The following is a 226341-nucleotide window of genomic DNA, read 5'->3' as shown; positions in this document are numbered from 1 at the left end:
CGCCGCCGGGCTGGACCGACTCGAACAGCGCGACGTTGGCGGCGCGGTCGGCGGCGATGTCGATGGGCTCGTCGTGGCCCTCGCTGAAGACGCGGTAGCCCGGGTCGAGCCGGACCAGGTCGAGCTCGGCCGCGGTGCTGGTGCCCATGAGCGCGAAGAAGTGGTCGAAGACCTCGGGCATGAGGTACCACGACGGCCCGGTGTCGAAGCGGAACCCGCCCTCCTCCCACGAGCCGGCGCGACCGCCGAGGGCGTCGCCCTGCTCGAGCAGGTCGACCTCCCAGCCGTCGGCGGCCAGCAGGCCGGCGGTGGCCAGCCCGGCCACGCCGCCGCCGACGACGACCGCGGTGCGACCGTGCGCCCCGCTCACGCGTCCCCCTCCGGTCGGGTCAGCAGGCTGCGGGCGGCGACCAGCGCCTTGGCCGGTCCGGGCACGCGGACCCGGCGCCGGCTGATCTCGGCGGCGGGCGTCGCGCGGAGCCGGCGGGCCAGCTCGGCGAACAGCGCGTGCGCGACCTGGACGGCGCGCCGGCTGCCTCCCGGGAGCGCTGCGATCGCGGTCTGCGCGACGCGGAGGTCGGCCTCGATGTCGTCCAGCAGCTCGTCGCGCTGGGCGTCGGTGAGCCGGGCCGCGTCGACGCCGGGGAAGTAGCGGCGCCCGAGCAGGTCGGTGTCCTCGGCCAGGTCGCGCAGGAAGTTGACCTTCTGGAACGCGGCGCCGAGAGCGCGCGCGCCGGGCGTGAGCTGGACGTACGCCGTCTCGGCGTACGGCTGGTCGGCGAGGAACGCGCGCAGGCACATCAGCCCGACGACCTCGGCCGAGCCGTAGACGTAGCGGTCGAAGCTCTCGCGGTCGTGGACGGTGACGTCGAGGTCGGTGCGCATCGAGGCGAAGAACGGCGCGGTGAGCTCGGCGCCGAAGCCGCAGGCGCGGGCGGTGCCGGCGAAGGCGTGCACCACGAGGTTGGCGCTCTGGCCGGTCTCGAGGGCTCGGAGCAGGTCGGCCTCGAGCTCGTCGAGCAGCGCGCGCTGCTCGTCGGGGCCGGCGCCCGGTCGGGGCGCGTCGACGAGCTCGTCGGCCACGCGGACCAGGGCGTAGACGTTCTGCACGTGGCCGCGCACCGGCTGGGCCAGCAGCCGCGAGGCCAGGCCGAAGGAGCTGGAGTAGCGGCGGATGACCAGGGCCGCGCTGGCCCGCGCCAGGTCGTCGTACGCGCCGGCCGGGTCGGCCGGCGGGGGGCGGTGCGGGGCCATGGTCATGCCGCGCCCGTCGCCGCCGGGACGCAGAGCGCACTCAGCCACTGGACCAGCTCGGCGGGCAGGCCGAGCCGGGCGGCGCCGTCGGCCGCGGTGCCGACGTACTCCTCGACCATCGCCTCCACGTGGGCGCGCGAGCCGGCGCGCTCGAGGGCCCGGCGCACCACCACCGCGCGCTCCTCGGTGAGGTCGGGCTCGCCCCAGTGGGGCTCGATCTCGGCCCACTCCGGCGTGCGGCGCGCGTGGACCGCGAGCACGGTCACCTTGCCCTCACGCAGGTCCGACAGCGTGCTCTTGCCGGTGACCTGCTCGTCGCCGAAGACGCCCAGCAGGTCGTCGCGCAGCTGGAAGGCCAGGCCGAGGTGCCGGCCCACGTCGGCCAGCGCGTTGACGCACTCGTCGTCGGCGTCGGCCAGCACCGCCCCGAGCTGGAGGGGGAGGGCGAAGGAGTAGACGGCGGTCTTGCGCTCCTCGGCCGAGAGCACCTCGGTGAGCGAGGGCCAGTCGGTGTGCGTGGCGAAGCGGACGTCGGCCAGCTCGCCGGTCGCGGTCACCGCGATGGCGTGGTCGACCAGGTCCAGCATCCGCTCGACGACCGCGCGCGGCGCGGGCGCGGTGGCGACCGCGCGGATCGCCGCGCTCAGGGCCAGGTCGCCGGTGAGGACGGCGCCGGCCAGGCCGTAGGTGTGGGCGGCCCGCGGGTCGGCCCCGTTGCGGGAGGCGGCGGCGTGGAAGCTGGCCGGGACCGTGGGCCGGCCGCGGCGGGTGGTGTCGCCGTCGATGACGTCGTCGTGCACCACGAACGCCGTGTGCAGCAGCTCCACCGCGGCGCCGACGACGGGCACGGCGTCGGGCCGGCGACCGGCCAGGCCGTGGTGGGCCGAGGCGACCAGGGCGGGCCGGAACCGCTTGCCGCCGGCGCTGGCGTCCCGGAGTGCCTGCGCGAGGCTGCGGCCCTCCTCGGAGTCGGCCGACGTCACCGAGCGGAGCCGCTCCTCGAGTGCTCCGTCGACCCAGCCAGCAGCACTCATGCGCACCCTTCGCTCCGGAACGCCGGGTCCCCCAGCAGGACCCGAACGGGTGAGGCGAAGGTATCCCCCGACCCCCAGCACCAAACAGCACGCGGGGGCCAACCCACCCCGGGGGGTGGGGGTGGTCACGGGCCCCGCGGACACCGGCGCGGCGTGACCACCCCCGCCCCGATCGGCGCCGTGCTGCTGAGCACCGCGCTGTGGTTCGCGGTGCGTGCCGCCCAGGGCGCCCGGCGGCTCGGCCGTCCCGGCGGCCTGGCCGCGGGGGACACCCGGCACCGTCGCTGAGCCCGTCCCCGGTGGGAGACTCCCGGCGTGGGTCTCCTGCTCCAGACGCCGCGGGCGCTCGTGCGCCGACTGACCGGTGGTCCGAGCCCGCTGACCGGGCGGACCGTCCTGGTCACCGGGGCGTCGTCCGGCATCGGTGCGGCCACCGCCCGGGCCGTGGCCCGGCGCGGCGCGCTGGTCCTGCTCGTGGCCCGTCGGGCCGAGGAGCTCGAGCGGGTGCGGGCGGCGATCGAGGCGGACGGCGGCCGCGCCGCGGCGTACGTCTGCGACTTGAGCGACACCGCCGAGGGCGGCGCCGTCGCGCGGCTGGTCGAGGAGGTGCTCGCCGAGCACGGCGTCGTGGACTACCTGGTCAACAACGCCGGCCGCTCGATCCGGCGCTCGCTCACGCTGAGCCAGGACCGCTTCCACGACGTCGAACGCAGCACCGCGGTGAACTTCCTGGGGCCGGTGCGCCTGACCCTCGGACTGCTGCCGGCGATGCGCGCGCAGGGGTTCGGGCAGGTGGTGAACGTCGTGACGTGGGGCGTGCAGCTCAAGGCGCCGAAGTACTCCGCCTACATCGCGTCCAAGACCGCGCTGGACACGTGGAGCCGGATCGCGGGACGGGAGACCTACGGCGACGGGATCGGCTTCACCAACATGCGCTTCGGCCTGGTCCGGACCCCGATGAGCGCACCGACCGAGGCCTTCGCGCGGGTGCCCGGCCTCTCGCCCGAGGCGGCCGCCGCGCGGGTGGTGCGTGCGCTGGAGGACCGGCCGGTGACCACCGGCACCGTGGTCGGACGGGTCGGGGAGTGGCTCAACCTGCTCGCCCCGCGGCTGAGCGACGCGGCCCACCACCGGCTGCACGCCCGGCTGCCGGACTCGGCCGCGGCCCGGGGCGAGTCGACTGACCGGGGCGGTTTGACGAATCGCCGGAGCGCGGAGCCCTCCGCGCCCTAACCTCGCCCTGTGACGCAGGTGCAGCGGCCCGGACACGTCGAGGGGTGGCAGAAGGACCCCTACGGTCGGCACGAGCTGCGCTTCTTCGACGGGCAGCGCTGGACGCCGTACGTCCGCGACGGCGAGACCAGCGGCGTCGACGAGCCCGGCGGCCCGGTGGCGGAGACCGCCGCCACCGCGACCCGCAGCCCGCTGCTCGACGAGGACCTGCTGGTCGTCGAGCGCTTCACCGACCTGGGCCGGCGCTGGTCCGACCGCGCCCTCACCCGGCCCGACGGCAGCCAGGCGGGAACCCTGCGGCGCGCCTCGCCGGGCGTCGAGCTCGGGATGCGCGGCGTCCTCCAGCACGACGTCACCAAGAACGACGTGGTGGAGCTGGTCGACGAGCGGGGCTCGGTCGCCCTCACCCTCATCCGGCCGCTCGTCGCGCCGCGCACCGCCGTCGAGGTCCGCGACGTCGACGACCGGGTCGCCGGCCGCATCGTGCAGCAGACGCTGCGCCGCGACGAGACCACCTACGCCTTCCTCGGCCCCAACGGCCGCTTCCTCGGCGACCTGCAGGCCGAGAACTGGGTCGGCTGGGACCTGCGCATCGTGGACTCCCACGGGCGCGAGGTCGCCACCATCACCCGCGACTTCGCCGGCCTGGACCTGGCCCGCTTCACCCGCCCCGACGACTACGTCGTGCGCATCGCCGACGGCGTGCACGGGCCGCTGCGGACCCTCGTCGTCGCGTGCGCCCTCAGCCTCGAGGTCGCCGTCCGTCCGGACGCCCGCGGGCTCTAGACCCGCCGGCGCCCGCTCGCGCTGCCGGTGACCTAGGACGCCTTGCGGGTCGCGGTCTTCTTGGCGGCGGCCTTCTTGGTGGTGGTCTTCTTGGCGGCGGCCTTCTTGGTGGTGGTCTTCTTGGCCGCCGTCTTCTTGGTGGTGGCTTTCTTGGCGGCGCTCTTCTTCGCCGCCGGCGCGTCGTCGGAGTCGGCGTCGGAGTCGTCCTCGACGTCGTCGAAGATCTTCGACCCGGTCTCGCCGCGGCCCTGCTTGGCCGCGTCGACCGAGCGCTGGAGGGCGGCGAGGAGGTCGACGACCTCGCCGGAGGTCTTGGTGGAGGTCGGGGTGCGCTTGATCTCGCCGCCCTCGATCTTGGCCTTGACCAGGGCCTCGACGGCCTCGGCGTAGTCGTCCTCGAACTCGGAGGCGTCGAAGTCGCCGGCCAGGGTCTCGACCAGCATGTGCGCCATCTTCACCTCGGCGTCCTTGACCTCGCCGACGTCGACGGAGAAGTCGGGCACGCGGATCTCGTCGGGCCACATCATGGTCTGCAGGACGATGACGTCGTCCTTGACCCGGAGCACGGCGATGGTCGTGCGGTTGCGGATGGCGACGGTGACCACGGCCATCCGGTCCGCGTCGAGCAGGGCTTGGCGCAGCAGGGCGTAGGGCTTGGCGCCGGACTTCTCGGGCTCGAGGTAGTAGCTCTTCTCCAGCAGCATGGGGTCGATCTGGTCGCTGGGGACGAACTTCTCCACGGCGATCTCGCGCGAGGAGGTCGAGGGCAGCTCGCCCATGTCCTCGTCGCTGAGGATGACCATCTCCCCGTCCTCGGTCTCGTAGCCCTTGGCGATGTCGGCGTAGGCCACCTCCTCGCCGTCGAGCGAGCAGACGCGCTGGTACTTGATCCGGCCGCCGTCCTTGGCGTGCACCTGGCGGAAGGAGACGTCGTGGGACTCGGTCGCGGCGTACAGCTTCACGGGCACGCTGACCAGCCCGAACGAGACCGCGCCCTTCCAGATGGCCCTCATGGCGCCACGGTACCGACATGATGGGGCCGTGCGCCCCATGCTCGCCTCGCCCGGCACGCACGTGCCCACCGACCCGGGGTGGTCCCACGAGGTGAAGTGGGACGGCGTGCGGGTGCTCGCGGACACCACGCGCGGCGGCGCGACCCGGCTGTGGAGCCGCAACGAGAACGACGTGACGGTCGCCTGGCCGGAGCTGAACCGCAGCCCGCTGGGCGACCGCGACCTGCTGGTGGACGGCGAGGTGATCGCCCTCAACGACCGCGGGCTGCCGGACTTCCGGGTCCTGCAGGACCGGATGCACGTGCGCAGCGCGTCGTCCGCGGCCCGGCTCGCGGACCGGCTGCCGGCGACGTACATGGTCTTCGACGTGCTGCGCGTCGACGGCAAGGACGTCACCGACCAGCCGCTGGGGGAGCGGCGCACGATCCTGCGCGGGCTGGGCCTGGAGCACTCGACGTGGCAGGTCCCGGACGCCTACGACGACGGCCCGATGCTGCACCAGGCGACGCTGCAGCAGGGGCTCGAGGGCATCGTCAGCAAGCGGCTCACCAGTCGCTACGTCGCCGGCCAGCGCACCCAGAGCTGGCTGAAGTTCGCCCACCGGCACCGCGGGACCTTCGTGGTCGGCGGGTGGCGGCCCCAGGAGGGCACCTCGGACCGGCTGGCCGCGTTGCTGGTCGGCGAGGTCACGGCCGACGGCCTGCTCTACCGGGGCCGGGTGGGCAGCGGCATCAGCGGCGCGGTGAGCCGGCAGCTGGCCGAGCTGGTCGCCCCGCTGGCCCGCGCCGACAGCCCGTTCGACGACGAGGTCCCCAAGGTCGACGCGCGCGGCACGTCCTGGGTCGAGCCGGTGCTGGTCGTCGACGTGGACACCCACGGCCTGGGCTACGAGCGGCTGCGCCAGCCGTCGTACCGCGGGCTGCGCACCGATGTCACCCCCGAGGAGCTCTGAGTGCCGCGCCGCGAGCAGCAGGGCCAGGTCGACAAGGAGGAGGTCTACGTCGACGTCGAGGGCCGGACGCTGAAGATCAGCAGCCTCGGCAAGGTGCTCTACCCGCGCACCGGCACGACCAAGGGCGAGGTCCTCAACTACTACGCGCAGATCGCGCCGGTGCTGCTGCCGCACCTGGCCGGCCGGGCGGTGACCCGGATCCGGTGGCCGCACGGCGTGGACGACATGAGCTTCTTCGAGAAGAACGTCCCCGGCGGCACGCCGTCGTGGGTGCGCACCTGCACGGTCCCGACCAGCGGCTCGCGCACGGCCTCGAAGGAGGACGGCACGCTCACCTTCCCGATCGTCGAGGACCTGGCCACGCTGACCTGGCTGGTCAACCTGGCGGCCCTCGAGCTGCACGTGCACCAGTGGACGGTGGACGCGAAGGGCCGGCCGCGGGGCGCGGACCGGGTGGTCATCGACCTCGACCCGGGCGAGCCCGCCGGGCTGCACGAGTGCTGCCAGGTGGCCCTGCTGGCCTCGGAGGTCCTCGAGGAGCGGGGCCTGGTGCCCAAGCCGGTGACCAGCGGCAGCAAGGGCCTGCACCTGTACGCCGACCTCCCGCGCCGGGTGCCCTCGGAGGAGTCGACGGCGCTGGCCAAGGCCGTGGCCGAGGAGCTCGAGAAGGCGCACCCCAGGCTGGTGACGGCCACGATGACCAAGGCCAAGCGCGCGGGCAAGGTCTTCCTGGACTGGTCGCAGAACTCCGGCTCCAAGACCACCATCTCGCCGTACTCCCTGCGCGGCAAGGAGCGCCCCTACGTCGCCACCCCGCTCGGCTGGGACGAGGTGGAGGCCGGGGCCGAGGACCCCGACGCCCTGGACCAGTTCCGGTTCGACCAGGTGCTGGCCCGCGTCGAGGAGTACGGCGACCTGTTCGAGTAGAGCTGTTACCCAACGGTGTCGCGGGCGTGGACGCGGCGTGGGAGCCCGTGGAGAACGTCCACCTAGTTTGGAGGGGACGGTCGGCTCGGAGCCCGTCGACGACCTGCAGGGGGCAGTCGTGGAGATCGCACCGGTGCCGCACCGCGCCACCCGCGGCGAGAGGCGCCGCCTGGCGCTCGGCGTGCTCATCCTGACCCCGGTGGTGCTCCTCGTCCTGCTGCCGGCGGTGCTCGGCCTGGACCGGTACGTCGTCACCGGGCGCGGGCTGGACGGCGCGCTGGGCCGCGGCTCGGTCGTGCTGGCCCGTGAGGTGCCGCCCGGGGACCTCGCGGTCGGCGACGTCATCATCTTCGCCCCGCCCGGCGGCGCCAGCGACGAGCGCGTGACCCGGCGCATCGTCTCGATCGACGACGGGGTCGCGACCACCGAGGGCGACGGCGCGCAGACCGAGCCCTGGGTCGTGCCGCTCACCGGGTCGGCCTACGACCGGGTCTGGCTGGGCATCCCGTGGATCGGGCTCCCGTTCGTCATGGACGGCGGGTGGGTCCTGCTGGTCGTGGCCGCGGCCGCCGCACTGGCCATGGCCATCCTCGCGGGCTGGCGCACGCCGCCGCGGGTCGTGCCACGGGTGCCGGAGAAGGTCCCGGTCGGCTGAGCGCGCCTCGACGCGCTGCCAGGGCCGCCGTGGCGCCGTCCGCGGTTCGGTGCGTTGCGCCCCGCGCGTCGCATGTCTAGTCCTATGATCGCGGCATGCCGCAGCGGGTCCTCGTCGTCGAGGACGAGGAGGACATCGCGTTCCCCCTCGTCCGCACCCTGGAGCGCGAGGGCTACGACGTGCACTGGGTCGACTCGGGGCAGAAGGCGCTGGACGACGTCTCCTCCCGCCACGCCGACGTGGTCATCCTCGACCTCGGTCTCCCGGACATGGACGGCCTCGAGGTCTGCCGCAAGGCCCGCGACGGCGGCTACGAGGGCGCCATCATGATCGTCACCGCCCGCGCCGGCGAGCTCGACCGCGTGGTCGGCCTCGACTACGGCGCCGACGACTACATGGCCAAGCCGTTCGGGCTGGCCGAGCTCCAGGCCCGGGTCCGCGCGCTGCTGCGCCGCACCAACAACGCCCCGGCCGCCGACACCAGCCACGAGGGCGGGCTGCGCATCGACGTGGCCGCGCGCCGCGTCTTCTCCGGCGACGACGAGGTGCCGCTGACCGGCAAGGAGTTCGAGGTCCTCAACGTCCTGGTCGCCAACAAGGACAAGGTCGTCTCCCGCACCCGGCTGATGGCCGACGTGTGGGACGAGAACTGGTACGGCTCCACCAAGACCCTCGACGTCACCATCGGCCGGCTACGGCAGAAGCTCGAGAGCGTCGGTGTGCAGGAGAAGGTCGTCGCGGTGCGAGGCGTCGGGTTCCGCCTCGAGGGCAATCCGTCCGACTGAGCTGGTCCCGACGTGCGACCGCGGCTGACGGCGTCGTTCGTCGTCCTCAGCGTGCTGCTGCTCCTCGGCGCGCTGGGGGTCCGCTCCTACACCTCCCACGGCCTGCTCCGCACGCACGAGAGCCGCTCGCTGCGGGCGCAGGCGGCGACCTTCGCGACGGCCATCGAGCAGCGCGTGGAGCTCGGGCGCCCGGTCGACCGGGCCTTCCTCAGCGCCCTGGTCGACACCGCGCAGCGGCTGACCTACGACCCGTCCGACGCCGCGGCGGTGGTCGTCGACGGCCAGGAGTACGACGACGGCGGTGACGACCCGCTGTCGACGACGGTCGCCGTGGGCGACGCCACGCTGACCGTGGCCGAGTCGGGCGACGTGGTGGACGAGCTCGCCGACAACGACATCGGCTCGCTCGGCTTCCTGGTCCTGCTCGAGGCGCTGCTGGCCGCGCTCGTGGGCTACGTGATGGCCCGGCAGCTGTCCGGGCCGTTCCGACAGCTGGCCGTGGCGGCCGAGCAGCTCGGGCGCGGCCGCTTCGACCTCGACCTGCCGCGCACCCAGGTGCCGGAGGCCCGCGCGATCAGCCAGGCGCTGCTCACCTCCGCCGGCCAGCTCCAGGAGCGGCTGGCCTCCGAGCAGACCTTCGCCGAGCACGCCTCGCACGTGCTGCGCACTCCGCTGACCGGGCTCCGGCTGGAGCTGGAGGACCTGGCCGGCCGGGACGACGTACCCGCCGACGTGCGCGAGTCCGCCACCCGCTCGGTGGGCCGCATCGAGGCCATGGACCAGGTCGCCGGCGACCTGGTCGCGCTCTCGCGCCGGGGCGCGCTGGTGGCCGGCGCGGAGATCCCGCTGCGCGACCTGGCCACGCAGTCCGCCCAGGCCTGGGCCGACGCCCTGGACGAGCAGGGCCGGGCGGTCTCGGCCGCGGTCGAGGGCGCCATCGACACGACGTACACCCCGGGGCCGGTCGAGCACGTCCTCGACCTGCTCCTGGCCGACGTGCTGCGGCGCGGTCGCGGGGCGACCCGCCTGGTCCTCGACGCCGACGAGGACGGGCACCTGTCCATCGCGGTGTCGTGCGAGGGCGTGCACGCGAGCGCCGGGCCCAACGACGCCATCAACCTCACCCAGGCCCGCGCGGTGGTCACCGCGCTGGGCGGGCGGATCACCGGCGAGACGCCGGAGCGGCTGTCGGTCCTGCTGCCGCGGCGCTGAGCGCCTGGGGGTCAGGGACCGCCGCGCCAGTGGTCGATGCGGTGGTGATCGGGCAGGAAGCCGTGGCGCACACCCCACACGACCGCCTGGGTGCGGCTCTCGACCTGGATCTTGCGGTAGAGGTTCTGGATGTAGGACTTCACCGTGTTGGGGGCCAGGAAGGTCAGCGCGGCCACCTCGGCGTTGCTCTTGCCCTGGGTGATCAGCGCCAGGATCTCCGACTCCCGGTCGGTGAGGCCCTCGCTGCGACCCGGCCAGTCGCCCGGACCGTGGGCGCGCTGGGCGCGGTGCCGCGGCGGCGACTCGGAGAAGACCCGCTCCCCGGCGTGCACCGCCTCGATGGCCTCCACCAGCTCGCGGGCCGACAGGGCCTTGGACAGGTAGCCGTGCACCCCGAGGTCCTTGGCCCGGTCCACCAGCTCGGGGTGGAAGTTCCAGGAGTAGACGACCACCCGCCGGGCCCGCGGGTTGTCGAGGAGGACCTCGATCTCCTCCTGGTCGGTCTCGGGCTGGGCGAAGGAGTCGTACAGCGCCACGTCGACCTCGTCGTGCAGCGCGGTGTCGGCGTCCAGCTCGGCCACCAGCACGCGGTCGCGGTAGGGGTCGAGCATCCCGGCCACCCCGGTCACCACGACGTCGTAGTCGTCGACGATCGCGATCAGGATCGGCTCACTCCCGGCCATCTCCCACCTACCTCCCTAGGTGGGTGCCGGTACCCGCTCAGGGGTGGTTGTGTCGTGCTCAGAGGCACCGGAACCCTTCCGGTGCCGAGCACCAGAGAGGAGCAGGGCATGGCGTTCATCTTGTGGATCCTGGCCGTGGTCCTGGTCGTGGCCGGGATCGTCTCGCTGTTCCGCGGACAGATCCTGTGGGGAGCGGTCCTCATCGTCGTCGGGCTGCTCGTGGGCCCGGGCGGGGTCAGCATCTTCACCTGATCCCGCATCATCGAGGGTCGCGGACGCACCCCAGCCAGGGCACGCCCCTGGGCGTCCGCGGCCCTCGATCCACGCCCGTCTCAGGCCGGCGGCGGGACCGGTCGGCTCGGCTCGAAGCGCCCGGCGTTGCCGTGCGGGCGGGTGCCGTCCAGGTCGTCGACGCCGTAGGCCTCGGCCAGCTCGCCCACGTCGACCACCTGGCCGGTGAGGCGCATCGCGTCGGGGTCGGCCGCGAGCCGCGCCAGGACGCGCGCCGCGAGGTGCGGGGTCTCGGTCCGCCCGGCCAGCTCCTCCTCGGTGTGGTGGGTCAGCATCAGCTCGGTCCGCATCCACCCCGGCGCCACCGCGATCACCGGGATGCCTCGGGTCTGCAGGTGGTAGCCGAGCGCGTAGACCAGCCGGTTCTTGGCCGCCTTGCTCGCCTCGTACGGCACCCAGGCCGGCGGCTCCGGCGTGTGCCAGGTCGTGGTGAGCACCCGCCCCCGGCCCGCGGGGCCCATGGCCAGCCGCAGGGTGAGCATCGTGGTGACGTAGTCGGAGTAGGCGCCGGCGAGCAGCATGTCGCGGAACTGCTCCATCGGCTCGTCCCAGACCTCCTCGCCCTCGACCTCGTCGTGGTGGTCGTGCCCGCCCCACGCGTTGTTGACAAGGACGTCGACCCGGCCGTGCCGGTCCAGGACGTCGTGCAGCAGGGCCTCCACCTCCGCGGGCCGGGTGTGGTCGCACCGGTGCCACTCACCGGACCCGCCCGCGCGGCGTACGGCGTCCAGGGTGCCCTCGAGCGTGAGGTCGTCCACGGCGTCCTGGGTGGCGTGGCCGCGGGTGCTGCGGCCGGTGGCCACCACGTGCGCGCCCGCGGCCGCGAGCTCCACCGCCGTGGCCCGGCCCAGCCCGCGCGACGCGCCGCTGACCAGGACCACCTGTCCGTCCAGGGGTCGGCTCATGGTCCGATCCTGCCCCGCCCGCACCGACCCGCGCCTGACCGTCCTTGCGCGGTCCCGGTCCCGTGGCGCGCGCCCCGCGGCGATCCTGGGGTGTCAATTCGCGGCAAGTCCTTCCGGCAACGGGGTCCGGACTAGTCGAATGAGGTGTCGGCAGGTCTCAGGCGACCGTGGGGGGCGTCTTGAGCAAAATGGGGGTCGGCAGGCTGTTCGCCCGGTCGCTCGGGCCGTCGGCTCCGGCCGGTCCGGACCGGGCTGACCGGGCGGGCAGCCGCACCACCGCCGCTCGTCTGACCGGGCGGCCCGTCCGCTCCCGGTGCCTGGTGCTGCGGCCTGGACGTCAGTCCGAGGTGGTCGGCAGCATCCCGAGCGCGGTGCCGAGCTCGCCCCACAGGTTGGCGGCGTACTCGGTCGTGATGTGGTCGGTGTCGCGGTAGGACAGCGTGCCGCCGATGACCACCGGGCACTCGCCGTCGTAGCAGAGCCACGGCGTCGGGTCGACGACGTGGGCGCCGGCCTCGGTGGCCGACTGCACGGCCACGTCGGCCAGCACCGCGGAGCGCTCGACGGGCTGGAACATGCAGTCGTCGAGGTTGGGCTTGCCGGTGGACAGGCAGGTGGCCGGGTCGTCCGGCGACTTGGGGACGTCCTTGACCAGGGCGACGTCGCGGGCGTCCTCGGACAGCTCGAGGAACAGGTCGTCGTAGCCGGCCTGGAGGACCGGGATGATCCCGGCGGTGTCGGTGATCCGCTTGCCGCCGTCGAAGACCCCGTTGACCGGCGGGCTCGACGCGACGACGACCAGGTCGGGGTCGAGGTCGCGGACCTGGTCGACCACCCAGTCCTGGAAGTCCGAGCAGTCGGTGAACGGCTGGTCGTTGTCGAGCGAGGCGATGCTCACGTGGGCCGCGGTGCACTGCGGCTTGACCAGGTAGTAGCCGGTCCAGCCGCCGGCCTCCACGATCCGGTTGAACGCCGGGATCCAGGCCCGGGCGTGGGAGTCGCCGATCACCACCAGGGTCTTGTCGCCGTCACCGACCGGGCAGAGCTTGCGGACGTTCTGCTCGTAGTCGCAGTCGCCCACGTCGGCGATGGAGTTGCGCAGGTTGAGCAGGTCCGGGGTCAGGTTGCTGGGCACGGCCCGCTTGTCGCGAGCGGCCGTGACCGAGGCGCGGACCAACGCCTCGGTGTTGTCCTGGATGCCCTCGGCGGTCGGGCCGCCGGCCACGGTGATGGCCGGGTTGTCGCCGCGCTCGCCGCCCTGGACGCCGGTGTACCACCAGCCGCCCGCGGCCACGGCGACGACCAGCGTGGCGCTGAGCGGGTAGAGCACCAGTGCCCGGCGCCGGAGCAGGCGCTGCGCGGGCCTGCCGGTGCGGAAGGGCATCTCGATGAAGCGGTAGGAGTAGGCCGACAGGGTCACGACCACGAGGACCGCGACGATCTTCTCCGGCCAGGTCATGGACCGGCCCAGCGCGACCGGGGGCAGGATGAACGCCGGCCAGTGCCACAGGTAGAGCGAGTAGGACCAGTCGCCCACCATGCGCAGCGGCTTGACGGCCAGCACCCGGCTCGACGACGGCTGCCGCCCGGAGTGCTCGGGCGCGGCGCCGGCCAGGATGAGCAGGGCGGTGCCGACGACGGGCAGCGCGGCCGCGATGCCGGGGAACGGCGTCTCGGGCGTGATGACGACGCACGCCACGAGCAGCATGAGGCCACCGGCGACGGCCAGCGCCTCCAGGGTGAGCCGGGTCAGCCGGCGCAGGAGGGTCGGCGGGACCAGGGCGGCCAGGGCGCCGACGCCGAGCTCCCAGGCCCGGGTGAAGGTCGAGAAGTACGCCGTCGACGGCGAGCCCACCGTCTGGTGGATGGACCAGGCCAGCGAGGCCAGGCTGAGCACGACCAGCACGGTCACCACCGCGCCGCGGGGGAGCCGCTCGACGCGGCGCTCGTGCCCGCGCGTGACCAGCCGGGCCAGCGCGAGGCAGCCGACCAGGACGAGCGGGAAGACCAGGTAGAACTGCTCCTCCACGGCCAGCGACCAGTAGTGCTGGAGCGGGGAGGGGCCGGTGTCCTGGGCGAAGTAGAAGACGCCCTGCTGGGCGAAGTGCACGTTGGCCGCGAACGCCGAGGCCCACAGCGCGTCGATGACGACCTGGCGGGCGTCGAGCAGGCTCATCCACAGCAGCGACAGCGCCACCGTGACGACGGTGACCAGGGTCGCGGCCGGCAGGATCCTGCGCGCCCGCCGGGCCCAGAACGAGCCGATCGAGACCTGCCCGGTGAGCAGGACCTCGCGGTAGAGCAGGGCCGCGATGAGGTAGCCGGAGACGACGTAGAACACGTCGACGCCCACGAATCCGCCGGGCAGGAACGGCACGCCGGCGTGCGCGGCGATGACGGCCAGGACCGCGACGGCGCGCAGCCCCTGGATGTCGCCGCGAAGCTCTCTGGCCATCGCTGTTCCCCTACCCCCTGTGTCGTGCAAGGTATCAACTGCTGGGGCGCCTGGAGGTCACGGAGCAGAGCCGTGGGAGCATCGCCGGCGTGACGACGTACCGGATCGCGGTGATGGGCGGGACCGGCCCGCAGGGCAAGGGGCTGGGCTACCGCTTCGCCCGGCACGGGCACGACGTGGTCGTCGGCTCGCGGGCCGCGGACAAGGCGGACACCGTGGCGGCCGAGATCCGCGAGCGGCTCGAGGGCGTCGAGGGCGCGGGCCGGGTGAGCGGCGCGGCCAACGCCGACGCCTGCGCGGACGCCGACGTGGTGCTGCTGGCCGTGCCGTGGGACGGCCACGACGAGCTCGTGGCGTCCCTGCCGCTGGCCGGCAAGACCGTGGTGTCGTGCGTGAACCCGCTGGCCTTCGACAAGCGCGGCGCCCACGGCGCCGTCATCGACGGCGGCGAGGGCTCGGCGGCCGAGCACGCCGCCCGCCTGGCCCCGGAGGCCACCGTCGTGGGTGCCTTCCACAACGTCTCCGCGGTGCTGCTGTGGGGCGACGAGGAGTTCCTCGACGAGGACGTGCTCTGCGTCGGCGACTCCGACGAGGGCAAGGAGGTGGCCATGGAGCTCGCCCGCGCGGTCACCGGCCGCTCCGGCGTCAGCGCCGGCAAGCTGCGCCTGGCCCGGGTCCTGGAGCCGATGACCGCGGTGCTGATCTCGATCAACCGCAAGTACAAGGTCAACTCCGGTATCCGCATCACCGGCCTGGACCACGGCGAGGCGTAGGCCCCGTCGGCCTCAGTTCAGCGTCGGCACCGGCGTCCCGAGGCTGCGCACCGCCCACAGCACCGCCTGTTGGCGGTTGGTGACGTTGATCTTGCGGTAGGCCAGCCGCAGGTGCGACTTGATGCTGTTCACGCTGAGCACCAGCTCGTCGGCGATCTGGGCGTTGGTCAGCCCGGTGCCGACCAGGTTGAGCACCTCGCGCTCGCGCGGGGTGAGGTCGTGGCTGGCGCGGTGGCGGTGCACCACGCGGTGGCCGGTCACCCGGGCCAGGGCGTCGACCAGCCCGACTGCGCTGACGTCCTCGCCCACGACGTGGCGCACGCCGGCCGCGCGGGCCCGCTCGGTCAGGTCGTCGCGGCCCTCGCGGGTCACGCCGACCACCGGCACGGCGGCGACCAGCTGGCGCAGCTCGTCGGGGTGGCCCCAGCGGCGGGCCAGGTCGTAGACGACCACGTCGACGGGGCCGAGCGGCTCCTGCGGATCGAGATCGGTGCCGCCGACGAGCACGACGCGGCGGGGGTGCTGCTGGACCAGGTGCACCAGCCCGGCCCGGATGAGCGAGTGCGGGCTGTAGATGGCGGTGAGGAGTGCGGCCGGTTCGGTAGGGAGCACGGAAAGACCTTTCTGCGTGTCCCCCCGGACTCGTAGATACTCGACAGTAACCCACCCGGCGTCGTAAGAGATGTCTTGTCACATTCTTTCGGGTGTTTTGTTGCCAGAGCCTTCTCGGGTGGCTCCCTCCCGGCCCGGGATCAGCTCCGGGAGCCGCCGTGCCAGCTGTCCCAGAGAGCGGCGTACGACCCCCCGGCCCGGACCAGCTCGTCGTGCGGGCCGAGCTCGCTGATCCGGCCGTCCTCGACCACCGCGACCCGGTCGGCGTCGTGGGCCGAGAACAGCCGGTGCGCGATGGCGACCACCGTGCGGCCCTCCAGCACGGCGGCCAGCGACCGCTCGAGGTGGCGCGCGGCGCGGGGGTCGATGAGCGAGGTCGCCTCGTCCAGGACCAGCGTGTGCGGGTCGGCCAGGACCAGCCGGGCCAGCGCGACCTGCTGGGCCTGCGGCGCGGTGAGGGCCCGGCCGCCGGAGCCGACGACGGTGTCGAGCCCGTCGGGGAGCGCGTCGACCCACTCCAGGGCGTCGACCGCCTCGAGCGCGGAGCGGATGTCGTCGTCGGTGGCGCCGGGCGGTGCGGCCAGCGCGAGGTTCTCGCGCAGGGTGCCGACGAAGACGTGGTGCTCCTGGGTGACCAGGGCGACGTGACCGCGCAGGTCGGCCAGGGGCAGGTCGACCAGGGCGACGTCGCCGACGGTGACCGAGCCGGTGCGCGGCGGGTGGATGCCGGCCAGCAGCCGGCCCAGCGTCGACTTGCCGGCGCCGGACGGGCCCACGACGGCCAGCCGGGAGCCGGGCTCGAGGTCCAGGTCCAGGCCGTGCAGGACGTCGCGCCCGCCCTCGGCGTAGGCGAAGCGCACGTCGCGGGCCTCGAGCTCCTCGCTGCGCGGCTGCGCGCCGGTGGCCCGGCGGTCGTCGGGCACCTCGGCCACCCCGAGCAGGCGGGCCAGCGAGGCGGCGCCGAGCTGGAGCTCGTCCAGGATCGACACGATCCGGTCGACCGGGTCGATGAGCATCTGCACGTAGAGCACCGCGGCCGTGACCTCGCCCAGGCTCACGCTGCCCTGGGTGTAGAGGTAGCCGCCCAGCAGCAGGGTCGCCACCGTCGGGATCAGGTAGGACAGCTCCATGCTGGGGAAGAAGACCGTGCGCAGGTAGAGCGTGTAGCGCTCGGCGGCGTACGACTCGCGCACGTCGTCGTCGGCGGCCCGGACGCGCTCCGGCGCGAGGCCGAGCGCCTCGACGGTGCGGGCGCCCTCGACGGTCTCGGTGAGCGTCGCGTTGATCCGGGAGTACGACGCGGACTCGCGCAGGTAGCCGTCCTTGGCCCGGGCGAGGTACCACCGCAGCCCGATGACCAGCGGCGGCAGGCCGAGCAGCACCGGGAGCGCCACCCACCAGCCGACGCTGAGGGCGGCCACGAAGGTCGCCACCGCGGTGATGACGGCGATGGTCCACTCCGGCAGGGCCTGGCGCACCGACCAGTTGAGCTGGTCCACGTCGCGGCCGGTGCGGGTCAGCAGGTCGCCGGAGCCGGCCGACTCGACCGTGCCCAGCGGCAGGGCCAGGGTGTGCTCGACGAAGTCCTCGCGGAGCTGGGCCAGCACCTGCTCGCCCAGGACCTGGCTGGTCAGCCGGGCGTAGCGGGTGAGCACGGTCTGCGCGACGAGGAACGCCGCCAGGGCGGCGACCACGCGGTCCACGTGGCCGACCGTGGTGCCCTGCTCGACGGCCTGGACCAGGTCGCCGAGCAGCCGCGGCGCGGCCAGCGCGGTCAGGGCGGCGGCGACGTGCAGGGCCAGCGCGCCGTACAGCAGCCGGGGGTGCCGGCGGGCCAGGACCCGGACGTACGCGCGGAGCGCCGGGGCGTCGGCCACGGGCAGGGCGGTGCCGGCGCTCACGCGACCACCTCGCTGTCGTCGCTCTCGCGGGTCACCACTGTGCGGTACGCCGGCACGCGGTCCAGCAGCTCGCCGTGCGTCCCGGTGGCCACCACCCGGCCGTCCTGCAGGAACGCCACCTCGTCGGCGCCGTCGAGCAGCAGCGGGCTGGAGGAGACCACGACGGTGGTGCGTCCGGCGCGGTGGTCGCGCAGCCGGGCCGCGATCGTCGCCTCGGTGTGCGCGTCGACGGCCGACGTCGGCTCGACCAGGACGAGCACCTCGGGGTCGCGGGCCAGCGCGCGGGCCAGCACCAGCCGCTGGCGCTGGCCGCCGGAGAAGGTGCGGCCGCGCTCGGCCACCACCGTGTCGAGGCGGTCGGGCAGGGCCTCGAGGATGTCCTCGGTCGCGGCCGTGCGCAGCGCCGCGGTCGGGTCCGCGCCGGGCGCGGCCAGCACGTCGCCGAGCCGGCCCGAGAACAGCGCGGAGCCGGTGTCGGACACGACGATCCGGCTGCGCACGTCGGCCCGGCGCAGCCGGCTCAGCGGGGTGCCGCCCAGGGTGACCTCGTCGTCGACCTCGGGGGCGCTGAGCCCCAGGCGATCGGCCAGCGCGGCCGCCTCGTCGGGCTGGTCGGCGACCAGCACGGTGAGCCGGCCGGGCCGGACCACGAGGCCGCTGCGGGCGTCGGCGAGCACGGCGCCGGCCGGGGGCAGCGCGGCCGGGTCTGCGGGATCGTCGTGGTCGGGCTCGAGGGCGAGCACCCGGCACACCCGGGCCGCCGCGACCCGCCCGCGGATGAGCTTGTTGGCGTACTCCGTCGCCGTGCGCAGCGGGATGAGCAGGAACGCCGAGTAGCCGTAGAACGCCACCAGGTCGCCGGGCGTGATGCGCCCCTGCACGGCGTACCGCGCGCCGAGCCAGACCACGGCCACCACGAAGACGCCGGGCAGGAACACCTGCAGGGCGTCGAGCACCGACTGCAGCCGCGCGACCTGGACGCCGGCGAAGCGCGTGCGCTGCGACTCGCGGCGGTAGCGCTCGTGGAAGACCTGCTCGCCGCCGATCCCGCGCAGCACCCGCAGGCCGCTGACGATGTCGCTCGCGGTGTTGGCCAGGTCGCCCATGAGGTGGCGCTGGTGGGCGGTGCGCCGGTTGAGTGGCCGGAGCAGCGGCGTGATGAGGGCCATGAGCAGCGGCACGCCGATGAGGACGAGCAGCCCGAGCGGCACCGAGGCGGTGAGCAGGATGACGGCGACCAGCAGGAAGGCGACCACCGCGCCCGCGAAGCGGGCCGAGACGTCCATGACGTTGCCGAGGTGGGCCAGGTCGGTGCCGCCGATCGCGGCCACCTCGCCGGTCGAGACCTTGCGGGGCAGCGTGCCGCCCAGGTGCACCGCCTGCCGGGTGACCAGCTGGACGGTGCGGTAGGCCGTGGTCAGCCAGTTGGTCACCGCGAAGCGGTGCCGCATGATCCCGGTGAAGGCCTGGAGCAGCCCGATGGCGAGCATCACCGCGGCGTAGGTCACCAGCGCCGAGCCGTCCTTGGCCGCCACGCCGCGGTCGATCGCGCGGCCGATCACCGCGGGCATGACCGCCTGGCAGCTCATCCAGACGATGCCGAAGGCCATCCCGCCGGCCAGCGTGCGCCACTGGCCCTTGGCCAGCCACCACAGCAGCGCACCGGGCGAGCTGTGGACCGCCTCGCCGGGATGGTCGAGGGGGAGGCGGCGCACTCGCTCAAGGCTAGGCAGCCGGCTCTTCGCTGGCGAACGGATTACCCGGCGGGGTGGTCGCCGTGTGACCTGGCCCTCAACCAGCCCTCGACCAGCCCTCGACCAGCCCTCAGCTAGCCCTCTCCGCCGCCGATGGAGGTGAGGAAGCCGCACGAGGCCTTGGCGTACTCGAGGGCGCTGGCCGCGGCCGTCGGCCCCATCCGCAGGATGAACTGGCCGGCCTGGCCGTCGACGTGCACGTTGAGGGCGAACGCCGCGAAGCTGCCGGACTCACCGAAGGCGTGCGCGTCGCAGCGGGTCGGCCGCAGCGGCACCGCGACGCGCTGGGGCGGGTCGTCGCCGCGGACCGTCAGGTGGGCGTCGTACACGCCGAGGTCACCGGGGGAGAGCACCGGGTTGCCGGCGATGGTGTCGATGACCAGCGTCGGTCCGCGGCGCCCGGTGGTGTCGACGACCAGGGTCATGGTGCCGACCGAGCCCTCGCCGCCGTCACCGTCGGCGGTGACCTCGTCGGCCCACGAGAGCTTCGCGATGGAGTCGATGCTCAGCTCGAGGCAGCGGGCGGCGGCGGTGCGCTGGATCACGTCGGCCTCGTCCTCGACGGGGACCGTGGCCGTGCGCCGGTCGCCGTCGACGGTGTAGTCGACGGTGACCGTGCCGCCGTCGGCCTCGCGGCCGCAGGCGGGTCGGCCCGGCAGGAGGAACTGGAAGCCCCGTCGCGCCTGGGACGGGATGTCGCGCAGCCGGGTGCCGGTCAGCGGGGTGCGGAACCGGGCGTCGGTGTAGGTCACCCGGGTCGGCGTGATGAGCGTGTCGGTGTCGTTGTCGACCCACACCTGGAAGCGGCCGGCCGCGCCGTCGCGCGAGGACTGCTCGATGTCGGCCTTGAGCTTCCCGCTCGGCGGCGGCTCCGGCGGGAGCGTGACCGGCGTCAGCGTGAACAGCGACGACTCCGAGGGGCTCGGGGCGGACGACCCGGACGACCCGGGCGGTCCGGACGCGCCGCTGTCGTCGCCGGTGCACCCGCTGGTGAGCAGGGCGAGAACGGCGACGAGGGTGAGGGCGGCCCGGCTGTTCATCTGCGCACGAGGGTACGAGGCAGCACGAACAGCAGCCCGGTGAGCACGACGCCCAGCGCCGCCCCGGTGACCACGGCCGCGGTGCGGTCGAGGAGCACGTCGAAGATGAAGGTGACGATGCCCGCGACCAGGGTGGCCAGCAGCACGAGCGCCAGCCGCATGAAGAAGGCCCCGGCGGCGACGACCTTGCCCTTGACGCGCAGCCCGGCGAGCCGCCGGTGGATGGCCACGGGGGTGAGCACCAGCGCGACGACCAGGGCGCTGAGGACGACCAGCGCGAGGTAGAAGCCCTCCTGGCTGTCGCTCAGCGCACTGAAGCGCTGCGAGAACGGCAGCGTGAGCAGGAAGCCGGCAGTGAGCTGGGCGCTGGTCTGGACGACGCGCAGCTCCTGGAGCATGTCGTTCCACTTGCGGTCCTCGCGCTCCGCCTCGGTCTCGTCGCGCTCCTTGTCGGGACCCTCGGGGTCCTCGCGCTCGTCGCCGATCTCCGCCATCAGCCTGCCAGCCCCTCGACCACCTCGGCCCCCGGCAGCGCGGCGGCGAGCCGGCCCGGCAGCAGCAGCTTGGAGCGGCGCACGCCCGAGCCGATCACCGCCACGTCGACGTCCAGCACGTGCGGATCGACCAGCAGCCGCCACGACGCGGGCAGCCCGACCGGGGTGATCCCGCCGTACTCCATCCCGGACTCCTCGACCGCGCGGTCCATCGGCAGGAACGAGCACTTGCGCACGTCGAGCGCGCGCTTGACCACGGTGTTGACGTCGGCGCGCCGGTCGGCGCGGACCAGGCAGGCCGCGACCCGCTCCTCGCCGTCGCGCTTGCCGCCGACGACCACGCAGTTGGCGCCGGTGTCCATGCCGAGGTCGTACGCCGCGCTCATCGCGGCCGTGTCGGCGACCTCGGGGTCGATCTCCACCACGGCCAGCTCCGCGCCGTGCTCCCACGACCGGAGCGCGGCGAGGACCGGCGGCGCGAGCAGCTCGGGGTGCTCCAGGGCGGGCAGCGACGCGAGGCGGCCCAGGGTCGGCAACGTCGACATGGCAGAAGAGTGTCACTTCCGGTTCACGTCGTCTGCGCCTCCCGGCCACGTGTCCCGCGGACCGTCGGTGTCATGGGATCGGCCACGAGACCACTGGTGATCGGTCACCGCGGAGCCCCCGGCTACCGCCCCGAGCACACGCTCGCGTCGTACCGCCTGGCCCTCGCCCAGGGCGCCGACGCCGTCGAGCCCGACCTGGTCCTCACCGCGGACGGCGTCGCCGTGCTGCGCCACGAGAGCGACCTGACCCGGACCACCGACATCGCGGTGCGCGCCGACTTCGCCGACCGGCCCTGGCGGGTGGAGGCGCTGACCCTCGCCGAGCTGAAGTCGCTGCGCGCCACCGAGCGCTGGCCGGCGCGCCGGCCCGGCAGCGCGCGCTTCGACGGCTACTTCGAGGTGGCCACCCTCGACGAGCTGCTGCTGCTCCTGGCCGACGAGTCGCGCCGGCGCGGGCGCCGGGTCGGGCTCAACGCCGAGCTCAAGTCCTGCGAGCTGCCGGCCGAGGCTCAGCGGCTCGAGGACACGGTGCTCGCCTCGCTGCGCGACCACGGCCTGGACCACGTCCACGCGGGGGTGGTGCTGCAGAGCTTCGACCCGCTCAGCGTGCGCCGGCTGCGCGAGCGGACCCCGCTGCCGCTGGTCCAGCTGGTCGAGGGGGCCGGCTCACCGCTGCTCACGCCGGCCGGACTGGCCGAGGTGGCGACGTACGCCGACGTGCTGGCCCTCGACGTCCCCGCGCTGCTCGCGCGACCCGGGCTGGTCGGTCCCGCGCACCGGGCCGGGCTCGGCGTCCTGGCCTACACCGTGCGCCACGACGACCCGGACGGCCCCGCCGCGGTGGCGGGACGCGTCCAGGCCCTGGTCGAGGCGGGCGTGGACGGGCTGTTCAGCGATCAGCCGGACCAGACGCTGGCGGTCTGCGCCGCGTACGCCGGGTCCACGTCGACGTCCCTCGGCACGATCGCCCAGGCCGCGAGGTAGGCGATGACCACCGTGCCGGCGCCCAGGACCGTCACGAGGACGGTCAGCACCCGCACCAGCGTGGGGTCGATGCCGAAGTGGTCGGCCAGCCCGGCGCACACGCCGCCCAGCATCTTGTCGTCGGTGCGGCGCACCAGGCGGCGCGGCACCCTGGCCGACGAGGCGTACTGCTGGTCGGCGTTCGGGCTCGCCGGCGGCGGCGTCGGCTGGGCCGTGGGCTGGGCCGGCGGCTGGTCGGCCTGCTGGCTGGTGGGCTCGGTGGTCATGGGCGCTCCTCGGTCGGGTCGGTCGGGTCGGTCGGGATCTGGACGGTCGGGGTCGGCTCGGGCCCGCCGGCCCAGCCGGTCTGCCTGACGGCGTAGCGGCGGCTGCCGGTGATGGCCGTGGCGGTCAGCCCGGCCGCGCCGGCCAGGACCCAGGGGATGGGCATCAGCCAGCGGACGTCGTCGCCGCCGACGGTGTCGCTCTGCACCAGCGCCCAGATGCCGAGGATGCCGAGCAGGGCGATCCCCATGACCAGGTGGCCGATGTTGAGCTGGTGCCGCCCGCTCGGGCGGCCGTCGTCGTTCAGGGTGTCGTTCACGATGCCCCCTCCAGGACCTTGATCTCGCCGAGGTCCACGTCGGCCTCGATGGACAACGTGGGTGCGCCGGGGCCCGCCTCGTGCCGCGAGACGTCGCCGATGCCGACGCCGCCGCGCTCGTCGCCGAACAGCTCGAGGTGGCCCGGGCCGTGGATCTGCGCGTCGACCTCGACGGTGAGCCCGGCGGGGACGACCACCTCGATGCGGCCGAGGTCGGCGTCGAGCTCCAGGGACCGCCCGTCCAGGGCGGGGAGGTCCTGCACGCGGGTGAGGTCGAGGACGATCTCGCCGGCCGAGGTGTCCAGCCGGCTCGGGACGGCGGCGGCGGTGAGCGGGGTGCGGTTGATGTCGCCGCCCTCGACGTCCTGGGCGGCCGTGGTGAGGGTCAGCGCCAGCGAGGCGACGAGCCCGACGAGGATCAGCCCGCCGGCCCGGCCCCAGAAGGCGCCGACCAGCAGCATCAGCCCGCAGGCGCCCACGACCACGGCCGGGTAGGCCGAGTCGGCCACGCCCGCGCCGGCGGCGTCGGCGATGCCGAGCACGCCGATGCCGAGGGCGGCCAGGGCGAGGGTGAACCAGAACAGCCTGGGTCCGCGCTTGCGCGGGTTGCGCGGGAGCGGTCGGTACGCCGGCGGCGCGACGTACGCCGCGGGCCCGGTCGGCACCGGCTCGCCGGTGATCGGGTCGGGTCGGTGGGGGACCGGCGGCGCGGTCGGCACCACCTTGCGGTCCCGGTCGACGACGCCGACGACGAGGAAGACCAGCAGCCCGATGGCGATGGCCACCGGCCACGGGAAGAAGTCGTTGCCGAGGGTGTCGCTGAGCAGTGCGAGCCCGGCGAGGATGCCGACACCGACCAGCGCGAAGCCGCGGTTGCGGTCGTCGAGCCCGAGCGGGCGGCGGAGGCTGCCGTCCTCGGGGACGAGGAGCCAGCACGCGGCGTACGCGATGAGGCCGGCGCCGCCGAAGAAGACCAGCACCACGAACGCGACCCGCAGGATGACGGGGTCGATGTCGAGGTGCCGGGCCAGGCCGCCGGCGACGCCCGCGATCTTGCGGTCGGGCCCGGTGGTGCGGCGGATCGAGCCGAGCTCCTTGAGCTCCTCGCGGGTCGCGCGGGGTCCCTCGGCGCCCGGCGGCGGGGCGTCGGGACGCTCCTCGGCCTCGGGGGGAGTGGTGGTCATGGCACCAAGGTTGTGCCCTCGCGGCGCTGCGGACCATCGGGGACGACCCTGAATCCGACCGGAGGGGCGGGCGCCGTCCTCAGGGTCGGCTCGGGGTGCTTCTCCATGGGGTGGACCGCTCTGACCTGCGACAGTTGACCCGTCATGACCAGTGCACCCACCCACCCGCCGCGCGAGTGGCGACGCGTCACGCGCGACTCCGAGAGCCCCGTGCTCGGCGGCGTCGCCTCCGGGCTGGCGCGCCACTTGGCGGTGCCGGTGCTCTGGGTGCGCGCGGCGTTCCTGCTGGCCACCGCGATCAGCGGGCTCGGCATCGCGATGTACATCGGCCTGTGGCTGGTCGTGCCGTCGGACTCCCGCTTCGAGACCGGCACGCCCGGCGCCGAGAGCGCGACCCGCGGCGGCCGGCGCCCGCGCCGCTCGCGCCGGCTCACCGACGCCGGCCCGGCGATCGCGCTGGCCGCGCTCGGCCTCGGCGTGATCCTGGTGGCGCAGGCGACGCTCGGCAGCGGCGCGGTGTTCTGGCCCATCGTCATCGGCCTGGCCGGCGTCGCGCTGCTGTGGCGCCAGGCCGACGAGGTCCAGCGCGAGCGCTGGCTCGACACCTCGGGGCGGCTCGACCCGGTGCGCATGGTCTTCGGCTCGGGCGGGCTCGCGTCGTACGCCCGGGTGGCCGCCGGTGTCGCCCTCATCGTCGTGGCGCTGGTCGTGGTCGGGCTGACCGGCAACGGCTTCGGCCAGGCGCGCGTCGCCCTCGCGGCGGGGCTGCTCGGCGTGGTCGGGCTCTCGCTGGTCGTGGGGCCGTGGGTGTTCCGGCTGGCCAGCGACCTCGGGGCGGAGCGCGAGGAGCGCATCCGGGTCGAGGAGCGCGCCGACGTGGCCGCCCACCTGCACGACTCGGTGCTGCAGACCCTCGCGCTCATCCAGAAGAGCTCGCACGACCCCACCACCGTGGCCCGCCTGGCCCGGGCGCAGGAGCGCGACCTGCGCGCGTGGCTCTACGTCGGCGAGTCCACCGACGACTCCTCCCTGGCCGGCGCGCTGCGGTCCGCGGCCGCCGAGGTCGAGGACACCTACGGCGTCACCGTCGACGTGGTCGCCGTCGGCGACTGCCCGCACGACGAGGTGCTGCGCCCGCTCGTGCAGGCCACCCGCGAGGCGGTCACCAACGCCGCCAAGCACGCCGGCACCGGCCGGGTCGACGTCTACGCCGAGGTCGGCGACGAGAGCGTCGACGTCTTCGTCCGCGACCGCGGCGCCGGGTTCGCGCTGGACGACGTACCCGAGGACCGGTACGGCGTGCGCCGCAGCATCATCGACCGGATGGCCCGCCACGGCGGCACCGCCGAGGTCCGCTCGGCGCCCGGCGAGGGCACCGAGGTCCGGCTCCACCTGTCCCGCCCGACACCCCCTGCGTCACCCGAGGAGACCTTGTGACCACCCCCGCCCGTCCCGTGCCGGTCGTCATCGTCGACGACCACGCGATGTTCCGCAGCGGCGTGCGCGCCGAGCTCGCCTCCGCCGGCGCCGGCGTGGTCGAGGTGCTGGCCGAGGCCGCCGACGTCGACCAGGCCGTCAGGGCCGTGGCCGAGCACCGGCCCGACGTGGTCCTGCTCGACGTGCACCTGCCCGGCGGCGGCGGCGTCGAGGTGATGCGCCGCTCGGCCCTCACCGCGCCGGACACCCGCTACCTCGCGCTCTCGGTCTCCGACGCGGCCGAGGACGTCATCGGCACCATCCGCGGCGGCGCCCGCGGCTACGTCACCAAGACCATCACCGGCCCCGAGCTGGTCTCGGCCATCCGCCGGGTCGCCGACGGCGACGCGGTCTTCTCGCCGCGGCTGGCCGGTTTCGTGCTCGACGCCTTCGCCGGCTCCATCGAGGTGGCCGCCGTCGACGAGGACCTCGACCGGCTCACCGAGCGCGAGCGCGAGGTGATGCGGCTCATCGCCCGCGGCTACGCCTACAAGGAGGTGGCCAAGGAACTGTTCATCTCCATCAAGACCGTCGAGACCCACATGTCGTCGGTCCTGCGCAAGCTCCAGCTCTCCTCGCGGCACGAGCTGACCCGCTGGGCCTCCGACCGTCGGCTGCTCTGACGAGCAGTCACCGGTCTGCGACCCAGCGCGTCAGCTCGTGCCGCGAGGAGAGCTGGAGCTCGCGCAGCACCGACGACAGGTGCGTCCCGACCGGCTGGCCGACGGCGCACCGATGGCGCACCGACGGGCGCACCGAGGGCTCACCGAACCGGGGCCGCCCTCACTCCGGGATGGGTGGCCCGACGACCTCGAGGCCGTAGCGCGGCCCGACCTCGACCCACTTGGGGATCTCCACCTCCGGGGTCTGGCCGTCCTCGCCCGGGAGCCGCCGCTCCGCCGCCGGCAGCCCGACCTCGTCGTACAGGTGCAACAGCCCGGCCGGGGCGGTGAGGGCGAGCAGCTTGGCGGGGGAGTCCCCGCGGATCCGGAACGCGTGCGGCACGCCCTGGGGCAGGTGGATGAAGCAGCCGTCGTAGAGCTCGTGCAGCTCCTCGCCCGCCTGGTAGGACAGCCGGCCCTCGAGGACGAAGAACGCCTCGGCCTCCTGGCTGTGCCGGTGCAGGGGCGTGGCGATGCCCGGCGGCTGGGTCACCAGCGCCACGCCGAGCCGGTCGCTCTGGCCGCGCTCGAGGAGGTGCTCGAAGAGCGACCCCATGGCCCAGGTCGCGCGGCCGGTGCCGGGCTCGTGGACCACCAGCTGCTCACCCTCGTGTGTCGACATGCCGAGCTCCTGAGATTGATCCGAAGGGCTTTCGGATAAATTAGGCCGCATGGGGGAGCGGGTCAAGCGGTCCTACGACGCCTCGCGACGGCGGGCGGCCGCCGAGGCGACCCGGCTGTCCGTCCTCGCGGCGGCCCGGGAGCTCTTCGTCGAGCAGGGGTACGCCGCCACGTCGGTCCAGGCGGTGGCCGAGCGGGCCGGGGTCTCCCTGGACACCGTCTACGCCACGGTCGGCCGCAAGGCGCAGCTGCTGCTCGCCGTGCACGACATGGCGCTCGCCGAGGGCCCCGCTCCGGTGCCGGCCGGGCAGCGCGACTACGTGCGGGCGGTGGAGGAGGCGCCGACCGCCGAGGCCAAGATCCGCACGTACGCCGCCGCCATGGGCCGGGTGCTGCCGCGGTCGGTGCCGATCATGCGGGCGCTGCAGGAGGCGGGGGGCACCGAGCCCGAGTGCGCCGCGCAGCACCGCGCGATCAGCGAGCGCCGGGCCGCCAACATGCGGTTGTTCGTGGCCGGACTGCGCGCGGCCGGCGGGCTGCGCGAGGACCTGTCCGACGACGACGCGGCCGACCTGGTCTGGTCGCTCAACAGCCCGGAGTGGTTCGAGCTGGTGACCTCGCGCGGCAGGACCCCCGAGCAGTACGCCGACGTGCTGGCCGACGTACTCGTGCGCACGCTGCTCGCCTAGTCTTCGGCTCGTGCACACGCTCCGGCTGATCCTGCTCTTCGCCCACCTGCTCGGGTGGGCGGCGCTGTTCGGCGGGCTGCTCGCGCAGGCCCGCGAGCCCTACAAGCGAGTCAACGCGGCGATGCGCGACGGGGTCGGCACGGCGTTCCTGACCGGGCTGGCGCTGGTCGGCGTGCTCGAGGCCGGGGACGGCGACGTGAACCACGCCAAGATCGCGGTCAAGGCCGTCATCGGGCTGGTGCTGCTCGTGCTGGTGATGGTGAACATGCGCAAGGAGGCGATCCCGCAGGGGCTGTGGACCGGCCTGCTGGTGCTCACCGCGGCCAACGTCGCGGTGGCGGTCTTCTGGTCGACCGCCCACGGCTGAGGCACGGCTGGGGGGCCCGGCTCGCCCTCTGACAGGGCGGCTCCGGCGCCGCCGCAGCTGGGGGCGGCGGCACGTAGGGTTGGGCTGTCATGAGCACCGACGCGCTGCCCGGCTTCGAGCACCTCACCGCGACCGCGGAGCAGGCGCCGCGCCGCTCCGGGCCGAGCCGCGACGAGCTCCTCGCGGGGCTCAACGAGCCGCAGCGTGCCGCGGTGGTCCACGAGGGCGCGCCGCTGCTGGTCGTGGCCGGCGCGGGCTCGGGCAAGACCCGGGTGCTCACCCGGCGGATCGCGTGGCTGATCTCCGAGCGCAAGGCCCACCCCGGCTCGATCCTCGCCATCACCTTCACCAACAAGGCCGCGGCCGAGATGAAGGAGCGCGTCGAGGAGCTGGTCGGCAAGCGCGCGCGGATCATGTGGGTCTCGACGTTCCACTCCGCCTGCGTGCGCATCCTGCGCAAGGAGATCGATAGGCTCGGCTACAAGTCGTCGTTCTCGATCTACGACGCCGCCGACCAGAAGCGGCTGATGACCAACGTGGTCAAGGAGCTCGACCTCGACCCGAAGAAGTTCCAGCCCGGGTCGCTGCTGCACTGGGTCTCCGACCACAAGAACGAGCTGCGCGACGCCGCCGAGGCGACCGACCTGGCCAGCAACAAGCTGGAGGAGACCTACGCCGCGGCGTACACCCTCTACGCGAAGCGGCTGCGCCAGGCCAACGCGCTCGACTTCGACGACCTGATCATGCTCACCGTCCACCTGTTCCAGCAGTTCCCGGACGTGCGCGAGGTCTACCGGCGCCGGTTCCGGCACGTGCTGGTCGATGAGTACCAGGACACCAACCACGCGCAGTACGCCCTCATCGCCGAGCTGTGCGCGCCGCGCTACGAGGAGGTCGAGACCTCCGGCGGCGAGCGGGTCGAGCCGGCCGAGCTGATGGTCGTCGGTGACGCCGACCAGTCGATCTACGCCTTCCGCGGCGCGAACATCCGCAACATCCTCGACTTCGAGCAGGACTTCCCCGACGCGACGTCGATCCTGCTGGAGCAGAACTACCGCTCCACCCAGACCATCCTCACCGCGGCCAACTCCGTGATCGGCCACAACAAGGGCCGCAAGGACAAGAAGCTCTGGTCCGACGCCGGCGACGGCGAGCGGATCGTCGGCTACGTCGCCGACGACGAGCACGACGAGGCGCGCTTCGTCTCCAGCGAGATCGACAAGCTGACCGACGAGGGCCACAAGCCTGCCGACGTCGCGGTGTTCTACCGCACCAACGCGCAGTCGCGGGTCTTCGAGGAGGTCTTCATCCGCACCGGCCAGCCCTACCGCGTCGTCGGCGGGGTCCGGTTCTACGAGCGCCGCGAGATCCGCGACGCCCTGGCCTACCTGCGGCTGCTGGTCAACGGCGCCGACGAGGTCAGCCTCGACCGGATCCTCAACGTCCCCAAGCGCGGGATCGGCGACACCACCGTGGCCGCCGTCCGCGCGTACGCCGCCGGCAACGGGCTCACCTTCTTCGAGGCGCTGCGGCGCGCGGGCGACGTGCCGGGCCTGGCCACCCGCGCCGTGACCGCGATCGACGGCTTCGTGGCGATGATCGAGGAGCTCCAGTCGATGGTCGACGCCGGCGAGCGGCCCGACGTCGTGCTCGAGTCGGTGCTCGAGCGCTCGGGCTACCTCAAGATGCTCGAGGACTCCGACGACCCGCAGGACGAGACCCGCCAGGAGAACCTCGGCGAGCTCGTCGCCGTGGCCCGCGAGTTCGCCGACGACCCCGTCGCCGGTCCCTCCGCCGACCCGACCGACGTCGACGCCGGCGTGCTGACCCCCGGCCTGCCCGACTTCCTCGAGCGCGTCTCGCTGGTCGCCGACACCGACCAGATCCCCGCCGGCGACGAGGGCCTGGTCACCCTGATGACCCTCCACACCGCCAAGGGCCTGGAGTTCCCCGTCGTCTTCCTCACCGGCCTCGAGGACGGCGTCTTCCCCCACTCGCGCTCCCTCGGCGACCAGCCCGAGCTCGAGGAGGAGCGCCGGCTGGCCTACGTCGGCCTCACCCGCGCCCGCGAGCGCCTCTACATCTCCCGCGCCGTCGTCCGCTCCGCCTGGGGCGCCCCCAGCCACAACCCCGGCTCCCGCTTCCTCGACGAGCTCCCCGTCGACCTCGTCGACTGGCGCCGCACCGAGGCCGCCCAGGCCGCCTGGAACCGCCCCGACCTCTCCTCGTCGTACGGCGGCGGAGGCGGCTGGGGCTCCGGCTCACCCACCGACCGCGGCCGCCGCAACTTCTCCTCCGCCGCCGCCCGAGCCGACGCCGCCAGCAAGGCCAAGCCCGCCCGCACCATCCCCTCCCTCGACCCCGGCGACCGCGTCCTCCACGACTCCTTCGGCATGGGCACCGTCGTCACCGTCGAAGGCGAAGGCGACAAACAAGTCGCGAGCATCGACTTCGGCAGCGAAGGCGTGAAACGCCTCCTCCTGCGCTACGCACCTGTCGAGAAGCTCTAGTCCGTCCGCTTCGCGTCCGTGAGCTTCTCTCTCGGTTCGCAGCGCAGGAGGAGTCGCTTCACGCCCTCGCTGCCGAAGTCGATGCGAGCGACTTTTTGTCGCCCAGCCTTCGACGGTGACGACGGTGCCCATGCCGACGGAGTCGTGGAGGACGCGGTCGCGAGGTGGGTCTTGTCGTCGGGCTCTGCATCTCAGCCAGCGGATACGAGCAGATGACCGGATCTGACGAGCCCCCGTTGTTCTGAGTGCGTCACTCCGCCCACTGTGACGCGGGTGCAAGGCACCGAGAGCGGACCTTCGCGGTGTATGCATCAGGAGCGCGTGCTTGCCAGACGAAGCGCTACTGCTCGTGCCCTACGGTTTACGATCCGAGCGCGCGAGGACCATGTGGAATCGACATGGCTGCGGTCAGGGTCAGGATTGATCTAGCGTCGTCGAGATGTCCAGTGGGTCGGAGAACACCATGACCTCGGTGGCCTTTGTGACCCTGTGTGCCGAGTAGTGCAGGCCGAACTCGACCCTCCGCCTCGCGCCGTAGAGGGCCGACACTTGGGGAACGTTGTCGTATGTCAACACCCAGTTCTTCTTTGCACGGCCGTTCATGATCTTGGCAAGTGCCTCATGGTTTGCTGCCTTGAAAGCGTTGAGATACAGCGAGCCAGCCTTTTCGAAGTACGGAGGGTCGGCGTAGACGAAGGTGTCTGCTCGTCTGGTTGCTTCACGAATGACGTCGAGCCCGTCGCGAGAGCTGACGGTGATCTTGTCGGCGTAAAGCGAGATGATCCGGACTCGCTCCTGGAGGCCGTCGCGATTGAACCGCGCATCGATCTTGTAGTTGCCTGTCTGGTCGAGGCCACCGATAGGGCCGCCGTTCAACACACCAGACCTGTTGGTCCTGTTCAGGTAGAACGTAGCAAAACCGAGCTCCGCCATGTCAGCCTCGTTCGCCGCCATATAAATGGCCTTCTGCCGCTTCCACTCACGAACGTCGAGCCTTACTTTCTGAATCCTCTTGATCATCAGGTCTGGGTTATTAACAAGGGTTGTCCAGAAGGCAGCAATCGCGGGGTCAAAGTCGTTGATGACGATGCGACCAACTTGGCCGGTTGCCAACAGGCTCAGGGCGGCTCCTGCGCCGCCTGCGTAAGGCTCGACGTAGGTGCATCCTGCAAGACCGTTGTTTCGGATGAGTTCTCGGAGCCTCGGGTACAGGGCAGATTTGCCTCCCGGGTACCTTAAGGGCGAAACCTGTGGTCGTTTTGCTACACGAGTTGTCGGCGTCATGGTTTCAACGCGAAGCGCAGGATGGAGTTGATCGAGTTCCACATATGCAGGGCTTCGTCTGGATCGACCAGGTAGTGGTGGTTGTGATTGATTGCGTTCAATGCGTTCGCTGACCCTCCGAAATTGAGGAGCTTGCCGCTAAGCACGGCCTTGATTGGTTGCACTAGTGACTTGGGCCCGTTGGCATTGACGTAGTCGTGCAGCCAGTTGAGCGCGTCAGCTAGTTGTACATAGCCGCTCTTGTTCGGCTTGATTGTGTGTCCATTAATCTCGGCGTACGACTTGATAGAACGTTCAAGAACTGCGCGGAAGACCACGACGGCAACGTTCGGGGTCCGCTGGATGTCGATAGCGGACAACTCAGACATCAGCGTGGTCATTGCCTGCGGATAGGTGGGCGGGACCGAAAGTAGCGACAGGTCCAGGTTGCGAACCTTCACCTTTGGAGGCGCCGCGGCCTTCTTAGCGGTCTTCTTAGCGGTCTTCTTGGTTGGGCCTCCCGGCGGGGAACCAGTTCCGCCGCCACCCCCGGGGGTAGGCGGCCCTGCAGGAGGGGTTCCACTAGGTCCGGTGGGTTTCAAAACCGCGCCGGGATCGGCAGCACAGATCGATTCGAGATCGGACATCAGGAGCACGAACCGCGGAGCTGTAACAGAGTTCAAACTTCGAGTATCTAGCTCGCCGTCCTTGATGCCTTGAACGATGTGCTCTGCTACCAAGGCAAAGGTCTTGTCTGAGATGGACTTCGAGAGTTTCCCCTTGTCGTCCATCTCCAAGCCCGTGAGTGATAGGAAGTCCTTTGATTCGTAGATTCGCGCCAGAGCCGACAGGCTCCGCTTCCACTTGCTGGTCTGGAGGAAGTCAGCGAGAGCCGGATCCGAGTACTTCGCGCTCTTGAACAGATTGACCATGTGGCCCCGAAAGACGAACTTGCGAACATCGATGGTCGGGTAGCGCGTGAGCAGCTGGGAGTACGTGCGTCCCGCGTCGATCTGTGCCTGGAAGAAGGCAGCCTGCCGCGCAGGAGTCCAAGCACGTCGAAGGTTTGAGGTGTGCAGGGAAGCGATCAGCTGGTCGGCTTGAGATTGGTTGGGTGCAACCTTGACGGAGATCTTCTTCAAGGCAGATTTGTTGGGGATGCCTGCGCTGAGGTTCTTAATGCGAGTCTTGAACTCAGGGACGAGCAACGGATTCTGAATAGCCTTCAGGGCGGCCACCCGGCGATTGCCCTCAACGACGATGTAATTACCCTTGCGCTTCACTACGATTGGAATCTCGTGAATCAGGTAACCGATCTGAGCGATACCCTCAACGAGCCCCAGGGCATTTTCGTTCGCGAACAGGTCTTCGAGGATGTCTGCTTCAACTGCGTTGGACGCAGTCTCCAGGCGAACGTTGGATGGGTCGAGGTGCAGTTCGCTGATCACATCCAACTGGAGCTCCTGCCAAGCGGACATATTGAGCATGCGGACGGGCCTCCCTCTAGCTGATCGAGCGCCGGGCCAACCCTAGACGTGCCGGTGAGCACGAGGTGCCACATCCGAGTCGAAACGCGATCGAGTCTCTGAGGCGCATGATGCGTGACGCGAAACTACCGGCCGTCACATGGCTCCGTTCTTCGTGGCGCAAGCTCAAGCGACGCGTCGTCCGCGTCGATCCAGGGACATCTGCGGTTATGCCCGGCCGCGCAGCGCGTGATTCCGCCGCGAGGTGGACTGCCTGCCACTCTCAGCCCAGTCAAAGTCCTGCTTGCCGAGCAACCACTGCTGCAATGACCTCAGCAACGACGCTCCGGGACACTGTGGCCAGTTGCCCCGACGCTTTGCGTAGGGCGCCCTTCTCGTCAGGGTCGTCGGTGAGATCCTCGGCCTGCCGCAACGCAGATAGCAGTTGCTCTACTGCTGTGTCTCCGTCCGGCCAAAGGCCGGTTGCGCGGCGGCCCCTCTCGGTGACTCCCGAAGCAAAGGCCAAGTAGATCTCACCGTCCCCAGTGCGCTGGACCTTGCCTGCTAGGTACACCCCAATGAGTGCATCGAAGGCACGGGCGGCGTCATCGGGTTCTAAGTCAAGCGCTTGAGCCGCCTGGCCATGCACCACCGAGTTTTCCGTCTGAAGTTGGCGGGCTACCTCCACAAGCACAGGTAAGTCTCGGCTGTGCCATTGGTCGGGAAGACTCACTCGCTTCACAGGCGCGACCCTAGTCTGAGATCTCGCAACACGTGTCCCGCCGACGCAGGCGCCGATGCAGCACTCGTCGCAGGTGCCTCCGCTACGCCGGGCACACCCACGAGCTCTACACGTATCAGGTGCGTCGCTGGTTCGAGTGGTGCGAAGGCAACGAGTCGGACCCGCTCCTGGGGATCCAACGCGCACACGTCGAGCTGTACATCCGCAGCCTGGGCGACGCCCGGGCTGATGGCCTCCTCGATCAACACGATGATGCATGGCGTCCGCGGCTTCTTCCGGTTCGCCCACATCGACGGCACGATCCCGGCCGACCCCGCCGTGTACGCCCGGCTACCCAAGGTGCACAGCGACGAGTCCCGAACCCAAGGCCTCGACCGGCTCGAGTTGATCCGCTTCCTGCAGGTCGCCCAGACCATCACCGTCCACCACGGCGCCTTGGCTTACCTGCTGGGCATCACCGCGCTCCGCGCATCCGAGGCTGCTGCAGTCCGAATCGAGCTTTACGCGGAGACCCTTCGCGGCCATCGGGTGTGCACCTGGTGGGAAAGGGCGACAAGCCGGCGACCATGCCCCTGACCGTCCCGGTCCTCCGCGTCCTTGAAGCTTGCCGCGGCGAACGGATCACCGGTCGGTTGATCCTGCGGCCGCTGTCGGGCAAGCCGATCGACCGTCGCGACGCGTACCGCATGGTTATGCGGGTTGCGAAGGCGGCTGGGATCCCGCGGCATATCAGCCCGCACTCCCTACGTCACGCTGCTATCACCAACGCTTTGGACGCCGGCGTGCCCCTCCGGGACGCCCAGATCCTTGCGCGGCACGCCGACCCCAGAACCACCGAGCGCTACGACCGAGCACGTGGCAACCTCGACCGCCCCGGCGTCCACTTCCTCACCGCGTACGTTGCCGGCGTCTGACCGACTCAAGCGGGTGCACCAACTCTGCCGCATAGCGAACGCGTCCGGATCCCGAGCGGTGGCTTTGGATCACTTCCAATGACACGCCACACGCATCCTGTCGATCTCGCTATAGAGCCCGCACCTGGGCCACAGATCGGCGTCGGCGCCTTAGACCGGCAGATCCTCGAACGCCTTTTGCAACTGGTCCTCACCCCATGAGGCGTCGAGTAGCAAACAGTCATAGCTGGGGCCGCGATTCTCGTTGCGGACCTCGTCGAAGAATGACCGCGCCGCCTCGTGCAATTGGGCAGGGATGAAGAGGAAGGCGACGTCGTCGGGCGTGAACGAGAGGCCACGGGGAACACGCCACTCGCGCTCCCATTCCCACTGACTGAACCATGCTGTCTCGGAGGCAAGGTCCACGAACGGTGTGAGTTGCCAGATCTCGGCAGCGGGGTCGGACTCCGCTTTGGCCGCGGCGACCATCGAACGCCACCTGTCAGCGAGGCTCGACGGGTCGTCGACGTACCAGACACGAGCTCCGCCGTTTGCGACTAGGAAAGCCTGCTTGAAACCGATCCCAAACTGGCTCCGGTTTTCGACGATCCGGTCGAGTTGGTCCAGGGGGATCTCGGACAGACAGACGGACTTCTGTGTCTCGTCGAGGAAGTCATACTCCGCCGCGAGCCCAAACGGTCGGCTCGGGTTCAAGTTTCCAGTCGACAGGATCCCCATCACTGGCCAGTAGCCATCAGTGTTCTCGTCCGCGCCTGTGGTGAAGTGGACCGCGTACTCCGACATGTCACGCCACCCTGTGTGTCCTCGGTACCCCAGCACGTTTGGTTTCCAATCCTCGGTGTTTCCTGGCTGCTCCAGGGTCAATCATCGTTACAGGCGACACCATCCATCTGCCTACGCCGGGCTGGGTCGCACGGACCTAGTGCCCATCATCCGCATTGAGGGGCGCGAGGCCACGGCTTCGGCAGGAAAGCCAACGACCTCTGCATCGAACCCAGCCGAAAAATCGTAAAGGCTCCAAGCGACGTCCCAGCAAACTGGCCCCGATCGCGCTCCCTTGGATCACAACCACGCCTGCGAGTTGAGCGCCTGCGCTACCTCCTGGCCTGGTTGCGGACAAGATGTCCGAGAGAGCAACTCCGAGGAGGTGACGTGACCGTGGGCGACGCGGAGAAGTTGGCTGGTGCGATGGGTATCGCCTCCTGGAAGGTTCGCATGACTCTGCGGGAGTACGCGACTTCAGCCCGGCGCACGGACGTGATGATCGCCAAGGCGGCTGGCCTGGCGGTGACGAGTCATTTCGAGCCCTGGTCTATCAGCGAGGTCGGGATATCGGATGCAGCGATGGCAGCTCTCTGGCGGCACGGCCCAGACGGCGGGGCCTACGCGATTACGTCGAAAGCCGAGGCATACCTGCTAGGCGGCGATTTGGCAATAGTCGATCGCTCAAAGAAGTTGCGGATCTACCAAGCCAAGGTGGTTCAAAGGATCGATCGAACGACAAACGAATACGTGCTTAAGTCGGGACTCACTGCGGCACACAGTTACCTGCTCAATACAACGCCATTCACCTGGGATGGTCAGCAACGGCAGAAGGAGGGATATTTAGCCCTGTATCAAACAGGCCTGCCGCCTGTTCACGGCAAACGTGTGCCCCGTCGGAGTAATTGGTGGGCACGGACTGCAGGCTCGTGGAATTCTCCGGCGCTCGGCGCGGTCTACTTCTGGGACATGATGGCGGCGGCCTCTGGCGCATCTGCCCGGATGGCTTCGGCACGCGGCATCATGGCCGCGCCCGTCCCCCCGCTCCCAGCGCCTGCGGAGGTGACTCGGCTCCCCGTCGCTAAGAGTTGGCCCTGGGAGTACGGAATCTCACCGGCCGCAAGCTCTGTAACGAAGAAGCTGCGGGGCGCTCGCTTACCAAACGCCGACCGCCGGAGGGGCGGCCTGCGGCTCATACCGCTTGATGACTCTTCCGAGCCTCGAATGGACGCCGAGGCCCGCGCGGACTTTGTCTCGGCGTTGCTAGAGCAGTTCTATCTCGACAGGCCCACGTCGCTCACGGTCGTCTTTCTTTAGTGGTCGAGCGCGTAAGCACGCCTGGGTGTCGGCGCGATATACCGATCGAGCAAACCGTGGCCCGACTTCGAAGATAGAACTCGGACAAGCGCGGGCGTCGCAGCGGTAGGCATCCTGGCCGCCAACCTCTCTCGGCTCGGGCGGGCTATCGGTATCGAGCGTCATCCCGCCGCGTAGGATAGGTCTACGGCCAATAGGTGGCAGGCTTCACGCATGGGGATGATCGGCAACCGGCTACCGCTGACCGATGTCATGAGCCGGCTGGCATACGCGAGACCCGTGTTTCACTCCGAGGCTGACTTTCAGTTCGCTTTCGCGCAAACGGTCTGGTCCATGGACCCCGATATCAAGCTTAGACTCGAGGTGCCAGCTCGCAATCCATTGACTCGGAGAGCCGAGTACATCGACTTGGTGTGCATCGGAGACTCCGTGACTCGCGTCGAGTTTAAGTACGCCACGCGAAAGTGGGAAGGCACCGATGGCATCACGGACGAACTGTTCCTGCTGCGCGATCATGCGGCGATGGACTTAGCTCGGCACGGCTTCGTCCACGACGTGTTTCGCCTCGAGCGCCTCACCGCGGATGGTGACAGCAACGGCCTCGCAATCATGCTTACTAACAGCCCAAGTCTATGGAACCCCGGCGCCGCTACGTCACGCGACGCCGCCTTTCGGATCGACGAAGGACGAACGCTGACCGGCGAACTCTCATGGGGTACTCCGGATAGCCCGTACCCAAAGAACGACCGCACCCTCGGCGGACGGTACACGGCTCACTGGCGTGACTTCAGCACACCGGTAGGTTCCGAGTTCCGATGGCTGGGTTGGACAATCACTTCTCCAGCATCGTGACCGGGTGACGATGCGGAGCCTCGGTGCGTCCTACCACCGCAAATGACCTGGCCCCTGGCGCACCGACCTGCCGCGATGCGTCGCTGTTGGAAGGCGTAAACAATGCGGCTTTGGTCGAGCACCAGTGGGTGGCCGCGTGCTGGGGCACGCCTAGACAGGGCTGTTGGTGAGGCACCTAGCCTGGCTGGATGGTGGAGCTCGTCCGGCCGTCAGTTGGGCTGCATGCGGCGTTCGTGGACTGCGTGCGGGAGTGGGGGCCGGGGGAGCACGAGGACGGGTTCGGGTTGGTCGAGGGCGATGAGGTGGAGTCGCCGGAGTGGTTCGCGTCGTACGTCGAGGAGATCACGCGGCTGAGCCACCTGCGGGGGACGCCGTGTCCGCCGCAGCCGCACGCCACGTGGGGGTGGATGGTCGAGGACGGTCGGCTGTTGGGGTCGATCGTGCTGCGGCACGTGTACGACGACAGGCTGGGGCACATCGCCTACGGGGTGCGGCCCTCGGCGCGGCGGAGGGGGCTGGCGTCGTGGGCCACGACGTTGATGCTGTCGGAGGCGCGGGTGGCGCTGGGGCTGTCGGAGGTGCTGATCCCGTGCCTGGCCGACAACGCGGCCTCGGCGGCCACGATCGAGTCGGTGGGTGGGGTGCTGGAGGGGATCCGGCCGAACGCCGAGGGCGTCCTGTCACGGCGGTACTGGGTGCCGACGGGGTGAGCCCGGCCGCCGCGGTCGGAGCGTCTGGTGTCGCTGACGACGGAGCTCAGACGGAGAACGCCTGGCGCACGCGCGACCTGGTGAAGTCGGCGAGCTCGCTGTCGGCGAGCACGTCGTGGTGCACCGCCCAGTCACGGAGGAGGTCGCTGAGGAACCCGTCCACAGAGGGCCACGGTCCGGCCATGCGCACGAACCACAGTCGTCCGAAGGGACGGGGAGGAAAGCCGCACTCCGCCAGGATCGCGTTCTGACTGGCCTCGACGTCGGCGTAGGTCCACGCGCTCCACGGTGTCCGGCCCGTCGTGCCGTCCGAGCTGGAGTACGTCGAGTGCCTGATGCGACGATCCGGCGTCCACGCCCGGTGAGCACGGGGCCACACCGCCGGCAGGAAGCACCACAGCGGCGCTTCGCTCACCGGCTCCCAACCGCGCGCCCGGGCCTCGCGAACCTCGGGGAGCTCCTCGACGTCGTCGGTGACGACTCCCACTCCTGGGTGGCTCTCGGACAGGCTCAGGGCCTCGCCACCGTCCCACGGATCCACAGGCACATCTGACCACCGGGACCGGTGCGCACGCCATGTCGTCCCGGTGGGCACGGTCTGCGTAGTCCGCGGTCCCGCGGTCCCGCGGTCCCGCGGTCCCGCGGTCCCGCGGTCCCGCGGTCGTTGCGGTGTGGCCTTGGGGTGTGGCGGACGGGCTCGTGGCCCCTGACCTCACCTCAGGGGGCGGCTACCCTCCGTCCATGCCGGCGGTGGAGCTGGAGGAGCTGGTCGTCGTTGATGCGGCGGCGTTGCGGGCGTGGTTGCAGGAGCACCACGCGAGCTCGCCGGGGGTGTGGCTGGCGTTGACGCGCAAGGGCGGGACGGTCACGTCGTTGACGTGGCAGCAGGCGGTGGACGAGGGCCTGTGCTTCGGGTGGATCGACGGGCAGGGGCGCAAGCGGGACGCGGAGACGTCGTACGTGCGGTTCACGCCGCGTGGTGCGCGGAGCGTGTGGTCGCGGCGCAACACCGAGCACGTCGCGCGGCTGTCGTCGGCGGGGCTGATGACGCCGGCGGGGTTGGCGGCGGTGGAGGCGGCTCGCGCTGATGGGCGGTGGGAGGCGGCGTACGCCCCGCCGTCGGAGGTGGAGGCGCCGGAGGACCTGGTGGCGGCGATCGCGGCGGTGCCGGAGGCGCAGGCGATGTGGGAGGTGCTGACCAAGACCAACCGGTTCGCGCTGATCTACCGGGTGAGCGCGGTGAAGCGGGCGGAGACGCGGTCACGCAAGATCGCGGAGTCCGTGGCGATGCTCGCGCGGCACGAGACGCCGCACCCGCAGAAGGCGCGGCCGGGCGGCTGACCTGACCCCGAGGTCGTTGGTTTGGTCTCCCTAGTCGTGCCAGCGCAGGTGGTAGGTCATCAGGGGCTGCATGGCGGCGAGGAGGTCGCGGCCGCGGGGGGTGAGGCGGTAGCGGACCGAGACGGGCGTGGTAGGGACGACCTCGCGCTCGACGAGGTCGTGGGCCTCGAGCTCGCGCAGGCGGGCGGTGAGGAGGCGGGGGGAGAGGCCGTCGACGGCGGCCTCGACCTCGCTGAAGCGGGAGGCGCCGCGGCCGAGGGCGAGCATGATGGCGCCTGTCCAGCGGCGGCCGACGAACTCCAGGCTCGACGTGGCCTCGCGGCAGGTGGCGTCGCTGATGAGGGGCCGGTCGACGGGCCGCTTGGTGGTGGGCACTTACTCAGAGTAACCCACTTACCTGAGATTGTCCGCTCGGTGTGGGGGTAGCCATGCTGGTGGCATGCCCGACTACGGCCACCCGCTGCGCTTCGGCACCTTCGTCACGCCCACGGCTGCCTCGCCGCAGCGCCCGGTCGAGCTGGCCGTGCTGAGCGAGTCGCTCGGCTTCGACCTGGTGACCTTCCAGGACCACCCCTACCAGCCGGCGTTCCTCGACACCTGGACGCTCATGTCGTACGCCGCCGCGCGGACCTCGCGCATCCAGCTGTCCGGCAACGTGCTCAACCTGCCGCTGCGGCCGCCGGCGGTGCTGGCCAAGTCGGTGGCCAGCCTGGACCTGCTGTCCGGGGGGCGGGTGGCGCTCGGCCTGGGCGCGGGTGGGTTCTGGGACGCGATCGAGGCGTACGGCGGCACCCGGTTGGAGCCGGGGGAGGCCGTCGACGCCCTGGAGGAGGCGCTGCGGGTCATCCGTGGGGTCTGGGACACCTCCGACCGGTCGGTGCTGGCCGTCGACGGTGTGCACCACCGGGTGCACGGGGCCAAGCGCGGGCCGGCGCCCGCGCACGAGGTGCCGATCTGGCTGGGCGCGCTCAAGCCGCGGATGCTGCGGCTGATCGGGCGGGCGGCGGACGGGTGGCTGCCGTCGCTGCCCTACCTCCAGCCCGGCGACCTCGAGCGGGGGATGCAGGTCATCGACGCAGCGGCGCGCGAGGCCGGTCGCGACCCCGCAGAGGTGGTGCGGCTGCTCAACGTCACGCCGGACACCGGCGCGGACGAGCTGGTCCGGCTCGCCGTGGAGGACGGCGTCAGCACCTTCATCGTGATGGGCGACGACGAGGGCGGGCTGCAGCGGTTCGCGTCGGTGGCCGAGGAGGTCCGCTCGCGGGTCGGGGAGGCCCGCTCGGCCTCCGGGGTGCGTGAGCGCGGCCGGGTGCGCGGGCCGTCGGCGCTGGCCCGGCGCCTGCCCGGGATCGGGTACGACGAGCTGCCGGCGTCGTTGGCCGAGCGGGCGGTCGAGCCGGGCGACCCGGGGTACGCGCGCTACCGCTCGAGCTACCTGCGCGGCGGCGCGCCCGGGCTGGTGCTGCGACCGCGCGACGTCGCGGAGGTGCGGGACGCGCTCGCGGTCGCGCGGGCGCACCGCGAGCTGCCGCTGGGCATCCTCAGCGCCGGGCACGGCATCTCCGGCCGCTCGCTCAACCGCGGTGGCCTGGTCATCGACGTCAGCGCGCTCGACGGCATCGAGGTCCTCGACGCCGAGACCGGACGGGTGCGGCTCGGGCCGGGGGCCCGGTGGGCCGACGTGGCCCGCACGCTCGCGCCGTACGGCCTGGCCATCTCGAGCGGCGACTACGGCGGCGTGGGCGTCGGCGGCCTGGCCACCGCGGGCGGTGTGGGGTGGTTCGCGCGCAGCCACGGGCTGACCATCGACCACCTGACCGCGGTCGAGGTGGTGCTGGCCGACGGCCGGGTGGTGCGCGCGAGCGCGGAGGAGGAGCCCGACCTGTTCTGGGCGGTGCGGGGAGCCGGCGCCAACTTCGGCATCGCCACGTCCTTCGAGCTCACCGCCGCGCGGGTCGGCACCGTCGCCTTCGCCCAGCTGGCCTTCGACGCCAGCGACACCCCGGCCTTCCTGGGGCGGTGGGGTGCGGCGCTCGAGGCGGCGGACCGCAGCGTCACCGGCCAGGTCATCCTCGGCGCCCGGCGGGGCGGCCAGCGGATCGCCCAGGCGATGCTGGTCGTCGAGTCCGACGACCCCGACACCGTCGTCGCGCGGCTGCAGCCCGTCGCCGACGTCGCGCCGCTGCTGCAGCAGAACGTGGTGCTCACGACCTACGACCAGGTGATGACGCTGTTCAGCAGCGACGAGCCGCAGCAGGGCCAGGGCGAGCCGCGCGCCCACTCCGGTCTCGCCGACCACCTCTCGCCGGCGCTCGCCGCCGAGGTGGCCGGGCTGCTGGACGAGGGCGTGTCGTACTTCTTCTCGATCCGGGCGGTCGGTGGCGCGGTCGCCGACGTGCCCAGCTCCGCGACGGCGTACGCCGGGCGCAGTGCGGCGTTCTCGCTGGCGGCGTTCGGGGCCGGGTCCGGCTTCGACGCGGCCTGGGAGCGGCTGGTCCCGCACCTGTCGGGCAGCTACCTCAGCTTCGAGACCGGCACCGGTCCGCTGTGGGTGGAGCGGGCCTTCCCGCCGGCGCACCTGGCCCGGCTGCGCGCACTCAAGCGCCGCTACGACCCGACGGCGCTGTTCCGCGACAACTTCGCCATCTCCCCGGCCGAGGAGGTCGGGGCGACCGCCGCGCTCGAGGGGCCGGCCGCCTGAGGGTCGCCCACCACCCGCACGGGTGAAGTGGGGTGTCGACGCCGCCGTGAGTGGTGCAGACTGTCCAGGTCCAGCGGACGAACCTGCACACGTTGCACAACGACGCTCTCGGGGACGGCTCGGTCGTCTCGCTCAGGAAGGCTGACCATGCACCTGTCCCGCCGCCGACTCCTCGGCACCACCTCGGCCCTGGCCGGCGCCGCCGCGCTCTCCTCGTGCGGCTTCACCGGCTCCGACGACGACAGCGACGGCGACGGGGGCACGGCCAGCGGCACGCTCACCTTCACGACCTGGGGCACCGAGAGCGAGCTGGCCGGCTTCCGCTCCGCGATCGAGTCGTTCCAGAAGTCCTCGGGCGCCACGGTGAAGCTCAACGCGGTGCCCTACGAGCAGATGTTCACCAACATCGACGCTCAGATCCAGGCCGGGAACCCGCCGGACGTGTTCCGGGTGCCGTACTACACCTTCGGGGCGTACGCCGGCGCCGGGCAGCTGCTCGACCTCAGCTCGCACCTGGAGTCCGGGTTCGCGGACCGGTTCACCCCGCAGGCGTGGGCGGCGGTGCAGAACAGCGGGTCGCCGTTCGGCGTGCCCCACCACACCGACACCTCGGTGATCCTCTACAACCAGGACCTGCTGTCCTCGGCCGGGATCGACGCGGTGCCCACCACGCTCGACGAGGCGTGGACCTGGCAGGAGTTCCAGCAGGTGGCCCAGCAGCTGCGCCAGGCCCTGCCCGACGACACGTACCCCTTCGCCTACAACTGGCAGGGCAACGGCGTCACCCGCTGGCTGAGCTGGCTGTTCGAGGCCGACGGCCGCTTCCTCAGCGACGACCTCGCGACCGCGGCGATCGACTCCGACGCCGGCCGGGCCGCGGTCGAGTTCACCCAGGGCTTCTTCCCGGCGGGGCTGGTGCCGCCGAACTCGTCGGTGAAGTCCACGACCTACGCGGCCGACCTCTGGTACGGCCAGACCGTGGCCATGACCTTCGGCGGCGCGTTCCTGCTCCCCGACACCGACGCCACCGTCGACTTCGAGTGGGGCGCCACGTTCTCGCCGCGCGACGTGCGCGCGGGTGGCGACTTCGGCGGCAACGCGCTGGTCGCGACCAAGGGCGCGGACCCCGAGCTGGCCGCGGCGTTCTTCGCCCACGTCACCGACGCCGAGCAGATGCGCGACTTCTGCGCCGGTGCCTCGCTGCTGCCGACCCGGGCCGACCTGGTCGAGGACGGCATCGACTTCGACGTCCGCCCGGACCTGTCACCGGTGTTCGTCGGCCAGGCCAGCACGGTGCAGGCCCAGGACTCCGGTCAGGTCGCCTCGCCGTCGATGTCGAAGATCATCGCCGTGCTGCAGGACCAGCTCGAGGCGGCGTTCGTCGGCGGGCAGGACGTGGAGACCACCATCGCGGGGCTGAGCGACGGGATCCAGCAGGCCGTCGCCTGATGAGGAGCTCGGCGCGGGTCGAGGCGCGTGCGGCGTACGGGTTCGTCGGGCCGTCGGTGGTCCTGCTCGGGCTGTTCGTCTTCGTCCCTCTGGCCTGGGCGCTGCTCATCAGCCTGCAGCGCACCGACGGCTTCGGCTCGGGGACCTTCGTCGGCCTCGACAACTACACGCGGCTGCTCGGCGACGACCGGTTCTGGCGCTCGGCGGGCAACACGGTGCTCTTCACCGCGCTGGTCACCCCGCTGTCCATGCTCGGCGGGCTCGGCGCCGCGCTGCTGCTGGACTCCGCGCTGCCGGCGCGTCCGGTCTTCCGCAGCCTGCTGATCCTGCCGATGGCGGTCTCGGGCGTGGCCACGGCGCTCATCGGCCTGCTGTTCTTCGACGAGAACACCGGGGTCCTGGACAGCGTGTTGAGCAGCCTGCACCTGCCCGAGGCCTCGTGGCAGTCCGGGAGCGTGCCCGCCTTCGCCTCCGTCGTGCTGGTGACGCTGTGGTGGCGGGTCGGGTTCAACATGCTGATCTACCTGACCGCGCTCCAGGGCGTGGACCCGCTGCTGCACGAGTCCGCGATGCTCGACGGCGCCTCGTGGTGGCAGCGGCTGCGGCACGTCACCGTGCCGGCGCTGCGCCCGGCGACGTTCTTCCTGCTCGTGGTCAACGTGATCTTCTCCTTCCAGGTCTTCGACGTGGTCTTCGTGCTCACCGGCGGCGGCCCGCGCGACGCCACCTCGGTGCTGGTCACCTACGCCTACGACCAGGGCTTCGCCCAGCGCGACCAGGGGTACGGCGCCGCGCTCGGCATGGTGCTGCTCGTCGTCACGCTGGCCTTCACCGGCGTGCAGTGGCGCCTGGGCCGCGGACGGGACGCCGACCAGTGAGGCTCGCCGTCGTCGTCCGCACCCTCGCCGCGACCCTGGTCGGGCTGGTCATCGTCTTCCCGCTGTACTGGATGGTCGTGGTCGCGCTCTCCAGTCGCCGCGACCTGCTGGCCGGCCGGGTCGGGGTCGTGCCCGACGCGCTCACCCTGGAGAACTTCCGTAGGGTCCTCGACTCGTTCCCCGTCACCACGTGGTTCGGCAACTCGGTGGCCATCGCCCTGTCCACCGCGGTGCTCACCGTCGTGACCAACCTGCTCGCGGGCTACGCCTTCGCGCACCTGCGCTTCCGCGGCTCGAGCACGCTGTTCGTGCTCCTGCTCGGCACGCTCGTGCTGCCGGTGCAGGTCATCATGGTCGCGCTGTTCCGCCTGGTCACCGAGCTGCACCTCTACGGCACCTACTGGGCGGTGATCCTGCCGACCTCGGCCTCGGCGCTGGGGGTGTTCCTGAGCCGGCAGTACTTCGTGGGCATCCCGCGCGACCTGCTCGACGCCGCCCGCCTCGACGGGGCGGGGGAGTGGCGCACGTTCACCCGGGTGGTCCTGCCCCTGGCCAAGCCGCTGGTCGCGGTGCTGTTCTTCATGTCGCTGCTGTCGTCGTGGAACGACTTCGCCTGGCCGCTCATCGCGCTCAAGGACAACGACCTGTTCACGCTGCCGATCGGGCTGCTCTACCTGCAGGGCCAGTACGGTCCGGACTACACCGCGACGATGGCCTTCGCGCTCATCAACGTGGCGCCGATGCTCGCGGTGTTCCTGGTCTTCCAGCGCTTCTTCGTGCGCGGGTTCGTGACCTCCGGGCTGCGCTAGGCGGCCCGTCGGCCCGACCGAGGGGCCGATCAGCCCGGCTGGGCCTCGGAGCCGAGGAACAGGCCGTGCTGCTGCATGGCCGGGTAGGGGTCGACCGGGTCACCGCCGCCGGGGCGGACCTCGACGTGCAGGTGCGAGCCGGTCACGTGGCCGGTGGCGCCGACCAGGCCGATGACCTCGCCGCGGGTGATGGTGTCGCCGGGGGAGACCAGGAACGCCGACTGGTGGCAGTACCAGAGCTCGGTGCCGTCCTCGAGCTGCACCACGGTCTTGTTGCCGTAGGAGCCGTCGTACTGCGCGGAGATCACGGTGCCGTTGGCGATGGCGTGGATCTGGTCGCCGGTCTCGCCGTTGAAGTCCAGGCCGGTGTGGTAGCTCGACCAGAGGCCGTACTGGCCGAAGCGGGCCGTCAGGATGACCGGCTCCAGCGGGTAGCCCCAGTTGTCCTTCGCGATGACCTTGGCGTAGCTCTCGGTCTTGTTGGCCAGGTCCTTCAGGGCCCCGTCGCGCTGCTGGGCCAGCGCCTCGGCGGCGTCCTTGAGCTGGGCGCCGGCGGCGTCGGCCTGGGCGTCGCGGGAGGAGTCGCGGGTGACGCTGCCGCCGCCGCGGCTGAGGACCTGGCCCTGGCCACCGGTGCCGCCCAGCGCGGAGGCCGCGTGGGGCACCGCGGTGGTGGTGCCGGTCGAGGCGGGCTGCGGGTCACCCACGGTGACGGCGCCGCCGACGGAGAGCGCGAGCGCGGCGATCCCGAGCAGGACCGGCGCCGACGGCAGGCCCTTGAAGAGGGGGCCGCGACCGCTGGTGCGGGTGGCGCGGCGCTTGCCGCCGCCGCCGTGCGTGGAGGTGGTCGTCGTGGGCTCGGCCCGCAGCATCGGCAGCTGCGCGGTCGGCTCGTGCTCGAACGACGTCGTCTGGTCGGCCGGCTCCAGCTCGCTCAGGACCCGCTCGATGGTGCCCGTGTCGAGAGCGGTCGGCTCCGGTGCTGCCGCCCGGCGGCGCCCGACGTACGTCGAGGTCTCCGGCACGGCGACGTGGTCGACGGGTACGTCGGCGCAGCGGCGGCCCCGAGGGGTCGCGTCAGCCGCGTCCAGGAGCCGAGGCTCAAGCACAGTGAAGGGACCCCCCACGCCGACGACAGGAACAGCGCGCACGACCATAGCGGACGCCGAGGGGCGTCCGAAATCCGTGTGGGCGTGCTTGTGGAACGTGGGGTCGCCCCCATGGTCGACTGCCGGACGTGTCCCCGTCCGGCGTTCGCCTCCTCTACTGCGGTGACGTCCAGACCGGTGCGCGCCGGCTGCGCGACCGCGGGCACGAGGTCGTCGTGCTGCCGGCGGCGGTCACGGTCGACGCGCTCGTCGCCGTGGCGGTCCAGGAGGACGTCGACGTGGTCGCCGTCGAGGATGCCGAGCTGGGCGCGGACGCGGCCGCAGGGCTCGGCGCGGACGTGGTCGTGTTCTGCGTCACGTCGACCACCCGCGACTCCCTGGGCGCCGAAGCGCGGGACTAAGGTGCCGAAGGGCGTCGTGGACGCCGTCACACCGCCGGACTGCTCCGGGACGTCCCGGACTGCAGCGGACCACAGCAGACAAGGACATCCCTCGTGGACCTGATGGAGTACCAGGCGAAGGAGCTCTTCGCCAAGCACGGCGTCGCGACCACTCTCGGCACGGTCGTCACCACCCCGGAGGAGGCGCGGACCGCCGCCGAGGAGTACGGCTTCTGCGTGGTCAAGGCGCAGGTCAAGGCGGGCGGTCGCGGCAAGGCCGGCGGCGTGAAGCTGGCCAAGACGCCCGACGACGCGTTCGAGGCCGCCTCGGCCATCCTCGGGATGCAGATCAAGGGCCTCACGGTCAACCGGGTGCTGGTGACGCCGGCGACGCCGCCGGTGGAGGAGTACTACTTCTCCTTCCTGCTCGACCGCTCCAACCGGCAGTACCTCTGCATCGCCTCCGTCGAGGGCGGGGTCGAGATCGAGGAGGTCGCCAAGACCAACCCCGACGCGGTCAAGCAGATCCCGATCAACCCCGGCACCGGCGTGGACGCCGACAAGGCCCGCGAGATCGCCACCGAGGCCAAGTTCCCCGAGGCCGTCTTCGAGCAGGCCGTGGAGATGATCGAGTCGCTCTACAAGGTCTTCGTCGAGGAGGACGCCACCCTCGTCGAGGTCAACCCGCTGGCCCGGCTCGAGGGCGACCGGCTCGAGGCGCTCGACGGCAAGGTCTCGCTGGACGACAACGCCTCCGAGGTCCGCCACCCCGACCACGAGCAGTTCGAGATCAAGGACGAGACCGACCCGCTCGAGGCCAAGGCCAAGGCCAAGGGGCTCAACTACGTCAAGCTCGACGGCGAGGTCGGCATCATCGGCAACGGCGCCGGGCTGGTCATGTCCACCCTCGACGTCGTCGCGTACGCCGGCGAGGCGCACGGCGGCGTCAAGCCCGCCAACTTCCTCGACATCGGCGGCGGCGCGAACGCCGAGGTGATGGCCAACGGCCTCGACGTGATCCTGGGCGACGAGCAGGTCAAGAGCGTGTTCGTCAACGTCTTCGGTGGCATCACCGCCTGCGACGAGGTCGCCAACGGCATCAAGGGCGCCCTGGAGATCCTCGGCGACAGCGCGACCAAGCCCCTCGTCGTACGACTGGACGGCAACAACGTCGACAAGGGCCGCGCGATCCTCGACGAGCTGAACCACCCCCTGGTCACCCAGGTCCCGACGATGGACGGCGCGGCCGACAAGGCCGCCGAGCTGGCCAACGGCTGAGGACGGAGAAGGAACATGTCGATCTACCTGAACAAGGACTCCAAGATCATCGTCCAGGGCATGACGGGCGGGATGGGCTCCAAGCACACGACGCTCATGCTCGAGGCCGGCTCGAACATCGTCGGCGGCGTCAACGCCCGCAAGGCCGGGACCTCCGTCGAGCTCGGCGGCCAGGAGCTGCTCGTCTTCGGCTCGGTCAAGGAGGCGATGGCCGAGACCGGCGCCGACGTGTCGGTCGTCTTCGTGCCGCCGGCCTTCACCAAGGACGCCTGCCTCGAGGCCATCGACGCCGGCATCGGCCTGCTCGTGGTCATCACCGAGGGCGTGCCCGTGCAGGACACGGCCGAGGTGTGGGCGTACCTCGACGGCAAGAGCACCCGGATGATCGGCCCCAACTGCCCGGGCATCATCACGCCGGGAGAGTCGCTGGCCGGCATCACGCCGCACACCATCGCCGGCAAGGGCCCGATCGGACTGGTCTCCAAGTCCGGCACGCTGACCTACCAGATGATGTACGAGCTGAAGGACTTCGGCTTCACCACCGCCATCGGCATCGGCGGCGACCCGGTCATCGGCACCACGCACATCGACGCGCTCGCCGCCTTCGAGGCCGACCCCGACACCGAGGCGATCGTGATGATCGGCGAGATCGGCGGCGACGCCGAGGAGCGCGCGGCGGCCTACATCAAGGACCACGTCACCAAGCCGGTCGTCGGGTACGTCGCCGGCTTCACCGCCCCCGAGGGCAAGACCATGGGCCACGCCGGCGCCATCGTGTCCGGGTCCTCCGGCACCGCGGCCGCCAAGAAGGAGGCCCTCGAGGCGGTCGGCGTGAAGGTCGGCAAGACCCCGTCGGAGACCGCCGCGCTGATGCGCGAGATCCTGCAGGGCCGCTAGCCCGTCAGTTGACGTCGGCCATCGCCGCGACGACCGGTCGGTCCGCGGCGGTGGCCTCGTCGACGGCGCGCTCCCGGCTGCGGGGGGTGGCGTTGCTCTCGCTGTACTCGTACGACGCCAGCACGGCCCGGCCCACCCGGACCACGTGGAAGACGGTGAGCCCCGGGTCGTAGGCGCCGCCGGCCGCCTCCTGCGGGTAGCGGTCGATCCACGCCACCGAGTCCTCCCCCAGGGCGACGTCGTCGCGCACGGTGTGGTCGACGCCGGACCCGTCGGCCTCCCGCTCCTGCGGGCAGGCGGTGACGGCCGCGCGGGCGCGCGCGACGGCCGCGCTGGCCGCCTTGGCCGTCCGGTAGCGGACCAGGGTGCGCCCGCGGTACCACTCCGGCTCGGTCGCGCGGACCCCGACGAGGGCCCGGGTGCCCTCGCGCGGATCCCACGCCGTGCGGCCGCAGAGCGCGAACCGGGCGACGCCCGGCCGGCTCGTGACGCGGTAGGCCGCGCCGTAGCCGGCGTCGAGGTCGAAGCCCGCCAGGGGTCCGGCCACGAGGGGCGCGGGGCGGGGCGCCGGGTGCGGCGCCTCGCGGGCCGGGGCGGCGCTCGCCGGGGCCGACAGCAGCAGCGCGGCGGACAGGGTCAGCAGGAAGGTGCGGTGCACGTTCCTGGGACCCCGCCCGCCGCGGGTTGGTTGCCGGTGCCCTCCGATCAGCAGCCGTCGACCGAGAAGGTGCACAGGGCGGCGACCGGCTCGGCCGAGGTGGCGACGAGTCGGGCGATCTCCGCGGTGCTGACCTGGTCGCCCCCGGCGGAGCCGAAGGAGTAGTCGACGTAGACCGCGTTGCCGGTGCGGCCGATGACGCTGATCGACAGGTCGCTGAGCAGGCCGTCGTCGTGCTGCACCTGCTCGGTGACGGCGAACGCCTCCTCGGTCCCGAGGCCGACGTCGCCGACGAGCCCGTGGACCATCGTGGTCCCCTGGTTGAGCTTCCGGGGCTCACACGCCTCCACCGCGGACCGGACGGCGGCCAGCTGGTTCTCGGCCGCCGCCGCGTCGGGGTAGACCGCGAGGATCCGGACCCCGCGGTCCTCGGAGTCGGTGCCCTGGTAGGTCGCGACCAGGCTGTCGGTGTAGCCGTCGAAGGACGTCTGGCACCCGGCCGGGACGGCGGGGTCGCCGTCCAGGCTGTGGCTGGTCCGCGCCTGCTCGTCGGCGAAGCCGGCGGTGAGGGGGAAGTCGTCGCGCACCGTGGTGGTCCAGCCGCCGGCCGGCTCGGTCCGCGGCGTGGTGGTCGCGGGCTGGGTGGTCGCGGGCTGGGTGGCGAACGACGGCTCGGTGCCGCGGCCCGGGCCGTCGCCGGCCAGGGCGAGGACCGGCGTACCGATGGCCACGGCCGCGGCCAGCACCCCGCCGGCGGTGGCGAGGGCGGTGCGGCGGCGCCGCAGCCGGTCGCCGCGGCGGCGGATCTCAGAGGCGGGCAGCGTGTCCATGCGAGGCAGTCCCTGGTCGAAGTGGTCGAGGTCGTGGAGGTCAGGCACGGGAGGCTCCGGGTTCGTCGAGGGGGCCGGGCGCCACGGGGAGGTGGTCGTCGGCGAGGAGGACGGCGAGGGCGGCGCGGCCGCGGCTGAGCCAGGCCTTCACCGTCCCCTCGGGGGCACCGACCTCGTGGGCGATCTGCGCCACGGGGAGGTCGGCGATGTGGTGGAGCACCAGCGCGCGGCGCTGGGTCTCCGGCAGCTGCTTGAGCGCCGCCACGACGGCGACGTGCGCCTCGGACGGTGCGGCGGTGCTGGTCGGGAGGCTCACGGCCCGGTCGGCCGGGCGGCGCCCGCGCATGGTGCGGCGCCAGCGGCTGACCGCGAGGCGGTACGCCGTGGTGCGCACCCAGGCCTCGGGGTGCTCGGCCCGGTCGAGGCGGCGGCGGTGCGACCAGGCGCGCACGAACGCCTCCTGCACGCACTCCTGCGCCTCGTCCCGGTCGCCGATCATCGCGTACAGCTGCCCGGTGATCCGGGCGAACGACGCGGTGTAGAAGTCGTCGAACTCGGCTTCGTCCATCATTCCTGCTCTGTGGTGTGGTTCGGTCACCGGCTCTACGCCGGGGTGACCGGTCCGGTTGCAGCAGGGACGAGGATTCCCGAGGACGGGGTCGGTGCGCTCGCGCCGCTCAGGGCGACGTGAGCTGGCCGAGCCGCTCCTGGGCCCGGTGGGCCAGGGCGATGAAGGCCGCCGGGCCGATGCTCACGTCGTCGGCGGGGACGAACGAGAGCTGCGCGACGGCGTTCCCCTCGCGCACCACGGCCATGAGGTAGCGCACCGAGCGCTTCTCGGAGACCTCGACGGTGAGCCGCCACACCGACAGGTCGCGGGGCCCGGTCTCCTCTTGCGCCAGCCGCTCGACGTCGGTGCCGAAGACCTCGTCGGTGCAGCCGTCGAGGGAGGAGCGGATGTCGTCGACGAACCGCTGGGCCTGCTTGCGCGGCAGTGCGCCGGTGGTCTCGGCCAGCCCGAACTCCGGTGGGAGCTCGGCGGCGTCGGGGATGACGAACGTGCGGGTGCGGGCGCCGGTCACGCCCGGCTCGGTGAACGTCGTCTTGTCGCACCGGGTGGCGGCCGGGTTGTCCTGGACCTTGCTGGCCCGGGTGCCGACCCACGGCTGGGTGACGCCGGGCACGGGCGGCAGGTCCGCCTCGACCAGCAGCTCCGGGTGCCGGCCGACGGGGGGCGGCGAGGCCTCCTCGAGCTGCGGTGCGCCCGCGCACTCGCCGTGGTCGGGCAGCGTGCACAGCCCGGTCACCGCGGTGGCCAGCAGCTCGGCGCTGGACTCGAGCACCGCGTCCGGCGGCTCGGCGCCCGGCTCCTTCGGCGCCGGCCGGGTGTCGACCACGGTGGTGGTGAGCCCGCCGGTGCGGGCGACGCCGACGACCTGGGTGGTGGCGGGGTCGTTCCAGGCGCGCAGGACCATCAGCGTGGCCTCGTCGCCGACGCCGACCACACGGCGGGTGGCCAGCAGCTGGACGCGGGGGCTCTCGCACCCGGCGTACCAGTCGACGGTGGTGCGGTAGGTCTTCTCCGCCGCGGTCACGTCGGCGGAGGCCTCGGCGCTCTGCCCGACCGTCGCCGGTCCGGTCGCCTTGGGGGCGCTGGCCGCGGGTGCGGCGGCGGTGAAGGTGCGCACGAGAGCGCCGATGCCCTTGGTGTCGGCGTAGCGGTGGGCCTGGCAGGTGAAGACCAGCCCGTCGCCCTCGGTGTTGGTGCTGGTGGTGCCCTCGGTCCACTGGCCCGGGTAGGCGCCCACCACCTGGTCCAGCGCCAGCAGGGCCTCGGGGGTGAGCGGGTCCGGGGGAGGGGGCGGCGGGGCCGGGGCGCGCGTCGGCGTGGGGCTCGCCGAGCCGTCGAGGATGCCCTTGCTCGCCAGCTCGGGTCGTACGCCGGCCGCGTCGGTCACCAGCGAACCGGACAGCGCGACCGCCGCGACCGCGACCACGACGCCGATCGTGGTGTGCGCGCGGCGCCGGGCCGAGCCGGCCCGCATGAGGATCGACGGGCGGGGCCAGCGGACCTGACCGGCGTCCGGGGCCAGCGCCTCGAGCACGGTGCGGATCGCGGCGGACGGGACGCCGCGGTGCAGCGCGAACTGCGCGCTGGCCGTCTGCAGCTCGCGCTCGGCGGTGGCGCGGGTCACGCCGACCTCCCGGGCCATCCGGTCGACCGGCAGCGAGGTGAGGTGGGTGAGCAGCAGCACCTTGCGCTGGGTGCCGCTCAGCTTGCCGAGGGCGTCCAGGGTCGCCCGGGCCTCGGCGTCGACGTCCTCGCGCCGTGCCCACCACCGCGCCGAGCTGCGCCGCTGCGCGCGCGCCCAGGCCAGCGGGCGCACGTAGTCCTCCGGCTCGTCGAGCCGGGTCACCTTGCGCCAGTGGTGCCAGGCCACGACGAGCGCGTCGCGGACCGCGCGCTGCGAGGCGTGCAGGTCCCCGGTCAGCGCGTAGGTCTGGAGGAGCAACCGCCCGCGGACGTCCTTGTAGAAGGACTCGAAGCCTTCGGGACTGCGCGCGGACGCGGTGCTCGTCCACCGGGGAAGCGTCAGGGACATGGCCGCACCACGGTAGCGAGCCGACCCTGATCCCGCCGAGTCGGCGTGGCACCGTCACCCGGCGCCCCGCGGCGCCGAGGATGGGCCGACATGAGCACCCCACGGCGTTCTGCGGCTCCTCCGCTCCGCTCCTCCGCCCCACAACGCCGCGGGGACCCCGCAACAGCATGACCGCGCTGATGCCCGACCGCACCGGCCCCTCCGCGGAGGAGCTGCGGCGCGACCTGCGCCACCGACGGCCGCTCGTGCTCCTCGCCCCCCTGGCCGGCGCCCTCGCCGCCGCCGCCCCACTCGTGGTCTGCCTGGCCCTCGGCGTGGCGGGGTGGTTCCTCACCGACGCCGGTGCGCACGGCACCCCGCGCGACGGGCTCTGGGTCGGCGCCCTGGCCTGGCTGCTCGCCCACGGCTCCGGCGTGCACGTCGGCGGCGCCCTGGTCTCGGCCATGCCGCTGGGCCTCACGCTCGTCTGCGCCTGGTCCACCTGGCGCACCGGTCACCGCCTCGGCGACTCGATCTCCGGCCACGGCCCCGACGCCCAGCGCCTGGCCGACGGCGAGCGCGACTGGACCGTGCCGGCCGCCGCCGTGCTGTACGCCGTCGGCTACGTCGCCGTCGCCGTCCTCACGCTGCGCCTCGCCGCGACCCCCTCCACCGCGCCGGACCTGTCGCGGGTCGTCACCTTCTCCGTGCTGCTCTGCCTGGTCCTCGGGGCGCCCGCCATCGCCATCGGCTCGGGCCGCGCCGCGATCTGGACCGCCACCCTCCCCGCCTCGGTCCGCGCGACCGCCGCCGCGTGCCGGCGGGTCGTCGCGCTGTGGCTGCTGGTCTGCCTGGTGGCGTTCCTCGCGGCCTTCCTGCTCGACGTCGACACCGCGCTCAACATCGCCTCCCAGCTCGGGACCGACACCTCGGCCAACGTGCAGCTGGCCGTCGTCTCCCTGCTGGTCGTGCCCAACGCGGTCGTGTTCTCCGGCTCCTACCTGCTCGGCCCCGGCTTCACCGTGGGCGTGCACACCCTGGTCTCACCGTCGGTGGTGACCATCGGCGCGCTGCCGATGTTCCCGCTGCTCGCGGCCCTGCCCGACACCGGCCCGACCCCGGCCTGGACCCCCGCCCTCATCGCCCTGGCGCCCCTGGTCGGCGCGCTCGGCGCCATGCGCGCCCAGCGCAGCCACCCGACGTACCGGTGGGAGGAGGGTGCGCTCCACGGTTGCGGCGGCGGCATGCTGGCCGGCGCGCTGTTCGGCGTGCTCGCCCTGCTCGCCGGTGGTGCCGTCGGGCCCGGCCGGATGACCGACGTCGGGCCGCTGGTCGGCGCCGTGCTGGTCCACGCGGTCACGGCCTTCGGTGTCGGCGGACTGCTCGGCGGGCTGGTCGCCACGTTCTGGCAGCGGCGCGGGATGGAGCCGGCGGGTGGGGAACGCCAACCGCTCAACGATTACGTGGTGGGCACATCTCTGAGCGTAGAAGAAGACACACCGCTTAATCGTTTGGCGGTTGGCACACCTGCGGACGCCGACCCCGATGCGGTCGGCGACGGCCCCGACGCGGCCGACGCCGACCCGGACGCGACCCAGGCCACGCTGGCCCCGGTGCCCGAGGAGGACGAGGAGTCCTAGACTCCCGACCTGTGCCGATCCCCTCGTCCGCGGCCGCGCCGGCGCGCGTCGTGGTCCTCGTCTCGGGGAGCGGCACCAACCTCCAGGCCCTGCTCGACGCGGCCGCCGACCCGGCGTACGGCGCGGCGGTGGTCGCGGTCGGAGCCGACCGCGACGGGATCGAGGGCTGGCGCGCGCCGAGCGGGCGGGGCTGCCCACCTTCGTCCACAAAGTCGGGGACTTCGCCGACCGGGACGAGTGGGACCGGGCGCTCACCGAGGCCGTGGTCGCGCACGAGCCGGACCTGGTGGTCTCGGCCGGCTTCATGAAGCTGGTCGGGCCGGCGTTCCTCGGCGCCTTCGGCGGCCGGTTCGTCAACACCCACCCCGCGCTGAGCCCGGCGTTCCCGGGGATGCACGGGGCCGCGGACGCGCTGGCCTACGGGGTCAAGGTCACCGGCTGCACGCTGTTCTTCGTCGACGAGGGCGTCGACACCGGGCCGATCGTCGCGCAGGCGGCGGTCGAGGTGGCCGACGACGACACCGTCGCGTCGCTGCACGAACGCATCAAGGTCGCCGAGCGCCGCGTGCTCGTCGACAGCATCGGCGCGATGGCGCGCCGGGGCTACACGATCCAGGACAGGAAGGTCCGCATCGCATGAGCGACCAGCAGATCCCGATCAGGCGCGCGCTCGTCTCGGTCTACGACAAGTCCGGCCTGGAGGAGCTCGTCCAGGGCCTGCACGCCGCCGGCGTCGAGCTGGTGTCCACCGGCGGCTCGGCCAAGCTCATCGAGGGCCTCGGCCTGCCGGTGACCAAGGTGGAGGAGCTGACCGGGTTCCCCGAGTGCCTGGACGGCCGGGTCAAGACCCTGCACCCCAAGGTGCACGCCGGGATCCTGGCCGACCGTCGTCTGGACTCCCACGTGCAGCAGCTCGAGGAGCTCGGCATCGAGCCGTTCGACCTGGTCGTGTCCAACCTCTACCCGTTCCGCGACACCGTGCTGAGCGGGGCGAGCCCCGACGAGTGCGTCGAGCAGATCGACATCGGCGGTCCGTCGATGGTGCGGGCTGCGGCGAAGAACCACCCGAGCGTCGCCATCGTCACCTCGCCGGCGCGGTACGCCGAGGTGCTGGCGGCGCTCGAGGCCGGCGGCTTCACGCTGGCCCAGCGGCAGCGGCTGGCCGCCGAGGCGTTCCAGCACACGGCGTCCTACGACGTCGCGGTGGCGTCGTGGATGAGCAACGTCCTCACCGACACCTCCGAGGGCACCGGGTTCCCGAGCTGGACCGGCGCGACGTGGGAGAAGGCCGCGGTGCTGCGCTACGGCGAGAACCCGCACCAGCCGGCTGCGCTCTACCGCCACTGGCGCGGCGGGCTGGCCACCGCCGAGCAGCTCGGCGGCAAGGAGATGTCGTACAACAACTACGTCGACGTCGACGCGGCCCGCCGCGCCGCCCACGACTTCGCCGAGCCGGCGGTGGCGATCATCAAGCACGCCAACCCCTGCGGCATCGCGGTCGGCGCGGACGTGGCCGAGGCCTACGTCCGGGCCAACGAGTGCGACCCGACGTCGGCGTTCGGCGGCGTGATCGCGGTCAACCGGCCGGTGTCGGTGGCGATGGCCGAGGCGATGCGCGAGACGTTCACCGAGGCGATCGTGGCGCCGGCGTACGACGACGGCGCGGTCGAGGTGCTGACCTCGCTGCCGCGCGGCGGCAAGAACCTGCGCATCCTGCTCTGCCCGCCCGACGAGCACCCCGACCCGGTCGAGTTCCGCGCGATCAGCGGCGGCGTACTTATGCAGCGCGTGGACCACGTCGACGCCGAGGGCGACGACCCGTCCCGCTGGATCCTGGCCACCGGCGAGGCGGCGCCCGACGACGTGCTGGCCGACCTGGCCTTCGCGTGGAAGGCCTGCCGCGCGGTGAAGTCCAACGCGATCCTGCTGGCCAAGGACGGGGCCTCGGTCGGCATCGGCATGGGCCAGGTCAACCGGGTCGACTCCTGCCGGCTCGCGGTGTCGCGGGCGGGGGAGCGCGCAGCGGGCTCGGTGGCCGCCTCGGACGCGTTCTTCCCGTTCGAGGACGGGCCGCAGATCCTCCTCGACGCCGGCGTCCGTGCCATCGTGCAGCCCGGAGGCTCGGTCCGCGACGAGCTGACCGTCGAGGCCGCGAAGGCGGCCGGCGTGACGATGTACTTCACCGGCACCCGCCACTTCTTCCACTGACCACTCCCGAGCGAGGACGCCCATGACCGCACAGAAGCTCGACGGCACCGCCACCCTCAAGGCGATCAAGGCCGAGCTGGCCGAGCGCGTCGCCGCGCTGAGGGAGCGGGGCGTCACGCCGGGGCTCGGGACGGTCCTGGTCGGCGACGACCCGGGCTCGCACTGGTACGTCGGCGCCAAGCACAAGGACTGCGCCGAGATCGGCATCGAATCGATCCGCCGCGACCTGCCGGCCACCGCGACCCAGGCCGAGGTCGAGGCGGTGGTCGACGAGCTGAACGCCGACCCGGCGTGCACCGGCTTCATCATCCAGCAGCCCACGGGGCTCGACGAGTTCGCGCTGCTCTCGCGGGTGGAGCCGGACAAGGACGTCGACGGCCTGCACCCGGTCAACCTCGGCAAGCTCGTCCTGGGCGCCGAAGGGTCGCTGCCCTGCACGCCGGTCGGCTGCATCGAGCTGCTGCGCCGCCACGGGGTCCAGATCGAGGGTGCCGAGGTCGTCGTGCTCGGCCGCGGGCTCACCGTCGGCCGGCCCATGGGGCTGCTGCTGACCCGCAAGTCGGAGAACGCGACGGTCACGCTGACGCACACGCGCACCCGCGACCTGGCCGCGCACACCCGCAACGCCGACATCATCATCGCGGCCGCCGGCGTGCCGGGCATCGTGAGCGGCGACATGGTCAAGCCCGGTGCGGCCGTGCTCGACGTCGGCGTCTCGCGGGTCGACGGCAAGGTCGCCGGCGACGTGGCCGACGACGTCTGGGACGTCGCCGGCTGGGTCTCGCCCAACCCCGGCGGCGTGGGCCCGATGACCCGCGCGATGCTGCTCACCAACGTCGTCCTCATGGCCGAGCGGGCCGCGGGTTGACGGACGTGTCGCAGGAGCCGCCGCCCGACTCGCCCCCCGCGGGCGCGCCGGACGACGACGCCCCGGTCCCGACACCCGTACCGACTCCGGGAGAGATCCACGAGGAGCTCGAGGCCGCCGCGGCGGAGGCCGCCGAGCCCGACGAGCGGCGCTACCCCTCCACCATCGGGGGCGCGTTCTACCTGCTGGTGCTGGCCGTCGGCGGCGTCGGCATCGCGGTGGTCTGGGGCGGCGACTGGCGCCTCGGGATCCGCTGCTTGGCCGCCGGCCTCTGCTTCGCCGCCCTGCTCCGGCTGGTCCTGCCCGGCCGCGACGCCGGCATGCTGGCGGTCCGCAACCGCTTCCTCGACGCCGTCGTCCTCGGCGGCCTCGGCGCCGCGCTGTTCTTCCTCGCCCAGACCATCCCCAACCAGCCGGGGTAGCCGCACAGACGACCGCGCCGCCCACCCGGAGGTGGACGGCGCGGCCGGAGGCGGTGCTGATCAGATCAGGCCGAGCTCCTTGACCGCGTCGCGCTCCTCGGCCAGCTCGGCGGTGGAGGCATCGATCCGCGCCCGGGAGAACTCGTCGATGCCCAGGCCCTGGACGATCGTCCAGTCGCCGTCCTCGGTCACCACGGGGAACGACGACACGAGGCCCTCGGGCACGTCGTAGGAGCCGTCGGAGCGCACCGCCATCGAGACCCAGTCGTTGTCGGCCGAGCCGAACAGCCAGTCGTGGGCGGCGTCGATGGTGGCGCTGGCGGCCGAGGCGGCCGAGGACGAGCCGCGGGCCTCGATGATCGCGGCGCCGCGCTTGGCCACGGTCGGGATGAAGGTGTTCTCCAGCCAGTCCTGGTCGTCGACGACCTCGGCGGCGACCTTGCCGTCCACCGTGGCGTGGAACAGGTCGGGGTACTGCGTCGCGGAGTGGTTGCCCCAGATCGTCATCTGCTTGATCGAGGTGACCGGCGCACCGACCTTGGCGGCCAGCTGGGAGATCGCGCGGTTGTGGTCGAGGCGGGTCAGCGCCGAGAACCGCTCCTGCGGGATGTCGGGGGCGTTGCTCATCGCGATGAGCGCGTTGGTGTTGGCCGGGTTGCCGGTCACGCCGATGCGCACGTCGTCGGCCGCGACCTTGTTGAGGGCCTGGCCCTGGGCGGTGAAGATCGCGCCGTTGGCCTCGAGCAGGTCACCGCGCTCCATGCCCGGGCCGCGCGGGCGGGCGCCGACCAGCAGCGCGAGGTTGACGCCGTCGAAGATCTGCTCGGGGTCGGAGCCGATCTGGACGCCGGCCAGCTGCGGGAACGCGCAGTCGTCGAGCTCCATGACCACGCCCTCGAGCGCCTTGAGCGCGGGCTCGATCTCGAGCAAGCGCAGCTCGATCGGCCGGTCGCCGGCGAGCGCGCCGCTCGCGAGGCGGAACAGCAGGCTGTAGCCGATCTGGCCGGCGGCACCGGTGACGGCGACCTTCAGAGGGTCAGAGCTCACGTTCTACTCCTAGAGAGGGGAAGGTTGCCCGAGTGACGCTAGCAGCGGCGGCGTGCGCGACGATGTGAGGGTGGCGAGGCGGGCGGGACGGTGCGCCGCGCTCGTGGCGGTGGTGCTGGTGGCCCTCGCCGGGTGCGGCACGGCGTCGCCGCCGAGCCGGCCGACCGGCGTCGACGAGCTCGTGGTGCCGACGCCCTCGCCGGACCCTGGCGACTTCGTCGACGGCGTCGACAACGTGTGGTTCCCGCTCCCGTCGGGTGCGGTGTGGACCTACGACGTGAGCGGCGCCGCGCCGGGGATCGAGGGCACGGCCACCGCCCGCGTGCTGCCCGGGACCGAGGACATCGCGGGCGTGGCGACGACGGCGCGCGAGCTCACCATGCCGGACGGGACGACGACCACCGACCACTACGCCCAGGACCGCGACGGCAACGTGTGGTGCTTCGGCCGCGACGGCCTCTGGCGGGTCGGCGAGGACGGTGCGGGGGCCGGGCTGGCCATGCCGGCCGGGCCGCGGCTCGGTGACGGCTGGCGCGCGGCGTACGCCGCCGGCGTGGTCGACGTGCGCGCGACGGTCTCCTCCCTCGACGAGACGGTGAGCACGCCGGTCGGGCGGTTCACCGACGTGGTCGCTCTGGAGACCACCGACGTGGACGCCCCGCAGTCGGGTCTGCAGTCGCTGTACGCGCGCGGCGTCGGACTGGTCGAGCAGCTCGCGCTCGAGGGCCCGGTCGTGGAGCTGCGGCTCCGGACCGGGCCCTAGACCGGGGACTACTGCGGCGGACGCTCCTGCGTCGCGCTCGGGTCGGTCCAGCCCGGCTGGGCCGGCGGCTGCTCGCCCGGCGAGACCGCCGGGTCGGTGACCGCGGGCGGTGCGGGGGTCGGAGCCGGTGTCGGCGTGGGGTCCGCGATCTGGGTCGCCTCGGGGGTGGCCGCCGGCTGAGCGGACTGAGCGGGCTGGGCGGGCTGCCACTGCTCGAGCGGCTTCCACTCCTGCGCGGCGTGGTCCCACTGCCAGCCGTCCTGGATGATCGGCTCCTGCTCCCAGGCGGCCTGCTCGGCGGCCTGCTGGTTCCACTCCTGCTGGAACTGGTCCGGCGCGCCGTAGCCGGGCACCGCCGCGGTCGTCGGGCGGGCGAAGACCAGGCCGGAGCCGGGGACCGGCTCGGTGCCGTGGCCGAACAGCAGCGGGTAGACCAGGCCGCCCACGGCGCCGCCGATGAGCGGGGCGAGGATGAACAGCCACAGCTGGACGATCGCGTCGGTGCCGGCGAACAGGGCCGGGCCGATCGAGCGGGCCGGGTTGACCGAGGTGCCGGTCGCCGGGATCGCGACGAAGTGGATCGCGGTGAGCGTGAGGCCGATGGCCAGCGGGGCCAGGGCGGGGTGCTCGAAGCGGGCGTCGGTGACCGCGAGGATCACGGTGACGAAGAGGAAGGTGAGGATCAGCTCGAGCAGGAACGCCGCCCACCAGGCGTAGCCGCTGCCCTGGTCGCCGAAGAAGTTCTGGCCCATGTTGCCCTCGGAGTCGAAGTCGTCGAACCCGTGGAGCAGCACGAACAGCGCCAGCCCGGCCACGATCGCGCCGGCCAGCTGGGAGCCGATGTAGACCAGCGTCTGGCGCCAGGCGATCCGGCCGCCCATGGCCGCGCCGATCGTGACGGCCGGGTTGAAGTGGCCGCCGGAGATCCGCCCGACGGCGTAGGCCATGAGCAGGACGGCCAGGCCGAAGGTGAAGCCGACCGCGACGTAGTCGGCACCTCCGCCGGCGTTGTTCGCGAAGACGACGGAGCCGCAGCCGAAGAACACGAGCACGAAGGTCCCCAGGACCTCGGCCGCGACCTTCTGGGCGGTGGTGGAGGAATCAGCCATGTTCGGCATGCTAGTAGGGCAGTGCCCCGGGTTCGCGGACCTGTGCAAGCCGAGATATCTTGACGTCAAGAGACTCACCGAGGAGCTGACGGATCCATGGCCACGATCATCTACACCCACACCGACGAGGCGCCGCTGCTCGCGACGTACTCGTTCCTCCCGATCATCGAGGCGTACGCCGCCAAGGCGGGTGTGGACGTCGAGACCCGGGACATCTCCCTGGCCGGCCGGATCCTCGCGCAGTTCCCCGAGCGGCTCACCGAGGAGCAGCGGGTCGACGACGCGCTGACCGAGCTCGGCGAGCTGGCCCTGCGGCCCGAGGCCAACATCATCAAGCTGCCCAACGTCTCGGCCTCCATCCCGCAGCTCAAGGCCGCGGTCAAGGAGCTGCAGGAGCAGGGCTACGACCTGCCGGACTACCCGGAGCACCCGCAGAGCGACGAGGACCGGGCCGTCCGCGCGAAGTACGACAAGGTCAAGGGGTCCGCGGTCAACCCGGTCCTGCGCGAGGGCAACTCCGACCGGCGCGCGCCGGCCTCGGTGAAGGCCTACGCCAAGGCCCACCCGCACCGGATGGGCGCGTGGAGCGGTGAGTCCACGACCAACGTCGCCACGATGGGCCGAGACGACTTCCGCTCAAACGAGCAGTCGGTGGTCATCGAGAGCGACGACACCCTGCGCATCGAGCACGAGGCCGCCGACGGCACCGTCACCGTGCTCAAGGAGTCGGTCCCGGTGCTGGCCGGCGAGGTCGTCGACGCCACCTTCATGGACGTCGCCGCGCTGCGCCGCTTCCTCACCGAGCAGATCGCGCGGGCCAAGGCCGAGGACGTGCTGTTCTCGGTGCACCTCAAGGCCACGATGATGAAGGTCTCGGACCCGATCATCTTCGGCCACGTGGTGCAGGCGTTCTTCCCGACGCTCTTCGAGCAGTACGGCGAGGCGCTGGCGGCCGCGGGCATCTCCCCGAACGACGGGCTCGGCGCGCTCCTCTCCGCCGTGCAGTCGCTGCCCGAGGGCGACGCCATCAAGGCCGCCGTCCAGCAGGGCCTCGACGACGGCCCGGACATGGCCATGGTCGACTCCGACCGCGGCATCACGAACCTGCACGTCCCGAGCGACGTCATCATCGACGCCTCGATGCCGGCCATGATCCGCACCTCGGGTCACATGTGGGGTCCGGACGGCGAGGAGCACGACACCCTCGCGGTGATCCCGGACTCCTCCTACGCCGGCGTCTACCAGACCGTCATCGACGACTGCCGCGCCCACGGCGCCTTCGACCCGGCCACCATGGGCTCGGTCCCCAACGTCGGGCTGATGGCCAAGGCGGCCGAGGAGTACGGCTCGCACGACAAGACCTTCGAGATCCCGGCCGCGGGCGTGGTCCGCGTGGTCACCAGCGCCGGCGAGACCCTCATCGAGCACACCGTCCAGCCCGGCGACATCTGGCGGGCCTGCCAGACCAAGGACGAGCCGATCCGCGACTGGGTCAAGCTCGCCGTCACCCGCGCCCGCGCCTCGGGCGCGCCGGCCGTCTTCTGGCTCGACGAGGGCCGCGCCCACGACGCCAACCTGATCGCCAAGGTCAACGCCTACCTGCCCGAGCACGACACCGACGGGCTGACCATCGAGATCATGGCGCCGGCCGAGGCCACGGCGTACTCCCTGGAGCGCATCCGCAGGGGCGAGGACACCATCTCGGTCACCGGCAACGTGCTGCGCGACTACAACACCGACCTGTTCCCGATCCTCGAGCTCGGCACCTCGGCCAAGATGCTCTCGGTCGTCCCGCTGATGAACGGCGGCGGCCTGTTCGAGACCGGCGCCGGCGGCTCCGCGCCCAAGCACGTGCAGCAGCTGGTCAAGGAGAACTACCTGCGCTGGGACAGCCTCGGCGAGTTCTTCGCGCTGGTGCCGTCCTTCGAGCAGCTCGCGCAGTACGCCGACAACCGCGGCGCGCAGGTCCTGGCCGACACCCTCGACCAGGCGACCGGCACGTTCCTCGAGAACGACAAGTCGCCGACCCGGCGGGTGGGCGGCATCGACAACCGCGGCTCGCACTTCTACCTCGCGCTCTACTGGGCCCAGGAGCTGGCGCGGCAGACCGAGGACCCCGCGCTCGCCGAGGTCTTCCGACCGCTGGCCGAGCGGCTCGCCGCGGAGGAGGAGACGATCGTCGCCGAGCTGAACGCCGTGCAGGGCAGCCCGGCCGACATCGGCGGCTACTACCGGCCCGACCCGCAGAAGGCCGCCGAGGTCATGCGCCCCTCGGCCACCTTCAACGGGGCCCTGGCCTCGCTGTGAGCGAGACCCCGAGCGGGAGCCCGAGCGGCACCGTGGGCCAGGACGGGCGCACGCCGCGCCCGCCGGACATCGACCGCCGCACGCTGACGCCGTTCGGCTACGCCGTGTGCGTCGTGGTGCCGGTGCTGCTCGCGGCGCTGGGGCTGACCATCCTGCACTTCCACTACGACAAGGAGCAGCTGGTCAGCGGCACCCGCCTGACCATCCTGACCTCCGGCCAGGAGATCAAGGCCAGCGGCGGGACCGACCAGCTGCTCGGCAAGGTCACCCTCGGCGCCGACCGCTGCGTCAGCGTGGTCGGCACCGACGGCACCCCGACCACCCCGGTGTGGCCCAAGGACTACGAGGCCACCGTCCAGCGCGTGGGCCAGGCCGACCAGGTCAAGGTCTACGACACCGCGCGCAACATCGCGGCCCGCAGCGAGCAGACCATCGAGGTCACCGGGCAGTACGCCGACGCCGCGCAGTACGCCGGACAGTCCTGCGCCCCGGCCTCCGGTGAGGTCTTCGTGGTCGAGTCCAAGGTCAAGGTCGTCAGCCAGGGCTAGTCATGTGGCCGCGCCTCCGGCACGGCGTGCCGGGCTGTCTGCCGCGCCTCCGGCACGGCGTGCTCGGCGCGCTCTCCTCGGATCAGCTCAGGCACCCCCGCCGCGCGGCCGGCGCGCCAGCACGCCCCGGCCGCGCGGCGGGCGCACCTGACCCGATCCGGCGCGCCGAGCGAGCGGTGCTCAAGTCCGGCGACGGGCTCCGCGGCACGGCCTGCCCGGACCCCTGGTGACCCCCGTCACCCGCACGCGCGCGGAATAGGCGCCTGGGGGTGTCGCCTTGGACCATGGTGACGATGTCCCAGACGACCGAGCAGGCCGGGCGCAGCGGCGGCGACGCCGCGACCAGCGGCGGTCCGGCCGCGGTCGCCGCGCGGTTCTGGCCGGCCATCCTGGCGCTGGCGCTGGGTGGCTTCACCATCGGCACGACCGAGTTCGTGACCATGGGCGTGCTGCCGCAGCTGGCCGACGGCGTGGACATCTCGATCCCGAAGGCCGGGCACGTCATCTCGGCGTACGCCCTGGGCGTCGTGGTCGGGGCGCCGGTGCTGGCCTACTTCGGGGCCAAGCTGCCGCGGCGAGCCCTGCTGCTCGGGCTCATGGCGGCGTACGCGCTCTTCAACGCGCTGAGCGCGCTGGCGCCCAACTACGAGACGCTCATGCTGGCGCGGTTCCTGGACGGGCTGCCGCACGGCGGCTACTTCGGGGTCGCCTCGCTGGTGGCGGCGGGCATGGTCGCGCCCGAGCGGCGCGGACGGGCGATGGCCATGGTCCTCATGGGCCTGCCGATCGCCAACACCATCGGCGTGCCCGCGGCGACCTGGCTGGGCCAGCACCTGGGCTGGCGCGCGTCGTACTGGGTGGTGACCGCGCTGGCCGCGCTGACCATCGCGATGGTCCTGTCCTTCGTGCCCCACCTCCCGGGCAACCCGGAGGCCACCGGCCGCCGCGAGCTGCTGGCCCTGCGCAAGCCGCAGGTGTGGTTCACCATCACCGCCGGCGCGGTGGGCTTCGGCGGGATGTTCGCGCTGTTCTCCTACGTCGCCCCGATGGCCACGCGGGTGGCCGACCTGCCCGACGCCGCCGTGCCGCTGTTCCTGCTCACGCTGGGGCTCGGCATGGTCGTCGGCAACTGGGTGGCCGGGATCATGGTCGACTGGTCGCTCAAGACCTCGCTGCTCATCGCCCCCCTGGGCATGGCCGCCACGCTGCTGCTCTCCTGGGTGCTGTTGCCGCACGGGTACGTCGTGCTGCCGGCCATGTTCCTGGTCACCGGCGTCGGCTCGGTGCTGGCCCTGGGCATGATGATGCGGCTCATCGACGCCGCTGAGCACGCCGAGACCCTCGGCGCCGCGCTGAGCCACGGCTCGCTCAACATCGGCAACGCGCTGGGCGCGTGGCTGGGCGGGCTGACCATCGCCGCCGGGTACGGCTACGCCTCGCCGCTGCTCATCGGCTCGGTGCTGTCGGTCGCGGGGTTCGTGGTGCTGGCGCTGGCGTTCCGCGTCGACCGCTCCGAGCGTTCCGGCCACTCCGCGGCCAGCAGGTCGTAGCCGACCAGGTCGACGACCTCGCCCGCGCCGGTGCGCGCGGCCTCGCGGCGGGTGCCGGTCTCGCGGAAGCCGAGCCGCTCGAGCACCGCGCGCGAGGCGGTGTTCGGCGCCGAGACGTACGCCGCCAGCCGGGGCAGCCCGAGCGTGCCGAAGGCGTGGTCGACGGCCAGCGCGCCGGCGCGGGTGGTGAGCCCGCGGCCGCGTGCGTCCGGGTGGGTCCAGTAGCCGAGCTCGGGCTCCTCGGCCAGCCGGTAGAGGCCGACCGCGCCGAGCAGCCGGTCGTCGGCCGGGTCGGCCACCGCCCACGTGATCGTGTGCCCGCCGGCCAGGCGGTCGGTGACCTGCACGACGTACGCCGCGCCCTGGACCGGGCCGGGGTCGCGCGGCAGGAAGGCCAGCCAGTGCTGGGCGTCGGCGTCGCCGATGCCCTCGGCCACCCGCTCGGCGTCGTCGGCGCGGAACGGGCGCAGCCGCACCCCGTCGCCCTCGAGGGCCGGGTTGTCGAGCCACACCGTCGCGGGCGCCTGCGGGTCGGTGTGCTGCAGCGTCCCGACCCACGCGTCGTGCAGCGCGCCGCGCTGGGGGAGGAGGCCGCGCAGGGTGCCCTCGAGCCGGAACCCGAGGCGCCAGGCCAGCCGCCGGCTGGCCCAGTTGCCGACGAACGCGCGCCAGACCACGGTGCGCAGCCCCTGCTCCTCGAACCCCCACGCGAGCACCAGCCGCAGCGCCCGCTCCATCGCCCCCGTACCGCGGACGTCGGGGTGCGAGCCGTAGGCGATCTCGGCCACCCCCGGCGCCTCGTGGCGCAGCGCCACGCTGCCCGCGAACCGGCGGTCCACCTCGACCGCGAACTCGCAGCGACCCTCGGCCCAGCCCTGCGGCACGATCTCCAGGGCGTAGGTGCGGGCGTCCTCCTCGTCGTACGGCGTCGGCACCGTCGTCCACGCCACCGACTCCGGGTCCCGGCACTGCTCGACGATGCGGGGCACGTCGTCCGCTCGGTGCGCCCGCAGCGTCACGACGCCGTCGGTCAGGGTGGGGGCGGTCGTGGGGGCGGGCATGGTCGCAGGGTGCTCGACCGGCCCGGCCGGAGGCAAACCGGTTCTCAGTCCGCGGTGACCGGCCCTCGCGGCAGGTGCAGCACGACCCGGGTGCCCTCGGCCAGGGCGCTCTCGATCCGCACAGTGCCGTGGTGCTGCCGGGCGATCTCGCGGACCAGGGTGAGGCCGAGGCCGAGCCCCTGGACGGCGCTGCGCCGCGAGGAGTCGGCGCGCCAGAACAGGTCGAAGGCCTGCTCCACCTCGTCCGCGTCCATGCCCACACCGTCGTCGGCGAACTCCAGGTCCACTGCGTCGTCGCACCCGCGCACCGTGACGGTGACGTGGCCGCCGGGCGGGGTGTACTTGAGCGCGTTGGCCATGAGGTTCTCCAGCGCCTGCTCGACCCGGCGGGCGTCGACCTCGGCCCACTGCGGACCGTCGTCCTCGACCCTCAGGGCCACGCCGCGCTGGACCGCGGCCTCGGTGAAGGTGACGCGGACCAGGCGGCAGAGCCGGGCCAGGTCGGTGGGCTCGCGCACGAGCTGCTCGTGGCGATCACCCATGAGCAGCAGCTGGTCGATGCGCCGGTGCAGGTTCGCGGCGGCGCGCTCCATCCGCTCGAGGAGCTGGTGGGCCAGCTCGGAGGACGTGGGCACCTCGTCGGACAGCAGCTCGACGCACGCGGCGATCGAGGTCAGCGGGGTGCGGAGCTCGTGGGAGACGGTGGCCATGAACTCGTCCTTGACCGCGACGGCCCGGGCCAGTGCGGTCACGTCCTGCGCGACCACGAGGGTGCCCCAGGGCGTGCCGTCGGCGCGGTGGATCCGGCGGCTGGAAGGGACGAGCGCGCGGCGCCGACCCGGCGGCCCGACCCACTCGGTCACCGGCTCCTCGACCTCGTCCTCGAGCGCGCGCCGCAGCAGCGTGGCCCCCTCGCCGGCCAGGGCCCGCTCGGCGCGGCTGTTGACCAGGAGGGGGCGGCCGTCGGCGTCGTGGAAGGCCATCGCCACCGGCGCGGCCTCGAAGACGGCCCGGGTCAGGCTCTCGCTGTCCTCGGCCATCCGCACGGTGTGCTGGAGCTCGGCCGAGCAGGCGGTCGCGAGGTCCTCGAGGACCTCGAGGTCGTCGGCGCTCCAGTCGCGCGGGGCGGACTCGATCGCGCACAGCGACCCCACGACCCGGCCGCTCGCGTCGCGCACCGGCCACCCGGCGTACGCGACGACGCCCATGTCGGTGACTGCCGGGCTCGTGGCCAGCCGCGGGTCGGTGCGGGCGTCGGAGACGACGAGCGGGAGCTGGTCGGCGACCACGTAGCGGCAGAACGAGTGGGTCAGCGGGGTCTCCCGCAGCTCGTCGTACGGCGCGGGCAGGCCGATCGCGCCGGGCAGCACCTGGCGGTCGGCCTCGACGAGCGAGACCGTGGCCGCGCTGACCCCCAGGACGCGCCGCACCAGCCGCGCGTAGTGGTCGAACGACTGGCCCCCGACCCCGCACTCCCTCCACATGGCCAGCACCGTAGGGAAACACTTGACGCCGCGCCCGACAACGCCGCAGAACCACCCGGGCAGGTGGACAGCGGTCTGGACGGCCGGCGGTGGAGGGCGGGCGCGGCGGGCCGTCGGGATCGGGGAGAATGGCGGCCATGTCCGCCCCCACCACGGCCCCCGAGGTCAGCGTGCCCGACGCCGCGTCGGGCGGCGCCCGCCCGCGGGTCCTCTCCGGCATCCAGCCGACCGCCGACAGCTTCCACTTCGGCAACTACCTCGGCGCGCTGCGGCAGTGGGTGGACCTGCAGCGCGACCACTCGCCGTTCTTCTTCATCGCCGACCTGCACGCGATCACCGTCGAGCAGGACCCCCGGCAGCTGCGCGAGCGGACCCTGCGCGCGGCGGCCCAGCTGCTGGCCATGGGCATCGACCCGCAGCGGTCGGCCATCTTCATCCAGAGCCAGGTCCCGGCCCACGCACAGGCCGCCTGGGTGATGAACTGCCTGACCGGCTTCGGCGAGGCGCGCCGGATGACGCAGTTCAAGGACAAGTCGGCCAAGGGCGGCGAGGGCGCGGCCAGCGTCGGCCTGTTCACCTACCCGATCCTCCAGGCCGCCGACATCCTGCTCTACCGCCCGCACTACGTCCCGGTCGGCGAGGACCAGCGCCAGCACCTCGAGCTGACCCGCGACCTGGCCCAGCGCTTCAACAGCCGCTACAAGAAGACCTTCCGCCTTCCCGAGCCCTACATCCTCAAGGCCACTGCCAAGATCGGCGACCTGCAGAACCCGACGGCCAAGATGTCGAAGTCCGCCTCCTCGCCGCAGGGCATCATCGAGATGCTCGACGACCCCAAGGTCAGCGCGAAGAAGATCCGCAGCGCGGTCACCGACTCCGGCAGCGAGATCCGCTTCGACGCCGAGGACAAGCCGGGCGTCAGCAACCTGCTCACCATCTACAGCTCGCTGACCGCGACGTCGATCGCCGACCTCGAGGAGCAGTACGCCGGCAAGGGCTACGGCGACCTCAAGAAGGACCTGGCCGACGTCGTCGTCGAGTTCGTGACGCCGTTCCGCGACCGCACCCTCGAGCTGCTCGACGACCAGGCCCACCTCACCACGGTGCTCGAGCAGGGGCGTCAGCAGGCCCAGGAGGTCGCGCAGGCGACCCTTGACGACGTCTACCGACGGGTGGGGTTCGTGGCGAGCGCCCGGTGAGCGGCCAGTAGGTTGGGTCGGTGCCGACGATCGGAGTGGCGGTGGCGATCCCGGAGCCCTGGGCCACCCAGCTCCAGGACTACCGGACCGGCGTCGGCGACACGATGGCCGCGACCATCCCGACCCACATCACCCTGGTGCCGCCCACCGAGGTGACCGACGAGCAGCTGCTCGAGGTCGAGGCGCACCTCGAGGCCGCCGCGGCCGGCGTAGCGTCGTTCGCGGTGCACCTGCGCGGCACCGGCACCTTCCGCCCGGTGAGCCCGGTCGTCTTCGTCAGCCTGGTCGAGGGCATCTCCCAGTGCGAGCAGCTGGCCGCCGCGGTGCGCCGCGGGCCGCTGGCCATCGACCTGGCCTTCCCCTACCACCCGCACGTCACGGTGGCCCACCACCTGGCCGACGAGCAGCTGGACCGCGCGTTCAGCGAGCTGTCCGAGTTCGAGTGCGCCTTCGCCGTGGGTGACTTCCACCTCTACGTCCACGACGAGGAGCGGGGCTGGACGCCCACCCGCTACTTCGACCTCGCCCCGGGTACCTGACGGCGTGCCGGCTTTCGTCGACCGCGCCAAGAGCCGCCTCACCGAGCTGCGGCGTGAGCACCCTGCCCTGGACCACGCGCTGCGGACCCAGGAGCACTACGGCGAGACCAAGGCCGGCCAGCAGGCCGGCGCCGTGACGTACTTCGGCTTCCTCTCGGTCTTCCCGGTGCTCGCGCTGGCGTTCTTCGTGGTCGGCTGGGTCGCCAAGGTCTACCCCGACGCCCAGGACACGCTCCAGACCTCGGTCATGTCCATGTTCCCCGGGCTCATCGGCAACGGCCCGAGCAAGCTCAACATCGAGGACTTCCAGAACTCCGCCGCCACCGCCGGCGTCATCGGCCTGGTCGGCGTCCTCTACTCCGGCCTCGGCTGGCTCTCCGCGCTGCGCGACGCCCTCATCGCCGTCTTCGCCCTCCCTGACCGCGAGCAGCCGAGCTTCGTCATGGGCAAGGCCCGCGACCTCCTCGTCCTGGTCATCATCGGCACCGTCCTGCTCGTCGCCGTCGCCTTCACCGGCCTGGTCTCCGGCTTCTCGAGCGACCTCCTCGACTGGCTCGGCCTCAGCACCGCCCTCGGCTGGCTGGTCACCCTCCTCACCGTCGCCCTCGGCCTGCTGGCCAACGCCGTGCTCTTCTTCGCGATGTTCCGCCTCCTCGCCGCCCCCGACGTACCCCGCCGCGCGATGTGGTCCGGCGCCCTCCTCGGCGCCGTCGGCTTCGAGATCCTCAAGCAGGTCTCCGGCCTCCTCATCCGCTCCACCCAGGGCCAGCCCGCCTTCCAGGTCTTCGGCCTCACCCTCGTCCTGCTCGTGTGGATCAACTACTTCTCGCGCCTGGTCCTGTACGCCGCGAGCTGGGCCTGGACGCACCCCCTCGCCCGCGAGGAGCGCGTCGTCGAGCCCGCCGCCCCCGTCGAGGGCCCGCCCCTGCCGTCCGTCGACGAGCTGCCCACCGACGACGGCGAGGGCAGCGGCCGCAAGGGCGCCTTCGTGGCCGGCGCCGCGCTGGGTGCCGCCGCCGCGGCCGCTGTGGTCACCAAGGCCCGCTCCGACGACGCCTGACCCGGCTCCGCCTGGAGCGGCACGGACCCGCGCCGCGCCGTATAGCTCGCGCCCTGCCCACCGTCGTCCTCACCGGCGTGCGCCAGACGTACTCGTCCGCGCGGGCGACCACCGCCAGGTGGCAGGCCCCGCCGCTCAGCGGAGGCAGCCGCAGCGCCCGGGGCCGCGCCCGCTCACGTCCGTCACGGCGACGGGGCCTGCGATGTACCGAATTCGGTCGGCGTCATCCAACGGCTGGAAACGTGGGCCGGCTGATCAGAACGACCCACTGGTCTGGACGCACGCCCACGTCTCGTACGTCCGCGCGCCTGCCTCCCCGTCATGGTCATCCGTTGAGCACCTCGCGCAGTCGATGAGCGGTCTCGCGTGGGCGGAAGACGTACCCGTTGTGACCGCCAGGAAGGATCTCGGGAGCGACACCCAGACCTTCGGCAAGCCGGACGCCGCAGGCGTGGGGCCAGATGTGACCGGAGTTGGCGCCGACGGCGGGCACCAGGCGGGTGGTCGCGTTGCGCAGCTCGCCCAGCTCGACCACGTGGTTGCGCAGAGCCGGCAGGTCGTGGGTGACGAAGAACGCCATGTTCGCGAGCTGCTGGGACGTCGGAGCACTGGGGATGACGTCAGCTTCGCGATCTGTGGGGTCGATGTCGGCGAAGGTCGCGAACTCGCGCAGGGCAGCACCGACACCGTCTGCTGCGAACGCCCTCTCGACCGTGAGCAGGTCCTGGGTCGCAACGGCACGCTCGACGTCGGGCAGCAGGGTCATGGCCGCGGGTTCGTGGACGATCGCGGCCGCGACCTGCGCCGGGTGCGCAGCAGCCAGGGCCAGTGCGATGGCGCCTCCGAAGCTGGTGCCGTACACGTGGGCCGGCTGGGCGGTCACGGCCGCGAGGATCCGCGAGGCGTCGTCCGCGTGGACGCTGATGCTTCGGGCCGGAGCACCCGTCGTACTCCCCGACAGCCCGCGACGGTCGTAGGTCACGACGGTGTGGCTGTCAGCGAGGTGGGCGGCGAGGGCATCAGTCTTCGACGCGTCCCCGTGGCCTCCGGCGATCAGCAGGAGCACGGGGCCGTCTCCACGAGTGAAGTACCGCAGCCGCGAGCCTGGCGCCTTCACCGTGGAGGGCTGGACCTGATGAGTCGTCGTCATGCCAGTGAGTCTTCGGCCGGCACGCCGTGGCTCGCCACCGCTAGAATGCCAGTCTGTGCCTGTTCCCCGCCAACCTCTGCCACGAGCCGTCCACCTCTGGCCGGCGGGTGGGGTCCACCTGTGGCCATCCGGAGGTGCTGGCCACTCGCAGTCCCATGAGCGGGGCCACCTCGTCTATGCAGCTCGTGGCGTCCTGGCTGTCCGCACCCAGCAAGGCACCTCGGTCGTGCCCACCAACCGGGTCGCGTGGACTCCCGCCGCGATCACCCACCAGCACCGGGCGCACGGCGCCACGGACATGAGGATCTTGTTCCTCTCGGCCGAGCTCGCCGGGCTGCTGCCCTCCCGCCCGGCTGTCCTGGCGGTGTCTGATCTGGCTCGGGAAGCGCTGCTGACCCTCACCGGACCGCGCAGCCACGATCCGGAGCTCCGCCCCAAGCACCGCGAGGCGCAAGATCGTCTGCTCCGGGTGCTCGTCGACGAGCTGCACCTCGCTCCGGAGCAACCGTTGCACCTTCCACGTCCTGTCGACCCGCGCCTACGCGCGCTCGCTCGGCTGCTCGACGGCGACCCGGGAAGCAACCTGCGGTTGAGCGAGCTGGCACCGAGGATCGGCACGAGCGCCCGCACGTTGAGCAGGTTGCTCGCCGAGGAGCTCGGTGTGTCGTTCTACGAGTGGCGCACTCAGATCCGCGTCTACCGAGCACTCGTCCTCCTCGCCAGTTCCCACGACGTCACCTACGTCGCCGGGGCCTGCGGCTGGGCCAACCCGAGCGGTTTCATCGAGGCCTTCACGCGCATCGTCGGGACGACGCCGGGCCGCTACCGCCACCTCAGCGGAGCCGCCGAGCCAACAGTCCCGAGCACCTGGAGTCGACGATGAGGACCGACCTGGGCCAGCGACGGTCCAGGCGCGCCCTGTCTCCACGCAACACCCGTCGTGCGACCAGCAGCGGCCCGTGAGCCAGAAGGATGCGTGCCGGCAAACGCTCGTCCGGCTGCTCAGCGCAGCGAGGGACCGCGGACGATCTTGAGGTTGAAGTCGTTGCCGCCGAGGGCCAGATTGATGCGGATCCAGAGCGGGAGCCACATCTCCGGGCCGCGGGCGGTGTCGATGCCACCGAGGTCGATCACGTCGCCGTGGCCGATCTGCTGCAGCAGCCCGGTCACCGTGGCCTTCGCCTCCGCGTCGTCACCGGAGACGAAGACCGTGGTGTCCTCGCCCAGCCGCTGAGGGTCGGCCATCAGCGCGCTGTTCATGGTGTTGAGGCTCTTGACCACGCGCGCCTCCGGGTGCGCGCGCTGCACCATCTCGCCCAGCGAGTCGTCGTCCTTCACGAACAGCGTGGGCGGGAACCCCGCCGAGCCGTCCAGCGGGTTCGACATGTCCAGGAGCACCTTGCCGGCCAGGTTCGCTGCGCCCGCGGCGTCCAGCACGGCCAGCGCCACGTCCCCGCCGGACGCGTTGACCACCAGCTCGGCGGTCCCGGCGGCTTCCGCGAAGGTCGCCAGCGTCACGTCGGGGCGCATCGCCGCCCACGCGGCGTAGTCCTCCCGCGCCGCGGTCCCGCCAGGGTCGCGGGTGCCGACGGTGACGCTGTGGCCGAGCTCGGCCAAGCGCCCGGCGACCGCGCGACCGACCGGTCCGCTGCCGAGCACCGCGATCCTCGTGGTGTCCATGACGCCGACTGTAGGAGTTCAAGTGCGGTTGAGGTCAAGGCTCCGGCGGGACCCTCAGCCGGTGCAGGAGACGCGCTCCCAGGTGAGCAGCTGGTCGCCGTGCTCGTGCACGCCTTACGTCGCCGGCCAGGTCGAGCCCGTCGCCAGCGGCCGGTCGCTGTCGTAGGCGTGGCTGCCGCCGTCGAAGAGGGGTCAACCGGGCCCGGATGCGGGACGCCTGGTCGACCAGGGCCTGGACCTACGGGGTGAACGCCCTGATGTCGCCAGGCGTCGGCGTGCAGGTCGGCTCGAACACGTCGGCCTGCTGCACCACCACCACGCCGCGGTCGCGGTCGTGGCGGGCACCGGCGAACGCGTAGTGGAGCAGCCGGAGGTCGGCCCGGGTCCGGTCGGAGACGACCTGCGCCTGCCCGCGCGGCGGCGCGGTGTTGTCCAGGCCGTCCCAGGGCTGGTGGCCGTGGTTCGAGCCGGTGACGTTCGCGGCCACGGAGGTCAGGTCCGCCTGCTGGTGACGGCCCTCGGGCCGGCCGTGCCGCTGTCGGCTACGCCGGACCATGCCGCTGTCGGGGCCGCCGCCTGACCGGCGACGGTAGGGACGTCGCGGCCGGCAACGTCTCGATGCACCCTCCGGCGCGGGTCTCGCTGACTCTCTCAGCGTCGGCCGAGGACGCGAGGCTCTCGGTGGGTGCCGCGTCCGCTCGCGCGACGAGCACGCTTCGCGTCGTACATCTCGGCGTCTGCGGCGCGCAGCAACGACTCCTGGTCCTGCCCGTCCTTGGGGTAGTGGGCGGTGCCGATGCTCACGCCCACGCGGAGCTCGCGCCCCCCGACGAGGAACGGCTTCTCGATCTCGGCGCTGACGCGCTTCTTCACCATGGCCGCATCCAGCCCGCGGGGCAGGAAGACGACGAACTCGTCGCCACCGATCCGCGCGGCCACCTCACCGGCGCGCAGCGTCGCGAGCAGCCGCCCGGCGACCTCCTGCAGGACGAGATCGCCGGCCTTGTGGCCGTGGACGTCGTTGATGGGCTTGAACCCGTCGAGGTCGAGGAAGAGCAGCGCGGCTTGCGTCTTGGGCCGGCTCAGCGCCATGTCGACCGCGATCCGGAGCGCCTCGCGGTTCGGCAGGCCCGTGAGGGGGTCAGTGAGGGCGCGCTCCATGTGGTGGGTCGCTTCGACCCTGAGCCGGCGGTGGCGGAGCACCATCAGGCGCCAAGACAGACCGAGCACCAGGAACGACAACAGGAACGTCACGGGCAGCACCACGGTCAGCCGACCGGTCACCGCCTCCTGGTCGCGGAGGGCGGCGAGCGACTCGTTCCGGTGCCGGCTGATCTCGGCGTCCAGCAGGTCCTGCATCTCGCCGAGCGCCGGCCCCGCGACCAGGTCCTCGACCGGCCCAGAAGGGGGAACCGCGAGGCTGAAGCGCACCGCGGCGGAGTAGCGGTCGTTGAGGTGCTCGATGTGCAACAGGACCGCCTTGTCGCGAGGGTCGGCCACCGCCCGGACCTCGGCCGCCGAGCTCACGACCGCGACGACCGCACGCTCGAAGACCCCGAACGCCGCCTCGGAGGGCGCACGACGGTACCCGGCCTCAGCGGCCGCCTCGTCGGCGACCGCCCGCTGCAGGGCGAGGTACGGCGTCACCAGCTCACGCGCCGCCAGCACCCGGTCGTTGGCCCGCTGCATGGAGATCATGCCGACGAGCGTGGTCACGGCGAGGATCACCAGGACGACACCGGTGCCGACAGAGGTGACGACGGAGACGCGGTTGCCTCTCACCGTGTCCCTCCCGTCACGACCTCCCGTACGGCTACGGGTCGCGTTGGGAGATCTTCGGCACGTTCGCGTCGATCCTGAGGGATTTCGCCGCACCGTCTGAGTGCCGAGTCAGCGAGCGGCCCACCTCAGGCGGAGGATCCGGACACTCTCAGCCATCCTGCCGCTGTCGGAACCGCCCGGTCATGCCGCGCTGCGGCCTCCGGCCGACCATGCCGCGTTGAGGCCTCCGGCCGACCATGCCGCGTTGAGGCCTCCGGCCGACCATGCCGCTATCCGGACTCCGTGACCATCGAAGCGGCTCGAGCTGACGGCGCCATAGCTCTCCTGGCGGACGTGGACTGCCGCCGCCCGTGTGGGTGGGTCACGACGCTGTTGAGTTCCTCCGGTTGTAGCGGACCGTGACATCCACGAGGTCATTGCTTGAATCGGCCAGCCAGGACCTACCGAGTTCTAGCGCTCGCGCGCTCAGGCCCTGGTAGACGACGCTTCCGGATGCGTTCTTCTTGCAGAAGTACGCCCGGTCGTCGTCCTTCATGTTGGTGTCCCAGATGATGGCGTAACCCTGTTGGCGAGTGACCCCAAGTTTGTCGCCGAAGTTCGACAGCTTCACGCCGAACTCCTCAAAGGGACTCACGCCGCGATAGGCCAAGGCACCATCCTCACCTGGGGCGGCACGTCGAACCGGGATGGCATCCGCGGCCTTCCCAATGCGCAGAACGACCTCCTGCGCATCTCCGGCCGGCGAAGCGGAGCCAATGCTCAACTGAGCTAGCCCAGGAAACACCGTCCGCCAGTCCGTCCCCCCCGCGCAACTGCTTCTCTGCTGCCGCGACCTCCGCCTCGGTGGGCTGATCGCTGCGTCCTGTCACGCTGCCGTCCAGGCTCAAGAATGGGCGGAGCCTGGCGCCCGCCTCCGCTGCGCGCCGTCTGCCGGGCTCAAGCAACTTGGCGATCGCCGCAAGCTCGCCTTCCACCAGTGCCGCGAGGTCCGTTGGCGGCGCAGCGCTCACCGGGATCACGCGACCCGGCAGCAGGTCGGTCAACTCTTCGCCGAACTCGTCTTTCAGGAGCCGCGTGAAGATCGTGATGCCGCCGCGCATATGGACCCACAAGAGGTCTTCGGACATCGCAATCAGGTCGTGGGTTGCGCAGTCGCGATCCTGCTTGATCGCAAGGAGCAGCGTGCGCTCATCCGGCCGAACCACCTTGATCGAGTCCACGGCTATGTCGATGCAGCGATTGAGGCTGTGTGACAGAGCTTCGCCCTTGTCCCTGACCGTGCCGCGCGCCTGAAAGATGATGGACTTGAGGAGCATCTCGAAGCTGTGGGCTAGCAGCATGATGATGGCGTGCTCGCGGGCCACCCCGCTGGGCCTGTTGAAGAGCTCGATGCTGAGAGTGAGCGACTCGACCGCAACGTCCTTGAACATCGTCGCCTGGCGCTTGAGTCTCACGCTGGCAGTGTTACCACCTCCCGCCGACACGAAGCGCGGTGCCGCCCGCCGGGGCCAGAAGGCCGAAGCCCCGCCGCTTGGCGCACCGAGATCGGGTGACCAGTCCTTCGCGTGGCCAAGCGGCCTTGACCACGCCGCTGCGCGGCCGTCCGGTCATGCCGCGTTGCGGCCTCCGGCCATGCTGCAGTCGGATCCGTCCGACCAGGCCGCGGCGCGGGCAGTTGGCCGACGTCGAAGGCCTTGAGACGACCGTGCCGCTGATCAGGCGCCACCGGCGCAACCGTGGCGACGAACGACTGGAGCGCCGACCGCGCGCGTCCCGAAGAACGCGCGACGCCGAGGGCTCGAGCGGCTGCACGAACATCGGCGAGTGCACCGCGGCCTGCCCTAAGGAGATCCCGCTCGACGTGATCTCCCGGCTCAACTGGGACCGGCACGCCGCGCTGCGGCGCGGTCACCAGGCGCCTACGGCGCGTGGACCCCTCGCGCCGAAGGCGCCTCCCGTCTGCGTGCCGGAGGCGACTAGTGACCGTGACGCAAGGCGGCGTGCAGGTCCCAGTTGAGCCTCGAGATCACGTCGAGCGGGATCTCCTTCGGGCAGGCGGCGGTGCACTCGCCGATGTTGGTGCAGCCGCCGAAGCCCTCGAGGTCGTGCTGGCCGACCATGTTGACCACGCGGAGGTCGCGCTCGGCCTGGCCCTGGGGGAGCTCGCCGAGGTGGGTGATCTTGGCGCCGAGGAACAGCGACGCGGAGCCGTTGGGGCAGGCGGCGACGCAGGCGCCGCAGCCGATGCAGGTGGCGACGTCGAAGGCGCGGTCGGCCTTCTCCTTCGGCACGGGTACGGCGTGGGCGTCGGGGGCGGCGCCGGTGTTGACGCTGATGTAGCCGCCGGCAGCGATCATCCGGTCGAAGGCGCGGCGGTCGACCATCAGGTCCTTGAGGACCGGGAAGGGGTCGGCGCGCCAGGGCTCGATGACGATCTCGTCGCCGTCCTGGAAGGAGCGCATGTGCAGCTGGCAGGTGGTGGTGACCTCGGGGCCGTGGGCCTGGCCGTTGATCATCAGCCCGCAGCTGCCGCAGATGCCCTCGCGGCAGTCGGAGTCGAAGGCGACCGGCTCCTCGCCGGCGCTGATCAGCTGCTCGTTGAGGACGTCGAGCATCTCGAGGAACGACATGTCCTCGGAGACGTCGTCCAGGGCGTAGTCGACCATCGCGCCCGGCTCGGTGGAGTTGGGCTGGCGCCAGATCTTGAGCGTGATCCGCATTACTTGTAGCTCCGCTGCTTCATCTCGACGAACTCATAGGTCAGGTTCTCCTTGTGCAGGACGGGGTCCTGGTCCTCGCCCTGCCACTCCCAGGCGGCGACGTAGGCGTACTGGTCGTCGTGACGCAGCGCCTCCCCGTCGTCGGTCTGGGACTCGCCGCGGAAGTGGCCGCCGCACGACTCGCGCCGGTTGAGCGCGTCGATGCACATGAGCTCACCGAGCTCGAAGAAGTCGGCCACGCGGCCGGCCTTCTCCAGCGACTGGTTGATGCTCTCGGCGGTGCCGAGGACGCGCACGTTGCGGTGGAAGTCCTCGCGCAGCCCGCGGATCAGGTCGATGGCCTTGCGCAGCCCGTCCTCGGTGCGCTCCATGCCGCAGTACTCCCACATGATGTTGCCGAGCTCGCGGTGGTAGGAGTCGACGCTGCGGGTGCCGTTGGTGGTGAGGAACTTCTGCACGCGCGAGCGGACCGCCTCCTGCGCCTCGAGTACGGCGGGGTGGTCGTCCGGCACCTTCTCGAACGGCCCCTCCGCGAGGTAGTCGCGGATGGTGTTGGGCAGCACGAAGTAGCCGTCGGCGAGGCCCTGCATGAGCGCGGAGGCGCCCAGGCGGTTGGCGCCGTGGTCGGAGAAGTTGGCCTCGCCGGTCACGAACAGGCCGGGGATCGTGGACTGCAGGTCGTAGTCGACCCAGAGCCCGCCCATCACGTAGTGCACGGCGGGGTAGATCCGCATCGGGACCTCGTAGGGGTCCTCGCCCGTGATCCGGGCGTACATGTCGAAGAGGTTGCCGTACTTCGACTCGATGGCGTCGCGGCCGAGGCGCTCGATGGCGTCGCTGAAGTCGAGGTAGACGCCCCGGCGCACGCCGTCGACCTCCGGGCCGACGCCCCGGCCCTCGTCGCAGACGTTCTTGGCCTGCCGGGAGGCGATGTCGCGGGGGACGAGGTTGCCGAACGCCGGGTAGATCCGCTCCAGGTAGTAGTCGCGGTCCTCCTCGGCGATCTCGCGGGGGTCCTTGTCGCAGTCGGAGTTGCTCTTGGGCACCCAGATGCGGCCGTCGTTGCGCAGCGACTCCGACATCAGCGTCAGCTTGGACTGGTGGGTGCCGGTGACGGGGATGCAGGTCGGGTGGATCTGGGTGTAGCACGGGTTCGCCATCAGCGCGCCCTTGCGGTGCGCGCGCCAGCTCGCGGTGACGTTGGAGTTCATCGCGTTGGTGGAGAGGTAGAAGACGTTGCCGTAGCCGCCGCTGGCCAGCACGACCACGTCGGCGAAGTAGGTCTCGATCTCGCCGGTCACCAGGTCGCGCACGATGATCCCGCGGGCCCGGCCGTCGACGACGACGAGCTCGAGCATCTCGTGGCGGGTGTAGCAGCGCACGGTGCCGGCGGCGACCTGCCGCTCGAGGGCCTGGTAGGCGCCGATGAGCAGCTGCTGACCGGTCTGGCCGCGGGCGTAGAAGGTGCGCGAGACCTGCACGCCGCCGAAGGAGCGGTTGTCGAGCAGTCCGCCGTACTCGCGGGCGAAGGGGACGCCCTGCGCGACGCACTGGTCGATGATGTTCACGCTGACCTCGGCCAGCCGGTAGACGTTCGACTCGCGCGAGCGGTAGTCGCCGCCCTTGATGGTGTCGTAGAAGAGCCGGTAGACCGAGTCGCCGTCGCCCTTGTAGTTCTTGGCCGCGTTGATGCCGCCCTGGGCCGCGATCGAGTGCGCGCGCCGCGGGCTGTCCTGGTAGCAGAACGACTTCACGACGTAGCCGGCCTCGCCGAGCGTCGCGGCCGCCGAGGCGCCGGCCAGGCCGGTGCCGACCACGATGATCGAGAGCCGGCGGCGGTTGGCCGGGTTGGCGATCTTGGCCTCGAACTGGCGGGTGCCCCACATCTCCTCGAGCGGGCCGCCGGGCGCCTTGGTGTCCTGGATCGGGTCGCCGTGGACGTAGTAGCCGGCGGCGTCGTCGTACTCCTGCTCGCCCGGGCCGCGGGTGTGGGAGGAGTCGTAGGCGTTGGTGGTGTCCGGCATGTCCGGCTTGCGGTCGGACGTCCCGTGGGGCGTGGTCATGAGATGACTCCGAAGAGGGTGAAGATCGGAACGAGCGAGAAGCCGCCGGCGATGACGGTGGCCAGGAGGACGCCGAGCACGTTCGCGTTGCGCCGGGCCCGGGCGTTGTTGGTCAGGCCCAGGGTCTGCGAGGCGCTCCAGACGCCGTGGCGGATGTGCATGGCCAGCGCGCCCATCGCGACCAGGTAGATCAGCGTGAGCCACCAGGTGTCGAAGCTGTCGACCAGCAGGTCGTACGGGTCGTCGGTCGGCCCGCCCTGCACGTTGATCTTGCCGACGGTGAAGTTCAGCAGGTGCCAGATGAGGAAGAGCAGCAGCGTGACGCCGCCCCAGCGCATCCAGTGCGAGGAGAACGTCGAGTTCTTGGGCTTGCGCATGACGTACTTCTGGGAGCGCGCGCGCTCCTTGCGCCGCCACAGCACCACGGCCGCGTAGACGTGCACCACCAGTGAGACCAGCAGCACCGCCCGCGCGATCCACAGGAAGCCGCCGTGCGGGAGCACGGGCTCACCCAGGGTGCGCAGGTGGTGGGCGTACTCGTTGAAGGCGTCGTGGCCGCTGAAGGCCTTGAGGTTGCCGTACATGTGCGCCAGCACGTAGAGCACGAAGAGCAGGCCGGTGACGGCCATCAGCATCTTCAGTGCGATCGTCGATCTGGCCGCTCTGGCGCCGGTCACCAGACCCGTCGTCTGGCCCGGACTCGGACGCGTCGTCGCCACCCCATCACGCTACGCCCCGGCCCCCGCCGCGCCGTACCGAACCCGAGGTGAGCATCCGCACGGTGTGATCTATGTCGCGTGCTCCAGGTCACACCCGCCTGGGGCTCCTGTGACATGGTGCTGCTGCGCGTCCGCGCAGGGCGCAGCTCCGACGGAGGTGGTCATGGCGTCGACGGACGCGCGTGGGACGGCAACCAGGGACGGCGACGGTCCGCTGGGCGCGGGGGTCGGCGGCCCGACCCGGGCCCTCATCGAGGACCGGACCCTGCGGCAGGACCGCTGGTGGCTCTACCCGCTGACGACCTTCGTCGTCTTCTCCGCCTTCGTCGTCTACGCGACCGTCCGGGCGTTCATGGGCAGCCGCTACTACGACTCGCCGTACCTCTCGCCGTTCTACTCGCCGTGCCTCGGTGACTGCGTGGACGGGGCCTCGGACTTCGGCCAGCCGTTCTCGTGGTGGCCGCTGTCGGCGGCGCTGATCATCCTGATCTTCCCGCTCGGCTTCCGGATGACCTGCTACTACTACCGCAAGGCCTACTACCGCTCGTTCTGGCTCTCGCCGCCGGCCTGCGGGGTGGCCGAGCCGCACGCGGCGTACTCCGGCGAGACGCGCTTCCCGCTGATCCTGCAGAACGCCCACCGCTGGTTCTGGTACGCCGCGGTCGTCATCGGCGTGATCCTCACCTACGACACGGTGATCTCCTTCCGCAACGCCGACCACGAGTGGGGCCACATGGGCCTCGGCTCGGTCCTGATGGTCGTCAACGTCGCCTTCATCTGGGCCTACACGCTGTCGTGCCACTCCTGCCGCCACATCGTGGGCGGGCGGATGCGGCACTTCTCCAAGCACCCGGTCCGCTACAAGCTGTGGACCTGGGTCTCCAAGCTGAACGCGCGGCACGCGACCTTCGCGTGGGCCTCGCTGTTCTCCATCTGGCTCGTCGACCTCTACGTCCTGCTGCTGGCGTCGAACGTCTTCGACGACCCGCGGTTCTTCTGAGGTCTGCTGAGGGGTTGGCCGTGACTGAGATCGAGAAGCACCAGTACGACGTCGTGGTGATCGGGGCCGGCGGCTCCGGCCTGCGCGCCGCGATCGCCGCCCACGAGGCCGGCGCGAAGACCGCCATCGTGTGCAAGTCCCTGCTCGGCAAGGCGCACACGGTGATGGCCGAGGGCGGCATCGCCGCGGCCATGGGCAACCGCTGGCCCGAGGACAACTGGGAGGTGCACTTCCGCGACACCATGCGTGGCGGGAAGATGCTCAACAACTGGCGGATGGCCCAGCTGCACGCCCAGGAGGCGCCCGAGCGCGTCCAGGAGCTCGAGGACTGGGGCGCACTGTTCGACCGCACCGACGACGGGCTGATCTCCCAGCGCGACTTCGGCGGCCACCGCTACGCCCGGCTCGCCCACGTCGGCGACCGCACCGGCCTGGAGATGATCCGCACCCTCCAGCAGCGCGCCGTGGCCCTCGGCATCGACGTGTTCATGGAGTGCACGGTCACCGACCTGTTCAAGGACGGCTCCGGCGCCATCTCCGGCGCCTTCGCCTACTGGCGCGAGACCGGCACCTTCCTGGCCTTCGAGGCGCCCTCGGTGGTGCTGGCCACCGGCGGCATCGGCAAGTCGTTCAAGGTCACCTCGAACTCCTGGGAGTACACCGGCGACGGCCACGCGCTGGCCCTGCGCGCCGGCGCTGCGCTCATCAACATGGAGTTCGTCCAGTTCCACCCGACCGGCATGGTCTGGCCGCCCTCGGTCAAGGGGCTGCTGGTCACCGAGTCGGTCCGCGGCGACGGCGGGGTGCTCAAGAACTCCGACGGCGAGCGGTTCATGTTCAACCACATCCCGGAGTTCTTCAAGGCCGAGACGGCGGACACGATCGAAGAGGCCGACCGGTGGTACGACGACAAGAAGAACAACCGGCGCCCGCCCGAGCTGCTGCCCCGCGACGAGGTCGCGCGCGCCATCAACGCCGAGATCAAGGCCGGCCGGGGATCACCGCACGGCGGCGTCTTCCTCGACATCGCCTCGCGCCGCACACCCGAGTTCATCCACAAGCGGCTGCCGTCGATGTACCACCAGTTCAAGGAGCTGGCCGACGTCGACATCACCAAGGAGCCGATGGAGATCGGCCCGACCTGCCACTACGTCATGGGCGGCGTCGAGGTGGACCCGGACACCGAGCTGTCGGCGGTCCCCGGGCTGTACGCCGTGGGGGAGTGCTCCGGCGGCATGCACGGCTCCAACCGGCTCGGCGGCAACTCGCTGTCGGACCTCATCGTGTTCGGCAAGCGGGCCGGTGAGGCCGCGGCCGAGCGCGCGTCGTCGCTGACCGAGCGCTCCGGCGTACCGGACGACGTGCTCGCCGAGGCCGAGGCCGAGGCGCTGGCGCCGTTCGACTCCAAGGGGGCCGAGAACGCCTACACGATCCAGGCCGACCTCCAGCAGACGATGAACGACCTGGTCGGCATCATCCGCAAGGCCGACGAGCTCGAGCTGTCGCTCAAGGAGATCGAGGCGCTCAAGGAGCGGGCCGCGCACCTGCACGTCGACGGCGGCCGCGCGTACAACCCGGGCTGGCACCTGTCGATCGACATCCACAACATGCTGCTGGTCTCGGAGTGCATCGCGAAGGCCGCGCTCACCCGCGAGGAGTCGCGCGGCGGTCACACCCGCGACGACTTCCCCGGGCCGGACCCCGAGTGGGGCGCGAAGAACCTCGTGCTCACGCTCAACGACGCCCGCGACGGCGTCGACCTGGTCGAGAAGCCGCTGCCGATCATGCCGGACGAGCTCAAGACGTTCTTCGAGGACAAGTGAGGATGCGATGCCTGACCTGAAGATGCGCGTCTGGCGCGGTGACGACCAGAGCGGTGCGCTGCAGGACTACACCGTCGAGGTGTCCGAGGGCGAGGTCGTGCTCGACGCGATCCACCGCCTCCAGGCCACCCAGGCCGGCGACCTCGCGGTCCGCTGGAACTGCAAGGCCGGCAAGTGCGGCTCCTGCTCGGCCGAGATCAACGGCCGGCCGCGGCTGATGTGCATGACCCGCCTGTCGGACTTCGAGCCGGAGGAGACCATCACGGTCACCCCGGTCCGGGCGTTCCCGATCGTGCGGGACCTGGTCACCGACGTCTCCTACAACTACGAGAAGGCCGCCGAGCTCCCCTCGGTGTCGCTGCCGCCCCGTGACGCCGACGGCAAGCGCCGGATGGCCCAGATCGACGTCGAGCGCGGCCAGGAGTTCCGCAAGTGCATCGAGTGCTTCCTGTGCCAGAACGTCTGCCACGTCGTGCGTGACCACGAGGACAACAAGCCGGCCTTCGCCGGTCCGCGCTTCTTCCTGCGCTACGCCGAGCTCGACATGCACCCGCTGGACACCCACGACCGGCGCGAGCTGGCCCAGGCCGCGGCGGGCATCGGGATGTGCAACATCACCAAGTGCTGCACCGAGGTCTGCCCCGAGGGCATCCACATCACCGACAACGCGATCATCCCGATGAAGGAGCGCGTGGTCGACAAGAAGTACGACCCGCTGGTGTGGCTCGGCAACAAGATCGGCATCCGCAACAAGGACAACGAGGGCCGCGAGGCCCCGCCGAAGCACACGCCGCAGTCGGTCAAGCGGCCGGCCTCCAGGGCCTGACCGGCGCCCCACCGATGTGACCCGCCACCAGACCCCTGGTCCAATGGTGGGGTGACGTCGGGGGTGTCGCGCCGGGCTGGTACCCGGACTACGAGCGTCCGCCCGGCCACCAGCGCTACTGGGACGGTGCGCGGTGGACCGAGCGGCGCTCCGTCGCGCCCGCGGGCGCGCCGGTCACGGCGCCGCGGCGTGGGCCGGGCGGGCGGGTGTGGGCCGTGGCGGCCGGGGTCCTGGTGCTGCTGGTCGTCGTCCTGGGCCTGGGCTGGGCGGTGTCCGGTGACGACCCGGAGCCGAGGCCGCCGGCCGCGGCGCCGACGGCGGCCGAGCCGCGGACCTACCAGGTCAGCGCCGCGGTGGACGGGCAGACGCTGCGGCTGCGCGACGGCACCGAGGTGCGGCTGGCCGGGATCGCCGACCGCTGCGGGGCGCTCGGGCTGGCCCGGCTGGTCGTGGGCCGGGACGTGACGCTGGTGCCGGCGGGGGTCGAGACCGACGCCGACGGCCGTCTGGTGCGCTACGTCGAGCGCGGGCGGCTCGACGTGGGCAAGCGGCTGCTCCAGCGCGGGTGGGCCACGGCGACGCCGGATGCGAACCCACGGCGGACGGTCTACCGCCGCGTCGACCGACGCAACCCGGACGCCTGCGGCGCCTGAGGGGCGGCGACCCGGCGCTCAGGGGGCGACGGAGACCAGGAACTCCCGCAGCAGCGCGGCGCCCTCGGTGGCCGCGCCGGCCAGGGTGTCCACGGCGGCGGGGGTGGGGAGCTCGCCCGCGCCGGCGGCGGCCTCGACCGCGCGACAGAGCTCGACGAGGCCGGCCAGGCCGAGGTTGCTCGCCGCGCCACGCAGGGCGTGGGCCTGGCGGGCCACCTCGGCGTGGTCGGCGACGCGCACGGCGTCGCGCACGGCGACCAGGGAGTCGCGGACCACGTCGTCGTAGGCACCGACCAGCTGGACCAGCAGCGCGGGCTCCAGGCCCATGGCCCGGAGCTCGCCGAGCCGGCTGGCCACGTGGTCGCGGTCGGCGGGCTCGGCGACGCTCGGCCGCGGGACCCAGCGGGCGAGCGTGGCCTCGAGGCGGGCGGGGTCGACGGGCTTGGTGAGGAAGTCGTCCATGCCGGCCGCGAAGCACTGCTCGCGCTCCTCGGTCAGGGCGGCGGCGGTCATCGCGATGATCGGGGTGTGGCGGCCATCGTCCTCCTGCGCGCGGATGGCGCGGGTGGCGTCGAAGCCGTCCATGACCGGCATCTGGCAGTCCATGAGGATGGCGTCGAAGCGGTCCGGCTCGGCCGCCACCCACGCCACGGCCGCCGAGCCGTTGCCGGCCAGCGTGACGTCGTACCCGAGCCGGCGCAGCATGCCCTCGGCCACGAGCTGGTTGATCGCGTTGTCCTCGACGACGAGGACCCGTCCCGCGGCGGGTCGCTCGTCGTCGGCCGACGCCCGCTGCACGGCGAGCTCCGGGGGCACGGGCGGGACCGTGGAGGCGGCGAGCCGCATGGTGAACCAGAACGTGCTGCCGACCGGTCGGCTGGTGTCCACGCCGATCCGACCGCCCGTCGCGGCCACGATCCGGCTGCTGATGGCGAGCCCGAGCCCGGTGCCGCCGTAGGTGCGGGTGGTGGAGCTGTCGGCCTGCGCGAACGGCTCGAACAGCCGCTCGGCCTGCTCCGGTCGGACCCCGATGCCGGTGTCCTCGACGTCGACCCGCAGCAGCCCGTCGACCCAGTCGACGTGGACCGCGATCCCGCCCTCGGCGGTGAACTTCACCGCGTTGGAGGCCAGGTTGGTCACCACCTGGCCGAGGCGGACCGGGTCACCGCGCACGACGAGCGGTACGCCGGGCTCGACGCGCACGTCGAGGTCCAGGCCCTTCTCGCGGGCCTGGTCCACCACCAGCCCGATGCTCTGGGCCAGCACGGGTCGCAGCTCGAAGTCGACCTCCTCCAGGTCCAGGCGGCCGGCCTCGATCTTGGACAGGTCGAGGATGTCGTTGACCAGGGCCAGCAGGGACCGGCCGGCCTGGTCGATGCCCGAGGCCAGGCGGGCCTGCTCGGGGCTGAGGTCGGTGTGCCGCATCAGCTCGCTCAGCCCGATGACGCCGTTGAGCGGGGTGCGGATCTCGTGACTCATGGTGGCCAGGAACTCCGACTTGGCCCGCGAGGCCTGCAGGGCGTCGTCGCGGGCGGCGGCCAGCTCCTCGGCGGCCTGGGCCCGCTCGGCCACGTGCGCCAGGTGGTGGAGCATCTGGTCGTAGAGCGCGAGGTCGGAGGGGCTGGGCGGGTTCGGTGACCCGGTGTCGCTGACGATGGTGCAGGCCAGGTCGCCGTCGACCAGGGCGGGGCCGCCGAGCAGCACCGTGCCGTGGGGGCTGCGGGCCGTGGCGGGCCGGTGGGTGTCGAAGACGGCCTGGGCCAGCTCCTCGGCGATGGCGGTCAGCTCCGGGCTCATCGCGTCCTGCATCGGTGCGAAGAACGGCCGGCTCGGGTCGCGGTGGTGCGGCCCCGAGGCGAGCAGGGCCCGCCAGCCGGAGTGCAGGCGGATGTTGCGGTCCACGCTGAAGAACAGCTCGGTCAGGCTCTCGGCCTGGTTGGCCGCACCCGAGAGCTCGGCCAGGAACTGCTGGCCCTCCGCCGCCCGCTTGGCCTCGGTGACGTCCTGCAGGGTCCCGCCCACGCGGACCGGGCGGCCCTCGCTGTCGCGACTCATCACACCGCGCACGCGCAGCCAGGTCACCTCGCCGTGCTCGTCGACCAGCCGCGCCTCGTCGTCCAGCGGGGGTCCACCGGCCAGCATGGCGGCGTACTTCTCGGCCAGCACGAGGGCGTCGGTCGGGTTGAGCAGCGCCATGAAGGTGTCGCTGTTCGGGCTGAACGTCGCGGGGTCGACCCGGCACAGGCGGTAGGTCTCCTCCGACCACACCACCTCGTCGCTGGACAGGTCCCGCTCCCAGCTCCCGATGTGCGCCAGCTGCTGGAGCTCGGCGAACTGGGCGTGGCGACGCCGCAGCTCCTCGACCAGCCTGCGCTGCTCGCCGTTGTCCTTGGCCCGGTAGAGCCAGCCGCGCGGCTCACCGTCGACCAGGACGGGGTGGTGGCTGACCAGGGCCCACCGGGTGGTGCCGTCCCTGCGGACGAGCAGGCAGGGGAGGTCCTGGGCGCTGGCCGTGCGCGTGCGGCGCTCGTCGAGGTGGCGGCGGAAGTCCGCCCGGCCCTGCTCGTCGAGCGCCTCGAAGACCGAGAAGCCCGGCATCTCGTCCAGCTCGCGGCCGAGCATCCGCGCCATCTGCGCGTTGGCGAACGTGGTGCGGCCGTCGTCGTCGAACATCCACAACCCGTCGGCGATCGCGCCCAGCAGGTCGGCAGGGTCGAGGGCCGTCGGGAGGAACGGGTTGCTCCCGACGCTCCGACTCACCCCACCATCGTCGGGCCTGGCCCGGGATCTCGGGGCCAGACGGAGAAACTTCACACTTCGTGGCCCTGGCGGGGCGGCGAACCTACCCTTCGGAACGTGACCGACCAGCAGACCGTCGAGGGCGGCCTGGCCGAGCCCGGGGACCTGGAGCCCGACCAGGGCACCCTCGACCTGGCCGCGCCGCAGGACCGCCACGACCGGACGGAGTGGGAGGCCGCCGCCGCGGCCGTGCTCCGCAAGGCCCGCCGCCTGCGTGACGAGGACCCCGACGGCGACGTGTGGGCCAGGCTGACCCGCACCACCCTGGACGGGATCGAGGTCAGCCCGCTCGGCACCCCCGAGCTGCTCGAGGGCCTGACCACCTCCGGCCGGCCGACCCGGACCGGCGGCTGGGACGTCCGGGCCCAGCTCACGCTCACCGGCGACGCCGAGGCCGACAACCGAGCCGTGCTGGCCGAGCTCGAGGGCGGAGCGACCTCGGTCGAGCTGCGCGGGACCGCCGGCCGCGCCGGCGACTGGGCGGGCGTGCTCGACGGCGTGCTGCTCGACCTGGCCGGAGTGGTCCTCGACGGCGACCAGGCCGGCGCGGCCGCGTTCCTGGACCACGCCGAGGACCGGACGCTGCACCCGAGCACCAACCTGGGCCTGGATCCGGCCAGCCCCGACCCCGCGCTGGCCGCGCGTGCCGCGGCCGCCGGCGTCCGTGCGTACGTCGTCGACGCCACCGCCGTGCACGACCGCGGCGCCTCCGACGTGCAGGAGCTCGCCTACGCCCTCAAGCTGGGCGCCGACCACCTGCGCGCAGCCGGCGACGACCTCGACGCCGCGGCCCGCCTGCTGGAGTTCCGCTACGCCGCCACCGACGAGCAGTTCCCGACCATCGCCAAGCTGCGCGCCGCGCGCCGCCTGTGGGCCCGCGTCCTCGAGCTGAGCGGCGCCGAGAGCCGCACGCAGCACCAGCACGCGGTGACCAGCCGACCGATGCTGAGCAAGTACGACCCCTACGTCAACATGCTCCGCACCACGGTCGCGGCCTTCGCGGCCGGCGTGGGCGGGGCCGACGCGGTGACCGTGCTGCCCTTCGACACCCCGCTCGGCGTACCCGAGGGCTTCGGGCGCCGGATCGCGCGCAACACCTCCCACCTGCTCATCGACGAGGCGCACGTCGGGGTGGTCACCGACCCGGCCGGCGGTGCGTACGCCGTGGAGCGGCTCACCGACGACCTGGCCGTGGCCGCGTGGGAGCTGTTCGGCCGGCTCGACGGCGGCGAGGACCTCGAGCCGCTCATCGCGGCGACCGCCGCCGAGCGCGACCGGCTGGTCGCCACCCGGAAGCGGCCGATCACCGGGCTCACCGAGTTCCCCGCGCTGGGGGAGGAGCTGCCCGCACGCGAGCCGGCGCCGGACGACGTGCGCCGCTACGGTGCGGCCTTCGAGGCCCTGCGCGACGACCCCGCCCCGCAGGCGGTGCTGCTCGCGCCGCTCGGCACGGTCGCCCAGCACACGGCCCGGGCCACCTTCGCCACCAACCTGCTCGCCGCGGGCGGCGTCGCCGTCACGACCGAGGGGACGAGCCCGGTGGCCTGCGTGGTCGGCACCGACGCGGCGTACGACGAGGAGGGGGCCGCGCTCGCCGAGAGGCTGCGCGAGGACGGCGTCCGGTGGGTGGTCGTCGCCGGGCAGCCGCGCGCGTGGGCCGACGACTCGGCCGCGATGGGCGTGGACGCCCTGGACTTCCTGACCCGGACGAGGGAGAAGCTGGCGTGAGCGTCCCGAAGACCTTCCAGGGCCTGGAGCTCGGCGGGGGCAGCGCCCCGGCGCCGAGCGGCGGCGAGCCGTGGACCAGCCCCGAGGGCATCGAGATCGCGCCGGTCTACGGCCCCGAGCACCTCGAGGGGCTCGACGCCCTCGACACCTGGCCCGGGCTCTCGCCGTTCCTGCGCGGTCCCTACCCGACGATGTACACCACCCAGCCGTGGACCATCCGGCAGTACGCCGGCTTCTCGACCGCGGAGGAGTCCAACGCGTTCTACCGCCGCAACCTGGCCGCCGGGCAGAAGGGGCTGAGCGTCGCCTTCGACCTGGCCACCCACCGCGGCTACGACTCCGACCACCCGCGGGTGCGCGGCGACGTGGGCATGGCCGGGGTGGCCATCGACTCGATCTACGACACCCGCACGCTCTTCGACGGCATCCCGCTGGACGAGATGTCGGTGTCGATGACCATGAACGGCGCCGTGCTGCCGGTGCTCGCCCTCTACATCGCCGCGGCCGAGGAGCAGGGCGTCGCGCCGGAGCGGCTGAGCGGGACCATCCAGAACGACATCCTCAAGGAGTTCATGGTCCGCAACACCTACATCTACCCGCCCGAGCCGAGCATGCGGATCATCTCCGACATCTTCAGCTACACCTCGGCGAGGATGCCGCGCTTCAACTCCATCTCGATCTCCGGCTACCACATCCAGGAGGCCGGGGCGACCCAGGACCTGGAGCTCGCCTACACGCTCGCCGACGGCGTGGAGTACATCCGCGCGGGCCTCGCCACGGGCATGACCATCGACCAGTTCGCGCCCCGGCTGTCGTTCTTCTGGGCCATCGGCATGAACTTCTTCATGGAGGTCGCCAAGATGCGCGCGGCCCGGGCCCTGTGGAGCCGGCTGGTGCGCCAGTTCGACCCGCAGAACCCCAAGTCGCTGTCGCTGCGCACCCACAGCCAGACCTCGGGCTGGTCGCTGACCGCGCAGGACGTGTTCAACAACGTCGGTCGCACCTGCATCGAGGCGATGGCGGCCACCCAGGGCCACACGCAGTCGCTGCACACCAACGCCCTCGACGAGGCCATCGCGCTGCCCACCGACTTCTCCGCGCGCATCGCCCGCAACACCCAGCTCCTGCTGCAGCAGGAGAGCGGCACGACGGGCACCATCGACCCCTGGGCCGGGTCCTACTACGTCGAGCGGCTCACCCACGACCTGGCCGAGCGCGCGTGGGCACACATCCAGGAGGCCGAGCGGGCCGGCGGCATGGCCAAGGCCATCGAGCAGGGCATCCCCAAGATGCGCATCGAGGAGGCCGCGGCCCGCACCCAGGCCCGCATCGACTCCGGCGCCCAGCAGGTCATCGGCGTCAACACCTACCGCCTCGAGCAGGAGGACCGGCTCGACGTCCTCAAGGTCGACAACGACGACGTCTTCCGCCAGCAGGTGGCCAAGCTCGAGCGGCTGCGCGCCGAGCGCGACGACGAGCAGGTGCGTCGCTCCCTCGAGGCGCTGACCCGCTCCGCCGAGGACGGCCCCGGGCCCGACCTGGACGGCAACCTGCTCGCGCTCGCGGTCGACGCCGCGCGCGCCAAGGCCACGGTCGGGGAGATCTCGGACGCGCTGGAGAAGGTCTACGGCCGTCACCAGGCCACGATCCGTACGATCAGCGGCGTGTTCCGGGACGAGTCCGGCCAGGCCGGCAGCACCCTCGTCCGGCAGGTCCTCGACGCGACCGCGGAGTTCGACGAGGCCGAGGGCCGGCGCCCGCGCATCCTGGTCGCCAAGATGGGCCAGGACGGCCACGACCGCGGCCAGAAGGTCATCGTCTCGGCCTTCGCCGACATGGGCTTCGACGTCGACGTGGGGCCGCTCTTCTCCACGCCCGAGGAGGTCGCCCAGCAGGCCGTGGACGCCGACGTGCACATCGTCGGCATCAGCTCGCTGGCCGCCGGCCACCTCACGCTGCTCCCGGCGCTCAAGCAGGCGCTCGAGGAGCAGGGCCGCCCCGACATCATGGTCGTCATCGGCGGCGTGATCCCGCCCGACGACGTGCCCACGCTGCGGGAGATGGGGGCCGCCGCGGTGTTCCTGCCCGGCACCGTCATCGCCGAGTCCGCGCTCGACCTGCTGGCCCGGTTGCGTGAGCAGCTCGGTCACTGAGCCGGTCGCGAGCCTGCTCGCGGGCGTCCGGGCGGGGCGCCGGGCGGACGTCTCGCGCGCGATCACGCTCGTCGAGTCGTCCAAGCGCGCCCACCGCGAGCAGGCCCGCGAGCTCCTGACCGCCCTCACCCAGGAGTACGGCGTGCGCTCGCCCGCGGTGCGCGTGGGCATCTCCGGCGTCCCCGGGGTCGGCAAGTCGACGTTCATCGAGGCCCTCGGCACCCGGCTGACCGCGGCCGGCCACCGCGTCGGCGTGCTGGCCGTGGACCCCTCGAGCATCCGCACCGGCGGCTCGGTGCTCGGGGACAAGACCCGGATGGCCCGGCTGGCCAACGACCCGCACGCCTACATCCGACCCTCGCCGGCCGCGGGCACGCTCGGCGGCGTGGCCCGCGCGACCGTGCAGGCGATGGCGGTGCTCGAGGCGGCGGCCTACGACGTGGTGCTGGTCGAGACCGTCGGCGTCGGCCAGTCCGAGGTGACGGTGGCCGGCATGGTCGACACCTTCCTCTTCCTCACCCTGGCCCGCACCGGCGACCAGCTGCAGGGCATCAAGAAGGGCATCCTCGAGATCGCCGACGTCATCGCGGTGAACAAGGCCGATCCCCGCAGCGGCGACGGCCCCGACCGGGAGGGCGAGGCCCGCGCAGCGGCCCGCGAGCTGGCCGGTGCGCTGCGCCTGGTCCGCGGCAAGAGCGAGTGGGCGCCGCCGGTGGTGACCGTCAGCGCGCTGCACGACGTGGGCGTGGACGACCTGTGGGGGCAGGTGCTGGCCCACCGCGCGCACCTCGGCGCGGACGGACTGGCCGACAAGCGCGCCGAGCAGCAGCTCGATTTCACCTGGGCCCTGGTCCGTGACGAGCTCGACCAGCGGCTGCGCCACTCCGACGGCGTGCGCGCGATCCGCGACGACGTCCGCGCCGCGGTGCTGGCCGGCGAGCTCCCCGCGCCGGTCGCGGCGGACCGGCTGCTCGCGGCGTACGACGGGGCGTCACCGGAGGGGTGAGGCCCGGGACCGTGGGTGCCTGACGTCCCGAGCAGATCGGGACACCGGCTCCTGGGCGCTGGGACGGGAGGCCCGACAGGGTCACGACCAGATCTCGTCACCCAGCACTGGAAAGGGACCCCTCCCATGAACAAGCGTCACCTGGTCGCCGCCTCCGCCGCGGCCGCCCTGGTCGGCAGCCTCGGCGCCGTCGGCGGCTTCAGCAGCGCCGCCCGCGCGGAGACGGCCGAGAAGCCGACCGTCACCCCGGTCGCCTCGAAGCTGGTCTCGCCGCTGAGCCTGGCCGTCGCGCCGGACGGCACCCGCTACTTCTCCGACAACTTCGCCGGGCTGCTCTACAAGCAGGTCCCCGGCGCGGCCCCGACCGTGATCTTCCAGGGCCCCAAGAAGGCCGAGGTCGGCGCGGTGTCCTACGCCGGCGGCCAGCTGCGGTTCGCGGTCAGCCAGGGCGACAACGAGAAGGGTCAGGTCTGGACGCTCGACAGCGCCGGCACCCCGGTGCTCGTCGGCGACACCGGCAAGGCCGAGAAGAAGCAGAACCCCGACGGCCGCTACCACTACGGCTTCCGCAACCTGCCCGACTCCTGCCTGCTCGACCCCGAGATGCCGATCCAGAGCTGGGGGCTCAAGGAGACCCACCCCTACGCCTCGACGGTGCTCAACGGCACGACGTACGTCGCCGACGCCGGCGCCAACGCGGTCTTCGCCTTCGGCGCCGACGGCTCCGTCCGCTCCTTCATGGTCCCGGCCGCGGTCGCCACGATCACCCCCGCGGCGGCCAAGGGCATGGAGCTGCCGAAGTGCGCCATCGGCAAGAAGTTCGCCGTCGAGGCGGTCCCGACCGACATCGAGGTCGGCCCCGACGGCAAGCTCTACGTCACCAGCCTGCCCGGCGGTCCCGAGGACGGCTCGCTCGGCGCCCTGGGTCGGGTCGTCCGCATGGACCCGACCACCGGCAAGGCCAAGACCGTCGTCGACGGGCTGGTGAGCCCGACCGGGCTCGCCGTCGACGCGAGCGGCGACCTGTACGTCGCGCAGCTGTTCCCGGGTCTCATCAGCAAGGTCGCGGCCGGCTCGAAGAAGGCCAAGCCCTTCGCGCAGGTCCCGTTCCCCGGCGACGTCGAGATCGCGCCCGGCGGCGGGCTCGTCGCCACCGCCTACGCGCTGCCCGGCAAGAAGCCCAAGGGCCAGGTCGTCACCGTCACCCCCTGACGCGACCAGAGACCAGGACCCGGCGCGTGCCCCCACGCGCCGGGTCCTGCCCATTCCTGGGGACGTCGGGACGTCTCTCCCTTGTCACAGGAGCCCGCGCGGGTCGACCCTCGGGTCAGGGGCAGCCCGCCCCGACCCCGGAGGGAGAACCACCCATGCGTCACCGTCACCTCGTCGCCGCGGCCGCGGCGCTCCTGCTGGCCGCCGGCACCGCCGGCTCGGCCCACGGCGCGCCAGGAGCCGTCAGGGCCAAGCCGAGCGTCACCCCCGTCGCCAAGCACCTCGTCGGACCGCTGAGCGTCGCGCAGGCACCCGACGGCACCCGCTACTGGACCGACAGCTTCGCCGGTCCGCTCTACCGCCAGCTCCCGGGTGGCCAGCCCACCGTCGTCTTCCCGGGCTCGAAGAAGTTCACCGCCGAGGCCGTCTCGGCCGACGGTGGCGTGCTGCGCTTCGCCACGTCGCACAACAACAAGGTCGCCCACGTCTGGACCCTGGACGCCGCGGGCGCCCCGGTCGCCGTGGCCGACACCTTCGCCTACGAGAAGGCGAACAACCCCGACGGGCGGTTCACCTACGGCTTCCTCAAGACGCCGAAGTCGTGCCTGGCCCAGCTGCCGAAGCAGATCCCGGGTTCCTACCAGGGCAGTGTCGAGTCGCACCCGTACGCCACGGCGTCGGCCAACGGGACGACCTACGTGGCCGACGCCGGCGCCAACGCGATCCTGGCCATCTCGGCCACCGGCACGGTCTCCACCGTCGCCGCGCTCAAGCCGGTCAAGGTCAAGGTCTCGGCCAGCGCGGCCAAGGCCAACAAGCTGCCGTCCTGCGTGGTCGGCAAGAAGTTCGCCCTGGAGGCCGTGCCCACCGACGTCGAGGTCGGACCCGACGGGCAGCTCTACGTCACCAGCCTGCCCGGTGGACCCGAGGACGCGAGCCTCGGCCTCAACGGCCGGGTGCTCAGGGTCGACCCGGCCACCGGCGCGGTGAGCGAGGTCGTCGGCGGTCTGCTCAGCCCGACCGGCGTCGCCGTGGCCGCCAACGGTGACGTGTACGTCGCCCAGCTGTTCCCGGGGGTGATCTCGCGGATCGCGGCCGGGAGCCACCAGGCCAAGACCTACGCCAAGGTGCCGTTCCCGGCCGCCGTGGAGGCGACGCCCACCGCTCTGCTCGCCACCGTCAACGCCCTGCCGGGCAAGGGCAAGCCCCGGGGTCAGGTCGTCACGATCACGCCCTGACCGCCCGCTCGCTCCCGCACCGCGTGCGAGGATCCCTGGTGCCATGCACCGGGGATCCTCGCTCGTCGCCGCCACGCTGCTGCTGCTGACGACGGCGGGCCCGGCCTCGGGAGCGCCGGCGCTGCCGCGGGAGCGGGCGCTGGACAGCGGACTGCTGAGCCCGCTCAGCATCGCCGTGGCCGAGGACGGCACGGTCTGGTACTCCGAGAACTACGCCGGCCTGCTCCACCGCCGGGGCCGCGACGGCCGGACCACCACCCCGGCGCGGGCGCCGGGGGACCTCGAGCTCAGCGCGGTGGGCGAGCGCGACGGCACGGTCTGGTACGCCGTGACGGGCGCCGGCCACACGATCGGCCGGCTGCACCGCCTGTCGCCCGACGGCAGCGACGTGGTCGAGGCCGACCTCTACGCCCACGAGCGGAGCGAGAACCCCGACCGTGGCTACCGCTACGGCTTCGACCGGCTGCCCCCCGGCTGCCGCGCACAGGTCGCCGGGGCCGACCGGGCGGCGTACCGCGGGAAGGCGGAGACGCACCCGGTGGCGTCCCTGCCGGCGCACGGCGCCGTGTACGTCGCGGACGCCGCGGCCAACGCGGTGCTCGCGGTCGTCGACGGCACCGTCACCACCGTCGTCGCGCTGCCGCCGGTGCGCACGACCATGACGTCGGCGTACGCCGAGGAGAACGGCTTCCCCGCCTGCACGGTGGGTCGCGCCTACTGGGCCGAAGCCGTGCCGACCGACGTGGAGGCGGGTCCGCTGGGCCGGCTCTACGTCACCAGCCTCCCCGGCGGGCCGGGGGAGCTCGACGGCCGGCCGGCCGGTCGCATCCTCGAGGTCCTGCCCCTGACCGGTCAGGTCCGGGTGCTCGCCGACGGGCTCGACCAGCCGGTGGGGCTCGCGGTCGCGGCCAGCGGCGACGTCTACGTCAGCGAGCTCCAGGGCGACCGGATCTCGCTGGTGCGCGCCGGCACCCGCACGCCCGAGTCCTACGTCGAGGTCACCTACCCCGGCGACGTGGAGCACGCCCCGGACGGCCTGGTGGCCACGACCGACGTGCTGAGCGGCACCAACGGGATCGACCCGCCCGAGGGCGAGCTGGTGAAGTTGAACTAGGTTGGGCTCTGTCATGCCCGACCACGCCGGGGCCGCAGGGTCCGCCACCCCCGTGATCGCCGAGGTCGTGGAGAAGCACGAGTCCGACCTCGTCGACCTGCGGCGCGACCTGCACGCCCACCCGGAGCTGTCCTGGTCCGAACAGCGCACCTCCGAGCTGGTCGCGACCCGGGTCCAGGCCGCCGGGTGGCGGGTCGAGCACTCCACGCGCACGGGCTTCACGGCCGACCTGGGCGCCGACGGCTCCCTGGTCGGGCTGCGCGCCGACATGGACGCGCTCCCGGTCCAGGACCTGACCGACGACCCCTACCGCAGCACCGTGGACGGCGTGGCCCACGCCTGCGGCCACGACGTGCACACCACGGCGCTGCTCGGCGCCGCCCTGGCCCTGGCCGAGGTCCACGACCGCGGGCTGCTGCCCGGCCGGGTGCGGCTGCTCTTCCAGCCGGCCGAGGAGGTCATGCCCGGCGGTGCCCTGCACCTGATGAGCGAGGGTGCGCTGTCCGGCGTGGAACGGGTCTTCGCGCTGCACTGCGACCCGGGCGTCGACGTCGGCCAGATCGGGCTGCGCCTCGGGCCGCTGACCAGCGCCGCCGACCGGGTCGAGGTCCGGCTCACCGGCACCGGCGGCCACACCAGCCGTCCGCACCTGACCGGCGACCTCACCTTCGCGCTGGCCAAGGTCACCACCGAGCTGCCCGCCGTCCTGAGCCGGCGCATGGACCCCCGCGCCGGCGTCAGCGTCGTGTGGGGCAGCATCCACGCCGGCTCGGCGCCCAACGTCATCCCCGACCAGGGCACGGTCACCGGCACCGTCCGGATCCTCGACGCCGTGGCCTGGGCCGACTGCGAGGTCGTGGTCCGCCAGGTCGTCGACGAGCTGGTCCGCCCCTACGGCGTCAGCGCCGAGATCGACTACCAGCGCGGCGTCCCGCCGGTCGTCAACGACCCCGTCGCCAACCGGATCCTGGCGGAGGCCGTGCGCGCCCACCTCGGCGAGCACGGCCAGGTCGCGGCGCCCCAGAGCCTGGGGGCCGAGGACTTCGGCTGGTACCTCGACCGGGTCCCCGGAGCGATGATGCGCCTCGGGACCCGCGCGCCCGGCGGCCCGACGTACGACCTGCACCAGGGCAACCTGCGCGTCGACGAGCGCGCCGTCGGCATCGGCGCCAAGCTGCTGGCCGAGTCGGCCGTGCGCAGCCTCACCCGCCGCTGACCCACCGCTGGCCCACCCAGGCGGCTCCGCGTAGCCCGCTCGGGCGCCGTCCATGACCCGTCGGGACCACCTTGTGCGCGCCCGGTGTTTCCCCGTCGTGAACCGAGGTCACGACTCCACAACAAGGTGGGGACCGCGCCGCACCAGGTGTCGTCAGGGGCCCGGAAAGCCTCTAGTGTTCACCCGTTCCAGGGCCGGCGGCCCATGATGATGAAGGAGGCGTCTTGCGACGCACCAGGAAGATCGCATCCGTCCTGACCGTGGGCATCCTGGCCCTCGGCGCGACCGCGTGCGGCGACGACAGCGACAGCGGTAGCGACAGCGGCGGCGGCAGCGCCGGCGGTGGCGACGAGACCACGAGCGCCAGCTCCGACATCAAGGTCGGCATGGCCTACGACGTGGGCGGGCGGGGCGACCAGTCGTTCAACGACTCCGCGGCGGCGGGCCTGGACAAGGCCAAGGACGAGTTCGGCTTCGACGCCGACGAGTCCGAGGCCACGGACGGCGAGGCCGAGTCGGCCCGCGAGGAGCGGCTCGTCACCTTCGCCGAGGCCGGCTACGACCCGATCATCGCCGTGGGCTTCGCCTACGCCGAGTCGGTCGGCAAGGTCGCGGCGCAGTACCCCGACACCCACTTCGCGATCATCGACGACTCCAGCCTCGCCGACACCCCGAACGTGGCCAGCCTGGTCTTCGCCGAGGAGCAGGGCTCGTTCCTGGTCGGCGCGGCCGCCGCGCTGAAGTCCGAGGCCGGCCACATCGGCTTCGTCGGTGGCGTCGAGACCCCGCTGATCCAGAAGTTCCAGGCGGGCTACGAGGCAGGCGCCAAGGAGGTCAACCCCGACATCACGATCGACGTGACCTACCTGAGCCAGCCGCCGGACTTCTCCGGCTTCGGTGACCCGGCCAAGGGCAAGACCGCGGCCGAGGGCATGTACCAGAACGGCGCCGACATCGTCTACCACGCGGCCGGCGGCTCCGGCGGCGGCGTCTTCGAGGCGGCGGCCGACGCCGGCGCGAAGGCCATCGGCGTCGACTCCGACCAGTACAACACCGCCGACCCGTCGGTGCAGGACGTCATCATGACCTCGATGCTCAAGAACGTCGACGTCGCGGTGTACAACTACCTCTCCGAGGTCAACGACGGGAACTTCCCGACCGGCGTGACCACCTACGACCTCAAGGTCGACGGCGTGGGCTACTCCACCAGCGGTGGCCAGATCGACGACATCGTCGACAAGCTGGACGCCTACAAGCAGCAGATCATCGACGGCGACATCACCGTGCCGACCGAGCCGGCCAGCTGACCAGCAGCCGGTAGTCCGACCCGACCGAGCCCGCGGCCCCGCCTCCCGAGGCGGGTGTCCGCGGGCTCGCTCGTGTGAGTAACCTCAGCCCGTTGCCGACGCACCACGAAGGGGACGCTCGTGACCGACATCGCCGAGGGGGCGCAGGCGGAGGCTGCCACGGGCAGCGTGACCGTCCGGCTGCGGGGCATCGGGAAGAGGTTCCCGGGCGTCATCGCCAACGACGACATCAACATCGACGTGCGCCGCGGCACGATCCACGCGATCGTCGGCGAGAACGGCGCCGGCAAGTCGACGCTCATGAAGATCCTCTACGGCGTGCAGCCGCCGGACTCCGGCACCATCGAGATCAACGACCAGCAGGTCACGCTGCACTCACCGGCCGACGCCATCAAGGCCGGCGTCGGCATGGTCTTCCAGCACTTCATGCTGGCCGACAACCTCACCGTGCTGGAGAACGTCGTCCTGGGCGCGGAGCGGCTGCACGGCATCGGCGGCGAGGCGCGCGCCGAGATCCAGCGCATCTCCGACTCCTACGGCCTGGGCATCGACCCCGACCGGCTGGTCGAGGAGCTCGGCGTCGGCGCCCGCCAGCGGGTGGAGATCCTCAAGGTCCTCTACCGCGGCGCCCAGATCGTCATCCTCGACGAGCCCACCGCCGTCCTGGTGCCCCAGGAGGTCGACGAGCTGTTCGGCAACCTGCAGGAGCTCAAGCGCGAGGGCCTGTCGGTCATCTTCATCTCCCACAAGCTCGACGAGGTCCTGAGCGTCGCCGACGAGATCACCGTGATCCGCCGCGGCACGACGGTGCGGACCGTGACGCCGCACGAGGTCACCGCGCGCCAGCTGGCCGAGCTGATGGTCGGCTCCGAGCTGCCCTCGCCGTCCACGGAGACCTCGACGGTGACCGACGAGCTGCTCCTGTCGGTGCAGGGTCTGGGACTCCCCGCCCCCGAGGGCCGGCCGCTGCTGCAGGACATCACCTTCGACATCCACCGCGGCGAGGTGCTGGGCATCGCGGGCGTCGAGGGCAACGGCCAGGCCGAGCTGGTCGAGACGATCATGGGGATGCGCACCGGCGCGACCGGCACCATCCGCCTGCAGGACCGCGACCTCAGCCCGCTCTCCACCCGCGAGCGCCGCGAGGGCGGCATCGGCTACATCCCCGAGGACCGGCACCGCCACGGCCTGCTCCTGGACGCGCCGCTGTGGGAGAACCGCATCCTCGGCCACCAGACCCGCGAGCCCAACGTCCGCGGCCCGCTCATCGACAAGGGCGCGGCCCGGGCCGACACCGAGCGCATCATCAGCGAGTACGACGTCCGCACGCCCGGCCCCGACGTGCTCGCGCGGGCCCTGTCGGGCGGCAACCAGCAGAAGCTGATCGTCGGGCGCGAGATGAGCGGCGACCCGGTGCTGCTCATCGCGGCCCACCCGACCCGCGGCGTCGACGTCGGCGCCCAGGCCGCGATCTGGGACCACATCAAGAACGCCCGGCGCCAGGGGCTCGCGGTCCTGCTCATCTCCGCGGACCTCGATGAGCTCATCGGCCTGTCCGACCGCATCGAGGTCATCCTGCGCGGCCGGCTCGTCGGGTCGTTCGACCCCAGCCAGGTGACGCCGGAGCAGCTCGGCTCCGCGATGACCGGCGCCGGACCGGAGGTGGCCGCGTGACCCCCCGCATGACCAAGCTGCTGCTCGCCGTCAGCGCCCCGGTGCTGGCCCTCGTGGCGGCGTTCGCGATCACCAGCCTGGTGCTGGCCGCGGCCGGCGACCCGGTGATGGACGTCTGGAGCCAGATCCTGTCCTGGCCCGAGCGACGCAACCTGGCCAACATCATCGACAACGCCACCGTGCTCTACCTCTCCGGGATCGCGGTGGCCATCGGGTTCCGGATGAACCTGTTCAACATCGGCGTCGACGGGCAGTACCGCGTCGCGGCCTTCACCGCCGCCGTGGTGGCGGGGGAGGCGTGGCTGCCGGGCTACCTCAACACCGCCCTGGCCATCGTCTGCGCCATGGCCGTCGGCGCGGTGTGGGCCGGCATCGCGGGCGTGCTGCGCGCGACCCGGGGCGTCAGCGAGGTGATCTCCACGATCATGCTCAACGCGATCGCCACCGCCGTCGTGGCCTACCTGCTGCGCAAGGTCGCGGTCCGGGCCGAGGGCTCCAACGCGATCGGCACCAAGAAGATCCAGGAGAGCAGCCAGATCCCCAACATCGGGATCGGCGACGGCCCGGGCCAGGAGGTCTACGGCTTCGTGGTCATCGCCGTCCTGGTCGGCTTCGCCTACTGGTTCGTGCTCAACAAGACCCGCTTCGGCTTCGACCTGCGCGCCACCGGCCGCTCGACCACCGCCGCGGTGGCCAGCGGCATCCGGATCACCCGGATGACGGTCGCCGCGATGCTCATCTCCGGCGCGGTCGCGGGGCTCGTCGGCCTGCCGATCCTGTTCGGGGAGAGCTTCCAGTACGGCTCGACGTTCCAGTCCGGCCTCGGCTTCGCCGGCATCGCCATCGCCCTGCTGGGCCGCAACCACCCGATCGGCGTCGCGGTGGGCGCGCTGCTCTTCGCCTTCCTCGACGAGCAGTCCAACCCGCTGCAGATCCTCGTGGGCGTCTCGCCCGACATCGTCGCCATCACCCAGGGCGTCATCGTGCTGACCGTCGTCATCTCCTACGAGATCGTGCGCCGCTACGGCGTACGCCTCGAGCAGCAGGCGGTGGCCCGCGCCTTGACCCACGACCGTGCCCAGCGCGAGGAGGTTCCCGCATGAGCGTCCCCGCCACCGCCACCGGCGTCACCCACGACGCCGCACCACCGCCGCCGAGGACCCGTCGGCGCCTCTCGCCGTGGGTGCTCATCGCCGCCGTGCCCGGCGCGCTGCTGGTCCTGGCGATCCTCGAGACGATCACCGACGCGAACGACCTCAGCTCGTCGGGCACCATCGCCGCGACCCTGGTGGCGACGACGCCGATCATGCTGGCCGGCCTCGGCGGTCTGTGGTCCGAGCGGGCCGGCGTGGTCAACATCGGCCTCGAGGGGATGATGATCCTCGGCACCTACGGCGCGGGCTACTTCGGCTACCACCACGGCGCTTGGGCCGGTGTGGCCGGAGCGATCGGGATGGGCGTGGTCGGCGGACTGCTGCACGCCGTGGCCACGGTGATCTTCGGCGTCGACCACATCATCTCCGGTGTCGCCATCAACATCATCGCGCTCGGTGCGGTGCAGTACCTCGCCTCGCTCACCTTCGTCGGCCTGCCCGGCGGCGGCTCGACCCAGTCGCCCAAGATCCCCGACGTGCCGACGCTGACCATCGGGCCGCTCAGCGACAAGCTGGCGGACGTGGAGAAGGACGACGTCTTCTTCGTCTCCCAGCTCGCCTCGCTGCTGCGCGCGCTGGTCACCAACCTGTCCTCGCTGGTCATCATCTCGATGCTGCTGCTCGTGGTGACGTGGTTCGTGCTCTGGCGCACCTCGTTCGGGCTGCGGCTGCGCTCCTGCGGCGAGAGCCCGGCGGCCGCGGAGTCGCTCGGCGTGCACGTGCTGCGCTACAAGTTCGTGGCCGTGCTCATCTCCGGCGGCCTGGCCGGCCTGGCCGGCGGCGTGCTGGCCATGGTGGCCTCCAGCAACTACCGCGACGGCCAGACCGGCGGTCGTGGCTACATCGGCCTGGCGGCGATGATCTTCGGCAACTGGCGACCCGGCGGCCTGCTCATGGGCTCCGGGCTGTTCGGCTACACCGAGACCCTCGGCTTGCGCCAGGGCGGCACGTCGGTGCACGCGCTGCTGCTGGCCCTGGCCGTGCTGGCCCTGGCGCTGGCCGTGCTCCAGGTGCGACAGGGCGCCCGCGTGGCCGCGGTCGTCATCGCCGGGGTCGGCGTGCTGCTGTTCGTCGTCTACCTCGTGCTCGACGAGGTCCCGAGCGAGTTCACCGGCATGACGCCGTACGTCATCACGCTGCTGGTCCTCGCCTTCGCCTCCCAACGCCTGCGGATGCCGGCGGCGGACGGACAGGTCTACCGCAAGGGGAGTGCGGGCTAGTGGCGGCGCAGTCAGGGCAGGACTTCGACTGGGACGGGCTCAAGGCGGCGGCCGAGGAGGCCGTGACCCACGCCTACGCGCCGTACTCCCACTTCTCGGTGGGCGCGGCCGCGCTCGTCGACGACGGTCGCGTGGTGACGGGCTGCAACGTCGAGAACGCGGCGTACGGCGTGGCGCTGTGCGCCGAGTGCGGGCTGGTCAGCCAGCTGCACATCACCGGCGGCGGCCGGCTCACCCACTTCGTGTGCGTCAACGGCGACCGCGAGGTGATCATGCCGTGCGGCCGGTGCCGCCAGCTGCTGTTCGAGAACGGCGGGCGCGACCTGCTGCTGTGGACCGTGTCGGGGATCAAGACGATGGACGAGGTACTGCCCGATGCGTTCGGTCCCGACGACCTCGCTTGACCTGACCGACCCCGAGGTCGTCGCCGACCCCTACCCGCTCTTCGCCGCGGAGCGGGCCGCGCACCCGGTGGCGCGGCACGAGCGGACGGGCACCTGGCTGGCCTTCGACCACGCGTCGGTGAGCGCCGTGCAGCGCGACCGGCGGATGGGCCGGCTGTGGCGGGACAAGGAGCCGGCGGCCTACCTGGAGCCGTTCAACCTGCTGCACCGCAACCAGATGATGGAGAACGAGCCGCCCGACCACACCCGGCTCCGGCGTCCGGTCGCGCAGGCCTTCGGGCGCGGCCACGTCGAGCGGCTGCGCCCACGGGTCGGCGAGCTCGCCCGCGAGCTGCTGGCCGAGGTCGACGGCGACACCTTCGACGTCATCGCGCAGTACGCCGAGCCGCTGCCGGTCCTGGTCATCGCCGAGCTCCTGGGCGTGCCGACGTCGTACGTGCCCGCGCTCCGGGAGTGGTCGCAGGCCATCGTGCGGATGTACGAGGTCGACCCGTCGCCCGCGGTGGTCGACGCCGCCGTCCGGTCGGCCGACGACTTCGCCGGGCTGGTGCGCGAGCTGGTCCGCGAGCGCCGGGCCCGACCGCAGGCGGACCTGCTCAGCGACCTGGCCACCACCGAGCTGACCGAGGACGAGATGGTCGCCTCGGCGGTGCTGCTGCTCAACGCCGGCCACGAGGCGTCGGTCAACGTGTTCGGCAACGGGCTGGTGGCGATGCTGCGCCGCGAGCTGGTGCCGGGCGCCGACCTGCCCGCGACCGTCGAGGAGATGCTCCGCTTCGACTCCGCGCTGCAGCTCTTCGAGCGCACGGCCACCGAGGACGTCGCGCTCGGCGACGTGGTGGTCGAGGCGGGGGAGAGGGTCGCGGTCCTGCTGGGCTCGGCCAACCGGGACCCCGCCGTCTTCGACGCCCCCGACGAGTTCCGCGTCGACCGCAGGCCCAACAACCACGTGGCCTTCGGGGTCGGGGTGCACTTCTGCCTCGGCGCGCCGCTGGCCCGGATGGAGCTGGCCGAGTCGCTCGGCGCGCTCTTCTCGGCGTACCCGCGGCTGGCCTTGGCGGGCGAGCCGGAGAGCCGGGGGACCTTCGTCCTCCGGGGGTTCCGTAGCGTGGTCGTGAACCGAGAGGACGTGAGCAGTGGCTGAGCAGCACGATGCGGTAGAGGTGATCACCACCAAGCGCGACGGTGGCCGCCTGTCGGACTCCATGGTCGACTGGGTGGTCGACGCCTACACCCGCGGCGTGGTGGCCGACGAGCAGATGTCCGCGCTGGCGATGGCGATCCTGCTCAACGGCATGGACCGCGACGAGATCGCCCGTTGGACCGCGGCGATGATCGCCTCCGGCGAGCGGATGGACTTCTCCGGGCTCTCGCGCCCGACCGCCGACAAGCACTCCACCGGCGGGGTGGGCGACAAGATCACGCTCCCGCTGGCGCCGCTGGTGGCCGCGTGCGGGGTGGCGGTGCCGCAGCTGTCCGGGCGCGGGCTCGGGCACACCGGAGGCACCCTGGACAAGCTCGAGGCCATCCCCGGGTGGCGCGCCGCGCTCTCCAACGCCGAGATGCTGGCCCAGCTGGAGTCGGTCGGCGCGGTCATCTGCGCGGCCGGCGACGAGCTGGCCCCGGCCGACAAGAAGCTCTACGCGCTGCGCGACGTCACCGGTACGGTCGAGGCCATCCCGCTCATCGCCTCCTCGATCATGAGCAAGAAGATCGCCGAGGGCACCGGCTCGCTGGTCCTCGACGTCAAGTGCGGGACGGGCGCGTTCATGAAGGACGAGGACGACGCCCGTGAGCTGGCCGAGACCATGGTCGCGCTCGGCACCGACGCGGGCGTGCACACCGTCGCGCTGCTCACCGCGATGTCCACCCCGCTGGGCCTCACGGCGGGGAACGCGGTGGAGGTCGAGGAGTCCGTCGAGGTGCTGGCCGGCGGCGGCCCGGCCGACGTCGTCGAGCTCACCCTGGCCCTGGCGCGCGAGATGCTGGCCGGCGCGGGCAAGGACGACGTCGACCCGGCCGACAAGCTGGCCGACGGCTCGGCCATGGACGTCTGGAAGGCGATGATCCGCGCCCAGGACGGCGACCCGGACGCCTCATTGCCGGTGGCGAGGGAGTCGCACGTCGTGAACGCCCCCACCTCGGGCGTGCTGACCCGGCTCGACGCCCTGGCCGTCGGCACCGCCGCCTGGCGCCTCGGCGCCGGTCGCTCCCGCAAGGAGGACCCGGTCCAGGCCGGCGCCGGCGTGCGCTGGCACGCCCGGCCCGGCGACAGCGTGGAGGAGGGCGAGCCGCTCCTCACCCTGCTCACCGACGAGCCGGAGCGCTTCGACCGGGCGCTCGCGGCCCTCGAGGGCGGCTACGACATCGAGCCGGACGGATCGGCGTACGACCCGGGCTCGATCGTCATCGACAGGATCGGCTCATGACCCAGCTGCAGGCGGGCGAGTCCTTCGACGTCGTCGCGACCCGGGTCCGGATGGGCATCGGCTGGGACGAGGACGCCGGCGCCGGCCTGGCCCGCACCGGCCGCCCGACCGTGGACCTCGACGCCACCGCGCTGCAGTTCGCCGGCGGCCAGCTCTTCGACCTGGCCTTCTACAACAACCTCAGCACCCGCGACGGCTCGGTCACCCACCAGGGCGACAACCAGACCGGCAGCGGCGAGGGCGACGACGAGTCGATCCTCGTCGACCTCGCCCGGGTGCACGGGCCGGTCGACACGATCGTGTTCCTGGTCAGCAGCTACCAGGGCCACTCGCTGGAGTGGGTGGCCAACGCCTACTGCCGGCTGGTCGACGACGAGTCGGACGAGGAGCTCGCGCGCTTCACGCTGACCTTCTCGGTCACCGAGACCGGAGCGGTGCTGGCCCTGTTGCGGCGCACGCCGTCGGGCTGGACGCTGCAGGCCGTCGGCGAGGGCGTGGCCATCAGCAAGCCCACCGAGGGGCTGGCCAAGCTCAACCGCTTCGTCAGGAGCTGAGCAGGAGCACGACCGTCTCGGCGACGCAGGCGGGCTTGTCCTCGCCCTCGATCTCGATCGTGTAGCGCACGACCAGCTGCTTGCCGGCGGGGACGTCGACCAGCTCGGCCAGGGTGGCGTGGCCGCGCACGCGCTTGCCGACGCGGACGGGGTGGGGGAAGCGCACCTTGTTGAGCCCGTAGTTGAGCCGCGGGCCGTCGGTCTCGATGCTGAAGATGCTGTGGCTGAGGTGGGGGATGAGGCTCACGGTCATGTAGCCGTGGGCGATGGTGCCGCCGAAGGGGCCGGCCGCGGCGCGCTCCTGGTCGACGTGGATCCACTGGTGGTCGCCGGTGGCCTCGGCGAACTGGTCGACGCGCTCCTGGGTGACCTCGAACCACTCGCTGGTGCCGAGCTCCTCGCCGACGGCGGCCTCGAGCTCGGTCAGGTCGGTGAAGGTCCGCACGCGTGGTCTCCTGACGGGTGGTTGGATGGCGGCCATGAGCGCCGTCCTCACCGAACCTAGTGCAGGTCCCGCGGTCACCCGGGACCAGGCCTTGCGGGCCCCCAAGGTGCTGCTGCACGACCACCTGGACGGCGGGCTGCGACCCGCGACCATCGTCGAGCTGGCCGCCGAGATCGGCCACGAGCTGCCCGAGACCGACGCCGAGGCGCTGGGCCGCTGGTTCACCACGATGGCCGACTCGGGCTCGCTGCCCCAGTACCTCGAGACCTTCGACCACACCGTGGCCGTCATGCAGACGGCGGCGGCGCTGACCCGCGTCGCCCGGGAGTGCGTGGAGGACCTGGCGGCCGACGGGGTGGTGTACGCCGAGGTGCGCTACGCCCCCGAGCAGCACGTCGCCAACGACCTCACCCTCGACGAGGTCGTGGCCGCGGTGCAGGAGGGCTTCGAGGAGGGCATGGCCGCCAGCCGGGCTCGGGGCCAGGGCATCACCGTGCGCCAGCTGCTCACCGCGATGAGGCACCAGGCCCGCTCCCGCGAGATCGCGGAGCTCTCCATCGCCTGGCGCGACCGGGGCGTGGCCGGCTTCGACATCGCCGGTGCTGAGGCCGGCTACCCGCCCACCCGGCACCTCGACGCCTTCGAGTACCTCCAGCGCGAGAACTCCCACTTCACCATCCACGCCGGCGAGGCCTTCGGGCTCCCGAGCATCTGGGAGGCCATCCAGTGGTGCGGCGCCGACCGGCTCGGCCACGGCGTGCGGATCATCGACGACATCACCGTGACCGACTCCGGCGAGGTCGAGCTGGGCCGGCTGGCGGCGTACGTGCGGGACATGCGGATCCCGCTGGAGATGTGCCCGGCCTCCAACGTGCAGACCGGGGCGGCGGCGTCCATCGCCGAGCACCCGATCGGGCTGCTCACCCGGCTCCGGTTCCGGGTCACGGTCAACACCGACAACCGGCTGATGTCGGGCACGTCGATGACCTCGGAGTTCACCCACCTGGCCGAGGCGTTCGGCTACACCGTGCGCGACCTCGAGTGGTTCACCGTCAACGCCATGAAGTCGGCGTTCCTGCCCTTCGACGAGCGGCTGGCCCTCATCACGGACGTCATCAAGCCGGCGTACGCCGCGCTCGCCGCGGAGGGCTGAGCCCGCCCACGTCCGGGAGGGGCATCATCTCCGGGCGGTTGGGCACCGGTGGCCGTGGTGACCAACCAGCAGCAACCCGTCCGGGTCGCGGTCGAGAACGACTTCCCCGTCGTCGTCGAGGGGCTCGCGGCCATGGTGGCGCGCCACCGCGGCCGGGTGGAGGTCGTCGCCCTCGGGGACTCCTCCGGGCCGCCGGACGTGCTGCTGCGCGACACCTTCGGGCTGTCCGGCGACGTGCAGGACGAGCACCGCGCGCCGTCGACCCGGCTGGTCGCCTTCACCGCCGCGGACGACGCCCGGGCCGTCGCGCACGCCCTGGAGCAGGGCGTGGCCGGCTACGTGCACAAGAGCGTCTCCGAGCCCGAGTTGATCGAGGCCATCGAACGGGTGCACGCCGGCGAGCAGGTCGTCCTGCGCCGCTCCGGCGGGGGCCGGCGTGGCGCGGTCGGGACCGTCGACTGGCCCGGACGCGCCCACGGGCTCAGCGACCGGGAGGCCGAGGTCCTGGTGCTCATCTGCAAGGGGATGAGCAACGCCGAGGTGGCCGAGGCGCTCTACCTGAGCGTGAACTCGGTCAAGACCTACATCCGCACGCTCTACCGCAAGATCGGCGCGCAGAGCCGCTCCCAGGCGGTCATCTGGGGGCTCCAGCACGGCTTCACCGGCCGCGCGGTCTCCGCCCGGTCACACTGAGCGCTCAGCGCACCAGCTCGAGGCGCTTGACCACGCTGACGCGGACGCCGCCGACGGTGACGGTGGCCCGCACGCAGATCCCCTTCGCCCGGTCGTACGTCGCCGCCTTGAGGACGGCGAGCCGGATCCTCTTGGTCCGGCCCGGCGGGACCTTGGCGTGGGCCGTCCTGGTCGCCGCGGGCGAGGTCTTGCCGGCCTCCAGCCCGGTCACGCGGACCGCGCACGCTCGGGGTGCGGCCTGGGCCGGGCAGCCGAGCCGGACGGTCACCCCGCGCTCGGTCCACGTGCCGCTCGCGGGCAGGACCGTGCTCAGCGCGGCCCGTCGCAGCTCGGCCTCGGTCATGGTGCTCGTGCCCGTGCCGCCACCGGTGCCAGCACCACCGCCGCCACCCGTGCCACCGCCGCCACCGCCGGGGCCGCCACCGCCGCCGGGCGGGGTGGCCGTCCCCGCGGTGGTGAGCACGACGTCGTCGAAGCCGACCTCCCCGGACTTCCCGACCGACACCACCGTGCGGATGCTGGTGGTGATCCGCAGGGTGTAGCGCCCACCCATGGTCAGCGTCGCCGGGTCGAGCGAGACGGTCGGGATCGCCGTCCAGGTGGTGCTCGCCTGCAGGCGGGTGGCCGGGACCACGCTGATCGGCGTACCGCTCGGCTGCGCAACCAGGTCGACGCGGTAGGTCGACGGGTTCGGCGCGTCGACGTCGATCAGCCCGGCCAGCGCGGGCCGCACGCTGAGGTCGAAGGTGACCGCGGTGGGGACTTTGCCGGCGTTGCCGATGTAGGTGAACGCCGGGCTCTCCCACGCGGCGTCGACCGTGGCCAGCGCCGTGTCGATGGTGCCGGCGACCGCCGTGCGCAGGTAGCCGTTGCCGTCCGCGCCGCCGGTGGCGCCGTGGCCCTGGGTGAGCGTGGCGCAGGTCAGGCCGGGGACGCAGAGCCCACCGCTGGTGACCGTCCCGGTCCACAGGCCGAGGCCGGTGGCGAAGGTCTGGCTCTCGGTGCCCGGCGCGTAGGTGTCGGCCTGCGCCGCCGTGCCCAGGCCGAGGGTGAGCGCCGCGGCGAGGCCGGCGAGGAGGAGGCGGCGGTGCGGCACGGTCGTGCTCCTGGGGGTGGTGGGGGTGTCGGCACCACCGTCGCCGCCGCCGCTCGGGTCCGTCCCGCGAACCGGGCCTGACCACACCTCCGGGTCAGCCCGCGGGTGTGCCCACCGTCGGCAGCACCGCGAACCACGGCACGGTCCACCGGCCGGTGGTGCCCAACCGGCCGCCGGTGAGCGCCGCGCGGTCGAGGCTGACCACCGCCCCGCTGCTGGGGTTGAAGACGGTGAGGCCCTCGGGCGCCGAGCCCGCGGCGAGGACGACGTGGCGGGGGAGCCACGTCGAGCCGACGTACAGCGGGCAGGGCAGGTCCTGCGCGAGGGCCGCCTCGAGGCGGGCCAGGACGCGGGCGCGGTCGCCCCAGCGGAGCACGCGGGTCCGGTAGGTCCGCCCGGTGAAGGCCGTCATGGCGCGCGCGGCGGCCCACGGCGGCGTACCGAGCGCGCGCGGCCAGGGCAGCTGCTGGTGGCCGAAGGCGACCGGGCGGGTCAGCGTGCGGTGCAGGTCGTGGGCGGCGCGGGCGAAGTCGGCCGGGCGGTACGTCGGGTCGACCAGGATCCGGGCGGCGACCAGGGACGACGGCCCGCAGGTGCGCTGGTCGGGCTGGCGCCGGCCGCGGACGAGGTCGAGGTCCACCGGGTCACCCACCGTCCGGGAGCGCGTGGATGCGGCGGTAGGCCTCTTCCGGCGAGACCGCCGTGCACCCGGCCGCTACGGCCGTGGCCACGATGCCGCGCTGGTCGCGCATGAGCGCGAGGCCCCGGCGCACGAGGACCAGGGGAGGCTTGCGGTGCTCGCGCAGGTCACGGGTGAGCCGGCGCCAGAAGGTGACGACGGGGTGCTGGCGCAGGCAGTACGCCGCCGCGAGGATCCCCGCCTCCCGCAGCGGACCGACGACGTGGTGGGCGAAGATCCCCTCGGCCAGGACCAGGTGCGAGCCGTCCAGGCTCAGCGTGCGCACGCCCGTGCGGCCGTTGGCGGCGATCTCGTAGACCGGCGTCTGCACCGCGCCCGTCCGGCACAGCGTGCCCATGGCCGCGAGTGCCTCGTCCTGCCGCCACGAGCCGGGGTCGTCCCAGTCGACCAGGCCGGCGTTCGCGCCCTCCGTGATCCGCGGGAGCAGGGGGTCGTCGCCGTCGCGGTAGAAGTCGTCCAGCCGCAGCACCGGCAGGCCCAGGCGCCCGGCCAGGTGGGACTTGCCCGAGCCCGACGGCCCGGCCAGGACCACCACCCGCGCCGACACGGGAGCCCATTGTGCCGTGGCAGGCTGGCCACGTGGCCACTCGGGTCGCGGCCCTCGCGCTGCTCCTCGCTCTCGGCGCCGCCGGCTGCTCCGGCGACTCCTCGTCGTCGGGCTCCGCGCCCTCCGACGCGCCCGCCACCACCGACGCCGACTGCGCCGCCCGCATCCCCGACGACGTCCTCACCACCCTGGGCTGGTCCGCGCCCCAGCCGGCCGAGGCCACCGTCCGTGGTTGCCACCGCGAGAGCGAGCAGGGCTACGTCGAGGTGCGCGACCGCAGGGGCTACGACCGCCTCTGCGCCACCCTCGACCGCACCGGCTACGTCGGCCCCGGGACGCCCGTCGACTGGCTGCCCGGCCAGACCGCCTGCGCCGTCGAGCCGACCGGGGACGTCGGGCAGACCCGGGTCGTCGTCCGCGGTCACGACGGCGCCGCCGTGCAGATCACCGTCGCCGTGCTCACCGCCACCGCACCGGACCAGGTGCGCGCGGCCGTGGCGCTGCTGGTGGGCTCGGGCGCCTAGGGCTCGGGGGCCGGGCGGAAGCGCGCGACGAGCGCTCGCCGGTCCCTGGCGGGGACGTCCTGGCCGACCAGCACCCCGACGTCGTCCTCGCCGGCGCGGCGGTAGCCGACCGCGACCGCCTCGTCGACCCCCGGCAGCGCGACCAGGGTGACCGGCGTCGCGTCGTCCGGGAAGTACGCGCCCCGCGGCTCCGGCCCGGTGTCGGCACAGGCGCTGAGCTCGCCGGTCGCGCTCAGCACCGGCCACCGCGCGGCCTCGGCCGCGGCCACGACGGTGCCGGTCGCGACGTAGGTGCCGCCGGCGTACCGCACCAGCACCGAGCAGTCGGCCACCGGCCCGGTCGAGACCTCGGGGGCCCGCACCCAGCGGTGAGCGCAAGCAGGACCACGCCCAGGAGTGCCGCGCGGAGAGCCACTCGAGATGGACGTCCCGGCGGCCCGGGCGGTTGTCGCTCAGACCCCGATCGGGTGCCAGACGGTCTTGGTCTCCAGGAAGTCGGTCATGGCGTCGAGGTCGGGCTCGAGGGTCCAGTCGGGCTCGGCCGCGGGAGCTCGGCGCACCCGCTTGAGGTTGTCGGCGGCGGCGACCTCGAGGTCGGTGGCCAGGTCGGGCCGGCCGGCGACGCCGGTGAGGTCGAGGGCGTTGACGTCCATGTGCGAGGCCAGCCAGGGGCCGAGGGCCTCCGCGTCGCCGGTGAGGACGTTGACCACGCCGGCGGGCACGTCGGAGGTGGCCAGCACCTCGGCGAAGGTCACGGCCGGCAGCGGGCGCTCGAAGGAGGAGACGACCACGCAGGTGTTGCCGGTGACGATGACCGGCGCGACGACCGAGAGCAGGCCGAGCAGGGAGGACTCCTGGGGCGCGAGCACGGCGACGACGCCGGTGGGCTCGGGCGTGGAGAGGTTGAAGTACGGCCCGCTGACCGGGTTGGCGTTGCCCACGACCTGGGTGAGCTTGTCGGCCCAGCCGGCGTACCAGACCAGCCGGTCGATGGCCGTGTCCAGCGCGGCGCCGGCGGCGCGGGCGGAGAGACCCTCGGTGGCGGCCAGCGCGTCCACGAACTGCGGGCGGCGGTCCTCGACCACCTCGGCGATCCGGTAGACCACCTGCCCGCGGTTGTACGCCGTGCGCCCGGCCCAGCCGGAGAAGGCGCCGCGGGCGGCGACGACGGCGTCGCGCGCGTCCTTGCGGGAGGCGAGCGCGGCGTTGGCCAGGAACCGGCCCTTGGCGTCGTGCGCGACGTAGGTGTGCCCGGACTCCGACCGCGGGAAGGCCCCGCCGATGTAGAGCTTGTAGGTCTTGCGGACGTCTGCCCTGGTCACCTGAGGTACGCCTCCAGTCCGTGGCGGCCGCCCTCGCGGCCGTAGCCCGACTCCTTGTAGCCGCCGAACGGGCTCGTGGGGTCGAACTTGTTGAACGTGTTGGCCCACACCACGCCGGCGCGCAGCGCGTTGGCCATCTTGAGGATGAGCGAGCCCTTGTCGGTCCACACGCCGGCGGACAGGCCGTACGGCGTGTTGTTGGCCTTGGCCACGGCCTCGGCGGGCGTGCGGAAGGTCAACACCGAGAGCACCGGCCCGAAGATCTCCTCGCGGGCGATCCGGTGGGCCTGGGTGACGTCGGTGAACAGCGTGGGCGGGAACCAGTAGCCGTGGCTCGGCAGCTCGCACGGCGCCGACCAGCGCTCGGCGCCCTCGGCCTCGCCGATGTCGGACAGCTCGCGGATCCGGGCCAGCTGCTCCGCGGAGTTGATGGCACCGACGTCGGTGTTCTTGTCCAGCGGGTCGCCGACGCGCAGCGTGGCCATCCGGCGCTTGAGCCGGTGCAGCACGTCGTCGGCCACCGACTCCTGGACCAGCAGCCGCGAGCCCGCGCAGCAGACGTGGCCCTGGTTGAAGAAGATGCCGTTGACGATGCCCTCGACGGCCTGGTCGATCGGGGCGTCGTCGAAGACGATGTTGGCCGCCTTGCCGCCGAGCTCGAGCGTCACGCGCTTGTCGGTGCCGGCCACGGTGCGGGCGATCTGCTTGCCGACGTCGGTGGAGCCGGTGAACGCGACCTTGTCCACGTCGGGGTGGGCGACCAGGGCCTGCCCGGTCGAGCCGGCGCCGGTGACGATGTTGACCACGCCGGCCGGCAGGTCGGCCTGCTGGCAGATCTCGGCGAACAGCAGCGCGGTCAGCGGCGTGGTCTCGGCCGGCTTGAGCACCACGGTGTTGCCGCAGGCCAGCGCGGGCGCGACCTTCCAGGCCAGCATGAGCAGCGGGAAGTTCCAGGGGATGATCTGCGCGGCCACCCCGAGGCTCTGCTCGCCGTACCCGGCGTACTTGAGCTTGTCGGCCCAGCCCGCGTAGTAGAAGAAGTGCGCGGAGACGATGGGCACGTCGACGTCGCGGCTCTCCTTGATGGGCTTGCCGTTGTCGATCGACTCCAGCACGGCCAGCTCGCGCGAGCGCTCGGCGATGATGCGGGCGATGCGGTAGAGGTACTTCGCGCGCTCGGCGCCCGGCATCCGCGACCAGGTCCGGTGCGCGCGGCGCGCCGCCTTCACGGCGTGGTCGACGTCGTGCTCGTCGGCCTCGGCCACCTCGGCCAGGACCTCCTCGGTGGCCGGGTTGACGGTCTTGAACGCCTTGCCGTGGCCGTCGACGAACTCGCCGCCGACGAAGAGCCCGTAGGACGGCTTGATGTCGACGACCGAGCGCGACTCCGGCGCCGGGGCGTATTCGAAGGGCGTGCCCATGCTGATCAGTCCACCGTCACGTAGTCGGGGCCGGAGTAGCGGCCGGTCGTCATCTTCATGCGCTGCATGAGCAGGTCGTTGAGCAGCGTGGAGGCGCCGATGCGGAACCAGTCCGGGTCCAGCCAGTCGGGGCCGGCGACCTCGTTGACCACGACCAGGTGCTTGATGGCGTCCTTGGCCGTGCGGATGCCGCCGGCGGGCTTGACGCCGACCTGGACGCCGGTGGCCTCGCGGAAGTCGCGGACGGCCTCGAGCATCACCAGCACGACCGGCAGCGTCGCGGCCGGCTGGATCTTGCCGGTCGAGGTCTTGATGAAGTGCCCGCCCGCCAGCATCGCGAGCCAGCTCGCGCGGCGTACGGCGTCGAGGGTCTGCAGCTCACCCGTCTCGAGGATCACCTTGAGGTGCGCGTCGCCACAGGCCTGCTTGACCTGGGCGATCTCCTCGAAGACCTCGAGGTAGCGACCGGACAGGAACGCCCCGCGGTCGATGACCATGTCGATCTCGTCGGCCCCGGCCGCGACCGCGTCGCGGGTGTCGGCCAGCTTGACGTCGAGCTGCGCCCGACCGCTGGGGAACGCCGTGGCGACCGCGGCCACCTTGACCGGGCTGCTGCCCAGGGCCTGCTTGGCCACGCCGACCAGGTCGCCGTAGACGCAGATGGCCGCGGTCTGCGGGCAGGTCGGGTCAGAGGGGTCCGGGTGCTGGGCCTTGGCGGCCAGCGAGCGGACCTTGCCCGGGGTGTCCATGCCCTCGAGCGTGGTCAGGTCGACCATGGAGATGGCCAGGTCGAGCGCGTAGGCCTTGGCCGAGGTCTTGATCGAGCGGGTGCCGAGCGCGGCCGCGCGCTGCTCGGCGCCGACCTGGTCGACGCCCGGCAGGCCGTGCAGGAAGCGGCGCAGGGAGGCGTCGGACCGGGCCACGTCGAGGTCACGGATCGGTGTCGTCTCGATCTCGGGCTCCGTTGCCACCATGACCCCCAGCATAGGGTGGCGGGGCACCGACCAGACCATCCAGCGAGCAGGGGGGAACGGTGGCCCGCAGGACCCCGGACGGCTCCGCCGACCGCGTCAGCAGCGGCGTCGACGGGCACGTCGAGGAGAAGTTCGCCCGCAACGGCGGCACCTTCGTCGCGGTGGTGGGCGGCCTGGTCGTGGTCGGCCTGCTGGTGGCCTGGGTGCTCGACACCGACGGCATCCCGTTCTGGGTGCCGGCCGTGGCCCTGCTGGCCGGAGTCCTCATCTACGCCAGCACCATCCGCCCCCGGGTGATGACCGAGGGCGGCGAGCTCGTGCTGCGCAACATGCTGAGCACGGTGCACATCCCGCTGGCCACGATCGAGGAGATCGCGGTCCAGCAGGTGCTGGCCGTGCGCGCCGGCGAGCGCCGCTTCGTCTGCGCCGGCGCCGGCCGCTCGCTGCGCACCGTGATGCGCGGCTCGCGCATGCAGAAGGCCCGCACCCAGGCCCCGGGCCTGACCGGCGAGTACTTCCCGGACATCGAGCGGGGCATGGACTACGGCGACTACATCGAGAGCCGCGTCCGCGAGCTGATCCGCGCCGACCGCGCCCGCCGTGGGATCTCCTCGGTCTTCTCGCCGGAGGCCGACGAGCTGCGCACCCGCATCCGGCGCGAGTGGGCCTGGCCCGAGATCGCTGCCTTCGCGGTGACCATCGCGCTGGTCGTCGTGGCCTTCGCCGTGCGCTGAGCCCTACGCGACCGTCACCACGACCTTGCCGGGCAGGGCGCCCTCGAGCGCCCGCGCGTGCACGGAGGCGAGGTCGGCCAGCGGCACCCGCTCGGCCACGTCGACCACCAGCTCGCCGCGGTCGACCTGGCTGACCAGCTCGGCCAGCTGACCGGCGTCGCTGTCCACGAACAGGTCCACCGCCCGCACACCGCGCGCATCGTCGCCCGGCGTGGGCATCCAGACGGTGGTGCTCACCACGACGCCGCCGTCCCTGACCGTCCCCACCAGCGCCTTGAGCTGGTCGGGGTCGACCGGCGCCAGGTTGAGCAGCACGTCGACCGGCTCGGTCACCGCGGCGACGACGTCCCCGGCGGTGTGGTCGACGACCTCGTCGGCGCCCCGCTCACGGACCCGGTCGGCGCTCTGCGGGCCCGCCACGGCGACGACGTGGGCGCCGGCGCCGTGCGCCAGCTGCACGGCGTACCCCCGACGGCGCCGCCGGCCCCGTTGACGAGGATCCGCTGGCCGGGTCGCAGGTCGGCGTGGACGAACAGGGCCTGGCGCGCGGTGAGGGCGACCACCGGCAGCGCCGCGGCGTCGGCCAGCGGGAGGGTGGTGGGCGCGGGCGAGAGGACGTCGGCGGGGGCGAGGACGTGCTCGGCCGCCGCGCCGTCCTCGGTCATCGGCAGGAAGCCGATCACCGGGTCGCCGACCGAGAAGCCGGTGACGCCCTCGCCGAGCGCGTCCACGGTGCCGGCCACGTCGAGGCCCGGCGTGTGGGGGAGGGTCACCGGGATCGGGCCCTGCATGAAGCCGGCGCGGATGGTGGCGTCGACGCCGTTGAAGCTGGTGGCCGCGACCGCGACCCGCACCTGGCCCGCGCCGGGCTCGGGCCGGTCGACGTCCTCGTAGCGCAGGACGTCCGGGTCGCCGTAGTCGTGGAACCGCACTGCCTTCATCGCTGTCTCGCTCTCTCTGGGATCGGTGAGAGCCTAAACGGAAGGATTCGTCCGTTTGTTCCGGGCGGGTGAGAATGGCTCCGTGACCGGTCTGCGCAGCGACGCGCGGCGCAACCACGAGCAGCTGGCGCGCGCTGCCGTCACCGCCCTGCACCGGGAGGGCCACGCGGTCCCGATGACCACCATCGCCGCGGAGGCCGGCGTCGGGGTGGGGACGCTCTACCGGCACTTCCCGAGCCGCGAGGACCTCCTCGACGAGCTCACCCGCCGCTCCTTCGAGCGGATGCTCGCCCGCCTCGAGGCGGTCGGCGCCGAGGACGCCCCGGCCACCGACCTGCTGCGCTCCTTCCTCACCGGCGTCATCGCCGACCGCGACGACCTGCTGCTGCCCTCGACCGGCGGCCCCGCCGTCCGGACCGACGCCACCCGCGCGGTCCAGCGGCGCCTGCACGACGCCATCGGCGCGCTGCTGGCGCGGGGCGCCGCCGACGGCACCATCCGCCGCCCCGTCGACGTCTGGGACATCGCCTGGCTCGGCGCCACCCTGGCCCCGCCCGGCCGCCCCGGCCCGGCGTGGGACGAGGTGGCCGGCCGGCTGCTGGAGACGTACCTGGCCGGGCTCGGCGCCCCTCCCGGCCCCGACCCGGCCTGACACGACGCACGCCCCGGCCGGTGGCCGGGGCGTGCGTCGTCAGGGGTGCGCTACCGGCGCACGTGGATCTTCTTGACCACGTCCTCGGGCAGGGCCTGGTAGCCGCCCGAGCCGCTGTAGGACACGTGGACCTTCCAGGTCCCCACCGCGAGCCGCTGGACGCCCACGCGGACGACGCCGCTCTCGAGCGTGCCGGTGCGGCGCACGGTCTTGCCGGCGTGGGTCAGCTCGACGACGACGGTGCCGGTCGGCGTGGGCTCGCCGGTGGCGGCGGTGGTCGGCACGAGGCGCACCTCGAGCTTGCCGCCGTGCTCCGAGGTGGGACGGCGGGGCAGGCGCACGCGGGCCTCGACGGTGCCCTTGCTGCCCGGGGTGGGCGGCACGGTGGGCGTTCCCGGCGTCCCCGGGGTGGTCGGCGGGTTGAGGAGCACCAGACCCTGCCGGGCCTGGGTGAGGGCCGCGGTCGCGGCGGTCACCGCGTTGACGGCGTCGATGGTGTAGATCCGGACCGGCACCAGGGCCGCAGCAGCCTGCTTGGCCCGCGCGTACGCCGACCAGCTGTCGGTGGTGTAGCGCGAGGCGTCACCGGGGTCGACGGCGATGGCCGCGCGCAGCTTCTCGCGGGCCGGTGCGCCGAGCACCGAGAAGAAGGAGTACTTCTCGTGGTGGTCGGCCGCCCCGGACCACAGCTGAGCGCCGTCGGTGCGGTTGAAGGTGTTGCTGTCCGAGGTCCCGTCGAACTGGTAGGCCTTCACCTTGCCGCCGTAGGAGAGCAGCAGGTCCATCCAGTCCGCGGCGAAGTCGGCCTGCTTCTGCATGATGGCCGGGCTGTCGGCCAGGGTGACGTTGGAGCCGGTGCCCCAGTCCGGGATGCGGCGGACCGGGGAGTTGCAGACGTCGAAGGTGTTGCCGTTGGCCGCGCCCTTGTTGACCCACGAGCAGGAGCCGAACGTCGGCCACTGCGTGTTCGGGTCGGCCGCGTCGGCGGCGGTCACCGGCCGCGTGGGCTGCGTCGGGTCGTAGTTCGGGTTGGGCTCCAGGTCGCTGCGGATGTCGGACTCGCTGATCGAGATCTCGTCGGCCACGGTGAGGCCGGCGTTGATCTGGGCGCGCAGCTGGTTGATGCCGGGGTAGGCCCACGCCAGCCGGCCCTGCATCCCGTAGCCGTCGATGTTGCCGGCGTCGTGGATGGGCTTGAGCATCTTGATGGTCTGGCTCAGCTTGGGCTCGTAGAGCTTGTTGCTGTCCTGGTAGTCGTTGTAGTACAGCTTCCACTTCGCACCGACCGCGTTCGACCACTTGCGGGCCGAGGCGAAGGCCTGGCGCACCCAGGCCGACTCCGCCTTGAGCCGGGCGTCGGGGGTCGCGTCGAGGTCGGGGCGGCGGAACACGATGCCCCACTGGCCGACCTGCGGGTCCTGGCCGTTGCGGATCTGGCCGGAGTAGTCGTCGATGGCCTCGTTGACGACGTCCCAGGAGTAGATGACGTCCTGGTACGGCGCGTACTTGACCATCATCTGGTGGACGTAGTCGTCCAGCCGCTTGAGCATGGTGCGCGGGGTGGCCCACTTCGGGTTCGCGGCGTCGTAGTAGAAGCCGTCGGTGAAGAAGTAGTTGGGCTGCTGGCCGCCGTGCCAGGCCAGCACGTGGGCGCGGACCACCTTGCGCTGGTCCGGCGGCAGGTTGTTCGCCGCGTTGTAGGCCTCGATCTGCTTGAGGACGGTCTCGGACTGCCCGGGACCGGTGGTCGGCTGGAGCACGACGTGCTCGTTGGCGGCCTCGAGGGCGTCGGCCTTCTCCGCCTCGGTCAGGGTCGGGTCGGCGTCGATCCGCGCCGCCTCGGCCAGGTAGGTCTGGCGCGACAGGCTGTTGGTGTTGCTGTTGCCGATCTGGCCGTCGAGCTTGAGGGCGTTGGGCAGGCTGTTGGACCGGTAGTGGTACTTCGCCTGGTCGCTGCTCCAGTCGCCGAAGGTGCCGAAGATGAAGTCATCCTTGTAGGCCTGCCACAGCGAGGGCAGGGACAGGTCCACCGCCTGGGCCGGTGGTGCCGTGGGGATGCTCGGCAGCGCGGCGGCGACGCTCAGGGCGAGCACCACCCCCGCTCGCCTGGTGAGGGTGCGCAAGGACATGTGGACGCTGCTCCTGGCTCGGAGGGACCCGCGACGAAGCGCCCGGGGTCGAGGCTCACGAGAGACACCGGGCGGGGTCGAGGGGAGGGATCCGGGTGACGGTCGTCACCTCGGACCAGAGCATCGTTTGCCCTCGTCAACCATCGCGTCAAGGGTTTCGCCCGATTTAGTTCAAGTCTCGGCCTAAAGGGTGTGAAAGCCCCCGGCGTCACAGGCCGAGGGCGGCCTCGGCGTCACGGCCCAGGGCGTCGAGCCGGGTCGCGGCGCTGATGCGGGCGGCGTCGACACCGGCCTCGGCGTCGACGGGCACGATCACCTCGAGGTAGCACTTGAGCTTGGGCTCGGTCCCGCTCGGACGTACGACGACGCGAGCCCCCTCGGCCAGGGTGAAGCGCAGGCCGTCGGTCGGGGGCAGGTCGGCCGAGCCCAGCGCGAGGTCGTCGACGCGCTCGACGGCCAGGCCGCCCAGGCTCTGCGGGGGCGTGGCCCGCAGCCGCTCCATCGCCGCGGTGATGAGCGCCAGGTCGGCCACCCGGACCGAGACCTGGTCGGTGGCGTGCAGGCCGTGCTCCAGGGCGAGGTCGTCGAGGACGTCGACCAGCGTGCGGCCCGCGGCCTTGGTCTCGGCGGCCAGCTCGCACAGCAGCAGCAGCGCGGAGACGCCGTCCTTGTCCTTGACGTGCTCGGGGTCGCAGCAGTAGCCGAGCGCCTCCTCGTAGCCGAAGGCCAGCCCCTCGACCCGGCCGATCCACTTGAAGCCGGTCAGCGTCTCGACGTACGGCTGACCGGCGGCGGCGGCCATCGTGCCGAGCAGGCTGCTGGAGACGATCGAGGTGGCGAAGGTGCCGGTGCGCCCGCGCCGGAGCAGGTGGTGGGCCAGCAGCGCGCCGACCTCGTCGCCGCGCAGCATCCGCCAGCCGTGCCCGGTCGGCACCGCCGCGGCGCAGCGGTCCGCGTCGGGGTCGTTGGCCACGACCAGGTCCACGTCGTGCTCCGCGGCCAGCGCGAGCGCGAGGTCCATCGCGCCCTTCTCCTCCGGGTTCGGGAAGGCCACGGTCGGGAAGTCCGGGTCCGGCTGCTCCTGCTGCTCGACCACCCAGGGCGTCTCGAAGCCCGCGGTCTCGAGCACCTGCAGGACCGGCGAGCCGCCCACACCGTGCAGCGGCGTGTAGACCAGGCTCAGGTCGCGCGGGCCGTCCTGCGCGAGCTCGGCGATGGTGTCGAGGTAGCGGTCCACGACGTGCTCGCCCAGCACCGTCCCACCCGGTCCGCGTGGCACGCCGGCGAGCGCGCCGACCGCGTCGATCTGTGCGGCGATCCCCGCGTCGGCCGGCGGCACGATCTGGCTGCCGTCGCCCAGGTAGACCTTGTAGCCGTTGTCCTGGGGCGGGTTGTGGCTCGCGGTCACCATCACGCCCGCCGAGCAGCCCAGCTCGCGGATGGCGAAGGCCAGCACCGGCGTCGGCAGCGGCCGCGGCATCAGCCACACCTTGAACCCCGCGCCCGACATCACCTCGGCGGTGTCGCGCGCGAAGTCGTCGCTGCGGTGGCGGGCGTCGTACCCCACGACGACGGGGCCGGTCTGCCCCTGCTCGCGCAGGTACGCCGCCAGCCCGGCCGCCGCGCGGATGACCACGACGCGGTTCATCCGGTTGGGGCCGGCGCCCAGCGCGCCCCGCAGGCCCGCCGTTCCGAACTCCAGGCTGCCCGCGAACCGGTCCACCAGGTCGCTCGCGTCGCCCCCGGCCTCGACCTCGCCGATGACCTGCTCCAGCTCCGCGCGCGTCGCCTCGTCGGGGTCCTCGGCCGCCCAGGCCCGGGCGCGCTCCAGCAGGACGTCGGTGGCCGCTGACGTGCTCATGGGCCGACACTAGGGCTTGTGAGAACAGAGCCGCCGGTGGCGGTCTCGATCAGGGCCCTGGCCGACCGGCTGGGGACCGACCGGTTCGTCGAGGTGTGCAGCGACCTGCTCGAGGGCGCCCCTCGCGAGCGGTACGTCGCGGAGCTGCGCGGGCTCACCCGTCTCGACCGGCTGCCCGACCCGCGGTCGTGGCACGACTACTGGCTGCGCACGTGGGGCGCGCGGGGCCTGCTGCATGTGTGGGACGACCGGGCCACGCCGGCCGTGCGGCACGGCCTCGGCGACGAGCACTGGCGGCCCGTGGAGATGTGCCTCAAGGTCGTCGCCGCCCACGACGTGGCCGGTGCCGGCGACCGGGCCGCGGCGCTGACCGCCCACGAGCGACCCCGCGTGCGCGCCCAGGCGCTGCGCGCGCTGGCGGTCGTCGGCGACACCGAGCACGTCGCCGCCGTCCGGGACCGGCTGGCCGACCCGGACGAGGCGGTCCGGCGCCAGGCGGCCCGGGCGCTGGCCGCCCTGGAGCGCCGGCTCGACCTGGCCTGAGGTCCAAGCCGGCCGCACCGCGAGGACACAGCCGGCGCACAGTCCCCGCGCGCACCGTCGGGGCATGAAGACCTCCCGCCGCCTGACCCGCAGCGCCGCCGCGGCCGCGCTCGTCCTGCCCCTCACCGTCGCCGCCGTCGGCGCACCCGCCTCGGCGTCGGTCGGCCTGGCCGACTGGCGCGGCTACCCGCCGCCCGGCTGGGGCTTCCCGGCTCCGGCGCGGACCACGTCGTACGCCGCCCTGGACACCGGCGACGCGACGGCCACGCAGTCGAGCGGAGTCGTGCAGATCTCCACCGTCCTCGGGTACGGCGAGGGCGAGGCGGCCGGCACCGGCATGGTCCTCTCCGACGACGGCCTGGTGGTGACCAACCACCACGTGGTCGAGGGGGCCACGTCCATCACCGTGACCGTGCCGACGACGGGCGCGACGTACGACGCGGACGTGCTCGGCCTCGACGCGACCAGGGACGTCGCGGTGCTGCGGCTGGAGGACGCCGGCGGTCTCGCGACCGTGACCACGGACGCCTCGGGCGTCAGCGCCGGCGACGCCGTGACCGCCGTCGGCGACGCGGGCGGCGACGGGGGTGGCCTCACCGCGGCGCCCGGCACCGTCACGCATCCGCGGACCTCGATCCCGGTGCGCGACGACCTCACCGGTCAGGAGAAGCCGTTGCGCAACCTGGTCGAGGTCACCTCCGACGTGGTGCCCGGCGACAGCGGCGGGGCCCTGCTGGACGCCGCCGGAGACGTGGTGGGGATGAGCGTCGCCGCGTCCAGCGGCAGCACCAGCGTCACCGTCGACGGCTACGCGATCCCGATCGCCCGGGTGCTGCGGGTGGTGGCCCGGGTCGAGGCCGGCACCCTCGCGACCGGCGCCGTGGGCTGAGCTCAGGCCTCGACGGTGCTCATGTCGGCGTAGCGGTCCCCGACGACGGCGTCGCGCGGGACGGCGTCCTCGAGGGCCTGCAGGTCGGCGTCGGAGAGCTCGACCTCGGTGGCGCCGAGGTTCTCCTCGAGGTAGCGCACGCGCTTGGTCCCCGGGATCGGCACCACGTCCTCGCCCTGGGCCAGGACCCAGGCCAGCGCCAGCTGGCCGGGGGTGCAGCCGTGCTCCTCGGCCAGCCGCTTGACCTGGTCGACCAGGGCCAGGTTGGCGTCGAGGGCGTCGCCGCGGAAGCGCGGGAAGTAGCCGGCGGCGCGGGAGTCGTCGCCCGCCAGCGACTCGCGGGTCACGGCGCCGGTGAGGATGCCGCGGCCGAGCGGGGAGTAGGGCACCAGGCCGATGCCGAGCTCGCGCAGGGTGGGGAGCACCTCGTCCTCGAGGTCGCGGGTGAAGAGCGAGTACTCCGACTGCAGCGCGGTGATCGGGTGCACGGCGTGCGCGCGGCGGACGGTGTCCGCGGCCGCCTCGGAGAGGCCGAGGTGGCGGACCTTGCCGGCCTCGACGAGCTCCTTCATGGCACCGACGGTCTCCTCGATGGGGACGGTCTTGTCGACGCGGTGCTGGTAGTAGAGGTCGATGTGGTCGACGCCGAGCCGCTGGAGGGAGGCGTCGCAGGCCTTCGCGACGTACTCCGGGGTGCCGTTGATGCGCACCCAGGAGCCGTCGGGGTTGCGCTCGTTGCCGAACTTGGTGGCCAGCTGCACCTCGTCGCGGCGCCCGGCGATTGCGCGGCCGACGAGCTGCTCGTTGGTGAAGGGGCCGTACATGTCGGCGGTGTCGAGGAAGGTGACGCCCAGGTCGAGGGCGCGGTGGATGGTCTCGACGGCGGTCTGCTCGTCGGAGGTGCCGTAGAACTCCGACATCCCCATGCAGCCGAGGCCGAGCTCAGGTACGTCGAGGGCGGAGGTGGTGCCGAGGGTGCGTGTGTCCATGCCCACCACTGAACGCCCTGGAGCGCGCTCCAGGTCAAGTCACGGCACTCAGGCGGCCGGCTCGCCGGCCGTCCGGCTCTCGTAGATCCCGATCTTGTGGTCGATGGCGCCCAGGTGGTCCTGGACCTCGGCCAGGCGGGCCAGCACGACCCGCCGGTGGGCGCGCAGCAGCTCGAGGCGCTCCTCCTCGTTGCCGCTGCCCGCGCGGACCAGCTCGGCGTAGCGCCGCACGTCGCGGATCGGCATGCCGGTCGAGCGCAGCTTGGTGATGAGGTGGATCCAGTCGATGTCGGAGTCGGCGTAGGCCCGGTGGCCCGACGGCGCGCGTGGCACCGCCCGCAGCATCAGCCCGTCGCGCTCGTAGTAGCGCAGCGTGTCCGCGGTCAGCCCCGTCTCGGCGGCGGCCTCGGCGATGGAGAGTCCGATCAGCACCAGGACAGTTTCAGGGCTGGAGTGCGCTCCAGGTCAAGAGCGGTCGAACGCCGGCCGGACGATCTCGGTCATGGCGTACGGCCCCCCGACCCGCGCGTTCTCGGCCTCGTCGTCCGCGCGCGGCTCCAGCCGGTCGGCCCAGCGCTCGGCGTCGTCCTGAGGCTCGTAGCCCAGCGCCCGGCCCGGCTCGAGGTCCCACCACGCGCGCGTGTTGGCCGAGATGCCGTAGAGCACCGCGAAGCCCGGCGCCGGCGTCGTCAGCGCCGCCTCCACCATCCGCACGCAGTCGTCGGGCGAGAGCCAGGTGGCCAGGTTGCGCACCGTCTGCGGCTCGGGCAGGAACGAGCCGATCCGGCAGGAGACCGCGTCCACGCCGTGCCGGTCGGCGTACAGGCTGAGCAGGGCCTCCGCCGCCACCTTGGCCACCCCGTAGAACGTGTCCGGCCGCGGCCGGGTCGCCGTCGTCAGCAGGCCGTCCGGCAGGCCCGCGCGCGGCGTGTGGCCGACCGCGTGGTTGGACCCGCCGTAGACGATGCGCGCCACCCCGTGCTCGACCATCGCGTCCAGCAGCGCCGCCGTCGTGACCACGTGGCTGGTCAGCGAGTCCGGCAAGGACGCCTCGCCCGGGTGGCCGGCCATGTGCACCACGGCGTCCAGCGAGGTCTCGGCGGCGAAGACGTCGGCCACCGCGTCCGGGTCCGCGCAGTCCGCCGTGTGCCACCGGCCGTCGAGGCCCTCGGGCGGCGGGACGCGGTCGAGACCGACCACCTCGTGCCCGCGGTCGGTCAGCCCGAGCGTCAGGACCCGGCCGATGCTGCCGGCCGCGCCGGTGAGGAGGACTCGCACGGACTGAAGGTATCGGCCGGCGCGGCGCTAGACCTCCGTGGGCGCCGTCAGCATGGCCGTGCTCATGGCGATGAGGTTGCCGGTGAACGTCTCGGTGTCGAGCTGGGGCCGGCCGTTGGCGCGGTCGGCGGCCCTGGCGCGGTCGGCGATCGAGCGCAGGACGAAGAGGGTGAGCAGGGAGACCCGTTCGACGCGCAGGTCGTCGGACATCGGAGGCATCCGCTCGTGGATGAGCGCGAAGACCGGCTCGCCGCCGGTCTTGGTCAGCATGGCCGCGACCTCCGGGTCCATGGAGGCGAGGGGGACCTCGACCAGCTCGGCGACGACCTGCAGGTAGCAGGCGCCGCGCCAGCCTTCCTCAGCGAGCTGGACGCAGGGGCGGACGATCGCGGCGATGGCGGAGGCCAGGTCGTCGTCGGGCCGCTCGCGGGCGGCGTTGAGCATCTCGCCCTCACGCTGGGCGAGGTAGTCGGCGTACTGCTCGAGGACCGCGACGACGAGCCCCTCGCGGCTGCCGAAGTGGTAGTGGACGGCACCGCGGTTGCGCTGGTCGGCGCGTCGGGCGATCTCGAGGAGCGAGGCGTTCTCGACGCCCTGCTCCGCGAGGACGCGGGTGGCGGCGTCCAGGAGGCGCTGCCGGGTGTCGTTCACAACTGTGGCACCACCTGTGAGAGCAGCGCGCCCATGCGCTGCGCTGCCGACCGGCCGGCCGCCAGGACCTCTTCGTGGTCGAGCGGCTGCCCGCTGATGCCGGCGGCCAGGTTGGTGACCAGGCTGATGCCCAGCACCTCCATGCCGGCCTCGCGGGCCGCGATCGCCTCCAAGGTCGTGCTCATCCCGACCAGGTGTCCACCCATCACGCCGGCCATGCGCACCTCCGCTGGAGTCTCGTAGTGAGGCCCAGGAAACTGCACGTAGACGCCTTCGTCCAGCGTCGGGTCGATCTGTCGGCACTTTTCGCGCAGGCGGGCGCTGTAGAGGTCGGTCAGGTCGACGAACGTCGCCCCCACGATGGGGGAGCGGCCGGTGAGGTTGATGTGGTCGCTGATGAGCACCGGGGTGCCGGGCGACCAGCTCTCCTTGAGCCCGCCGCAGCCGTTGGTGAGCACGATGGTGCGGCAGCCCGCCCGGCCGGCCGTGCGGACGCCGTGCACGACCGCCTCGACGCCCTTGCCCTCGTAGTAGTGGGTGCGGCTGAGGAAGACCAGCGCCCGCAGGTCGCCGACGCGGACCGAGCGGATCCGGCCGGAGTGCCCGGCCACGGCGGCTGCGCTGAACCCGGGCAGGTCGGTGGTGGCGACCTCGGCCACCGTCTCGCCGAGCATGTCGGCCGCGGGCAGCCAGCCCGAGCCGAGCACGAGGGCCACGTCGTGCTGCTCGACGCCGGTCTTCTCGGCCAGGGCCTCGGCGGCGCGCCGGGCCAGGTCGTAGGGGGATTCCTCCGTCACCCGGCAGACCCTAGTGGTGCGGCGGGTTCAGAGGCCGGTCGAGCGGCAGGGCCGGGCGCGGAGCCGGGCCACGTAGTCGGCCGGGGCGTCGGCGGCCTCGGCGGCGTCGGCCAGCACCCCGAGGTACGACGCGGAGGGGAGCCCGCCCTCGTAGGCGTCGAGCACGTAGGTCCAGGCCACGACCTCGCCGGTCAGCGTGGCCACCCGCACCTTGAGCTTGTGGTAGAGCCCGGAGTCCGCGGCCTCCCAGCCGTCGAGGTTGGCCTCGTCCTCCTTGGTGACGTCGTAGACGGCCACGAAGACCTGGTCGATGGGGTCCTCGACGATCGTGGAGAGGGCGCCGTCCCAGCCCAGGTCCTCGCCGCCGAAGGTCAGCCGCCACCCGGTCACCCAGCCGGTGGTGGACATCGGCGAGTGCGGGCAGCGCTCGCCCATGCGCGCGGGATCCAGGTTGGTCCCGTAGGCGGCGTACAACGTCACCGGAGCAGGGTAGTGGCCCCTCCGGGTGCGGGACGTCACAGGAAGGCTCGCCACTAGGCTGGCGTTGTGAGTGACGTGACCCATTTCGATGTCCTGGTCCTCGGCGCCGGCCCCGGGGGGTACGTCGCCGCCATCCGCGCCGCCCAGCTCGGCAAGAGCGTCGCCGTGATCGAGGAGAAGTACTGGGGCGGCGTCTGCCTCAACGTCGGCTGCATCCCCTCCAAGGCCCTGCTGCGCAACGCCGAGCTGGCGCACATCCTCACCCAGGAGAAGAAGACCTTCGGGATCGAGGGCGACGCGACCATGTCGTACGGCCCCACCCACCAGCGCAGCCGCAGCGTCGCGGACGCCAGCGCCAAGGGCGTGCACTACCTGATGAAGAAGAACAAGATCACCGAGATCGACGGCTGGGGCACCCTGCTCGGCCAGCAGGACGCCGGCCACGCGGTCGAGGTCGACCACGACGGCTCGAAGAGCACCTACACCTGCACCGACCTCATCATCGCCACCGGCGCGAAGGTGCGGATGCTGCCGGGCATGTCGGTGAGCCAGAACGTCGTGACCTACGAGGAGCAGATCCTCGACAGCGACCTGCCGAGCTCGATCATCATCGGCGGCTCCGGCGCGATCGGCGTGGAGTTCGCCTACGTGATGAAGAACTTCGGCGTCGACGTGACGATCGTGGAGTTCCTGGACCGGATGGTCCCGACCGAGGACCCGGACGTGTCCAAGGAGCTGCTGCGCCAGTACAAGAAGCTCGGCGTCAAGGTCCTGCTCTCGACCAAGGTCGAGAACGTCGAGGACACCGGCTCCGGCGTCAGGGTGACGGTCAGCCCGGCCGACGGAGGTGACTCCGAGGTGCTCGAGGCCGACAAGATGCTGGCGGCCTTCGGCTTCGCCCCGCGCGTCGACGGCTACGGGCTCGACGCCACCGGGGTCAAGGTCTCCGACCGGGGCGCGATCGAGGTCGACGCCCGCGGGCGGACCAACGTCACGGGCATCTACGCGATCGGCGACGTGACCGGCAAGCTCATGCTGGCCCACACCGCCGAGGCGATGGGCGTCGTGGCGGCCGAGACCATCGCGGACGCCGAGACGATCGAGATCGACTTCGACTTCATCCCGCGCGCGACGTTCTGCCAGCCGCAGATCGCCTCCTTCGGCTACTCCGAGGAGCAGGCCGAGGAGAAGGGGTACGACGTCAAGGTCGCGCAGTTCCCGTTCTCGGCCAACGGCAAGGCTCGGGGCATGGCCGAGACGGTCGGCTTCGTCAAGATCGTCGCCGACAGCGAGCACAACGAGATCGTCGGCGCCCACCTGATCGGCCCCGAGGTCACCGAGCTGCTGCCCGCGCTGACCCTGGCCCAGAAGTGGGACCTGACCGCCGACGAGGTGGCCCGCAACATCTTCGCGCACCCGACGCTGTCGGAGGCGATGAAGGAGGCCGTCGAGGGCATCGCCGGCCACATGATCAACCTCTGATGCCCGACCACGTCGTCATCATCGGCGGTGGCCCCGGCGGCTACGAGGCCGCGCACGTCGCGGCCCAGCTCGGCGCCGAGGTGACCCTGGTCGACAGCGACGGCATCGGCGGGTCGGCGGTGCTCACCGACTGCGTGCCCAGCAAGACGCTCATCGCCACCGCCGAGGTGATGAGCGAGCTGTCGGGCGCGCGCGAGCTCGGGGTGGTCTTCGAGGACCACCAGGGCGACGAGGCCACCTCGATCCGGGTCGACCTGGGCCAGGTCAACGCCCGGGTCAAGGCGCTGGCCGCCGACCAGTCGCACGACATCAAGGCGCGCCTCGAGCGCGACGGCGTGACGATCCTCCAGGGCCGCGGCGGGCTGTCCGGCCCGGACACGGTGGTCGTCGAGCGGCCCGGCGGGCGCGAGGAGATCGTGCGCGCCGACGCCGTGCTCCTGGCCACCGGCGCCGCGCCCCGCACGCTGCCCACCGCCCAGCCGGACGGCGAGCGGATCCTGACCTGGGAGCAGGTCTACGACCTGACCGAGGTGCCCACGGAGCTGGTGGTGGTCGGCTCGGGGGTGACCGGGGCGGAGTTCGCCTCGGCGTACCTCAACCTCGGCGTGCCCGTCACCCTCGTCTCCAGTCGCGACCGGGTGCTGCCCGGCGAGGACGCCGACGCGGCCGGCGTGCTCGAGGACGTGCTGCGCCGGCGCGGCATGAACGTGCTCTCGCGCTCGCGCATGGAGTCGGTGACCCGCGACGGCGACGTCGTCACCGTCGCGCTGACCGACGGCCGCACGGTGCAGGGCTCGCACTGCATCCTGGCGCTGGGATCGGTGCCGAACACCCAGGACATGGGCCTGGAGGAGGCCGGCGTCCACCTCAAGGACGGCGGCTTCGTCAACGTCGACCGGGTCAGCCGCACGTCGGCCAAGGGGATCTACGCCGCCGGCGACTGCACCGGCGTGCTGATGCTGGCCTCGGTGGCCGCCATGCAGGGCCGGATCGCGATGTGGCACCTGCTCGGCGACACCGTGCACCCCCTGGACCTGAAGAAGGTCTCCTCCAACGTCTTCACCGACCCCGAGATCGCCACCGTCGGCTGGTCCCAGCAGGCCGTGGACGACGGCGAGATGCAGGCCGAGGTCGTCACGCTCCCGCTCTCGGGCAACCCGCGCGCCAAGATGCAGGGCGTGCACGACGGCTTCGTCAAGCTGTTGTGCCGCCCGGGCACCGGCATCGTCGTGGGCGGCGTCGTGGTGGCCCCGCGCGCCAGCGAGCTGATCCACCCGGTCGCGCTGGCCGTGGCCGAGTCGATGACCGCCGACCAGCTGGCCCAGGCCTTCACGGTCTACCCGAGCATGTCCGGCTCGGTGGCCGAGGCCGCGCGGCGGCTGCACCACTTCCGCGCCTGACCCGTCCGGGCCATTCCTCGTTCTCCCCTGCGGACCTAGCCTCGGAGGATGTCCGCCTCGGGCCCGGCCCAGGAGATCCGGTTCTGCGAGGCACCGGACGGCGTCCGCATCGCCTACGCGGTGTCGGGCACGGGGCCGCCGCTGCTGGTGTCGACCTGCTGGCTCAGCCACCTCCAGCACGACTGGGAGAGCCCGGTCTGGCAGCACTTCCTGCACGATCTCGGCCGCTTCGTCACCATCGTCCGCTACGACGAGCGCGGCTACGGCCTGTCCGACTGGGACGTCACCGACCACGGCCTCGAGCCGCGAGTCGGCGACCTGACCGCGGTCGCCGACCACATGGGTTTCGAGCGGTTCGCGCTGATGGGCATGGCCCAGGGCGGGCCGCCCGCCATCGCCTACGCCCACCGCCACCCCGAGCGGGTCACCCGGCTGCTGTTCTACGGCAGCTACGCCGGCGTGGGCACCCTGCCGGACAGCGAGGAGCTGGCGGCGTTCGCGGCGATGATCCGCGTCGGCTGGGGCCGGCCGCAGCACCACTTCCGCCGCGTGTTCACCTCGATGATGATCCCCGGCGCCACCGAGGAGCAGATACGCTGGCTGGACGAGCTCCAGCGGGTCGCCGCGTCGGCCACGACCGCCGCGACCGCCCTCGTCGAGCGCTCCCGGGCGGACTGCGTCGACCTGCTGGACGAGCTCGACGTGCCGACGCTCGTGCTCCACTCGCTGCGCGACCAGATGAACGACTTCAGCGGCGGCCGGCTGCTGGCCACCCGCATCGCCGGCGCCCGGTTGGTCCCTCTGGACAGCGACAACCACATCCTCCTCGGCGACGAGCCCGCCTGGTCGGTCATGGTCGAGGAGGTGCGTCGCTTCATGGCGCCCGACGGCGCCCCGGCCCCGGTCGCCGACGGCCTCTCGGCCCGGGAGCGCGAGGTGGTGGCCCTGGTCGCCGAGGGGCGCTCCAACGAGGAGATCGCGGCCGCGCTGGTCCTCAGCGTCCGCACCGTCGAGCGGCACCTGCAGAACGCCTACACCAAGCTCGGCCTGCACGGCCCGTCCGCGCGCGCGGCCGCGGCGGCCGCCCTGGCGCGTACGTAGCCGGGCCCGCCGCGCCCGCCCAGGATGGGTGGCCGCGCCGAGGCGGCCGGGGCCCCGCCGCTCCCAGGATCGTCGGCATGACCCAGACCCGCACCCAGACCGATCCCGACCGCGCCCTCAAGGCCAAGCACGCCGCGATGTGGGCGATGGGGGACTACCCCGCCGTGGCCACCGAGGTGATCGCCCCGCTCGGCCCCGCGCTCGTCGAAGCCACCGGCGTCCACCGCGGCGACCGCGTCCTCGACGTGGCCGCCGGCGCCGGCAACGCCGCCGTCCCGGCCGCCCTGGCCGGCGCCGACGTGGTGGCCAGCGACCTCACCCCCGACCTCGTCGAGACCGGCCGCCAGGCCGCCGCCGCGGCCGGCGCCACCCTGCGCTGGGAGGTCGCCGACGCCGAGCACCTGCCGTACGCCGACGCCGAGTTCGACGCCGTCCTCTCCTGCGTCGGCGTGATGTTCGCCCCGCACCACCAGGAGGCCGCCGACGAGCTCGTCCGCGTGCTGCGACCCGGCGGCCGGCTCGGGCTGCTGAGCTGGACGCCGGAGGGCTTCATCGGCCGGATGTTCGCCACCATGAAGCCGTACGCCGCCCCGCCGCCCCCCGGCGCCCAGCCCCCGCCGCTCTGGGGCGACGAGGGCCACGTCCGCACGCTGCTCGGCGACCGGGTCACCGGCGTCGACGCGCGCCGGCAGACCCTGCCGGTCCGGCGGTTCGCCGACGGCGCGGCGTTCCGCGACTTCTTCAAGCGCACCTACGGCCCGACCATCGCCTGCTACCGCGGGCTGGCCGACGCCCCCGACCGCGCCGCCGAGCTCGACGCCGCCCTCGCTGCGCTCGGTGACGACGCGCTGCGGGAGGGCACGATGGGGTGGGAGTACCTCCTCGTCACCGCGACCCGCGCCTGAGCCACCGCGCATGGCCCGGGTGGGCCATGGAGGTCGCGGGCCGGCAGCGGGACGATCCGAGGATGACGCGAGCGCTGAGCCCCCGGGTCGTCCTGCTGCTGGCGGTCGCGCTGCTGGTCGGTGCGTTCGGGGCCACGGCGATCGCCGCCGGCTCCGACGCCCCGGTCCGTCTCTGCGTGGCCAAGGACGGCTCGGTGCGGGTGGTGAAGAAGTCGTGCCAGGGCGGCGAGCGGCTGGTCACCGTCAACCAGCAGGGCGTGCCGGGTGCGGCCGGGGCCGTGGGTCCGGCGGGTGCGCCGGGTCCGCCCGGTCCCCCCGGCGCCCAGGGTCCCGAGGGCGCGTCCGGCCCGGAGGGTCCGCCCGGCCCGCCCGGCCCGCCCGGACCGACGGCCTCGGCCGCGCCGACGGTGCCGGTCGACCTGCCGACCTACGGCACGGAGCGCATCCTGCTCGTGGTGGACGGGGCGGCGCAGTACGTGCAGAAGGTCTCCGGCTGCAACCAGCCCGACTTCGACCAGCCCGCGCTGCCGTGCCGCTTCGAGCTCACCGCGGACCTCCGGCCGCAGACGAAGGCGTGGCTCCAGCACGCGGGAGACCCCGCCGCGCCGCCGGTGACGCTGTCGGTGGTGACCGGCAACTTCAACTACGAGGAGACGGCTCGACTGGACATCGCGAACCCGAGGATCACGCGGATCGCGGTGCCAGGTCTGGACGGTTCGTCCAAGAACGCCACCGCCCTCACCGTCGACGTGGTCGGCACCGTCACCCGGACACCGGGCAACGGCTCGCAGATCCCCCGACCCACCACCACGAGCGCCACGAACCTGCTCGCCAGCGCCTTCCGCGTCACCGTGGGCGGCCAGGTCCTCAACCGCATCCGGAGCGCGGCCGACCTCGCCGTGGACTTCTCCGGGACGGCGCCGGTGCTCACGACAGCGCTGACCATCTCCCCGATCGATGCCGGCATCCTGCGCACCTGGGCGGACGAGTCCCACGCGGGACAGAGCCGGACCATGACCGTCGAGCTGCTCACGCCGAACTTCGCCACGATCCTGGTCTCGCTGTCGGCGCAAGACGTCCGGACGGTCGGCTACCCCGAGCCCTTCCCCGTCGGCGAGCTCAACCAGGCGGGTGCCGTCTCGGTGGGCGTGCGCGGCACCTACACGCAGCTGCAGGCGCCCTGACCTACCCTCGGTACGCATGACCCGCTCCCTCGTCGTCGGGCTCGTCGGGCTGCTCCTGGCCGGCTCGGGACCGGCCGCGACCGCCGCGCCCCGCGAGACCGTGCCCGCCGCGGCGTCGTACACCGTGACCGGCTACGGCTACGGGCACGGCCACGGCCTCTCGCAGTACGGCGCGCAGGGCGCGGCCCGGCAGGGACTGACGTGGCGCCAGATCGTCGGCTTCTACTACCCGGGCACGCGGATCGGGAGGGCCCGCGGACCGCTGCGGGTCCTCATCACCGCCGACCGCAGGGACGTGCAGGTCGACGCCCAGCCGGGGCTGCGGCTGGTCCGGCTCGAGGGCCGCAAGACCTTCCGGCTGGACCGGCTGCGGCCGGGCGCCAACCGGTGGCGCATCACGCCCCAGGGCGAGCGCAGCGTGGTGTCCTACCGCACGCCGCGCGGCTGGCAGCGGTGGACGTCGTTCCCGGGCGGGGCGCAGTTCAGCGGCGGACCGCGGCCGATGACGCTGCGGCTGCCGCACCACGAGGCGGCGCAATACCGCGGTGCGCTCCGCTCGGTGGACCGGCGCACGGTGAACGTCGTCGCCCTCGACAGCTACCTGCGTGGGGTGGTGCCGCGCGAGGTGCCGGCCGAGTGGGAGGCCGAGGCGGTGCGGGCGCAGGCGGTGGCCGCGCGCTCCTACGCGGCGTACGAGCGCGCGACGGCGATGGGCGAGTGGGACCTCTGCGACACCGAGGCCTGCCAGGTCTACGGCGGCGTGCGCGACGAGCACCCGGCCACCGACGCGGCCGTGCGGGCCACGCGCGGCAAGGTCGTGACCTGGCAGGGGGCGCCCGCCTTCACCCAGTTCTCCTCCAGCAACGGCGGGTGGAGCACGGCCGGTTCCCAGCCCTACCTGGTCGCCCAGGCCGACCCCTACGAGGCGTCGTCGGACAACCCCAACGACCCGTGGACGGCCACCGTCACCCGCCAGGCCGTCGAGAGGGCGTGGCCCGCGGTCGGCACGCTGCAGGGGATCACCCTCACGCGCGACGGCGTCGGCCCGGCGTACGGCGGGCACGTGAGCGCGGTGACCCTGACCGGCGCGGGCGGGCAGAGCGTCCAGCTGACCGGGGACGCGTTCCGCTTCGGCCTGGGGCTGAGGTCGACGTGGCTCCAGCTCGCGCCCGCGTGACCCCGGGGGCACCGTCCCCGTTGGAGCAGGCATGGGGGTACGTCTTCTCGGGCGCCTGTGCGCCCTCGCTCTGGTCCCGCTCGCGGTCGTGGTGGTCCCGCCGCCCGCGCACGCGCTGCTCACGACCTACTACGTCAGCAGCACCGGCAGCGACAGCGCCGCCGGCACCCAGCAGGCACCGTTCCGCACCATCGCGCAGGCCACGGCGACCGCGCCGGTCGGGGCGACGATCGTGGTCGGCTCGGGTCAGTACGCACCCTTCGCGGTGACCAAGGCCGGCCAGAGCGTCCGGCCGGCCACCGGCGCGTCGGTGGTCGTGCGCGGCGCCGCGGGCGTGCGTGACGTCGTCCTCCTCGACGCCCCCGGCGCGACGCTGACCGGCGTGACCGTGACGGGCTGCGTGCCGAACGCGAACCCGCCGGGCTCGCTCGACGACGAGGGCAGCAGCGCGGTGCGCATCGACGACGGCGCCACCGGCGTGACGGTCAGGGGCGTCACCATCACCGACAGCCGCGGCACCAACGACCACGGGCTGCCGTTCGGCTGCTACGGGATCCTGGCCCACGGCGCCGACGCCTCGACGATCACCGGCAACGACATCTCGGGCACCGGCACCGGCGTCTACCTCAACGGCGGCGGCCGGCTGACCTCGATCACCGGCAACCGGATCCACGACAACGACGTGCTCATCCGCAACACCCCCGGCGGCGACGACGACTACGGCGCCAACGGCATCACCTTCGCCGGCGTCGACGCGTTCCCCGGGGCCCTGGCCAGCGGCAACACCATCACCGGCAACTCCGGCCCCTCGGCCGACTACGAGTACGACGGCGGCGCGTTCGAGATCTACGACTCCTCGCACGTGCGGATCATCGTCAACACGCTGGCCGACAACGAGAACGTCCTCGAGACCGGCACCAGCCCCGACGGGAGCAACCCGCTCGGCGACTGCGTGGGCAACACCTTCTCCGGCAACACCGCGACCGGCCGCGCGCCCGGCAGCCGGCTCGAGCGCTCGATCGGTCTGATCCTGCGCTGCGCCACCGGCATGGTCGTGGCCGGCAACACCTTCACCGACCTCGACTGGTTCGTCTACGACATCTTCACCGACGACCAGTTCTCCAGCGACGTGCTGGGTCTGGCCATCACCGGCAACACGGTCGACCAGGCGCAGAAGGTCTACCACCTCGGGCTCGAGCCGCTGGCCACCGTGAGCCGGATCGACGCCAACCGCTACCACGTGACCGGCGCCGTCTTCGCCAGCTACGACGACGGCTCCACCAGCCCGACGCTCGCGGCCTGGCAGTCCCGGTCCGGCCAGGACCTGCTCGGCACGGCGTCCTAGGTCCTCAGCCGAGGACGACCACCAGGTCGCCGCCGTCGACGGCCTGGGTGCCGGTGACGGCCAGCCGCTGGACGGTGCCGGCCACCGGCGCGGTGATGGAGGCCTCCATCTTCATCGCCTCGATGGTGGCCACGACGGCGCCGGCCTCGACGCTGTCGCCCTCGCCGACCACGACGGTCACCACGCCCTGGAAGGGCGCGGCCACGTGGCCCGGTCGGCTGGTGTCGGCCTTCTCGGCGACGGCCACCTCGCTGGCCACGGCCCGGTCGCGGACGCTGATCGGGCGGAGCTGGCCGTTGATGGTCGCCATCACCGAGCGGTAGCCGCGCTCGTCGGGCTCGCTGATCGCCTGCAGGCCGAGGATCACGGTCTTGCCGACCTCGAGGGTGACCTCGTGCTCCTCGCCGTACCGCAGGCCGTAGAGGTAGTCCACGGTCGGCAGCGCCGAGACGTCGCCGTAGGTCTCGCGGACCTCGCGGAACTCCCGCGTCGGCCCGGGGAAGAGCAGCTCGTTGAGCGTCTCCTGCCGCGCGCGCGACGACTCGGTGGAGGAGCCGTCGAGACCGGCCGCCTGCTCCGCGGTCAGCTCGCTGGCCGGCGGCTTCCAGGTGCGGCCCGCGAGGGCCTTGGTGCGGAACGGCTCGGGCCAGCCGCCGGGCGGGTCGCCCAGCTCGCCGTTCAGGAAGCCGATGACCGAGTCGGGGATGTCGAACCGCGCGGGGTCCGCCGCGAACTCGGCCGGGTCCGCGCCGGCCGCGACCAGGTGCAGGGCCAGGTCGCCGATGACCTTGGACGACGGCGTGACCTTCGGGATGTCGCCGAGGATGTCGTTCGCGGCGGCGTACATGTCCTCGATCTGCTCGAACTTCTCCCCGAGGCCGAGCGCGATGGCCTGCTGGCGCAGGTTGGACAGCTGTCCGCCGGGGATCTCGTGGCGGTAGACCCGGCCGGTGGGCGACGGCAGGCCGGACTCGAACGGCGCGTAGACGCGGCGCACGGCCTCCCAGTAGGGCTCGAGCGCGTTGACCGCGGCCAGGGACAACCCGGTCTCGCGGGCGGAGTGGTCGGTCGCGGAGACCAGGGCCGAGAGCGGCGGCTGGGACGTCGTGCCGGCCATGGACGCGGTGGCGGCGTCGACGGCGTCGACACCCGCGTCGATCGCCGCCAGCAGGGTGCCGAGCTGGCCGCCCGGCGTGTCGTGGGTGTGCAGGTGCACGGGGAGGTCGAAGCGCTCGCGCAGCGCGGTCACCAGGGTGCGGGCGGCCGGCGCCCGGAGCAGCCCGGCCATGTCCTTGATGGCCAGCACGTGCGCGCCGGCCTCGACGATCTGCTCGGCCAGCCGCAGGTAGTAGTCGAGGGTGTAGAGCCTCTCGTCCGGGCTGGACAGGTCGCCGGTGTAGCAGAGCGCGACCTCGGCCAGGGTCGTCCCGGTCTCGCGGACCGCCTCGATCGCGGGCCGCATCTGCGAGACGTCGTTGAGGGCGTCGAAGATGCGGAAGACGTCGAGGCCGGTGGCCGCCGCCTCCTGGACGAACGCGCGGGTGACCGCGGTGGGGTACGGCGTGTAGCCGACGGTGTTGCGCCCGCGCAGCAGCATCTGGAGCATCACGTTCGGCACCGCCTCGCGCAGCGCGGCCAGCCGCTCCCACGGGTCCTCGGAGAGGAAGCGCAGCGCCACGTCGTAGGTCGCACCGCCCCAGCACTCCAGGCTCCACAGCTGCGGCGTCGTGCGGGCGACGTGCGGCGCCACGGCCAGCAGGTCGGCGGTCCGCACCCGGGTGGCCAGCAGCGACTGGTGGGCGTCGCGGAACGTCGTGTCGGTGACCGCGACCTGGCCCTGCTCCCGCAGCGCGCGGGCGAAGGCCTCCGGGCCGAGGTCCAGCAGCCGCTGGCGGGTCCCGTCCGGCGCCGTGACGTCGAGGTCGACGGGCGGCAGCTTGGTGGCCGGGTCGAGCGTGACCGGCGCGCTGCCGTGCGGCTGGTTGACCGTCACGTCGGCCAGGAAGGTCATCAGCTTGGTGCCGCGGTCGCCGCTGGCCCGGGCCTGCAGGAGCTGCGGGTGGGTCTCGATGAAGCTGGTGGTGACGTTCCCGGCGCGGAAGTCCGGGTCGTCCAGCACCGCCTGCAGGAACGCGATGTTGGTCGTCACCCCGCGGATCCGGAACTCCGCCACGGCGCGCCGGGCCTTGGCCACCGCGGCCTCGAAGGTGCGGCCCCGGCAGGTGAGCTTGGACAGCATCGAGTCGAAGTGCGCGGAGATCTCCGCACCGGTGTACGTCGTGCCGCCGTCCAGGCGCACGCCGCCGCCGCCGGGCGAGCGGTAGGTCGTGATCACCCCGGTGTCGGGGCGGAAGTTGTTGGCCGGGTCCTCGGTGGTGATCCGGCACTGGAGCGCGGCGCCGCGGATGCTCACCGTGTCCTGGCTCAGGCCGAGGTCGGCCAGGGTCTCGCCGCTGGCGATGCGCAGCTGCGACTGCACCAGGTCGACGTCGGTGATCTCCTCGGTGACGGTGTGCTCGACCTGGATGCGCGGGTTCATCTCGATGAACACGTAGTCACCGGCCGGGTCCAGCAGGAACTCCACCGTGCCCGCGTTGCTGTAGCCGATCTCGGTGGCGAACCGCACGGCGTCCGCGCAGATCCGGTCGCGCAGCTCCGGGTCCAGGTGCGGCGCCGGGGCGATCTCGATGACCTTCTGGTGGCGCCGCTGCACCGAGCAGTCGCGCTCGAACAGGTGCATGACCTGCCCGGTCCCGTCGGCCAGGATCTGCACCTCGATGTGGCGCGGGTCCACCACGGCCTGCTCGATGAAGACCGTCGGGTCGCCGAACGCGCCCTCGGCCTCGCGCATGCACGTCTCGACGGCCTCGCGCAGCTGCGCCGGGTCGTCCACGCGCCGCATGCCGCGGCCGCCGCCGCCGGCGACGGCCTTGACGAAGAGGGGGTAGGGGATGGCCTCGCTGCTGGCCACCAGCGCGTCGACGTCGGTGCCGGGCGGCACGCTCTGCAGGGTCGGCACCCCGGCGGCCTTCGCCGCCGCGATCGCGCGCGCCTTGTTGCCGGTCAGCGTCAGCACCTCGCTGCTCGGACCCACGAAGGTGATCCCGGCGGCCGCGCAGGCCTCGGCCAGCGCCGGGTTCTCCGACAGGAAGCCGTAGCCCGGGTACACCGCGTCCGCGCCCGCCCGCACCGCCGTGGCCACGATCCCCTCGGGGTCGAGGTAGGCCCGCACCGGGTGGCCGCGCTCGCCGATCTCGTAGGCCTCGTCCGCCTTGAGCCGGTGCTCGCTCCACCGGTCCTCGTGCGGGAAGACCGCCACCGTGCGCGCCCCCAGCTCGTACGCCGCGCGGAACGCCCGGATCGCGATCTCGCCGCGGTTGGCCACGAGCACCTTGGAGAACATGGCCGAAACCCTAGTGAGCGCCGCGGGCCCGTCCGCGCGGTTACTGTCCCTCGGACACTCCTCACCCCCCGACCCGCCGGAGGACGCATGCGACGCTGGTCCGCGCTGCTCGTCGTGTTCGCCGCGCTGCTGCTGCCGGCGACGCCCGCACGCGCCGCCCACGACGAGCACCGCGTCGTCTGGGACGGCGCCGGCCACCACGGCATCGTGCTGCGCTCGGCGCTCGCGGACGGCAGCGGCGAGGTCCTGCTCCACCGCCAGCCCCGGGGCTTCTCGATGGGGGTGGCTCTCGACGCCGGCGGTCGGCGGGTCGCGCTCGCGACCGCGGAGCCCCGACGCCGTCCGCCTCGCGTCCTGGTCCTGGCGACGACAGGGACGGGCCGGGCCCACGACGTGCTGGCCGGGGACGACCCCTTCTACGCCGTCGGCGCCGTGGGCTGGTCGCCGAACGGCGAGCGGCTGGTGCTCGAGGCCTTCCGGACGCACGGGGGCCGCAACGACCGCGAGCTGTGGACGGTCGGTCGGGACGGCACCGGGCTGAGGCGGCTGCGGACCGTCGGCGAGGTGACGGACGACGGCTTCCTGCCGGTCGGCTCCGGGGTGCCCTGGACGCGTCGCGGGGTGTTCTACGCCGCCGCCGACGGGCTGCACCGGTTCGCCCGAGGCCGCGACCACGCGGTGCTGCGCGGGGTCAGGTCGGTGGTGAGCTCCGGGGACGGCCGGTGGCTCTTCGTCGAGCGCTACGGTCCCGGGCCGCGGGCGCTGTGGCGCCTGCACCCGGACGGCACCGGGCTCGAGGAGCTCTTCACGCTCGACCAGCCCGACGGGTCCTACCTCGGCTCGTCCCGGCCGTCCCGGGACGGCACGGAGCTCCTGACGCAGGTGCTGACCGAGGGGCAGGTGCGGGTGGTGCGGCACCCCGTCGAGCGAGCGCCGCTGCCCTCCGACCCTTCGCTGGGGTTCCTCGACGAGGCACTGGAGCTGGAGTGGCGATGACCGACGACCTCCCCGACGACGACTGGCTCGACGCCGAGGCCCGCCGGCTGCTGGCCTTCGCGCGGTGCGCGCGCCTGGCCTCGGGCGGGTTCGGCTGGCTCGGCGCCGACGGCCGCGTGGACGGCGACCGGCCGCTCGAGCTCTGGATCAACGCTCGGATGACCTACGTGTTCACCCTCGCGCACCTGTGGGGCGAGCCCGACGCCGCGGCGTACGCCGACCACGGGCTGGCCGCGCTGACCGAGACGTTCCGCGACCGCGAGCACGGCGGGTGGCGCAGCCAGGCGGGCGGTGCGGGGCCGGAACGCAAGGCGGCCTACGACCACGCCTTCGTGCTGCTGGCGTCGGCGGCGGCGACCGTGGCCGGGCGGCCGGGGGCGCGGGCCCTGCTGGACGAGGCGATCGGGGTGGTCGAGGAGCGGTTCTGGGACGAGGACGCCGGCGCGCTGCTCGACACCTGGGACGCGGCGTGGCGCGAGCCCGAGCCCTACCGCGGGGCCAACGCCAACATGCACGGGGTCGAGGCGTTCCTGGCCGTGGCGGACGCCACCGGCGACCCGGTGTGGCGCGAGCGCGCCGCACGCATCACCGTCCGGCTGGTCGGCGAGGCGCGCGAGCGCAACGGCCGGATGCCCGAGCACCACGACGCCCGGTGGCGGCCGCTGCTCGACTTCAACCGCGAGCGGCCCGGTGACCCGTTCCGCCCGTACGGCGCGACCGTCGGCCACGGCCTGGAGTGGTCACGCCTGGTGCTCCAGCTGCACGCGGCGGGCGGGGGCGGCGACGAGCTGCTCGCGGACGCGCGGCTGCTCTTCGACGCGGCGGTGCGCGACGGGTGGGCGGCCGACGGTGCGCCCGGGTTCGTCTACACCGTGGACTGGGACGGCACGCCCGTGGTGCGCGAGCGGATGCACTGGGTGGTGGCCGAGGCGGTGCTGGCCGCGGGCGCCCAGGGTCGCGACGACCTGGCCGCGCGGTGGTGGGGCTACGCCCGCGAGCACCTGGTCGACGAGGTCGCCGGCTCGTGGCACCACGAGCTGGACGCGCAGAACCGGCCGGCCAGCACGGTGTGGTCGGGCAAGCCCGACGTCTACCACGCCTTCCAGGCCTGCCTGCTGCCCCGGCTGCCCCTGCACCCGTCGGCGGCGGCCGCGCTGGCCCGGCGCTGAGGTCAGGCGGCGACGCGCTGCGGCTCGTCCACGCGGGCCGGCGGCGGCACGTGCCGCACCCGGCGCGCCACGGTGAGCGCACTGGTGGCGACGACGCCGACGAAGCCGACCAGGGCGAACAGAGCGATCACGGCGACGCCGAACCAGCTCACGAACTCGACCATGAGGCCAGGCTAGGAGCCTCGGGCGGCTCCCGCAGGAGAATCGCCGGATCGGCCTCCTAGCCTGGCTCCGTGCACCGCGACCTGTACGACGAGCCGTTGCGCCTGCGCCGGGTGCTGGAGCGGGTTCGGGCGGCCGAGGAGGCCGACGCCGAGCCCCTCGCGATCACCGCCCTGGCCCTGGACACGGAGCCCGAGCCCTTCGCCGACGTCGTGGGCCGGCCGTTCGCGCCGTTCGCCGTCGGCTCCGCGTGGGGTCCGGCCTGGGGCACGACGTGGTTCCGGCTGCGGGGGAGCGTGCCGGAGCGGATGCGCGGCGCGCGCCTCGAGCTGGCCGTGGACCTCGGCTTCACCGCGGTCCAGCCGGGCTTCCAGGCCGAAGGGCTCGCCTACCGGCCGGACGGGAGCGTGATCAAGGGCGTCGAGCCGCGCACGGCACACCTCCCGCACGAGGGCGGCGACGCGCACGAGGTCGACGTCTACGTCGAGGCCGCCTCCAACCCCACCCTCGGCTGGCGCGGTCCGACCCCGCTCGGCGACCGGACCACGGCCGACGAGGAGCCGCTCTACCGCTTCGCCCGCGCCGACCTCGTGGCCGTCGACGAGGAGGTCCGGGCGCTGGGCCACGACCTGGAGGCGCTGCTCGAGCTCGCCGTCCGGCTCCCGGAGGACGAGCCGCGCCGGCACCGGCTGCTGACCGGGCTGCTGCGGGCCGCGGACCTCCTGGACGGTGGCCTGGACGCCCCGGCCGCCCGCGCGGTCCTGCGGCCGCTGCTCGCGGCGCCGGCGACCGCGAGCGCGCACCGGGTCAGCGCCGTGGGTCACGCCCACATCGACTCGGCCTGGCTGTGGCCGGTCCGCGAGACCGTGCGCAAGTGCGCGCGCACCTTCGCCAACGTGCTGGCCCTGGCCGAGGAGCACCCCGAGCTGCGCTTCGCGTGCTCCTCGGCCCAGCAGTACGCCTGGGTGCAGGAGCACCAGCCCGGCCTGTGGGAGCGGATCCGGGCCGCCGTGGCGGACGGGACGTTCGTGCCCGTCGGCGGCATGTGGGTGGAGTCCGACACCAACCTGCCCGGCGGGGAGTCGATGGTGCGCCAGCTGGTCCACGGGGGCCGGTTCTTCCGCGAGGAGCTCGGGGTCGAGTGCCCGGAGGTGTGGCTGCCCGACTCCTTCGGCTACTCCGGCTCCCTGCCGCAGCTCGTCCGCCTCGCGGGGGCGCGGTGGTTCCTGTCACAGAAGCTCTCCTGGAACCAGACCAACCCCTTCCCGCACTCGACGTTCTGGTGGGAGGGGATCGACGGCACCCGCGTCCTCACCCACTTCCCACCCGCCGACACCTACAACGGCGAGATCACCGCGGACGAGCTGTTGCGCGGCCAGCGGCAGCTGCGCGACAGCGGGCCGGCCAGCCGCGCCCTGCTGCCCTTCGGCTACGGCGACGGCGGCGGCGGTCCCACCCGCGAGATGCTCGAGCGGGCCGCGCGGTACGCCGACCTGGAGGGCGTCCCGCGCGTGGTCGTCGAGTCGCCGGCGGAGTTCTTCGCCGGCGCCGAGGAGGAGTACGCCGACCAGGCGCCGGTCTGGTCGGGCGAGATGTACCTCGAGTACCACCGGGGGACGTACACGAGCCAGGTCGCGATGAAGCAGGGCAACCGGCGCACCGAGCACCTGCTGCGCGAGGCGGAGCTCTGGGCGAGCACCGCGGCGGTGCGCACCGGCGCGGCGTACCCCCACGAGGCGCTCGAGCGGCTGTGGCGGTCGGCGCTGCTGCACCAGTTCCACGACATCCTCCCGGGCAGCTCGATCGCCTGGGTGCACCGCGAGGCCCGCGAGGTCTACGCCCGGATGGGCGCGGAGCTGGAGGGGATCGTCGACACCTCGATCGCGGCGCTGGGAGGCGGCGGGGAGGTCGCGTTCAACGCCGGTCCGTTCGCGGTCGACGGCGTGCCGGCCCTGGGCTCCGGACCGGTCCGCGCCGCGCCGGGCGAGGTGGTCCTCGAGCGCGACGGCGACGACCTGGTGCTGGACAACGGCGTGCTCCGGCTGCGGCTGGACGCGGCCGGGGTGCTCACCTCGGTGCACGACCTGCGCGCCGAGCGCGAGGTGCTGGCCGGTCCCGCGCACCTGCTCCAGCTGCACCCGGACCGGCCCAGCAACTGGGACGCCTGGGACATCGAGCCCCAGCACCTCGCCCACCGCACCGACCTGGTCGAGGCCGACGAGTTGCGCGCGGAGGTCCGCGGCGGCGTGGCCGAGGTGGTCGTGGTGCGCACCCACGGTCCGTCGCGGTTCGAGCAGCGGCTCCGGCTCGCCCCCGGCGCCGGGCGGGTCGAGCTGGAGACCACCGTGAACTGGCAGCACCGCGCCACCCTGCTCAAGGTGGCCTTCCCGCTCGCGGTGCACGCCGACCGCTCGAGCGCGGAGGTCGGCTTCGGCCACGTCCACCGGCCCACCCACACCAACACCTCCTGGGACGCCGCCCGCTTCGAGATCTGCGCCCACCGCTGGCTCCACGTCGGCGACGCGTCGTACGGCGTGGCGCTGGTGAACAGCACGACCTCCGGCCACGACGTGACGCGCGCCGGCGCGGGCGAGCGTCGCGGGTCCGCCCCGACGACGGTCCGGCTCAGCCTGTGCCGCGCGCCCGGCTTCCCCGACCCGGACGCGGACCGCGGCACCCACACCTTCCGCTACGCGCTCGTGCCGGGCGCCGACATCGCCGAGGCGGTGCGCGAGGGCTACCGCGCGAACCTGCCGCTGCGCCGCGGCGCCGCCGCGGTGGAGCCCCTGGTCGCCGTGGCGTCGGGCCGGGCGGTGGTCGAGGCGGTCAAGCTGGCCGAGGACCGCAGCGGCGACGTCGTGGTGCGGCTCTACGAGCCGCTGGGTGGGCGGACCTCGGTGCGGCTGCGGTTCGGCTTCGAGCACCGCGACGTGGAGGTGGTGGACCTGCACGAGCGGGCCGACGCCGAGGTCGCCGCGCTCGCGCCGTACGCCGACGGCGTGCTCGAGCTGGGGCCGTTCCAGGTGGTGACCCTGCGGGTCAGGCGCTGAACTGGGCCAGCAGCTCGGGCAGCGCCTCGTGCGCGACCCGCACCGCCTCGCTCTCGGGCACGTCGAGCACCGCGACGGCCTGCGAGCCGCCCGCGGTGGTCGCGACCAGCGTGGTGAGCCCGGCCCGGCGCTGGAACCACGTGCTCTGCAGGTTCCAGCCGATGATGTGGCGGACCTCGAGCACCCGCCGGCGGCGCACCAGCGAACCGGAGCGGGCCACCAGGTGACCGGCGACCAGGGCGTGGCCCAGTGCGCGGGTGCGGTCCCAGGCCAGCAGGGCCGCGACCGGCAGCACCAGCAGCCCGGCCAGCAGCCACCTCGGCGCGCCCAGCACGACCAGGACGACGAGGACGACGGCCAGCACCGCGGCCGGGCCGGTCGCGCGGGTCCAACGCCGTCTCGCCGCTCGTGGCCCGTGCCCGACCAGGGGGGCGTCGATCGGCTCGGCGGTGTCCAGCACCTCGCGGGCGACGCCCTCGGCCACCGTGCGCGGCGCCGGCGGGACGAGCAGCGAGCTGCCGCGCTGGCTGCGGTCCAGTCCCGTGATGACGGCCGACAGCCGGGCGCCGCGCGCGATCCGGAGGCCGAGCGGCTCGGAGAGGTTGACCCCCGCGACCCGCTCGTCGTCGAGCGTGGTCTCGCGGGTGGTGAGCAGGCCGCGGCTCAGGTGCCAGGTCGTGCCGCCGCGGGTCAGGCGGAAGCCGAAGTTCGTCACCAGGTAGCCGGCCACGGACAGCAGCGAGACCAGCACGGCCACCCCGAGCAGCAGCACCGGGACCAGGACGGCGAGCGGCGCGTCCGGCCCGTCGAGGCGGCTCGGGTCCAGGTGCTCCCAGAAGCCGAAGGCCTGCAGGAGCTGGCTCCCGCCGCCCAGCGCGGCCGCGGCGATGACCACGCCGCTGCCGGTCAGGGGCGCGAAGCGTACCCACGACGGGTCGAGGGCGAGCACGACCCGCTCGGTCTCGGGTGCGACGCCGTCGGCGCCCTCGGCGCCCACGGCGTCGTCCAGCGGCGAGGAGCGCAGCAGCTCCTCGCGCAAGGCCCGGGCCCGGTCGCGCGGGAGGCCGTCGAGGTCGATGCGGTCCTCGTCGTTCGACGAGGCGGTCCCGGTGCCGATGCGCACCGTGGTCAGCCCCAGGATCCGGTGGATGGGGGAGGAGGTCAGGTCGACGGTGCGGACCCGGTCGACGGGCGAGGAGAGCACGTGCCGGTTGAGCAGGCCGCGCTGGAGCTCGATGCGCCCGGCCGCGATCCGGAACCGGGTGGTCAGGTAGCGCAGCAGACCCAGCGCCACCGGGAACGCGACGCCGATGAGCTGCCACTGCTCGCCGCCGGCTGCGGTGCTGCCCACCACCACGACGACCAGCACGGGCAGGAACCGCACCAGCTCGCGGATCGGGTGCACCAGGAGCATCCGCGGGTCGAGCCGCTGCCACTCCGCGTCCCGGGCCAGCTCGCTCAGGTGGCATCACCCTCGACGGTGTCGGCCCGCAGCGTGAGGTCGTCGGCCAGCCGTCGGGCCACGTCGCGGTCGAGCCCGGCGATCTCGAGCGCGCCGGCCGCGCTGGCCGTGGTCGCGGTGACCGTGGCCAGCCGGAACAGCCGCGCGAGCGCGCCCTCGACCAGGTCCACGGTCTGGATCCGCGACATCGGCGCGATCCGCCGCTCCCGCGCCCACCACCCGGTCTGGGTGTAGACCGCGGTCTCGGTCACCTCCCAGCGGTGCACGAGGTAGCGCCAGCTCGGCACGACCGCGACGTACGCCGCCAGCGCGAGCCCGAACAGCACCCACGCCCACCACGGCACGTCGAACAGGTCGACCGGGCCGATGAGCACGATCGGCACGATGCTCATGACCAGGACCTGGAGCAGGGCCTCGGCGGTCCACATCAGCCGCGCACGCGGGCTGACCCGCTGGCTCGGCTCGCGCAGCGAGGGGACGGCGGGCACGGGGCGAGGCTACCGGCGAACCACACGCCGTCCGGCGGCATCACACCCGACATGAGAGCGATCCTGACCGCCGCCGGCCTGAGCGCCACCCTGCTGTGGCTCCCCGCCGCCCCGTCGTCCGCCGCGCCGCCCCGCTGCCACGGCCAGGTGGCGACGATCGTCGGCACCGGTGGCGACGACCACCTCGTCGGCACCGACGGCCCCGACGTCATCGTCGGCCTCGGTGGCGCCGACCGGATCGACGGTCGCGGCGGCGACGACGTGATCTGCGGCGGCGCCAACCGGGGTGTCGGCCAGAGGCAGACCGAGGGCGACGACATCGACGGTGGACCGGGCAGCGACTGGATCGACCCCGGTCGCGACCGCAGGCGGGTCAGCGCCCAGGGCCACCCCGACGTCCTGCGCTATGCCCGAGCCGCCTCCGGCATCCGGGCCGACCTGTCCTCGCGGACGGGCACCGTCACGGTCGGCCCGGACACCGACACCATCCGGGTGGCCGAGGGGTTGTGGGTGCTCGGCAGCAGGTTCGACGACGTCATCGTGGGGACCCGCTTCGACGACGACCTCGAGGGCAACAAGGGCGCCGACCTGCTCCAGGGCGGTCCGGGCGACGACGGCCTCGACGAGCTGAGCGGCATCTGGTCACAGCCCGACCACGACGCCGACCGCTTGGAGGGCGGTCCTGGCGACGACAGCGTCCAGGCCACCGGCGGAGCCGATGCGCTGGACGGCGGGGACGGCGACGACTTCCTCTACGAGCAGGGCTACGACCTGGGCACGAGCATGCTCGGTGGTCCCGGGGACGACGACCTGTTCGCCTACTACGACGAGACCGCGGACCGGGTCCTCGATGCGGGCGAGGGCGTGGACCTGCTCGAGGTGCAGTGGTGGGGCACCGAGGACCCGGCCGTGTCGCTGGTGGTCGACGCCGGCACGGGCCAGGTCCGGACGTCCGTGGCCGCCCAGGCCGTGCTGACAGCGACCGGGGTCGAGCGGTGGGCGCCGAGCGTGGAGCAGCCGGTCACGTTCCTGGGCACGGCGGGTCCGGACTGGGTCGACGCCCGGATGACGCACCACCTCACCGCCCAGACCCTCGCCGGCGACGACGTGGTGAAGGGCTCGGACTACAGCGACACCATCGACGCCGGCGACGGCTACGACAAGGTCGACGGCCGCCGGGGGCGCGACACCTGCACCGGCGCCGAGCAGGTCAAGCGCTGCGAGGGCCAGGGCGGAACCGGGTGACGGCCAGCACCAGGCCGCCGGCCACCAGGGACCAGAACGCCGCGCCGACGCCGCCCAGCGCGAAGCCGGACGCGGCCACCACGAAGGTCACCGCCGCCGCCTCGCGCTGGTCGGGGTCGGCCAGGGCCGCCGCCGCCGAGGCGCCGAAGGTGCCGAGCAGGGCGACCCCGGCCACGGTCTCGAGCACCCCCTCGGGCGCGGCCACCGCGACCGTGGCCACCGCGGAGGCGGCGACGCCGAGGACGACCGCGGTCACCCCGTTGCTGACGCCCGCGACCCAGCGGCGCTGCGGGTCCGGTCCGGCGGGCGGTCCCGCGGAGAGCGCGGCCGAGATGGCGGCCAGGTTGACCGAGTAGCCGCCGGCGCCGGCGGTGGCGGCCCCGGTCAGCCCGGCGTACGCCAGGACCCCGCGCAGCGGAGCGCGGTAGCCGAAGGAGGCGAGCACCGCGACGCCGGGGATGTTCTGGCTGGTCATGGTGACGAGGTAGAGCGGCAGGCCGATGGCCACCGCGGCCGCGAGGTCGGCGTGTGGGGTGGTCCAGGTGACCTGCGGGACGAGGTCACGGGCGCCGAGCTCGCCCAGCGCCCCGGTCGCGGTGATGACGACGACGGCGGCGACGAAGGCCGCCGGCGTGGCGTAGCGCGGGGCCAGCCAGGTGAGGACCAGCCAGGTGGCCAGCACCGGCGCCACGGCGGTCCAGTCCGCGGCCAGGGCCCGGAACGGCTCCACGCACAGCGTCAGCAGCACGCCGGCCAGCATCGCGTTGGCCAGCGAGGCCGGGATCTGCTGCACCCAGTGACCGAGCGGGCGGACCAGCGCGGTGAGCAGGTAGAGCAGGGCGGCCACGACGAACGCGCCGACCGCGGCGGCGTACCCGCCGTCGGGCCGGGCCGCGCCGGCCAGCAGGGCCGCGCCCGGCGTCGACCAGGCGAGGGTCACCGGCATCCGGGTCCGCCAGGAGAAGAGCAGCGACCCGAGCCCCATGAGGACCGAGACGACCAGCAGCCCGGAGGCGGCCTCGGCCTCGCTCGCGCCGACCTGCCGCAGGCCGGTGAGGACGACCGCGAACGACGAGGTCCAGCCGACCAGCGACGCGACGACGCCGGCGCCGACCGCCTGCCCGTTCAGTCCTTCAGCTCGCAGATGACCGCGCCGTTGGTCACCGTGGCGCCGACCTCGGCCTGCAGACCGGTGACGGTGCCGGCCTTGTGGGCCTTCAGCGGCTGCTCCATCTTCATCGCCTCGATGACCACCACGGTGTCGCCCTCGGCGACCTGCTGGCCCTCCTCGACGACGACCTTGACGATCGTGCCCTGCATCGGCGAGGTGACCGCGTCGCCGCTGGCCGCCGCGCCGGCCTTCTTGCCGGCCGCGCGCTTCGGCTTCTTGGCGCCGCCCGCCCCGCCGCCGGCCACGGCGACCGCGCCGAGCCCGCCGGGGAGCACGACCTCGAGCCGCTTGCCGCCGACCTCGACCACCACGGTCTGCCGCTCGCCCTGCTCCTCGGCCTGGGCCGCGTCGCCGGCGTAGGGCTGGAGCTGGTTGTCGAAGTCGGTCTCGATCCACTGCGTGTAGACGTCGAAGGAGCCCTCGCCCGACGGGTTGGACGGGCCGACGTACGCCGGGTCGCGGACCACCGTCTGGTGGAACGGGATCACCGTGGGCATGCCGTCGACCACGAACTCGTCCAGCGCGCGGCGCGAGCGCTCCAGCGCCTGGGTGCGGTCGCGGCCGGTGACGATGAGCTTGGCGATGAGGGAGTCGAACGAGCCCGGGATGGTCTCGCCGTTCTCGTAGCCGCCGTCCAGGCGGACGCCGGGGCCGCTCGGCGGGCTCCAGGCCGACAGGGTGCCCGGGGCCGGCATGAAGTTGCGGCCGCCGTCCTCGGCGTTGATGCGGAACTCGATGGAGTGCCCGCGGATCTCCGGGTCGTCGTACCCGAGCTCCTCGCCGGCCGCGATCCGGAACATCTCGCGGACCAGGTCGAGCCCGGTGACCTCCTCGGAGACGCAGTGCTCGACCTGCAGGCGGGTGTTGACCTCGAGGAAGGAGATGGAGCCGTCCTGGGCGACCAGGAACTCGCACGTCCCGGCGCCGTGGTAGCCGGCCTCCTTGAGGATCCGCTTCGACGACTCGTAGAGCTCGGTCAGCTGCTCGTCGGACAGGAACGGCGCCGGCGCCTCCTCGACGAGCTTCTGGTTGCGCCGCTGCAGCGAGCAGTCGCGGGTCGAGACCACCACGACGTTGCCGTGCTGGTCGGCCAGGCACTGGGTCTCGACGTGGCGTGGCTTGTCCAGGAACTTCTCGACCAGGCACTCGCCCCGGCCGAACGCCGCCACCGCCTCGCGCACCGCCGACTCGTAGGCGTCGGGGATCTCCTCGAGCGTGCGCGCCACCTTCAGCCCGCGCCCGCCGCCGCCGAAGACCGCCTTGATCGCGATCGGCAACCCGAACTCCCGGGCGAACGCCACCGCCTCGTCGGCGTCCGCGAGCGGGTCCTTGGTGCCGGGTGCCAGCGGGGCGTTGGCCTTGACCGCGATGTGCTTGGCCTTGGCCTTGTCGCCCAGGGCCTCGATCGCCGCCGGCGGCGGCCCGATCCAGGTCAGCCCCGCGTCGATGACCGCCTGCGCGAAGTCGGCGTTCTCGGCCAGGAACCCGTAGCCCGGGTGCACCGAGTCCGCTCCGGACTCCCGGGCGAGCCTCACGATCTTCTCGATGTCGAGGTAGGACTCGGCCGGCGTCGACCCGCCCAGCGCGTGCGCCTCGTCGGCCAGCCGCACGTGCATCGCGTCGCGGTCGGGGTCGGCGTAGACCGCCACGCTGCCGATCCCGGCGTCCTTGCAGGCCCGGATGACCCGGACCGCGATCTCGCCTCGGTTGGCGATCAGCACCTTCTGCAACGACGTGGTCTCCGGCACCCGCGCAGGTTATCGCCAACCCCCGTCGCGCTCGGTGTGAGGAGCGTCTCGCTCAGGTTAGCGATCATTAACCTTCTGCAGTAGCCTCGGGACCATGACCAGCTTCGACCTGAGCCGTGAGCACGAGGAGTTCCGGCAGAGCGTCCGGGAGTTCGCCGAGGCCGAGATCGCGCCGTACGCCGCGCAGTGGGACCGCGAGCACCACTTCCCGGCGGACGTGGTGCAGCAGATGGGCAAGCTCGGGCTCTTCGGGCTCACCGCGCCGGAGGAGTACGGCGGCGCGGGGGAGGACGGCGACTTCACCAGCCTGTGCGTGGCGATCGAGGAGATCGGGCGCGTCGACCAGTCGATGGGCATCACGCTCGAGGCGGCGGTGGGGCTGGGCATCAACCCGATCCAGACCTACGGCACCGCGGAGCAGAAGCAGCGGTGGCTGCCGGACCTGGTGGCCGGACAGACGCTGGCCGGGTTCGGGCTGACCGAGCCGGGCGCGGGCTCCGACGCCGGCGCCACGAAGACCAGGGCCGAGCTCGCGGACGGCGAGTGGGTGGTCAACGGCGCCAAGCAGTTCATCACCAACTCCGGCTCCGACATCACCTCGGTGGTCGCGGTGACCGCTCGCACGGGCACGCGCCCCGGCCCGGACGGGGATCGGCCGGAGATCAGCGCGATCCTGGTGCCGAGCGGCACGCCGGGCTTCACGGCCGAGAAGGCCTACGACAAGCTCGGGTGGCACGCCTCGGACACCCACCCGCTGAGCTTCGAGGACTGCCGGGTCCCCGAGGCCCACCTGCTCGGCGAGCGGGGCCGCGGCTACGCGCAGTTCCTGGCCACGCTGGACGACGGCCGGGTCGCCATCGCCGCGCTGGCGGTGGGCTGCATCCAGGCCTGCCTCGACCTGTCCCTGCAGTACGCCGGCGAGCGGCAGACCTTCGGCGGCCCGATCGGCCGCAAGCAGGGCGTGGCCTTCCAGATCGCCGACCTCGAGGTGATGCTGCACGCCGGTCGGGCGCTGACCTACCGCGCCGCGGCGATGAAGGACAGCATGAGCGAGGGGCAGGGCGCCTCGACGAAGGCGTTCAAGCAGGCGGCCGCGGTGGCCAAGCTCTACACCACCGAGGCGGCGGTCAGCGCGACGCGGATCGCGACCCAGGTCTTCGGCGGCTACGGCTTCATGGAGGAGTACCCCGTGGCCCGCTTCTACCGCGACGCCAAGGTCCTGGAGATCGGTGAGGGCACCAGCGAGGTGCAGCGGATGCTCATCGCGCGGGGGCTCGGGCTGCCCGTCGAGTAGCCGGGTACCGGCGGGCATGCCCCGACGCCGCGTGCTCGCCCTCGTCCAGGCCGGCGGCCAGGGCGGCCGGATGGACGTGCTCACCCGCGAGCGCGCCAAGCCGGCGCTGCCCTTCGCGGGCGTGCACCAGCTGGTCGACTTCCCGCTGTCCAACCTGACCCACTCCGGCGTCAGCGACGTGTGGCTCTCGCTGCAGTACCAGGGCTCGACCCTGCAGGAGATGGTGGCCAATGGTCGTCCGTGGGACCTCGACCGCAACCTCGGCGGCCTGCGGATCCTGCTGCCGCACGAGGGCACGGGCGGGATGGACGAGGAGGGATTCGCGCGGGGCAACGCCGACGAGCTGTTCCGCTTCCGCGACGAGATGGCGTCCTTCGACCCCGACGTGGTCCTGGTGATGAGCGCCGACCACGTCTACCGCATCGACCACGGGGACGTCCTCGACGCGCACCAGGCGCACGGCGCGGAGTGCACGGTCGTCGTGGTCGAGTCGCCCGAGGGCGACGACCCCAGCGACCACGGCGTGGTCGAGGTCGGGGACGACGACCGGGTCACCGGCTTCGCCTACAAGCCCGACGAGCCGGCCAGCAGCACCATCGCGGCCGAGATCATGGTCTACGACCCCACCGTGCTGCGGGAGGTGCTCGAGGATCTGCACCGCGAGCTGGGCGCCGACGCCGACGAGGGCGACACCGGGCTGGGCGACTTCGGCGACCACCTGCTGCCGCGCCTGGTCGAGCGCGGCGCGACGTACGCGTTCCGTCACGACGGCTACTGGCGCGACCTGGGCCAGCCGCACCACTACCTGCGCGCGCACCACGAGGTGCTGACCGACGACCGCGACGTGCTGTCGGTGCCGGACTGGCCGGTGCTGTCGCGGCTGCCGCAGCGGGTGCCCGCCCGCGTGCTGGACGGCGGCGAGGTCGTGGACAGCCTGCTCTCTCCCGGCGCCCGGGTGAGCGGCCTGGTGCGCCGCAGCGTGCTCGGGCCCGGCGTCGTGGTCGAGGCCGGCGCCGAGGTGCACGACAGCGTGGTCTTCAACGACACCGTCGTGCGCGGCGGCGCCCGCCTGCACTGGGCGGTGGTGGACAGCGACTGCGAGATCGGGGCGGACGCGCGGCTCGGCGGTCCCGACGGCGAGGCGGCGCTCAGCGACCCGGACGCGGTCACCCTGGTCGGACGGGGGAGCACGGTGACCGGTGAGCACCCGGCGGGGAGCCGGTTCGAGCCCGGGAGCGAGTGACGAGGTGTGACGCCCGGCACACGGGGTACCTGAAATCTTGACCACTCCCTCGGAGTCTCGGAGGTCCCGATGGCCGTGCCGTCCTTCCTCGCGCGCGACCGGATCGTCGCCCGTCCCGGCTTCAACCGCTGGCTGATCCCGCCGTGCGCACTGGCGGTGCACCTGTGCATCGGTCAGGTCTACGCGACGAGCGTCTACAAGACCGCGCTCGTGCAGCACTTCGACTCCTCGCTCACCGCGATCGGGGTCATCTTCAGCATCGCGATCGTGATGCTCGGTCTCTCCGCGGCGGTCGCCGGCACCTGGGTGGACAAGAACGGCCCGCGCGCCGCGATGTTCACCTCGGCCTGCTTCTGGGTCGCGGGCTTCGTGGTCGCCGCGCTGGGCATCGCGGCCGGTCAGCTGTGGCTGGTCTACCTCGGGTACGGCGTGATCGGCGGCATCGGCCTGGGCATCGGCTACATCTCGCCGGTCTCCACGCTCATCAAGTGGTTCCCCGACCGCCCGGGGCTGGCCACCGGCATGGCCATCATGGGCTTCGGCGGCGGTGCGCTCATCGCCAGCCCGCTGAGCGGGCGGCTGATGGGGCTCTACGACTCCGGCTACGACTCCGCCGACCCCACGAGCGTGCCCGACGGGCACGCCGTGATGATGCTCTTCCTGACCTTCGCCGTGCTGCACCTGTGCTTCATGATGTTCGGCGCCTTCACCGTCCGGGTCCCTGCCGACGACTGGAAGCCCGAGGGCTGGGACCCGAGCACCGTGCGCGAGAAGAAGCTCGTCACCACGGCCAGCGTGAGCGCGGGGAACGCCATCCGGACCCCTCAGTTCTGGCTGCTGTGGGTGGTGCTGTTCTGCAACGTCACCGCCGGCATCGGCATCCTCGAGCAGGCCGCGCCGATGATCCAGGACTTCTTCCGCGAGGGCGACACCTCGAGCGTGAGCGCGGCGGCGGCCGGCGGCTTCGTGGGACTGCTGTCGCTGGCCAACATGGCCGGCCGCTTCGTGTGGTCCTCGACCTCGGACTACATCGGCCGCAAGCCGATCTACATGGTCTACCTCGGCGTCGGGCTGGCCACCTACGTGCTGCTCGCCACCATCGGGCCGAACACGACCGTGCTGTTCGTGCTCTTCGCGGCGGTGATCATCTCCTTCTACGGCGGCGGCTTCGCCACCGCGCCGGCGTACCTGCGCGACCTGTTCGGCACCTTCCAGGTCGGCGCGATCCACGGCCGGCTGCTCACCGCGTGGTCGGCCGCGGGCGTGGCCGGGCCGCTCATCGTGAACCGCTACCTCGACACCCAGGGCACGCCCGGAGAGCTGACCGCGGACGCCTACCGCGGTGCGCTGTTCATCATGGTCGGGCTGCTGGCCGTCGGGTTCGTCGCCAACCTGCTCATCCGCCCGGTCGCGGACCGGTTCCACGAGCCGGACCGAGACCCCACCCCCGAGCCGGAGAGGAGTCGGGCATGAGCGCGCGCGTCGCGGTCGCGTGGGCCGTGGTGGGCCTGCCGCTGGTCTACGGACTGGTCGAGACGATCAACAAGGCCTCGTCGCTGTTCACGAAGTAGTCGCGATCGCCGCTCCGGGCCCGGCCCTTGCCCGGCGTACGGCGCAACTCCCCTTAGCCTGGACGCCATGTCGGACCGGACGCAGCGCTTCATCGCTGAGGTGGGCCGGTTCCTCGCCGTGGGTGGTGCGGCCACGATCGTGGCGCTCATCATCTTCAACCTGCTGCTGCACGGCTTCGGCGCCGGCGAGCACGCCATGCTCAGCGACCAGCCGATCCTGGCCTACGTCATCGCCAACAGCGTGGGCATGGGCGTGAGCTACTACGGCAGCCGGCACTGGGCCTTCCGCGACCGGCCGCCGGTGAGCTCCGACGGCGGGCTGACGTCGTTCGTCGGCATCAACTTCCTCACGATGCTCATCCCGATCGGCTGCCTCGCGGTCAGCCGCGACGTGCTCGGCCTGGACGACCCCCTGTCGGACAACATCGCGGCCAACGTGATCGGCCTGGTCCTCGGCCTGGCCGCGCGGTTCGCGCTGTTCCGGACCTTCGTCTTCAAGCGGCCGATCAGCATCGTGGAGATGTACGACGAGCCCGGGGTGGTCGACGGCGTCGAGACCCTCGACGGCGACGCCGGCTCGGTCAACGAGTCGGCCGCGCTCGCCAGAGGTCGGTCCACGCGTGGCCCAGTTCCGCCGTCAGCTCTCGGACCAGAGGGAGACTGACGCCCACCACGTTGTGGTGGTCGCCCTCGATCCCCGTCACGAACGCTCCGCCGAGCCCGTCGACGGTGAACGCGCCCGCGACGTGCAGCGGCTCGCCCGTCGCGACGTAGGCCGCGACCTCGTCGTCGCTGACGTCCGCGAAGTGCACCGTCGTGCTGGCCGTCGCGCTGACCGTCCGGCCGGTGGCCGTGTCGTGCAGGGCGTGGCCGGTCTGCAGGACGCCGCTGCGCCCCCGCATCGACCGCCACCGCCGGGTCGCCTCCTCGGGGGTGCCGGGCTTGCCCAGCGCCTCGCCGTCGAGCTCCAGGACCGAGTCGCAGCCCAGGACCAGCGCGCCGTCCGGCACCTCGTCGCGGGGGGCGACCGCCGCGCACTTGAGCTCGGCCAGCTGGAGGGCGAGCTCCGCCGGCGGGAGGCCCTCGAGCCGGGTCTCGTCCACGCCCGACACGATCACGACCGGGTCCACCCCCGCCGCCCGCAGCGTCGCGAGGCGGGCGGGGGACTGGCTGGCCAGGACGAGGGTGGTCACAGCAGGAGTTCTAGCGCGTCGCCGAAGGCGCAGTGCGTGAGGGGCGCGAGCTCGGGGGAGTCGTCCAGGTGCCACGGCGCCCGCATCGAGACCATGACGTTGAGCATCATGCCCTGGGCGAAGAACTCCTCGGCCCGCTCGATGGCGCACCCGGTGGCCATGATGGTGGCGAAGATCGAGCCCATGCCCTCGCGCGCGACGGCGGCGATGTCCTCGTCGTCCCCGGCCGCGAAGCCGTGCATGAGCACCATGAGCACGTCGCGGTCGCGCAGCAGCATGGTGTAGGCCAGTCCGAGCCGGCCCCAGTCGTCCTCGTCGTCGGGGTCGAACCCCGCGTCGACGACCTCCGCGAACGTCGTGCGGATGCGCGCGCAGTTGCGGCGCAGCACGTCGAGGAACAGCGCCTTCTTGGTGCCGAAGATACGCACGACGTACGGCTGGGAGACCCCGGCCTCCTTGCCCACCGCGTCGGTGCTCGTGCCGGCGTACCCGCCCCGCGAGAAGGCCCGGGTCGCGGCCTCAAGGACCAGCTCGCGGCGGTCGTCGGCACTCATCCTCGTGCTCACCCTTGACATGTTATCAGTTGATTACTTACTGTCGTCACATCAAGTAATCATTCAATGCCTTCTTGAATCGGAGCTTCAGATGTCGACACTCGCCGAGACCGTCGCCCCCGCGGCGGCTCCGCGCGCGGCGGGGCGCCGCGTGCCCGTGTGGCTGGCGGTCGTGGCCGCCTCGCTGCCGATGTTCATGGCCACCCTGGACAACCTGGTGATGACCACCGCGCTGCCGGTGATCCGGGCCGACCTCGACTCCAGCGTCGGCCAGCTGTCGTGGTTCCTCAACGCCTACACCCTGGCCTTCGCGACCTTCATGCTCCCGGCCGCGACGCTGGGCGACCGGCTCGGCCGGCGCCGGGTGATGGTCGCGGGCCTCACCGTCTTCACGCTGGCCTCCATCGCCTCCGCGCTCAGCACCTCGAGCGAGGCGCTCATCGCGGCCCGCGCGGTGCAGGGCCTCGGTGCGGCCGCGATCATGCCGCTGTCGCTGACCCTCCTGGCCAGCAGCGTGCCGCCGGCCATGCGGGCCGTGGCCATCGGCATCTGGGGCGGTGTGTCCGGCCTCGGCGTGGCGCTGGGCCCGGTCATCGGCGGCGCGGTCGTCGAGGGCGTGAGCTGGCAGGCCATCTTCTGGCTCAACGTGCCCGTCGCGCTCATCGCGCTGCCGCTGCTCTTCCTCGCGGTCCGTGAGTCCAAGGGCACCTGGCAGCGGATCGACCTGGTCGGCACCACCATGCTCGGCGGCGCCGTCTTCCTCGGCATCTGGGGCATCGTGCACGGCAACGACGACGGCTGGACCTCCCTCGGCGTGCTCGGCCCGCTCGTCGTCGCCGGGCTGCTCGTACCGGCGTACGTGCTGTGGGCGCGGGGCCGCTCCTACGCCGTGCTCCCGCTCCGGCTGTTCTCCTCGCGCGGCTTCTCGGTGGCCAACGTCATCGGCCTGACCTTCACCGTCGGCATGTTCGGCACGGTGTTCCTGCTCTCGCAGTACCTCCAGGTCGTGCAGGGCTACTCGCCGCTCGAGGCCGGCCTCCGCACCCTCCCGTGGACCGCCGCGCCGATGGTCGTCGCCCCGATCGCCGGGGCCCTCTCCGCTCGCACCGGCCTGCGCGGGCTGCTGGTCACCGGCCTCGTCTTGCAGACCGCCTCGCTGGTGTGGTTCGCGTGGCTGACCGAGAACGGCTCGGACTACGTCTCGTTCATCGTGCCGCTGGCCATGGCCGGCGTCGGCATGGGGCTCACCTTCGCGCCCAGCGCCACCGCCGTGCTCGAGGGGCTTCCCGACAGCGAGTTCGCCATCGCCAGCTCGGCCAACTCCACCGTCCGCGAGTTCGGCGTGGCCTTCGGCATCGCCCTGCTCGTCGCCGTCTTCCTCGGCAACGGCGGCGAGATCAGCCCCACCGGCTACGACGGCGCGATCGGCCCCGCCCTGCTCACCGGCGCCGCCGCCGTGGCGGTCGCGGTGGTCGCGGCGCTCTTCGCCCCGGGTCGCCGCCGCTGACGCCTGCTCCGGACCTCGGCGCCCTCTCCCGCTCGCGGGAGGGGGCGCCGTGGCGTCCACCGACCGGCTCGTCCGTCTCCCGCGACGGCCCCGCGGTGCCGCGCTCGTGGACGCCGCGGCGGCTCCGGCGCCGCCGAGCCCAGGGCGGCGACCACGGCCACCAGCGCCGCGACCTCCTCGGGTCGCGCCGCCGCCCACCACCTGCAGCAGCGGGCGCTGCGGCTCGGCCTACGGCTCGTTCGTCGTGCCGCTGGCCGTGGCCGGCGTCGGCATGGGCCTCACCTTCGCGCCCAGCGCCACCGCGGTCCTCGAGGGCCTGCCGGACAGCGAGTTCGCCATCGCCGGCTCGGCCAACTCCACGATCCGCGAGTTCGGGGCGCCGCTGCGTCACCGCTCCGGGCCTGGTGGGCGCGGGGCCGCGACGCATCGGCCCCCTCAGCGCGGGAGAGCGCTGGAGCGCCAGCCTCCGGGGCCGTGCGGGAGCGTGACGCGGGTCTTGCGGTGGTGCGCGGACCACTCGGACGCACGCCGTCGCGGCGGCTCGGGCGCCGCCGAGCCGAGGGCGGCGACCACGGCCACCAGGGCCGCGACCTCCTCGGGGGTCGCGTTCCCGCGCACGACCCGCAGCAGGGGGCGCTGGGGCTCCGGCTCGGGCCCGGTCACAGCGGGATGTTCCCGTGCTTCTTCGCCGGGAGCGTCTCGCGCTTGGAGCGGAGCAGGCGCAGGGCGCGGACGATCTCGATGCGGGTCTCGTGCGGGGTGATGACCGCGTCGACGTAGCCGCGCTCGGCGGCGATGTAGGGGTTGGCCAGGGTCTGCTCGTACTCGTCGATGAGCTCGGCGCGCTTGGCCTCGACGTCGCCGCCGTCCTTCTCGACCTGGGCGAGCGTCTTGCGGTGCACGATGTTGGCCGCGCCCTGGGCGCCCATGACCGCGATCTGCGCGGTGGGCCAGGCCAGGTTGATGTCGGCGCCGAGGTGCTTGGAGCCCATCACGTCGTACGCGCCGCCGTAGGCCTTGCGGGTGATGACGGTGACCAGCGGGACGGTGGCCTCGGCGTAGGCGTAGATCAGCTTGGCGCCGCGGCGGATGATGCCGTTCCACTCCTGGTCGGTGCCGGGCAGGAAGCCGGGCACGTCGACGAAGGTCAGCACCGGCAGGTTGAAGGCGTCGCAGAAGCGCACGAAGCGCGCGGCCTTCTCGGAGGCGTCGATGTCGAGGGTGCCGGCGAACTGCATCGGCTGGTTGGCCACGATGCCGACCGGGTGGCCCTCGACCCGGCCGAAGCCGACCAGGATGTTGGGCGCGAAGAGCTCCTGGACCTCCAGGAAGTCCTCGTCGTCGACCACGGCGGTGATCACGTCGTGCATGTCGTAGGGCTGGTTGGAGCCGTCGGGGATGAGCGCGTCGAGCGTGCGGTCGGTGTCGGTGACCTCGAGCTCGGCCTCCTCGGCGTACGCCGGGGCCTCGTCCAGGTTGTTCTGGGGCAGGTAGGAGAGCAGCGCCTTGACGTACTCGATCGCGTCCTCCTCGTCCGAGCCCATGTAGTGGGCGTTGCCGGACTTGGTGTTGTGCGTGCGCGCGCCACCGAGGTCCTCCATCGAGACGTCCTCGCCGGTGACGGTCTTGATGACGTCGGGACCGGTGATGAACATGGCCGAGGTCTGGTCGACCATCACGGTGAAGTCGGTGACCGCGGGGGAGTAGACGTGCCCGCCGGCGCAGTTGCCCATGATCATCGAGATCTGGGGGATGACGCCGCTGGCGTGCACGTTGCGGCGGAAGATCTCGCCGTACAGCCCGAGCGAGACCACGCCCTCCTGGATGCGGGCGCCGGCGCCCTCGTTGATGCCGATGATCGGGCAGCCGGTCTTGATGGCGAGGTCCATGACCTTGGTGATCTTCTCGCCGTACACCTCGCCCAGCGAGCCGCCGAAGACGGTGAAGTCCTGGGAGAACACGCACACCTGGCGGCCGTCGATGGTGCCGTAGCCGGTGACCACGCCGTCGCCGTACGGGCGGGTCTTCTCCAGCCCGAACGCCGTGGAGCGGTGCCGCGCGAGCTCGTCGAGCTCGACGAAGGAGCCCTCGTCGAAGAGCAGCTCGATGCGCTCGCGGGCGGTCTTGCGGCCCTTGGCGTGCTGCTTCTCGACGGCCTTGGCCGACCCGGCGTGCACGGCCTCGTCGAGGCGACGCTCGAGGTCGGCCAGCTTGCCCGCGGTGGTGTGGGTGTCGATGTCGTCCGGCACGTCGGTGCCTTCTCCGGGCTGCGCGCTCACCCGTGGGAGGCTAGCGGGTGTGATCTCGGACGACGCGGGACGCCCACCCCTCGACGCGGCCCGGCTCGCGGCCGCCGACCCGGACCTGCTGCCGGGCCTCCACGTGGAGGTGCTGGACGCCGCGCCCTCCACCAACGCCCTGGTCGCCGAGCGCGCCCACGAGGGTGCGGCCGAGGGGCTGGTGCTGGTGGCCGAGCACCAGACCGCGGGTCGCGGCCGGCTCGACCGGACCTGGGAGACCCCGCCGCGCTCGGCGCTCACCTTCTCCGTGCTGCTGCGTCCCACCGCGCCCACGCACAGCTGGCCCTGGCTGCCGCTGCTGACCGGGTACGCCGTGGCGAAGGCCCTGCGCGCCGCGGGGGCCGAGGCGGAGGTCAAGTGGCCCAACGACGTGCTGCTCGGGCAGCGCAAGGTCTCCGGGATCCTCCTCGAGCGGGTCGAGACCGCGAGCGGGCCGGCCGCCGTCGTGGGCATCGGCATCAACGTCGGGATGACCGCGGACGAGCTCCCCGTGCCGGAGGCGGTCTCGCTGGCCGTCGCGGGCGTCGAGGTGGACCGCACCGACCTGCTGGTCGACGTCCTGGCCTCGCTGTGGGAGGCCTACACGACCTGGCAGGAGGGCGGCGACCTGGCCGGCATGCGCCTGGCCGAGTCGTACGCCGCGGCCTGCGCCACGCTGGGCAGCGAGGTCCGTGTCGACCTCCCGTCCGGCGAGGTGCTGACCGGCACGGCCACCGGCATCGACCCCAGCGGGCGGCTCCTGGTGGCCCACGACGGCGGGCGCACCGCGGTCAGCGCCGGTGACGTGGTGCACGTCCGCCCCGTGTGATCGCCCCTCCCGAGGGGCCGGAGGTGCCATGATCCGTGCGTGGCACTCTCCAAGGACCTGCTCAACGAGGGCGAGTCGATCGTCGTCGACACGCGCACGCACCCCAAGGCGCTGCTGCTGCCGATCCTCGCGCTCGTCGTGCTCCTCGCCGTCGGTGTGTTCGTGCAGAGCGCCGTGGACAACGGCGTGGTCACCAAGGTGGTCTGGGTGGTCGTCGCCCTCGGCATCGTGTGGTTCGTGGTCCGGCCGGCCCTGATCTGGCTCACCGCGACCTACACCGTGACCACGCGCCGGCTCATCACCCGCCACGGCGTGATCACCCGCCGCGGCCACGACATCCCGCTCAGCCGGGTGAGTGACGTGGCCTACGAGCGCGACCTCATCGACCGGCTGCTCGGCTGCGGCACGCTCGTGATCAGCGACGCGAGCACCCACGGGCAGGTCGCGCTGCCCGACATCCCGCACATCGAGGACACCCACCGGCGCATCCAGGAGCTGCTGCACGACCTGCACAGCGGCGACCCGCGCGAAGAGGGTGCCTGAGCACTGACCTCCACCGACAGCAGCGCGCCCGAAGGCCCCGTCGACCCGGACGACAACGACGCCGGGGACCTCGAGCAGCACGTCCTCGGCGAGGCCCGCGTCTTCAACGCCCTGGAGCTGGCCGAGTCCACGGGCGTCGACCTGGACCAGGCCCGCCGCCTCTGGCGCGCCCTCGGCTTCCCCGAGCACGGCTCCGCGACGGCGTTCACCCAGTCCGACGCACAGGCGCTGTCCACGCTCGTCGGGCTGGTCGACTCCGGCCTCATCGACTTCGACCTCGCCGTCAACCTCACCCGCGCGGTCGGCCAGACCATGGCCCGGCTCTCGGACTGGGAGGTCTCGGCCCTGCTCACCCGGGTGCTCGAGCTGGCCCGCGAGCGGGCCGGGGACCACGAGGGCGCGGACGGCGACCGGCTGGCCATCGGGCTGCGGATGATCGAGGAGTTCTCCGAGCCGTTCGAGGAGCTGCTGGTCTACGTCTGGCGTCGCCACCTGGCCGCGGCGGTCGGGCGGATGGAGGCGCTCGGCGCTCGCGAGGAGGACCTGCACACCACCCGGCTCACGGTCGGGTTCGCCGACATCGTGCAGTTCACCGCGCTGTCCAACCAGCTCACCGAGGAGCGCATCGGCGACCTGGTTGAGCTCTTCGAGGCCCGCTGCGCCGACGTCGTCGCCAGCCAGCGCGGCCGGGTCATCAAGTCGATCGGCGACTCGGTGCTCTTCGTGCACGAGCAGCCCGTGCCGGCGTACGAGATCGCCGAGGGCATCATCACCGTCATCGGTCGCGACACCCGGATGCCCGACGTCCGCGTCGGGCTGGCCAGCGGGCTGGTCGTCCAGCGGCTCGGCGACGTGTTCGGCCCGCCGGTCAACATGGCCGCCCGCCTCACCGCCGTGGCCCGCCGCAACCGCGTCATCATCGACGCCGAGACCGCCGGGCTGCTCCCCGACGACCAGTTCGAGACCCGCCGCCTGGCCGCCCGCCCGGTCCGCGGCTTCGGCATCGTCGAGCCGGTCGCCGTGCGGCGGACCTAGGTTCCGCCGGTCGCGCGCTCGTCGATGGCCCTGGTGCCGACGCCAGCGGGCCGGTCGGCTTGTCTGACGGCCAGGGCGGGATACCCGGGTACCCGGGTACCCCCACGGCGTTGGGGTGTTGCACCACCCCAACGGCGTAGGAAGACCCCCAACGCCTCGTCGGGATACCCGGGTACCCGGGTATCCCGACCGGTGAGGACGCGCAGGCGGTGACGACCTGACCGGCACCCGCCGGGCGTGGGGCACGCCCTAGGGTTGGCCCGTGGCCGACCTCGCACCCACCGTGGCCCTGATCGGCGGCGGGCAGCTGGCGCGGATGCTGGCCGAGCCCGCGGCCGCGCTGGGGATCCCCCTGCGGCTGCTGGCCGAGGCCGAGGGCGTCTCCGCGGCCCAGGTCGTCCCGGACACCCTGGTCGGCGACCACCGCGACCTCGAGGCGCTGCGCACGGTCACGAGCGGCGCGGCAGTGGTCACCTTCGACCACGAGCACGTGCCCACCGAGCACCTGCGCGCGCTGGCCGAGGCCGGCGTCGCGGTCCGCCCGGGGCCGGACGCCCTGGTGCACGCCCAGGACAAGGCGGTGATGCGGCGCCGGCTCACCGAGCTGGGGCTGCCGTGCCCGCGCTGGGCCGTGGTGGCGACGGCGGAGGAGGTCGCGGCGTTCGGCTTCCCGTGCGTGCTCAAGACGACCCGCGGCGGGTACGACGGCAAGGGCGTGTGGGTCGTGCGCTCGGCCGAGGACACCGAGGAGCCGTTCCGCTCGGCCGCGGACGCCGGCGTCGAGGTCCTGGCCGAGGAGCTGGTCGATTTCCGGCGTGAGCTCGCGGCGCAGGTCGCGCGCAGCCCGAGCGGCCAGGCCGCGGCGTACCCCGTCGTGGCCAGCACCCAGCTCGACGGCATCTGCCACGAGGTCGTGGCGCCGGCGCCGGAGCTGGACCCCGAGCTGGCCACCCACGCCCAGGAGGTCGCGCTGCGGATCGCGCGCGAGCTCGACGTGGTGGGGATGCTGGCCGTCGAGCTCTTCGAGACCCGCGACGGCCGGGTCCTGGTCAACGAGCTGGCCATGCGCCCGCACAACTCCGGCCACTGGAGCCAGGACGGCGCCGTGACCAGCCAGTTCGAGAACCACCTGCGCGCCGTCCTCGACCTGCCCCTCGGCTCGCCGGCGGCGCGGGCGCGGTGGACGGTGATGGTCAACATCCTCGGTGGACCCGACCGGTCGGACGGCAGCCAGGTGGGCCGGCTGTACGACGGCTACCCGCACGCCCTGGCCCGCGACCCGCGGCTGCGGGTGCACCTGTACGGCAAGGAGCTGCGCCCGGGCCGCAAGGTCGGGCACGTCAACGCCTACGGTGACGACCTCGAGGACTGCCTCGAGCGCGCCCGGCACGCCGCGGCGTGGTTCCGCGGAGACTTGGGGGACGAGAGTGAGTGAGCCACAGGTCGGGATCGTCATGGGCTCCGACTCCGACTGGCCGGTCATGAAGGCGGCCGCGACGGCGCTGGAGGAGTTCGGCGTCGCGCACGAGGCCGACGTGGTCTCCGCGCACCGGATGCCCGAGGAGATGCTGGCCTACGGCAAGGACGCCGCCGGCCGCGGTCTGCGCGTGCTGATCGCGGGCGCCGGGGGAGCGGCGCACCTGCCCGGCATGCTCGCCGCCGTCACCCCGCTGCCGGTCATCGGCGTCCCCGTCCCGCTCGAGCGGCTCGACGGCCTCGACTCGCTGCTCTCGATCGTGCAGATGCCGGCCGGCGTGCCGGTCGCCACGGTGGCCATCGGCAACGCCCGCAACGCCGGGCTCCTCGCGGTGCGGATCCTGGCCACGGCCGACGAGGCGCTGCGCCGGCGGATGGTCGACTTCCAGGCCGAGCTCAAGGCCACGGCCCAGGGCAAGGGCGCCGCCGTCCGCGGCGACACCGGCGAGCGCCGGGTGGGCTTCTGAGCCCAGGGCGCCTGGTCGGCCTCGACCTCGCGCGCTGCCTGGCGCTGCTGGGCATGGTGACCGCGCACGTCCTCGACGAGCGGCGGCCCGACGGGACCCTGACGTGGTGGTCCTACCTCGTCGACGGCCGGGCCTCGGCGCTGTTCGCCGTGCTGGCCGGGGTGAGCCTGGTCCTGCTCGCCCGGCGCACGACGTGGCGCGGGCTGGTCGTCCGCGCCCTGCTGGTCGCCCTGCTCGGCCTGGCGCTCGGCGAGCTCGAGACCACCCTGGCGGTGATCCTCACCTACTACGGGCTGCTGTTCCTGCTGGGCCTGCCGTTCCTGCGCCTGCCCGCGCGCTGGCTGTGGGCGCTGGCCGCGCTGTGGGTGGTCCTCGGCCCGGTCGTCTCCCAGCTGGTGCGCCCGCACCTGCCGCCGCGGCTCGGCCCCAGTCCCGCCTTCGACCAGCTCCGCGACCCGGGCCACCTGCTGGGCGAGCTCGCCTTCACCGGCTACTACCCGTGCGTCACCTGGCTGGCCTACCTGCTGCTCGGCATGGCGCTGGGGCGCTCCGCGCTCAGGGAGCGCTCGGTGCAGGTCGGCCTGGTCCTCGGCGGCGTCGTCGTGGGCGCGGTGGTCTTCCTGGTCTCGCGCTCGCTCACCGAGCAGGCGTGGGTGCTGCGCCGGCTCGTGCCCGAGTCCGGTCGGTACGGCGACGTCTCGACCGCCGGCGCCTTCGTCGACGCCATCGGCGGCGGGATGCACGGCTCGACCCCGGCGGGCGGCTCGTGGGCCTGGCTGCTGGTCGTCGCCCCGCACAGCGGGACGCCCTTCGACCTGCTGGAGACCGGGGCGAGCGCGGTGGTGGTCATCGCCGGCGCCCTGCTGGTGGCCTCGGCCCTGCGGGGGCGGTCGAGCCGGCTGCTGGCCGTCGCGGCCGGGGCCGGGGCCATGACGCTGAGCCTCTACAGCCTGCACGTGGTGATGCGGACCGACCGGGTCTGGCCGGCCGAGGAGCCCTCGTCGTACGTGTGGCACGTGGTGGTGCTGCTGCTGGTCGGGGCGGGTCTTGTCGCGGCCGGTCAGCGCGGACCGCTCGAGCGCGTGGTGGGCGGGCTCAGTCGACTCGCTGAGCCACGGTCTCGACGACCTCGAGGAGGCGGGTGGCGCTGACGTCGATGCGCTCGAGCATCCGGCGCTGCTGGGCGTTGAGGGGCCCGGTGTCGGCGCTGGAGAGCATCTCGACGTAGCCGATGATCGTGGTGAGCGGGGTGCGCAGCTCGTGGCTGAGCAGCGCGCGCAGCTCCTCGCGCTCCGCGGCGGTCTCGGTCATCGCGGTGCCGCTCCGCCCCGGGCCGCGGGCGGCGAGAAGGGGTAGCAGTTCAGCTCGGCCAGCATGACCAGCCGGTCGGGGTCGGGGTCGCAGCCGTCGACCAGGTGCTGGCGCAGCGTCGCCTCGCTGAGGCCGGCGGCGACGGCCAGGGCCGCGGCGTCCGCGCCGAAGCGCCGGTACCACTCGGCCAGGGTCGCCGGGCTGAGCCCGGCGCCGTCCCAGGCCTCGTCCCAGAGCCAGGCCGCGCACTCGGCGGGCAGGCAGGGGGTGAGCGCCCGCTCGAGGTGGAGGCGCTCGACGTCGCGGTCGGACCTGGTCAGGGAAGGCATGGCTCCACTGTCATGCAGACGCTGACGCGTGCCCAGGCGCGGTTGCGTCGACTGTGTCTAGTGCACGCGCACCAGGGGCTGGCCCGGCTCAGGGCTGGGGTAGCCGCACCGTGACCACGGTGCCGGGGTGGCCGGGCTCGAGGCGCAGCTCCCCGCCGGCGAGCGTGACCCGGTCGCGCATCGCGGCGATGCCGCGGTGGCCCGGCACCGGCTGCTCTGCGCCGGGCGCCATCCCGACGCCGTCGTCGGCGATGCGGACCTCGAGGTCGTCGGCGGTGACCGTGACGCGGATCGTCGCGGTCCGCGCGTCGGCGTGCTTGGCCACGTTGACCAGTGCCTCCTTGGCCACGCGGACGGCGTGCGTGCGGGTCGCCGGCGCCAGGTCCAGCTCGCGCGGGTCGGGGGCGTTCTCGACCCGCCAGTCCACGGCGCTCAGCTCGAAGACGTGGGCCGCCGCGTCGGAGAGCAGGTCGGTGAGCGTGACGCTCGGCGGCACCGCCTCGAGGTCGAAGAGCAGGTGGCGCAGCCCCTCGCCGACCGCACGCACGTCGTCGTGCAGCCGGTCGACGTCGGCGACCAGGTCCGGGGCGGCCTGCGCCAGCCGGCGGCGCAGCATGCCGAGCCGGAGCCCGACCGCCGCGAGGGCCTGCACGCTGTGGTCGTGGACGTCGTCGGCGATCCGCGTGCGCTCCTCCTCCTGGGCGGCGGCCAGGCGGTGCAGGAGCTCGGTGCGCTGGGCCAGGGCGGCGTCCAGCTCGGCGCGCGACTCGAAGCGGTCCAGCGCGAGCGAGATCGTGTCCGCGGCGCCGCGGAGCAGCTCGCGCAGGCTCTCGTCGAAGGCGCCGGCGCGCTCGGCGTACAGCCGCCAGGTCGCGACCGTCCTCCCCCGGCTGCACAGGGGGAGCACGGCCGCCGAGCGGACGTCGCTGGCGTCGGGGCCGAGGTCGTCGACGAAGAGCGCCTCGGTGCCGTCGCTCGGCGCCGCGGCCTCGGCGGACGTCCCGGTCAGGGGAGCGCCCGCGCTGGCCAGCACCGGGCCGGGCCCGCCCGGGCCGTGCGCCACGACCCGCGCGCCCACGAAGCCGCCCTGGACCACTGCGGCCCGGCAGATCCTCGGGTGCAGCGTCGCGACGTCGTCGGCGGCGGCGACCGCCTCGTTGATGAGGGCCAGGGTGAGGTAGCGCCGGCTCTGGCGGCGGACCCGCAGCTCGGCGTCGCGGCGCTGCGAGACGTCGAGGACGCTGACGATGAGCCACGGGCTGGCGTCGGTCGGCAGCGGGGTGAGGATGACCTCGGCCGGGAACTCGACGCCGTCGCCGCGCCGCGCGGTGAGCTCCAGCCGGCTGTCCGGCTGACGGTCGGTGGCGGCCGCCGACGCCGTACGCCGCGCGACGTGGCCGGCGAGCCGTCCGTCGGGCAGCAGCTCCTCCAGCGGTCGGCCTACCAGCCCGCTCGCCGGGCGGCCGAACACCACCGCCGTGCGCGGGTTGGCGTAGCGGACCACGCCGTCCGGGTCGGTCGCTACCGCGGCGGTCGCGGCGCCGTCAAGCAGCAGGAAGACGGGGTGCGCGAGGGCGTCGGTCATGGTGGAGGTCCCGGTGGAGGTCCCGGTGGGTGGGCCTCCGATGCTAGGCGTCCCGGGACGACGCGTCAGCCAGTCGCCGGACGACACGCGCCGCGTTGGGGGTGCCGATCACGACCTCGCCGTCCAGCACCCGCGAGACCACCTCGCCGAGGTCCGGGCCGAGCCGGTCCTTGGCCAGGTAGGCCACCGCGCCGGCCCGCAGGAGCTCGGCGACGGTGCTGGTCCCGGTGTCGGCCGACACCACGACCACGAGGGGAGCCGGGCGCGCGGCCCCGAGCGCCGCGGCCGCCGCGGCGCCACCCCCCGGCATGCGCACGTCGAGGACGACGACCCGCGGTCGGTGCTCCGCGTGCAGACGCAGCAGCTCCGCGCCGTCGCCGACCGCGCCGACCACGTCGAAGCGCCCGTCGGCCTCGAGCAGGTCGACCAGGGCGGCGCGGAACCGTTCGTCGTCGTCGGCCACCGCGATCGGCACCGTCATGCCCCACCTCCTCGCCCATCGTCGGGGAGCGAGCCCGGCACGGACACCCGAAAGGGGACTAGACGCCTAGTGCACAGGTACTAGGTTGGCCAGGCGGCGCGCCCGCGCCCTCTCGTCGACGCACCGGAACAGGTCCGTGACCACCCCACCCCCGCCCATCCGCGTCCTCGTCGTGGACGACCACGAGATCCTGGCCGCGAGCCTCGCCCAGGTGCTCGGGGCGGAGGACGACCTGCGCGCCGTCGGCACCGCGACCTCGGTGGCCGAGGCGCGCACCCTCATCACCCAGACGCTGCCCGACGTCGTGCTCCTCGACCACCGGCTGCCCGACGGCGACGGCATCGCCGCCATCCCCGAGCTCCAGGCGCTGCACCCACGCGCGGCGTTCGTCGTGCTGACGGCGAGCACGGCCGACCACGTGCTGGTCGCCGCGATCGAGGCGGGAGCGACCGGCTTCCTGTCCAAGACGCGCAGCCTGGACGAGGTCCGCTCCGCGGTGCGGGCCGCGCACGGTGGCGAGGCCGTCATCTCGCCCGAGCTGCTGGCCCGGCTGTTGCCGCGCCTCAACCGGCGCCGCGACCCCTCGCGGGCCGAGCTGACCGAGCGCGAGCTCGAGGTGCTCGCGCTGCTGGCCGAGGGGCTGACCAACAGCGAGATCGCCAGCCGCCTGGTCGTCAGCGTCCACACCGTCCGCAACCACGTGGCCAACCTGTCGGCCAAGCTCGGCGCGCACTCCAAGCTCGAGGCGCTGTCCATCGCCATCCGGCAGGGACTCCTGCCGGACCGCTAGCCGGGTCTCAGCGCCGGCGCCACTCGATCGCCGGGCAGGTGTCCATCACCATCGGCACGCCGGCGGCGCGCACCCGCTCGTAGGCGTCGGCGTCGACCACCCCGAGCTGGAACCACACACCACGGGCGCCGGTGGCCAGGGCCTCGTCGGCGTGCTGACCGGCCTCGGAGGAGCGGCGGAAGACGTCGACCACGTCGACGGGGAACGGCACGTCGGCGAGCGTCGGGTACGCCGTCTCGCCGAGGACCTCCAGCCCGCCCGGCTGCGCGGCCGCGGGGTGGATGGGCACGATCTGCTTGCCCCGCTCCTGCAGCAGGCTGGCGATGGAGTACGCCGTGCGGCGGGTGTCGCCGGACAGCCCCACCACCGCCCACACCCGGCACTCGTCGAGCATGAAGCCGATCGCCTCGGGGTCCTGCCAGGTCACGGTCCGAGCCTACGCAGCGACCCGGAGCGGCAGGCGCCCGGCCACACCCGCCCACCACCCGGTCGGGCTACTCCCGAGGGGCTGGTCCCGTCGGGCTAGCGAGGGCGGGTGGACAACGTCAGGAAGGCTCTCAACCGCCGCGGAACCTACCTACGTTGGTGCTCGCTCGACGGGGCACCCCGTCGGGTGTCGTCCCTCCCCACATCCCCCAGGAGTCATCGATGCCGTTCCGACGCACCACTCGCCTGGCGGCCAGTGCCGCCGTCACCGCGGGCCTGACCCTCGGTGGCCTCAGCCTCGCCGCCCCGGCCGAGGCCGCCACCTCGTCGGCCAAGGCCACCTACACCTGCACGTCGCCCCTCGGGTTGCCGGCGCCGCTCAACCTGCTGCTCCCGAGCACCTTCCAGGTCCCGGCGACCTTCACGCTGCAGAACCTCCCCGAGGTCATCACCGCCAACGTGCCGATCCCGGCCGGGACGCCGATCGTCGGCCAGCTCGACCTCACCAACGCCAACCTCGCCGGTCTCCTGCCGACCGTGCTGAACGCGCTGCAGACCACGGTCAACCTGGTCCTCGGCAACGTCCCCGGCTCCGAGCCGCTGGCCGGCCCGGTCGGCACGGTGTTCCAGCAGCTCAACGGTCAGGTCGCCACGGTCAGCGGCCAGCTCGGCTCCTTCGTCCCGAGCGCCGACGGCCTCCCGCTGCCGATCCCGACGTCCTTCGACTTCGGCATGCTCGCCGGCGGGCTCGCCGGGCTCGGCATCCGGTGCACCTACAACCCCGGCTCGGCCACGCCGGGCGGTGGCGGCGGCGGTGGCGGCACCACGCCGGTCATCCAGAAGCAGGGCGCCAAGATCAAGGCCCACGCCCAGGCCAAGCCCGGCCACAAGGTCCTGGTCACCGTCAAGGTGAAGACCACCGCCGGCCAGAAGGGCGTCGGTCAGATCAAGGCCAAGGTCGCCGGCATGAAGGCCAAGACCAAGGCGCTGAAGAACGGCAAGGTCCGCTTCGTGCTCAAGGGCCTCAAGGCCGGCAAGAACAAGATCAAGCTGAAGTTCCTGGGCAACTCCTACACCAACAAGGCCACCAAGAAGGTCAGCGTCAAGATCGCCCGCTGACGCACCGCAGCACCCACGACCGTCGCCCGGTCGGTGTGACGAACACCGACCGGGCGACGGCGTTGCTTGGACGTCCACGCACCTAGAATCGAGGGCGTGAGCGACTCCGACGTACCCCTGTTCGCGCTGTCCGAGGAGCACCAGGCCATCCGCGAGGCCGTGCGCGACCTCTGCGAGGCCAAGGTCGCGCCGCACGCCGCCGACGTGGACGAGCAGGCGCGCTTCCCGCAGGAGGCGGCCGCCGCCCTGCTGGCCGCGGACTTCCACGCCCCGCACGTGCCCGAGGAGTACGGCGGCGCCGGGGCCGACGCGCTGGCGACCGTGCTGGTCATCGAGGAGGTGGCCCGCGTCGACGTGTCCGCCTCGCTGATCCCGGCCGTCAACAAGCTGGGCTCGCTCCCGGTGCAGCTGGCCGGCTCGGAGGAGCTCAAGAAGCACTACCTCGGCGCCCTGGCCCGCGGCGAGGGCGGCTTCTCCTACTGCCTGTCCGAGCCCGACGCCGGCTCCGACGCGGTCTCGATGAAGACCCGCGCGGTCCGCGACGGCGACCACTGGGTCCTCGACGGTGTCAAGCGCTGGATCACCAACGCCGGCCCCGACGCGGGGGAGTCGGAGTACTACACGGTCATGGCCGTCACCGATCCCGAGAAGCGCTCCAAGGGCATCTCGGCGTTCGTGGTGGAGCGCTCCGACGAGGGCGTCTCCTTCGGCGCCAAGGAGAAGAAGCTCGGCATCAAGGGCTCCCCGACGCGCGAGGTGTACCTCGACCACGTGCGGATCCCCGCCGACCGGATGATCGGCGAGGAGGGCACCGGCTTCGAGACCGCGATGCGCACCCTCGACCACACCCGGATCACCATCGCCGCCCAGGCCGTCGGCGTGGCCCAGGGCGCGCTCGACCACGCGCTGCAGTACGCCCAGGAGCGCGAGCAGTTCGGCAAGCACCTCGCGGAGTTCCAGGGCCTGCAGTTCATGCTGGCCGACATGGGCATGAAGGTCGAGGCGGCCCGCCAGCTGACCTACGCCGCCGCCGGCCGCTCCGAGCGGGGCGACTCCGACCTGACGTTCTTCGGTGCGGCGGCCAAGTGCTTCGCCTCCGACGTGGCCATGGAGGTCACGACCAACGCGGTGCAGGTCCTCGGCGGCTACGGCTTCACCCGCGACTACCCGGTCGAGCGGATGATGCGCGATGCGAAGATCACCCAGATCTACGAGGGCACCAACCAGGTCCAGCGCATCGTGATGGCCCGCCAGCTCCTCGCCGGGGTCCAGAGCCAGCTCTGAGCGAGGGCGGCGCCGGGGCCGTGGCCCGGCTCAGCCGGCGTTGGCCGGCTCGCCGTCGTCGGGTCCGTGCGCGGCCAGGGCGTCGTCGAGGCTGGGGTGCACGGTGAGCACCTGGTCCAGCCCGGCGATCTTGAGCAGCTTGCGCAGGTGGTTGCTGTCGGTGACCACGGCCAGCTCGGCGCCGCGCTCGCGGGCGGAGCGGTGGACCAGGACCAGCGAGCCGATGCCGGAGGAGTCCAGCAGCGACAGCTCGCTGAGCTCGAGCACGAGCAGGGGCTGCTGGAACGAGTCGCGCTTGAGGATCCCGCTGCGGACGTGGTGGTGCGTGTTCAGGTCGAGGCTGCCCCCGATCCACACCACGTCGGCGCGCTCGTAGCTGCCGAAGCTCATCACGACTGTGGAGTGGTGAGCGGAGAACTTGCTGAACTCGCGCACGGCGGGAGTCTCGCACGGACTCCGACACCCAGGTCCACCTGTTGGGGTGAGGTCGGCGTGTCCCCCCGACCGCGCTAAGCCCAGACGGTGCCGGGCCGGCCGCCGTCCAGGGTCACCACGGCCCCGTTGGCCGGGGCGGCCAGGGGGGAGCAGAGGAAGGCGACGACCGCGGCCACGTCCTCGGCGGTGATGAGCCGGGCGAGACCGTTCTGCGCCGCCTTCTCGAGGTACGCCGGGTCGTCGGCGTTGCGCTCGGTGACGGTGAGCCCGGGGTGCACGCAGGTCACGGTGACGCCCTGGTGGCCGAGCTCGTCGGCGAGGTTCTTGCTGAGGGCCACGACCGCGATGTTGCGGACCGAGCCGGTGATGTTGCCGGTCGAGCGGGCGTTCATGCCGCTGATGTTGACGACCCTGCCACCGCCGTCGAGCAGGTGCGGCGCGGCGGCCCGGACCACTCGCGCGTACCCCAGGGCCTTGGTGTCGACCTGGCTCAGGAAGTCGGCGTCGTCGAGGCCGGCCAGCCCGGGTGCGGGCGGCGCCTCGGCGCGGGGGGCGGCGGCGTTGACGACCACGTCCAGGCCGCCCAGGGTCGCGGCCGCGGAGTCCACGGCCGCGCGCACGGAGGCGTCGTCGGTGGTGTCGGCCTGCACGGTGACCGCGCCGTCGACCGTCGCGGCCGCGGCCGCCAGCCGGTCGCCGTCCCGGGCCAGGAGCGCGACGCGGGCGCCCTCCGCGGCCAGGGCCCGGCCCACCGCGAGGCCGATCCCGCGGTTGCCGCCGGTGACGAGCGCGCGTGCGCCGGTGAGTCCGAGGTCCATGGCCGCGACGGTAACGGACCCGGGTGCGGCCCGGGCCGGGTGGCGGAGGCGGCCCAGAGGTGTCTCAGTACAGTGCCGAGCATGGGGCAGACGATCCAGGTCGAGGCGGCGGACGGGACGGCGGAGGCCTACCTCACGGGGCGCGACGGCGACCCCGGCGTGCTGTTCTACATCGACGCGATCGGGCTGCGCCCGCAGATCGAGGAGATGGCCGACCGGATCGCCTCCTGGGGCTACGTCGTGCTCGCGCCGAACCTCTTCTACCGCGACGGGACCGCCCCGGAGCTGGCGCCCCAGGGCGACCTGCGCGAGGACGGCGCCCGGGAGGCGTTCTTCGCGGGTGGCGTGATGGACCGGGTCCAGGGCTACACGCCGGACCGGTCGCTGCCCGACGCCGACGCGTGGATGCGCACCCTGCTCGAGCACAGCGACGACGGCCCGGTCGGGACCACCGGCTACTGCATGGGCGCGCGGCTGGCCGTCCGCACGGCCGGTGCCTTCCCGGGCACCGTCGGCGCGGTCGGCGGCTTCCACGGCGGCGGCCTGGTCACCGATGCGCCGGACAGCCCGCACCTGGCCATCGGCGACAGCACCGCGGAGTACGTCTTCGGCCACGCCGACCAGGACCGGTCGATGCCGCTCGAGGCGGTGGCCACGCTCGAGGAGACGCTCCAGGCCGCGGACCGGCCGCACCGCAACGAGATCTACCAGGGCGCCGCGCACGGCTACTCGATGGCCGACACCTCGATGTACGACGAGGCCGCGACCGAGCGCCACTTCCGCGAGCTCGAGGCCCTCCTCGCGCGCTGCCGCCGGGCCTGATTCGGAGGTCAGGTCGCTCACCCGATGGGGTACCGGCAGGACATGGCCACACCGAAGCTGAAGTACACGACGCCGGGGCTGACCGAGGAGAAGGCGACCCGCGTGGTCGAGCTCCTCCAGGACCGCCTCAACGCCACGACCGACCTCCACCTCACGCTCAAGCACGTGCACTGGAACGTCGTCGGACCGCACTTCATCGCGGTCCACGAGATGATCGACCCGCAGGTCGACGCCGTGCGCGGGTTCGCCGACGACCTGGCCGAGCGGATCGCCACCCTGGGCGGCTCCCCGATCGGCACGCCGGGCGCGCTCGTAGAAGCCCGCAACTGGGACGAGTACAGCATCGGGCGCGACACCACCCAGGCCCACCTGGGCGCGCTCGACCTGGTCTACCAGGGCGTCATCGAGTCCTACCGCAACGGCATCCAGGAGCTCGACGACCTCGACCTGGTGACCCAGGACATGTTCATCGCCCAGACCGAGCAGCTCGAGCTGTTCCACTGGTTCGTCCGTGCGCACCTCGAGGACAAGAGCGGCGCGCTGAGCACCGCCGGCGCCGGGTCCGAGGCCGAGGCCGCCCGCCAGGCCGGCTGAGGGACCATCACGGCGTGGACCTCCGCGCCGACCGGCTGACCAAGCGGTACGGCCGCACGGTCACCGCCCTCGACGCGGTCTCGTTCTCCGTGAGCGGACCTGCGTCGGTGGCGGTGACCGGCCCGTCCGGGTCGGGCAAGTCCACGTTGCTGCGGCTGCTGGCCGGGCGCGAGCGCCCCACCCGCGGGCGCGTCCGTGTCGACGGCCGGTCGCCGCGGCGGGCCGGCGCGCTCGGGTTCGTCGCGCAGCGTGACGACCTCGACCCGGGTGCCCTCGCGCTGAGCGCAGCCGCAGTCGACCCGGGCGGCCCGCACCTGCGCGAGCGGACCGAGGCGCTGCTGGCCCGGCTCGGCGTACCCACCGACGTCGCCGTGCGGGAGCTGGCCGCGGGCGACCGCCGCCTGCTCACGGTGGCCGGCGTGCTGGCCACCGGGCCGCGGCTGCTGCTGGCCGACGAGCCCGCGGCAGAGCTGGACGCGGCCGCGGCCGACCGGGTCGCCGACCTGCTCCTCGGGACGGTCGGGTCCGGGACGCTGCTCGTCCTGGCCACCCACGACGACGCCCTGGCCGCGCGCTGCGGTCGGCGGCTGGTGCTCGAGCGGGGCCGGCTAGTCGATCCGGGGTAGCTCGGAGGCCTTGCCGGTGAAGCGCGGCATGCGCTTCTCCAGGAAGGCCGCGACGCCCTCCTTGCCGTCGGCGATCGAGCTCCAGTAGATCGCGAGCGAGTCCGACAGGTGCGCCTCGAGCGGCTCGGCCGAGCCCGCGTGCTTGTAGAGCAGCCGCTTGGCCAGGCCCAGCGCGACGGGGGAGCGGTCCTTGACGAAGGAGCGGGCCAGCTGCTGGGCGGCGGGCAGCAGCTCGTCGGGCTCGTGCACCGAGCGGACCAACCGGCCGGCCAGCGCGACGTCGGCGGTGAGGATGTCGGCGGCGTAGACCCACTCCAGGGCCTGCGGGAGCCCGACGATCCGGGGCAGGAACCACGACGACGCCGCCTCCGGCGTGATCCCGATCCGGCCGAACACGAAGCCGATCCGCGCCTGCGTGGACGCCATCCGGATGTCCATGCCGAGCGTCATGGTGGCGCCGATGCCGACCGCGGCGCCGTTGATGGCGGCGATGACCGGCTTGGGCAGCGAGTAGATCGCCAGCGTCACCCGGCCGCCGGTGTCGCGGACGTCGTCGTGGAACGGCGGCTCGTCGTACGCCGCGCGGAACTCCTCCGGCGTGGGCCGCAGCGTCTCGTCGAGCCCGAAGACGTTGCCCTCGGCCGAGAGGTCCATGCCGGCGCAGAAGGCCCGGCCGGCGCCGGTGACCACCACGGCGCGGATGGCGTCGGAGCGGGCGTCGGTGAGGAAGAACCGCTCCAGCTCCCGAGCCATGGTCAGGTCGAAGGCGTTGAGCTGTCCTGGCCGGTCGAGGGTCAGCGTCGCGACGCCGTCGTCGTCGACCTCGACCGAGAGGGTCTCGTAGAGCGACGCGCTCACCCGATGCCGCCCGTGGGGGAGCACAGCTTCTTGGTGATCTCGTCGGTCTTGTCGTCGGCGATCTTCTCGAACAGCTGCGGCGCCAGGTCCGGGTCCCAGTGGACCGCGAGGTCCTGCAGCGGCACCACGCAGGTCAGCCCCTTGTCGCCGTCCACGCGGGTCATGGCCATCGCCCACATCGCGCTGCGGACCGGTCCCATCCCCTCGCCGAAGGAGAAGAAGTCGGGGATCGCGTTGTTGAGCCGGTAGTAGGTGACCGGGTTGATCACCGTCCACGGCGACAGCACCTGTGAGCCGACCGCGGCGACCACCTCGCGCTGGCGGCGCACCCGGTCGATGTCGCCGGTGGCCGAGGCGTGGCGCGAGCGCGCGTAGGCCAGCGCGGTGGTGCCGTCGACCTCCTGGCAGCCCTTCTTGATGTTCAGCCCGGCCAGCTTGTCCTTCATGTCCTGCTTCGGGCACACCTCGATGCCGCCGACCGCGTCGACGACACCGGCCACCCCGCCCATCCCGATCTCGACGTAGTCGTCGACGCGGATGCCGGTGGCCTGCTCGATGGTCTGCACGAGGAGCTTGGCCCCGCCGAAGGCGTAGGCCGCGTTGATCTTGGTCTCGCCGTGACCCGGGATGTCGACGATGGAGTCGCGGGGGAGCGAGACGAGCACGTTGGGCCCGGAACCGGTGTGCAGCAGCATGATCGTGTCGGTGCGACCGCCGCTGGCGTCACCGGTGCTCAGCTCCTTGCGCTCCTCCTCGCTCAGGTCGGCGCGCGAGTCGCTGCCGACGAGGAGGTACGTCGTCCCGGGCTGCTCGGCCGGCCGGTCGCCCTTCGGCTCCCACGAGACCTCGTCGACGCGGTTCCAGGCCACGACCGGGACGATCACCAGGTAGGCCAGCCACAGCAGGAGCAGCAGGAACACGTAGCGGGCCCGGAACCGGAAGCGCCGGCGACCGCGCGAGGGCGGACCGGGGTCGACCGGCGGGGCCACCGGCGGCGGCGTGGGCCGGGCGGTCGCGCGCTGGTCGGGTCGGGCGCCCGGGCGCGGCTGGGTCCGCATCACCCGCGTCTCGTCGCCGCGGGGCGCGGTGGGCTGCTGCTTGCGGACCGGGCGGGTGGCCTGCGGGTCCTCCTGCTGGCCCTTCCCGTAGAGCCACTGGTACTCCGGTCCGTCCTCGGGACCGTCGTTCCGGGGGCGATCTGGCATGCGGAGGACGCTACCGTGGTCGCCGTGACGGAGCCGCTCCCGCCGTCGTACGGGCGGGTCTCGCTCGGCGTGGTCATGTCGGCCCGCGAGGCGAACCTGCTGGGCAACATCCACGGCGGCGAGATCGTCAAGCTGGCCGACCAGACCGCCGGCGCCGTGGCCCAGCGGCACAGCGGCGGCCCCGCCGTGACCGCCGCCCTCGACGAGATGGCCTTCCTGGCCCCCGTCCACGTCGGCGACATCGTGCGGACCTTCTCCCAGGTCAACTGGGCCGGGACCAGCTCGATGGAGGTCGGCGTCCGGGTCGAGACCCAGCCCTGGAACGACCCCTCCAGCGCCGCGCTGCACGTGGCGTCGGCGTATTTCGTGTTCGTGGCCATCGACGCCGAGGGCCGCCCGCGTCTGGTCCCCCCGCTGGCCCCCGAGGACGACACCGAGCGCCGGCGCCTGCGCGAGGCCGAGATCCGCCGCGCCCACCGGCTCGCCCGCAAGCAGGAGATCGACGCGGCCCGCGGCCGCCCGTGAGCCCCTGGCTGCACGTCCGCACCGAGCGGCTCCACCTCGACCTGCCGACCGGGGCCGACGTGGACGACCTGTTCGCCATCCACAGCGATCCCGAGCTGTGGCGGCACTTCCCGGTCGGGCGGCACACCCGCCGTGAGCAGGCCGAGGAGATGGTGCGGCAGTCGGCCTGGCAGTTCGAGACCCACGGCCTCGGCTTCTGGTCGGTGCGGGACGCCGCCGACGGGCCGGTGATCGGCCGGGGCGGGTGCACGCACCCGACCGGCCGGCCCTGGTGGAACCTCTACTACCGCTTCGCCGCCTCGGTGCACCGGCGCGGCTACGCCACGGAGATGTCGCGTGCGGCCCTGCGCGCCGCGCACGCGGTGGAGCCCGACCGCCCCGTCGTGGCCTACCTGCTCGAGCACAACACGGCCTCGCGGCGCACCGCCGAGGCGCTGGGGATGACGCTGGCCTGGCGCGGGCCGGACCGGCCGAACCCCGATCCGGACGCCGTCCGACTGGTGTACGTCGACCGCGAGCCGTCCGCCGCGCTCGTCGCGGCCATCGAGGTGCACGCGCTGGCCTGACCGCGGTGCTGGCCGACGCCGGTCCGGGCAGCCCGGCGCGTCGGACCTCCTGTGACGCCTGTGACTGGTGATACTGCAGAGGCACTGCCCGCCCACCTGACCTTCCCCTCAGGAGCGACTTCCCCGCATGGCTGATCTCGAGAGCCTCAGCACCGCCGACCGCGCCGCACGCGTCCGCTTCCGCCGCGCCGTGGCCCTCATGGCGATGACGCTGGTCCTGCCGGGCAGCGCCCAGCTGGCCGCCGGCAACCGCAAGGTCGGACGGGCCGCGCTGCGCACCTGGTTCGCGCTGCTCATCGTGGCGGCGGGGTGCCTGCTCGTGGCCGCGGTGCACCACGAGTTCGCGTTCTGGCTGGTCTCGGACCTGGCCGCGCTCCAGGTCGTGCGCCTGGCGCTGATGGCCCTGGCCATCGCGTGGGCCGTGCTGTTCTTCGACGCCTGGCGGCTGGGCCAGCCGCTCACGCTGCAGATGAGCCACCGGCGGGCGGCGGTCGGCATCAACGGCATCCTGTGCTTCTCGGTCGCCTCGACGCTGCTCTTCGGCGCGCACCTGGTCGGCGTGCAGCGCGACTTCATCCAGACCATGTTCGGCTCCGGCGACGCGGTCGGCGCGCACGACGGCCGCTACAACGTGCTGCTCATGGGTGGCGACTCCGGCGTGGACCGCTGGGGCCTGCGTCCGGACTCGCTCACCGTGGCCAGCATCGACGCCGAGACCGGCCGGACCGTGCTGATCTCGCTGCCGCGCAACATGCAGAACTTCATGTTCGCGAAGGGCTCGGTGATGCGCCAGCAGTTCCCGAAGGGGTTCGACTGCGAGCACTGCATGCTCAACGGCGTCTACACCTGGGCGCTGGACAACAAGGAGCTCTTCGGCAAGTCCAAGCAGCCCGGCATCGACGCGACCATCCAGGCCGTCGAGGGCATCACCGGGCTCAAGATGAACTATTGGGCGCTGGTCAACCTCAAGGGTTTCCGCGACCTGGTCGACGCGGTCGGCGGCGTGACCGTGAACGTCCGCTCCCGCATCCCGATCGGCGGCCTCGGCTCCGACGTCTACGACTACATCGAGCCCGGGGTGCAGAAGCTGACCGGCTTCCAGACCCAGTGGTACGCGCGGGCCCGTGAGGGCTCCGACGACTACTCGCGCATGGCGCGCCAGAAGTGCGTCATGGCGGCCATGCTCGACCAGGCCGACCCGACGGTCGTGCTCAAGAACTTCCAGAAGATCGCCAAGGCCTCCTCGGCCATGGTGCAGACCAGCATCCCCGCCGGCGAGGTCGACCGCTTCATCAGCCTGGCCCTCAAGGCCAAGTCGCAGAAGATCTCGACGCTCTCGGTCGTCCCGCCGGTCTTCGACACCTACGAGCCGGACACCAAGCTCATCCACACCAAGGTGGCCGAGGCGATCGACAAGGCCGAGGGCAACGCCCCCGAGAAGGCCCCGGCGCCGGCCGCGTCCACAGGTGGCGCCGACCCGGCCAAGGGTGGCGGCAAGACCAAGCCGCAGCCCCAGCAGCAGCAGGACGTCGTCACCGGCGGCTCGGTCGGCTCCCTCGGCGAGGGGTACGCCGCCAACGAGTCCACCGACCTCGACAGCGCCTGCTGAGCCCCGCCTCCCCGACCCTGTCCCCGCGAGGACCTAGGGTGGGCGCAGCATGTCCGACCAGCCGCAGCCCACGATCCTCGCCGTCGACGGCAACTCGCTGCTGCACCGCAGCTTCCACGCCCAGGCCAGCTCGATGTACCGCACGCCCGACGGCGCTCAGGGCTGGGCGGTCCGCGGGCTGCTGAGCCAGCTGGCGGTGGCGGCCGAGCGGGTGTGCGCGGACGTGGTGGTGGTCGGCTTCGACGACCGCGGCAACAGCCGGCGCAAGCGGCGCTGGCCGCACTACAAGGCCCAGCGCCCGCCCAAGCCCGAGAGCCTGGAGCGCCAGCTCGACCTGGCCGTCGAGGTGCTGCGCGAGCTCGGCGTGGTCGTCGTGGTGCCCGAGGGCCTCGAGGCCGACGACGTCCTGGCCAGCGTGGCCGCCCAGGCGCCGGCCCACGGCGCCCGGACCGTGGTGGCCACCTCCGACCGCGACTCCTTCGCCCTCATCGGCGAGCACACCAAGATGCTGCGGATCCTCAACGGCGGCGTCGACGCCAGCCCGCTGCTCGACCCCGAGCGACTGGCCATGGTGACCGGGGTGCGCCCGGAGCAGTACAACGACCTCGCCGCCCTGCGCGGCGACGCCAGCGACAACCTGCCGGGCGTTCACGGCTTCGGGGCCAAGACCGCGGTCAAGCTGCTCCAGGCGCTCGACACCGCCGAGGCGGCCTTCGCGGACGTCGCGGCCGGCGGCGAGCGGTGCGCCGCCGCGATCGGCAGGGGCCGCGCCAGGCATCTCCAGGCGCCGGAGGCCGAGGAGCGCTGGCGCCACAACCGCGAGGTGATGGCCATGGTCCCCGACGCCTTCGCCCTGACCGGCCTGGACGCCGGCCGACTGCCGCTCGACGAGGACGCCGTGCGCGCGACGTACTCCCGCTTCGAGCTGCACGTCCCCGGCGCGATCCGCGCCCTCACCCTGCGTGAGCCGACCCGCACCGTGACCGAGCCGGGCAGTGCACCGTCCTGGCAAGATCCCCGCTGGAAGCCCACGCTCCCGCGGCCCAAGCTGGGGCCGCTGCCCAAGCTGATCCCGGCCACCTCGGGCCCGGCCTACGTCCAGGAAGCGCTGTTCTGACACGGTGGTCCGCGTGACCGACCGCTCCGGACGCCGCATCGTGGCCGTGGTCGTCACCTTCAACCGGCTCGGCATGCTCCAGCGTCAGCTCGCGCGGCTGGCCGAGGTCCCCGAGCTCGACGAGGTGCTGGTCGTCGACAACGCCAGCACGGACGGCACGGGGGCCTGGCTGCGCACCCAGCCCGTGACCGCCGAGCTGCTGACCGAGAACACCGGCGGCGCGGGCGGCTTCAGCCTGGGCCTCGAGCGCGCGGTCGAGCGCGGCGCGGACCTGGTCTGGCTGATGGACGACGACGGGCTGCCCGAGCGCGACTGCCTGGCCCTGCTGCTGGAGCGCGACGACCTCGACTTCTGGGGGCCGGCCGTGCTGGCTGCGCAGGACCCGTCGCGGCTCTGCTTCCCGATCCGGCTGCCCGGCGGCACCCGCGTGGTCCACGACATGGCCAGCGTCGAGCGCGCCGCGCAGGACGGGATCATCCGCGGGGTCCTCATCCCCTTCAACGGCGTGCTGGTCACCCGTGACCTGGTGGAGCGGATCGGCGTGCCGCGCGCGGAGTTCTTCATCTGGGGCGACGACGTGGAGTACCTCTGGCGGGCCGAGGCCGCCGGCGCCCGCATCGCCACCGTCGTCGCCGCGCACGTCCTGCACCCCGCCACCGACGACCTCGGGACGCCGATGATGTTCGGTCGCACGACCTACAACCACAGCCCGAGCGACCTCAAGCACTACTGCATGGCCCGCAACAACACCGTCAACCTCAGGCGCTACCGCGGCTGGCCGCACGTGCTGATGTTCTGGGTCAAGACGCTGTGGTTCTACACGCTGACCCGACGGGTCCCGCGCCGGCTCCCGCTGAGCGCGCGGGCGGCGTGTGCCGGGCTGCGCGGCGACTTCACCGGCCACCGGAAGTACCTCGCGTGACCGCCGAGCGCGTGGCGGCCGTGGTCGTCACCTACAACCGGGCGGCGCTGCTGACGCGGATGCTGGCCGGGCTGGCCGCCCTGGACCGCCCGCTGGACGCGGTGATCGTGGTCGACAACGCCAGCACCGACCACACCGCGACCGTGCTCGAGACGGTGCACGACCTGCCGCTCCAGGTCATCCGGCCCGAGGAGAACCTGGGCGGCTCCGGCGGCTTCCACCTCGGCGTCGAGGCGGCGTACGAGCAGGGCTTCGACCGGATCTGGATGCTCGACGACGACGTGGTGCCGGCGCCGGACTGCCTGTCGGCGCTGCTGGCCGTCGAGCCCGAGCTCTCGGACTGCCTCATGGTCACCCGCGAGGACCTGCGCGGGGCCCTGGTCGAGAAGGCCGCCATCACCTTCGACCTGCGCAACCCGATGGCCATCAAGCCCAAGACCGCGATGGTGGAGACGACCTACGGCACCCGCGCGGCCATGCCGGCCCTGGTCGAGCTGCAGAACGTGCCCTTCGAGGGCTTCCTCATCCGCCGCCGCGTGGTCGAGGCGATCGGGCTGCCCGACGAGAGCTTCTTCATCTTCTACGACGACGTGGACTACGCGATCCGCGCCCGCCGCGCGGGCTTCCGCATCTTCGCGGTCCGCGACGCCGTGCTGGTCCGCCAGCTCGAGTTCGACCAGCAGCACGACCTGGGCGGCTGGAAGGGCTACTACATGTACCGCAACCTGTTCACCGTCCACCTGCGCTACGGCGAGAACGCGCTGGTCCGCGCCAAGCCCTGGCTGATCGCCGCCGGCGTCGTCCTGCTCTCGCCGCTGCGCGGCGGCCGGTCCGAGGCGCGCAACGTGGTCCGGGCGCTGAGGGACGCGCGTGCCGGCGCCCGCTGAGCCCCTCACCCCTGATGCCCCGCCCCTGCCCGGGTGGGTGCTGACCACCCAGCACTGGCGCGACCTCGCCTTCCTGCACTGGGCCGTCGACCCCGCCGTGGTCGCGCCGTTCCTGCCGCCGCGGACCCGGCCGGACACCTTCGGGGACCGGACCTACGTCGGCCTGGTGCCCTTCCGGATGGTCGGGCTGACGGTGGGCCGGGTGCCGGTCCCGCACTTCGGGACCTTCCTGGAGACCAACGTGCGCCTCTACTCGGTGGACGACCGGGGCCGGCGCGGCGTGGTCTTCTGCAGCCTCGACGTGGACCGCCGGCTGGTCTCGCCGGTCATCCGGGCCGCCATCGGGGCGCCGTACCGCTCCGCCCGGATGGGCTTCACCGGATCCGGGGACGAGACCGGCGACACCGTCACCTACGACCACCCCGAGAGCCGGGTCCGGCTGCGGCTGGGCGCGCCGCGGGAGGCGACCCCGCTCGACGTGTTCCTCAGCGCCCGGTGGGCCGCGCACGTGCGCCGGCGCCGCGGTACGACGTACGTCCGCAACCGGCACGACCCCTGGCCCCTCCAGGACGCCGAGGTCCTCGAGCTCGACGACCACCTGGTGGCCCGCGAGGGCTTCCCCGGCCTGACCGACCGGCCGCCGGACCACGTGGCCTTCAGTCGCGGGGTCTTCTCGGAGTTCTCCCGACCCGTCAGAGTGTGACCATGGCCGACCGCGGCGAGGCGCTTCCCGTGGCGCTCGCGCACGCCCGGCGGTGGTTGGACAGCCTGGACGATCGGCCGGTGCCGCCGCAGGCCCAGGTCGAAGAGCTGGTCGAGCGGCTCGGCGCGACCCTCCCGGACGGTCCGCGCGACCCGGCCGAGGTCGTGGACGCCATGGCCACCGCGCTGGAGCCCGGGGTGACCGCGATGCCGTCGGGCCGCTTCTTCGGCTTCGTCATCGGCGGCACGCACCCCGCCGCCCTGGCCGCGGACTGGCTCGTCTCCGCCTGGGACCAGAACGCCGGCCTGGCCCGGCTCACGCCCGCGGCGACCGCCACCGAGCAGGTGGCCAGCGGGTGGCTGCTCGACCTGCTCGGGCTGCCCGCCGGGTCGGCGGTCGGCTTCGTGACTGGCGGGACGATGGCCAACTTCACCTGCCTGGCCGCCGCCCGCGACGAGGTGCTGCGCCGGCACGGGTGGGACGTGGCCACGCGGGGGCTGACCGGCGCGCCCCCGGTGCGGGTGCTGGTCGGGGCCGAGCGCCACGACACCGTGGACCTCACGCTGCGCTACCTCGGGCTCGGCGCCCCGGAGCCGGTCCCGGCCGACGACCAGGGCCGGCTGGACGCGGACGCGCTCGCGCAGGCCCTGGGCGAGGGGCCGACGATCGTGTGCCTGCAGGCCGGCAACGTGCACTCGGGCGCCTTCGACCCGTTCGGTCCTGCGGTCGAGGCCGCGCACGCGGCCGGGGCGTGGGTGCACGTGGACGGGGCGTTCGGGCTGTTCGCGGCCGCCTCCCCGGCGTACCGCCACCTGACCGCGGGCATGGCGGACGCCGACTCCTGGGCCACCGACGCCCACAAGACCCTCAACGTGCCCTACGACTGCGGCCTGGCCCTCGTGCGCGACCCGGCCGCGCTCAAGGCGGCCATGGGCATGGAGGGCGCCTACCTGATCCCCGACGCCGCCGGGGACCCGCTGGAGCGGGTGCCCGAGCTGAGCCGGCGGGCCCGCTCGGTCCCGGTGTACGCCGTGCTCGCCTCGCTGGGCCGCAGCGGCGTCGCCGACCTGGTCGAGCGGCTGGCGGGCCACGCCCGGGCCTTCGCCGAGGGGCTGCCCGAGCTGGGCGGCGAGGTCCTCCACGACGTGGTCTTCACGCAGGTCTGCGCGAGCTTCGGCAGCGACGAGCGGACCCGGGAGGTCACCCGGCGGCTGCTGGAGGACGGCGAGGCCTGGATGAGCGGCAGCACCTGGCACGACCGGGCCGTCCTGCGGGTGGCGGTGAGCAACTGGTCGACCACCGAGCGTGACGTCCGTCGCAGCCTGAGCGCGCTGGCCCGGGCCGCCAGCGCGCCGAATCCCCCCGGCGGGGTCGCGTCCGTAGACTGATCTGTCGTGTCGTCCGAGCAGCAGCCTGATCTCGTCGTCGTCGGCTCCGGGTTCTTCGGGCTGACGGTGGCCGAGCGCTGCGCCTCCGAGCTCGGCCTGCGGGTCCTGGTCCTCGAGCGGCGCCACCACCTCGGCGGCAACGCCTACAGCGAGGTCGACCCCGAGACCGGCGTCGAGGTCCACAAGTACGGCGCGCACCTGTTCCACACCAGCAACGAGAAGGTGTGGGCCTACGTCAACCGGTTCACGGCGTTCACCGACTACAAGCACCGGGTCTTCGGCAAGTACCAGGGCCAGGTCTACTCCCTGCCGATGAACCTCGGGCTCATCAACCAGTTCTTCGGCAAGAGCCACACGCCGCAGGAGGCGCGCGAGCTGATCGCGAGCCAGGCCAGCGAGATCGCCACCGAGGACGCCACCAACCTCGAGGAGAAGGCGATCAGCCTGATCGGGCGCCCGCTCTACGAGGCGTTCATCAAGGGCTACACCGCCAAGCAGTGGCAGACCGACCCCACCGAGCTCAGCGCGGACATCATCACGCGCCTGCCGGTGCGCTACACCTTCGAGAACCGCTGGTTCAGCGACACCCACGAGGGACTCCCGGTCGACGGCTACACCGCCTGGCTGACCCGGATGGCCGACCACCCGAACATCGAGGTGCGCCTGGAGACGGACTTCTTCGACGTGCGCGAGGAGTACGTCGGGAAGGTGCCGATCGTCTACACCGGCCCGGTCGACGAGTACTTCGGCCACGCCGAGGGCCGGCTCTCCTGGCGCACCGTGGACCTCGAGGAGTCGGTCGAGGACGTCGACGACTTCCAGGGCACCGGCGTGGTCAACTACAACGACCAGGAAGTCCCGTTCACCCGGATCATCGAGTTCAAGCACTTCCACCCCGAGCGGGTGAAGACGCACCTGCCAGGCAAGACCGTGATCGTCCACGAGTACAGCCGCTCCGCCCAGGAGGGCGACGAGCCGTACTACCCGATCAACACCGCCGAGGACCGCGCCACGCTGCTGAAGTACCGCGCCCGCGCCGAGCAGGAGCCGATGGTGCTCTTCGGCGGCCGGCTCGGCACCTACCAGTACCTCGACATGCACATGGCCATCGGCTCGGCGCTGTCGATGTACGAGAACAAGCTCAAGCCGCACTTCGCCGACGGCAGCGAGCTCGAGTCCGGGGGAGTGGACGCGTGACCGAGTCGACCGACCAGACCAGCAAGACGCCCGCCAAGAAGGCGCCCGCGCGCCGTCGTACGACCAAGAAGGCGGCGCAGGCCGCGGCCTCGCTGGTCGCCGAGCCGCAGGGCGACCGCCGCGTGCTCCAGCGCCAGATCATGCCGCTGGACCGCGACTTCGACGTCCTCGCGCTCTACGTCGACCCCGAGGACGCCGCCCTCGACGCCGACAAGTACGAGATCGGCGGCAACCGCGCGGCCAAGGACCTCAACAACGCCGCGATCCGCCAGTCGACCTCGACCGGCAAGAGCATCCACCCCGACCAGATCGAGTCCCGCACGGCGCTGCGGGTGCGCTCGGGCGAGCGGCTGTCGTTCGGCACCTACTTCAACGCCTTCCCCGCGTCGTACTGGCGGCGCTGGACGGTGGTCTCCGACGTCCGCCTCACCGTCGAGGTGTCCGGGCGCGGGGCGACGCTCATCGTCTACCGCTCACTGGCCAACGGCCGCTCGCAGCGCGTGGACTCCGCCTCCACCGGCGCCGAGGCCAAGGGCACCTTCGTCTTCGACCTGCCGCTCAAGCCGTTCGTGGACGGCGGGTGGTACTGGTACAACGTCGTCGCCGGCGACGACGACGCGGTCGTGGAGTCGGCCGAGTGGTCGGCCGAGGTCCCGCAGGACCGGCTCCAGCACGGCACCGCCGACATCGCGATCACCACGATGAACCGGCCCGACTTCTGCGCCAAGCTCTTGCACCAGATCGGCGCCGACGACCTGCTGCGGCCCTACCTCGACACCGTCATGGTGATGGAGCAGGGCAAGGACAAGGTCGCCGACTCGGAGTTCTTCCCGGCCGCGCAGAGCGCGCTGGGCGACAAGCTGCGCGTCATCGAGCAGGGCAACCTCGGCGGCTCGGGTGGCTACGCCCGCGGCCAGCTCGAGTCGCTGCGCAAGGGCACCGCGACGTACGCCCTGATGATGGACGACGACGTGGTGTGCGAGCCCGAGGGCATCATCCGGGCCATCACGTTCGGCGACCTGGCCCGCCGCCCGACCATCGTCGGCGGCCACATGTTCAGCCTCTACAACAAGTCCTCGCTGCACAGCTTCGGCGAGATCGTGCAGCCGTGGCGCTTCTGGTGGCAGACGCCGCTCGACGGCTACAGCCAGTGGGACCTCTCCGCCCGCAACATCCGCTCCTCGCGCTGGCTGCACAAGCGCGTGGACGTGGACTTCAACGGCTGGTTCATGTGCCTCATCCCGCGCGCGGTGATGGCCGAGGTCGGCCTCTCGCTGCCGCTGTTCATCAAGTGGGACGACGCGGAGTACGGCCTGCGGGCCAAGCAGGCCGGCTTCCCGACCGTGACCTTCCCGGGCGCGGCCGTGTGGCACGTGCCGTGGACCGACAAGAACGACGCGCTGGACTGGCAGGCCTACTTCCACGTGCGCAACCGGTTCGTCGCAGCGCTGCTGCACTCGCCGTACCCCCGGGGCGGGCGCATGGTGCGTGAGGACCTCAACCACACCATCGCGCACCTGGTCTCGATGCAGTACTCCACCGTGGAGATCCGTCACCTCGCGCTCGAGGACGTGCTGGCCGGACCGCAGGGGCTGCACGAGCAGCTGCCGACGCGGCTGGCCGAGGTCAACGCGCTGCGCAAGCAGTTCACCGACGCCCAGCTCGAGGCCGACCGGGAGGCGTTCCCCGAGACCCGGCGCAAGAAGCCGCCACGCAAGGGGCGCGACGTCGTCGAGGTCCCCGGCCGGCTGTCCCAGCTCATCACCGCCGGGCTCGCCCCGATCCGGCACCTCAGGCCGGCCCGCGAGCTGTCCAAGGAGTTCCCCGAGGTCGAGATCCGGGCGATGGACGCCAAGTGGTACCGCCTCGCGTCGTACGACTCCGCGGTGGTCTCCATGAACGACGGCACGTCGGCCGCGTTCTACCAGCGCGACGCCGCCCACTTCCGCGAGCTGGTCAAGAAGACCGCCGATCTCCACCAGCGGTTGGCCCGCGAGTGGCCGCGGCTGGCCGAGGAGTACCGCGCCGCCCTCCCGCAGATCACCTCCCCGGAGGCGTGGGAGGAGACCTTCCGGCCCTGGACCGGTGGCGGGAGCAGCGAGTCGTGACCGACCAGCTCACGCCGGAGACCACCTCGGTCGCCGTACGCCACGACCTTGAGCACGTCCCGCTCGTCGACCCCGCCGCCAAGGGCGGGCTGGTCGGCGTGCTCAAGCGGCGCTACCTGCTCTCGCTGATGGTCAAGCGCGAGCTCCGAGCCCGCTACATCGGTTCCAAGATGGGGCTGCTCTGGTCCTACATCAACCCGCTGTCGCGGTTCCTGACGTTCTACTTCGTCTTCGGCATCATCATGCAGCGCGGGGCGATCCCGAACTTCGCCATCCACCTGTTCGCCGGCATGGTCGTGGTCAACCTGTTCACCGAGTCGTTCTCGGCCGGGACCCGCTCGATCATGCAGAACAAGGGCGTGGTCACCAAGATGCCGCTGCCGCGGGAGATCTTCCCGATCGCCTCGACCCTGGTGACGATCTACCACACCGGACCGCAGCTGGTGATCCTCATCGGCGCCTGCCTGATCACCGGCTCCTTCGCGCCCAGCATGCTCGGGATCCTGGCTGCGCTGATGGCCCTGACGATCGTCATCCTGCTCGGCGCCGGCATGGGGCTGATGTTCGCCGCCATCAACGTGATGTACCGCGACTGGACCCGGGTGGTCGTGATCCTCACCAACATGATCCCGTTCAGCGTCCCGATGATGTACCCCTTCACGCTGGTGCACGAGCGGTTCAAGGGCTTCGAGGCCATCAGTCACATCTACCTGCTGAACCCGATCACCGAGGCCGTCCTGCTCATGCAGCGCTGCTTCTGGATCACCACGATCAGCCCGCAGGAGGCCAAGGAGGCCAAGGCCGAGTGGGGCTTCAGCGCCGACCTCAGCGTGAACTTCCCGCCCCACCTGTTCGAGCGCGGCTTCATCATGATCGGCGTGGCCGTGGTCTTCCTGGTCGTCTCCCAGATCGTCTTCAGTCGCCTCGACGACAAGATCCCCGACAGGCTGGTCTGATGGTCGCCTCGATCGCGGTCGAGCACGTCTCCAAGCTGTTCGACAAGCAGTTCCAGCGGACGCTCAAGCAGAAGACCGTCGCCCGGATGCGCGGCCAGAAGACCTCCGACACCTTCTGGGCCCTCGACGACGTGACCTTCACCGTCGAGCAGGGCGAGGCCATCGGCCTGATGGGCCTCAACGGCTCGGGCAAGAGCACGCTGCTCAAGCACATCATGGGCGTCATGCGGCCCACGTCGGGCAGCGTCCGCACCCGCGGCCGGATCTCCGGCCTCATCGCCACCGGCGCCGGCTTCCACCCCCAGATGACCGGCCGCGAGAACATCTACATGAACGCCGCCATCCTCGGCATGAGCGAGAAGGAGATCGACGCCAAGTTCGAGTCGATCGCCGACTTCGCCGAGGTCGACGACTTCATGGACACCCCCGTCGGCAACTACTCCTCCGGAATGTTCGCCCGCCTCGGCTTCGCCGTCGCCGTCCACGTCGACTGCGACGTCTTCATCGCCGACGAGGTCCTCGCCGTCGGCGACCAGCCGTTCAAGCGCAAGTGCATGCAGCGCATGGAGGAGATCCGCGACAGCGGCGTCACCCTCTTCTACGTCAGCCACGCCGCCCAGTCGGTCCGCAAGATGTGCGACCGCGTCATCGTCCTCGAGAAGGGCAATCTCGGCTTCGACGGCGACGTCAACCCCGGCATCAAGTACCTCAAGTACGACAACGAGGACGAGCCGGACACCCTCGACGAGGAGAGCACGGACGCGGAGCTCGGCTCCGAGGTCTGAGACTCGCTGGCGCTCGCCTCCGCCTCTGCGCCGAGCCCCGCGTCGGTGCTCTCCTCGTCGAGGGTGTCCGGCTCGTCCTCGTCGTCGTACTCGAGGCACCCGACGCCGGGGTCGACGTCGCCCGGCGGGCGGCCCGGCATGACCGGACGACCGCGCAGCGGCAGCGTCGGGTGGGTGTCTGGGGTTCCGAGTGCGCAGTCCGGGTAGTCCTCAGAGCATGACGGATGACCCGACAGAACTCGTGGCACTGATCGAGCGCAGGGTGGCGGCGGTGCGCGACCGCGACGTCGAGGCGCTGATCGCCGCGCACGACCCCGAGGTGCAGATGTTCCCGGTGCTGCCCCCGACCCGCACCACCGGGCGGGACGCCGTGAGAGACGGCCTCCGGGCGTGGCTGGACGGCTACGAGTCCGGGCCGGAGTACGACGTCACCGATCTCGACGTGGTCCGCGACGGCGACCTCGGTGTCTGCTCGTTCTTCTACCACGTGCGCGGCACGCTGAAGGGTGGCGGCGACGTCGACATGTGGGTGCGGAGCACCCAGGTGTGCCGGCGGCGCGGCGACGGTGCGTGGCTCGTCATCCGGTCCCACGAGTCCGTGCCCTTCGACGCCGAGTCCGGTCAGGCGCTGATCGACGCCGCGCCTGACCCGTCCGCGTAGGCCCTTCCGCGCGGGTCCTCAGTCGGTCGGAGCGACAGCAGAAGGTCCACCCGGAGTGGTCGAGACCTCATGGTCGTGGTCAACCGATAGCCGTCCGGCCGCGAAGTAGCAGTGTGGCTCGCTCTCTTCGACACCTCCTAGCTGAGGTGCAGCAGGCACCGTTCGTGGTGGACGGGCTGCGCAGCGGGGATCGCCTCGCGGCCGCCGCCGGCCGCGAGCGCGGGCCGGCCCCGGTGCGCCTGCTCGAGGCGGTGATCGACGAGGACGACGAGCTGACGGCGGTGGCGGCCGTGCACGCGCTGGCCCGGGTCGTCGACGACGGTGCCGACGCGGTCCTGGCCGGGCTGCTGTCGCACCCCCGTGCGTTCCTGCGGGAGCACGCGAGCTGGGCGCTGGGGTCCCGGCTGCCCGCCCTCGACGCGATCGGCCGGCTGGTCGAGGTCGTCGTAGGTGGCGGGTTCTCGGGCGTGCTGGCCCAGCGCACGCTGGCCCGGTGGGCCGTGTCGGCGCCGGCGGAGGTCGCCCTCGCCGTCGAGGGCACGCTGGCCGGGGCGGCCGGGGCGGCCGGGGCGGCCGGGGCGGCCGGGGCGGCCGGGGCGGCCGGGGCGGCCGGTCCGGTGGTCCGCAGCAGGCTGGTCGAGACCCTCGGCCTGGTGCCCGGTCCGCTCCCCGGGCCTTCGCTGGTCGCCTTCGCCGCCGATCCCGGTGAGCACCCTTCGGTGCGGCTCGCGGCCGTCGCCGCCCTCGGCGACCGCCCCGCCGATCTCGGCGCGGTGGCGGTGGTCCGGCGGCTGAGTGCGGCGGGTGGAGACCTGGGGACCGTGGCGCAGCTGGCCGCGGTCGACCTGGGGATCGACGCCGTCGGACGGGGCGAGGCCGGGTCGGGCCTGACGGTCGCCCAGCTCTTCCTGCATGCGGACGTCGACCGGGACCTCAGCCGGGCGGGCGCCGGGGACAACGGTGGCGTGGCCACGCTGCTGGTGCGGTTGGGTGACGCGCTCGCGGAGCGGCCCGGTGTCGGCCGGGTGCTCACCCTCTCCCGGGGCACCCCGCGCGCTGCCCTGGACGGGCTCAGCTCCGGCGAGGGGCACCTGCTGACCCCGGTGCCGCTGCTCACCGAGCCGGTCTCGGCGGCGCAGGCGTGGCCGTCGCGGGTGGCGGCGGAGCGCGGGATCCGTCGCGTGCTGCGCACGCACCACGCCGACGTGCTGCACCTGCGGATGGCCGAGGTCGGCAGCCTGGCCGCCGCGGAGGTGGCCCGCGAGCTGGGCATCCCGGTGGTCTTCACCCTCGCGCCCGACCCGCACGCCGTCATCCACGCTCTCGACATGACCGGCGCGCTGCACCGCGGCAACTTCGGCAGCGAGGACGAGCGGGAGCACTACTGGTTCCGCGCCCGCCTGGTGCAGCGGCTGGCCGCCGACGCCGCCCACGTCGTCCTGTTCCCCCGCCCCGAGCTGCAGCACGACATGCGCGAGCTGCTCGGCCTCGACGTGGCCGCCCAGCCCGACCGGTTCACCGTGGTCCCGGAGGGCATCGACCTGGGCGTCAGTGCCGCGGCGGCGGCGCAGGTGGAGCGGTCCGGGCCGCCCGGTCCCGCTCTGGCGGACCTCGATGCGCTCGTCGCCACGCTGCCGGAGCACCGCAGGCGGCTGCCTCTCGTCATCAGCGTGGGGCGCCTGCACCGGGTCAAGGGGATGGCGACGCTGGTCGAGGCGTGGGCCGGCGACCCCGAGCTGGCCGAACGGTGCAACCTGGTGATCGTGGGAGGCGACCTGGCGGAGCCGTCGCCGGACGAGCGTGAGCAGCTCGACCTGATCTCCGGGGTGCTGGAGCGCTTCCCGCGCGCCGCCGCAGGGCTGCTGCTGCCCGGGCACCGCCCCCACGACGTGGTCGCGGTCTGGCTCGCGGCCGCGCGCGCAGGCAGGGTGGACGGCCCCGGCCCGGACGGTGTCTACGTGTGCAGCAGCCTCAAGGAGGAGTTCGGCCTTGCGCTGCTGGAGGCCCTGGCCTCCGGGCTGGTGGTGGTGGGTCCGGCGGCCGGCGGACCGGCGACGTACATCGAGGACGGGGTGACCGGCGTGCTCGTCGACACCCGCCGCCCGGACGAGGTGGCCCGCGGCATCCGTGCGGCGTTCGGCCTCGCCAGCGCACCGGGGCAGCCGCAGCGGGTGGACCGCGCCCTGACGCGGATCCGGGCCGACTTCACCGTGCAGGGCATGGCCGAGCGGCTGGGCGCGATCTACGCCGGTGCGGCCCGTGCGGCGGAGAGGTCATGACCCTCCTGGTGATCAGCCCGGACTACGCCTCCCACCTGCTCCCGCTGGCGACCCTGGCGACGTCCTGGCGCGATGCCGGCGAGTCGGTCGTGGTGGCGACCGGACCCGCCACCGCCGGCATCGTCGCCGACTTCGGGTTCGACCGCGCCGACCTCGTCCTGGGCCGGGGGTCGAACCCCGGCGTCATCCGGGCCGAGGAGCAGCCACCCGGGGAGGATGCCGCCCTGCGGGGCTTCTTCGCCGCGACCCGGCACGGCCTGGTGGCGACGTTGCGCTACCAGGCCGAGGCCCGGCGCGACGACCTGCTGTGGGAACCGGTCGCGCGGGCGCGCGCGGTCCTGGACGTCGTCGACCGGGTGCAACCGGACCAGGTGCTGGTCGACCACCTCGCCTTCAGCGCCCGGATCGGACTGGCCGCGGCGGGCGTCCCGTACGCCGACGTCGTGCTCGGCCACCCGTCGGCGCTGCCGGTCGGCGACGAGGTGTACGGCTACCCCTCCGCCTGGCCCGCGGCCTTCGACCCGCCGGAGGACGATCTCGCGGCCCTGCACCGGTTGTGCTGCGACGTCCGCGACGCCTTCACCACGGAGTGGAACGCCGCGCTGCGCGCGCTGTCGCCCGGCGCCGCCGAGTCGGCGGACGCCTTCGCCGAGCACGGTGACCTGCTGATGCTGAACTACCCGGCGCCGCTGCACGACCCGGCCCGCACGGCGTTGCTGCCCCCGCACGCCTTCCTCGGCTCCGCCGTACGCGCCCAGCCGGCGACCGACGACGTCCGGGACTGGCTCGCCCTCGACGACGACCCGGTGGTCTACGTCAGCTTCGGCAGCTTCCTCTCGGCGCGCGGGGACGTGCTGGCCACGGTGCTCGACGCGCTCCGGCCGCTCGGCCTGCGCGTCGCGGTGGCGAGCGGCTCCGCCACCGGCCTCCCGGACGTTCCCTCCGAATGGCTGGTGCGGCCCTTCCTGCCGCAGGTCGCCCTGCTGGACCGGGCGGCGGTCCTCATCACCCACGGCGGCAACAACAGCGTGACGGAGGCGCTCAGCGCCGGCGTGCCGATGGTGGTCCTGCCCTTCTCGACCGACCAGTTCGCGGGGGCAGCGGCGATCGAGGCCGCCGGTCTCGGGGCCGCGCTCGACCCGAACGCCGCCGCGGCGACCGAGCTGACGGCCGCCGTGCGTGCCGTCCTCGACGGTCCGGCACCGCAGCTGGCCCGCGCGATCGGGGCGGAGCTGCGCCGGGCGCCGGGTCGCGAGGTGGCCCGGGCGGTCCTGCTCGGCTGACGGCGGCCCCGGGCTGGTCGAGGGCGGGCCGACCTAGGGTGAAGAGCGTGGAGCTGCAGCGCCTCGGTCCTGGCCACGAGGCGGCGGTGCTGGCCTTCGAGGTGGCCAACCGGGCGTACTTCGCCGCGTCGATCTCGGATCGGGGGGAGGAGTACTTCGCCGACTTCGCCGCCCGGCACGCGCGGGAGGTCGAAGAGCACGAGGGCGGGGAGTGCGCGTACTTCGTCCTGGTCGATGAGGGTGGCGACGTCGTGGGCCGGTTCAACCTGAGGGACATCGAGTCCGGTTCGGCGGTGCTCGGCTACCGGGTCGCGCAGGCCGTCAGCGGCCGCGGGCTCGCGTCGAGCACGGTGGCGCGGGTGTGCGCGGTGGCGGCGGCGCGGCTGGGTGTGGGGGAGGTCCGGGCCGCCACCGCGGACGCGAACGTGGCGTCCCGACGGGTCCTGGAGAAGGCCGGTTTCAGGCGTGCGGGGCCGGCCGAGCCGGGCGCGGTCGGCGGGCGGTCGGGCCACTGGTACGTCCGGACCGCCGCCGAGCCGCAGGCTACTCGGCCTTGGTGACGTCGATGACGAACCAGAGCGTGGCGTTGCCGGGGATGGAGTCACCGCTGCCCTCGGCGCCGTAGCCGTAGGCCGGCGGGATCTGGAGCAGCACGCGGCTGCCGACCTTGACGCCGGTGAGGCCGATGGTCCAGCCCTGGATGAGGCCGCTGAGGGCGCTGGTCAGGGGCTGGCCCTTGGAGTAGCTCTCGTCGAAGGGCTGGTCGGCGTCGAAGACGGCGCCGAGGTAGTCGACGGTGACGGTGTCCGAGGCGGTGACCTCGGCGCCGTCGCCCTCCTTGAGGACCACGCGCTGCACGGGGGTGTCGAGGGCGGGCTCCTCGACGCCGGTGAAGTCGAGGCCGGTGGGCTTGCCGTCCTTCTCGACGACCTTCGGCTGGGTGCTGGGGTCGGCGTCGTGGGCCTGGTCGTCGGTGGGCTCGGGGGCGACGGCGGCCTTCTCCACGATGTCGGCGACGACCACGACGCTGTCGTCGGCGCTGACGCCGAGCTGGTTGCTGTCTGCGGCGTCGGCGCCGAAGAGGGCCTCGGCGGTGGTGACCGCGGCGACGCGCGAGCCGTAGGTCTGCCCGGCCAGCAGCTTGTTGAAGACCTCGCCCAGCTGGGCGCTGTAGGGGATCGACTCGGGCGCGCCGTTGTCGTAGTCGCTGTAGATGTCCTTCTGGGTCGTCCCGTTGCCGACGTAGAGGTAGGTGCTCACGGTGTCGCCGTCGGCCACCTCCTCGCCGTCGCCGGGGACCAGCGTGGTGACGGTGGTGTCGTCGGGCTTGTCGATGGCGCTGTGCCACTCGGCCTTGAGCTCCTTGCCGACGTCGCCGGTGAAGCTCACCTGGTCGAGCTCGCCGGTGGGGGCGGCCGAGCCCGAGGCGTCCGCGGAGGCCGAGGCGGAGGTCGACGCCGAGTCCGAGGCCTTGCTCTCGGAGCTGGAGTCAGCGCCGGAGTCGCTGGAGTCGCCGCAGGCGGCGAGTGCCGGTACGGCGAGCAGGGCGGCGGCGCTCAGGAGAGCGGCGGAACGGCGGGTACGACGGAGCACAGGTATGACTTCCTGGTCGAGGAGCGGACCGAGCCACGCTAGCCGCCGACCCTGTGAGGAACCTGGGCGCCCTCAGGCTCAGGGGGATCGGCGGGTCAGGCCGCGCTGGGGGAGGGCGCGGGCGGGTCCGCCTCGACGACCTCGGCCGTGTGCCGGTAGCCGACCACCTCGTGGCCGACGACCTCGACCACCGCGCTCAGCGCGACGAGGGCCGCGACGGCGACCAGCCCGGCCAGGTCGGCACCGTGCTCGAGGTTGAGGGGGTCGTCGCCGCCGACGACCCGGGCGGCCACGAGGGCGGCACCCAGCGGGACCAGCGTGGCCAGGAACAGCGGCACGTGGGAGAGGTCGTAGGTCCGCATCAGCACGCTCCACGTCACGAAGATCGTCAGCAGCACCGCGGCCACAGGGAGGGCGAGCGCGAGCGCGACGTCGAACAGCGACAGCTCCCCGCCGTGGACGGCGGCGGCCGCGACCCGGAGCCCGGCGCCGACCGCGGCGATGCTACCGAAGATGGGCAGGTGCGCGTAGCGCCACGCGAAGGTGCGCTCCGGGTACGCCTCGAGCACGATCCGCGACGGGATGAGGAAGTAGGCCCACCAGAAGCCCGCGGCCAGCAGCAACCCGGACGCGATCACCACGACGGACGCGGCCGACCAGCCGTCCTCGGAGGTCACCGCGGCCACGGCGGTGGTCGTGGCGGCCACCACCTCGCCCAGGGTGATGAGCGCCAGCAGGCTGAACCGCTCGGCGACGTGGCCGGCGTTCCACGGCGCCCGGCCGAGCTTCCGCTCCAGGACCACGGGGGCGGCCAGCTCCGCCGCCGCGAACGCCACCACCAGCGCCACCGTGACCTCGACGGGGAGCGGCAGCAGCGCCACGGCGACCCAGCCGGCCTGGGCCAGCGCGATGACCACGGCGTACGCCGTCGCGGTGTCGCGGTGCTCGGCGTCGTCGCGCGCCGCCCGGAGCCAGAGGAAGATGAGGGGCACGCGCATCACGACGTACCCGATGAGCATCACGGTGTTGTGCGGGCTCTCGCCGGCGGCCGCGTCCTCGAAGCTGAGGGGGAGGCCGAAGGTGAGCACGACCACGCCGGCCATCTGCACGATCGTGGCCAGGCGGAACAGCGCGTCGTCGTTGCCGTAGGCCGAGGTGAACCAGGTGAAGTTCATCCACGCCCAGCTGATGGCGAAGACCGCGAAGCCGTAGGCGCCGAGCGCGGAGCCGACGTGTCCCAGCTCGACCTGGTGCGCCAGCTCTTCGGCCGCCTTCGCGAATGCGACGACGTAGGTCAGGTCGTAGAGGAGCTCGAGCGGCGTGGTCGACCGGCTGCGCTCGTCGGGGTCGCGCCCGGTCATGGGGCGCAGTCGGTGCCGCAGCTCGTCGCGCAGCTGCGAACGCACCTGGGCCACCTCGCGCCGCTGGGCCTGCTGCTCGCTCACCCGCACCCCTCTCGACGCCCCTCCCGTTACCCCGTTCCCGGCGACGGCGACGGGATGTGACGAATCGTGGGGTCATCGGCGTGTCGACTGGCAATTACAGCGTTGTAGTTACTCAGTTCCTCTTCCGCGCCCCCTGTGGCCCATGTGAAAGTTGCAACGCGTGTGACCTTCCCCCACACAGGAGCAGCCCTTCCATGTCCCCCCTCCAGGCGCGCTACGTGACCGCCTGCCAGCAGGTGCTGGCGCTCGGCGTCGTGGTCATCGCCCTGGTCCCGGCGACCCGCGTGGTCACCCTGGACGTCGTCGGCGTGCACCCCGGGGCGCAGGGCTCCAGCCCCACGGTGGCGGTCCCGGACTCCTCGGTGCACGCCGGGCGGCCGGCGCACGCGCGCAGCATCCGCGTGGCCGAGCGGGCCGCGGCGCGGGGCTCAGTCGAGGCGCGTCGCGCGCTCGGCGGCGGCGATGGCGTCCATCCGCGCGTCGTCGGCGCCCGCCACCAGGACCAGCGAGCCGGCTGAGACCAGCGGCCGCGCGAGCGCGGTGACACCTGGTGGGGAAGCCGGGTTCGCCGCTGTGAGGAGCCGGCCGGCGCCGGTCGAGGGAGCACTCCCGGCGCCGGTCGAGCCCCCGAACAGCTCGCCCTGGGTGGTGCCGGACGCGAGGGCCGGGTCGTCGTCGCCCGGCGGGTCGTACGGCGTGAAGGCGTCCGGCTGGCCCCAGACCTCGACGCCCACGTCGTGGACGCCCGGCGGGAGCGGGTCGGCGAAGCGGACGCCGAGCGGGAGCAGCGCACAGGCCAGCACCGGGAGGTCGGCGGCGCGGGGGCCGTGGCCGGCCAGCCCGTCCGGGCCGCAGACGACCGCGTCGGGCACGACGTCGTCGTCCGGGAAGGCGACGACCAGTCCGGCGGTCCACGCGGCACCGAGGAAGACCGGTCCGAGCCAGTGCGGCGGCAGGTCCACGAGCAGCACGTCGCCGCGCTCGAGGTCGTGCTCCTCCACGAGCAGGGAGGCGGTCTTGGCCACCCAGTTGGCGTAGGTGGCCACCGACAGCTCGACCCGCTCGCCGGTGCGCTCGTCGTACCAGGTCAGCAGCGGGCGCCCCGGGTTGCTCCGCAGCTGCACGGCCAGGCCCGCGGCGAAGGTCACGCCGACCTCACGAGGTGGGGCTGTCGGCCCGGGAGAGCTCCTCGTTGATGCGCGTGCTGGAGTCGGCCTTGTCGTCGCCGCCGACGCCGTAGACCATCTCCAGCCCGATCTCGTCGGCCAGGGCGGCCTCCGGGGCCGGGTCGCCGTCGGGGGAGCGGTCGCCACCGTTGCAGAAGACCAGCTCGGCGTGCGGGTAGCGCTCGCGCACGTGGCGCAGCGAGGCGACCACGGTCCGGTCGTCGTCCACGGCCACGATGGCCTCGTCGACCGCACGGAGCTCGGCCACGATCGCCTGCCGGTCGTCCTCGGTCATGAGGATCCGGCCCTTCTTGAGCAGCTGCTGCCGGTCGTTGTTGACGATGACGACGAGGTGGTCGCCGTGCGCCCGGGCCGCCCGGATCATCTTGAGGTGGCCGATGTGGATCGGGTTGAAGTAGCCGCTGACCACCGCCACCCGGCGGGGCTCGCTCACATCGCGTCCGGCTCGGGCGCGTCGGTGTAGGGGTAGTCGAGCATGAACTGCTTCAGGGCCGCGCCGCTCGGCTCGCTGCAGTACTGGAAGACGCCGACCTGCTGGTCCTTGCTGTCCCCGCCCTTGGCCGACCAGTGCGAGAGCGCGACGTGCATGCCGTCGGGGAACTTGCCGCTCTCCTTCTCGTCGTCGGCCGTCCACGGCGCGGCGATGAACTTGTAGCGGAAGTTGGTGCTGTCGGAGCGGAACTTGTCGGCGATGCCGTCGATGACGTTCAGCTGGCCGGAGTCGTCGGCGATCGACTGGTCGTACCAGAGGATCGTGTAGCCGTGCTCCAGGTTGTGCACGAGCGCCTCGAGCTCGGGCCGGTCCTTCTCGGTGTAGAACTTGCGGTTGAACGGCGCCGGGGCGACGTTGGCCTCGTTCCAGTGCGGGCCGAACGCCGGCGGCGCGGTGGTGTAGGTGATCTGGGTGCCGGTCGGCTTGTGGTCCTGGTTGCCGTCGGCGGGCTTGGTCTCGACCTTGCGGCAGTCCGAGGCAGGAGCGCCGATCGAGTCGATCGCGATGTCCTTGAACTTGCGCAGGTCGTACCAGTTCTTCACCGGGCGGTACGCCGCCGCGACCACGATCAGCAGCGCGACGAGCGCGCAGACGCCGACGATCGCGAACCCGCGGCGCCGCTCGGCGCCCTTCTGCTTGCGGCGGAGCTCGTCGATGACCGCCTGGCGGTCGGACTTGGACGACTTCTTGGCCATCGGCTCGGCAGTACCTCGGGTGTGGGCGGCACGGGACGGTGTGAGTCGGTGCGACTCGGGCGTGCTCGCAGAGCACGACGGGGGAGTCTACGGAGTGGCCGGGCGGATCACCGCTTTCTCAGCCCCTTCTCCGGCAGCCTCCAGGGCCCAGCCGAAGGCGAAGGCGAGCGGGGCCAGTCGCGGGTCCGGCGGCACGCCGAGCGCGTCGCCGAGCGGCTCCGGCTCGGCTCCGAGGACCTGTCGTACGGCGGCCGCGACCTCCGCGGCGGCCGCCGGGGCTCCGAACGGCGCCCGGTCGGCAGGATCGCCGGCCAGGGCCCGCACGACGGCCTCCCGGGCGCCGTACCCGAAGAGGTCCTCGCCCTCGACGCGCTGGAGGGCGACGGCGCCCGGCCCGTGCTCGCCGCGCGGCAGCACCAGGTCGGCCCGCCCGCGGACGCGGGCGAACGGCCGCGCGGTCAGCTTGCCCTGGGCCAGCTCCGCGGCGCTCGCGAGCTCGTCGGCCACCGCCGGGGCGGTCACCGCGAGCCGGTTGCCGTAGTCGTCGACCCGGCCGCTGTGGTCGTCGAGGACGACCAGCCCCGCGGCGCCGATCGCGATGTCGGTCTGGCCGGTGCGCCAGGCCCGGCCCGCGGTGTCGGTGATGACCACCGCGACGTTGGGCGCCAGGTTCTCGCGCAGCACGCGCGCCGACGCGTCGGGGTCGAGCGGGAGCAGCGCGAGCGAGCCCGCCTCGACGTTGGAGTTGTCGATCCCCGCCGCGGCCATGGTGAGCCCGAGGCGGTTGCGCACGATCGTGGTGGGCCCGCGCCGGGCGACGATCCGCACGGTCTCGGCGGGCAGCACGGCGTCGCGGTCCGTGCCGGGCACGAGCCGGCCCTCGGCCTTGCTGACGACCTTGCTGGTGACCAGCACGACGTCGCCGTCCTCGAGGTCCAGGCTGGCGCTCACCAGGGCGGCCAGGTCGTCGCCGGGCCGGACCTCGGGGACGCCGTCGGGCGCGAGGACGGTGAGGCTCACCGCACCAGCCGGATCGCCGCCGCGGCCATGGTGGCGGTGGCGTCGTGGTCGGTCATGAAGAGGGGTACGGCGGCCGCGGCGAGCCCGGCCTCCTCGAGCCCAGGCAGCTGGTCGGCGTCCGACTCGTCGACCAGCCAGCCGTCGAGCACGCCGCCCCGGCTGCGCGCGCCGTAGTGCCGGCCCACGCCGCCGGCGCTCACCTCGACGCCGATCGCGGTGAGCACCTGCTCGGCCATGCCGCGCACGTGGGTGCCGCCGATGATGGGGGAGAGGCCGACCACGGGCGCCCGGGTCGCGGTCAGCGCCTCGCGGACCCCCGGCACGCCGAGGATGGTGCCGACCGAGACCACGGGGTTGGACGGAGGCAGGAGGACCAGGTCGGCGTCGGTGATCGCCTCGACCACGCCCGGCCCGGGTGTCGACTCCTCGAGGCCCACGACGACCACGGCCTCGGCGGGGACCTGCGCGCGCAGGCGTACCCAGTACTCCTGGAAGTGCACCACCCGGCGCCCGCTCGGCGAGTCGGGGTCGGGGACGGCGATGTGGGTCTCGACCCGGTCGTCGGTCATCGGCAGCAGGCGCACCCCAGGCTGCCACCTGCGGCACAGGGCCTCGGTGACCTGCGAGAGCGGGTAGCCGGCCTCGAGCATCTGGGTCCGGACCAGGTGGGTGGCCACGTCGCGGTCGCCGAGGCCGAACCAGGTCGGCTCCACGCCGTACTCCGCGAGCTCGGTCCGCACGCTCCACGTCTCGTCGCGCCGGCCCCACCCGCGCTCGAGGTCGATGCCGTCGCCGAGGGTGTACATCACGGTGTCGAGGTCGGGGCAGACCTTGAGCCCGTGCACCCAGATGTCGTCGGCGGTGTTGGCCACCACGGTCACGTCGGCGTCGGCCGCAACGTCGGGCAGCGCGCCCGTCCGGACGCCGTGCAGCAGCCCCTGGAGGAACTTCGCGCCCCCCATCCCGCCGGAGAGCACGGTCAGCGCGCGGAGCTCGGTCACGGGTCCAGCCTGTCGCATCGGCTCACCCCGGCGGCCGGGTGGTCCGCGGGGGTGGTCCGGATGGCCGTCGCTCATAGCAGAAGGAATCTTGACTTTCCGGGTACGACAGGCATGTAATTCCACTAGTGTCGTTCGGGTGGGAAAGCTGAAGTCCAGGCGACACGCTGGTCGAGCAGGGTCGAGCTCAACACACATTCCGGTCTCGGGGCCGGGCCAGAGGTCGGTCGACTGGGTCGAGGTCCACACCAACGGATTGCAGGGTCGAGAGGCGGGGTGTCACATGCGAGAGCTGTTTCTGCTTGACGGGGACGCCGACGACGACGCGGGGTGGCAGGAGCGTGCGCTCTGCGCACAGACAGACCCCGAGGCGTTCTTCCCCGAAAAAGGCGGTTCCACGAGGGAGGCCAAGAAGGTCTGCCTCACGTGCGAGGTCCGGACGGAGTGTCTGGAGGCCGCGCTGATGAACGACGAGCGGTTCGGGATCTGGGGAGGTCTCTCCGAGCGCGAGCGTCGCAAGCTCAAGAAGCGGGCTGTCTAGAGCCGCGAGCGAGAAGGGCCCGAGCCGTGGGGTGCTCGGGCCTCTCGCTCATTTAGGGGCCGTTTCGCCGACCCCCTAGCCTGTTCGACCGTGCCTGCCACCGACCGTCGCCGCGCCGCCGAGGGCACGCGCGGGCGCGAGGACGTGGCGGTGCTGCTGGTCAGCCACGACGGCGAGCGGTGGCTGCCCACGGTGCTGGAGGGCCTGGCCGGCCAGCTCGCCCCGGTCGTGGCCACGGTTGCGGTCGACACCGGCAGCAAGGACCGCAGCGCGGACCTGCTCGCCGCGGCGTACGGCGAGGAGTGGGTCGTGCGCGAGCCGTCGTCGACGGCCTTCCCGGCCGCGCTGCGCGCCGGGCTGGCCCACCTCGACGCCCGGGGCGTCGACGCCGAGTGGGTCTGGGTGCTGCACGACGACGCCAGCCCGCACCCCGAGGCGCTGCTGGCCCTGCTGGCCGGCGCGGCCGACGACCCGGACGCCGCCGTGCTGGGCCCGATGCTGCGCGAGTGGCCCTCGCTCAAGCGGCTGCTGGAGTTCGGGGTCACCCTCTCCGGCACCGGCCACCGCGAGACCGGCCTGGAGCGCGGGGAGTACGACCAGGGCCAGTACTCCGAGCCCAAGCACGTGCTGGCCGTCAACACCGCCGGGATGCTGGTGCGACGCCGGGTCCTCGACGAGCTCGGCGGGCTGGACGACGAGCTGCCGGTGTTCGGCAACGACCTCGACTTCGGCTGGCGCGCCGCCGCGGCCGGTCACCGGACCGTCGTGGTGCCGCAGGCGGTGGTCTTCCACGCCGAGGCCGCTCACCGCGGGCTGCGCCGCACGCCGCTGACCGGGCGGCACACGCACTACCAGGAGCGCCGCGCGGCGCTGTTCACGCTGCTGGCCAACTCCGCCTCCCGGGCGTGGCCCCTGCAGGCGGTCCGGCTGTTCTTCGGGACCCTGCTGCGGATGCTGGGCTTCGTCGCGGTGCGTGCTCCCGGTCAGGCGCTGGACGACCTCGCGGCGTACGTCTCGGTGGTGGCGAAGCCGGGCGAGCTGCTGGCCGCGCGGCGCGCCCGCGCGCAGGCCCGGACGGTCGGCCGCGAGGAGCTCGACCCGCTGCTGGCGCCGCGCTGGCTGCCCTACCGGCACGGCCTCGACGCGGTCAGCGACCTGGCCACCGCGCTCACCCAGTCCGCCACCGACGTGGCCGAGCGCCGCCGCGCCGCCCAGGCGCAGGCCGACCCGTCGTCCTTCGCGGCGCGCCGCACCGAGCGCGAGCGGATCGAGGACGAGGACGTCGTCGAGGACACCGGCCTGGTCGCGCGGTTCCTGACCAACCCGGTCGCCGTCCTCCTCGCGGTCGCCGTGCTGGCGCTGCTCGTCGGCGCCCGGCCCGCGCTGGGCCACGTCTCCGGCCCGGGCCTCTCGCCGGCCCCCGACCGCTGGACCGACTGGTGGTCGCTGCACCTGTCGTCGTGGCACGAGCTGGGGCTCGGCACCGCCGTCCCCGCGCCGCCGTACGTCCTGCCGCTGGCCCTGCTGGCCACCGTGCTCGGCGCCAGCCCGGCCGCGGCCGTCACCGCGGTGCTGGTGCTGGCCGTCCCGTTCTCGCTGTGGGGTGCGTGGCGGTTCCTGCGCGTGGCCGGTCGGCTGGCCACGCCCGGCGGCGCGAACCGCTGGCTCATCCTCTGGGGCGCCTCGACCTACGCCCTGGTCCCGGTGGTCTCCGGGGCCTGGGGCCAGGGCCGGATCGCGCCCGTGCTCTCGGCCGCGCTGCTGCCCTGGCTGGCGCACGCCGCGCTGGGCTTCGCCGACCCCGAGGCCGACCGGCGCTGGCGGGCCGCGTGGCGCACCGGGCTGCTGCTCGCGCTCGTCACCTGCGGCACCCCCCTCGCCTGGCTCGTCGCGGCCCTCGTCGGCGTGGTCGTGGTGGTCCTGGCCTTCACCCTGCTGCCCGGCATCGGCCGGGACCGCTCGGCCTGGGGACCACCGGTGGTGGCGCTCGCCGTGGTGCCGGTGCTGCTCGCGCCGTGGTGGCTCCCGGCGCTGCTGCACGGCGCCGGCGAGGGGCTGCTGCTCGACGGCGGCCGGTGGCCGGCCCCGGCACCGGACGGGTGGGAGCTCGCGCTGGGCCGCTTCCACGACCTCGGCGCGCCGTGGTGGCTCGGGGTCGTGCTGCCGGTGCTCGCGCTGCTCGCGCTCGGGCCGCGGCGCACCCGCATCCCCGTGCTCATCTGCTGGGTGGTGGCGCTGCTCTGCGCGGTCGTGGCCGCGCTGCTGGGCCACGTGACCCTGGACCTCGCCGCGCTCTCCACGCCGCCCGGGCTGGCCTTCCTGCTCCTCACCGGCCAGGCCGCCCTGGTCACCGCGGTGGTCCTCGGCGCGCTCGGCGTGGCGCGTCCCGGCGGCCTGCTGCGCGTCGGCGCGGTCGTGCTGGCGGCGGCGGCCGCCGTCGTGCCGGTCGCCGGGCTGGCGTGGTTCGTCGTGGACGGCGGCGACGAGCTGGCCACCGACCAGGACGCCGGCATCCCGGCGTACATGGTGCAGAGCTCGCAGCTCGGCCCCGAGCACGGGATCCTCGTGCTGCGCGGCTCGGTCGAGGACGGGCTCACCTACACCGTGCGCCGCGACGACGGCGTCACCACCGGCGAGGACGAGGTGCTCGACCTGGCCGGCGAGGACCGCGGCTTCACGCGCCTGGTCCAGGGGCTGGCGGCCCGGCCGACGCCGGAGTCGGTCGACTCGCTCGCCGCGCGGGGGATCGAGTACGTCGTGCTGCCGGCGCCGGCCGACGGGCAGGTCGCGGCCGCGCTCGACGCCACCGCCGGCCTGCAGCAGGCCAGCGCCGAGGACCGCAGCACCCGCGCCTGGCAGGTCGACCAGCCGCTGTCGGACGACCAGCTCGACGGCGGGCGCTCCTGGCTGCGCGTCGTGCTGCTCGTGGTGCAGGCCCTCGCGGTGCTGGCCGTGCTGGTCCTGTGTGCGCCGAGCACGGAGCGGGGGCAGCGGTGAGGCGTCGGTTCGGCGTGGACGTGGTCCTCGCGGTGGTGCTGCCGGTGGCGTGTGCGCTGGCGCTGTTCGTCGTGCGCCCGGACCGCGGGCAGCCGGGGACCGGGGAGCCGGTCGCGACCGCCCTCAGCACCTCCTCGCTCGTCTGCCCCTCGGCGCTGACCGGCACCGGGACCGACGCGACCGGTGTCTCCGTCTCGGGGAGCGCCGACGAGGCGGCCGACGGCGAGGTGACGGTCGGCCTCGGGCAGACGTCGGCCCCGCTCCGGGTCCGCAGTGGCCGCGTGAGCGCGGCCGAGCCGGGTGCCGGCGCCGCGGTCGTCACCGGCACGGGGGCGCTCGCGCCCGGGCTGGTCGCCGGCCGCTCGCAGTCGGCCCCGCTCGCCGCCGTCGACTGCGCGCCGCCGGTCGCCGACCAGTGGTTCACCGGCGCCGGCGCCGAGCCCACGCACGACTCGGTCCTGGAGCTGACCAACCCCAACACCGGCCCGGCCATCGCCGACGTCACGGTCCGCGGGCCGAGCGGCGTGGTCGACGTGCCGGCGCTGCGCGGCGTCTCGGTGCCGGGGTCCACCACCGTCCAGCTCGACATGGGCCAGGTCCTGCCGCGCCGCGGCGAGCTGGCGCTCGAGGTGCACACCACCCGCGGCCGGCTCGCGGTGCACGTGGTCGACGCCGTCGACGACCTCGGGGGCGCCGCCTCGCGCGACTGGCTCCCCGCCCAGGCGGAGCCGAGCAGCGAGAACCTCGTGCTCGGCCTGGTCCCCGGGGCGGGGGAGCGCACCCTGGTGCTGGCCAACCCGGGCGCCGACGAGGTCCGCGCCGAGCTCCAGGTGGTCACCGCGACGTCGGTGTTCACGCCCACCGGCGCCGAGACCATCCGCGTCGCGCCCGGCACCACCGAGTCCGTCACCCTCGACGACGTGCTGGCCCAGTCGGCGCAGGACGGCGCCCTTGGCGTCCTGGTCTCCTCCAACGGCCCGGTCACGACCGGCCTGCGCCAGGTCGTGGACGGCGATCTCTCGCTGCTGGCCGCCGGCGCGGCGGTCGACGCGCCCACCGCCGCCGTCGTGCCGGCCGGGCCCAAGCGGCTGCTCCTGGCCGGCGCCACCGGCACGGGGACCGCCACCGTCACGGCGTACGACGCGAAGGGCAAGGCCCTCGCCGAGCAGGCCGTCGACCTCGCCGTCCAGGCCGGCGGCGACGTCGAGCTGCCCGACGCGACCGCGCTGGTCGGCGTGGTGCCCGAGGGGGCCGCCGTGCACGCCGCCGTGCTGCTCACCGGCGGCGGCACCGCCGTCGTGCCCCTGCGCGAGCTGGTGCTGACGGGGCTGGTCCCCGACGTCCGCCCCGGAGTCCCCTAGCCCCTCTGCACGACGTCGCCGCGCTCGACGTCGGCGCGGTCCACCCCGCGCAGCAGCAGCCCGACCTGCTCGCCGGCGGTCGCGGCCTCGACGACGGCGCGGAACTTCTCGATCCCGGTCACCTCGGTCGCGGTCTGCGGGAGGCCGTCGCGCACGATCTGCACGCGCTGGCCCACCTCGAGCCGGCCCGACTCCACCCGCCCGGTGACGACCGTGCCGCGGCCGGTGATGGTGAAGACGTCCGCGACCGGCATCCGGAACGACCCGGTCGGACTCGCGGCGTCGGCCCGCGCCAGCAGCACGTCGACGTCCTGGTCGGAGGTGCGCCCGCGCCCGAACGGCCACCAGCCCATCAGGCCTCGCCCTCGTAGCGCGGGTCGACCCGCTCCGGGTCGATGCCCAGCAGCTCGGCCACCTGCTCGACCACGATGGTCAGCACCAGGGCCTCGAGGTCGGCGCGCGACTCCGCGCGGTGCTCGATGGGGCGCCGGAAGAGCACCAGCCGGGTCGGCGTGGCGCCGCTGCCGCGCACCAGAGAGGAGAGCGGCACCTGGCCGTCCTCCCAGTCGTCGGGGATCTGCGGGGCGTCCTCGACGGCGTACTCCACCAGCCCGAGCTCGTCCTGCCAGCGCCGGTCGACGCTGGTCACGATGGACAGCGCGAGCTCGTCGAACCGCTCCCGGCCCGTGGGCAGCTCGGGGGAGCCCGGCCGGCGCGGGACGATCCCCGGGCCGCGCATGCCGCGGCCGCGCCGGTCACGGCGGGGCGAGGGGTGCGCCCGGCGGTTCTCCACGGCGCGAGGTTAGTACGGAGGTACGTTCCGGGGGTGAGTCCTGCCCGGCGCTGCTCGCGCACCGCGTGCGACCGTCCCGCGGTCACCACGCTCACCTACGTCTACGCCGACCAGACGGCGGTGCTGGGCCCGCTCGCGACGTACGCCGAGCCGCACGCCTACGACCTGTGCGCCCAGCACGCCGAGCGGCTCTCCGCCCCCCGCGGCTGGGAGGTGCTGCGGCTGGTCTCGGACCTCAAGGCGCCCAGCGGCCCGTCCGACGACGACCTGCTGGCCCTGGCCGACGCCGTGCGCGAGGCCGCCCGCCCGGTGGCCGCTCCTCCGGCCGCGCCGACCACCGAGTACGGCTCCCGCGAGACCGGTCGCCGCGGCCACCTGCGCGTGCTCACCCACGACGAGGCGATCGACCGCTGAGCAACTAGGGTCGGGGCCGTGGATCCCGCCCCCGACCCCGCCGTCGTCACCGGCGTCTTCAAGGCCTACGACGTCCGCGGTCTCGCGCCGGAGCAGATCGACGAGCCGCTGGCCCGCGCCACCGGTCGCGCGCACACCCAGGTCACCGGCGCCACCCGCGTGGTCGTCGGCCACGACATGCGGCCCACGTCGCCGGCGCTGGCCGCCGCGTTCGCCGAGGGCGCGGCCGAGGCCGGCGCCGACGTGGTCATGATCGGGCTGGCCTCCACCGACATGCTCTACTTCGCCTCCGGCCACCTCGAGGTGCCGGGCGCGATGTTCACGGCCAGCCACAACCCCGCGGCGTACAACGGGATCAAGATGTGCCGGGCCAACGCCGTGCCGCTGGGCATGGAGTCCGGGCTCGCCGAGATCCGCGACCTGGTCCTGGAGCCGCGCGCGGTGGACGGCGCCCGCGGGGAGGTCAGCGAGCTCGACCTGCTCGACGCCTACGCCGACCACCTGCTCACGCTGGCCCCGGTCGCCGGCGGCCGCTCGCTCAAGGTCGTCGCCGACGCCGGCAACGGCATGGCCGGGCACACCGCGCCGGCGGTGCTGGGCCAGGTGAGCGGCGTCGAGCTGGTGCCGATGTACTTCGAGCTCGACGGCACCTTCCCGAACCACGAGGCCAACCCGATCGAGATCGAGAACCTGCGCGACCTGCAGGCCCGCGTGCTGGAGGAGGGCGCCGACATCGGGCTGGCCTTCGACGGCGACGCCGACCGCTGCTTCCTCGTCGACGAGCGCGGCCAGGCCGTCTCGCCGTCGGCGCTGACCGGGCTCATCGCCCGCCGCGAGCTGGCCAAGGACCCCGGCGCCACGGTGATCCACAACCTCATCACCAGCCGTGCGGTGCCCGAGCTGGTGACCTCGCTGGGCGGCACGCCGGTGCGCACCCGGGTGGGCCACTCGTTCATCAAGGCCACGATGGCCGAGACCGACGCGGTCTTCGGCGGCGAGCACAGCGGCCACTTCTACTTCCGCGACTTCTGGCGCGCGGACTCCGGGATGCTGGCCGCCCTGCACGCGCTGGCCGCGCTGTCCGAGACCGACCTGCCGCTCTCGGAGCTGGTCGCGGAGTACGACCCCTACCCGCTCAGCGGCGAGGTCAACTCCACCGTGGCCGACACCGCCGCGGTGACCGCGGTCGTCGAGGCGGCCTACGACGGGCAGGAGGGGGTCACCCTCGACCGGCTCGACGGGCTGACCGTCAGCCACGCCGACTGGACCTTCAACGTGCGGCCCTCCAACACCGAGCCGTTGCTGCGTCTCAACGCCGAGGGCAGGGACCGCGAGACCATGGAGCGGGTGCGCGACGACGTGCTCGCGCTGATCCGAAAGGGTGCGTGATGGCGCTCAACCTCTCCCCGGAGCTGCTGGCGATCATCGTCTGCCCGGACTGCCACGGCGACCTCGTGCCGCGCGAGACCGAGGACGGCGGCGAGCTGGTCTGCCAGTCGTGCGGGCTGATCTACCCGGTCCGCGACGACATCCCGGTGCTGCTGGTCGACGAAGCCCGCCGGCCGGGCTGATCCGGTGGTCAGCTGGTTCGACGAGTCCCGCCTCGACGACGCCTCCGCGCTCGCGCAGCACGACGTGCGGCTGCGGGAGCTGGCCGAGTCCGGCGCGCGCGTACGCCGCGAGGCCGGCGACGCGGCCGAGGCCATCGCCGAGGCCGTGGCCCGCTCGCGCGAGAACGGCCAGCCGCGCGCGGTCATCGCGGCCGGCCCCGACTCCCGCCTGCTGCGCGCGGTGCTCGAGCCGTGGTGCCCGGTGCCGTTCGTGGCCTGGCCCGGACCGGCCCTGCCGGGCTGGGCCGGCAGTCTCGACCTGGTCGTCGTGCTGGCCCCGGACGGCTCCGACACCGGCACCGCGTCGGCGGTCGCCGAGGCCAACCGCCGCGGCTGCCAGGTCGTGGTGGCCTGCCCGCCGGCCTCGATGGTGGCCGAGCACGCCGCCGGCCGCTGGAGCACGATCCTGCCCGTCGCCACCCGCGACCAGCTGGCCACCGCGGTGGTCATGCTGAGCTACCTCGACCAGGTCCAGCTCGGGCCGGCCACCGACGCGGACCAGGTGGCGCAGGCCCTCGACGACGTGGCCATCTCCTGCTCGCCGCACCGCGACCTCGCGGTCAACCCGGCCAAGATGCTGGCCATCGCGCTGGCCGACACCAACCCGCTGGTCTGGGGCGGCACCGTGCTGGCCGCCCGCGCCGCCCGCCGGATCGCGGAGTCAGTGCGCCGTGCCTCCGGCCTCACGGCCATCGCCGGCGACGCCGAGCACCTGCTGCCGATCCTCGAGGCGGCCCGGCCGCGCGACGTCTTCGACGACCCGTTCGACGAGGGCGCGACCGTGCGCCGCCCGGTGCTGCTGGTGCTCGAGGACGGCTCTCAGTCGCCGTACTTCCGCGAGCAGCGCGGTCGGCTCCTGGCCGCCGCGTCCGAGCGGGGCGTGCGGGTGGAGAGCATCGAGACCGAGGCCTCGAGCGAGGTCGCGTGCTACGCCTCGCTGCTGCTGTCGGGGACCTACGGCGCGGAGTACCTCCGCGTGGGCCTCGTCACGGACTGAGGGCTACCGGCCGGTAGCAGGTGTCGCGGAGAGCCCGCCCGGGTATCCGGACTGCGTGAGCAGCACGTCCCCGACCGCGCCTGCCCGCACGCCCGCCGCCGCCCCTGCCGCCGGAGCCGCGGCAGGCCCGGCGCCGGCCAAGGCCCGCGACCCGTGGTTCGACAACGCCAAGATGGGGCTCGTCCTGCTCGTGGTCGTCGGGCACTCCTGGACGCTGCTGCCGCGCGTGGGCGCGGTCTCGCACCTCTACGACTCGCTCTACCTGTGGCACGTGCCGGCCTTCGTCTTCGTCACGGGCTACCTGTCGCGCTCGTTCGCCTACACCCCGGCCCGGATGTGGCAGCTCGTGCGCACCGTGGCCATCCCGTACGTCCTCTTCGAGTGCGCGCTCGCGCTGTTCCGGATCTACCTCGGCGGTGAGCAGCTGCGCGACGTGTTCCAGGACCCGCACTGGCCGATGTGGTACCTCTCGGCCCTGTTCTTCTGGCGGCTCGCGACGCCGGTGTTCAAGGCGGTGCCGGCCCTGCTCGCCGTACCCGTGGCCATCGCGATCAGCCTGGCTGGCGGCATGGTCGCGGACAGCACCTTCGACTTCTTCCGGATCTGCGGCTTCCTGCCGTTCTTCGTGCTCGGCCTCAAGGCCACGCCCGAGCGGCTCGAGGTGCTGCGCGCCCCCTGGGCGCGCACCGCCGGCATCCTCGGCTTCCTGGCCATCCTGGTCGGCGCCACCTGGATGGACCAGCTGGTCGGGAGCACCGACTGGCTCTACTACAGCTACGGCTACCAGGACCTCGGCGCCAGCGACGCCCACGGCCTCGCGGTCCGGGCCGGGCTGCTCGCCGTCGGCCTGGTCGGTGCGCTGTCCTTCTTCGCGCTGATCCCGCGCGCCGGCGGCTGGTTCACCACGATGGGCGCGGCCACCCTGGTCGTCTACCTCTTCCACGGCTTCGTCATCAAGGGCGCGGAGTACGCCGGGTACGCCGACTGGGCGGCGGGCCACGCGGCGATCGCCTTCGCGCTCACCACCGCCGGCGCCGTGGCCCTCGCCCTGGTGCTGGCCTGGTCGCCCGTCGCCCGCGTCCTCAACCACGCGGTCGATCCCTTCGGCACCGCCGAGAAGCACGTCGAGGCGGCCGTCCAGCTGGCCGCCGCGCCGACCCACGCCGAGCAGATCGCGGGCGCCATCGAGGAGGCGGCGAGCGACCGCCCCTTGGCCGCTCGCTAACCTTCCGCCCATGAGTGCCGGGCTGTTCGGCCTGTTCGACGACATCGCCGCGCTGGCCCGGATGGCCGCCGCGTCGGTCGACGACGTCGGCGCGGCCGCCGGTCGGGCCAGCGCCAAGGCCGCCGGCGTCGTGGTCGACGACACCGCGGTCACCCCGCAGTACGTCTCCGGCGTCGCCGCCGAGCGCGAGCTCCCGATCATCCGCAAGATCGCCGTCGGCTCGCTGCGCAACAAGATCCTCTTCATCCTCCCGGCCGCGCTGGTCCTCAGCCAGTTCGCCTCGTGGGCGCTGCCGGTCATCCTCATGGCCGGTGGCACCTATCTCTGCTACGAGGGCGCCGAGAAGGTCTGGGAGAAGATCGCCGGCCACGAGGAGCACCAGCTGGCCACCGAGTCCGGGCCCGAGGCCGAGGACGAGCTGACCGCGAGCGCCATCCGCACCGACTTCATCCTGTCCGCCGAGATCATGGTCATCGCCCTCAACGAGGTCGCCGACGAGTCGATCGTCCCGCGGGCCCTGATCCTGCTCGTCGTCGCCGTGGCCATCACCGTGCTCGTCTACGGCGTGGTCGGCCTGATCGTGAAGATGGACGACGTCGGCCTGCACCTGATCCAGCGCGACGCGGCCTTCGCCCAGCGGCTCGGCCACGGGCTGGTCAAGGCCATGCCCCGCCTGCTCTCCGTCATCTCCGTGGTCGGCATCGCCGCCATGCTCTGGGTCGGTGGCCACATCCTGCTGGTCAACTCCGCCGAGGTCGGTTGGCACTGGCCCTACGACACCGTCCACCACTGGGAGGAGCACATCCACGACGCCGTCCACGGCCCCGTGGGCTCCGCTCTCGCCTGGTTGGCCAACACCGGCGTCTCCGCCCTCATCGGGATCGTCTGGGGCGCCCTGGTCGTCGCCGTCGTCGTGCGCCTGCCGTTCGGGAAGAAGGCCGACGCCGGCCACGAGCCCGCCGCGCACTGAGCGGCCGCGAGGATTCACCCCTGCGGCAGCGCTCGCCATACCCTGGGACGGTCCGCGTGGGAGATCCCAACTACGCGCAGATGCGCGGCGCAGACCTGACTCCAGCCTCCTAGGAGACAACCCGATGGACTTCAAGGTCGCCGACCTGTCGCTGGCCGACTACGGCCGCACCGAGATCACCCTCGCCGAGCACGAGATGCCCGGCCTGATGGCGATGCGCGAGCGCTACGGCGACGCCAAGCCGCTCGCGGGGGCCCGGATCGCGGGCTCGCTGCACATGACGATCCAGACCGCCGTGCTCATCGAGACGCTGGTCGCGCTCGGCGCCGAGGTGCGCTGGGCGTCCTGCAACATCTTCTCCACCCAGGACCACGCGGCCGCGGCCGTCGCGGTCGGCCCCACCGGTACCGTCGACGCCCCCGCCGGCGTCCCGGTCTTCGCCTGGAAGGGCGAGACGCTGGAGGAGTACTGGTGGTGCACCCAGCAGATCCTGCAGTGGCCCGAGGGCACCTTCGCCAACATGATCCTCGACGACGGCGGCGACGCGACCCTGTTCGTCCACCTCGGTGTCGAGATGGAGAAGACCGGCGTCGCGCCGGACCCGGCCACCGCCACCAGCAACGAGCAGCGGATCATCTTCGAGGCGCTCAACGCCTCGTTCGCGGAGTCCAAGGAGCGCTGGACGCCGATCGCCGGCGAGATCAAGGGCGTGACCGAGGAGACCACCACCGGTGTGCTCCGGCTCTACGACATGATGAAGGAAGGCTCGCTGCTCTTCCCGGCCATCAACGTCAACGACTCGGTCACCAAGTCCAAGTTCGACAACAAGTACGGCTGTCGCCACTCGCTCATCGACGGCATCAACCGCGCGACCGACGTCCTCATCGGCGGCAAGGTCGCCGTGGTCTGCGGGTACGGCGACGTGGGCAAGGGCTGCGCGGAGTCGCTGCGCGGCCAGGGCGCTCGCGTCATCGTCACCGAGATCGACCCGATCTGCGCGCTGCAGGCGGCCATGGACGGCTACCAGGTCTCCACCCTGGACGACGTCGTGTCGAGCGCCGACATCATCATCACCGCGACCGGCAACAAGGACGTCGTCTCGGTCGAGCAGATGAAGCGGATGAAGCACAACGCGATCCTCGGCAACATCGGCCACTTCGACAACGAGATCGACATGGCCGGCCTCGAGGCCGACGGCGTGGCGACGCGCAAGAACGTCAAGCCGCAGGTCGACGTGTGGACCTTCCCCGACGACAAGGCCATCATCGTGCTGTCCGAGGGTCGCCTGATGAACCTCGGCAACGCGACCGGCCACCCGTCGTTCGTGATGTCCAACTCCTTCACCAACCAGGTGCTGGCGCAGATCGAGATCTTCACCAAGCCCGAGGAGTACCCCGTCGGCGTCTACGTGCTGCCCAAGCACCTGGACGAGGAGGTCGCGCGCCTCCACCTCGACGCCCTCGGCGTGAAGCTCACGACGCTCAGCGACGACCAGGCCGCCTACCTCGGCATCCCGGTCGAGGGCCCGTTCAAGTCCGACCAGTACCGCTACTGATCGACCACCTCCACGACGGCCCGGGCGCACTGCGCCCGGGCCGTCGTGCGTCCGGGCCCGGCTCTTCTGGGCCGTGCGGCAGAATTGGCGCATGGCTGAGCAGCCGGTGCCCGTCGTGGACCTCGCGACCCAGGGGCGCGTCCTCGTGGTCGACGACGACGCCTCGTTGGCCGAGATGCTCTCGATCGTGCTGCGCCAGGAGGGCTTCGACGCCCGTGTGGTCACCCGCGGCGACCTGGCGCTGGCGGCGTTCCACGAGTTCAAGCCCGATGTCGTCCTGCTCGACCTGATGCTGCCCGGCAAGGACGGCATCGACGTGTGCCGGGAGATCCGGGCCGAGTCCGGGGTGCCCATCGTCATGCTCACCGCCCGCGGCGACACCGTCGACGTGGTGGTCGGGCTGGAGTCGGGCGCCGACGACTACGTGGTCAAGCCGTTCAAGCCCAAGGAGCTGGTCGCGCGGATCCGGGCGCGCGTACGCCGCAACGACCGCGGCGCGCAGGAGTCGCTGAGCATCGGCGACATCGTCATCGACGTGGCCGGCCACGCGGTGAGCCGCGACGGCGAGCCGATCAACCTCACGCCCCTGGAGTTCGACCTGCTCGTGTGCCTGGCCCGCAAGCCGTGGCAGGTCTTCACCCGTGAGGTGCTGCTGGAGCAGGTCTGGGGCTACCGCCACGCCGCCGACACCCGGCTGGTCAACGTGCACGTGCAGCGGCTGCGCTCCAAGGTCGAGCACGACCCGGAGAGCCCGGAGATCGTGGTGACCGTGCGCGGCGTCGGCTACAAGGCCGGCACGGGCTGAGACCCGGGTCCTCGGCAGTGCTCCGCGCGCGTGCGCCCCGCAGCTTCCCCGGCGCCCTGCGCCGCGGGCTGACGTTCTGGCGCCGCTCGATCCAGGCCCGGGTGGTCGCGAGCACCGTGGTGCTGTGCGCGCTGGTCATCGCCACCATGGGCTGGCTGTTGCTGCAGCAGATCCGCGACGGCCTGCTCGACCGGCGGGTGGACGCGGTGACCCACGAGGTCGCGGGCGAGATCGTCGAGGTCGACGACCTGCTGTCCCAGGCCTCGGGCCAGGAGGACGCGTCGGTCCAGCGCGGCGACATCGTCGACGTGATCCTGGACCGGGCCTCGACGCGCGGGTACGGCGTGGTCGTGGCCGGCCCGGCCGGCGAGGGGGTGCGCATCGCCCAGGGCGGCACGTCGTCCAGCGGCGACTACGACCTGGCCAGCGTCCCGGTCTCGCTGGAGGACCACTTCCAGACCATCGGTGCGGCCCGGGCGTGGACCTACGCCGACCTCGGGACGCTCGACGACCAGGGCGACGTGGTGCGCCACGAGCCCGGGATCGTGGTGGGCTCGCAGATCTCGCTGCCGGCCGACGGCGCGACGTACACGGTCTACTTCCTGTTCCCGCTCGAGGAGCAGCAGAGCACGATGGACCTGGTCACCCGGGCTCTGCTCACCGCGGGCGGGCTGCTGCTGGTCCTGGTGGCCGGGGTGACCTGGCTGGTGACCCGGCAGGTGGTGACACCGGTGCGGATGGCCCGCGAGGTGGCCGAGCGGCTGGCGGCCGGTCGGCTCCAGGAGCGGCTGCGGGTCTCCGGTGAGGACGACGTGGCGCGGCTCGCGACGTCGTTCAACCAGATGGCCTCCAACCTGCAGCGCCAGATCCGGCAGCTGGAGGAGCTGAGCCGGGTGCAGCGCCGCTTCGTCTCCGACGTCTCCCACGAGCTGCGCACGCCGCTGACCACGGTGCGGATGGCCGGCGACGTGCTGCACGACGCCCGGCGCGACTTCGACCCGGTCACCGCGCGCGCGGCCGAGCTGCTGCAGATGGAGCTCGACCGGTTCGAGACGCTGCTGGCCGACCTGCTCGAGATCAGCCGGTTCGACGCCGGCGCCGCCGTGCTCGACCTCGACGACGTCAACCTCGTCGACGTGGCCCACCGGGTGGTGGACAGCACCCGGCCGCTGGCCGAGCAGCACGACGTGCGCCTGCGGGTCCTCGCCCCCGACCACCCGTGCCTGGCCGAGGCCGACGTGCGCCGGGTCGAGCGGGTGGTGCGCAACCTGGTCACCAACGCGATCGACCACGCCCACGTCGGCGGGGTCGACCGCCGCGTCGGGACCGCCGACGTCGTCATCCACGTCGCCGGTGACGAGCAGGCCGCGGCCATCGCGGTGCGCGACTACGGCGTCGGGCTGGCGCCGGGGGAGTCGGCCATGGTCTTCAACCGGTTCTGGCGGGCCGACCCGGCCCGGGCGCGGACCTCCGGCGGCACCGGGCTCGGCCTGTCGATCTCGATGGAGGACACCCACCTGCACGGCGGGTGGCTGCAGGCGTGGGGGCGGCCGGGCGAGGGCTCGCAGTTCCGGCTCACGCTGCCGCGGCACGTGCGCCACCCGTTGCGGCAGAGCCCCCTGCCGCTGGTGCCCGAGGACGCTCCGGAGCCGGTCCGGTGACCCGCCGTACGACGCCCCTGGTGCTGGCCGCGACCCTGGCCGGGCTGCTGCTCAGCGGCTGCGGCGTGAGCCTGCCGGACAGCGGACCGGTGGTGGAGACCCAGGCGAGTGGCACCCGCCCGCGCGACAACCCGGCCAACATCAACCCGCGCGGCCCCGGCAAGGACGACTCGCCCGAGGACGTCGTGCGCGGGTTCCTCGAGGCCATGACCGCGACCCCGCCGATCAAGACCAGCGTGGCGCGCGAGTTCCTCACCACCGACGCGAAGGCCTCCTGGCAGCCCGTCGGCACCATCGCCTACGGCAACCCGACCATCTCCGGCCTGCGCGACGACGAGCTGGAGATGACGCTCTCCGACGCCGACCGCACCGACGCCCGCGGCGCCTGGCAGGGACCGCTCGAGGGTGCGGCGGCGACGTTCCGGATCGGGATGGAGCAGGACGACGACGGGCAGTGGCGGATCTCGGCGCCGCCGCCGTACCTCATGGTGCCGCGCTCGTGGTTCGAGCAGCGGCTGCGCCAGGTCTCGCTCTACTTCTTCGACCCCAGCGGCACCCTGCTGGTGCCCGAGCCGGTCTTCGTCCCGCGCGGACCGCAGCTGGCGTCCACGATGGTCAACGGTCTGCTGCAGGGTCCCGCGCCGGGGCTGTCCGGCTCCGAGCTGACCTTCCTGCCCGCCGACCTGCGCCCGGTGGTCTCGGTGCCGGTCTCGGCGCGGGGGGCTCGCCCAGGTCACGCTGACCAGCGACAACACCGACCTGGTCCTGGACGCCTCCGAGGCCGAGCGGCTGGTCGCCCAGCTGGCCTGGACGCTGCGGCAGGACCCCGACATCCGCAGCTTCCAGGTGAGCGTCGACGGGCAGCCGGTGAAGCTCGGGGACGGCGACGACGACTTCGAGGTCTCCTACGGCAGCTCCTTCGCGCCGTACGTCGGCGACGCGAGCCCCGTCCTCTACGGCCTGCGCGAGGGCCGGCTCGTCGCCGGCAGCCCGCGGAGCCTCGACGAGGTCGGCGGGCCGTTCGGCCAGGCCGACTACCAGCTGCGGTCGGTGGCCCTGGACATGCGCGCCGACCAGGCCGCCGGCGTCACCGCCTCGGGCTCCGAGCTGCTGGTCGGCTCCGTCGACGACCCCGACGGCACCCCGGCGCCGATCCTCACGGCGGCGAGCGACCTGCTCACGCCGGCGTACGACGTGCGCGACCGGCTGTGGACCGTCGATCGGCGCAAGGAGGGGGCCGTCGTGCAGTACGTCCGCGGGACCACCGTCCGCGAGGTCGACGTCGCGGGCGTCACCGGGCAGTACGTCAAGGACTTCACCGTCTCGCGCGACGGCTCGCGGCTCGTCGCCGTCGTGCGCGGTGACGGACCGGACGACAGCATCGTGGTCAGCCGGATCATCAGCGCCGGCGACGACCAGGTGACGCGCGTCGACGCCGCCCGCGACATCACCCCGCCCGAGACCGAGGGCCGGATCCGCAGCCTGGCCTGGCGCACGCCGACCAGCGTCGTCTACTCCCAGCCCGTGAGCCGGAGCTTCGTCTACGTGCGCAGCGCCTCGGTGGACGGCGCCTCCTTGGGCGTCGACGGCGTCTTGAAGTCCATCACCGAGGCCGTCACCGACCTGGTCGGCTCGCCGACCCCCGACCAGCCGATCTACGCCTTCGCCCCCGGCGTCCTCAAGGACCTCACCGGCGACCGCGACCTGCGGATCCCCGTCGACGACACGGTCACCGACCTCACCTACGTGGGCTGAGCGTCCCCCCCCGCGTCCACAGCCCCGCCCCACCTCTGACCTCTCCACAGCCCGCCCGCTCGCCGCCCCGGTCGTCGGTCCGCTCCGGTTCGCTGGCCTCATGACCCGACCACCCGCCACCCTCCTCGACGGCGCCCTCGACCTCCTGCTCGGCGGCGTCTGCGTCGGCTGCGCCGCCCCCGGCCGGTCGCTGTGCCCGGCCTGTGCCGCCGACCTGCCCACCGCCGCCGCCCCCGCCTGGCCCACCCCCGTCCCCGGCGGTCTCGTCGAGCCGTGGGCCGCCGCGGCCTACGCCGGCACCGTCCGCGACATGGTGCTCGGCCTCAAGGAGCGCCACCTGGAGGGCCTCGCCGTCCCCCTCGCCCGCCTCCTCGCCGCCGCCGTCGCCGGCGAGCTGCCCCGCGGCAGCCCGCTCGTCCTCGTCCCCGTGCCGTCGCGCCCCCGCACCGTCCGCGCCCGCGGCCACGACCCCACCCACGCCCTGACCCGCCGAGCCGCCCGCCTCCTCGACCACCCCGACCAACGCGTCGTCGTGCGCAGGCTCCTGCGCCAGACCGGCCGCGTCGCCGACCAGTCCGGCCTCGACGCCACCGCCCGCGCGGCCAACCTGGCCGGGTCCATGCGGGTGCGCGCCCGCGCCGTCGACCGCCTCCTGCGCCGGTGGACGGAGGTGCGGGTCGTCGTGTGCGACGACGTGCTCACCACCGGCTCGACCGCCCGCGAGGCCCAACGCGCCCTCGAGGCCACCGGCCTCGACGTCGTCCGCATCGCCGTCGTCGCCGCTACCCAGCGGTGGTCGGCGGCCGCGTCCGGGGCGGCGGCCTGACGGCTGGCGGGCAGCTCGGGGCGCGGCGTCGGGCCGGCGGGTGCTGCGCGTACGTGCGGTGCGCGCGTGGGTGAGGGCGGCGCGGCCCCGGGCCGGCGGGGCTGAGGCGCGCACGAGCGGTGCGCGCGGCGTCGGGCCGGGCGGCCTGCGGCCTGGCCGTGCGGTGCACGCGCAGAGCGGTGCGGGCATCGCCCCCAGAGCAGAGCGGCCCCGGACAGGCGTTCGTCAATCCCGCAGGAGTCAGGGACAGTCCGGATTGGTGAGTGGAGGCGGCGGGAAGGGCGGGTGGGAGAGGAAGGCCCTGAGCGCCCGCGGGCCAGCGCCGCGGCGGGGTCGCGGTACGGCGGCGCGCCCAGGTCACCATGCGGGTCGGGTGGCGCGGGCGGGCGGGCGGGCCGCGGGTCGGGTTGAGCGGCGCTGAACGGGCAGCGCGGCGGGCGGTCCCGCGTGGCGGCGCAGCGGTGGGTCGGCGCCGGCGCGCCGGTGCGGCGGTGCGCCGCCGCAGCAACAACAGCTGCGGAACGGCGTGCCCTCGTCGCCATGTCCGCTGCGCGGAGGTCCTTGGCGGCGGTGGCGCTGCGCGGGCGCCCGGCCGCGGGGCCCCGTGGCCCGTGGGCGGTGCGAGCGGCGCTGGGCGGGGACGGTCCTGAGCGCGCCGCTGCCCGGGGCGGTGCTGAGCTGCTTGGGGGCGGTGCTGTGTGCTGCGGCGGCGGCGGAGGAGGGTTGTGGCGCATGGGGGCGGTGGCGGCGGCCCGCGGCGGTCTGGTGCGGGTGCGGATGGGCGGTGCCGTCCCGCGGCCGCGCTGAGCGGTGGCCGCGCGCGGCGGTGCGCGAGGTGCCGGCGTGCGTGGGGTGGCGGCGTGCGTGGGGTGGCGGCGTGCGTGGGGTGGCGGCGTGCGTGGGGTGGCGGCGTGCGTGGGGTGGCGGCGTGCGTGGGGTGGCGGCGTGCGTGGGGTGGCGGCGTGCGTGGGGTGGCGGCGTGCGTGGGGTGGCGGCGTGCGTGGGGTGGCGGCGTGCGTGGGGTGGCGCGGCGCCCGCGGGTGCCGCGCGGTGCGGACAAGCGGCGACCCGGGCCCGCACGCGCCCGTCCGGCGGGGCGGACCCACGGCCCCACCAGCCACCGCCAGCGACACCCGCCAGCCACCCAACGACGAAGCACGCGCCTCACCCGGGTGAGTTCTGGACAGATGTCCGCCTTCCCTTCCGTGCCTCAGGTGAGCCGACTACCGTCGGTGCATGGAGCCCACTCGAGGACGTTGAGCCCGGGGGACTCCCCGGGCTCTCTGCGTTCTCGGCCGCTCCTGACCAACCGACAGGACACACGCCGACACGGGAGGTTCAGATGGATGTAGTGGTCACCGGCCGACACTGCGAGATCACCGACAGGTACCGCAGCCACGTCGAGGAGAAGCTGGCCCGGCTCGAGAAGCACGATCACCGGATCATGCGGGTGAGCGTCGAGGTGGACTGCGAGGCCAACCCGCGCCAGCGTGACCGCGCCGTACGTCTGGAGCTCACGGCGTTCTCCAAGGGCCCGGTGATCCGCGCCGAGGCGTGCGCGGTCGACAAGATGGCCGCGCTGGACATGGCCCTGGACAAGATGGCGTCGCAGATGCGGCGGGCGGCCGACCGCCGCCGCGTCCACCACGGGCGCCGGGCGCCGGTCTCGGTGGGCCAGGCCCTGGCGAACGCCGACGAGCTCGTCGAGGACGTCGTCGACGACGGCCAGGTCGCCGAGCGCCAGGTGGGCCCGATCGCGGTCACCGGCGACGGTCCGCTGGTGGTGCGCGAGAAGACCCACCCCGCCAGCCCGATGACGCTGGACCAGGCGCTGTACGAGATGGAGCTGGTCGGGCACGACTTCTACCTGTTCGTCGACAAGGAGAGCGACCGCCCGTCGGTGGTCTACCGCCGCCGCGGCTACGACTACGGCGTGATCTCGCTCGACGTCGACTAGCCCAGGTACGCCGGGCGCCCACCTGGGCCAGCCCAGGTGGGCCAGCCCACGTGGTCCACCGCATGCCCCGTCTGTGCCCGGCGCACCGCCCGAACGTGTCATGATGCGCGGTGTGGCGGAGAGCAAGCACGGGGAACCGGAGCCGATCCGGGTGCTGGTCGTCGACGACCAGGAACTGTTCCGACGCGGCCTGACGATGCTCCTGGCCGCTGAGCCGGGCGTCGAGGTCGTGGGTGAGGCGGGCGACGGGCTCGAGGGGACCAGCCTGGCCGCGACGGCGGCGCCGGACGTGGTGCTGCTCGACATCCGGATGCCCAAGCGCTCCGGGATCGAGGCCTGCCTGGCCATCAAGGAGGCCGTGCCGTCGGCCAAGATCATCATCCTCACCGTCTCCGACGAGGAGGCCGACCTCTACGAGGCGGTCAAGAGCGGGGCGTCGGGCTACCTGCTCAAGGACTCCTCCATCGAGGAGGTCGCGCAGGCGATCCGGGTCGTCGCCGACGGCCAGTCGCTGATCAGCCCGTCGATGGCGGTCAAGCTCATCGACGAGTTCAAGCAGATGTCGCGCCCCGAGCGCGAGCACGTGCCCGGCCTGCGGCTGACCGACCGCGAGCTCGAGGTGCTGCGCCTGGTGGCCAAGGGCATGAACAACCGCGAGATCGCCCGCGACCTGTTCATCTCCGAGAACACCGTGAAGAACCACGTCCGCAACATCCTGGAGAAGCTCCAGCTGCACTCGCGGATGGAGGCGGTCATGTACGCCGTCAAGGAGAAGCTCCTCGACCTGCCCTGACCGACGGGCACCGCTGTCGGCGGGCCGTGGTTGAGTGCGGAACGTGACGGACACGCTGTCGCGCGCTCAGGCGCGCCGGATCGCGCTGGCCGCGCAGGGGTTCCTCGACCCCCGGCACACGACACCGACGATGCGGACCTTCGCGCGCACGCTCGAGCGGACCGGCGTGCTGCAGGTCGACTCGGTCAACGTCCTGCAGCGGGCGCACTACATGCCGCTGTTCTCCCGGATGGGCGCCTACGACACGGGGCTGCTGACGCGGGCGGCGGAGAAGCGACCGCGCCGGCTGGTGGAGTACTGGGCCCACGTCCAGGCCCTCATGCCCGTCGAGCTGTGGCCGGTGATGCAGCACCGGATGGCGGCCTACCGCGACCGGCGCGGCAAGTGGTTCCAGGCCCTCGACGACGGCCTGGTCGAGCGGCTGCTGGCCGAGGTGGCGGCCCGCGGGCCGAGCACGGCCCGCCAGCTCGACGACGGGGCGCCGCGGAGCAAGGACAACTGGGGCTGGAACTGGTCGGAGGCCAAGAAGGCGCTCGACTTCCTCTACATGACCGGCGAGCTGGCCGTGGCCGGGCGGACCAGCCAGTTCGAGGTGGTCTACGACCTGCCCGAGCGGGTGCTGCCGCCGCACGTCCTGGCCATGGCGACGCCGAGCAAGGCCGACGCCGACCTCGAGCTCGTACGCCGCGCGGCCGCGTCCCACGGGGTGGCGACGCTGCGCTGCCTGGCCGACTACTACCGCATGAAGGTCGAGGAGGTCGCCCCCGCGGTGGACCGCCTCGTCGAGGAGGGGGTGCTCCGGCCGGTCCGCATCGAGGGCTGGAACCGCCCGGCGTTCCTGCACACCGCCGCACGCCGCCCGCGCCGGGTGGAGGCGCGAGCGTTCCTCAGCCCGTTCGACCCGGTGGTCTGGCTGCGCGAGCGCACCGAGAGGCTCTTCGACTTCCACTACCGCATCGAGATCTACGTCCCGGCGCAGAAGCGGGTGCACGGCTACTACGTGCTGCCCTTCCTGCTGCGCGACGAGATCGTGGCCCGGGTCGACCTCAAGGCCGAGCGCCGGGACGGCGTGCTCGTGGTCAAGTCGGCGTGGGCCGAGGACGGTGCGCCTGAGGACACCGCCGAGGAGCTGTCCGCCGAGCTGCGCTCCCTGGCGGGGTGGCTCGGTCTGGACGAGATCACCGTCGAGCCGCGCGGCGACCTCGCCCCACTGCTGCGGCCCTGACGACGTCCTCCAGCACGTCGGCGCCGAGCCGCGCGCCGGGCAGGCTGCGGACCTCCGCGCCGAGGCGGGCGGCGGCCGCTTGGTGCGGGCCGTCGGCGAGCAGCTCCTCGACCAGTGGCGTGATCCGGCGTGGCGGGGCGCCCTTGCGCACCACCCGGCCGGCGCCGGCGCGCTCGAGGCTGCGGCCGACCGCGGGCTGGTCGGTGAGCCGGTCCATGGGCATCACCAGGACCGGCAGGTCGTGGGCCAGCGCCTGCATGGTGGTGCCGTGGCCGCCGTGCCCGATCACCAGCGAGGCGCGCGGCATCAGCTCGACGTGGGGGACGTGGCGGTGCACCTCGACCCCGGGCGGAACGTCGAGCGCGGCCGGGTCCACCGCGGGCCCGGTGGTCACCACCACGTCGGCGTCCACGGCGCGGGTCGCGTCGAGCACGGCCTGCAGGCACGCCCGCATCCGGGCGAAGCCGAAGGTGCTGAGGCTGACCAGGACCAGCGGTCGCCCGTCCGGTGCGGGGCCGTGCGCGGGGCGGGGCGCGACGTCGACGACCGGCCCGACGCGGTGCAGGTGGGCGGGCGGCTCGGGGAGCGGGTCCAGGGTCGGGATCGTGGTGAGCAGCCGGGCCGCGGCGTGGTCGAGGGCCCGGTGCGGGTGCAGCCGCCGCAGCGCGAGGTTGAGGCCCATGGGGCCGCGGAGCAGGGTGCGCAGCGAGGCGTCGTAGGCGTGCTCGAGCACGGCGTACGGCAGCGCGGCCTCGTCGGCGGCGTGCATCGCCCCGAAGGCCAGGTGGTCGACGACGACGAGGTCGGCCGGGCGCCGGCGCACGGCGTCGAGCAGGTCGCGGCCGAGCCCGCGGTCCGCGAAGAGCCGCAGCGCCTCCAGCGGCGAGTAGTCGGTGCGGTTGTCGAAGCGGCGCGCGTGCCGGGTGGGCTCGACCCCGACGCCCGCGGCGGCCAGCCGGTCGGCCTGGACCGCGTGGCCCAGGAAGCGCACGGTGTGACCGCGCGCCTGGAGCTCGCGGGCGGTGCCGAGGGCGGGCGGGACGTTGCCACCGCCGTCCCAGGTGACGAAGAGCAGCTCGGCCATGGTCAGTCCTCGGGGTGTGGGGTCGGTGCGGTGAGCAGAGCGGAGACCAAGCGGTGCATCCGCGCGGTCGTGGTGGCCCGGTCGAGGCCGCGGTCACGCCGCAGCTGCTGCCAGGTGTAGACGTCGGTGGCGACCGCGAGCAGGTCGACCAGCTCCTCGCGCCCCGGGCCGGCCGGGGGCAGGTGCGGCGCGAACACCGTCTCGGTCCACGTGCGGTGCAGCGCGCGGCCGTGGGTGACGATGCGCGCCACCTGTGCGTCGTCGCGCTCCTGGGCGAGGAGCAGCACGACCCCGTCGCCGAGCCGCTCGTAGTGCTCGAGGACCACCGCCACCGCCGCGCTCACGTCGCCGACCGGCGCACGCCGCTCCTGGTCGACGACCCGCAGCGCGTGGGCGAGGGCGGCCTCGACGAGGCCGTCGCGGCTGCCGAACTTCCGCAGCACGGTCTGGACGCTGACCCCGGCCTCGCCCGCCACGTCGTCGAGGGAGAGGTCGGCCAGCCGCCGGCGCAGGGCCAGGGCGACCAGGGCGTCGAGGACGGCCACCCGCGTCCGCTCCGCGGCCTCGGCCCGGGCGGTCATCGTGTAGGGGCGCGTCGTCTTCATGTCAGTGGCAGTTGACACCAAAAGCGTCATTGATGTCAACGCCTGTGCACACCAATGTGCCGAGGAACGCTCACCACCGTTCGGCCGTTACGATGAACGACGGCGCCTCGGCGCCCCTGTGTGCGCCTCCGCGCCACCCGTACCCGACCCAGGAGCATCTGCACCGTGCCTGCCATCCTCGACAAGATCCTGCGCATCGGCGAGGGCAAGATCCTGCGCCAGCTCGAAGGCATCTCCCAGGCGGTCAACGCCATCGAGGACGACTTCGTCGCGATGAGCGACGCCGAGCTCCAGGGCATGACCGCGGAGTTCCGGGAGCGGCTGGCCAAGGGCGAGGACCTCGACGACCTGATGCCCGAGGCGTTCGCGACGGTTCGAGAGGCGGCGCGCCGGGTCATCGGCCAGCGGCACTTCGACGTCCAGGTCATGGGTGGCGCGGCGCTGCACCTCGGCAACATCGCCGAGATGAAGACCGGTGAGGGCAAGACCCTGGTCTCCACGCTGCCGGCCTACCTCAACGCGGTCGCCGGCAAGGGCGTCCACGTCGTCACGGTCAACGACTACCTCGCGAAGTACCAGTCGGAGTGGATGGGCCGGGTCCACCACTTCCTGGGCCTGAGCGTCGGGGTGATCCTGCCGCAGATGACGCCGGCCGAGCGCCGGGTGGCCTACGCCTGCGACATCACCTACGGCACCAACAACGAGCTCGGCTTCGACTACCTGCGCGACAACATGGCGGGCTCCATCGAGGAGTGCGTCCAGCGCGGCCACAACTTCGCCATCGTCGACGAGGTCGACTCGATCCTCATCGACGAGGCGCGCACCCCGCTGATCATCAGCGGCCCGACCCAGGACGAGGTCAAGTGGTACGGCGAGTTCGCCAAGATCGTCGCCAAGCTCGAGCGTGACGTCGACTACGAGGTCGACGAGAAGAAGCGGACCATCTCGGTCCTCGAGCCGGGCATCACCAAGGTGGAGGACCACCTCGGCATCGAGAACCTCTACGAGTCGGTCAACACCCC

Annotated in this window: 218 protein-coding genes and 6 pseudogenes (2 of these 224 only partly in view); 135 read left to right on the top strand and 89 right to left on the bottom strand. The window is 72.9% G+C overall.

The annotated features are described in order from the left end of the window. The 3 genes in view from crtI to G5V58_RS16730 are tightly spaced (each overlapping or abutting the next) and all read right to left on the bottom strand, a layout consistent with a single transcriptional unit that may run on beyond the window. Positions 1-370, bottom strand: partial view of a phytoene desaturase family protein gene (gene crtI, locus G5V58_RS16740; RefSeq protein ID WP_165235193.1) — the beginning only. Its footprint begins 1196 nt before the window's first position; only the first 370 of its 1566 coding nucleotides appear in the window; it begins with the start codon at positions 368-370; the stop codon falls past the left edge of the window. Continuing rightward, the gene (locus G5V58_RS16735) at positions 367-1260 is read right to left on the bottom strand and encodes a phytoene/squalene synthase family protein (protein ID WP_165235190.1); all 894 of its coding nucleotides are present in this window, start codon (positions 1258-1260) and stop codon (positions 367-369) included. Before G5V58_RS16735 ends, crtI begins: the two co-directional genes overlap by 4 nt. Then, positions 1257-2288, bottom strand: a complete 1032-nt coding sequence (locus G5V58_RS16730) for a polyprenyl synthetase family protein (RefSeq protein WP_165235187.1) — start codon at positions 2286-2288, stop codon at positions 1257-1259. Before G5V58_RS16730 ends, G5V58_RS16735 begins: the two co-directional genes overlap by 4 nt. Positions 2289-2441: 153 nt before the next feature. On the opposite strand from G5V58_RS16730, the gene G5V58_RS26415 reads away from it, so the two are divergent. From G5V58_RS26415 to G5V58_RS16720, 3 genes are read left to right on the top strand one after another with little or no spacing between them, the layout of a single operon-like run. Continuing rightward, positions 2442-2576, top strand: coding sequence for a hypothetical protein (locus tag G5V58_RS26415; protein ID WP_268991227.1), 135 nt, complete (start codon positions 2442-2444; stop codon positions 2574-2576). A 27-nt stretch (positions 2577-2603) separates the two neighbouring features. After that, complete coding sequence (locus tag G5V58_RS16725) at positions 2604-3521, top strand: SDR family NAD(P)-dependent oxidoreductase (RefSeq protein ID WP_165235184.1); 918 nt, start codon at positions 2604-2606, stop codon at positions 3519-3521. Positions 3522-3530: 9 nt separating this feature from the next. Next, on the top strand, positions 3531-4307 hold the full coding sequence (locus tag G5V58_RS16720; protein ID WP_165235181.1) for a DUF2510 domain-containing protein: 777 nt from the start codon (positions 3531-3533) through the stop codon (positions 4305-4307). A gap of 32 nt (positions 4308-4339) precedes the next feature. Here G5V58_RS16720 and ku read toward each other — a convergent pair whose 3' ends face one another. After that, on the bottom strand, positions 4340-5320 hold the full coding sequence (gene ku, locus G5V58_RS16715; RefSeq protein ID WP_165235178.1) for a non-homologous end joining protein Ku: 981 nt from the start codon (positions 5318-5320) through the stop codon (positions 4340-4342). A 37-nt stretch (positions 5321-5357) separates the two neighbouring features. On the opposite strand from ku, the gene ligD (G5V58_RS16710) reads away from it, so the two are divergent. From ligD (G5V58_RS16710) to G5V58_RS16690, 5 genes are all read left to right on the top strand, one after another. Beyond that, on the top strand, positions 5358-6272 hold the full coding sequence (ligD, locus tag G5V58_RS16710; protein ID WP_165239222.1) for a non-homologous end-joining DNA ligase: 915 nt from the start codon (positions 5358-5360) through the stop codon (positions 6270-6272). Continuing rightward, a complete protein-coding gene (gene ligD, locus G5V58_RS16705) occupies positions 6273-7199 on the top strand; it encodes a non-homologous end-joining DNA ligase (RefSeq protein WP_165235174.1) in 927 nt (308 codons plus the stop codon). Between the two features lie 118 nt (positions 7200-7317). Next, positions 7318-7854, top strand: a complete 537-nt coding sequence (locus tag G5V58_RS16700; RefSeq protein WP_165235171.1) for a hypothetical protein — start codon at positions 7318-7320, stop codon at positions 7852-7854. Positions 7855-7949: 95 nt separating this feature from the next. Beyond that, on the top strand, positions 7950-8639 hold the full coding sequence (locus G5V58_RS16695) for a response regulator transcription factor (protein WP_165235168.1): 690 nt from the start codon (positions 7950-7952) through the stop codon (positions 8637-8639). 12 nt (positions 8640-8651) lie between these two features. Continuing rightward, positions 8652-9851 carry a HAMP domain-containing histidine kinase gene (locus G5V58_RS16690; RefSeq protein ID WP_165235165.1) on the top strand — a complete coding sequence of 400 codons (1200 nt, stop codon included), beginning with the start codon at positions 8652-8654 and terminating at the stop codon, positions 9849-9851. Between the two features lie 11 nt (positions 9852-9862). Here the strand turns inward: G5V58_RS16690 and G5V58_RS16685 are convergent, their stop codons facing one another. Beyond that, positions 9863-10534, bottom strand: a complete 672-nt coding sequence (locus G5V58_RS16685; protein ID WP_165235162.1) for a response regulator transcription factor — start codon at positions 10532-10534, stop codon at positions 9863-9865. A 108-nt stretch (positions 10535-10642) separates the two neighbouring features. On the opposite strand from G5V58_RS16685, the gene G5V58_RS16680 reads away from it, so the two are divergent. Beyond that, positions 10643-10786, top strand: a complete 144-nt coding sequence (locus tag G5V58_RS16680; RefSeq protein ID WP_165235159.1) for a GPGG-motif small membrane protein — start codon at positions 10643-10645, stop codon at positions 10784-10786. Between the two features lie 80 nt (positions 10787-10866). Here the strand turns inward: G5V58_RS16680 and G5V58_RS16675 are convergent, their stop codons facing one another. After that, positions 10867-11730, bottom strand: coding sequence for an SDR family NAD(P)-dependent oxidoreductase (locus tag G5V58_RS16675; RefSeq protein ID WP_165235157.1), 864 nt, complete (start codon positions 11728-11730; stop codon positions 10867-10869). A gap of 337 nt (positions 11731-12067) precedes the next feature. Beyond that, on the bottom strand, positions 12068-14185 hold the full coding sequence (locus G5V58_RS16670) for an acyltransferase family protein (protein ID WP_165235154.1): 2118 nt from the start codon (positions 14183-14185) through the stop codon (positions 12068-12070). An 89-nt stretch (positions 14186-14274) separates the two neighbouring features. Between G5V58_RS16670 and npdG the strand changes: the two genes are divergently transcribed. Beyond that, on the top strand, positions 14275-14958 hold the full coding sequence (npdG, locus tag G5V58_RS16665; RefSeq protein WP_196240520.1) for an NADPH-dependent F420 reductase: 684 nt from the start codon (positions 14275-14277) through the stop codon (positions 14956-14958). Between the two features lie 12 nt (positions 14959-14970). Here the strand turns inward: npdG and G5V58_RS16660 are convergent, their stop codons facing one another. The 6 genes from G5V58_RS16660 to G5V58_RS16635 form a co-directional block, all read right to left on the bottom strand. Further along, a complete protein-coding gene (locus tag G5V58_RS16660; protein WP_165235151.1) occupies positions 14971-15570 on the bottom strand; it encodes a helix-turn-helix transcriptional regulator in 600 nt (199 codons plus the stop codon). Positions 15571-15710: 140 nt separating this feature from the next. Further along, positions 15711-17471, bottom strand: a complete 1761-nt coding sequence (locus G5V58_RS16655; RefSeq protein WP_165235148.1) for an ABC transporter ATP-binding protein — start codon at positions 17469-17471, stop codon at positions 15711-15713. Further along, positions 17468-19186 carry an ABC transporter ATP-binding protein gene (locus G5V58_RS16650; protein WP_165235145.1) on the bottom strand — a complete coding sequence of 573 codons (1719 nt, stop codon included), beginning with the start codon at positions 19184-19186 and terminating at the stop codon, positions 17468-17470. The genes G5V58_RS16655 and G5V58_RS16650 overlap by 4 nt, the downstream gene beginning before the upstream one ends. A gap of 113 nt (positions 19187-19299) precedes the next feature. Next, positions 19300-20265 (bottom strand): hypothetical protein, encoded by a 966-nt coding sequence (locus G5V58_RS16645; RefSeq protein ID WP_165235142.1) that lies wholly within the window; start codon positions 20263-20265, stop codon positions 19300-19302. Then, a complete protein-coding gene (locus G5V58_RS16640) occupies positions 20262-20759 on the bottom strand; it encodes a DUF6328 family protein (protein ID WP_165235139.1) in 498 nt (165 codons plus the stop codon). The genes G5V58_RS16645 and G5V58_RS16640 overlap by 4 nt, the downstream gene beginning before the upstream one ends. Then, positions 20759-21304: a YbaK/EbsC family protein gene (locus G5V58_RS16635; protein ID WP_165235136.1), complete on the bottom strand. Its 546-nt coding sequence runs from the start codon at positions 21302-21304 to the stop codon at positions 20759-20761. Before G5V58_RS16635 ends, G5V58_RS16640 begins: the two co-directional genes overlap by 1 nt. Positions 21305-21400: 96 nt before the next feature. Here G5V58_RS16635 and G5V58_RS16630 point away from each other — a divergent pair, with 96 nt between their 5' ends. Beyond that, a complete protein-coding gene (locus G5V58_RS16630; RefSeq protein ID WP_165235133.1) occupies positions 21401-22288 on the top strand; it encodes a glycerophosphodiester phosphodiesterase family protein in 888 nt (295 codons plus the stop codon). Here G5V58_RS16630 and G5V58_RS16625 read toward each other — a convergent pair. Genes G5V58_RS16625 through G5V58_RS16615 form a run of 3 tightly spaced genes read right to left on the bottom strand, consistent with a single transcriptional unit; the run spans position 22201 to position 24055 of the window. Next, the gene (locus G5V58_RS16625; protein WP_165235130.1) at positions 22201-22554 is read right to left on the bottom strand and encodes a PspC domain-containing protein; all 354 of its coding nucleotides are present in this window, start codon (positions 22552-22554) and stop codon (positions 22201-22203) included. The two genes, G5V58_RS16630 and G5V58_RS16625, sit on opposite strands and share 88 nt — an antisense overlap. Next, on the bottom strand, positions 22551-22871 hold the full coding sequence (locus tag G5V58_RS16620; protein ID WP_165235127.1) for a hypothetical protein: 321 nt from the start codon (positions 22869-22871) through the stop codon (positions 22551-22553). Before G5V58_RS16620 ends, G5V58_RS16625 begins: the two co-directional genes overlap by 4 nt. Continuing rightward, entirely contained in the window at positions 22868-24055 is a 1188-nt protein-coding gene (locus tag G5V58_RS16615) for a PspC domain-containing protein (RefSeq protein ID WP_165235124.1), read from the bottom strand. Before G5V58_RS16615 ends, G5V58_RS16620 begins: the two co-directional genes overlap by 4 nt. Before the next feature lie 144 nt (positions 24056-24199). On the opposite strand from G5V58_RS16615, the gene G5V58_RS16610 reads away from it, so the two are divergent. Together G5V58_RS16610 and G5V58_RS16605 are read left to right on the top strand one after the other, a co-directional pair. After that, positions 24200-25492, top strand: a complete 1293-nt coding sequence (locus G5V58_RS16610; protein WP_165235121.1) for an ATP-binding protein — start codon at positions 24200-24202, stop codon at positions 25490-25492. Between the two features lie 47 nt (positions 25493-25539). After that, positions 25540-26154: a LuxR C-terminal-related transcriptional regulator gene (locus G5V58_RS16605; protein ID WP_230487370.1), complete on the top strand. Its 615-nt coding sequence runs from the start codon at positions 25540-25542 to the stop codon at positions 26152-26154. 160 nt (positions 26155-26314) lie between these two features. Here G5V58_RS16605 and G5V58_RS16600 read toward each other — a convergent pair whose 3' ends face one another. Further along, positions 26315-26815 carry a cupin domain-containing protein gene (locus G5V58_RS16600; RefSeq protein ID WP_165235115.1) on the bottom strand — a complete coding sequence of 167 codons (501 nt, stop codon included), beginning with the start codon at positions 26813-26815 and terminating at the stop codon, positions 26315-26317. A gap of 49 nt (positions 26816-26864) precedes the next feature. Between G5V58_RS16600 and G5V58_RS16595 the strand changes: the two genes are divergently transcribed. From G5V58_RS16595 to pcrA, 3 genes are all read left to right on the top strand, one after another. Continuing rightward, positions 26865-27503: a TetR/AcrR family transcriptional regulator gene (locus G5V58_RS16595; protein WP_165235112.1), complete on the top strand. Its 639-nt coding sequence runs from the start codon at positions 26865-26867 to the stop codon at positions 27501-27503. 10 nt (positions 27504-27513) lie between these two features. Beyond that, positions 27514-27870 (top strand): hypothetical protein, encoded by a 357-nt coding sequence (locus G5V58_RS16590; protein ID WP_165235110.1) that lies wholly within the window; start codon positions 27514-27516, stop codon positions 27868-27870. Positions 27871-27959: 89 nt separating this feature from the next. After that, complete coding sequence (gene pcrA / locus G5V58_RS16585; protein ID WP_165235107.1) at positions 27960-30380, top strand: DNA helicase PcrA; 2421 nt, start codon at positions 27960-27962, stop codon at positions 30378-30380. A gap of 414 nt (positions 30381-30794) precedes the next feature. Here pcrA and G5V58_RS16580 read toward each other — a convergent pair whose 3' ends face one another. Next, a complete protein-coding gene (locus G5V58_RS16580; protein WP_165235104.1) occupies positions 30795-31664 on the bottom strand; it encodes a DNA adenine methylase in 870 nt (289 codons plus the stop codon). Further along, the gene (locus G5V58_RS16575; RefSeq protein ID WP_165235101.1) at positions 31661-33130 is read right to left on the bottom strand and encodes a hypothetical protein; all 1470 of its coding nucleotides are present in this window, start codon (positions 33128-33130) and stop codon (positions 31661-31663) included. Before G5V58_RS16575 ends, G5V58_RS16580 begins: the two co-directional genes overlap by 4 nt. 949 nt (positions 33131-34079) lie before the next feature. Between G5V58_RS16575 and G5V58_RS16570 the strand changes: the two genes are divergently transcribed. After that, positions 34080-34427, top strand: coding sequence for a hypothetical protein (locus tag G5V58_RS16570; RefSeq protein ID WP_165235098.1), 348 nt, complete (start codon positions 34080-34082; stop codon positions 34425-34427). Further along, positions 34418-34765, top strand: coding sequence for a tyrosine-type recombinase/integrase (locus G5V58_RS16565; RefSeq protein WP_165235095.1), 348 nt, complete (start codon positions 34418-34420; stop codon positions 34763-34765). The genes G5V58_RS16570 and G5V58_RS16565 overlap by 10 nt, the downstream gene beginning before the upstream one ends. Positions 34766-34915: 150 nt before the next feature. On the opposite strand, the gene G5V58_RS16560 is transcribed toward G5V58_RS16565, so the two are convergent. Next, positions 34916-35548 (bottom strand): hypothetical protein, encoded by a 633-nt coding sequence (locus G5V58_RS16560; RefSeq protein WP_165235092.1) that lies wholly within the window; start codon positions 35546-35548, stop codon positions 34916-34918. A gap of 369 nt (positions 35549-35917) precedes the next feature. Between G5V58_RS16560 and G5V58_RS16555 the strand changes: the two genes are divergently transcribed. The 3 genes from G5V58_RS16555 (at position 35918) to G5V58_RS16545 (ending at position 38406) form a co-directional block, all read left to right on the top strand. Then, positions 35918-36844: a hypothetical protein gene (locus tag G5V58_RS16555; protein WP_165235089.1), complete on the top strand. Its 927-nt coding sequence runs from the start codon at positions 35918-35920 to the stop codon at positions 36842-36844. A gap of 213 nt (positions 36845-37057) precedes the next feature. Next, a complete protein-coding gene (locus G5V58_RS16550) occupies positions 37058-37696 on the top strand; it encodes a hypothetical protein (RefSeq protein WP_165235086.1) in 639 nt (212 codons plus the stop codon). 188 nt (positions 37697-37884) lie between these two features. Further along, the gene (locus G5V58_RS16545; RefSeq protein WP_165235083.1) at positions 37885-38406 is read left to right on the top strand and encodes a GNAT family N-acetyltransferase; all 522 of its coding nucleotides are present in this window, start codon (positions 37885-37887) and stop codon (positions 38404-38406) included. Positions 38407-38452: 46 nt separating this feature from the next. On the opposite strand, the gene G5V58_RS16540 is transcribed toward G5V58_RS16545, so the two are convergent. Then, the gene (locus G5V58_RS16540) at positions 38453-38947 is read right to left on the bottom strand and encodes a DUF5956 family protein (RefSeq protein WP_165235080.1); all 495 of its coding nucleotides are present in this window, start codon (positions 38945-38947) and stop codon (positions 38453-38455) included. Between the two features lie 200 nt (positions 38948-39147). Between G5V58_RS16540 and G5V58_RS16535 the strand changes: the two genes are divergently transcribed. Beyond that, complete coding sequence (locus tag G5V58_RS16535) at positions 39148-39747, top strand: YdeI/OmpD-associated family protein (protein WP_165235077.1); 600 nt, start codon at positions 39148-39150, stop codon at positions 39745-39747. Positions 39748-39777: 30 nt separating this feature from the next. On the opposite strand, the gene G5V58_RS16530 is transcribed toward G5V58_RS16535, so the two are convergent. Continuing rightward, complete coding sequence (locus G5V58_RS16530) at positions 39778-40122, bottom strand: winged helix-turn-helix transcriptional regulator (protein WP_230486690.1); 345 nt, start codon at positions 40120-40122, stop codon at positions 39778-39780. A 64-nt stretch (positions 40123-40186) separates the two neighbouring features. Here G5V58_RS16530 and G5V58_RS16525 point away from each other — a divergent pair, with 64 nt between their 5' ends. From G5V58_RS16525 to G5V58_RS16510, 4 genes are all read left to right on the top strand, one after another. Further along, on the top strand, positions 40187-42448 hold the full coding sequence (locus G5V58_RS16525; protein ID WP_165235074.1) for an LLM class flavin-dependent oxidoreductase: 2262 nt from the start codon (positions 40187-40189) through the stop codon (positions 42446-42448). 147 nt (positions 42449-42595) lie between these two features. Next, on the top strand, positions 42596-43897 hold the full coding sequence (locus tag G5V58_RS16520; protein ID WP_165235071.1) for an ABC transporter substrate-binding protein: 1302 nt from the start codon (positions 42596-42598) through the stop codon (positions 43895-43897). Further along, positions 43897-44775, top strand: a complete 879-nt coding sequence (locus G5V58_RS16515; RefSeq protein ID WP_165235068.1) for a carbohydrate ABC transporter permease — start codon at positions 43897-43899, stop codon at positions 44773-44775. The genes G5V58_RS16520 and G5V58_RS16515 overlap by 1 nt, the downstream gene beginning before the upstream one ends. Continuing rightward, positions 44772-45584: a carbohydrate ABC transporter permease gene (locus G5V58_RS16510; protein ID WP_230486689.1), complete on the top strand. Its 813-nt coding sequence runs from the start codon at positions 44772-44774 to the stop codon at positions 45582-45584. Before G5V58_RS16515 ends, G5V58_RS16510 begins: the two co-directional genes overlap by 4 nt. 29 nt (positions 45585-45613) lie before the next feature. Here G5V58_RS16510 and G5V58_RS16505 read toward each other — a convergent pair whose 3' ends face one another. Next, positions 45614-46609 (bottom strand): M23 family metallopeptidase, encoded by a 996-nt coding sequence (locus tag G5V58_RS16505; RefSeq protein ID WP_165235065.1) that lies wholly within the window; start codon positions 46607-46609, stop codon positions 45614-45616. 212 nt (positions 46610-46821) lie between these two features. Here G5V58_RS16505 and G5V58_RS16500 point away from each other — a divergent pair, with 212 nt between their 5' ends. The 3 genes from G5V58_RS16500 (at position 46822) to sucD (ending at position 49248) form a co-directional block, all read left to right on the top strand. Continuing rightward, positions 46822-47094: a hypothetical protein gene (locus tag G5V58_RS16500; protein ID WP_165235062.1), complete on the top strand. Its 273-nt coding sequence runs from the start codon at positions 46822-46824 to the stop codon at positions 47092-47094. A 93-nt stretch (positions 47095-47187) separates the two neighbouring features. Beyond that, the gene (gene sucC / locus G5V58_RS16495; RefSeq protein WP_165235059.1) at positions 47188-48351 is read left to right on the top strand and encodes an ADP-forming succinate--CoA ligase subunit beta; all 1164 of its coding nucleotides are present in this window, start codon (positions 47188-47190) and stop codon (positions 48349-48351) included. Between the two features lie 15 nt (positions 48352-48366). After that, positions 48367-49248 (top strand): succinate--CoA ligase subunit alpha, encoded by an 882-nt coding sequence (gene sucD / locus G5V58_RS16490; RefSeq protein ID WP_165235056.1) that lies wholly within the window; start codon positions 48367-48369, stop codon positions 49246-49248. A gap of 4 nt (positions 49249-49252) precedes the next feature. Here sucD and G5V58_RS16485 read toward each other — a convergent pair whose 3' ends face one another. The 4 genes from G5V58_RS16485 to G5V58_RS16470 form a co-directional block, all read right to left on the bottom strand. Further along, entirely contained in the window at positions 49253-49906 is a 654-nt protein-coding gene (locus tag G5V58_RS16485) for a hypothetical protein (protein ID WP_165235053.1), read from the bottom strand. A gap of 47 nt (positions 49907-49953) precedes the next feature. Continuing rightward, positions 49954-50784 (bottom strand): hypothetical protein, encoded by an 831-nt coding sequence (locus tag G5V58_RS16480; protein WP_165227618.1) that lies wholly within the window; start codon positions 50782-50784, stop codon positions 49954-49956. Further along, positions 50777-51304: an RNA polymerase sigma factor gene (locus G5V58_RS16475; RefSeq protein WP_165235050.1), complete on the bottom strand. Its 528-nt coding sequence runs from the start codon at positions 51302-51304 to the stop codon at positions 50777-50779. Before G5V58_RS16475 ends, G5V58_RS16480 begins: the two co-directional genes overlap by 8 nt. Positions 51305-51413: 109 nt before the next feature. Beyond that, positions 51414-53339 (bottom strand): SigE family RNA polymerase sigma factor, encoded by a 1926-nt coding sequence (locus G5V58_RS16470; protein ID WP_165235047.1) that lies wholly within the window; start codon positions 53337-53339, stop codon positions 51414-51416. Between the two features lie 179 nt (positions 53340-53518). On the opposite strand from G5V58_RS16470, the gene G5V58_RS16465 reads away from it, so the two are divergent. From G5V58_RS16465 to G5V58_RS16445, 5 genes and pseudogenes are all read left to right on the top strand, one after another. After that, the gene (locus G5V58_RS16465) at positions 53519-54958 is read left to right on the top strand and encodes a cell division protein PerM (protein ID WP_196240519.1); all 1440 of its coding nucleotides are present in this window, start codon (positions 53519-53521) and stop codon (positions 54956-54958) included. A gap of 17 nt (positions 54959-54975) precedes the next feature. Continuing rightward, positions 54976-55598, top strand: a pseudogene (purN, locus tag G5V58_RS16460) (phosphoribosylglycinamide formyltransferase). Then, the gene (gene purH / locus G5V58_RS16455; protein WP_165235045.1) at positions 55595-57166 is read left to right on the top strand and encodes a bifunctional phosphoribosylaminoimidazolecarboxamide formyltransferase/IMP cyclohydrolase; all 1572 of its coding nucleotides are present in this window, start codon (positions 55595-55597) and stop codon (positions 57164-57166) included. Before purN ends, purH begins: the two are co-directional and overlap by 4 nt. 22 nt (positions 57167-57188) lie before the next feature. Next, the gene (locus G5V58_RS16450) at positions 57189-58034 is read left to right on the top strand and encodes a bifunctional methylenetetrahydrofolate dehydrogenase/methenyltetrahydrofolate cyclohydrolase (protein WP_165235042.1); all 846 of its coding nucleotides are present in this window, start codon (positions 57189-57191) and stop codon (positions 58032-58034) included. A gap of 5 nt (positions 58035-58039) precedes the next feature. After that, a complete protein-coding gene (locus G5V58_RS16445) occupies positions 58040-58456 on the top strand; it encodes a DUF3017 domain-containing protein (RefSeq protein WP_230486688.1) in 417 nt (138 codons plus the stop codon). Between the two features lie 60 nt (positions 58457-58516). On the opposite strand, the gene G5V58_RS16440 is transcribed toward G5V58_RS16445, so the two are convergent. Further along, on the bottom strand, positions 58517-59503 hold the full coding sequence (locus tag G5V58_RS16440) for a malate dehydrogenase (RefSeq protein ID WP_165235039.1): 987 nt from the start codon (positions 59501-59503) through the stop codon (positions 58517-58519). A 70-nt stretch (positions 59504-59573) separates the two neighbouring features. On the opposite strand from G5V58_RS16440, the gene G5V58_RS16435 reads away from it, so the two are divergent. Further along, a complete protein-coding gene (locus tag G5V58_RS16435) occupies positions 59574-60266 on the top strand; it encodes a hypothetical protein (RefSeq protein ID WP_165235036.1) in 693 nt (230 codons plus the stop codon). An 8-nt stretch (positions 60267-60274) separates the two neighbouring features. Here G5V58_RS16435 and G5V58_RS16430 read toward each other — a convergent pair whose 3' ends face one another. Beyond that, positions 60275-61375 (bottom strand): MIP/aquaporin family protein, encoded by a 1101-nt coding sequence (locus G5V58_RS16430; protein WP_165235033.1) that lies wholly within the window; start codon positions 61373-61375, stop codon positions 60275-60277. A gap of 96 nt (positions 61376-61471) precedes the next feature. On the opposite strand from G5V58_RS16430, the gene G5V58_RS16425 reads away from it, so the two are divergent. The 3 genes from G5V58_RS16425 (at position 61472) to G5V58_RS26060 (ending at position 65780) form a co-directional block, all read left to right on the top strand. After that, complete coding sequence (locus G5V58_RS16425) at positions 61472-63682, top strand: NADP-dependent isocitrate dehydrogenase (RefSeq protein WP_165235030.1); 2211 nt, start codon at positions 61472-61474, stop codon at positions 63680-63682. After that, positions 63679-64230 (top strand): hypothetical protein, encoded by a 552-nt coding sequence (locus tag G5V58_RS16420; protein WP_165235027.1) that lies wholly within the window; start codon positions 63679-63681, stop codon positions 64228-64230. The genes G5V58_RS16425 and G5V58_RS16420 overlap by 4 nt, the downstream gene beginning before the upstream one ends. Before the next feature lie 293 nt (positions 64231-64523). Then, entirely contained in the window at positions 64524-65780 is a 1257-nt protein-coding gene (locus tag G5V58_RS26060; protein ID WP_230486687.1) for an MFS transporter, read from the top strand. 122 nt (positions 65781-65902) lie between these two features. Here the strand turns inward: G5V58_RS26060 and G5V58_RS16410 are convergent. Further along, a pseudogene (locus G5V58_RS16410) lies at positions 65903-66841 on the bottom strand (GNAT family N-acetyltransferase); the annotation flags it as partial. A gap of 44 nt (positions 66842-66885) precedes the next feature. Further along, positions 66886-68325 (bottom strand): ATP-binding protein, encoded by a 1440-nt coding sequence (locus tag G5V58_RS16405; RefSeq protein WP_165235021.1) that lies wholly within the window; start codon positions 68323-68325, stop codon positions 66886-66888. A gap of 137 nt (positions 68326-68462) precedes the next feature. Between G5V58_RS16405 and trpS the strand changes: the two genes are divergently transcribed. Genes trpS through G5V58_RS16390 form a run of 3 tightly spaced genes read left to right on the top strand, consistent with a single transcriptional unit; the run spans position 68463 to position 71123 of the window. Next, positions 68463-69524 (top strand): tryptophan--tRNA ligase, encoded by a 1062-nt coding sequence (gene trpS, locus G5V58_RS16400; RefSeq protein WP_165235018.1) that lies wholly within the window; start codon positions 68463-68465, stop codon positions 69522-69524. A 20-nt stretch (positions 69525-69544) separates the two neighbouring features. After that, on the top strand, positions 69545-70063 hold the full coding sequence (locus G5V58_RS16395; RefSeq protein ID WP_165235015.1) for a 2'-5' RNA ligase family protein: 519 nt from the start codon (positions 69545-69547) through the stop codon (positions 70061-70063). A gap of 4 nt (positions 70064-70067) precedes the next feature. Next, positions 70068-71123, top strand: a complete 1056-nt coding sequence (locus G5V58_RS16390; RefSeq protein WP_165235012.1) for a YihY/virulence factor BrkB family protein — start codon at positions 70068-70070, stop codon at positions 71121-71123. 325 nt (positions 71124-71448) lie between these two features. Here G5V58_RS16390 and G5V58_RS16385 read toward each other — a convergent pair whose 3' ends face one another. Continuing rightward, a complete protein-coding gene (locus G5V58_RS16385; RefSeq protein ID WP_165235009.1) occupies positions 71449-72273 on the bottom strand; it encodes an alpha/beta hydrolase in 825 nt (274 codons plus the stop codon). A gap of 226 nt (positions 72274-72499) precedes the next feature. Between G5V58_RS16385 and G5V58_RS16380 the strand changes: the two genes are divergently transcribed. Then, on the top strand, positions 72500-73156 hold the full coding sequence (locus G5V58_RS16380) for a helix-turn-helix transcriptional regulator (protein WP_230486686.1): 657 nt from the start codon (positions 72500-72502) through the stop codon (positions 73154-73156). Positions 73157-73275: 119 nt separating this feature from the next. Here G5V58_RS16380 and G5V58_RS16375 read toward each other — a convergent pair whose 3' ends face one another. The 5 genes from G5V58_RS16375 to G5V58_RS16355 form a co-directional block, all read right to left on the bottom strand. Further along, entirely contained in the window at positions 73276-73953 is a 678-nt protein-coding gene (locus tag G5V58_RS16375; RefSeq protein ID WP_165235004.1) for an NADPH-dependent F420 reductase, read from the bottom strand. Positions 73954-74191: 238 nt separating this feature from the next. Continuing rightward, positions 74192-74440: a hypothetical protein gene (locus G5V58_RS16370; RefSeq protein WP_165235001.1), complete on the bottom strand. Its 249-nt coding sequence runs from the start codon at positions 74438-74440 to the stop codon at positions 74192-74194. A gap of 164 nt (positions 74441-74604) precedes the next feature. Then, positions 74605-75735 (bottom strand): GGDEF domain-containing protein, encoded by a 1131-nt coding sequence (locus G5V58_RS16365; RefSeq protein WP_165234998.1) that lies wholly within the window; start codon positions 75733-75735, stop codon positions 74605-74607. A gap of 361 nt (positions 75736-76096) precedes the next feature. Then, positions 76097-76345, bottom strand: coding sequence for a hypothetical protein (locus G5V58_RS16360; RefSeq protein WP_165234995.1), 249 nt, complete (start codon positions 76343-76345; stop codon positions 76097-76099). A 49-nt stretch (positions 76346-76394) separates the two neighbouring features. Beyond that, positions 76395-77189 (bottom strand): DUF3644 domain-containing protein, encoded by a 795-nt coding sequence (locus G5V58_RS16355; RefSeq protein WP_165234992.1) that lies wholly within the window; start codon positions 77187-77189, stop codon positions 76395-76397. 329 nt (positions 77190-77518) lie between these two features. On the opposite strand from G5V58_RS16355, the pseudogene G5V58_RS26055 reads away from it, so the two are divergent. Continuing rightward, positions 77519-77635: pseudogene (locus G5V58_RS26055) on the top strand (succinate dehydrogenase/fumarate reductase iron-sulfur subunit); the annotation flags it as partial. Positions 77636-77711: 76 nt separating this feature from the next. Here G5V58_RS26055 and G5V58_RS16350 read toward each other — a convergent pair. From G5V58_RS16350 to G5V58_RS16340, 3 genes are read right to left on the bottom strand one after another with little or no spacing between them, the layout of a single operon-like run. Further along, the gene (locus G5V58_RS16350; protein ID WP_165234989.1) at positions 77712-78455 is read right to left on the bottom strand and encodes a succinate dehydrogenase/fumarate reductase iron-sulfur subunit; all 744 of its coding nucleotides are present in this window, start codon (positions 78453-78455) and stop codon (positions 77712-77714) included. Then, positions 78455-80479 (bottom strand): fumarate reductase/succinate dehydrogenase flavoprotein subunit, encoded by a 2025-nt coding sequence (locus G5V58_RS16345; protein WP_165239209.1) that lies wholly within the window; start codon positions 80477-80479, stop codon positions 78455-78457. The genes G5V58_RS16350 and G5V58_RS16345 overlap by 1 nt, the downstream gene beginning before the upstream one ends. Before the next feature lie 35 nt (positions 80480-80514). Then, positions 80515-81153, bottom strand: coding sequence for a succinate dehydrogenase cytochrome b subunit (locus G5V58_RS16340; RefSeq protein ID WP_165234986.1), 639 nt, complete (start codon positions 81151-81153; stop codon positions 80515-80517). A gap of 247 nt (positions 81154-81400) precedes the next feature. On the opposite strand from G5V58_RS16340, the gene G5V58_RS16335 reads away from it, so the two are divergent. The 5 genes and pseudogenes from G5V58_RS16335 (at position 81401) to G5V58_RS16320 (ending at position 85539) form a co-directional block, all read left to right on the top strand. Further along, positions 81401-82237 (top strand): hypothetical protein, encoded by an 837-nt coding sequence (locus G5V58_RS16335; protein ID WP_165234983.1) that lies wholly within the window; start codon positions 81401-81403, stop codon positions 82235-82237. 20 nt (positions 82238-82257) lie between these two features. After that, positions 82258-84060: a fumarate reductase/succinate dehydrogenase flavoprotein subunit gene (locus G5V58_RS16330; protein ID WP_165234980.1), complete on the top strand. Its 1803-nt coding sequence runs from the start codon at positions 82258-82260 to the stop codon at positions 84058-84060. A 7-nt stretch (positions 84061-84067) separates the two neighbouring features. Beyond that, positions 84068-84886, top strand: a complete 819-nt coding sequence (locus G5V58_RS16325; RefSeq protein WP_165234977.1) for a succinate dehydrogenase/fumarate reductase iron-sulfur subunit — start codon at positions 84068-84070, stop codon at positions 84884-84886. Positions 84887-84921: 35 nt separating this feature from the next. Continuing rightward, positions 84922-85011, top strand: a pseudogene (locus tag G5V58_RS26750) (hypothetical protein); the annotation flags it as partial. A gap of 90 nt (positions 85012-85101) precedes the next feature. Beyond that, complete coding sequence (locus G5V58_RS16320) at positions 85102-85539, top strand: thermonuclease family protein (RefSeq protein ID WP_230486684.1); 438 nt, start codon at positions 85102-85104, stop codon at positions 85537-85539. 18 nt (positions 85540-85557) lie between these two features. Here G5V58_RS16320 and G5V58_RS16315 read toward each other — a convergent pair whose 3' ends face one another. Then, positions 85558-88299, bottom strand: coding sequence for a PAS domain-containing hybrid sensor histidine kinase/response regulator (locus G5V58_RS16315; protein WP_165234974.1), 2742 nt, complete (start codon positions 88297-88299; stop codon positions 85558-85560). A 96-nt stretch (positions 88300-88395) separates the two neighbouring features. Here G5V58_RS16315 and G5V58_RS16310 point away from each other — a divergent pair, with 96 nt between their 5' ends. From G5V58_RS16310 to G5V58_RS16240, 15 genes are all read left to right on the top strand, one after another. After that, positions 88396-90066 (top strand): methylmalonyl-CoA mutase family protein, encoded by a 1671-nt coding sequence (locus G5V58_RS16310; protein WP_230486683.1) that lies wholly within the window; start codon positions 88396-88398, stop codon positions 90064-90066. Next, on the top strand, positions 90063-92219 hold the full coding sequence (gene scpA / locus G5V58_RS16305) for a methylmalonyl-CoA mutase (protein WP_165234972.1): 2157 nt from the start codon (positions 90063-90065) through the stop codon (positions 92217-92219). The genes G5V58_RS16310 and scpA overlap by 4 nt, the downstream gene beginning before the upstream one ends. Continuing rightward, on the top strand, positions 92200-93225 hold the full coding sequence (meaB, locus tag G5V58_RS16300; RefSeq protein WP_230486682.1) for a methylmalonyl Co-A mutase-associated GTPase MeaB: 1026 nt from the start codon (positions 92200-92202) through the stop codon (positions 93223-93225). The genes scpA and meaB overlap by 20 nt, the downstream gene beginning before the upstream one ends. Positions 93226-93351: 126 nt before the next feature. Next, positions 93352-94437: a ScyD/ScyE family protein gene (locus G5V58_RS16295; RefSeq protein ID WP_165234969.1), complete on the top strand. Its 1086-nt coding sequence runs from the start codon at positions 93352-93354 to the stop codon at positions 94435-94437. A 155-nt stretch (positions 94438-94592) separates the two neighbouring features. Continuing rightward, a complete protein-coding gene (locus G5V58_RS16290) occupies positions 94593-95675 on the top strand; it encodes a ScyD/ScyE family protein (RefSeq protein WP_165234966.1) in 1083 nt (360 codons plus the stop codon). A gap of 43 nt (positions 95676-95718) precedes the next feature. Further along, positions 95719-96789: a ScyD/ScyE family protein gene (locus G5V58_RS16285; protein ID WP_165234963.1), complete on the top strand. Its 1071-nt coding sequence runs from the start codon at positions 95719-95721 to the stop codon at positions 96787-96789. Positions 96790-96802: 13 nt separating this feature from the next. Then, complete coding sequence (locus G5V58_RS16280; RefSeq protein WP_165234960.1) at positions 96803-98005, top strand: amidohydrolase; 1203 nt, start codon at positions 96803-96805, stop codon at positions 98003-98005. Positions 98006-98229: 224 nt separating this feature from the next. Beyond that, entirely contained in the window at positions 98230-99312 is a 1083-nt protein-coding gene (locus G5V58_RS16275) for a BMP family lipoprotein (RefSeq protein WP_165234957.1), read from the top strand. A gap of 120 nt (positions 99313-99432) precedes the next feature. Then, entirely contained in the window at positions 99433-100986 is a 1554-nt protein-coding gene (locus G5V58_RS16270) for an ABC transporter ATP-binding protein (protein WP_230486681.1), read from the top strand. Next, positions 100983-102089, top strand: coding sequence for an ABC transporter permease (locus tag G5V58_RS16265; protein WP_230486680.1), 1107 nt, complete (start codon positions 100983-100985; stop codon positions 102087-102089). The genes G5V58_RS16270 and G5V58_RS16265 overlap by 4 nt, the downstream gene beginning before the upstream one ends. Further along, entirely contained in the window at positions 102086-103360 is a 1275-nt protein-coding gene (locus G5V58_RS16260; RefSeq protein WP_165234954.1) for an ABC transporter permease, read from the top strand. The genes G5V58_RS16265 and G5V58_RS16260 overlap by 4 nt, the downstream gene beginning before the upstream one ends. Then, positions 103360-103764, top strand: coding sequence for a cytidine deaminase (locus tag G5V58_RS16255; protein ID WP_165234951.1), 405 nt, complete (start codon positions 103360-103362; stop codon positions 103762-103764). The genes G5V58_RS16260 and G5V58_RS16255 overlap by 1 nt, the downstream gene beginning before the upstream one ends. Next, positions 103736-104908 carry a cytochrome P450 gene (locus tag G5V58_RS16250; RefSeq protein WP_165234948.1) on the top strand — a complete coding sequence of 391 codons (1173 nt, stop codon included), beginning with the start codon at positions 103736-103738 and terminating at the stop codon, positions 104906-104908. Before G5V58_RS16255 ends, G5V58_RS16250 begins: the two co-directional genes overlap by 29 nt. Then, a complete protein-coding gene (locus tag G5V58_RS16245; RefSeq protein WP_165234945.1) occupies positions 104901-106193 on the top strand; it encodes a thymidine phosphorylase in 1293 nt (430 codons plus the stop codon). Before G5V58_RS16250 ends, G5V58_RS16245 begins: the two co-directional genes overlap by 8 nt. Then, positions 106190-106747 carry a TerD family protein gene (locus G5V58_RS16240; RefSeq protein ID WP_165234942.1) on the top strand — a complete coding sequence of 186 codons (558 nt, stop codon included), beginning with the start codon at positions 106190-106192 and terminating at the stop codon, positions 106745-106747. Before G5V58_RS16245 ends, G5V58_RS16240 begins: the two co-directional genes overlap by 4 nt. Here the strand turns inward: G5V58_RS16240 and G5V58_RS16235 are convergent. Next, positions 106737-107192: a MaoC family dehydratase gene (locus G5V58_RS16235; RefSeq protein ID WP_165234939.1), complete on the bottom strand. Its 456-nt coding sequence runs from the start codon at positions 107190-107192 to the stop codon at positions 106737-106739. The genes G5V58_RS16240 and G5V58_RS16235 overlap by 11 nt on opposite strands. Positions 107193-107226: 34 nt before the next feature. Between G5V58_RS16235 and G5V58_RS16230 the strand changes: the two genes are divergently transcribed. Further along, a complete protein-coding gene (locus tag G5V58_RS16230) occupies positions 107227-108345 on the top strand; it encodes an adenosine deaminase (protein WP_196240518.1) in 1119 nt (372 codons plus the stop codon). Between the two features lie 48 nt (positions 108346-108393). Continuing rightward, a complete protein-coding gene (locus G5V58_RS16225; RefSeq protein WP_230486679.1) occupies positions 108394-109038 on the top strand; it encodes a response regulator transcription factor in 645 nt (214 codons plus the stop codon). Between the two features lie 4 nt (positions 109039-109042). Here the strand turns inward: G5V58_RS16225 and G5V58_RS16220 are convergent, their stop codons facing one another. The 3 genes from G5V58_RS16220 to G5V58_RS16210 all read right to left on the bottom strand — a co-directional run bounded on the left by G5V58_RS16220 (position 109043) and on the right by G5V58_RS16210 (position 111381). Further along, on the bottom strand, positions 109043-110134 hold the full coding sequence (locus tag G5V58_RS16220) for a hypothetical protein (RefSeq protein ID WP_165234933.1): 1092 nt from the start codon (positions 110132-110134) through the stop codon (positions 109043-109045). A gap of 94 nt (positions 110135-110228) precedes the next feature. Further along, complete coding sequence (locus G5V58_RS16215) at positions 110229-110774, bottom strand: hypothetical protein (protein WP_165234930.1); 546 nt, start codon at positions 110772-110774, stop codon at positions 110229-110231. Between the two features lie 4 nt (positions 110775-110778). After that, on the bottom strand, positions 110779-111381 hold the full coding sequence (locus G5V58_RS16210) for a nucleoside/nucleotide kinase family protein (protein ID WP_165234927.1): 603 nt from the start codon (positions 111379-111381) through the stop codon (positions 110779-110781). Positions 111382-111413: 32 nt separating this feature from the next. On the opposite strand from G5V58_RS16210, the gene G5V58_RS16205 reads away from it, so the two are divergent. Then, a complete protein-coding gene (locus tag G5V58_RS16205; RefSeq protein WP_165234924.1) occupies positions 111414-111905 on the top strand; it encodes a hypothetical protein in 492 nt (163 codons plus the stop codon). Here the strand turns inward: G5V58_RS16205 and G5V58_RS16200 are convergent. From G5V58_RS16200 to deoC, 4 genes are all read right to left on the bottom strand, one after another. After that, positions 111902-112267, bottom strand: a complete 366-nt coding sequence (locus tag G5V58_RS16200; RefSeq protein ID WP_165234921.1) for a hypothetical protein — start codon at positions 112265-112267, stop codon at positions 111902-111904. The genes G5V58_RS16205 and G5V58_RS16200 overlap by 4 nt on opposite strands. Positions 112268-112357: 90 nt before the next feature. After that, entirely contained in the window at positions 112358-113227 is an 870-nt protein-coding gene (locus tag G5V58_RS16195) for an aldehyde dehydrogenase family protein (protein WP_165234918.1), read from the bottom strand. Continuing rightward, positions 113224-114648 (bottom strand): aldehyde dehydrogenase family protein, encoded by a 1425-nt coding sequence (locus G5V58_RS16190; protein ID WP_165234915.1) that lies wholly within the window; start codon positions 114646-114648, stop codon positions 113224-113226. The genes G5V58_RS16195 and G5V58_RS16190 overlap by 4 nt, the downstream gene beginning before the upstream one ends. 5 nt (positions 114649-114653) lie before the next feature. Beyond that, entirely contained in the window at positions 114654-115622 is a 969-nt protein-coding gene (gene deoC, locus G5V58_RS16185; protein WP_165234912.1) for a deoxyribose-phosphate aldolase, read from the bottom strand. Positions 115623-115681: 59 nt separating this feature from the next. On the opposite strand from deoC, the gene G5V58_RS16180 reads away from it, so the two are divergent. Beyond that, the gene (locus tag G5V58_RS16180) at positions 115682-116356 is read left to right on the top strand and encodes a hypothetical protein (RefSeq protein ID WP_165234909.1); all 675 of its coding nucleotides are present in this window, start codon (positions 115682-115684) and stop codon (positions 116354-116356) included. Positions 116357-116359: 3 nt separating this feature from the next. Here G5V58_RS16180 and G5V58_RS26050 read toward each other — a convergent pair whose 3' ends face one another. Continuing rightward, positions 116360-116776 carry a zinc-binding dehydrogenase gene (locus G5V58_RS26050; protein ID WP_230486678.1) on the bottom strand — a complete coding sequence of 139 codons (417 nt, stop codon included), beginning with the start codon at positions 116774-116776 and terminating at the stop codon, positions 116360-116362. Continuing rightward, positions 116686-117297, bottom strand: a complete 612-nt coding sequence (locus G5V58_RS16175) for an NADP-dependent oxidoreductase (protein ID WP_230486677.1) — start codon at positions 117295-117297, stop codon at positions 116686-116688. The genes G5V58_RS26050 and G5V58_RS16175 overlap by 91 nt, the downstream gene beginning before the upstream one ends. Positions 117298-117379: 82 nt before the next feature. Between G5V58_RS16175 and G5V58_RS16170 the strand changes: the two genes are divergently transcribed. Next, positions 117380-117949, top strand: a complete 570-nt coding sequence (locus G5V58_RS16170; protein ID WP_165234906.1) for a TetR/AcrR family transcriptional regulator — start codon at positions 117380-117382, stop codon at positions 117947-117949. A gap of 50 nt (positions 117950-117999) precedes the next feature. On the opposite strand, the gene G5V58_RS16165 is transcribed toward G5V58_RS16170, so the two are convergent. Both G5V58_RS16165 and G5V58_RS16160 read right to left on the bottom strand, forming a co-directional pair. After that, positions 118000-120078, bottom strand: a complete 2079-nt coding sequence (locus G5V58_RS16165; protein WP_165234903.1) for an endo-1,4-beta-xylanase — start codon at positions 120076-120078, stop codon at positions 118000-118002. A 208-nt stretch (positions 120079-120286) separates the two neighbouring features. Then, positions 120287-121939, bottom strand: coding sequence for a phospho-sugar mutase (locus tag G5V58_RS16160; protein ID WP_165234900.1), 1653 nt, complete (start codon positions 121937-121939; stop codon positions 120287-120289). Between the two features lie 18 nt (positions 121940-121957). Here G5V58_RS16160 and G5V58_RS16155 point away from each other — a divergent pair, with 18 nt between their 5' ends. Both G5V58_RS16155 and G5V58_RS16150 read left to right on the top strand, forming a co-directional pair. Next, entirely contained in the window at positions 121958-122482 is a 525-nt protein-coding gene (locus G5V58_RS16155; protein WP_165234897.1) for a HEAT repeat domain-containing protein, read from the top strand. A 64-nt stretch (positions 122483-122546) separates the two neighbouring features. After that, a complete protein-coding gene (locus tag G5V58_RS16150; RefSeq protein WP_165234894.1) occupies positions 122547-123371 on the top strand; it encodes a S1C family serine protease in 825 nt (274 codons plus the stop codon). 2 nt (positions 123372-123373) lie between these two features. Here the strand turns inward: G5V58_RS16150 and G5V58_RS16145 are convergent, their stop codons facing one another. Genes G5V58_RS16145 through G5V58_RS16120 form a run of 6 tightly spaced genes read right to left on the bottom strand, consistent with a single transcriptional unit; the run spans position 123374 to position 127566 of the window. Further along, positions 123374-124360 carry an aldo/keto reductase gene (locus G5V58_RS16145; RefSeq protein WP_165234891.1) on the bottom strand — a complete coding sequence of 329 codons (987 nt, stop codon included), beginning with the start codon at positions 124358-124360 and terminating at the stop codon, positions 123374-123376. 48 nt (positions 124361-124408) lie between these two features. Then, positions 124409-124792: a MerR family transcriptional regulator gene (locus G5V58_RS16140; RefSeq protein WP_230486676.1), complete on the bottom strand. Its 384-nt coding sequence runs from the start codon at positions 124790-124792 to the stop codon at positions 124409-124411. A gap of 33 nt (positions 124793-124825) precedes the next feature. Next, positions 124826-125638, bottom strand: a complete 813-nt coding sequence (locus tag G5V58_RS16135; protein WP_165234888.1) for an NAD-dependent epimerase/dehydratase family protein — start codon at positions 125636-125638, stop codon at positions 124826-124828. A 27-nt stretch (positions 125639-125665) separates the two neighbouring features. Next, a complete protein-coding gene (locus tag G5V58_RS16130; protein ID WP_165234886.1) occupies positions 125666-126289 on the bottom strand; it encodes a TetR/AcrR family transcriptional regulator in 624 nt (207 codons plus the stop codon). After that, positions 126286-127086 (bottom strand): purine-nucleoside phosphorylase, encoded by an 801-nt coding sequence (locus G5V58_RS16125; protein ID WP_165234883.1) that lies wholly within the window; start codon positions 127084-127086, stop codon positions 126286-126288. The genes G5V58_RS16130 and G5V58_RS16125 overlap by 4 nt, the downstream gene beginning before the upstream one ends. A 27-nt stretch (positions 127087-127113) precedes the next feature. Beyond that, positions 127114-127566 (bottom strand): gamma-glutamylcyclotransferase, encoded by a 453-nt coding sequence (locus G5V58_RS16120; RefSeq protein WP_165234880.1) that lies wholly within the window; start codon positions 127564-127566, stop codon positions 127114-127116. 75 nt (positions 127567-127641) lie between these two features. Between G5V58_RS16120 and lpdA the strand changes: the two genes are divergently transcribed. The 7 genes from lpdA (at position 127642) to G5V58_RS16085 (ending at position 136160) form a co-directional block, all read left to right on the top strand. Next, positions 127642-129048, top strand: a complete 1407-nt coding sequence (gene lpdA / locus G5V58_RS16115) for a dihydrolipoyl dehydrogenase (protein WP_165239193.1) — start codon at positions 127642-127644, stop codon at positions 129046-129048. Then, positions 129048-130448: an NAD(P)H-quinone dehydrogenase gene (locus G5V58_RS16110; RefSeq protein WP_165234877.1), complete on the top strand. Its 1401-nt coding sequence runs from the start codon at positions 129048-129050 to the stop codon at positions 130446-130448. The genes lpdA and G5V58_RS16110 overlap by 1 nt, the downstream gene beginning before the upstream one ends. Positions 130449-130496: 48 nt before the next feature. Next, positions 130497-131549 (top strand): alpha/beta fold hydrolase, encoded by a 1053-nt coding sequence (locus tag G5V58_RS16105; protein WP_165234874.1) that lies wholly within the window; start codon positions 130497-130499, stop codon positions 131547-131549. A 77-nt stretch (positions 131550-131626) separates the two neighbouring features. Next, on the top strand, positions 131627-132454 hold the full coding sequence (locus tag G5V58_RS16100; RefSeq protein ID WP_165234870.1) for a class I SAM-dependent methyltransferase: 828 nt from the start codon (positions 131627-131629) through the stop codon (positions 132452-132454). 62 nt (positions 132455-132516) lie between these two features. Then, positions 132517-133638, top strand: a complete 1122-nt coding sequence (locus tag G5V58_RS16095) for a hypothetical protein (protein WP_196240517.1) — start codon at positions 132517-132519, stop codon at positions 133636-133638. 16 nt (positions 133639-133654) lie between these two features. After that, positions 133655-134815 carry a SpoIID/LytB domain-containing protein gene (locus G5V58_RS16090; RefSeq protein ID WP_165234864.1) on the top strand — a complete coding sequence of 387 codons (1161 nt, stop codon included), beginning with the start codon at positions 133655-133657 and terminating at the stop codon, positions 134813-134815. A gap of 31 nt (positions 134816-134846) precedes the next feature. After that, positions 134847-136160 (top strand): right-handed parallel beta-helix repeat-containing protein, encoded by a 1314-nt coding sequence (locus G5V58_RS16085; RefSeq protein WP_165234861.1) that lies wholly within the window; start codon positions 134847-134849, stop codon positions 136158-136160. 4 nt (positions 136161-136164) lie between these two features. Here the strand turns inward: G5V58_RS16085 and G5V58_RS16080 are convergent, their stop codons facing one another. Continuing rightward, a complete protein-coding gene (locus G5V58_RS16080) occupies positions 136165-139563 on the bottom strand; it encodes a pyruvate carboxylase (protein ID WP_165234858.1) in 3399 nt (1132 codons plus the stop codon). 87 nt (positions 139564-139650) lie between these two features. Between G5V58_RS16080 and G5V58_RS16075 the strand changes: the two genes are divergently transcribed. After that, entirely contained in the window at positions 139651-140559 is a 909-nt protein-coding gene (locus tag G5V58_RS16075) for a TolB-like translocation protein (RefSeq protein WP_165234855.1), read from the top strand. Then, the gene (locus G5V58_RS16070; RefSeq protein ID WP_165234852.1) at positions 140556-141728 is read left to right on the top strand and encodes an AGE family epimerase/isomerase; all 1173 of its coding nucleotides are present in this window, start codon (positions 140556-140558) and stop codon (positions 141726-141728) included. The genes G5V58_RS16075 and G5V58_RS16070 overlap by 4 nt, the downstream gene beginning before the upstream one ends. Positions 141729-141730: 2 nt before the next feature. On the opposite strand, the gene G5V58_RS16065 is transcribed toward G5V58_RS16070, so the two are convergent. After that, positions 141731-141892 (bottom strand): hypothetical protein, encoded by a 162-nt coding sequence (locus G5V58_RS16065; RefSeq protein WP_165234848.1) that lies wholly within the window; start codon positions 141890-141892, stop codon positions 141731-141733. 69 nt (positions 141893-141961) lie between these two features. Here G5V58_RS16065 and G5V58_RS16060 point away from each other — a divergent pair, with 69 nt between their 5' ends. Continuing rightward, positions 141962-144940, top strand: a complete 2979-nt coding sequence (locus G5V58_RS16060) for an alpha-mannosidase (protein WP_230486675.1) — start codon at positions 141962-141964, stop codon at positions 144938-144940. Here the strand turns inward: G5V58_RS16060 and G5V58_RS16055 are convergent. Both G5V58_RS16055 and G5V58_RS16050 read right to left on the bottom strand, forming a co-directional pair. Continuing rightward, complete coding sequence (locus tag G5V58_RS16055) at positions 144930-146345, bottom strand: PH domain-containing protein (protein ID WP_165234845.1); 1416 nt, start codon at positions 146343-146345, stop codon at positions 144930-144932. The two genes, G5V58_RS16060 and G5V58_RS16055, sit on opposite strands and share 11 nt — an antisense overlap. 53 nt (positions 146346-146398) lie before the next feature. Then, on the bottom strand, positions 146399-146890 hold the full coding sequence (locus G5V58_RS16050; protein WP_230486674.1) for a PH domain-containing protein: 492 nt from the start codon (positions 146888-146890) through the stop codon (positions 146399-146401). A gap of 51 nt (positions 146891-146941) precedes the next feature. Here G5V58_RS16050 and G5V58_RS16045 point away from each other — a divergent pair, with 51 nt between their 5' ends. Next, positions 146942-148135 (top strand): calcium-binding protein, encoded by a 1194-nt coding sequence (locus G5V58_RS16045; RefSeq protein WP_165234842.1) that lies wholly within the window; start codon positions 146942-146944, stop codon positions 148133-148135. On the opposite strand, the gene G5V58_RS16040 is transcribed toward G5V58_RS16045, so the two are convergent. Both G5V58_RS16040 and G5V58_RS16035 read right to left on the bottom strand, forming a co-directional pair. Then, on the bottom strand, positions 148101-149225 hold the full coding sequence (locus tag G5V58_RS16040; RefSeq protein WP_230487366.1) for a benzoate/H(+) symporter BenE family transporter: 1125 nt from the start codon (positions 149223-149225) through the stop codon (positions 148101-148103). The genes G5V58_RS16045 and G5V58_RS16040 overlap by 35 nt on opposite strands. 35 nt (positions 149226-149260) lie before the next feature. Further along, positions 149261-151054: an acetyl/propionyl/methylcrotonyl-CoA carboxylase subunit alpha gene (locus G5V58_RS16035; RefSeq protein WP_165234839.1), complete on the bottom strand. Its 1794-nt coding sequence runs from the start codon at positions 151052-151054 to the stop codon at positions 149261-149263. A gap of 94 nt (positions 151055-151148) precedes the next feature. On the opposite strand from G5V58_RS16035, the gene G5V58_RS16030 reads away from it, so the two are divergent. From G5V58_RS16030 to G5V58_RS16015, 5 genes are all read left to right on the top strand, one after another. Beyond that, positions 151149-152348 carry an acyl-CoA dehydrogenase family protein gene (locus G5V58_RS16030; RefSeq protein ID WP_165234836.1) on the top strand — a complete coding sequence of 400 codons (1200 nt, stop codon included), beginning with the start codon at positions 151149-151151 and terminating at the stop codon, positions 152346-152348. A 16-nt stretch (positions 152349-152364) separates the two neighbouring features. Further along, complete coding sequence (locus G5V58_RS16025) at positions 152365-153591, top strand: glucose-1-phosphate adenylyltransferase family protein (protein WP_165234833.1); 1227 nt, start codon at positions 152365-152367, stop codon at positions 153589-153591. 69 nt (positions 153592-153660) lie between these two features. Then, entirely contained in the window at positions 153661-155064 is a 1404-nt protein-coding gene (locus G5V58_RS16020) for an OFA family MFS transporter (RefSeq protein WP_165234830.1), read from the top strand. Then, entirely contained in the window at positions 155061-155162 is a 102-nt protein-coding gene (locus G5V58_RS26830; protein WP_456237789.1) for an MFS transporter small subunit, read from the top strand. Before G5V58_RS16020 ends, G5V58_RS26830 begins: the two co-directional genes overlap by 4 nt. 67 nt (positions 155163-155229) lie before the next feature. Next, complete coding sequence (locus G5V58_RS16015; protein ID WP_165234827.1) at positions 155230-155826, top strand: GtrA family protein; 597 nt, start codon at positions 155230-155232, stop codon at positions 155824-155826. Here G5V58_RS16015 and G5V58_RS16010 read toward each other — a convergent pair. Then, positions 155744-156355 (bottom strand): Maf family protein, encoded by a 612-nt coding sequence (locus tag G5V58_RS16010; protein WP_165234824.1) that lies wholly within the window; start codon positions 156353-156355, stop codon positions 155744-155746. The genes G5V58_RS16015 and G5V58_RS16010 overlap by 83 nt on opposite strands. Then, positions 156352-156921: a TetR/AcrR family transcriptional regulator gene (locus G5V58_RS16005; RefSeq protein WP_407939632.1), complete on the bottom strand. Its 570-nt coding sequence runs from the start codon at positions 156919-156921 to the stop codon at positions 156352-156354. The genes G5V58_RS16010 and G5V58_RS16005 overlap by 4 nt, the downstream gene beginning before the upstream one ends. Positions 156922-157000: 79 nt before the next feature. Here G5V58_RS16005 and G5V58_RS16000 point away from each other — a divergent pair, with 79 nt between their 5' ends. Next, entirely contained in the window at positions 157001-158416 is a 1416-nt protein-coding gene (locus G5V58_RS16000) for an MFS transporter (RefSeq protein ID WP_165234821.1), read from the top strand. 435 nt (positions 158417-158851) lie between these two features. Here the strand turns inward: G5V58_RS16000 and G5V58_RS15995 are convergent, their stop codons facing one another. Continuing rightward, entirely contained in the window at positions 158852-159079 is a 228-nt protein-coding gene (locus tag G5V58_RS15995) for an acyl-CoA carboxylase subunit epsilon (protein ID WP_165234818.1), read from the bottom strand. After that, the gene (locus tag G5V58_RS15990) at positions 159076-160665 is read right to left on the bottom strand and encodes an acyl-CoA carboxylase subunit beta (protein WP_196240610.1); all 1590 of its coding nucleotides are present in this window, start codon (positions 160663-160665) and stop codon (positions 159076-159078) included. The genes G5V58_RS15995 and G5V58_RS15990 overlap by 4 nt, the downstream gene beginning before the upstream one ends. A 49-nt stretch (positions 160666-160714) precedes the next feature. Between G5V58_RS15990 and G5V58_RS15985 the strand changes: the two genes are divergently transcribed. The 6 genes from G5V58_RS15985 (at position 160715) to G5V58_RS26040 (ending at position 166196) form a co-directional block, all read left to right on the top strand. Beyond that, positions 160715-161524, top strand: coding sequence for a biotin--[acetyl-CoA-carboxylase] ligase (locus G5V58_RS15985; RefSeq protein ID WP_230486672.1), 810 nt, complete (start codon positions 160715-160717; stop codon positions 161522-161524). Positions 161525-161563: 39 nt separating this feature from the next. Further along, positions 161564-162067 carry a PH domain-containing protein gene (locus tag G5V58_RS15980; RefSeq protein WP_165234809.1) on the top strand — a complete coding sequence of 168 codons (504 nt, stop codon included), beginning with the start codon at positions 161564-161566 and terminating at the stop codon, positions 162065-162067. 312 nt (positions 162068-162379) lie between these two features. Further along, positions 162380-163102: an adenylate/guanylate cyclase domain-containing protein gene (locus G5V58_RS15975; RefSeq protein WP_230486671.1), complete on the top strand. Its 723-nt coding sequence runs from the start codon at positions 162380-162382 to the stop codon at positions 163100-163102. A gap of 316 nt (positions 163103-163418) precedes the next feature. Next, positions 163419-164537 (top strand): 5-(carboxyamino)imidazole ribonucleotide synthase, encoded by a 1119-nt coding sequence (locus G5V58_RS15970; RefSeq protein WP_230487365.1) that lies wholly within the window; start codon positions 163419-163421, stop codon positions 164535-164537. Next, the gene (gene purE, locus G5V58_RS15965; RefSeq protein ID WP_407939631.1) at positions 164455-165045 is read left to right on the top strand and encodes a 5-(carboxyamino)imidazole ribonucleotide mutase; all 591 of its coding nucleotides are present in this window, start codon (positions 164455-164457) and stop codon (positions 165043-165045) included. Before G5V58_RS15970 ends, purE begins: the two co-directional genes overlap by 83 nt. Positions 165046-165098: 53 nt before the next feature. After that, on the top strand, positions 165099-166196 hold the full coding sequence (locus G5V58_RS26040; protein WP_230486670.1) for a heparan-alpha-glucosaminide N-acetyltransferase domain-containing protein: 1098 nt from the start codon (positions 165099-165101) through the stop codon (positions 166194-166196). On the opposite strand, the gene G5V58_RS15955 is transcribed toward G5V58_RS26040, so the two are convergent. The 4 genes from G5V58_RS15955 to G5V58_RS15940 all read right to left on the bottom strand — a co-directional run bounded on the left by G5V58_RS15955 (position 166141) and on the right by G5V58_RS15940 (position 168751). Continuing rightward, positions 166141-166356, bottom strand: coding sequence for a histidine kinase dimerization/phospho-acceptor domain-containing protein (locus tag G5V58_RS15955; RefSeq protein WP_165234802.1), 216 nt, complete (start codon positions 166354-166356; stop codon positions 166141-166143). The genes G5V58_RS26040 and G5V58_RS15955 overlap by 56 nt on opposite strands. Next, positions 166353-166685 (bottom strand): hypothetical protein, encoded by a 333-nt coding sequence (locus G5V58_RS15950; protein ID WP_165234799.1) that lies wholly within the window; start codon positions 166683-166685, stop codon positions 166353-166355. The genes G5V58_RS15955 and G5V58_RS15950 overlap by 4 nt, the downstream gene beginning before the upstream one ends. A gap of 88 nt (positions 166686-166773) precedes the next feature. Further along, positions 166774-168270 (bottom strand): sensor histidine kinase, encoded by a 1497-nt coding sequence (locus tag G5V58_RS15945; protein ID WP_165234796.1) that lies wholly within the window; start codon positions 168268-168270, stop codon positions 166774-166776. A gap of 43 nt (positions 168271-168313) precedes the next feature. Then, positions 168314-168751, bottom strand: a complete 438-nt coding sequence (locus G5V58_RS15940) for a response regulator (protein ID WP_165234792.1) — start codon at positions 168749-168751, stop codon at positions 168314-168316. A gap of 136 nt (positions 168752-168887) precedes the next feature. Here G5V58_RS15940 and G5V58_RS15935 point away from each other — a divergent pair, with 136 nt between their 5' ends. Next, positions 168888-169541 carry a response regulator transcription factor gene (locus G5V58_RS15935; protein ID WP_165234789.1) on the top strand — a complete coding sequence of 218 codons (654 nt, stop codon included), beginning with the start codon at positions 168888-168890 and terminating at the stop codon, positions 169539-169541. A 7-nt stretch (positions 169542-169548) separates the two neighbouring features. Here G5V58_RS15935 and G5V58_RS15930 read toward each other — a convergent pair whose 3' ends face one another. Then, the gene (locus G5V58_RS15930; RefSeq protein WP_230486669.1) at positions 169549-169968 is read right to left on the bottom strand and encodes a CoA-binding protein; all 420 of its coding nucleotides are present in this window, start codon (positions 169966-169968) and stop codon (positions 169549-169551) included. A 221-nt stretch (positions 169969-170189) separates the two neighbouring features. Between G5V58_RS15930 and G5V58_RS15925 the strand changes: the two genes are divergently transcribed. Both G5V58_RS15925 and G5V58_RS15920 read left to right on the top strand, forming a co-directional pair. Then, positions 170190-171086: a hypothetical protein gene (locus tag G5V58_RS15925; protein ID WP_165234786.1), complete on the top strand. Its 897-nt coding sequence runs from the start codon at positions 170190-170192 to the stop codon at positions 171084-171086. 96 nt (positions 171087-171182) lie between these two features. Further along, positions 171183-172370 (top strand): acyl-CoA dehydrogenase family protein, encoded by a 1188-nt coding sequence (locus G5V58_RS15920; protein ID WP_165234783.1) that lies wholly within the window; start codon positions 171183-171185, stop codon positions 172368-172370. A gap of 30 nt (positions 172371-172400) precedes the next feature. On the opposite strand, the gene G5V58_RS15915 is transcribed toward G5V58_RS15920, so the two are convergent. After that, positions 172401-172805 carry an STAS domain-containing protein gene (locus G5V58_RS15915; protein WP_165234780.1) on the bottom strand — a complete coding sequence of 135 codons (405 nt, stop codon included), beginning with the start codon at positions 172803-172805 and terminating at the stop codon, positions 172401-172403. Positions 172806-172879: 74 nt separating this feature from the next. Continuing rightward, the gene (locus tag G5V58_RS15910; RefSeq protein WP_165234777.1) at positions 172880-173623 is read right to left on the bottom strand and encodes an SDR family NAD(P)-dependent oxidoreductase; all 744 of its coding nucleotides are present in this window, start codon (positions 173621-173623) and stop codon (positions 172880-172882) included. A gap of 81 nt (positions 173624-173704) precedes the next feature. Between G5V58_RS15910 and G5V58_RS15905 the strand changes: the two genes are divergently transcribed. From G5V58_RS15905 to G5V58_RS15895, 3 genes are read left to right on the top strand one after another with little or no spacing between them, the layout of a single operon-like run. Further along, a complete protein-coding gene (locus G5V58_RS15905) occupies positions 173705-174445 on the top strand; it encodes a dienelactone hydrolase family protein (RefSeq protein WP_165234775.1) in 741 nt (246 codons plus the stop codon). Between the two features lie 42 nt (positions 174446-174487). Continuing rightward, a complete protein-coding gene (locus G5V58_RS15900; RefSeq protein WP_165234772.1) occupies positions 174488-175039 on the top strand; it encodes a Dps family protein in 552 nt (183 codons plus the stop codon). A gap of 14 nt (positions 175040-175053) precedes the next feature. Continuing rightward, a complete protein-coding gene (locus G5V58_RS15895) occupies positions 175054-175665 on the top strand; it encodes an ATP-binding cassette domain-containing protein (protein ID WP_165234769.1) in 612 nt (203 codons plus the stop codon). On the opposite strand, the gene G5V58_RS15890 is transcribed toward G5V58_RS15895, so the two are convergent. Both G5V58_RS15890 and G5V58_RS15885 read right to left on the bottom strand, forming a co-directional pair. Continuing rightward, entirely contained in the window at positions 175648-176523 is an 876-nt protein-coding gene (locus G5V58_RS15890) for a crotonase/enoyl-CoA hydratase family protein (protein ID WP_165234766.1), read from the bottom strand. The genes G5V58_RS15895 and G5V58_RS15890 overlap by 18 nt on opposite strands. Further along, positions 176520-177728, bottom strand: coding sequence for an LCP family protein (locus tag G5V58_RS15885; protein ID WP_165234763.1), 1209 nt, complete (start codon positions 177726-177728; stop codon positions 176520-176522). Before G5V58_RS15885 ends, G5V58_RS15890 begins: the two co-directional genes overlap by 4 nt. Positions 177729-177752: 24 nt before the next feature. Here G5V58_RS15885 and G5V58_RS15880 point away from each other — a divergent pair, with 24 nt between their 5' ends. From G5V58_RS15880 to G5V58_RS15805, 16 genes are all read left to right on the top strand, one after another. Beyond that, positions 177753-178253 carry an acyl-CoA thioesterase gene (locus G5V58_RS15880; protein ID WP_230486668.1) on the top strand — a complete coding sequence of 167 codons (501 nt, stop codon included), beginning with the start codon at positions 177753-177755 and terminating at the stop codon, positions 178251-178253. Beyond that, on the top strand, positions 178250-178819 hold the full coding sequence (locus G5V58_RS15875; protein ID WP_230486667.1) for a GNAT family N-acetyltransferase: 570 nt from the start codon (positions 178250-178252) through the stop codon (positions 178817-178819). The genes G5V58_RS15880 and G5V58_RS15875 overlap by 4 nt, the downstream gene beginning before the upstream one ends. 127 nt (positions 178820-178946) lie before the next feature. Beyond that, positions 178947-180428, top strand: coding sequence for an LCP family protein (locus G5V58_RS15870; RefSeq protein ID WP_165234759.1), 1482 nt, complete (start codon positions 178947-178949; stop codon positions 180426-180428). A gap of 49 nt (positions 180429-180477) precedes the next feature. Further along, a complete protein-coding gene (locus G5V58_RS15865; protein ID WP_165234756.1) occupies positions 180478-181545 on the top strand; it encodes a 5'-3' exonuclease in 1068 nt (355 codons plus the stop codon). A gap of 13 nt (positions 181546-181558) precedes the next feature. Continuing rightward, entirely contained in the window at positions 181559-182467 is a 909-nt protein-coding gene (locus G5V58_RS15860) for a glycosyltransferase family 2 protein (protein WP_230486666.1), read from the top strand. Then, complete coding sequence (locus G5V58_RS15855) at positions 182464-183354, top strand: glycosyltransferase family 2 protein (protein WP_165234753.1); 891 nt, start codon at positions 182464-182466, stop codon at positions 183352-183354. The genes G5V58_RS15860 and G5V58_RS15855 overlap by 4 nt, the downstream gene beginning before the upstream one ends. Then, positions 183338-184057 carry a YqjF family protein gene (locus G5V58_RS15850; protein ID WP_165234750.1) on the top strand — a complete coding sequence of 240 codons (720 nt, stop codon included), beginning with the start codon at positions 183338-183340 and terminating at the stop codon, positions 184055-184057. The genes G5V58_RS15855 and G5V58_RS15850 overlap by 17 nt, the downstream gene beginning before the upstream one ends. 2 nt (positions 184058-184059) lie before the next feature. Next, complete coding sequence (locus tag G5V58_RS15845; protein WP_165234747.1) at positions 184060-185445, top strand: pyridoxal phosphate-dependent decarboxylase family protein; 1386 nt, start codon at positions 184060-184062, stop codon at positions 185443-185445. Between the two features lie 6 nt (positions 185446-185451). Further along, positions 185452-186642, top strand: a complete 1191-nt coding sequence (gene glf, locus G5V58_RS15840) for a UDP-galactopyranose mutase (RefSeq protein ID WP_165234744.1) — start codon at positions 185452-185454, stop codon at positions 186640-186642. Next, positions 186639-188750 (top strand): glycosyltransferase, encoded by a 2112-nt coding sequence (locus G5V58_RS15835; RefSeq protein WP_230486665.1) that lies wholly within the window; start codon positions 186639-186641, stop codon positions 188748-188750. Before glf ends, G5V58_RS15835 begins: the two co-directional genes overlap by 4 nt. Continuing rightward, positions 188747-189706, top strand: a complete 960-nt coding sequence (locus G5V58_RS15830; RefSeq protein WP_165234741.1) for an ABC transporter permease — start codon at positions 188747-188749, stop codon at positions 189704-189706. Before G5V58_RS15835 ends, G5V58_RS15830 begins: the two co-directional genes overlap by 4 nt. Next, positions 189706-190491 carry an ABC transporter ATP-binding protein gene (locus G5V58_RS15825; protein ID WP_165234738.1) on the top strand — a complete coding sequence of 262 codons (786 nt, stop codon included), beginning with the start codon at positions 189706-189708 and terminating at the stop codon, positions 190489-190491. Before G5V58_RS15830 ends, G5V58_RS15825 begins: the two co-directional genes overlap by 1 nt. Before the next feature lie 217 nt (positions 190492-190708). Further along, a complete protein-coding gene (locus G5V58_RS15820; protein WP_165234736.1) occupies positions 190709-191152 on the top strand; it encodes a YybH family protein in 444 nt (147 codons plus the stop codon). 146 nt (positions 191153-191298) lie between these two features. Continuing rightward, entirely contained in the window at positions 191299-193431 is a 2133-nt protein-coding gene (locus G5V58_RS15815) for a glycosyltransferase (RefSeq protein WP_230486664.1), read from the top strand. Continuing rightward, positions 193428-194714 (top strand): nucleotide disphospho-sugar-binding domain-containing protein, encoded by a 1287-nt coding sequence (locus G5V58_RS15810; RefSeq protein ID WP_165234733.1) that lies wholly within the window; start codon positions 193428-193430, stop codon positions 194712-194714. Before G5V58_RS15815 ends, G5V58_RS15810 begins: the two co-directional genes overlap by 4 nt. 47 nt (positions 194715-194761) lie before the next feature. Next, on the top strand, positions 194762-195274 hold the full coding sequence (locus tag G5V58_RS15805; RefSeq protein ID WP_165234730.1) for a GNAT family N-acetyltransferase: 513 nt from the start codon (positions 194762-194764) through the stop codon (positions 195272-195274). Here G5V58_RS15805 and G5V58_RS15800 read toward each other — a convergent pair. Both G5V58_RS15800 and G5V58_RS15795 read right to left on the bottom strand, forming a co-directional pair. Then, positions 195258-196307 carry an FKBP-type peptidyl-prolyl cis-trans isomerase gene (locus G5V58_RS15800; protein WP_165234728.1) on the bottom strand — a complete coding sequence of 350 codons (1050 nt, stop codon included), beginning with the start codon at positions 196305-196307 and terminating at the stop codon, positions 195258-195260. The genes G5V58_RS15805 and G5V58_RS15800 overlap by 17 nt on opposite strands. 95 nt (positions 196308-196402) lie before the next feature. Then, a complete protein-coding gene (locus tag G5V58_RS15795) occupies positions 196403-197752 on the bottom strand; it encodes a low temperature requirement protein A (protein WP_165234725.1) in 1350 nt (449 codons plus the stop codon). Between the two features lie 194 nt (positions 197753-197946). On the opposite strand from G5V58_RS15795, the gene G5V58_RS15790 reads away from it, so the two are divergent. Beyond that, positions 197947-198270 carry a hypothetical protein gene (locus tag G5V58_RS15790; protein WP_165234722.1) on the top strand — a complete coding sequence of 108 codons (324 nt, stop codon included), beginning with the start codon at positions 197947-197949 and terminating at the stop codon, positions 198268-198270. On the opposite strand, the gene G5V58_RS15785 is transcribed toward G5V58_RS15790, so the two are convergent. The 5 genes from G5V58_RS15785 to cofD form a co-directional block, all read right to left on the bottom strand. Then, a complete protein-coding gene (locus G5V58_RS15785) occupies positions 198181-198900 on the bottom strand; it encodes a TIGR03089 family protein (protein ID WP_165234719.1) in 720 nt (239 codons plus the stop codon). The two genes, G5V58_RS15790 and G5V58_RS15785, sit on opposite strands and share 90 nt — an antisense overlap. 7 nt (positions 198901-198907) lie before the next feature. Further along, positions 198908-199372, bottom strand: coding sequence for an adenylyltransferase/cytidyltransferase family protein (locus G5V58_RS15780; RefSeq protein ID WP_230486663.1), 465 nt, complete (start codon positions 199370-199372; stop codon positions 198908-198910). Next, positions 199369-200127: a DUF3105 domain-containing protein gene (locus G5V58_RS15775; RefSeq protein WP_165234716.1), complete on the bottom strand. Its 759-nt coding sequence runs from the start codon at positions 200125-200127 to the stop codon at positions 199369-199371. The genes G5V58_RS15780 and G5V58_RS15775 overlap by 4 nt, the downstream gene beginning before the upstream one ends. An 87-nt stretch (positions 200128-200214) precedes the next feature. Next, positions 200215-201147, bottom strand: a complete 933-nt coding sequence (gene cofE, locus G5V58_RS15770; RefSeq protein ID WP_165234713.1) for a coenzyme F420-0:L-glutamate ligase — start codon at positions 201145-201147, stop codon at positions 200215-200217. Continuing rightward, positions 201144-202148, bottom strand: a complete 1005-nt coding sequence (cofD, locus tag G5V58_RS15765; protein ID WP_456237788.1) for a 2-phospho-L-lactate transferase — start codon at positions 202146-202148, stop codon at positions 201144-201146. The genes cofE and cofD overlap by 4 nt, the downstream gene beginning before the upstream one ends. A gap of 280 nt (positions 202149-202428) precedes the next feature. On the opposite strand from cofD, the gene G5V58_RS15760 reads away from it, so the two are divergent. From G5V58_RS15760 to G5V58_RS15750, 3 genes are all read left to right on the top strand, one after another. Continuing rightward, a complete protein-coding gene (locus G5V58_RS15760) occupies positions 202429-202686 on the top strand; it encodes a WhiB family transcriptional regulator (protein WP_165234707.1) in 258 nt (85 codons plus the stop codon). Between the two features lie 90 nt (positions 202687-202776). Further along, entirely contained in the window at positions 202777-205683 is a 2907-nt protein-coding gene (locus G5V58_RS15755) for a glycosyltransferase (RefSeq protein WP_165234704.1), read from the top strand. Then, positions 205680-207044: a DUF5719 family protein gene (locus tag G5V58_RS15750; protein WP_165234701.1), complete on the top strand. Its 1365-nt coding sequence runs from the start codon at positions 205680-205682 to the stop codon at positions 207042-207044. Before G5V58_RS15755 ends, G5V58_RS15750 begins: the two co-directional genes overlap by 4 nt. 8 nt (positions 207045-207052) lie before the next feature. Here G5V58_RS15750 and G5V58_RS15745 read toward each other — a convergent pair. Then, positions 207053-207304, bottom strand: a pseudogene (locus G5V58_RS15745) (EF-Tu/IF-2/RF-3 family GTPase); the annotation flags it as partial. Between the two features lie 92 nt (positions 207305-207396). Further along, positions 207397-207837 carry a metallopeptidase family protein gene (locus G5V58_RS15740; protein WP_230486662.1) on the bottom strand — a complete coding sequence of 147 codons (441 nt, stop codon included), beginning with the start codon at positions 207835-207837 and terminating at the stop codon, positions 207397-207399. A 33-nt stretch (positions 207838-207870) separates the two neighbouring features. Here G5V58_RS15740 and G5V58_RS15735 point away from each other — a divergent pair, with 33 nt between their 5' ends. The 15 genes and pseudogenes from G5V58_RS15735 (at position 207871) to G5V58_RS15670 (ending at position 223630) form a co-directional block, all read left to right on the top strand. Continuing rightward, the gene (locus tag G5V58_RS15735; protein ID WP_165234695.1) at positions 207871-208251 is read left to right on the top strand and encodes a DUF3499 domain-containing protein; all 381 of its coding nucleotides are present in this window, start codon (positions 207871-207873) and stop codon (positions 208249-208251) included. A gap of 18 nt (positions 208252-208269) precedes the next feature. Continuing rightward, a complete protein-coding gene (locus G5V58_RS15730) occupies positions 208270-209640 on the top strand; it encodes a phosphomannomutase/phosphoglucomutase (protein WP_165234691.1) in 1371 nt (456 codons plus the stop codon). Further along, complete coding sequence (locus tag G5V58_RS15725; RefSeq protein ID WP_165234688.1) at positions 209640-209822, top strand: Trm112 family protein; 183 nt, start codon at positions 209640-209642, stop codon at positions 209820-209822. Before G5V58_RS15730 ends, G5V58_RS15725 begins: the two co-directional genes overlap by 1 nt. Before the next feature lie 4 nt (positions 209823-209826). Beyond that, entirely contained in the window at positions 209827-210858 is a 1032-nt protein-coding gene (locus tag G5V58_RS15720; RefSeq protein WP_165234685.1) for an SIS domain-containing protein, read from the top strand. 55 nt (positions 210859-210913) lie between these two features. Continuing rightward, positions 210914-212083 carry an acyltransferase family protein gene (locus G5V58_RS15715; protein ID WP_165234682.1) on the top strand — a complete coding sequence of 390 codons (1170 nt, stop codon included), beginning with the start codon at positions 210914-210916 and terminating at the stop codon, positions 212081-212083. A gap of 10 nt (positions 212084-212093) precedes the next feature. Then, the gene (locus G5V58_RS15710; protein ID WP_165234679.1) at positions 212094-213053 is read left to right on the top strand and encodes a DUF808 domain-containing protein; all 960 of its coding nucleotides are present in this window, start codon (positions 212094-212096) and stop codon (positions 213051-213053) included. A 124-nt stretch (positions 213054-213177) separates the two neighbouring features. Continuing rightward, positions 213178-214608, top strand: coding sequence for an adenosylhomocysteinase (ahcY, locus tag G5V58_RS15705; protein ID WP_165234676.1), 1431 nt, complete (start codon positions 213178-213180; stop codon positions 214606-214608). Positions 214609-214699: 91 nt separating this feature from the next. Then, positions 214700-215413 (top strand): MtrAB system response regulator MtrA, encoded by a 714-nt coding sequence (gene mtrA / locus G5V58_RS15700; RefSeq protein WP_165234673.1) that lies wholly within the window; start codon positions 214700-214702, stop codon positions 215411-215413. Between the two features lie 17 nt (positions 215414-215430). Continuing rightward, positions 215431-217074 carry an MtrAB system histidine kinase MtrB gene (gene mtrB / locus G5V58_RS15695; protein ID WP_165234670.1) on the top strand — a complete coding sequence of 548 codons (1644 nt, stop codon included), beginning with the start codon at positions 215431-215433 and terminating at the stop codon, positions 217072-217074. 738 nt (positions 217075-217812) lie between these two features. After that, positions 217813-217884 (top strand): annotated as a pseudogene (locus tag G5V58_RS26745) (hypothetical protein); the annotation flags it as partial. Between the two features lie 36 nt (positions 217885-217920). Continuing rightward, positions 217921-218829, top strand: coding sequence for an LpqB family beta-propeller domain-containing protein (locus G5V58_RS15690; RefSeq protein WP_165234667.1), 909 nt, complete (start codon positions 217921-217923; stop codon positions 218827-218829). Between the two features lie 100 nt (positions 218830-218929). After that, positions 218930-219655, top strand: coding sequence for a ComF family protein (locus G5V58_RS15685; RefSeq protein ID WP_165234664.1), 726 nt, complete (start codon positions 218930-218932; stop codon positions 219653-219655). Positions 219656-220997: 1342 nt separating this feature from the next. Continuing rightward, complete coding sequence (hpf, locus tag G5V58_RS15680; RefSeq protein WP_165234661.1) at positions 220998-221612, top strand: ribosome hibernation-promoting factor, HPF/YfiA family; 615 nt, start codon at positions 220998-221000, stop codon at positions 221610-221612. A gap of 112 nt (positions 221613-221724) precedes the next feature. Continuing rightward, positions 221725-222405: a response regulator gene (locus G5V58_RS15675; RefSeq protein ID WP_230486661.1), complete on the top strand. Its 681-nt coding sequence runs from the start codon at positions 221725-221727 to the stop codon at positions 222403-222405. Positions 222406-222448: 43 nt separating this feature from the next. Next, complete coding sequence (locus G5V58_RS15670) at positions 222449-223630, top strand: winged helix-turn-helix domain-containing protein (RefSeq protein ID WP_230486660.1); 1182 nt, start codon at positions 222449-222451, stop codon at positions 223628-223630. On the opposite strand, the gene G5V58_RS15665 is transcribed toward G5V58_RS15670, so the two are convergent. Beyond that, on the bottom strand, positions 223584-224714 hold the full coding sequence (locus G5V58_RS15665) for a glycosyltransferase (RefSeq protein WP_165234655.1): 1131 nt from the start codon (positions 224712-224714) through the stop codon (positions 223584-223586). The two genes, G5V58_RS15670 and G5V58_RS15665, sit on opposite strands and share 47 nt — an antisense overlap. A gap of 2 nt (positions 224715-224716) precedes the next feature. Then, positions 224717-225319, bottom strand: a complete 603-nt coding sequence (locus G5V58_RS15660; protein ID WP_165234652.1) for a TetR/AcrR family transcriptional regulator — start codon at positions 225317-225319, stop codon at positions 224717-224719. 165 nt (positions 225320-225484) lie between these two features. Between G5V58_RS15660 and secA the strand changes: the two genes are divergently transcribed. Next, positions 225485-226341, top strand: partial view of a preprotein translocase subunit SecA gene (gene secA / locus G5V58_RS15655; protein WP_165234649.1) — the 5' end (the start) only. Its footprint extends 2044 nt past the window's final position; the window shows 857 of its 2901 coding nt (coding positions 1-857); the start codon lies at positions 225485-225487; its stop codon lies beyond the right edge, outside the window.

The sequence above is a fragment of the Nocardioides anomalus genome (assembly GCF_011046535.1).
Lineage (GTDB): Bacteria > Actinomycetota > Actinomycetes > Propionibacteriales > Nocardioidaceae > Nocardioides > Nocardioides anomalus.
The sequence above is the reverse complement of the archived record's forward strand: the minus strand, read 5'-3'. Positions and strand labels throughout refer to the sequence as shown.

Bases quoted from the DNA above. Each gene is read 5' to 3' on its own strand.
- G5V58_RS16735 (WP_165235190.1), bottom strand. From the start codon at position 1,260: ATGACCATGGCCCCGCACCGCCCCCCGCCGGCCGACCCGGCCGGCGCG.
- G5V58_RS16730 (WP_165235187.1), bottom strand. From the start codon at position 2,288: ATGAGTGCTGCTGGCTGGGTCGACGGAGCACTCGAGGAGCGGCTCCGC.
- ku (WP_165235178.1), bottom strand. From the start codon at position 5,320: ATGAGGGCCATCTGGAAGGGCGCGGTCTCGTTCGGGCTGGTCAGCGTG.
- ligD (WP_165239222.1), top strand. From the start codon at position 5,358: ATGCTCGCCTCGCCCGGCACGCACGTGCCCACCGACCCGGGGTGGTCC.
- G5V58_RS16695 (WP_165235168.1), top strand. From the start codon at position 7,950: ATGCCGCAGCGGGTCCTCGTCGTCGAGGACGAGGAGGACATCGCGTTC.
- G5V58_RS16685 (WP_165235162.1), bottom strand. From the start codon at position 10,534: ATGGCCGGGAGTGAGCCGATCCTGATCGCGATCGTCGACGACTACGAC.
- G5V58_RS16680 (WP_165235159.1), top strand. From the start codon at position 10,643: ATGGCGTTCATCTTGTGGATCCTGGCCGTGGTCCTGGTCGTGGCCGGG.
- G5V58_RS16675 (WP_165235157.1), bottom strand. From the start codon at position 11,730: ATGAGCCGACCCCTGGACGGACAGGTGGTCCTGGTCAGCGGCGCGTCG.
- G5V58_RS16670 (WP_165235154.1), bottom strand. From the start codon at position 14,185: ATGGCCAGAGAGCTTCGCGGCGACATCCAGGGGCTGCGCGCCGTCGCG.
- G5V58_RS16645 (WP_165235142.1), bottom strand. From the start codon at position 20,265: ATGAACAGCCGGGCCGCCCTCACCCTCGTCGCCGTTCTCGCCCTGCTC.
- G5V58_RS16640 (WP_165235139.1), bottom strand. From the start codon at position 20,759: ATGGCGGAGATCGGCGACGAGCGCGAGGACCCCGAGGGTCCCGACAAG.
- G5V58_RS16635 (WP_165235136.1), bottom strand. From the start codon at position 21,304: ATGTCGACGTTGCCGACCCTGGGCCGCCTCGCGTCGCTGCCCGCCCTG.
- G5V58_RS16625 (WP_165235130.1), bottom strand. From the start codon at position 22,554: ATGACCACCGAGCCCACCAGCCAGCAGGCCGACCAGCCGCCGGCCCAG.
- G5V58_RS16615 (WP_165235124.1), bottom strand. From the start codon at position 24,055: ATGACCACCACTCCCCCCGAGGCCGAGGAGCGTCCCGACGCCCCGCCG.
- G5V58_RS16610 (WP_165235121.1), top strand. From the start codon at position 24,200: ATGACCAGTGCACCCACCCACCCGCCGCGCGAGTGGCGACGCGTCACG.
- G5V58_RS16605 (WP_230487370.1), top strand. From the start codon at position 25,540: ATGTTCCGCAGCGGCGTGCGCGCCGAGCTCGCCTCCGCCGGCGCCGGC.
- G5V58_RS16600 (WP_165235115.1), bottom strand. From the start codon at position 26,815: ATGTCGACACACGAGGGTGAGCAGCTGGTGGTCCACGAGCCCGGCACC.
- G5V58_RS16595 (WP_165235112.1), top strand. From the start codon at position 26,865: ATGGGGGAGCGGGTCAAGCGGTCCTACGACGCCTCGCGACGGCGGGCG.
- pcrA (WP_165235107.1), top strand. From the start codon at position 27,960: ATGAGCACCGACGCGCTGCCCGGCTTCGAGCACCTCACCGCGACCGCG.
- G5V58_RS16580 (WP_165235104.1), bottom strand. From the start codon at position 31,664: ATGACGCCGACAACTCGTGTAGCAAAACGACCACAGGTTTCGCCCTTA.
- G5V58_RS16575 (WP_165235101.1), bottom strand. From the start codon at position 33,130: ATGCTCAATATGTCCGCTTGGCAGGAGCTCCAGTTGGATGTGATCAGC.
- G5V58_RS16570 (WP_165235098.1), top strand. From the start codon at position 34,080: ATGGCCTCCTCGATCAACACGATGATGCATGGCGTCCGCGGCTTCTTC.
- G5V58_RS16565 (WP_165235095.1), top strand. From the start codon at position 34,418: ATGCCCCTGACCGTCCCGGTCCTCCGCGTCCTTGAAGCTTGCCGCGGC.
- G5V58_RS16560 (WP_165235092.1), bottom strand. From the start codon at position 35,548: ATGTCGGAGTACGCGGTCCACTTCACCACAGGCGCGGACGAGAACACT.
- G5V58_RS16550 (WP_165235086.1), top strand. From the start codon at position 37,058: ATGGGGATGATCGGCAACCGGCTACCGCTGACCGATGTCATGAGCCGG.
- G5V58_RS16545 (WP_165235083.1), top strand. From the start codon at position 37,885: ATGGTGGAGCTCGTCCGGCCGTCAGTTGGGCTGCATGCGGCGTTCGTG.
- G5V58_RS16535 (WP_165235077.1), top strand. From the start codon at position 39,148: ATGCCGGCGGTGGAGCTGGAGGAGCTGGTCGTCGTTGATGCGGCGGCG.
- G5V58_RS16525 (WP_165235074.1), top strand. From the start codon at position 40,187: ATGCCCGACTACGGCCACCCGCTGCGCTTCGGCACCTTCGTCACGCCC.
- G5V58_RS16520 (WP_165235071.1), top strand. From the start codon at position 42,596: ATGCACCTGTCCCGCCGCCGACTCCTCGGCACCACCTCGGCCCTGGCC.
- G5V58_RS16515 (WP_165235068.1), top strand. From the start codon at position 43,897: ATGAGGAGCTCGGCGCGGGTCGAGGCGCGTGCGGCGTACGGGTTCGTC.
- sucD (WP_165235056.1), top strand. From the start codon at position 48,367: ATGTCGATCTACCTGAACAAGGACTCCAAGATCATCGTCCAGGGCATG.
- G5V58_RS16475 (WP_165235050.1), bottom strand. From the start codon at position 51,304: ATGGACGAAGCCGAGTTCGACGACTTCTACACCGCGTCGTTCGCCCGG.
- G5V58_RS16470 (WP_165235047.1), bottom strand. From the start codon at position 53,339: ATGTCCCTGACGCTTCCCCGGTGGACGAGCACCGCGTCCGCGCGCAGT.
- G5V58_RS16465 (WP_196240519.1), top strand. From the start codon at position 53,519: ATGCCCGACCGCACCGGCCCCTCCGCGGAGGAGCTGCGGCGCGACCTG.
- purH (WP_165235045.1), top strand. From the start codon at position 55,595: ATGAGCGACCAGCAGATCCCGATCAGGCGCGCGCTCGTCTCGGTCTAC.
- G5V58_RS16450 (WP_165235042.1), top strand. From the start codon at position 57,189: ATGACCGCACAGAAGCTCGACGGCACCGCCACCCTCAAGGCGATCAAG.
- G5V58_RS16430 (WP_165235033.1), bottom strand. From the start codon at position 61,375: ATGGCTGATTCCTCCACCACCGCCCAGAAGGTCGCGGCCGAGGTCCTG.
- G5V58_RS16425 (WP_165235030.1), top strand. From the start codon at position 61,472: ATGGCCACGATCATCTACACCCACACCGACGAGGCGCCGCTGCTCGCG.
- G5V58_RS26060 (WP_230486687.1), top strand. From the start codon at position 64,524: ATGTCCCAGACGACCGAGCAGGCCGGGCGCAGCGGCGGCGACGCCGCG.
- G5V58_RS16405 (WP_165235021.1), bottom strand. From the start codon at position 68,325: ATGTGGAGGGAGTGCGGGGTCGGGGGCCAGTCGTTCGACCACTACGCG.
- trpS (WP_165235018.1), top strand. From the start codon at position 68,463: ATGTCCGCCCCCACCACGGCCCCCGAGGTCAGCGTGCCCGACGCCGCG.
- G5V58_RS16385 (WP_165235009.1), bottom strand. From the start codon at position 72,273: ATGACGACGACTCATCAGGTCCAGCCCTCCACGGTGAAGGCGCCAGGC.
- G5V58_RS16375 (WP_165235004.1), bottom strand. From the start codon at position 73,953: ATGGACACCACGAGGATCGCGGTGCTCGGCAGCGGACCGGTCGGTCGC.
- G5V58_RS16350 (WP_165234989.1), bottom strand. From the start codon at position 78,455: ATGCGGATCACGCTCAAGATCTGGCGCCAGCCCAACTCCACCGAGCCG.
- G5V58_RS16345 (WP_165239209.1), bottom strand. From the start codon at position 80,479: ATGCCGGACACCACCAACGCCTACGACTCCTCCCACACCCGCGGCCCG.
- G5V58_RS16340 (WP_165234986.1), bottom strand. From the start codon at position 81,153: ATGCTGATGGCCGTCACCGGCCTGCTCTTCGTGCTCTACGTGCTGGCG.
- G5V58_RS16335 (WP_165234983.1), top strand. From the start codon at position 81,401: ATGGCGTCGACGGACGCGCGTGGGACGGCAACCAGGGACGGCGACGGT.
- G5V58_RS16325 (WP_165234977.1), top strand. From the start codon at position 84,068: ATGCCTGACCTGAAGATGCGCGTCTGGCGCGGTGACGACCAGAGCGGT.
- G5V58_RS16295 (WP_165234969.1), top strand. From the start codon at position 93,352: ATGAACAAGCGTCACCTGGTCGCCGCCTCCGCCGCGGCCGCCCTGGTC.
- G5V58_RS16290 (WP_165234966.1), top strand. From the start codon at position 94,593: ATGCGTCACCGTCACCTCGTCGCCGCGGCCGCGGCGCTCCTGCTGGCC.
- G5V58_RS16285 (WP_165234963.1), top strand. From the start codon at position 95,719: ATGCACCGGGGATCCTCGCTCGTCGCCGCCACGCTGCTGCTGCTGACG.
- G5V58_RS16280 (WP_165234960.1), top strand. From the start codon at position 96,803: ATGCCCGACCACGCCGGGGCCGCAGGGTCCGCCACCCCCGTGATCGCC.
- G5V58_RS16260 (WP_165234954.1), top strand. From the start codon at position 102,086: ATGAGCGTCCCCGCCACCGCCACCGGCGTCACCCACGACGCCGCACCA.
- G5V58_RS16250 (WP_165234948.1), top strand. From the start codon at position 103,736: ATGCGTTCGGTCCCGACGACCTCGCTTGACCTGACCGACCCCGAGGTC.
- G5V58_RS16240 (WP_165234942.1), top strand. From the start codon at position 106,190: ATGACCCAGCTGCAGGCGGGCGAGTCCTTCGACGTCGTCGCGACCCGG.
- G5V58_RS16230 (WP_196240518.1), top strand. From the start codon at position 107,227: ATGAGCGCCGTCCTCACCGAACCTAGTGCAGGTCCCGCGGTCACCCGG.
- G5V58_RS16190 (WP_165234915.1), bottom strand. From the start codon at position 114,648: ATGGGCACGCCCTTCGAATACGCCCCGGCGCCGGAGTCGCGCTCGGTC.
- deoC (WP_165234912.1), bottom strand. From the start codon at position 115,622: ATGGTGGCAACGGAGCCCGAGATCGAGACGACACCGATCCGTGACCTC.
- G5V58_RS16175 (WP_230486677.1), bottom strand. From the start codon at position 117,297: ATGAAGGCAGTGCGGTTCCACGACTACGGCGACCCGGACGTCCTGCGC.
- G5V58_RS16165 (WP_165234903.1), bottom strand. From the start codon at position 120,078: ATGTCCTTGCGCACCCTCACCAGGCGAGCGGGGGTGGTGCTCGCCCTG.
- G5V58_RS16160 (WP_165234900.1), bottom strand. From the start codon at position 121,939: ATGAGCACGTCAGCGGCCACCGACGTCCTGCTGGAGCGCGCCCGGGCC.
- G5V58_RS16150 (WP_165234894.1), top strand. From the start codon at position 122,547: ATGAAGACCTCCCGCCGCCTGACCCGCAGCGCCGCCGCGGCCGCGCTC.
- G5V58_RS16145 (WP_165234891.1), bottom strand. From the start codon at position 124,360: ATGGACACACGCACCCTCGGCACCACCTCCGCCCTCGACGTACCTGAG.
- G5V58_RS16110 (WP_165234877.1), top strand. From the start codon at position 129,048: ATGCCCGACCACGTCGTCATCATCGGCGGTGGCCCCGGCGGCTACGAG.
- G5V58_RS16105 (WP_165234874.1), top strand. From the start codon at position 130,497: ATGTCCGCCTCGGGCCCGGCCCAGGAGATCCGGTTCTGCGAGGCACCG.
- G5V58_RS16100 (WP_165234870.1), top strand. From the start codon at position 131,627: ATGACCCAGACCCGCACCCAGACCGATCCCGACCGCGCCCTCAAGGCC.
- G5V58_RS16095 (WP_196240517.1), top strand. From the start codon at position 132,517: ATGACGCGAGCGCTGAGCCCCCGGGTCGTCCTGCTGCTGGCGGTCGCG.
- G5V58_RS16090 (WP_165234864.1), top strand. From the start codon at position 133,655: ATGACCCGCTCCCTCGTCGTCGGGCTCGTCGGGCTGCTCCTGGCCGGC.
- G5V58_RS16085 (WP_165234861.1), top strand. From the start codon at position 134,847: ATGGGGGTACGTCTTCTCGGGCGCCTGTGCGCCCTCGCTCTGGTCCCG.
- G5V58_RS16080 (WP_165234858.1), bottom strand. From the start codon at position 139,563: ATGTTCTCCAAGGTGCTCGTGGCCAACCGCGGCGAGATCGCGATCCGG.
- G5V58_RS16075 (WP_165234855.1), top strand. From the start codon at position 139,651: ATGCGACGCTGGTCCGCGCTGCTCGTCGTGTTCGCCGCGCTGCTGCTG.
- G5V58_RS16070 (WP_165234852.1), top strand. From the start codon at position 140,556: ATGACCGACGACCTCCCCGACGACGACTGGCTCGACGCCGAGGCCCGC.
- G5V58_RS16065 (WP_165234848.1), bottom strand. From the start codon at position 141,892: ATGGTCGAGTTCGTGAGCTGGTTCGGCGTCGCCGTGATCGCTCTGTTC.
- G5V58_RS16045 (WP_165234842.1), top strand. From the start codon at position 146,942: ATGAGAGCGATCCTGACCGCCGCCGGCCTGAGCGCCACCCTGCTGTGG.
- G5V58_RS16030 (WP_165234836.1), top strand. From the start codon at position 151,149: ATGACCAGCTTCGACCTGAGCCGTGAGCACGAGGAGTTCCGGCAGAGC.
- G5V58_RS16025 (WP_165234833.1), top strand. From the start codon at position 152,365: ATGCCCCGACGCCGCGTGCTCGCCCTCGTCCAGGCCGGCGGCCAGGGC.
- G5V58_RS16020 (WP_165234830.1), top strand. From the start codon at position 153,661: ATGGCCGTGCCGTCCTTCCTCGCGCGCGACCGGATCGTCGCCCGTCCC.
- G5V58_RS26830 (WP_456237789.1), top strand. From the start codon at position 155,061: ATGAGCGCGCGCGTCGCGGTCGCGTGGGCCGTGGTGGGCCTGCCGCTG.
- G5V58_RS16015 (WP_165234827.1), top strand. From the start codon at position 155,230: ATGTCGGACCGGACGCAGCGCTTCATCGCTGAGGTGGGCCGGTTCCTC.
- G5V58_RS16000 (WP_165234821.1), top strand. From the start codon at position 157,001: ATGTCGACACTCGCCGAGACCGTCGCCCCCGCGGCGGCTCCGCGCGCG.
- G5V58_RS15975 (WP_230486671.1), top strand. From the start codon at position 162,380: ATGGCCCGGCTCTCGGACTGGGAGGTCTCGGCCCTGCTCACCCGGGTG.
- G5V58_RS15970 (WP_230487365.1), top strand. From the start codon at position 163,419: ATGCTGGCCGAGCCCGCGGCCGCGCTGGGGATCCCCCTGCGGCTGCTG.
- G5V58_RS26040 (WP_230486670.1), top strand. From the start codon at position 165,099: ATGGTGACCGCGCACGTCCTCGACGAGCGGCGGCCCGACGGGACCCTG.
- G5V58_RS15955 (WP_165234802.1), bottom strand. From the start codon at position 166,356: ATGACCGAGACCGCCGCGGAGCGCGAGGAGCTGCGCGCGCTGCTCAGC.
- G5V58_RS15950 (WP_165234799.1), bottom strand. From the start codon at position 166,685: ATGCCTTCCCTGACCAGGTCCGACCGCGACGTCGAGCGCCTCCACCTC.
- G5V58_RS15945 (WP_165234796.1), bottom strand. From the start codon at position 168,270: ATGACCGACGCCCTCGCGCACCCCGTCTTCCTGCTGCTTGACGGCGCC.
- G5V58_RS15940 (WP_165234792.1), bottom strand. From the start codon at position 168,751: ATGACGGTGCCGATCGCGGTGGCCGACGACGACGAACGGTTCCGCGCC.
- G5V58_RS15925 (WP_165234786.1), top strand. From the start codon at position 170,190: ATGCCGTTCCGACGCACCACTCGCCTGGCGGCCAGTGCCGCCGTCACC.
- G5V58_RS15910 (WP_165234777.1), bottom strand. From the start codon at position 173,623: ATGGACCTCGGACTCACCGGCGCACGCGCGCTCGTCACCGGCGGCAAC.
- G5V58_RS15905 (WP_165234775.1), top strand. From the start codon at position 173,705: ATGGGGCAGACGATCCAGGTCGAGGCGGCGGACGGGACGGCGGAGGCC.
- G5V58_RS15900 (WP_165234772.1), top strand. From the start codon at position 174,488: ATGGCCACACCGAAGCTGAAGTACACGACGCCGGGGCTGACCGAGGAG.
- G5V58_RS15885 (WP_165234763.1), bottom strand. From the start codon at position 177,728: ATGCCAGATCGCCCCCGGAACGACGGTCCCGAGGACGGACCGGAGTAC.
- G5V58_RS15870 (WP_165234759.1), top strand. From the start codon at position 178,947: ATGGCTGATCTCGAGAGCCTCAGCACCGCCGACCGCGCCGCACGCGTC.
- G5V58_RS15865 (WP_165234756.1), top strand. From the start codon at position 180,478: ATGTCCGACCAGCCGCAGCCCACGATCCTCGCCGTCGACGGCAACTCG.
- G5V58_RS15845 (WP_165234747.1), top strand. From the start codon at position 184,060: ATGGCCGACCGCGGCGAGGCGCTTCCCGTGGCGCTCGCGCACGCCCGG.
- G5V58_RS15825 (WP_165234738.1), top strand. From the start codon at position 189,706: ATGGTCGCCTCGATCGCGGTCGAGCACGTCTCCAAGCTGTTCGACAAG.
- G5V58_RS15820 (WP_165234736.1), top strand. From the start codon at position 190,709: ATGACGGATGACCCGACAGAACTCGTGGCACTGATCGAGCGCAGGGTG.
- G5V58_RS15810 (WP_165234733.1), top strand. From the start codon at position 193,428: ATGACCCTCCTGGTGATCAGCCCGGACTACGCCTCCCACCTGCTCCCG.
- G5V58_RS15790 (WP_165234722.1), top strand. From the start codon at position 197,947: ATGTCCCCCCTCCAGGCGCGCTACGTGACCGCCTGCCAGCAGGTGCTG.
- G5V58_RS15775 (WP_165234716.1), bottom strand. From the start codon at position 200,127: ATGGCCAAGAAGTCGTCCAAGTCCGACCGCCAGGCGGTCATCGACGAG.
- G5V58_RS15760 (WP_165234707.1), top strand. From the start codon at position 202,429: ATGCGAGAGCTGTTTCTGCTTGACGGGGACGCCGACGACGACGCGGGG.
- G5V58_RS15725 (WP_165234688.1), top strand. From the start codon at position 209,640: ATGGCGCTCAACCTCTCCCCGGAGCTGCTGGCGATCATCGTCTGCCCG.
- G5V58_RS15710 (WP_165234679.1), top strand. From the start codon at position 212,094: ATGAGTGCCGGGCTGTTCGGCCTGTTCGACGACATCGCCGCGCTGGCC.
- ahcY (WP_165234676.1), top strand. From the start codon at position 213,178: ATGGACTTCAAGGTCGCCGACCTGTCGCTGGCCGACTACGGCCGCACC.
- mtrA (WP_165234673.1), top strand. From the start codon at position 214,700: ATGGCTGAGCAGCCGGTGCCCGTCGTGGACCTCGCGACCCAGGGGCGC.
- G5V58_RS15685 (WP_165234664.1), top strand. From the start codon at position 218,930: ATGACCCGACCACCCGCCACCCTCCTCGACGGCGCCCTCGACCTCCTG.
- hpf (WP_165234661.1), top strand. From the start codon at position 220,998: ATGGATGTAGTGGTCACCGGCCGACACTGCGAGATCACCGACAGGTAC.
- G5V58_RS15665 (WP_165234655.1), bottom strand. From the start codon at position 224,714: ATGGCCGAGCTGCTCTTCGTCACCTGGGACGGCGGTGGCAACGTCCCG.
- G5V58_RS15660 (WP_165234652.1), bottom strand. From the start codon at position 225,319: ATGAAGACGACGCGCCCCTACACGATGACCGCCCGGGCCGAGGCCGCG.